This window comes from Pseudomonas sp. 3296 (assembly GCF_031456615.1).
GTDB classification, from domain to species: domain Bacteria; phylum Pseudomonadota; class Gammaproteobacteria; order Pseudomonadales; family Pseudomonadaceae; genus Aquipseudomonas; species Aquipseudomonas mucoides.
Genome location: NZ_JAVDUY010000002.1, coordinates 57,444 through 288,129 on the forward strand (window position 1 = coordinate 57,444; position 230,686 = coordinate 288,129).

General features: G+C 60.2%; 206 protein-coding genes, 1 tRNA gene and 1 riboswitch (2 of these 208 only partly in view). Of the genes, 111 read left to right on the top strand and 96 right to left on the bottom strand.

Going from position 1 to position 230,686, the window contains the following annotated elements:
- Window positions 1-2,622, top strand: the 3' portion of a protein-coding gene (locus J2X66_RS04790; RefSeq protein ID WP_310261577.1) for an EAL domain-containing protein. It extends 1,125 nt beyond the left edge of the window; only the last 2,622 of its 3,747 coding nucleotides appear in the window; its start codon lies beyond the left edge, outside the window; its stop codon occupies window positions 2,620-2,622.
- Window positions 2,623-2,637: 15 nt separating this feature from the next.
- Window positions 2,638-2,714: transfer RNA gene (locus J2X66_RS04795), tRNA-Ile, on the top strand.
- A gap of 51 nt (window positions 2,715-2,765) precedes the next feature.
- Here J2X66_RS04795 and J2X66_RS04800 read toward each other — a convergent pair.
- Window positions 2,766-5,120: a glucose/quinate/shikimate family membrane-bound PQQ-dependent dehydrogenase gene (locus tag J2X66_RS04800; RefSeq protein ID WP_310261580.1), complete on the bottom strand. Its 2,355-nt coding sequence runs from the start codon at window positions 5,118-5,120 to the stop codon at window positions 2,766-2,768.
- A gap of 183 nt (window positions 5,121-5,303) precedes the next feature.
- Here J2X66_RS04800 and J2X66_RS04805 point away from each other — a divergent pair, with 183 nt between their 5' ends.
- The 10 genes from J2X66_RS04805 to J2X66_RS04850 all read left to right on the top strand — a co-directional run bounded on the left by J2X66_RS04805 (window position 5,304) and on the right by J2X66_RS04850 (window position 16,182).
- The gene (locus tag J2X66_RS04805; protein ID WP_310261583.1) at window positions 5,304-5,765 is read left to right on the top strand and encodes an Lrp/AsnC family transcriptional regulator; all 462 of its coding nucleotides are present in this window, start codon (window positions 5,304-5,306) and stop codon (window positions 5,763-5,765) included.
- A gap of 221 nt (window positions 5,766-5,986) precedes the next feature.
- Entirely contained in the window at window positions 5,987-7,669 is a 1,683-nt protein-coding gene (locus J2X66_RS04810; RefSeq protein WP_310261585.1) for an FAD-dependent oxidoreductase, read from the top strand.
- 12 nt (window positions 7,670-7,681) lie between these two features.
- A complete protein-coding gene (locus J2X66_RS04815) occupies window positions 7,682-8,476 on the top strand; it encodes a carbon-nitrogen hydrolase family protein (protein ID WP_310261588.1) in 795 nt (264 codons plus the stop codon).
- Window positions 8,477-8,524: 48 nt separating this feature from the next.
- A complete protein-coding gene (gene pqqF, locus J2X66_RS04820; RefSeq protein WP_310261590.1) occupies window positions 8,525-10,948 on the top strand; it encodes a pyrroloquinoline quinone biosynthesis protein PqqF in 2,424 nt (807 codons plus the stop codon).
- 155 nt (window positions 10,949-11,103) lie between these two features.
- The gene (gene pqqA / locus J2X66_RS04825) at window positions 11,104-11,178 is read left to right on the top strand and encodes a pyrroloquinoline quinone precursor peptide PqqA (protein WP_009045898.1); all 75 of its coding nucleotides are present in this window, start codon (window positions 11,104-11,106) and stop codon (window positions 11,176-11,178) included.
- Window positions 11,179-11,254: 76 nt separating this feature from the next.
- Window positions 11,255-12,166, top strand: coding sequence for a pyrroloquinoline quinone biosynthesis protein PqqB (pqqB, locus tag J2X66_RS04830; RefSeq protein ID WP_310261593.1), 912 nt, complete (start codon window positions 11,255-11,257; stop codon window positions 12,164-12,166).
- A gap of 52 nt (window positions 12,167-12,218) precedes the next feature.
- Window positions 12,219-12,971, top strand: coding sequence for a pyrroloquinoline-quinone synthase PqqC (gene pqqC, locus J2X66_RS04835; protein WP_310261595.1), 753 nt, complete (start codon window positions 12,219-12,221; stop codon window positions 12,969-12,971).
- Window positions 12,968-13,243, top strand: a complete 276-nt coding sequence (gene pqqD / locus J2X66_RS04840; protein ID WP_310261598.1) for a pyrroloquinoline quinone biosynthesis peptide chaperone PqqD — start codon at window positions 12,968-12,970, stop codon at window positions 13,241-13,243. The genes pqqC and pqqD overlap by 4 nt, the downstream gene beginning before the upstream one ends.
- On the top strand, window positions 13,236-14,390 hold the full coding sequence (gene pqqE / locus J2X66_RS04845) for a pyrroloquinoline quinone biosynthesis protein PqqE (RefSeq protein ID WP_310261600.1): 1,155 nt from the start codon (window positions 13,236-13,238) through the stop codon (window positions 14,388-14,390). Before pqqD ends, pqqE begins: the two co-directional genes overlap by 8 nt.
- Window positions 14,356-16,182, top strand: coding sequence for a S9 family peptidase (locus tag J2X66_RS04850; RefSeq protein WP_310261603.1), 1,827 nt, complete (start codon window positions 14,356-14,358; stop codon window positions 16,180-16,182). Before pqqE ends, J2X66_RS04850 begins: the two co-directional genes overlap by 35 nt.
- A gap of 122 nt (window positions 16,183-16,304) precedes the next feature.
- Here J2X66_RS04850 and J2X66_RS04855 read toward each other — a convergent pair whose 3' ends face one another.
- Together J2X66_RS04855 and J2X66_RS04860 are read right to left on the bottom strand one after the other, a co-directional pair.
- The gene (locus tag J2X66_RS04855) at window positions 16,305-16,463 is read right to left on the bottom strand and encodes a YqaE/Pmp3 family membrane protein (protein ID WP_007904205.1); all 159 of its coding nucleotides are present in this window, start codon (window positions 16,461-16,463) and stop codon (window positions 16,305-16,307) included.
- A 206-nt stretch (window positions 16,464-16,669) separates the two neighbouring features.
- A complete protein-coding gene (locus J2X66_RS04860) occupies window positions 16,670-17,905 on the bottom strand; it encodes an aminotransferase class III-fold pyridoxal phosphate-dependent enzyme (protein ID WP_310261609.1) in 1,236 nt (411 codons plus the stop codon).
- Between the two features lie 169 nt (window positions 17,906-18,074).
- Between J2X66_RS04860 and J2X66_RS04865 the strand changes: the two genes are divergently transcribed.
- Window positions 18,075-19,004, top strand: a complete 930-nt coding sequence (locus J2X66_RS04865; RefSeq protein WP_310261611.1) for a LysR family transcriptional regulator — start codon at window positions 18,075-18,077, stop codon at window positions 19,002-19,004.
- Between the two features lie 228 nt (window positions 19,005-19,232).
- On the opposite strand, the gene J2X66_RS04870 is transcribed toward J2X66_RS04865, so the two are convergent.
- The 11 genes from J2X66_RS04870 to bioB all read right to left on the bottom strand — a co-directional run bounded on the left by J2X66_RS04870 (window position 19,233) and on the right by bioB (window position 34,229).
- Window positions 19,233-21,011: an acyl-CoA dehydrogenase C-terminal domain-containing protein gene (locus J2X66_RS04870; protein ID WP_310261614.1), complete on the bottom strand. Its 1,779-nt coding sequence runs from the start codon at window positions 21,009-21,011 to the stop codon at window positions 19,233-19,235.
- Between the two features lie 189 nt (window positions 21,012-21,200).
- Complete coding sequence (locus J2X66_RS04875; RefSeq protein ID WP_310261616.1) at window positions 21,201-22,997, bottom strand: acyl-CoA dehydrogenase C-terminal domain-containing protein; 1,797 nt, start codon at window positions 22,995-22,997, stop codon at window positions 21,201-21,203.
- Between the two features lie 90 nt (window positions 22,998-23,087).
- Entirely contained in the window at window positions 23,088-24,377 is a 1,290-nt protein-coding gene (locus J2X66_RS04880; protein ID WP_310261619.1) for a GGDEF domain-containing protein, read from the bottom strand.
- A gap of 146 nt (window positions 24,378-24,523) precedes the next feature.
- Window positions 24,524-26,665, bottom strand: coding sequence for a cytochrome-c peroxidase (locus tag J2X66_RS04885; RefSeq protein ID WP_405046762.1), 2,142 nt, complete (start codon window positions 26,663-26,665; stop codon window positions 24,524-24,526).
- A gap of 468 nt (window positions 26,666-27,133) precedes the next feature.
- Complete coding sequence (locus J2X66_RS04890) at window positions 27,134-28,939, bottom strand: phenylacyl-CoA dehydrogenase (RefSeq protein WP_310261621.1); 1,806 nt, start codon at window positions 28,937-28,939, stop codon at window positions 27,134-27,136.
- A gap of 278 nt (window positions 28,940-29,217) precedes the next feature.
- Window positions 29,218-29,514: a pyrroloquinoline quinone biosynthesis protein PqqE gene (locus J2X66_RS04895; protein ID WP_310261625.1), complete on the bottom strand. Its 297-nt coding sequence runs from the start codon at window positions 29,512-29,514 to the stop codon at window positions 29,218-29,220.
- Between the two features lie 107 nt (window positions 29,515-29,621).
- The gene (bioD, locus tag J2X66_RS04900; RefSeq protein ID WP_310261628.1) at window positions 29,622-30,302 is read right to left on the bottom strand and encodes a dethiobiotin synthase; all 681 of its coding nucleotides are present in this window, start codon (window positions 30,300-30,302) and stop codon (window positions 29,622-29,624) included.
- A complete protein-coding gene (gene bioC, locus J2X66_RS04905) occupies window positions 30,299-31,111 on the bottom strand; it encodes a malonyl-ACP O-methyltransferase BioC (protein ID WP_310261630.1) in 813 nt (270 codons plus the stop codon). The genes bioD and bioC overlap by 4 nt, the downstream gene beginning before the upstream one ends.
- Window positions 31,104-31,835 (bottom strand): alpha/beta fold hydrolase, encoded by a 732-nt coding sequence (locus J2X66_RS04910; protein WP_310261632.1) that lies wholly within the window; start codon window positions 31,833-31,835, stop codon window positions 31,104-31,106. Before J2X66_RS04910 ends, bioC begins: the two co-directional genes overlap by 8 nt.
- Entirely contained in the window at window positions 31,828-33,006 is a 1,179-nt protein-coding gene (gene bioF, locus J2X66_RS04915) for an 8-amino-7-oxononanoate synthase (protein WP_310261635.1), read from the bottom strand. The genes J2X66_RS04910 and bioF overlap by 8 nt, the downstream gene beginning before the upstream one ends.
- A 167-nt stretch (window positions 33,007-33,173) precedes the next feature.
- Entirely contained in the window at window positions 33,174-34,229 is a 1,056-nt protein-coding gene (gene bioB / locus J2X66_RS04920) for a biotin synthase BioB (protein ID WP_007947833.1), read from the bottom strand.
- A 91-nt stretch (window positions 34,230-34,320) separates the two neighbouring features.
- Here bioB and J2X66_RS04925 point away from each other — a divergent pair, with 91 nt between their 5' ends.
- From J2X66_RS04925 to rarD, 5 genes are all read left to right on the top strand, one after another.
- A complete protein-coding gene (locus J2X66_RS04925) occupies window positions 34,321-35,061 on the top strand; it encodes a ComF family protein (RefSeq protein ID WP_310261639.1) in 741 nt (246 codons plus the stop codon).
- Window positions 35,062-35,123: 62 nt separating this feature from the next.
- Window positions 35,124-35,888, top strand: a complete 765-nt coding sequence (locus J2X66_RS04930; RefSeq protein ID WP_310261644.1) for a TOBE domain-containing protein — start codon at window positions 35,124-35,126, stop codon at window positions 35,886-35,888.
- 57 nt (window positions 35,889-35,945) lie between these two features.
- A complete protein-coding gene (locus tag J2X66_RS04935; RefSeq protein WP_310261646.1) occupies window positions 35,946-37,847 on the top strand; it encodes a PhoX family phosphatase in 1,902 nt (633 codons plus the stop codon).
- A 197-nt stretch (window positions 37,848-38,044) separates the two neighbouring features.
- Window positions 38,045-39,019 (top strand): serine/threonine protein kinase, encoded by a 975-nt coding sequence (locus J2X66_RS04940; RefSeq protein WP_310261649.1) that lies wholly within the window; start codon window positions 38,045-38,047, stop codon window positions 39,017-39,019.
- Between the two features lie 206 nt (window positions 39,020-39,225).
- Window positions 39,226-40,113, top strand: a complete 888-nt coding sequence (rarD, locus tag J2X66_RS04945) for an EamA family transporter RarD (RefSeq protein WP_310261653.1) — start codon at window positions 39,226-39,228, stop codon at window positions 40,111-40,113.
- Between the two features lie 215 nt (window positions 40,114-40,328).
- Here rarD and J2X66_RS04950 read toward each other — a convergent pair whose 3' ends face one another.
- On the bottom strand, window positions 40,329-40,847 hold the full coding sequence (locus J2X66_RS04950) for a glycine cleavage system protein R (RefSeq protein WP_027926687.1): 519 nt from the start codon (window positions 40,845-40,847) through the stop codon (window positions 40,329-40,331).
- A gap of 476 nt (window positions 40,848-41,323) precedes the next feature.
- Here J2X66_RS04950 and J2X66_RS04955 point away from each other — a divergent pair, with 476 nt between their 5' ends.
- On the top strand, window positions 41,324-43,501 hold the full coding sequence (locus J2X66_RS04955; protein ID WP_310261658.1) for a malate synthase G: 2,178 nt from the start codon (window positions 41,324-41,326) through the stop codon (window positions 43,499-43,501).
- Window positions 43,502-43,560: 59 nt separating this feature from the next.
- Here J2X66_RS04955 and J2X66_RS04960 read toward each other — a convergent pair whose 3' ends face one another.
- Window positions 43,561-44,022 (bottom strand): response regulator, encoded by a 462-nt coding sequence (locus J2X66_RS04960; RefSeq protein WP_310261661.1) that lies wholly within the window; start codon window positions 44,020-44,022, stop codon window positions 43,561-43,563.
- Between the two features lie 253 nt (window positions 44,023-44,275).
- Between J2X66_RS04960 and J2X66_RS04965 the strand changes: the two genes are divergently transcribed.
- From J2X66_RS04965 to J2X66_RS05000, 8 genes are all read left to right on the top strand, one after another.
- Complete coding sequence (locus J2X66_RS04965) at window positions 44,276-46,216, top strand: putative nucleotidyltransferase substrate binding domain-containing protein (RefSeq protein WP_310261664.1); 1,941 nt, start codon at window positions 44,276-44,278, stop codon at window positions 46,214-46,216.
- The gene (locus J2X66_RS04970) at window positions 46,213-46,920 is read left to right on the top strand and encodes a 3'-5' exonuclease (RefSeq protein WP_310261667.1); all 708 of its coding nucleotides are present in this window, start codon (window positions 46,213-46,215) and stop codon (window positions 46,918-46,920) included. The genes J2X66_RS04965 and J2X66_RS04970 overlap by 4 nt, the downstream gene beginning before the upstream one ends.
- 222 nt (window positions 46,921-47,142) lie before the next feature.
- On the top strand, window positions 47,143-47,661 hold the full coding sequence (locus J2X66_RS04975; RefSeq protein WP_123433049.1) for an RNA polymerase sigma factor: 519 nt from the start codon (window positions 47,143-47,145) through the stop codon (window positions 47,659-47,661).
- Window positions 47,658-48,629: a FecR family protein gene (locus J2X66_RS04980; protein ID WP_310261672.1), complete on the top strand. Its 972-nt coding sequence runs from the start codon at window positions 47,658-47,660 to the stop codon at window positions 48,627-48,629. Before J2X66_RS04975 ends, J2X66_RS04980 begins: the two co-directional genes overlap by 4 nt.
- Window positions 48,630-48,779: 150 nt before the next feature.
- Window positions 48,780-51,206, top strand: a complete 2,427-nt coding sequence (locus J2X66_RS04985) for a TonB-dependent siderophore receptor (protein WP_310261675.1) — start codon at window positions 48,780-48,782, stop codon at window positions 51,204-51,206.
- A gap of 73 nt (window positions 51,207-51,279) precedes the next feature.
- The gene (locus J2X66_RS04990) at window positions 51,280-52,410 is read left to right on the top strand and encodes a PepSY-associated TM helix domain-containing protein (RefSeq protein WP_310261678.1); all 1,131 of its coding nucleotides are present in this window, start codon (window positions 51,280-51,282) and stop codon (window positions 52,408-52,410) included.
- Window positions 52,407-52,586 (top strand): hypothetical protein, encoded by a 180-nt coding sequence (locus tag J2X66_RS04995; RefSeq protein ID WP_310261682.1) that lies wholly within the window; start codon window positions 52,407-52,409, stop codon window positions 52,584-52,586. The genes J2X66_RS04990 and J2X66_RS04995 overlap by 4 nt, the downstream gene beginning before the upstream one ends.
- Window positions 52,587-52,745: 159 nt before the next feature.
- The gene (locus J2X66_RS05000) at window positions 52,746-53,375 is read left to right on the top strand and encodes a glutathione S-transferase (protein ID WP_310261685.1); all 630 of its coding nucleotides are present in this window, start codon (window positions 52,746-52,748) and stop codon (window positions 53,373-53,375) included.
- A gap of 211 nt (window positions 53,376-53,586) precedes the next feature.
- Here J2X66_RS05000 and creD read toward each other — a convergent pair whose 3' ends face one another.
- From creD to J2X66_RS05020, 4 genes are all read right to left on the bottom strand, one after another.
- Complete coding sequence (creD, locus tag J2X66_RS05005; protein ID WP_310261688.1) at window positions 53,587-54,957, bottom strand: cell envelope integrity protein CreD; 1,371 nt, start codon at window positions 54,955-54,957, stop codon at window positions 53,587-53,589.
- A gap of 109 nt (window positions 54,958-55,066) precedes the next feature.
- Complete coding sequence (gene creC, locus J2X66_RS05010; protein WP_310261691.1) at window positions 55,067-56,485, bottom strand: two-component system sensor histidine kinase CreC; 1,419 nt, start codon at window positions 56,483-56,485, stop codon at window positions 55,067-55,069.
- Window positions 56,485-57,165 (bottom strand): two-component system response regulator CreB, encoded by a 681-nt coding sequence (gene creB / locus J2X66_RS05015; RefSeq protein ID WP_310261694.1) that lies wholly within the window; start codon window positions 57,163-57,165, stop codon window positions 56,485-56,487. The genes creC and creB overlap by 1 nt, the downstream gene beginning before the upstream one ends.
- 74 nt (window positions 57,166-57,239) lie before the next feature.
- Window positions 57,240-57,746 carry an ATP-dependent zinc protease gene (locus tag J2X66_RS05020; protein WP_027926673.1) on the bottom strand — a complete coding sequence of 169 codons (507 nt, stop codon included), beginning with the start codon at window positions 57,744-57,746 and terminating at the stop codon, window positions 57,240-57,242.
- A 191-nt stretch (window positions 57,747-57,937) separates the two neighbouring features.
- Between J2X66_RS05020 and J2X66_RS05025 the strand changes: the two genes are divergently transcribed.
- Entirely contained in the window at window positions 57,938-58,825 is an 888-nt protein-coding gene (locus tag J2X66_RS05025; RefSeq protein ID WP_310261698.1) for an acyltransferase, read from the top strand.
- Between the two features lies 1 nt (window position 58,826).
- On the opposite strand, the gene J2X66_RS05030 is transcribed toward J2X66_RS05025, so the two are convergent.
- Complete coding sequence (locus J2X66_RS05030) at window positions 58,827-59,384, bottom strand: DUF2780 domain-containing protein (RefSeq protein ID WP_310261703.1); 558 nt, start codon at window positions 59,382-59,384, stop codon at window positions 58,827-58,829.
- Window positions 59,385-59,706: 322 nt separating this feature from the next.
- On the opposite strand from J2X66_RS05030, the gene J2X66_RS05035 reads away from it, so the two are divergent.
- The gene (locus tag J2X66_RS05035; protein WP_310261706.1) at window positions 59,707-59,931 is read left to right on the top strand and encodes a hypothetical protein; all 225 of its coding nucleotides are present in this window, start codon (window positions 59,707-59,709) and stop codon (window positions 59,929-59,931) included.
- Between the two features lie 36 nt (window positions 59,932-59,967).
- Entirely contained in the window at window positions 59,968-60,180 is a 213-nt protein-coding gene (locus J2X66_RS05040; protein WP_310261708.1) for a cold-shock protein, read from the top strand.
- Between the two features lie 86 nt (window positions 60,181-60,266).
- Here J2X66_RS05040 and fdhA read toward each other — a convergent pair whose 3' ends face one another.
- The 8 genes from fdhA to J2X66_RS05080 all read right to left on the bottom strand — a co-directional run bounded on the left by fdhA (window position 60,267) and on the right by J2X66_RS05080 (window position 70,150).
- A complete protein-coding gene (gene fdhA / locus J2X66_RS05045) occupies window positions 60,267-61,466 on the bottom strand; it encodes a formaldehyde dehydrogenase, glutathione-independent (protein ID WP_007947729.1) in 1,200 nt (399 codons plus the stop codon).
- A 123-nt stretch (window positions 61,467-61,589) separates the two neighbouring features.
- A complete protein-coding gene (purU, locus tag J2X66_RS05050) occupies window positions 61,590-62,447 on the bottom strand; it encodes a formyltetrahydrofolate deformylase (protein ID WP_310261713.1) in 858 nt (285 codons plus the stop codon).
- Window positions 62,448-62,595: 148 nt separating this feature from the next.
- Window positions 62,596-63,228 (bottom strand): sarcosine oxidase subunit gamma family protein, encoded by a 633-nt coding sequence (locus J2X66_RS05055; protein WP_310261716.1) that lies wholly within the window; start codon window positions 63,226-63,228, stop codon window positions 62,596-62,598.
- A 129-nt stretch (window positions 63,229-63,357) separates the two neighbouring features.
- Entirely contained in the window at window positions 63,358-66,375 is a 3,018-nt protein-coding gene (locus J2X66_RS05060) for a sarcosine oxidase subunit alpha (protein WP_310261719.1), read from the bottom strand.
- A complete protein-coding gene (locus tag J2X66_RS05065) occupies window positions 66,372-66,701 on the bottom strand; it encodes a sarcosine oxidase subunit delta (RefSeq protein ID WP_019693992.1) in 330 nt (109 codons plus the stop codon). The genes J2X66_RS05060 and J2X66_RS05065 overlap by 4 nt, the downstream gene beginning before the upstream one ends.
- Window positions 66,702-66,715: 14 nt before the next feature.
- Entirely contained in the window at window positions 66,716-67,966 is a 1,251-nt protein-coding gene (locus J2X66_RS05070; protein WP_007947735.1) for a sarcosine oxidase subunit beta, read from the bottom strand.
- Between the two features lie 23 nt (window positions 67,967-67,989).
- Entirely contained in the window at window positions 67,990-69,243 is a 1,254-nt protein-coding gene (gene glyA, locus J2X66_RS05075; RefSeq protein WP_310261724.1) for a serine hydroxymethyltransferase, read from the bottom strand.
- Window positions 69,244-69,439: 196 nt separating this feature from the next.
- Window positions 69,440-70,150 carry a TraX family protein gene (locus J2X66_RS05080; protein ID WP_310261725.1) on the bottom strand — a complete coding sequence of 237 codons (711 nt, stop codon included), beginning with the start codon at window positions 70,148-70,150 and terminating at the stop codon, window positions 69,440-69,442.
- Window positions 70,151-70,283: 133 nt separating this feature from the next.
- Here J2X66_RS05080 and J2X66_RS05085 point away from each other — a divergent pair, with 133 nt between their 5' ends.
- Together J2X66_RS05085 and J2X66_RS05090 are read left to right on the top strand one after the other, a co-directional pair.
- On the top strand, window positions 70,284-71,324 hold the full coding sequence (locus J2X66_RS05085; protein WP_027926663.1) for a low specificity L-threonine aldolase: 1,041 nt from the start codon (window positions 70,284-70,286) through the stop codon (window positions 71,322-71,324).
- Between the two features lie 213 nt (window positions 71,325-71,537).
- Window positions 71,538-72,362, top strand: coding sequence for an NAD(P)-dependent oxidoreductase (locus J2X66_RS05090; RefSeq protein WP_310261730.1), 825 nt, complete (start codon window positions 71,538-71,540; stop codon window positions 72,360-72,362).
- Window positions 72,363-72,413: 51 nt separating this feature from the next.
- Here J2X66_RS05090 and gbcB read toward each other — a convergent pair whose 3' ends face one another.
- Window positions 72,414-73,514, bottom strand: a complete 1,101-nt coding sequence (gbcB, locus tag J2X66_RS05095) for a glycine-betaine demethylase subunit GbcB (protein ID WP_310261733.1) — start codon at window positions 73,512-73,514, stop codon at window positions 72,414-72,416.
- 282 nt (window positions 73,515-73,796) lie between these two features.
- Between gbcB and gbcA the strand changes: the two genes are divergently transcribed.
- Entirely contained in the window at window positions 73,797-75,092 is a 1,296-nt protein-coding gene (gbcA, locus tag J2X66_RS05100; protein ID WP_310261734.1) for a glycine-betaine demethylase subunit GbcA, read from the top strand.
- A 709-nt stretch (window positions 75,093-75,801) separates the two neighbouring features.
- Here the strand turns inward: gbcA and J2X66_RS05105 are convergent.
- From J2X66_RS05105 to J2X66_RS05140, 8 genes are all read right to left on the bottom strand, one after another.
- Window positions 75,802-76,968 carry a retropepsin-like aspartic protease gene (locus J2X66_RS05105; protein WP_310261736.1) on the bottom strand — a complete coding sequence of 389 codons (1,167 nt, stop codon included), beginning with the start codon at window positions 76,966-76,968 and terminating at the stop codon, window positions 75,802-75,804.
- Between the two features lie 131 nt (window positions 76,969-77,099).
- On the bottom strand, window positions 77,100-77,666 hold the full coding sequence (locus J2X66_RS05110; RefSeq protein WP_310261738.1) for a GNAT family N-acetyltransferase: 567 nt from the start codon (window positions 77,664-77,666) through the stop codon (window positions 77,100-77,102).
- Window positions 77,667-77,686: 20 nt separating this feature from the next.
- Window positions 77,687-78,457 (bottom strand): electron transfer flavoprotein subunit beta, encoded by a 771-nt coding sequence (locus J2X66_RS05115; RefSeq protein ID WP_123434644.1) that lies wholly within the window; start codon window positions 78,455-78,457, stop codon window positions 77,687-77,689.
- A 15-nt stretch (window positions 78,458-78,472) separates the two neighbouring features.
- A complete protein-coding gene (locus J2X66_RS05120; protein ID WP_310261741.1) occupies window positions 78,473-79,693 on the bottom strand; it encodes an electron transfer flavoprotein subunit alpha/FixB family protein in 1,221 nt (406 codons plus the stop codon).
- Window positions 79,693-81,642, bottom strand: coding sequence for a dimethylglycine demethylation protein DgcB (gene dgcB, locus J2X66_RS05125; RefSeq protein WP_310261743.1), 1,950 nt, complete (start codon window positions 81,640-81,642; stop codon window positions 79,693-79,695). Before dgcB ends, J2X66_RS05120 begins: the two co-directional genes overlap by 1 nt.
- A gap of 145 nt (window positions 81,643-81,787) precedes the next feature.
- On the bottom strand, window positions 81,788-83,848 hold the full coding sequence (gene dgcA / locus J2X66_RS05130) for a dimethylglycine demethylation protein DgcA (protein ID WP_027926654.1): 2,061 nt from the start codon (window positions 83,846-83,848) through the stop codon (window positions 81,788-81,790).
- A 15-nt stretch (window positions 83,849-83,863) separates the two neighbouring features.
- Window positions 83,864-84,394, bottom strand: coding sequence for a DUF5943 domain-containing protein (locus J2X66_RS05135; protein WP_310261747.1), 531 nt, complete (start codon window positions 84,392-84,394; stop codon window positions 83,864-83,866).
- Between the two features lie 78 nt (window positions 84,395-84,472).
- On the bottom strand, window positions 84,473-85,450 hold the full coding sequence (locus J2X66_RS05140; RefSeq protein ID WP_008033250.1) for a dipeptidase: 978 nt from the start codon (window positions 85,448-85,450) through the stop codon (window positions 84,473-84,475).
- A gap of 234 nt (window positions 85,451-85,684) precedes the next feature.
- Here J2X66_RS05140 and J2X66_RS05145 point away from each other — a divergent pair, with 234 nt between their 5' ends.
- Window positions 85,685-86,086, top strand: coding sequence for a lysozyme inhibitor LprI family protein (locus J2X66_RS05145; protein ID WP_310261750.1), 402 nt, complete (start codon window positions 85,685-85,687; stop codon window positions 86,084-86,086).
- A gap of 62 nt (window positions 86,087-86,148) precedes the next feature.
- Window positions 86,149-86,565, top strand: coding sequence for a DUF3010 family protein (locus tag J2X66_RS05150; RefSeq protein ID WP_310261752.1), 417 nt, complete (start codon window positions 86,149-86,151; stop codon window positions 86,563-86,565).
- A gap of 36 nt (window positions 86,566-86,601) precedes the next feature.
- Here J2X66_RS05150 and J2X66_RS05155 read toward each other — a convergent pair whose 3' ends face one another.
- Window positions 86,602-87,546, bottom strand: coding sequence for a GlxA family transcriptional regulator (locus J2X66_RS05155; RefSeq protein WP_310261755.1), 945 nt, complete (start codon window positions 87,544-87,546; stop codon window positions 86,602-86,604).
- 208 nt (window positions 87,547-87,754) lie between these two features.
- Here J2X66_RS05155 and choX point away from each other — a divergent pair, with 208 nt between their 5' ends.
- From choX to J2X66_RS05185, 6 genes are all read left to right on the top strand, one after another.
- Window positions 87,755-88,699 carry a choline ABC transporter substrate-binding protein gene (choX, locus tag J2X66_RS05160; RefSeq protein ID WP_027926648.1) on the top strand — a complete coding sequence of 315 codons (945 nt, stop codon included), beginning with the start codon at window positions 87,755-87,757 and terminating at the stop codon, window positions 88,697-88,699.
- 101 nt (window positions 88,700-88,800) lie between these two features.
- Entirely contained in the window at window positions 88,801-89,688 is an 888-nt protein-coding gene (locus tag J2X66_RS05165; protein ID WP_123434654.1) for a 3-keto-5-aminohexanoate cleavage protein, read from the top strand.
- A 73-nt stretch (window positions 89,689-89,761) separates the two neighbouring features.
- Entirely contained in the window at window positions 89,762-90,727 is a 966-nt protein-coding gene (locus tag J2X66_RS05170; protein WP_310261758.1) for an L-carnitine dehydrogenase, read from the top strand.
- A 124-nt stretch (window positions 90,728-90,851) separates the two neighbouring features.
- Window positions 90,852-91,328, top strand: coding sequence for a thioesterase family protein (locus J2X66_RS05175; protein WP_310261761.1), 477 nt, complete (start codon window positions 90,852-90,854; stop codon window positions 91,326-91,328).
- A gap of 14 nt (window positions 91,329-91,342) precedes the next feature.
- Window positions 91,343-92,506 (top strand): gamma-butyrobetaine dioxygenase, encoded by a 1,164-nt coding sequence (locus J2X66_RS05180; RefSeq protein ID WP_310261764.1) that lies wholly within the window; start codon window positions 91,343-91,345, stop codon window positions 92,504-92,506.
- A gap of 389 nt (window positions 92,507-92,895) precedes the next feature.
- Entirely contained in the window at window positions 92,896-93,159 is a 264-nt protein-coding gene (locus tag J2X66_RS05185) for a hypothetical protein (protein WP_223515862.1), read from the top strand.
- Between the two features lie 87 nt (window positions 93,160-93,246).
- Here the strand turns inward: J2X66_RS05185 and J2X66_RS05190 are convergent, their stop codons facing one another.
- Together J2X66_RS05190 and J2X66_RS05195 are read right to left on the bottom strand one after the other, a co-directional pair.
- Window positions 93,247-94,350, bottom strand: a complete 1,104-nt coding sequence (locus J2X66_RS05190; protein ID WP_027926642.1) for a GlxA family transcriptional regulator — start codon at window positions 94,348-94,350, stop codon at window positions 93,247-93,249.
- Window positions 94,351-94,874: 524 nt separating this feature from the next.
- Window positions 94,875-96,251, bottom strand: a complete 1,377-nt coding sequence (locus tag J2X66_RS05195; protein WP_310261768.1) for an L-serine ammonia-lyase — start codon at window positions 96,249-96,251, stop codon at window positions 94,875-94,877.
- Window positions 96,252-96,686: 435 nt separating this feature from the next.
- On the opposite strand from J2X66_RS05195, the gene J2X66_RS05200 reads away from it, so the two are divergent.
- From J2X66_RS05200 to choV, 3 genes are all read left to right on the top strand, one after another.
- Window positions 96,687-97,634: a choline ABC transporter substrate-binding protein gene (locus J2X66_RS05200; protein ID WP_027926640.1), complete on the top strand. Its 948-nt coding sequence runs from the start codon at window positions 96,687-96,689 to the stop codon at window positions 97,632-97,634.
- A 66-nt stretch (window positions 97,635-97,700) separates the two neighbouring features.
- On the top strand, window positions 97,701-98,546 hold the full coding sequence (gene choW / locus J2X66_RS05205; RefSeq protein ID WP_140671217.1) for a choline ABC transporter permease subunit: 846 nt from the start codon (window positions 97,701-97,703) through the stop codon (window positions 98,544-98,546).
- Window positions 98,543-99,721 carry a choline ABC transporter ATP-binding protein gene (gene choV / locus J2X66_RS05210; RefSeq protein ID WP_027926638.1) on the top strand — a complete coding sequence of 393 codons (1,179 nt, stop codon included), beginning with the start codon at window positions 98,543-98,545 and terminating at the stop codon, window positions 99,719-99,721. Before choW ends, choV begins: the two co-directional genes overlap by 4 nt.
- A 198-nt stretch (window positions 99,722-99,919) precedes the next feature.
- Here the strand turns inward: choV and J2X66_RS05215 are convergent, their stop codons facing one another.
- Window positions 99,920-101,869: a BCCT family transporter gene (locus tag J2X66_RS05215; RefSeq protein WP_310263057.1), complete on the bottom strand. Its 1,950-nt coding sequence runs from the start codon at window positions 101,867-101,869 to the stop codon at window positions 99,920-99,922.
- Between the two features lie 380 nt (window positions 101,870-102,249).
- On the opposite strand from J2X66_RS05215, the gene betI reads away from it, so the two are divergent.
- The 9 genes from betI (at window position 102,250) to yccS (ending at window position 116,006) form a co-directional block, all read left to right on the top strand.
- Entirely contained in the window at window positions 102,250-102,843 is a 594-nt protein-coding gene (gene betI, locus J2X66_RS05220) for a transcriptional regulator BetI (protein WP_123434663.1), read from the top strand.
- A gap of 107 nt (window positions 102,844-102,950) precedes the next feature.
- Window positions 102,951-104,423 carry a betaine-aldehyde dehydrogenase gene (gene betB, locus J2X66_RS05225; protein WP_310261773.1) on the top strand — a complete coding sequence of 491 codons (1,473 nt, stop codon included), beginning with the start codon at window positions 102,951-102,953 and terminating at the stop codon, window positions 104,421-104,423.
- A gap of 157 nt (window positions 104,424-104,580) precedes the next feature.
- Window positions 104,581-106,284, top strand: coding sequence for a choline dehydrogenase (betA, locus tag J2X66_RS05230; RefSeq protein ID WP_027926634.1), 1,704 nt, complete (start codon window positions 104,581-104,583; stop codon window positions 106,282-106,284).
- Between the two features lie 285 nt (window positions 106,285-106,569).
- Window positions 106,570-108,012, top strand: coding sequence for a TldD/PmbA family protein (locus J2X66_RS05235; RefSeq protein WP_310261778.1), 1,443 nt, complete (start codon window positions 106,570-106,572; stop codon window positions 108,010-108,012).
- Entirely contained in the window at window positions 108,012-109,349 is a 1,338-nt protein-coding gene (locus tag J2X66_RS05240; protein WP_310261780.1) for a metallopeptidase TldD-related protein, read from the top strand. The genes J2X66_RS05235 and J2X66_RS05240 overlap by 1 nt, the downstream gene beginning before the upstream one ends.
- A 58-nt stretch (window positions 109,350-109,407) precedes the next feature.
- Window positions 109,408-110,835 (top strand): multidrug transporter subunit MdtD, encoded by a 1,428-nt coding sequence (mdtD, locus tag J2X66_RS05245; RefSeq protein ID WP_310261783.1) that lies wholly within the window; start codon window positions 109,408-109,410, stop codon window positions 110,833-110,835.
- 57 nt (window positions 110,836-110,892) lie between these two features.
- Window positions 110,893-112,278: an ATP-dependent RNA helicase DbpA gene (gene dbpA, locus J2X66_RS05250; protein WP_310261785.1), complete on the top strand. Its 1,386-nt coding sequence runs from the start codon at window positions 110,893-110,895 to the stop codon at window positions 112,276-112,278.
- A 143-nt stretch (window positions 112,279-112,421) separates the two neighbouring features.
- Window positions 112,422-113,600: an NAD(P)/FAD-dependent oxidoreductase gene (locus J2X66_RS05255; protein WP_310261787.1), complete on the top strand. Its 1,179-nt coding sequence runs from the start codon at window positions 112,422-112,424 to the stop codon at window positions 113,598-113,600.
- A gap of 222 nt (window positions 113,601-113,822) precedes the next feature.
- Window positions 113,823-116,006: a YccS family putative transporter gene (yccS, locus tag J2X66_RS05260; RefSeq protein WP_310261790.1), complete on the top strand. Its 2,184-nt coding sequence runs from the start codon at window positions 113,823-113,825 to the stop codon at window positions 116,004-116,006.
- 46 nt (window positions 116,007-116,052) lie between these two features.
- On the opposite strand, the gene J2X66_RS05265 is transcribed toward yccS, so the two are convergent.
- Window positions 116,053-116,790, bottom strand: coding sequence for a transporter substrate-binding domain-containing protein (locus tag J2X66_RS05265; RefSeq protein WP_310261793.1), 738 nt, complete (start codon window positions 116,788-116,790; stop codon window positions 116,053-116,055).
- 256 nt (window positions 116,791-117,046) lie between these two features.
- Here J2X66_RS05265 and J2X66_RS05270 point away from each other — a divergent pair, with 256 nt between their 5' ends.
- Window positions 117,047-117,499: a GNAT family N-acetyltransferase gene (locus tag J2X66_RS05270; RefSeq protein WP_310261797.1), complete on the top strand. Its 453-nt coding sequence runs from the start codon at window positions 117,047-117,049 to the stop codon at window positions 117,497-117,499.
- A gap of 97 nt (window positions 117,500-117,596) precedes the next feature.
- Here J2X66_RS05270 and J2X66_RS05275 read toward each other — a convergent pair whose 3' ends face one another.
- Genes J2X66_RS05275 through J2X66_RS05285 form a run of 3 tightly spaced genes read right to left on the bottom strand, consistent with a single transcriptional unit; the run spans window position 117,597 to window position 120,579 of the window.
- Window positions 117,597-117,893, bottom strand: coding sequence for a helix-turn-helix domain-containing protein (locus J2X66_RS05275; RefSeq protein ID WP_027926625.1), 297 nt, complete (start codon window positions 117,891-117,893; stop codon window positions 117,597-117,599).
- A 25-nt stretch (window positions 117,894-117,918) separates the two neighbouring features.
- On the bottom strand, window positions 117,919-118,410 hold the full coding sequence (locus J2X66_RS05280) for a M48 family metallopeptidase (protein ID WP_027926624.1): 492 nt from the start codon (window positions 118,408-118,410) through the stop codon (window positions 117,919-117,921).
- A gap of 45 nt (window positions 118,411-118,455) precedes the next feature.
- Complete coding sequence (locus J2X66_RS05285; RefSeq protein ID WP_310261799.1) at window positions 118,456-120,579, bottom strand: EAL domain-containing protein; 2,124 nt, start codon at window positions 120,577-120,579, stop codon at window positions 118,456-118,458.
- A 324-nt stretch (window positions 120,580-120,903) separates the two neighbouring features.
- On the opposite strand from J2X66_RS05285, the gene J2X66_RS05290 reads away from it, so the two are divergent.
- Window positions 120,904-121,572 (top strand): polysaccharide lyase family 7 protein, encoded by a 669-nt coding sequence (locus J2X66_RS05290; protein WP_310261802.1) that lies wholly within the window; start codon window positions 120,904-120,906, stop codon window positions 121,570-121,572.
- An 80-nt stretch (window positions 121,573-121,652) separates the two neighbouring features.
- On the opposite strand, the gene fba is transcribed toward J2X66_RS05290, so the two are convergent.
- The 6 genes from fba to tkt all read right to left on the bottom strand — a co-directional run bounded on the left by fba (window position 121,653) and on the right by tkt (window position 127,856).
- On the bottom strand, window positions 121,653-122,717 hold the full coding sequence (fba, locus tag J2X66_RS05295; RefSeq protein WP_007945427.1) for a class II fructose-bisphosphate aldolase: 1,065 nt from the start codon (window positions 122,715-122,717) through the stop codon (window positions 121,653-121,655).
- A 125-nt stretch (window positions 122,718-122,842) separates the two neighbouring features.
- A complete protein-coding gene (locus J2X66_RS05300) occupies window positions 122,843-123,175 on the bottom strand; it encodes an MliC family protein (RefSeq protein ID WP_027926618.1) in 333 nt (110 codons plus the stop codon).
- 56 nt (window positions 123,176-123,231) lie between these two features.
- The gene (locus tag J2X66_RS05305) at window positions 123,232-123,453 is read right to left on the bottom strand and encodes a hypothetical protein (protein ID WP_310261810.1); all 222 of its coding nucleotides are present in this window, start codon (window positions 123,451-123,453) and stop codon (window positions 123,232-123,234) included.
- A 34-nt stretch (window positions 123,454-123,487) separates the two neighbouring features.
- Window positions 123,488-124,651: a phosphoglycerate kinase gene (locus J2X66_RS05310; protein ID WP_027926616.1), complete on the bottom strand. Its 1,164-nt coding sequence runs from the start codon at window positions 124,649-124,651 to the stop codon at window positions 123,488-123,490.
- Between the two features lie 17 nt (window positions 124,652-124,668).
- Entirely contained in the window at window positions 124,669-125,718 is a 1,050-nt protein-coding gene (gene epd, locus J2X66_RS05315) for an erythrose-4-phosphate dehydrogenase (RefSeq protein ID WP_310261816.1), read from the bottom strand.
- A gap of 140 nt (window positions 125,719-125,858) precedes the next feature.
- Window positions 125,859-127,856, bottom strand: coding sequence for a transketolase (gene tkt / locus J2X66_RS05320; protein ID WP_310261820.1), 1,998 nt, complete (start codon window positions 127,854-127,856; stop codon window positions 125,859-125,861).
- Window positions 127,857-128,129: 273 nt separating this feature from the next.
- Between tkt and J2X66_RS05325 the strand changes: the two genes are divergently transcribed.
- The 4 genes from J2X66_RS05325 (at window position 128,130) to J2X66_RS05340 (ending at window position 132,698) form a co-directional block, all read left to right on the top strand.
- Entirely contained in the window at window positions 128,130-129,125 is a 996-nt protein-coding gene (locus J2X66_RS05325; RefSeq protein ID WP_310261823.1) for a metalloregulator ArsR/SmtB family transcription factor, read from the top strand.
- 18 nt (window positions 129,126-129,143) lie between these two features.
- Window positions 129,144-130,334 (top strand): methionine adenosyltransferase, encoded by a 1,191-nt coding sequence (metK, locus tag J2X66_RS05330; protein ID WP_008033298.1) that lies wholly within the window; start codon window positions 129,144-129,146, stop codon window positions 130,332-130,334.
- A gap of 197 nt (window positions 130,335-130,531) precedes the next feature.
- On the top strand, window positions 130,532-132,205 hold the full coding sequence (ligB, locus tag J2X66_RS05335; RefSeq protein WP_310261829.1) for an NAD-dependent DNA ligase LigB: 1,674 nt from the start codon (window positions 130,532-130,534) through the stop codon (window positions 132,203-132,205).
- 97 nt (window positions 132,206-132,302) lie between these two features.
- Complete coding sequence (locus tag J2X66_RS05340) at window positions 132,303-132,698, top strand: DUF1090 domain-containing protein (protein WP_310261833.1); 396 nt, start codon at window positions 132,303-132,305, stop codon at window positions 132,696-132,698.
- Window positions 132,699-132,755: 57 nt separating this feature from the next.
- Here J2X66_RS05340 and J2X66_RS05345 read toward each other — a convergent pair whose 3' ends face one another.
- Window positions 132,756-133,205, bottom strand: a complete 450-nt coding sequence (locus J2X66_RS05345; RefSeq protein WP_027926609.1) for a cytochrome c — start codon at window positions 133,203-133,205, stop codon at window positions 132,756-132,758.
- Between the two features lie 127 nt (window positions 133,206-133,332).
- Between J2X66_RS05345 and J2X66_RS05350 the strand changes: the two genes are divergently transcribed.
- Window positions 133,333-134,517, top strand: a complete 1,185-nt coding sequence (locus J2X66_RS05350; RefSeq protein ID WP_310261835.1) for an MltA domain-containing protein — start codon at window positions 133,333-133,335, stop codon at window positions 134,515-134,517.
- 121 nt (window positions 134,518-134,638) lie between these two features.
- Here the strand turns inward: J2X66_RS05350 and J2X66_RS05355 are convergent, their stop codons facing one another.
- Together J2X66_RS05355 and J2X66_RS05360 are read right to left on the bottom strand one after the other, a co-directional pair.
- The gene (locus J2X66_RS05355; RefSeq protein ID WP_310261838.1) at window positions 134,639-135,022 is read right to left on the bottom strand and encodes an MAPEG family protein; all 384 of its coding nucleotides are present in this window, start codon (window positions 135,020-135,022) and stop codon (window positions 134,639-134,641) included.
- A gap of 39 nt (window positions 135,023-135,061) precedes the next feature.
- Window positions 135,062-135,895 carry an EamA family transporter gene (locus J2X66_RS05360; RefSeq protein WP_310261841.1) on the bottom strand — a complete coding sequence of 278 codons (834 nt, stop codon included), beginning with the start codon at window positions 135,893-135,895 and terminating at the stop codon, window positions 135,062-135,064.
- A 218-nt stretch (window positions 135,896-136,113) separates the two neighbouring features.
- On the opposite strand from J2X66_RS05360, the gene J2X66_RS05365 reads away from it, so the two are divergent.
- Window positions 136,114-137,283, top strand: coding sequence for an MFS transporter (locus J2X66_RS05365; RefSeq protein WP_310261844.1), 1,170 nt, complete (start codon window positions 136,114-136,116; stop codon window positions 137,281-137,283).
- Between the two features lie 52 nt (window positions 137,284-137,335).
- Here the strand turns inward: J2X66_RS05365 and J2X66_RS05370 are convergent, their stop codons facing one another.
- Together J2X66_RS05370 and J2X66_RS05375 are read right to left on the bottom strand one after the other, a co-directional pair.
- Window positions 137,336-138,220 (bottom strand): formate/nitrite transporter family protein, encoded by an 885-nt coding sequence (locus J2X66_RS05370; RefSeq protein ID WP_310261847.1) that lies wholly within the window; start codon window positions 138,218-138,220, stop codon window positions 137,336-137,338.
- Between the two features lie 100 nt (window positions 138,221-138,320).
- Window positions 138,321-138,725 (bottom strand): acyl-CoA thioesterase, encoded by a 405-nt coding sequence (locus tag J2X66_RS05375; protein ID WP_123434694.1) that lies wholly within the window; start codon window positions 138,723-138,725, stop codon window positions 138,321-138,323.
- Between the two features lie 198 nt (window positions 138,726-138,923).
- Window positions 138,924-139,026, top strand: a riboswitch (S-adenosyl-L-homocysteine riboswitch).
- Window positions 139,027-139,049: 23 nt separating this feature from the next.
- On the opposite strand from J2X66_RS05375, the gene ahcY reads away from it, so the two are divergent.
- The 4 genes from ahcY (at window position 139,050) to J2X66_RS05395 (ending at window position 144,501) form a co-directional block, all read left to right on the top strand.
- Window positions 139,050-140,459: an adenosylhomocysteinase gene (gene ahcY, locus J2X66_RS05380; protein WP_027926602.1), complete on the top strand. Its 1,410-nt coding sequence runs from the start codon at window positions 139,050-139,052 to the stop codon at window positions 140,457-140,459.
- A 155-nt stretch (window positions 140,460-140,614) separates the two neighbouring features.
- Window positions 140,615-141,460: a methylenetetrahydrofolate reductase [NAD(P)H] gene (metF, locus tag J2X66_RS05385; RefSeq protein ID WP_310261855.1), complete on the top strand. Its 846-nt coding sequence runs from the start codon at window positions 140,615-140,617 to the stop codon at window positions 141,458-141,460.
- A 124-nt stretch (window positions 141,461-141,584) separates the two neighbouring features.
- A complete protein-coding gene (locus tag J2X66_RS05390) occupies window positions 141,585-142,400 on the top strand; it encodes a transporter substrate-binding domain-containing protein (protein WP_310261858.1) in 816 nt (271 codons plus the stop codon).
- A gap of 223 nt (window positions 142,401-142,623) precedes the next feature.
- On the top strand, window positions 142,624-144,501 hold the full coding sequence (locus J2X66_RS05395) for a DEAD/DEAH box helicase (RefSeq protein WP_310261861.1): 1,878 nt from the start codon (window positions 142,624-142,626) through the stop codon (window positions 144,499-144,501).
- Between the two features lie 179 nt (window positions 144,502-144,680).
- Here the strand turns inward: J2X66_RS05395 and J2X66_RS05400 are convergent, their stop codons facing one another.
- The 3 genes from J2X66_RS05400 to J2X66_RS05410 form a co-directional block, all read right to left on the bottom strand.
- Window positions 144,681-145,274, bottom strand: a complete 594-nt coding sequence (locus J2X66_RS05400; RefSeq protein ID WP_027926598.1) for a YceI family protein — start codon at window positions 145,272-145,274, stop codon at window positions 144,681-144,683.
- 32 nt (window positions 145,275-145,306) lie between these two features.
- The gene (locus tag J2X66_RS05405) at window positions 145,307-145,858 is read right to left on the bottom strand and encodes a cytochrome b (RefSeq protein WP_123434698.1); all 552 of its coding nucleotides are present in this window, start codon (window positions 145,856-145,858) and stop codon (window positions 145,307-145,309) included.
- A 262-nt stretch (window positions 145,859-146,120) separates the two neighbouring features.
- Window positions 146,121-147,863: a flavin monoamine oxidase family protein gene (locus J2X66_RS05410; protein WP_310261866.1), complete on the bottom strand. Its 1,743-nt coding sequence runs from the start codon at window positions 147,861-147,863 to the stop codon at window positions 146,121-146,123.
- A gap of 223 nt (window positions 147,864-148,086) precedes the next feature.
- Between J2X66_RS05410 and J2X66_RS05415 the strand changes: the two genes are divergently transcribed.
- Window positions 148,087-149,493 (top strand): adenosylmethionine--8-amino-7-oxononanoate transaminase, encoded by a 1,407-nt coding sequence (locus J2X66_RS05415; protein ID WP_310261868.1) that lies wholly within the window; start codon window positions 148,087-148,089, stop codon window positions 149,491-149,493.
- A gap of 53 nt (window positions 149,494-149,546) precedes the next feature.
- The gene (locus J2X66_RS05420; protein WP_310261871.1) at window positions 149,547-150,266 is read left to right on the top strand and encodes a 16S rRNA (uracil(1498)-N(3))-methyltransferase; all 720 of its coding nucleotides are present in this window, start codon (window positions 149,547-149,549) and stop codon (window positions 150,264-150,266) included.
- 4 nt (window positions 150,267-150,270) lie between these two features.
- On the opposite strand, the gene J2X66_RS05425 is transcribed toward J2X66_RS05420, so the two are convergent.
- Genes J2X66_RS05425 through J2X66_RS05435 form a run of 3 tightly spaced genes read right to left on the bottom strand, consistent with a single transcriptional unit; the run spans window position 150,271 to window position 152,830 of the window.
- Window positions 150,271-151,173 carry a transporter substrate-binding domain-containing protein gene (locus J2X66_RS05425; protein ID WP_310261874.1) on the bottom strand — a complete coding sequence of 301 codons (903 nt, stop codon included), beginning with the start codon at window positions 151,171-151,173 and terminating at the stop codon, window positions 150,271-150,273.
- Between the two features lie 37 nt (window positions 151,174-151,210).
- The gene (locus J2X66_RS05430; RefSeq protein WP_310261876.1) at window positions 151,211-151,561 is read right to left on the bottom strand and encodes a RidA family protein; all 351 of its coding nucleotides are present in this window, start codon (window positions 151,559-151,561) and stop codon (window positions 151,211-151,213) included.
- A 27-nt stretch (window positions 151,562-151,588) separates the two neighbouring features.
- Complete coding sequence (locus tag J2X66_RS05435; RefSeq protein ID WP_310261879.1) at window positions 151,589-152,830, bottom strand: D-amino acid dehydrogenase; 1,242 nt, start codon at window positions 152,828-152,830, stop codon at window positions 151,589-151,591.
- Window positions 152,831-152,939: 109 nt separating this feature from the next.
- Between J2X66_RS05435 and J2X66_RS05440 the strand changes: the two genes are divergently transcribed.
- On the top strand, window positions 152,940-153,869 hold the full coding sequence (locus J2X66_RS05440; protein ID WP_310261882.1) for a LysR substrate-binding domain-containing protein: 930 nt from the start codon (window positions 152,940-152,942) through the stop codon (window positions 153,867-153,869).
- A 33-nt stretch (window positions 153,870-153,902) separates the two neighbouring features.
- On the opposite strand, the gene J2X66_RS05445 is transcribed toward J2X66_RS05440, so the two are convergent.
- Window positions 153,903-154,520: a hemolysin III family protein gene (locus tag J2X66_RS05445; protein ID WP_027926589.1), complete on the bottom strand. Its 618-nt coding sequence runs from the start codon at window positions 154,518-154,520 to the stop codon at window positions 153,903-153,905.
- Between the two features lie 152 nt (window positions 154,521-154,672).
- Here J2X66_RS05445 and J2X66_RS05450 point away from each other — a divergent pair, with 152 nt between their 5' ends.
- Window positions 154,673-155,587 (top strand): LysR substrate-binding domain-containing protein, encoded by a 915-nt coding sequence (locus tag J2X66_RS05450; protein ID WP_027926588.1) that lies wholly within the window; start codon window positions 154,673-154,675, stop codon window positions 155,585-155,587.
- 111 nt (window positions 155,588-155,698) lie between these two features.
- On the opposite strand, the gene madM is transcribed toward J2X66_RS05450, so the two are convergent.
- The 9 genes from madM to mdcA form a co-directional block, all read right to left on the bottom strand.
- Complete coding sequence (madM, locus tag J2X66_RS05455) at window positions 155,699-156,463, bottom strand: malonate transporter subunit MadM (protein ID WP_027926587.1); 765 nt, start codon at window positions 156,461-156,463, stop codon at window positions 155,699-155,701.
- 1 nt (window position 156,464) lies between these two features.
- Window positions 156,465-156,881 (bottom strand): malonate transporter subunit MadL, encoded by a 417-nt coding sequence (gene madL, locus J2X66_RS05460; protein WP_027926586.1) that lies wholly within the window; start codon window positions 156,879-156,881, stop codon window positions 156,465-156,467.
- Window positions 156,882-156,945: 64 nt separating this feature from the next.
- Window positions 156,946-157,857 carry a malonate decarboxylase subunit epsilon gene (gene mdcH / locus J2X66_RS05465; RefSeq protein ID WP_310261889.1) on the bottom strand — a complete coding sequence of 304 codons (912 nt, stop codon included), beginning with the start codon at window positions 157,855-157,857 and terminating at the stop codon, window positions 156,946-156,948.
- Complete coding sequence (locus J2X66_RS05470) at window positions 157,854-158,474, bottom strand: malonate decarboxylase holo-ACP synthase (RefSeq protein ID WP_310261892.1); 621 nt, start codon at window positions 158,472-158,474, stop codon at window positions 157,854-157,856. The genes mdcH and J2X66_RS05470 overlap by 4 nt, the downstream gene beginning before the upstream one ends.
- The gene (gene mdcE, locus J2X66_RS05475) at window positions 158,468-159,271 is read right to left on the bottom strand and encodes a biotin-independent malonate decarboxylase subunit gamma (RefSeq protein WP_310261895.1); all 804 of its coding nucleotides are present in this window, start codon (window positions 159,269-159,271) and stop codon (window positions 158,468-158,470) included. Before mdcE ends, J2X66_RS05470 begins: the two co-directional genes overlap by 7 nt.
- The gene (locus tag J2X66_RS05480; protein ID WP_310261898.1) at window positions 159,268-160,119 is read right to left on the bottom strand and encodes a biotin-independent malonate decarboxylase subunit beta; all 852 of its coding nucleotides are present in this window, start codon (window positions 160,117-160,119) and stop codon (window positions 159,268-159,270) included. The genes mdcE and J2X66_RS05480 overlap by 4 nt, the downstream gene beginning before the upstream one ends.
- Window positions 160,112-160,411, bottom strand: coding sequence for a malonate decarboxylase subunit delta (locus tag J2X66_RS05485; RefSeq protein ID WP_310261900.1), 300 nt, complete (start codon window positions 160,409-160,411; stop codon window positions 160,112-160,114). The genes J2X66_RS05480 and J2X66_RS05485 overlap by 8 nt, the downstream gene beginning before the upstream one ends.
- On the bottom strand, window positions 160,411-161,268 hold the full coding sequence (locus J2X66_RS05490; protein WP_310261903.1) for a triphosphoribosyl-dephospho-CoA synthase: 858 nt from the start codon (window positions 161,266-161,268) through the stop codon (window positions 160,411-160,413). The genes J2X66_RS05485 and J2X66_RS05490 overlap by 1 nt, the downstream gene beginning before the upstream one ends.
- Window positions 161,268-162,938, bottom strand: coding sequence for a malonate decarboxylase subunit alpha (gene mdcA / locus J2X66_RS05495; RefSeq protein ID WP_310261905.1), 1,671 nt, complete (start codon window positions 162,936-162,938; stop codon window positions 161,268-161,270). The genes J2X66_RS05490 and mdcA overlap by 1 nt, the downstream gene beginning before the upstream one ends.
- 677 nt (window positions 162,939-163,615) lie before the next feature.
- On the opposite strand from mdcA, the gene J2X66_RS05500 reads away from it, so the two are divergent.
- The 5 genes from J2X66_RS05500 to J2X66_RS05520 all read left to right on the top strand — a co-directional run bounded on the left by J2X66_RS05500 (window position 163,616) and on the right by J2X66_RS05520 (window position 170,178).
- On the top strand, window positions 163,616-163,999 hold the full coding sequence (locus tag J2X66_RS05500) for a DUF6124 family protein (protein WP_310261908.1): 384 nt from the start codon (window positions 163,616-163,618) through the stop codon (window positions 163,997-163,999).
- 286 nt (window positions 164,000-164,285) lie between these two features.
- On the top strand, window positions 164,286-166,358 hold the full coding sequence (locus tag J2X66_RS05505) for a type VI secretion system tip protein VgrG (protein ID WP_310261910.1): 2,073 nt from the start codon (window positions 164,286-164,288) through the stop codon (window positions 166,356-166,358).
- On the top strand, window positions 166,355-167,209 hold the full coding sequence (locus J2X66_RS05510; protein ID WP_310261913.1) for a DUF4123 domain-containing protein: 855 nt from the start codon (window positions 166,355-166,357) through the stop codon (window positions 167,207-167,209). Before J2X66_RS05505 ends, J2X66_RS05510 begins: the two co-directional genes overlap by 4 nt.
- On the top strand, window positions 167,206-167,979 hold the full coding sequence (locus J2X66_RS05515; protein ID WP_310261916.1) for a hypothetical protein: 774 nt from the start codon (window positions 167,206-167,208) through the stop codon (window positions 167,977-167,979). The genes J2X66_RS05510 and J2X66_RS05515 overlap by 4 nt, the downstream gene beginning before the upstream one ends.
- A 12-nt stretch (window positions 167,980-167,991) precedes the next feature.
- A complete protein-coding gene (locus tag J2X66_RS05520; RefSeq protein ID WP_310261918.1) occupies window positions 167,992-170,178 on the top strand; it encodes a lipase family protein in 2,187 nt (728 codons plus the stop codon).
- A 215-nt stretch (window positions 170,179-170,393) separates the two neighbouring features.
- On the opposite strand, the gene J2X66_RS05525 is transcribed toward J2X66_RS05520, so the two are convergent.
- From J2X66_RS05525 to pilG, 6 genes are all read right to left on the bottom strand, one after another.
- Complete coding sequence (locus tag J2X66_RS05525; RefSeq protein ID WP_310261921.1) at window positions 170,394-170,849, bottom strand: chemotaxis protein CheW; 456 nt, start codon at window positions 170,847-170,849, stop codon at window positions 170,394-170,396.
- Window positions 170,842-176,766 (bottom strand): Hpt domain-containing protein, encoded by a 5,925-nt coding sequence (locus tag J2X66_RS05530; RefSeq protein ID WP_310261922.1) that lies wholly within the window; start codon window positions 176,764-176,766, stop codon window positions 170,842-170,844. The genes J2X66_RS05525 and J2X66_RS05530 overlap by 8 nt, the downstream gene beginning before the upstream one ends.
- A 49-nt stretch (window positions 176,767-176,815) precedes the next feature.
- Entirely contained in the window at window positions 176,816-178,873 is a 2,058-nt protein-coding gene (locus tag J2X66_RS05535; protein ID WP_310261925.1) for a methyl-accepting chemotaxis protein, read from the bottom strand.
- A gap of 72 nt (window positions 178,874-178,945) precedes the next feature.
- A complete protein-coding gene (locus J2X66_RS05540) occupies window positions 178,946-179,479 on the bottom strand; it encodes a chemotaxis protein CheW (RefSeq protein WP_310261928.1) in 534 nt (177 codons plus the stop codon).
- Window positions 179,480-179,489: 10 nt separating this feature from the next.
- Window positions 179,490-179,855, bottom strand: coding sequence for a twitching motility response regulator PilH (pilH, locus tag J2X66_RS05545; protein ID WP_060542929.1), 366 nt, complete (start codon window positions 179,853-179,855; stop codon window positions 179,490-179,492).
- A 57-nt stretch (window positions 179,856-179,912) separates the two neighbouring features.
- The gene (pilG, locus tag J2X66_RS05550; RefSeq protein WP_027926573.1) at window positions 179,913-180,317 is read right to left on the bottom strand and encodes a twitching motility response regulator PilG; all 405 of its coding nucleotides are present in this window, start codon (window positions 180,315-180,317) and stop codon (window positions 179,913-179,915) included.
- 225 nt (window positions 180,318-180,542) lie between these two features.
- On the opposite strand from pilG, the gene gshB reads away from it, so the two are divergent.
- The 7 genes from gshB (at window position 180,543) to J2X66_RS05585 (ending at window position 186,482) form a co-directional block, all read left to right on the top strand.
- A complete protein-coding gene (gene gshB / locus J2X66_RS05555; RefSeq protein WP_310261935.1) occupies window positions 180,543-181,496 on the top strand; it encodes a glutathione synthase in 954 nt (317 codons plus the stop codon).
- 77 nt (window positions 181,497-181,573) lie between these two features.
- Window positions 181,574-182,473, top strand: coding sequence for an energy transducer TonB (locus tag J2X66_RS05560; RefSeq protein WP_310261938.1), 900 nt, complete (start codon window positions 181,574-181,576; stop codon window positions 182,471-182,473).
- 96 nt (window positions 182,474-182,569) lie between these two features.
- Complete coding sequence (locus J2X66_RS05565; protein WP_310261941.1) at window positions 182,570-183,142, top strand: YqgE/AlgH family protein; 573 nt, start codon at window positions 182,570-182,572, stop codon at window positions 183,140-183,142.
- Window positions 183,142-183,579 carry a Holliday junction resolvase RuvX gene (gene ruvX, locus J2X66_RS05570; protein WP_007945492.1) on the top strand — a complete coding sequence of 146 codons (438 nt, stop codon included), beginning with the start codon at window positions 183,142-183,144 and terminating at the stop codon, window positions 183,577-183,579. Before J2X66_RS05565 ends, ruvX begins: the two co-directional genes overlap by 1 nt.
- A 99-nt stretch (window positions 183,580-183,678) precedes the next feature.
- Complete coding sequence (pyrR, locus tag J2X66_RS05575) at window positions 183,679-184,182, top strand: bifunctional pyr operon transcriptional regulator/uracil phosphoribosyltransferase PyrR (protein ID WP_027926569.1); 504 nt, start codon at window positions 183,679-183,681, stop codon at window positions 184,180-184,182.
- A gap of 27 nt (window positions 184,183-184,209) precedes the next feature.
- Entirely contained in the window at window positions 184,210-185,214 is a 1,005-nt protein-coding gene (locus J2X66_RS05580) for an aspartate carbamoyltransferase catalytic subunit (protein WP_310261945.1), read from the top strand.
- Entirely contained in the window at window positions 185,211-186,482 is a 1,272-nt protein-coding gene (locus J2X66_RS05585) for a dihydroorotase (RefSeq protein ID WP_059182019.1), read from the top strand. The genes J2X66_RS05580 and J2X66_RS05585 overlap by 4 nt, the downstream gene beginning before the upstream one ends.
- 87 nt (window positions 186,483-186,569) lie before the next feature.
- On the opposite strand, the gene J2X66_RS05590 is transcribed toward J2X66_RS05585, so the two are convergent.
- Window positions 186,570-187,001, bottom strand: coding sequence for a TM2 domain-containing protein (locus J2X66_RS05590; RefSeq protein ID WP_310261948.1), 432 nt, complete (start codon window positions 186,999-187,001; stop codon window positions 186,570-186,572).
- Window positions 187,002-187,251: 250 nt separating this feature from the next.
- Here J2X66_RS05590 and J2X66_RS05595 point away from each other — a divergent pair, with 250 nt between their 5' ends.
- On the top strand, window positions 187,252-187,869 hold the full coding sequence (locus J2X66_RS05595; RefSeq protein ID WP_123434727.1) for a C40 family peptidase: 618 nt from the start codon (window positions 187,252-187,254) through the stop codon (window positions 187,867-187,869).
- 55 nt (window positions 187,870-187,924) lie between these two features.
- Here J2X66_RS05595 and J2X66_RS05600 read toward each other — a convergent pair whose 3' ends face one another.
- On the bottom strand, window positions 187,925-188,959 hold the full coding sequence (locus tag J2X66_RS05600) for a type IV pilus twitching motility protein PilT (protein WP_310261952.1): 1,035 nt from the start codon (window positions 188,957-188,959) through the stop codon (window positions 187,925-187,927).
- Window positions 188,960-189,016: 57 nt separating this feature from the next.
- Here J2X66_RS05600 and J2X66_RS05605 point away from each other — a divergent pair, with 57 nt between their 5' ends.
- The 10 genes from J2X66_RS05605 to J2X66_RS05650 all read left to right on the top strand — a co-directional run bounded on the left by J2X66_RS05605 (window position 189,017) and on the right by J2X66_RS05650 (window position 195,928).
- Window positions 189,017-189,703 carry a YggS family pyridoxal phosphate-dependent enzyme gene (locus J2X66_RS05605; RefSeq protein ID WP_310261956.1) on the top strand — a complete coding sequence of 229 codons (687 nt, stop codon included), beginning with the start codon at window positions 189,017-189,019 and terminating at the stop codon, window positions 189,701-189,703.
- Between the two features lie 35 nt (window positions 189,704-189,738).
- On the top strand, window positions 189,739-190,557 hold the full coding sequence (proC, locus tag J2X66_RS05610; protein WP_310261960.1) for a pyrroline-5-carboxylate reductase: 819 nt from the start codon (window positions 189,739-189,741) through the stop codon (window positions 190,555-190,557).
- A 24-nt stretch (window positions 190,558-190,581) separates the two neighbouring features.
- Window positions 190,582-191,169 carry a YggT family protein gene (locus tag J2X66_RS05615; protein WP_027926561.1) on the top strand — a complete coding sequence of 196 codons (588 nt, stop codon included), beginning with the start codon at window positions 190,582-190,584 and terminating at the stop codon, window positions 191,167-191,169.
- Window positions 191,169-191,459, top strand: coding sequence for a DUF167 domain-containing protein (locus J2X66_RS05620; protein ID WP_007945502.1), 291 nt, complete (start codon window positions 191,169-191,171; stop codon window positions 191,457-191,459). The genes J2X66_RS05615 and J2X66_RS05620 overlap by 1 nt, the downstream gene beginning before the upstream one ends.
- A gap of 99 nt (window positions 191,460-191,558) precedes the next feature.
- Window positions 191,559-192,698, top strand: coding sequence for a homoserine O-acetyltransferase (locus J2X66_RS05625; RefSeq protein ID WP_310261965.1), 1,140 nt, complete (start codon window positions 191,559-191,561; stop codon window positions 192,696-192,698).
- A 7-nt stretch (window positions 192,699-192,705) separates the two neighbouring features.
- A complete protein-coding gene (metW, locus tag J2X66_RS05630) occupies window positions 192,706-193,326 on the top strand; it encodes a methionine biosynthesis protein MetW (RefSeq protein ID WP_027926558.1) in 621 nt (206 codons plus the stop codon).
- A gap of 26 nt (window positions 193,327-193,352) precedes the next feature.
- Window positions 193,353-193,787 carry a DUF4426 domain-containing protein gene (locus J2X66_RS05635; protein WP_310261968.1) on the top strand — a complete coding sequence of 145 codons (435 nt, stop codon included), beginning with the start codon at window positions 193,353-193,355 and terminating at the stop codon, window positions 193,785-193,787.
- A complete protein-coding gene (gene rdgB, locus J2X66_RS05640; RefSeq protein WP_310261971.1) occupies window positions 193,784-194,380 on the top strand; it encodes an RdgB/HAM1 family non-canonical purine NTP pyrophosphatase in 597 nt (198 codons plus the stop codon). The genes J2X66_RS05635 and rdgB overlap by 4 nt, the downstream gene beginning before the upstream one ends.
- Window positions 194,377-195,582: a radical SAM family heme chaperone HemW gene (gene hemW / locus J2X66_RS05645; protein WP_310261974.1), complete on the top strand. Its 1,206-nt coding sequence runs from the start codon at window positions 194,377-194,379 to the stop codon at window positions 195,580-195,582. Before rdgB ends, hemW begins: the two co-directional genes overlap by 4 nt.
- A 22-nt stretch (window positions 195,583-195,604) precedes the next feature.
- The gene (locus J2X66_RS05650; protein ID WP_027926554.1) at window positions 195,605-195,928 is read left to right on the top strand and encodes a DUF3392 domain-containing protein; all 324 of its coding nucleotides are present in this window, start codon (window positions 195,605-195,607) and stop codon (window positions 195,926-195,928) included.
- A 125-nt stretch (window positions 195,929-196,053) separates the two neighbouring features.
- On the opposite strand, the gene trmB is transcribed toward J2X66_RS05650, so the two are convergent.
- From trmB to J2X66_RS05670, 4 genes are all read right to left on the bottom strand, one after another.
- Window positions 196,054-196,779 carry a tRNA (guanosine(46)-N7)-methyltransferase TrmB gene (gene trmB / locus J2X66_RS05655; protein ID WP_310261977.1) on the bottom strand — a complete coding sequence of 242 codons (726 nt, stop codon included), beginning with the start codon at window positions 196,777-196,779 and terminating at the stop codon, window positions 196,054-196,056.
- A gap of 9 nt (window positions 196,780-196,788) precedes the next feature.
- Window positions 196,789-197,583: a thiazole synthase gene (locus J2X66_RS05660; RefSeq protein ID WP_027926552.1), complete on the bottom strand. Its 795-nt coding sequence runs from the start codon at window positions 197,581-197,583 to the stop codon at window positions 196,789-196,791.
- Between the two features lie 60 nt (window positions 197,584-197,643).
- Window positions 197,644-197,844: a sulfur carrier protein ThiS gene (gene thiS / locus J2X66_RS05665; protein ID WP_222588850.1), complete on the bottom strand. Its 201-nt coding sequence runs from the start codon at window positions 197,842-197,844 to the stop codon at window positions 197,644-197,646.
- A 90-nt stretch (window positions 197,845-197,934) separates the two neighbouring features.
- Complete coding sequence (locus J2X66_RS05670; protein WP_027926550.1) at window positions 197,935-198,306, bottom strand: DUF423 domain-containing protein; 372 nt, start codon at window positions 198,304-198,306, stop codon at window positions 197,935-197,937.
- A 74-nt stretch (window positions 198,307-198,380) separates the two neighbouring features.
- Here J2X66_RS05670 and mtgA point away from each other — a divergent pair, with 74 nt between their 5' ends.
- Window positions 198,381-199,103 carry a monofunctional biosynthetic peptidoglycan transglycosylase gene (gene mtgA / locus J2X66_RS05675; protein WP_027926549.1) on the top strand — a complete coding sequence of 241 codons (723 nt, stop codon included), beginning with the start codon at window positions 198,381-198,383 and terminating at the stop codon, window positions 199,101-199,103.
- Between the two features lie 119 nt (window positions 199,104-199,222).
- On the opposite strand, the gene rpoH is transcribed toward mtgA, so the two are convergent.
- The 4 genes from rpoH to ftsY form a co-directional block, all read right to left on the bottom strand.
- Window positions 199,223-200,077 carry an RNA polymerase sigma factor RpoH gene (gene rpoH / locus J2X66_RS05680; RefSeq protein WP_007897890.1) on the bottom strand — a complete coding sequence of 285 codons (855 nt, stop codon included), beginning with the start codon at window positions 200,075-200,077 and terminating at the stop codon, window positions 199,223-199,225.
- A gap of 112 nt (window positions 200,078-200,189) precedes the next feature.
- The gene (ftsX, locus tag J2X66_RS05685) at window positions 200,190-201,212 is read right to left on the bottom strand and encodes a permease-like cell division protein FtsX (protein WP_310261983.1); all 1,023 of its coding nucleotides are present in this window, start codon (window positions 201,210-201,212) and stop codon (window positions 200,190-200,192) included.
- Window positions 201,209-201,880 carry a cell division ATP-binding protein FtsE gene (gene ftsE / locus J2X66_RS05690; protein WP_027926547.1) on the bottom strand — a complete coding sequence of 224 codons (672 nt, stop codon included), beginning with the start codon at window positions 201,878-201,880 and terminating at the stop codon, window positions 201,209-201,211. Before ftsE ends, ftsX begins: the two co-directional genes overlap by 4 nt.
- Entirely contained in the window at window positions 201,877-203,415 is a 1,539-nt protein-coding gene (ftsY, locus tag J2X66_RS05695) for a signal recognition particle-docking protein FtsY (RefSeq protein WP_310261987.1), read from the bottom strand. Before ftsY ends, ftsE begins: the two co-directional genes overlap by 4 nt.
- 345 nt (window positions 203,416-203,760) lie before the next feature.
- Between ftsY and J2X66_RS05700 the strand changes: the two genes are divergently transcribed.
- The 5 genes from J2X66_RS05700 to J2X66_RS05720 are packed head-to-tail and all read left to right on the top strand — an operon-like array spanning window position 203,761 to window position 209,098.
- Window positions 203,761-205,116, top strand: coding sequence for a pitrilysin family protein (locus J2X66_RS05700; RefSeq protein ID WP_027926545.1), 1,356 nt, complete (start codon window positions 203,761-203,763; stop codon window positions 205,114-205,116).
- Window positions 205,109-206,599, top strand: coding sequence for a pitrilysin family protein (locus J2X66_RS05705; protein WP_310261991.1), 1,491 nt, complete (start codon window positions 205,109-205,111; stop codon window positions 206,597-206,599). Before J2X66_RS05700 ends, J2X66_RS05705 begins: the two co-directional genes overlap by 8 nt.
- Window positions 206,599-207,210, top strand: a complete 612-nt coding sequence (gene rsmD, locus J2X66_RS05710; RefSeq protein ID WP_027926543.1) for a 16S rRNA (guanine(966)-N(2))-methyltransferase RsmD — start codon at window positions 206,599-206,601, stop codon at window positions 207,208-207,210. The genes J2X66_RS05705 and rsmD overlap by 1 nt, the downstream gene beginning before the upstream one ends.
- Before the next feature lie 55 nt (window positions 207,211-207,265).
- A complete protein-coding gene (locus J2X66_RS05715) occupies window positions 207,266-208,264 on the top strand; it encodes a hydrolase (protein ID WP_310261994.1) in 999 nt (332 codons plus the stop codon).
- A 3-nt stretch (window positions 208,265-208,267) separates the two neighbouring features.
- Window positions 208,268-209,098, top strand: a complete 831-nt coding sequence (locus J2X66_RS05720; RefSeq protein WP_310261997.1) for an AraC family transcriptional regulator — start codon at window positions 208,268-208,270, stop codon at window positions 209,096-209,098.
- 29 nt (window positions 209,099-209,127) lie between these two features.
- Here the strand turns inward: J2X66_RS05720 and J2X66_RS05725 are convergent, their stop codons facing one another.
- The gene (locus J2X66_RS05725) at window positions 209,128-209,982 is read right to left on the bottom strand and encodes a sulfurtransferase (RefSeq protein WP_310262000.1); all 855 of its coding nucleotides are present in this window, start codon (window positions 209,980-209,982) and stop codon (window positions 209,128-209,130) included.
- A gap of 33 nt (window positions 209,983-210,015) precedes the next feature.
- On the bottom strand, window positions 210,016-210,687 hold the full coding sequence (locus J2X66_RS05730) for a TetR/AcrR family transcriptional regulator (RefSeq protein WP_027926539.1): 672 nt from the start codon (window positions 210,685-210,687) through the stop codon (window positions 210,016-210,018).
- A gap of 146 nt (window positions 210,688-210,833) precedes the next feature.
- On the opposite strand from J2X66_RS05730, the gene J2X66_RS05735 reads away from it, so the two are divergent.
- The 5 genes from J2X66_RS05735 to J2X66_RS05755 all read left to right on the top strand — a co-directional run bounded on the left by J2X66_RS05735 (window position 210,834) and on the right by J2X66_RS05755 (window position 215,495).
- On the top strand, window positions 210,834-212,264 hold the full coding sequence (locus J2X66_RS05735) for a coniferyl aldehyde dehydrogenase (RefSeq protein WP_310262003.1): 1,431 nt from the start codon (window positions 210,834-210,836) through the stop codon (window positions 212,262-212,264).
- Window positions 212,265-212,292: 28 nt separating this feature from the next.
- Window positions 212,293-212,838: a twin-arginine translocation pathway signal protein gene (locus tag J2X66_RS05740; protein WP_310262006.1), complete on the top strand. Its 546-nt coding sequence runs from the start codon at window positions 212,293-212,295 to the stop codon at window positions 212,836-212,838.
- 112 nt (window positions 212,839-212,950) lie between these two features.
- The gene (locus J2X66_RS05745) at window positions 212,951-214,546 is read left to right on the top strand and encodes a GMC family oxidoreductase (RefSeq protein ID WP_310262009.1); all 1,596 of its coding nucleotides are present in this window, start codon (window positions 212,951-212,953) and stop codon (window positions 214,544-214,546) included.
- A gap of 115 nt (window positions 214,547-214,661) precedes the next feature.
- Entirely contained in the window at window positions 214,662-215,141 is a 480-nt protein-coding gene (coaD, locus tag J2X66_RS05750; protein ID WP_007945531.1) for a pantetheine-phosphate adenylyltransferase, read from the top strand.
- Window positions 215,142-215,243: 102 nt separating this feature from the next.
- The gene (locus J2X66_RS05755) at window positions 215,244-215,495 is read left to right on the top strand and encodes a YfhL family 4Fe-4S dicluster ferredoxin (protein ID WP_007945532.1); all 252 of its coding nucleotides are present in this window, start codon (window positions 215,244-215,246) and stop codon (window positions 215,493-215,495) included.
- Window positions 215,496-215,627: 132 nt separating this feature from the next.
- Here the strand turns inward: J2X66_RS05755 and J2X66_RS05760 are convergent, their stop codons facing one another.
- From J2X66_RS05760 to J2X66_RS05770, 3 genes are read right to left on the bottom strand one after another with little or no spacing between them, the layout of a single operon-like run.
- A complete protein-coding gene (locus tag J2X66_RS05760) occupies window positions 215,628-215,951 on the bottom strand; it encodes a multidrug transporter (RefSeq protein WP_310262013.1) in 324 nt (107 codons plus the stop codon).
- A 54-nt stretch (window positions 215,952-216,005) separates the two neighbouring features.
- On the bottom strand, window positions 216,006-216,818 hold the full coding sequence (mutM, locus tag J2X66_RS05765; protein WP_027926534.1) for a bifunctional DNA-formamidopyrimidine glycosylase/DNA-(apurinic or apyrimidinic site) lyase: 813 nt from the start codon (window positions 216,816-216,818) through the stop codon (window positions 216,006-216,008).
- Window positions 216,819-216,846: 28 nt separating this feature from the next.
- The gene (locus J2X66_RS05770) at window positions 216,847-217,662 is read right to left on the bottom strand and encodes an HDOD domain-containing protein (RefSeq protein WP_310263060.1); all 816 of its coding nucleotides are present in this window, start codon (window positions 217,660-217,662) and stop codon (window positions 216,847-216,849) included.
- 229 nt (window positions 217,663-217,891) lie between these two features.
- On the opposite strand from J2X66_RS05770, the gene J2X66_RS05775 reads away from it, so the two are divergent.
- The 5 genes from J2X66_RS05775 (at window position 217,892) to ilvD (ending at window position 224,855) form a co-directional block, all read left to right on the top strand.
- A complete protein-coding gene (locus J2X66_RS05775) occupies window positions 217,892-219,088 on the top strand; it encodes a class I SAM-dependent rRNA methyltransferase (RefSeq protein WP_007945535.1) in 1,197 nt (398 codons plus the stop codon).
- Window positions 219,089-219,509: 421 nt separating this feature from the next.
- Window positions 219,510-220,589 (top strand): SagB family peptide dehydrogenase, encoded by a 1,080-nt coding sequence (locus J2X66_RS05780; protein ID WP_310263062.1) that lies wholly within the window; start codon window positions 219,510-219,512, stop codon window positions 220,587-220,589.
- On the top strand, window positions 220,586-221,563 hold the full coding sequence (locus tag J2X66_RS05785) for a diiron oxygenase (protein WP_310262022.1): 978 nt from the start codon (window positions 220,586-220,588) through the stop codon (window positions 221,561-221,563). Before J2X66_RS05780 ends, J2X66_RS05785 begins: the two co-directional genes overlap by 4 nt.
- Window positions 221,556-222,740 (top strand): MFS transporter, encoded by a 1,185-nt coding sequence (locus tag J2X66_RS05790; RefSeq protein WP_310262025.1) that lies wholly within the window; start codon window positions 221,556-221,558, stop codon window positions 222,738-222,740. The genes J2X66_RS05785 and J2X66_RS05790 overlap by 8 nt, the downstream gene beginning before the upstream one ends.
- 273 nt (window positions 222,741-223,013) lie before the next feature.
- Complete coding sequence (gene ilvD, locus J2X66_RS05795) at window positions 223,014-224,855, top strand: dihydroxy-acid dehydratase (RefSeq protein WP_027926529.1); 1,842 nt, start codon at window positions 223,014-223,016, stop codon at window positions 224,853-224,855.
- A gap of 125 nt (window positions 224,856-224,980) precedes the next feature.
- On the opposite strand, the gene J2X66_RS05800 is transcribed toward ilvD, so the two are convergent.
- Window positions 224,981-226,036, bottom strand: coding sequence for a haloacid dehalogenase-like hydrolase (locus tag J2X66_RS05800; RefSeq protein ID WP_310262029.1), 1,056 nt, complete (start codon window positions 226,034-226,036; stop codon window positions 224,981-224,983).
- 242 nt (window positions 226,037-226,278) lie between these two features.
- On the opposite strand from J2X66_RS05800, the gene J2X66_RS05805 reads away from it, so the two are divergent.
- A complete protein-coding gene (locus J2X66_RS05805) occupies window positions 226,279-227,670 on the top strand; it encodes an L-cystine transporter (RefSeq protein ID WP_310262032.1) in 1,392 nt (463 codons plus the stop codon).
- A gap of 120 nt (window positions 227,671-227,790) precedes the next feature.
- Here the strand turns inward: J2X66_RS05805 and J2X66_RS05810 are convergent, their stop codons facing one another.
- Entirely contained in the window at window positions 227,791-228,303 is a 513-nt protein-coding gene (locus tag J2X66_RS05810; protein ID WP_310262035.1) for a dihydrofolate reductase, read from the bottom strand.
- A gap of 85 nt (window positions 228,304-228,388) precedes the next feature.
- On the opposite strand from J2X66_RS05810, the gene J2X66_RS05815 reads away from it, so the two are divergent.
- Window positions 228,389-229,768 (top strand): DUF2868 domain-containing protein, encoded by a 1,380-nt coding sequence (locus J2X66_RS05815; RefSeq protein ID WP_310262038.1) that lies wholly within the window; start codon window positions 228,389-228,391, stop codon window positions 229,766-229,768.
- Window positions 229,761-230,686, top strand: the 5' portion of a protein-coding gene (locus J2X66_RS05820) for a GTPase/DUF3482 domain-containing protein (protein ID WP_310262041.1). Its footprint extends 451 nt past the window's final position; the window shows 926 of its 1,377 coding nt (coding positions 1-926); the start codon lies at window positions 229,761-229,763; its stop codon lies beyond the right edge, outside the window. Before J2X66_RS05815 ends, J2X66_RS05820 begins: the two co-directional genes overlap by 8 nt.

Consider the following 230,686-nt stretch of genomic DNA (forward strand, 5'->3'; position numbering starts at 1 on the left):
GATCACGAAGTACTGGCCGGGCGCGATCACAGCGTCGATTACCGGGTCATTACCGCTGATGGTCGCTGCCTGTGGGTGCGCGATATCGTCAGCCTGATCGAGCACGGCCATGAACCGATCATGCGCGGGCTGATGATCGATATCAGTGATGCCAAGCGCACAGAAGAAGCGTTGAGTCTGTCCGAGCAAAAATTTGCTTCGGTCTTCCAGCAATGCCCGGACATTCTGGTGATCGCCCGACTGTCCGACGGCTGCCTGCTGGAAGTGAACAAAGCGTTCGAAGAGCAAATCGGCCTCAAGGCCGAAGACGTCATCGGCCAGACCGCCACCGACCTCAATATCTGGGGCATTCCCGGCGTAGGGCCGGGTCTGTTGCAGCGATTGCAGGCCGGCAGCATCCGCAACCTGGAGATGCCTTTTCGCCGCAGTAACGGCCACGTGTTCACCGGCCTGATTTCCGCCGAGCCTTTCGATCTCGACACCACCCCTGCCTTGGTCGTGGTGGTGCGCGATATCAGCCAGCTCAAGGAAACCCAGCAACAACTGCAAACCTCCGAAGAGAAGTTCGCCAAGGCCTTCCACGCCTCCCCGGACGGTTTGTTGCTGTCCAGGCAGAGCGACGGGTTGCTGCTGGAGGTCAATGAAGGTTTCAGCCGCATCACCGGCTTCAACAGCGCGATGTCCGTGGATCGGTCGGCTTTGGACCTGGGGATATGGGTCAACCTCAACGAACGCAAACAAATGCTCGACCTGCTGCACCGCGATGGCTTCGTCCGCGACTTCAGTTGCCACATCCGCCGTAGCGACGGGCAAATTCGTCTCTGCGAGGTGTCGAGCCGTCCACTGCCTATCGGCGATGAAGACTGCATGTTGACCATCGCCCGGGACATTACCGAGCGGCACCTCATGCAGGAAAAGCTGCAACAGGCCGCCACTGTGTTCGAAAGCACGGCCGAGGGCGTGTTGATCACCGACACCCAACAGCACATCAGTGCGGTCAACCGCGCGTTTACCGAAATCACGGGCTACAGCGAGAGCGAAGCACTGGGCCACACCCCTCGCCTGCTTGCCTCTGGCCTGCATGACAGCGCGTTTTATGCGGCGATGTGGCACCAACTGACCGCAGAAGGTCATTGGCAAGGCGAAATCTCCAACCGTCGCAAGAATGGCGAGCTCTACCCGAGCTGGCTGACCATCAGCGCCGTGCGCAACCGGGACAAGTTCATCACCCACTTTGTGGCGGTGTTCGCCGACATTTCCAGCCTCAAACACGCTCAGGCCAAACTCGACTACCAGGCGCACCATGACCCGTTGACCGGCCTGCCAAACCGTACACTGTTCGAGAGTCGACTGCAGACCGCGCTCAATACCCAACAGGAAAATGGTGGCCAGGGTGCTGTGCTGTTCCTCGACCTCGACCGCTTCAAACACATCAACGACAGCCTCGGCCATCCGGTCGGCGACCTGCTGCTCAAAGGCATCGCGGTGCGCCTCAAAGAGCAGCTGCGGGACATCGATACCGTTGCGCGCCTGGGGGGCGACGAATTCATCATCCTGCTACCGGGCCTGCAACAGAACAGCGACGCCGACAACATCGCCACTAAGCTACTCAATTGCTTCGGGGCGCCATTCCAGGCCGGCGAACACGAGTTTTTTATCAGTGCCAGTATCGGCAGCAGTCTGTACCCCAAGGACGGTTGCGACGTCGCAACACTGGTCAAGAACGCCGATGCTGCGATGTACCGGTCCAAGGCCAAGGGGCGTAACCGGGTCGAAAGCTATACCCGCGACCTCACCGCGCAGGCCAGCGAGCGCGTGGCGCTGGAACACGAACTGCGCCGCGCCATCGAGCGCAACGAGCTGTTCCTGCACTACCAACCGAAAATCAGCCTCGACGACCATCGACTGGTCGGTGCCGAAGCGCTGATTCGCTGGCATCACCCGACCTTCGGCATGGTGCCGCCGGAACACTTCATTCCCCTGGCCGAAGAAAACGGCATGATTCTGCAAATCGGCGACTGGGTCCTTGAAACCGCCTGCCGCCAGATGAACGAGTGGAATCAGGTGTATGAATGCCTCGGCCCGCTCTCGGTCAACCTCGCTGGTGCCCAACTGCGTCAACCCAACCTGCTGGGGCGAATCGAACAACTGCTCAAGGACAGCCATCTCCAGCCCGGTTTTCTGCAACTGGAGATTACCGAAAACTTCATCATGAGCCAGGCCGAAGAAGCGCTCGCGGTGTTGCACCAACTCAAACAGCTGGGCGTGCAGCTGGCCATCGACGACTTCGGTACGGGCTATTCATCCTTGAGTTACCTCAAGCGCCTGCCGCTGGATATTCTCAAGATCGATCAGTCGTTCGTCCGCGGCCTGCCTGACGATCCGCATGATGCAGCCATCGTTCGCGCGATCATCGCCTTGGGCCGCAGCATGCAATTCACCGTCATCGCCGAGGGCGTGGAGACCCTGGCCCAGCAGGAATTCCTCGCCGCCGAGGGTTGCGAACAGATCCAGGGGTACATCGTGAGCCCACCTCTTCCCGCCGACGAATTCGCCGCGACGTTTCTTCGTATGGCCGTATCGGATTTTTCGGATAGCACAGCCGAGAAACCGTCGCTATAATCCGCGGCCTACTGAGGGCCTATAGCTCAGTTGGTTAGAGCAGAGGACTCATAATCCTTTGGTCCACGGTTCAAGTCCGTGTGGGCCCACCAAATAAAAAAGCCGCGCAAATGCGCGGCTTTTTCGTTTCTGCCACTCAGCCCCTACTTGGGCAACGCATACGCAATCACATAATCCCCACGATCCGTCGACTGACGCGCACCACCCACCGTCAGCAGGATGTACTGCTTGCCAGTCTTGGGCGAAACGTACGTCATCGGCCCTGACTGACTGCCCACAGGCAAACGCGCCTTCCAGATCTCATTGCCATTGCCGGTATCGAACGCACGCAGGTAAAAATCCTGCGTCCCGGCGAAGAACAACAGCCCCGACTGGGTCGCCAGCGAAGCGCCCAGCGTCGGCATGCCAATCGGGATTGGCAAATGCATGCGGATCCCCAGCGGGCCTGTGTCTTGCACGGTGCCGACCGGGACTTGCCACATCAGTTTGTGGGTCTTGAGGTCGATGGCGGACATCGTGCCAAACGGTGGTTTTTGACACGGAATACCCGCCGCCGAGAGAAAGCGTTCGCGCATCGCACCAAACGGCGTGCCTTCCTGCGGCACAACACCCATTTCAATACCACTGGCCCCAGCGGCGATCTTGTTGCGCGGGATCATATAGTTGGCGAGGCCGAGGCGCATGTCGTTGACGAACATGTAGTTCGTGTTCGGGTCCACCGAAACGCTGCCCCAATTCATGCCACCCAACGAGCCTGGAAACTGCAACGCGCGATCAAGCCCTGGCGGGGTGTAGACGCCTTCGTGGCGCATGCCTTTGAACTGGATGCGGCACATCAGTTGATCGAACGGCGTGGCGCCCCACATATCGGACTCGGTCAATGTCTTGTTACCGATTGACGGCATGTCCACCGAGAACGGCTGGGTCGGCGAATAGCGTTCGCCGGGGACATTGCCTTGCGGCACCGGACGCTCTTCGACGCGGGCGATCGGTACGCCGGTTTCGCGGTTGAGCAGGAAGATCTCGCCCTGTTTGGTCACTTGCGCCAAGGCTGGCTGCAGGCCGCCCTTGTCGTCCGGCACGTCATACAGTAGCGGTTGGGCTGGCAGGTCGAAGTCCCAGAGGTCGTGGTGAGTGGTCTGGAAGTGCCAGCGCACCTGACCGGTTTTCACATCGATGGCGACGATGGACGAGTTCCATTTGTCATCGAATGCCGTGCGCTGGCCACCGAAAAAGTCCGGGGTGGCGTTGCCGGTTGGCAGGTACACCAGACCGAGCTTGGCGTCGTAGGACATGGCCGACCAAACGTTCGGCGTGCCACGGGTATAAGTCTCCCCGGCAGGCGGGCGTTTGGTGGTGTTCGGGTTGCCCGGATCCCACGCCCACACCAGTTCGCCACTGCGCACGTCATAGGCACGAACCACACCCGGCGGCTCGCCGGTGGAGTAGTTATCGGCCACGCGACCGCCGACGATCACCACGTCACCGGCGACCAACGGGGTCGAGGTTTGTTGGTAATAGCCCGGTTTCACCTCGCCCATATCCGTTGTCAGGTCGACAGTGCCCCGATTGCCAAACTCCTCGCACGGCTTGCCAGTGTCGGCATTGATGGCGATTAAACGCGCATCGCCGGTCGGCAGAAACAGACGTTTCGTACAGGCAGTGGGCTGGATATCCGAGGAGACAGGGGTTTCGGAGTAACCCAGGCCACGGCAGCGCTGCCAGTTCGGAGCGGTGCCTTGCGGGTCGAACTTCCAGCGCTGGGCGCCGGTGTCGGCATCCAGGGCGAAGACTTTGCCGTAGGCGGTGCAGGTGTAGACCGTGTTGCCGATTTGCAGCGGGGTGTTCTGGTCTTCAGCGCCAGCACCGGTGCTTACAGGGATGTCGCCGGTACGGAAGGTCCAAGCAACCTGCAGCTTGTCGATGTTGCCTTTGTTGATCTGGTCCAGCGCGGCAAAGCGATTGCCGGCGGTGGTGTTGCCCCAATGCGCCCAGTCTTTCTGCTCTGTGCCCGGCGCCACCGGAGTTACCGCCAGTTCGGTGGTGGCCTTGACCACATGCGTCGGCACAAACATATAGGCCATCGTTGCGACAACGCCGACACTCAGGATACCGGCCAGGCCATATGCACCGCGGCCTGCGGTCGCGCCTGAAGCACGCACCAGCGTCGGATACATCAGCGCAACGACCAGACCGATCACGGCGAACGTCAGCACGCGCGACACCAGCGGCCAGTAGTCGAAACCGGCATCCCACACCGCCCAAATCGCCGTCAGGATCAACGCCAGACCATACAGCCACGCGCCTTGCGGCTTGCAACGGGCAATCATCAGCCCGGACACCAGCATCGCCAGGCCCATCAGCAAGAAGTAAGCGCTGCCGCCCAGCGCAACCAGATAGCTACCGCCCCCTGCCAGGCCAAGCCCGATCAAGGCAATCAGCACACCCAGACTGCGCAACAGCCATTTGCCGCCGCCGGCAGCCCCAGAATTATTCATGTCGGAAGTTTTCCCCATTTGTGACAAGCGCGGAATGATGTACTACCTAGTTACTTATGGCAATTTGTCGCAGTCATAAATGTAATGAACGGTACATAGACCCGTTCGAATATCGCCCACAAGCGTCACGTCGAACGAGCCTGTAACATGCCCCCCATTGTTCCACGCCACTGGAGACGCCCCTTGCCTGACGCACGCCCACCGGTTCTTGACGAGATCGACCGCCAGTTGATCGCCGCCCTGCAGATCAACGCCCGCGAGAGCGTGGCCATGCTGGCCCGGCAATTGGGCATCGCTCGCACGACCGTCACCTCACGATTGGCGCGACTGGAAAAGACCCGGGTCATCACCGGTTATGGTGTACGCCTCGGTCAGCGCGTGGTGGATGGCGGATTGCAGGCGTACGTCGGGATTACCGTGCAACCGCGCTCGGGCAAGGAAGTGCTGCGCCGGCTCAGTGCGATGGCGCAGGTTCAGCAGTTGTGTGCCGTGAGTGGCGAATTTGATTATGTGGCGTGGCTGCGGACTGACTCGCCGGAGCAGCTGGATCAGTTGCTGGATCAGATCGGCAGTGTGGATGGGGTGGAGAAGACGACGACGTCGATTATTTTGAGTAGCAAGATTGATCGGGGACAGCCGGTTTGAGTTTTTGCCGATAGCTCTTTGGTGTCTGGGAGGGCCTCATCGCGAGCAAGCTCGGCTCCCACATTGACGGTGTGTAGCATTCAATCGTCATTCTGATCAAACAATTATCAAAACGACGACACATTGCGTCTTATTAACGTGTTCTACGCTCACTAGAATGGCTGCCATCTTTTCCTATACTCAGACGCGCATCCCGCGTCGGGTCGCCAGCAAGGTCAGCCATGAACAAGAACAATCGCCATCCTGCAGACGGTAAGAAACCAGTCACCATTTTCGGCCCGGACTTTCCTTTCGCCTTCGACGACTGGATCGAACACCCGGCTGGCCTGGGCAGCATTCCTGCGCACAACCACGGTGCCGAAGTAGCGATTGTCGGCGCCGGCATCGCAGGCCTGGTGGCGGCTTACGAACTGATGAAGCTGGGCTTGAAACCGGTCGTCTACGAAGCCTCGAAGATGGGCGGTCGTTTGCGCTCCCAGGCGTTCAACGGGACCGATGGAATCGTCGCCGAATTGGGCGGGATGCGCTTCCCGGTATCGTCTACCGCGTTCTATCACTACGTCGACAAACTCGGCCTGCAGACCAAGCCTTTTCCGAACCCGCTGACGCCCGCGTCGGGTAGCACGGTGATCGACATCGAAGGCAAAACCCATTACGCACAGAAACTGGCGGATCTTCCTGCACTGTTCCAGGAAGTAGCTGACGCTTGGGCGGATGCACTGGAAGCCGGTTCACAGTTCGCCGATATCCAGCAAGCGATCCGTGACCGTGACGTGCCGCGCCTCAAAGAATTGTGGAACACCCTGGTTCCGCTGTGGGACGACCGCACCTTCTACGACTTCGTCGCAACCTCAAAAGCCTTCGCCAAACTGTCGTTCCATCACCGCGAAGTGTTCGGTCAGGTCGGCTTCGGCACCGGCGGCTGGGATTCTGACTTCCCGAACTCGATGCTGGAAATTTTTCGGGTGGTGATGACCAACTGCGATGATCACCAGCATCTGGTCGTCGGCGGCGTCGAACAAGTCCCGCAAGGCATCTGGCGCCATGTGCCAGAACGCTGCGTGCACTGGCCAGAAGGCACCAGTCTCAAGTCTTTGCACCGAGGCGCGCCGCGCTCCGGGGTTAAGAAAATCGCCCACGCCGCTGACGGTCGTTTCGCGGTCACCGACAACAACGGCGACACCCGCGAATACGCCGCGGTGTTGACCACGTGCCAGAGCTGGCTGCTGACCACTCAGATCGAATGCGACGAAACCCTGTTCTCGCAAAAAATGTGGATGGCCCTCGACCGCACCCGCTACATGCAATCGTCGAAGACTTTCGTGATGGTCGACCGCCCGTTCTGGAAGGACAAGGATCCGGAAACCGGCCGCGACCTGATGAGCATGACCCTCACTGACCGCCTGACCCGTGGTACGTATCTGTTCGACAACGGTGACGACAAGCCCGGCGTGATTTGCCTGTCGTACTCGTGGATGAGCGACGCGCTGAAGATGCTCCCGCACCCGGTGGAAAAACGCGTGAAACTGGCGCTGGACGCGTTGAAAAAGATCTACCCGAAAGTCGACATCGCCGCGCGCATCATCGGCGATCCGATCACCGTGTCGTGGGAAGCCGACCCACATTTTCTCGGTGCTTTCAAAGGCGCCCTGCCCGGCCACTACCGCTACAACCAGCGCATGTACGCGCACTTCATGCAGGACGAGATGCCGGCCGAGCAACGCGGGATTTTCATCGCCGGCGACGACGTTTCATGGACGCCGGCCTGGGTTGAAGGCGCGGTGCAGACCTCGCTCAACGCGGTGTGGGGCATCATGAAACACTTCGGCGGTGAAACTCACGCCGAGAACCCGGGTCCAGGAGATGTGTTCAACGAGATCGGTCCGATCGCCCTGCCCGAGTAAGAGGAATCCGAAATGCGCGTAGCTCTTTACCAATGTCCACCGCTGCCCCTGGACGTCGCCGGCAATCTGCAACGCCTGCATAAGCTGGCGCTGGAGGCCAAAGGTGCCGACCTGTTGGTGGTGCCGGAGATGTTCCTGACCGGCTACAACATCGGCGTCGATGCGGTCAGCATCCTCGCCGAGGTGCACAACGGTGAGTCGGCACAGCAAATTGCGCGCATTGCCAAGACCGCCGGGATTGCCATCTTGTATGGCTACCCGGAGCGCACCGAGGACGGACAGATCTACAACGCCGTGCAGTTGATCGACGCCCACGGTGAGCGGTTGTGCAACTATCGCAAGACGCATTTGTTCGGCGACCTCGACCATTCGATGTTCAGCGCCGGGCAGGATGATTTTCCGCTGGTGGAGCTCAACGGCTGGAAGCTTGGCTTCCTGATTTGCTACGACATGGAGTTCCCGGAAAACGCCCGGCGACTGGCCCTGGCCGGTGCCGAGCTGATCCTGGTGCCGACGGCGAACATGATTCCCTTTGACTTCGTCGCCGACGTCACCGTCCGCGCCCGCGCTTTCGAGAATCAGTGCTACGTGGCCTACACCAATTATTGCGGCCATGAAGGTGAGATCCACTACTGCGGCCAAAGCAGCATCGCCGCACCGGATGGCAGTCGCATCGCTCAGGCCGGCCTGGATGAAGCGCTGATTGTCGGCGAACTGGATCGTCAATTGATGGCCGATTCACGTGCTGCCAATCGCTACTTGATCGATCGTCGTCCCGAGCTTTACGGCGACCTTAACAAGCGCTGATCCCCTGTAATCCGCTAGCATTAGCGCTTCTCTGTACTGGAAGTGCTCATGCCTGCGCTGAATCACCCTCGCCCCAACACTGAAACCCTGCCCAACGGCTTGCGGGTGACGCTGCGTCATGCCCCGAATTTGAAGCGCTGTGCGGCGGTGCTGCGCGTCGCGGCGGGCAGTCACGATGTGCCGCTTGCGTGGCCCGGCCTGGCGCATTTTCTGGAGCATTTGTTGTTTCTCGGCACCGAGCGCTTTCCTGCCGGGCAAGGGCTGATGGCCTACGTTCAAGGTCATGGCGGCCAGGTCAACGCGCGAACCAATGAGCGCACGACCGACTTCTTTTTCGAGCTGCCGACTCAGGCGTTTGCCGGTGGGCTGGAGCGTCTGTCAGACATGCTCGCTCATCCGCGTATGAATCTGGACGATCAGTTGCGTGAACGAGAAGTGCTGCACGCGGAATTCGTCGCCTGGTCGCAGGATGCGGTGGCGCAACAGCAATTGGCGTTGTTCGACGGGCTTTCTTCAACGCATCCCTTGCGCGGCTTTCATGCCGGCAACCGCGACAGCCTGCCGGTGCCACAGCCTGAGTTTCAGCAAGCGTTGCAGGATTTTCATCAGCGGTTTTACCAGGCCGGGCAGATGACACTGAGCCTGGCCGGACCGCAGACTCTCGATGAGTTGCGTGAGATGGCTCAGCGTTTTGGCACCGGGATTGCTGTCGGGCAACGAGTCCCGCAACAAGCACCTGACGCACTGATGAACGCTTCGCAAACAATTTATCAACAGACTGGCGAGCGCCGGCTGGATCTTCTGTTCGCGTTCGAAGCGTTACCTGAGTCATCGCCTGAGGCACTGGCGTTTCTGTGTCATTGGCTGAACGCCAAGAAACCCGGCGGGCTGGTGGCGACACTGCGAGAACAGGGTCTGGCCGCCAGCCTGAAAGCTGCGCCGCTGTATCAATTTGCCGGGCAAGCCTTGCTGCACATCGAGTTCATAAACGCTCAATCGGAAAGCGTGATTCGCCAAACACTTCTCGACTGGCTGGGCTTTTTTGCCTCCCATCAAGACTGGGCCGGCTTGCGCGAAGAATACGCGGCCATGCTGCAACACCAGCAGCAAGTCAGCGGTGCCTTGCAGTTGGCCCAACGGGACAGTGAGCAACTGGGGACCGGGTTGTCCGCGCAGGGCGTTCTTGCTCTGAAAGACATCCTGAAGAAAATCGGTGCTGTGGATAACTTCAGCGGCGAATGGCAACTGCCGACGCCTAATCCGTTTTTACGCAGCGAAACGCCCGCGCCCAATGCCGGGCTGATTCGCGGCCAGACCAGCAAACACCGTGGTCTGCGCACGTTTGCCCAGGACCGCTCACGCAGTCGTCGCGAAAACTCCCCGATGCAGTTCAGTTCGGCGCTGCCAGATAACACCGATGAAGGCGCGATTTATCTGCGCTGGCGACTCGACTTCACACCTCTAGCCAGTCTTGAGTCGGCATTGGAGAACCAGTTGAAACCTTTGCGCGAAGATGCGCATCAGGCCGGTGTCGACTTTTCCTTCAGCGCATCAGGCAATGAATGGCTGCTGAAGATGACCGGGCGACAGGCACCAATGCCAACTGTCCTCGAACACGCATTGAAAGTGCTGACCACACAGGAAGCCGGATCCTCACAGAATGAACCGCCCAGTGCCCCATTGATGCCGATCAAGCAACTGCTGAAGGCGCTGCCTGGTCTTTGCCTTGAACCCGCTGCTGACTCAGGGAGTTTGCAGCCGCTTTGGTCGAACGCACGTTGGGAAGGTCTGGCCGTTGGCCTGTCGTCACAGACACAAGCGGCGATGGGTTTGGCCCTGAGCCGCGTGCCCGGTGTTGCGGATCAACCATCGTCGCCGCCCTCGATCAATACGCAGCGCCTGTGGACAACTGTCGACACCGACTCCAGCGAACACGCGCTGTTGCTGTTCTGTCCGACCACCACGCAGGACATCGCCGACGAAGCCGCCTGGCGCTTGCTCGCGCACCTGTGCCAGACACCGTTCTATCAGCGCCTGCGGGTGGACTTGCAACTGGGTTATGCCGTGTTCAGCGCCTTGCGCCAGATCCATGGGCAGACCGGGCTTCTGTTCGGCGTGCAATCACCGAGCGTTGCACCGGCAGGGTTGCTGGAACACATCGAACACTTTCTAAGCGACTTGCCAGGCATGATCGAAGGCATGGACGAGGCGACGTTCACCGCCCAACGTCAATCCCTGGCAAAGCAATTCGATCTGAACGCTCTGCCCGCCCCTCAGGCCGCCGAACTGCTCTGGCAGGGCAAACTGGCTGGCCACTCGTCGGATTATCTGGAGCGTTTACCTGAAACCATTTTGCTGATCGATCGCGATGCATTATCGGGCGCTGCAAAGCGACTGAATCAAGCGCTCGGCGGATGGCGCTGCCTGGCCAGCGGCCCAAGCCCAAGCACGTTTTGGCAAGCGACAAAATGATCATTACAGGCGCTGCAATTAGCTTTCTCAAAGTTTCACGGGCAACCACGCTGTAATTTTGAGTAACATAGCAACCTAACTATCTGAACATCTCCGGCTGGAGGTGGACTATATGTATAGACCTCAACTGTCCCATTACCTGAAGGAGCGCTCCCATGTCCTGGTCCAAACCCGCTTACACCGACCTGCGTATTGGCTTTGAAGTCACCATGTACTTCGCAAGCCGCTAATCTTTTTGTATCGCAGTGCCAACGCCTCGGCTCGCCGAGGCGTTTTTATTTTCAATTTTCGAATGATGGAGCGGCCATGTTTGTCCAGATTCTAGGTTCCGCCGCCGGCGGCGGTTTCCCCCAGTGGAACTGCAACTGCGTGAACTGCGCCGGTTTTCGCGATGGCAGCCTGAACGCCAAGGCGCGGACCCAGTCGTCCATCGCCATTTCCGATGATGGCGTGAACTGGGTGCTGTGCAACGCTTCGCCGGACATTCGCGCCCAACTCCAGAGTTTCGCCCCGATGCAACCGGGCCGGGCCCTGCGCGACACCGGCATCAGCGCGATCATCCTGATGGACAGCCAGATCGACCACACCACCGGCCTGCTCAGCCTGCGCGAAGGGTGTCCGCATCAGGTCTGGTGCACCGACATGGTCCATGAAGATTTGAGCACCGGTTTTCCGCTGTTCACCATGCTGACCCACTGGAACGGTGGGCTGGACTGGAACCGGATCGAGCTTGACCGCAGTTTCAACATTGCGGCCTGCCCGAACCTGCGCTTCACCCCTCTGCCGCTGCGCAGCGCCGCCCCGCCCTATTCACCACACCGTTTCGATCCGCACCCCGGCGACAACATCGGCCTGATCGTTGAAGACCTGAGCACTGGCGGCAAGCTGTTCTACGCACCGGGTCTGGGCAAGGTCGACGCACCGCTGCTGGAAATCATGGCGAGCAGCGATTGCTTGCTGGTGGACGGCACGATGTGGGACGACGACGAAATGCAGCGCCGTGGCGTCGGCACTCGCACCGGTCGGGAAATGGGCCATCTGGCACAGAACGGCCCCGGCGGCATGCTGGAAGTGCTGGAGCAATTACCCAAGCAACGCAAGGTGCTTATCCACATCAACAACACCAATCCGATACTGGATGAGGATTCGCCGGAGCGTGCCGAGCTGGTTCGGCGGGGTGTTGAAGTGGCGTATGACGGCATGAGTATTGTGCTTTAAGAGTCGAGACCGCAAAGCGCTACACACCTACGGTCATACCCGGAGAACCGCAATGACCAACACCCCAATGTCCCCCGCCGAATTCGAGGCTGCCCTGCGCGCCAAAGGCGCCTATTACCACATCCATCACCCCTACCACGTGGCGATGTATGACGGTCGGGCGACCCGTGAGCAGATCCAGGGCTGGGTCGCCAACCGGTTCTACTATCAGGTGAACATTCCCCTGAAAGACGCCGCGATCCTCGCCAACTGCCCGGACCGCGAGGTCCGTCGCGAGTGGATTCAACGCCTGCTCGACCACGACGGCGCCCCCGGCGAAGACGGCGGCATCGAAGCCTGGCTGCGTCTGGGCCAGGCCGTCGGCCTCGACCCGGATCAGTTGCGCTCCCAGGAACTGGTCCTGCCCGGCGTGCGTTTCGCCGTGGATGCCTACGTCAACTTCGCCCGCCGGGCCCGTTGGCAGGAAGCCGCCAGCAGTTCGCTGACCGAACTGTTCGCACCGCAGATCCACCAATCGCGCCTGGACAGTTGGCCACAGCATTACCCGTGGATCGACCCGGCCGGCTACGAGTATTTCCGCACTCGCCTGGGCCAGGCGCGTCGCGATGTGGAACACGGTCTGGCCATCACCTTGCAGCACTACACGACGCGGGAAGGCCAGGAGCGCATGCTGGAAATTCTCCAGTTCAAACTGGACATTCTTTGGAGCATGCTCGATGCCATGAGCATGGCCTATGAACTGAAACGCCCGCCGTATCACAGCGTGACCGAACAACGGGTCTGGCACAAAGGAATCACCTTATGAGTTTCGAACGCAGCAAGACCCCGACCTGGCGTACCGGCTACCGTTTCCAGTACGAACCGGCGCAGAAAGGCCATGTGCTGCTGTACCCGGAAGGCATGATCAAACTCAATGAAAGCGCCGCGCTGATCGGCGGCTTGATCGACGGCGAACGCGATGTCGCAGCGATCATTGCCGAACTGGACAAGCAGTTCCCCGGCGTGCCCGAGCTCGGTGAAGACATCGAGCAATTCATGGAGGTCGCCCGTGCTCAGCACTGGATCGAACTTGCCTGATTCCGCGTCAGACACGTTACCGCCCAAACCGGAAATCGGCCTGCCGCTGTGGTTGTTGGCCGAGCTGACCTACCGCTGCCCGCTGCAATGCCCGTACTGCTCCAATCCGCTGGACTTCGCCGAGCAAGGCAAAGAACTGAGCACCGAGCAGTGGATCAAGGTGTTCCGCGAAGCGCGGGAGATGGGCGCGGCGCAGTTGGGCTTTTCCGGTGGTGAACCGTTGGTGCGCCAGGACCTCGCCGAGTTGATTGCCGAGGCGCGCAAGCTGGGTTTCTACACCAACCTGATCACCTCTGGCATCGGCCTGACCGAACAGAAAATCAGCGACTTCAAGAAGGCCGGCCTGGACCATATCCAGATCAGCTTTCAGGCCAGCGATGAGCAGGTGAACAACCTGCTGGCCGGCTCGAAAAAAGCCTTTGCACAGAAGCTGGAAATGGCCCGCGCGGTGAAGGCTCATGGCTATCCGATGGTGCTGAATTTCGTCACCCATCGGCACAACATCGACAAGATCGACCGCATCATCGAGCTGTGCATCGCCCTTGAGGCGGACTTCGTCGAGCTCGCCACCTGCCAGTTTTACGGTTGGGCGCAGCTCAATCGCGTCGGTCTGTTGCCGACCAAGGAACAACTGGTCCGCGCCGAACGCATCACCAACGAATACCGCGCCAAACTGGAAGCCGAAGGCCATCCATGTAAGCTGATTTTCGTCACGCCGGACTATTACGAAGAGCGCCCGAAAGCCTGCATGAATGGCTGGGGCAGCATCTTCCTGACGGTCACGCCGGACGGCACCGCCCTGCCCTGCCACGGCGCCCGGCAGATGCCGGTGCAGTTTCCCAATGTGCGCGACCACAGCATGCAGCACATCTGGTACGACTCGTTCGGCTTCAATCGCTTTCGCGGTTACGACTGGATGCCCGAACCTTGCCGTTCCTGTGACGAGAAAGAAAAGGACTTCGGCGGCTGCCGCTGCCAGGCGTTCATGCTCACGGGTGATGCGAGCAATGCCGACCCGGTGTGCAGCAAATCCGAACATCACGGCGTGATCCTCAAGGCCCGCGAAGAAGCCGAGCACGCGACCCAGACCATCGAACAACTGGCCTTTCGCAATGAACGAAACTCACGCCTCATCGCAAAAAGCTGAACCCTTCAGCGCGGCTAAAGCTGTCGCTGCCGGTGTCGATTTTGCCGAGCTGCAGGTCGGTCGCAATGGCTTGTTCTGGAACAAATACCGGCCTGAAGACGCCGCCTGCCGGATCTGGCATTGGCGCGAGGGCCAGGCACATTGCCTGACACCTGCGGGTTTCAGTGTACGCAGTCGGGTGTACGAATATGGCGGTGGCGCGTTTTGCCTGACCGATGACGGGATCGTGTTCGTCAACGAGGCGGACCAGCAGTTGTATCGGCAATCGTTAAAGGGGGAAACGCCTGAAGGACTGACCTCAGGCGGATGCCGTTTCGGTGATCTGCAATTTGCCAACGGACAGGTTTTAGCGGTTGAAGAGAACCGCGACCGGCATCGATTGGTGGCGATTGATGTGAAGGACGGCACGCGTCACCTGTTGGCAGAAGGTGCCGACTTCTATGCAGCGCCCACCTTGAGCCCAGACTCGCAACGCCTCGCGTGGATCGAGTGGAGCCGGCCGGATCAGCCCTGGACCGCGACGCGGCTGATGGTTGTCGAACGTCAGAGCGATGGAGGGTTTGCATCGCCACGCTGCGTGGCTGGCGAGGGTGTTCAGGAATCACTGCAACAACCTCGATTCGATGACAGTGGTCGACTGCTTTGTCTGACGGACCGTGGCGGTTTCTGGCAGCCATGGGTGGAGTCTTCAGCGGGTTTGAGCCCATTGCCCTGTGCCGCTGCGGATCATGGGCCGGCGCCCTGGCAACTTGGTGGTTGCACCTGGCTGCCTTTGGGTGAAGACAACTACCTGGCCAGTTGGACCGAACAGGGTTTCGGCCGCCTGGGTCTTTGCGGTGAAACCACCGAAGAGTTCACCGGTGACTACAGTCGCTTCCGCCATCTGGCACTGGATGAGCAGTTCATTTATTGCATCGCTGCATCGCCAATCAGTTCATCGGCGGTGATCGCCATCGACCGCCACAGCCGACAGGTCAAGGTACTGGCCGGCGGGATTGCCCCGTTACCCGCCGAGCTGATCAGCGTCCCGCAAACCCTGCGCTACCCGAGCGGTTCAGGTGAAGCCCACGGTTTCTACTATCCAGCAATGAACGGGGATGCAACGCCGCCGCTGGTGGTGTTCATTCACGGCGGCCCAACATCGGCGTGCTACCCGATGCTCGATCCGCGCATTCAATACTGGGCGCAACGCGGTTTTGCCGTGGCCGATCTCAACTACCGAGGCAGCAGCGGCTATGGTCGGGCTTATCGCCAGGCACTGCATTTGAGTTGGGGCGACGTCGATGTTGAAGACGCCTGTGCGGTGGTCGCCCATCTCGCCGAACGTGGATTGGTCGACGGTAGAAAGGCGTTCATCCGCGGCGGCAGCGCTGGCGGCTACACCACTCTTTGTGCGCTGGCGTTTCAGAAGGTGTTCCGCGCCGGCGCCAGTTTATACGGCGTCAGCGATCCCGTGGCATTGGGGCGTGCAACGCACAAATTCGAAGGCGATTATCTGGACTGGCTGATCGGCGATCCGGTGCTGGATGCTGAGCGCTATGCCGCGCGCACGCCGCTGCTGCATGCGAGCAACATCGGCGTGCCGGTGATTTTCTTTCAAGGGGAACTGGACGCCGTGGTCGTGCCGCAACAGACCCGTGACATGGTTACGGCGCTGCAGGACAACGGCATTCTGGTTGAAGCGCATTACTACGCAGACGAACGCCATGGCTTTCGCAAGGCGGGCAATCAGGCGCATGCGCTGGAGCAGGAGTGGTCGTTTTATCGACGGGTGATGGAGCTTGGGGACTGAAGTCTGAGATCAATCCGCAATTGTGGCGTCCCCTTCGCGAGCAGGCTCGCTCCCACAAGGATTTCTGTGCACCTATGTGTGCGAGCCTGCTCGCGAAAGCGATCTACCTGACGCCGCCAAGCTCAACGCTTGGCGATGATGTACACCGCATGCACGATCCCCGGAATATAACCGCACAACGTCAGCAGAATATTCAGCCAGAACGCGCCGGCGAATCCGACTTGCAGAAACACACCCAACGGCGGCAACAGAATGGCGATGATGATTCGAATAAAGTCCATGGGGGCAGCTCCTGATGGGAAGTGGCTCGTGTGAGCCTTACAGTTAATCGACCTGTGCCGTTCGTCAGGGTTCAGTCACTTCCCCTTTCAGCCAAGACTTCGCCGTGCTTTGCGGACAAAAAAACGCCCCACGCGAAAAGAATCAAACGTGGGGCGATGCGTTATTACCGCGAGACGGTTCTGGAATGTGCGTGGGACAGGTCTGATCAGACCGCAATCCCTTTGCGGCACTGCAATTGCGCGGTGCGTACTCGGGAGAAGGCGCGAGTCAGGCGCAGAAGCATTTCGTCAATGTTGGCATTGCTGACTGTCAGTGCGGGAGTGAAGCGCAGGCAGTCGGGTTGCGGGGCGCAGAGCAACAGGCCTTCGTACAGCGCAGCATTGACCACGGCGTCGGCCGAGTCGTCCGACAGCGTCAGTCCCCAAAGCAGCCCTTGCCCACGCAATTCGCCGTGGCCATAACGATGAGCCAGACGCCTGAGGCCTTCACTCAGGTGCTGCCCCACTTCCCGGACATGCTCAAGAAAACCCTTGTCTTGCACGCTGTCGAGTACCGCCAGCCCGGCCGCCGTCATCAGGGCATTGCCGTGATGGGTGCCGCTCAATTCGCCGATCTCGAAACAGCAGGCCTTGCCTCGCGCCAGCAACGCAGCGAGCGGCACGCCACCGCCCAGCCCTTCGCCGAGGACGACAATATCTGCCCGAACGCCGTAGGACTGTTCTGCGAGCAAGGTGCCGCAACGGCCGATACCGCTTTGTACTTCGTCGAGAATCAGCAGAATCCCCAGCTCACGACACAGGCGCTCCACACCCTTGAGGTAATGCTCGGTGGCCGGGATCACTCCCGCCGCGTTCCGGATCGGCTCAAGCATGATGGCTACGGTCCCGGCGTCGACCGCTGCATGTATTGCCGCCAGATCATTGAAGGGAACGGGGTGAAAATCCGCCAGCGTTCCGAAACGAAGGTCTGGGCAGCCGTTGCCGGCAACGATAATGCGCGAAGCCCCACCGCGATAGCGTTGGCCCCACTGACACGCCAGTTTGATCGCCGCATCACACGCTTCGCGGCCACTGTTGAGCAGGTACGCCTGATCACTGCCAGTGGCGCTGCAGAGGCGCCCGGCAAGGTTGAGCATGCCGCGATTGTGCACAGCAAAACCGGGATTGATCAGTGATTGAGCCTGTTGCGAAATCGCCTGGACCACTGCCGAAGGACTGTGCCCCAGGCTGTTGACCCCACCACCTTGCGTGAAGTCCAGGTAAGCGCGGTCATCGCTGTCCCACAACCAGGAGCCTTGGCCACGCACGAAAATCTGTTTCGGCCGCTCGACGCTGGGCATCAGGTACTCGCTGGAAAGGTTGTCGCGGTGGGATGGCTGGAAAGTGTCCGCAGCAAGGTCGTCAAGACTCGGCGGATTACGCCGCAAATTGAACAGATTCATCTGGAAAAACCTCGTTTGAGGTTTTTTGCCTTACCTATGTAAACGCCTTCGCAGCAAACGGTATTCATCGCGTTCTATGGCCCTGTAAGCCTTGTGAATGCAGTTAGACTAGGCGCTTGCACGGCGTTGAGCCATTTCGATTTCCCAGCATTTTCGATAAGTACATCTTATGGATTTCAAGCAACTGCGTTATTTCGTCGCGGTCTACGAAGAAGGCCACGTCGGCCGGGCCGCTGAGCGGCTTTCAATCTCTCAGCCGGCGTTGTCCCAGCAGATCCGCCATCTCGAACAGAACCTCGATGTGAGCCTGTTTGAGCGCAGCAGCAAACGCCTGTTGCCCACCCTGGCCGCTCACACCTTGTATAACCACGCAGTGCCACTGCTCGACGGCATGCAGCGGGCACGCGAGGCATTGGGCAACTTCAAGGGACAGGCGCTGCGCACATTGGCCATCGGCGTCCTGCAAACCGTGCACACCAGCCTGGTGCCGCAGATGCTTGAGCGGGTACGCAAGGCTCAACCGCACCTGGTGGTGCAGATCTACGAACTGACCGGGCTGGAAATCGAGCGACGACTGCTTAACGGTTCGCTGGACATCGGCATCAGCTACCTGCCGCCGCGTCAGCCAGGGTTGCATGGCGTGATGCTGTACGAAGATGAACTGACCCTGGTCATCCCCGCCGACCACCCGCTGCGCGAATTCAAGAAAGTCTCCATGAGTCAGGCCGCCGAATTACCGATGCTGTTGCTGGGAGAAGAGTTCCAGGTGCGGCAAATCTGGCAGACGCAGCTGGCCAGCCTCGGAAGGCGCCCGCAGGTACAGGCCGAACTGAACAATATGGCGGGGATTCTCGACAGCCTGCCACATACCCGGCTGGCGACTGTGCTGCCCGGGCGCTCGCAAAAGGCGCTCGGCAATAACGAACTGCTGTGGAAACCGCTGACTGAGCCGCGGGTGCCGCTGAAAGTCGGATTGGTCTGCCGGGATGTACAGCGGCAACAGACCTCGATGGCCTTGTTACGCACACTGCTGGAGGACGTGATGAACGGGCCCGATGAACGCTTGAACAGCTCGAAAATCCTCGACGGGCTGAGCTGAGCACTTTTCTGCGGGCAAAAGAAAACCCCGCCGAAGCGGGGCTTTGCAGACTGTTTCCCTGACATCCATTTCACTCCGCCGTCCTGGCAGAATCCTACGTGTCCGTGTTGTTGCTTTGCGCTTCCTGCGCGACGTCCATGTAAAGTAGATTAGCTGTGGATCCAATCTACGCCTATGGGAAAACAGCAGCACGTCATGTAAGAGAATGCTTACATAACGTCACATCTGTCAGAACTGCGCAGCATCCAGCAAAAACAGCGACTCGCTACCCGCCTTCACCGACGCGCTCAACGAGTGAATGCGTGGCAACAGACGGGCGAAATAGAAGCGCGCCGTGCCAAGCTTGCTGGCATAGAAATCATCCTGTGTTTCTTTACCCAGCGCGGCTTTGGCCATCAATGCCCACATGTAGGCGTACGCCACGTAACCGAAGGTTTGCAGGTACTCGACCGACGCCGCGCCGATTTCATTCGGGTTGTTTTTTGCGCGGTCGAGCAACCAGGCAGTCAATTCGTCGAGGGTGGTCACGGCGTCGTTCAGCGGCTTGGTGAACTCGGCCAGATCGGCGCTGGCGGTGGCTGTGAAGTGACGGATCTCGTCAGCGAACAGGTTGTAGAACGCCCCGCCGGTGCCGACGATCTTGCGCCCGACCAGGTCCAGTGCCTGAATGCCGTTGGTGCCTTCGTAAATCTGGGTGATACGCACGTCTCGCACCAGTTGCTCCTGGCCCCACTCACGGATGTAACCGTGGCCGCCAAACACCTGCTGGCCGTGGACGGTGGTTTCCAGACCGAGGTCGGTCAGGAACGCCTTGGCTACCGGGGTCAGCAGCGCCACCAGGTCTTCAGCGCGCTTGCGGGTGGCCGCGTCTTCACTGAACTTGGCGGTGTCCAGTTGCATGGCCACGTAAGTCGAGAAGGCACGGCCGCCTTCGTTCGAGGCTTTCATGGTCAGCAGCATGCGACGCACGTCCGGGTGGACGATGATCGGGTCAGCGACTTTGTCTTTGTTCTGCGCGCCAGTTGGCGAGCGACTTTGCAGACGGTCGCGGGCGTACTCGATGGCGTTCTGGTAGGAGCGCTCGCCCGTGGCCAGGCCCTGGATACCGACGCCCAGACGCTCGTAGTTCATCATGGTGAACATGGCCGCCAGGCCTTTGTTCGGCTCACCGACCAGATAGCCCACAGCTTCATCGAAGTTCATCACGCAGGTCGCGGACGCCTGGATGCCCATCTTGTGTTCGATCGAACCGCAGCTCAAAGGGTTACGCGCGCCCAGGCTGCCATCGGCATTGACCATGAACTTCGGCACCAGGAACAGCGAAATGCCTTTCGGCCCCGCGGGTGCGTCCGGCAGTTTGGCCAGCACGAGGTGGATGATGTTTTCGGTCAGGTCGTGTTCGCCGCCGGTGATGAAGATCTTGGTGCCGCTGACTTTGTAGGAACCGTCGGCCTGAGGTTCGGCCTTGGTGCGGATGATCCCCAGGTCAGTACCGGCGTGCGGCTCGGTCAGGCACATGGAACCGGCCCAGACGCCGGCGTACATGTTCGGCAGGTAAGCGGCTTTCAGCTCGTCGCTGGCGTGGGCGTTGATCGACAGGCAGGCGCCGGCGGTCAGCATCGGGTACAGGCCAAACGACAGGCTGGCGGAGTTGACCATTTCTTCGACCTGAGCCGAAACAGCCTTGGGCATGCCCATGCCGCCGTAGGTCGGATCACCGCCGACGCCAACCCAACCGCCTTCAGCGTAAGTCTGATAAGCCTGTGGGAAACCCGCCGGCGTGGTGACGGCACCGTCCGCCCAATGGCAACCTTCTTCGTCAGCGGCACGGCTCAGGGGCGCGATGCTTTTGCTGGTGACCTTGCCGGCTTCTTCAAGAATGGCTTCGACGGTTTCCGCATCGACGGTCTCGGCCAACGCGGGCAGCTCGGCCCAGAGTTTGGCAACCTCGAAAACTTCATTGAGAACGAAGCGCATATCGCGCAGGGGCGCTTTGTAGTCAGCCATGGCAAACCTCGCAAGATCTAAGCAGGTGATTCGTAGGGTGGTGCATTCGTTGGGTCCGAGTGTAACCCAACAACTTTTACGACACATAGGGTCAGCCCATGACCGTTTTGTAATGATTGGTCATTGACTATAGGGTCATAAAAAAAGCCCGCGGTTACGCGAGCTTTCTTTGTTGCTTATTTTAAAAGACTAAAGCGCAAACAACTCCGCTGGAAGCTTCATCAGGCAATCACTGCCCGCCTCGATGGCTGCCCGATGAGCGGCAGTACGCGGCAGCAAACGCTTGAAGTAAAACTCGTTGGTCGCCAGCTTGCCCTGGCAATAATCGGCATCACCGCTCCCCGCATCGAGTTGCGTCTGAGCCACCAGCGCCATGCGCAGCCACAGGTAGCCGAGGATGATGTAACCGCTGTACATCAAGTAGTCCACGGAGGCTGCGCCGACTTCGTCCGCATTCTTCATCGCGGCCATGCCGACCTGGGTGGTCAATTCGCCCCACTGCTGATTCAGCGTGTTGAGTTGCGCCACATAGCTGCCAAGCTGCGGGTGCCCGGCGTTCGCCGCGCAGAACTTATGGACGATTTTGGTGAAGCCATGCAGCAGCTTGCCCTGACTGCCGAGCACTTTGCGCCCGAGCAAATCCAGCGCCTGGATACCGTTGGTGCCTTCGTAGATCGGTGCAATCCGGCAGTCACGAACCAACTGCTCCATCCCCCATTCACGAATGAACCCGTGCCCGCCAAACACCTGCATGCCATGGTTGGTCACTTCCAGCCCGGTATCGGTCATGAAGGCTTTGCAGATCGGTGTCAGGAAGGCCAGCAGGTCTTCGGCGTCCTGGCGAGCGCTTTCATCCGTGCTCAGGTGCGCCACATCCAGCAACTGCGCGGTGAAGTACGTCAGTGCGCGGTTGCCTTCGTTGAAGGCTTTCATGGTGAGCAACATCCGACGCACGTCCGGGTGGACGATGATCGGGTCGGCGGCTTTCTCCGGTGCTTTCGGGCCGGTCAGGGAGCGCATTTGCAGGCGGTCGTTGGCGTATTTGATCGCGCCCTGAAAGCTCGCTTCACCCAGACACAAACCCTGCATCCCGGTGCCGAGGCGTGCGTGGTTCATCATGGTGAACATGCAGTTCAGGCCTTTATTCGGCTCCCCGATCAAGAAACCCTTGGCGCCATCGAAGTTCAGGACGCACGTCGCCGAAGCCTTGATGCCCATCTTGTGTTCGATCGAACCGCAGGAAACGCCATTGCGCTCGCCCGCCTCACCCTCGGCATCGGGCAGGAATTTAGGCACGATAAACAGCGAGATGCCGCGGGTGCCCGCCGGCGCGTCCGGCAGTTTCGCCAGCACCAGGTGAATGATGTTGTCGCTCATGTCGTGCTCACCGGCCGAGATGAAAATCTTGCTGCCGGAGATCGCGTAGCTGCCATCGGCTGAAGGCACGGCGCGCGTCTTGATGATGCCCAGGTCGGTGCCGCAATGGGCTTCGGTCAGGCACATGGTGCCGGTCCATTGGCCGGCGGTGAGTTTGCTCAGGTAGGTGTTTTTCTGTTCTTCAGTGCCGTGGGCGTGGATCGCCGACATCGCGCCGTGGGTCAGGCCGGGGTACATGCCCCACGAAGTGTTGCTGGAACCGACCATTTCGCTGATCACCAGGCCCAACGAACTCGGCAAGCCCTGACCGCCGTACGCAGGGTCCGCCGCCAGACCATGCCAGCCGCCCTCGACGTATTGTGCGAAAGCCTGCTTGAAGCCTGTAGGCGTTGTCACCACGCCGTTGTCGAAATGGCAGCCCTCTTCGTCACCGCTGCGATTCAACGGGGCCAGAACGTTCTCACAGAACTTCGCGCCTTCTTCGAGGATCGCGTTGATCATGTCCGGGCTAGCCTCGGTGGCGCCCAGCGCAGCGTAGTTGCTGTGGAAGTCGAAGACGTGGTCGATCAGAAAGCGCATGTCGCGCAAGGGGGCTTTGTACTCGGGCATGGTCGTTTCTCCGTCAGCAGATCGTTCAAACCTACTGCCGCCCACCACGCCTCACAATCACAGTCCAGACGCTGAATGCGCCATCATCACTCAACCCGCAGCGGCATCCATTCGCACGGCGCCACGACGGGTCTGACCGAATGCCACCACGCAATTTCGCCCGGCGCCCTTGGCGCTGTAAAGCGCTTCGTCCGCCGACTTGAGCACCTTCTCGGGGGTGCGCTGCTCGACGCGTTCGGCGACACCGATGCTGACCGTGACCGACACACTTGAAGCCCCCGGGCCCGAGCGACGCTGACGACCTTGCTGGTCGTCCTGGGGCCGGTTGTCCTGATTGCGCAGTTGAATATTGTAGGTCGCGATGGATTCGCGGATGACTTCCAGGTGCGGCATGCACTCTTCGAGCGTCTTGCCTGCGAACACCAGCGCAAATTCTTCACCGCCGTAGCGATAGGCCCTACCGCCGCCGCCGATTTTCGACAGTTTGCTGGCGACCAGTCGCAGCACTTGGTCGCCGACATCGTGACCGTGAGTGTCGTTGAATTTCTTGAAGTGATCGACGTCGCTCATGGCCAGCACGTAATTCCGCCCCAGGCGCTGCATCCGCTCGTTCAAGGCGCGCCGTCCTGGCAGACCGGTGAGTTCGTCGCGGAAGGCCATTTGGTAGGCCTCATGGGCGACCGCCGCGGCAATCATCAGCATCACCTGACTGCACATGATGTTGAGGGTAAACGGAAGAATGAAGGTTTTGGGCAGCGCCCAGAACAACCCGAGCAAACCCACCAGTTGAGCGGCATGCAACGGTCGCGGGTTGCGCCAGTATTGCCAGCTCAGCAACAGGAACGACGCGAGGAACACCGGATAAGACAGCTGGATCAGGCTCATCCAGGCGCCATGCAGCGCTGGCCAGCGGATTTCCGACAGCCACATCAGCAAGGCCTGTGGGTAACTTTGCTCCAGCCCCAACGCAACACTGCCGACAGCCAGCAATACCGCGAAGCGCGCCACCATGTCTTGAAACAGGTGTGTGCGTTCCTGCCAGGCCGCGAACACGCCGAACAACAGCGGCAGCAACAGGCAACACAGATGGAAAACCACGGCGGCGTCGTCGCGGACTTTGCCGTTGTCGCGGTAATAGTCGGTCTGGGTATCGAGCAAAAAGTAGGCGATGTACACCGTGACCATCAGAAACAGCTCGCGCTGACGTCGGTAAACCGCGCAATACGCACCACCGAGCAACAGCACCAACGTCGGCAGGACGTTGAACAGCGAGGTGAAGAATACGTTCAGTTCCTTGATGTAGGCAGCCGCAAGCCCCGCAAGTAAAAGCAGTAACGACGGTAGGAAATGGCTGAAACGCACAGCGGAAGAACGCGGCAAGGGTAAAGCTCCGACCGTCACGACAATAGATGGCATTGTGCCCACCTACTGTAACGGCAGAAACGTCGACTTACTGAGCGAAATGTCAGGTTTTTTTAGCGGGTGTGTGACTGGCCACAAATAGCGCGGCCAGTCACCTCAGTCCATCAGAGATCGTTATAGAACGGCAGCAGTGGCCCTTCCGTAGCCGGGCGCCCTTCCGCACCGACCGGTTTGAGTGTAATCAGCGCATCTGCCGCTTGTCGGGTAGTGATTTTTGGACTGACGGGCTTCAACGTCACGGCGTTTTCATCACCGATCTGGCCTTGTGGAATGACCAGCGACGGATGATCGAAAGGCGCCTGTTCCCACGCCACACGCGGATCGGTCAGGCCGACTTCCATGAACTTGACCAGTGCATCCACTTCATCTGGCGTCAGGTTCAGGGCGGTCATGTCCGGATCAAGGTTGGAGGTGTTGTGCTGATTCACGCTCGGATGATCAAAGCCGCTGGTGTTGTTCGCTTCCGAGCCGCGCCGGTCGCCACCGCGGTTGTAGAACTCGACGACCTGCTTGAGCGTCGAGCGGCTGCCATTGTGGAAGTACGGCCCGGTCAGCGCGATGTTGCGCAACGTCGGGGTTTTGAAGGCACCATCCACCGCATCGTGGAAGCCGACATTGGGTTTGAGCGTCGAATCGCAAGGTAATCCCGCACTCAGCAGCGCTTCGAAAGTGCACACGTCCACGTCCAGTGGATCCGGCACATTAATGCCCTGCAACTGGGTGTTGTATTCGCGAGTGAACGACAGCGGGTTGCCCCATGCGTCGGATCCGCCGAGCCCCAGGTCTTCCGAGGTCGGGCGCACACCGGTGTTGTAGAAGCCGTTGTCGTACAGCGCAGTGAGGTTGTCAGCCATCAGCATCCGTTCGATCCGCTCACGGGGATGGAACAGCAAGCGGCTGGCAGCGTTGGTCAGCTCTGCACCGCCGTGACAATTGACGCACTTGCCTTTGCCAAGGAACAGGTTCATCCCCTCGACCTGCTGCGCATTCAGCGCCTGCTGATTGCCTTGCAAGTAAGCATCCACGGGAGCCTGGTCGGAGATCAGGGTGGATTCGTACAGTTGAATCGCCAGTCCGAAAAACAGCGGGAAGTTGGCCTCCATCTGAGTGTACGGCGCGCCGCCGAGCGAAACCTGTTGTGTGGCGTTCCACAGCCGAGGCTGGAAAGCGGCCTTGATCAATTCTCTGTAGGTAGGGCGGCGAGCACCGGAAACCGGGCCGAGCACAGAGTCGGTGGATGAAATCCGCTGCTGCTTGAGCATCAGCGTGTCGAGCATGCGTCGGCCAATGTCGGCGAAGGTGCGCCCGCCGCAGGACATCTCCACAGGGCTGCCCGGTGGACCGACGGCCTGCGAGGCGGCAGAGGCATCGTTGAGAGCCAGCCGAACTTTGGTGGCCACCCCGCTGCGATCGCTGGTGACGAAAATCCCGGCATCAGGGTCGCGATTACCGAACGGCGAAAAGCCGTTGAACACGTTGTTAGCCCGACCGTCCCAGAAGTTGCGCACGTTGAACGCGGCGTTGATCACCGTCGGGGCATTGCGTCCGGTGCTGCGCCGCACATTGATACCGCCGACCTGGAACACGCCGTCCGGTTGCTGTGTGCATTTGTCGAAGCGCGGTTGATTCGGTTTGACGAAGTTGGCGTCGAACACCCCTTGCGAGCCGACCACATCGTCGGTCGAATAGACAATCGGCGAGTTGCGATCCAGCGGATCGGCCAACACGTGGGTCGGAAAGTCGTTTTTCTTCAGCGTGTAGTTCGGGCCGCCCTTGCCGGCGGACAGGGTCGCGTAAGAAGGGACGTCGCCAGGAATATCGGAGGCTACAAACGGTTTGTTGAAGATCGACGATACGTTGGCATGGGTGCTGGCCTGGCCCGGGTTGATCTGATTGGTGATCCGGTGATCGACACCCGCATGAAAGTGGCAGGAGGCACACGCCGTCGAACCGTCACTGCCGATCTCCATGTCCCAGAACAGCGCCTTGCCCAGGAGAATCGCCGCCGAGCGATTGAGCACGTAATCAGTCATGAGGTCGACTTTGCGCCCGCCTTCGGTGCCGGAAGGATCAGGGGGTGTCATGCCGTGCAGCGTCTGCAGGGAAGGGACTTCGGGCACGGGCAGATCAACTTCCGCCGCCGTCGCCGCGAAAGCATTTTTGGCGGACAGACTGATAATCAGCAGCCCACAGACGATCACGCAGGGCAGACGGACAGATCGAACAAACAGGCTCAAGTTCACCATGATGACACCCCGATTCAGTGATGGAGTTGCCGGGCATGAGGCGTCACTCAACTGGCAAAGTTAGACTTTGTCGTTGCCAAAGTTGAAACGCTATGGGAGGCACCGTGGCAGGCGCTTAATTGAACTGTAGCTGTTACAAAAGATTTCAACAGTAGAAGCACGAATTAATTTTGAACTTTTATACAGGCCTCAACTTTGGTCAAAGCCCCCCCCCATTGCGGGGAAAATCCCCCAACCACAGTGGGCCTCACCGCCAAAACCCACGTGCCTGCAGACCTTCAACCTTGGCCTTGTAGTTGCAACACAAGTTGGTTTACTTATTTGAAACTGAAAACAATTGCGCCCTGCTAGCAAACTAGACACAAAGGTTAAGTTGCACTATTCGCGATCGCCTACTGTTTACCCAACGCAAAAAAAACCGCCACTCCCGAAGGAGTAGCGGTTTTTTTGAAGCAACTGCGTTAAGGCTTAGTAGCCCAGGTCGAAGTTCTCTTCTTTCATGTCCATCAGGTTGTTGGCGCCCGACAGCATGGTTGCAACGTGAGTGCGGGTACGCGGCAGGATGCGCTGGAAGTAGAAGCGCGCAGTCTGCAGCTTGGCGGTGTAGAACGCCGCTTCGGAAGTGCCGGCAGCCAGTTTCTCGGCAGCCAGACGCGCCATGTCAGCCCAGAAGTAGGCCAGGCAGGCGTAACCGGAGTACATCAGGTAGTCCACGGAGGCCGCGCCCACTTCTTCGCGATCCTTCATGGCAGCCATACCGACCTTCATGGTCAGCTCGCCCCATTCTTTGTTCAGTGCAGCCAGCGGTGCGACGAATTCCTGAACGGCTTCGTTGCCTTCGTTGGTCTGGCAGAACTTGTGGACGATCTTGGTGAAGCCTTTCAGGGCCTCGCCTTGGGTCATCAGCACTTTACGGCCCAGCAGGTCGAGAGCCTGGATACCGGTGGTGCCTTCGTACAGCATCGAAATGCGGCTGTCGCGAACGTTCTGCTCCATGCCCCACTCGGCGATGAAGCCGTGGCCGCCGTAGATTTGTACACCGTGGTTGGCCGATTCGAAACCGACTTCAGTCATGAAGGCTTTGGCGATTGGCGTCATGAAGGCCAGCAGTGCGTCGGCTTTCTTCTTCTCTTCTTCGTCCACGCCGTATTTGACGATGTCGACCTGTTTGGCGGTGAAGTACACCATCGCACGGTTGCCTTCGGCGAATGCCTTCATGGTCAACAGCATGCGACGTACGTCTGGGTGAACGATGATCGGGTCGGCGGCTTTTTCCGGCGCTTTCGGGCCAGTCAGCGAACGCATTTGCAGGCGATCACGCGCATATTTCAGGCCGCCCTGGAAACCGATCTCGGCGTGCGCCAGTCCTTGCAGTGCGGTGCCCAGACGTGCGGTGTTCATAAAGGTGAACATGCAGTTCAAGCCTTTGTTCGCCGGGCCGATCAGGAAACCGGTAGCCGCGTCGAAGTTCATCACGCAGGTGGCGTTGCCGTGGATGCCCATCTTGTGTTCCAGGGAACCACAGCTCACCGCGTTGCGTGCGCCGATTGAACCGTCCGCGTTCGGCATGAACTTCGGCACAATGAACAGCGAAATGCCTTTGGTGCCAGCCGGTGCGTCCGGCAGGCGGGCCAGTACGATGTGGACGATGTTATCGGCCATGTCGTGTTCACCGGCCGAGATGAAGATCTTGGTGCCGGAGACTTTGTAGGAACCGTCGGCCTGAGGTTCGGCCTTGGTGCGCAACATGCCCAGGTCGGTCCCGCAGTGCGGTTCGGTCAGGCACATGGTGCCGGTCCACTCGCCCGATACCAGTTTGGTCAGGTAAGCGTCTTGTTGCTCAGGCGTGCCGTGTTCGGAAATGGTGTTCATTGCGCCATGGGACAGGCCTGGGTACATGCCCCACGACCAGTTGGCCTCGCCAACCATTTCGCTGACAGCCAGCCCCAGAGACTCCGGCAGGCCTTGGCCACCGTGCTCTACATCGTGCGCCAGGCTAGGCCAGCCGCCTTCGACGAATTGCTTGTAGGCTTCTTTGAAACCCGTCGGGGTTTTAACGCCGGACTCGCTCCAGGTGCAGCCTTCGGTGTCACCCACGCGGTTCAGCGGAGCCAGTACCTGCTCACAAAACTTGGCGCCTTCCTCAAGAATGGCGTCAACCATGTCCGGAGTTGCGTCCGCACAAGCCGGAAGGCTCTGATAGTGCGCTTCGTAGCCGAGCAGTTCGTCACGAACGAAGCGAATATCACGCAAGGGGGCCTTGTAGTCAGGCATAGCGATAAACCTCTGCTGATGTAACCGGGAATGAACGACCGCGTTGATTTGTTGTGGCGGTCAAACAGTTGTTTGAAACATACGTTTACGCCCAAATCTTGTCAAGCATCGATCTTTGACCGTTTGTCATCGACTCGTCGATCTGCCGGACACGCAGCAGCGCACCACCGTTGCTCAAGCAAAGGTGCCGTGTAGAAAAGATTAGTTGAGGGAGAAGGACTTACGCAGAAAAACGCCGCGAAAAATCGCGGCGTTCGGAAAGCGGATTCAGCGAGGGATCACGCGAATGTATCGATCAACGTACCGAGCATTTCGTCTGAAGCCTTGGCGACTTTAGCGCCCGCTTCCAATTGAGATTTGCCTTGGGCCATCTCGATGACATTACTGGTCAGGTCGGATCGCTGACTGCGATCAACCGAACGCAGGCGATCCACCTGAACTTCGGAAGACTGGCTGGTCACCGACCGTTCGATGGTATTGCTGGCGATCTGTCCGGCCGCTTGATCGACGCGGTTCTGCCCTGTCTGAATGGTGCTCAGACCCGCATAAAAAGCAGTGTTACCTGAAATCTGCATGGGAGAACTCGTCCGGCAAGAGGATCAATAGCGGGCATTGAATCAGACATGATGGCAAAGCGCCCGACAAAAACACTAATGGCACAGTGCCTTGTGATAGCTAAAACCTAGTCCAGCAAATCCAGCTGCAAATGCTCCGCCACGGATTCAGCGGTGACCGCCTTGAGTTTCGGCACCCGCCCAAGGCATGGCGCGGGGATTCGCTCGGCGAGTGTCGCGAGGTTCTCCTCCAGCCGCGAGGTTTTGGGATCAATGATATTGGCCACCCAACCCGCCAGCTGCAATCCATCCTGGGCAATCGCCTCGGCCGTCAGCAGCGCGTGATTGATGCAACCCAGGCGAACGCCGACCACCAGAATGACCGGCAAACCCAGCGCCATCGCCAGATCGGACAGATTGTCCTGATCCGCCAACGGCACACGCCAGCCGCCCGCCCCTTCAATCAGGGTGAAATCCGCCTGCATGTCGAGAATCTCGCGCATGGGCGTCAACAGCGATTGCACCGTCAGCGCCACGCCAGCTTCCCGCGCGGCCAGGTGCGGCGCGATGGCTGGCTCGAACGCCACCGGGTTGACCTGTGCATACGTCAACGGCAACGAGCACTCGGCCAACAGCGCCAGCGCATCGGCGTTGCGTAACCCCTTGGACGTCACATCGCAGCCCGAGGCAACCGGCTTGCCGGCCGCCGTGCTCAAGCCTGCCGACCGCGCGGCATGCAACAAGCCGGCGGCCACGGTGGTCTTGCCGACATCGGTGTCAGTGCCGGTGATGAAATAGGCTGCGCTCATAAAGGCTTCTCCAACACGGCATAGACCACCTGATAAGTCGCCGGCAAACCTTCGGCCTGACGAAACTGCTCATACGCCTCGATCAAACCGAGGATCCGCGCCCGGCCAGTCAAACCACCCGGCCGCCCAGGGTTCAGGTTGTGCGCACCCAATGCCTTGAGTTCATGGGTCAGGCTGCGTACATCCGGGTAATGCAACACATGAGGTCGGGTTTGCAGGCTGACTGTTTTCAAGCCGCTGGCCGCACACAGTTGCTGATAAACACCCAACTCGCGGAAGCGGTTGACGTGGACCATGCCATCGACCTGACGCCAACTGTCACGCAGCTCAAACAACGTCCCTACACAAAGACTAGCAAACGCGAAAATCCCGCCCGGTTTCAGCACACGCTGCGCTTCGCTCAGCACCGAGCCGAAGTCCGCGCACCATTGCACCGCAAGGCTGGAGAAGATCAGGTCACAGGTCGAATCCTGCAGCGGCAAGCGTTCCGCATCACCTGCGATGAAGTGGGAGGCTCCCCCCAACGGCCGGGCGTGATTGAGCATGCCTTCGGCGATGTCGAGGGCGACGCCGTGACCGGCCGGAAAACGCTCACCCAGCGCCCGACTGAAATACCCGGTGCCGCAGCCCAGGTCGAGCCAGCGACCCGGGGCAAAATCCGCGGGCAAGCGACTCAACAACTGGCTGCCAACATCACGTTGCAACTGCGCCACGCTGTCATAACTCGCCGCGGCGCGGGAAAAAGAGGTCGCCACCTGACGCTTGTCGGGCAAACCGCCGGACAGGTTGTGAAGGGATAAATCAGTCATCACCGGACTCATGCAAAAAGGCCTGAATCGCCCCCGCCACACCGTGGGGGTCTTCCAGAAGAAACGCGTGGCCGGCCTGTTCAATCAGACCGATTTCGACATCCGGCAGCAGTGCCAGCAAGTCCCCCGCCGCTTCGGCCGGGACCAGGCCGTCGAGGCCGGCGAACAAGTGCAGTTGCGGGCCGCGAAACGCCTGCAAAGCTTGACGGGTATCCAATTGTGCGAGGACTTCCAGACCACTCATCAATATCGATGCAGAAGCGTTGGGCGCGCCACCGAGCAACAACCGCGAAAGGCCACGCGGGTCTTCGGCGCCCTGTGCGCACAGCAACGAAAAGCGCTTCAACGTCATACGCGGGTCGGCCTTGCAGCCAGCCAGGAATGCATCGAACGTTTCACCCGGCATTGCGCTCGGCCATTGCTCGTGGGCGACAAACGAAGGATTACTCGCCAGGGTCAGCAAGCCGCAGCAACGATCACCACGACGTGCCGCCAATTCGGCCGCCAGCATGCCGCCCAAGGACCAGCCGCCGAGCCAGGCATCCTGCGGCACCGTCGCATCGAGTTCATCGAGCCACTCTTCCAGATCGCTCGACTCCAGTTCCGGCAGCGGCTCGATCTCGACGCGCAGGTGTTCATCCAGCCCCTGCAAGGCCGCCGCCAACGGTTCCAGTGGTGAAATCCCGAGACCCCAACCGGGCAACAGAATCAATCGATCACGCATGGCTTGGCTCCGGTTTCAGCTGGGCAAAACAATCGGCCAGTCCTTCTAACAATAGTTGCACCTGGGCCTCGCTATGCGCGGCGGTCAGCGTCACCCGCAAGCGGGCGCTGCCGGTTGGCACGGTGGGCGGACGGATCGCCGTCACCATCAAGCCGCGCTCACGCAACATCTGCGACAGTCGAACCGCACGCCCGGCATCGCCGATCATGATCGGCTGGATCGGCGTGAAGCTGTCCATCAGCTCCAGGCCGATTTGCTCGGCGCCTTGGCGGAACTGGCGGATCAACGTCTTCAGATGCTCACGTCGCCAATGTTCGGTGCGCAGCAGTTCGAGGCTTTTCAGTGTCGCGCAAGCCAGCGCCGGGGGCTGGCTGGTGGTGTAAATGTAGGGTCGGGCGAACTGGATCAGGCTTTCGATCAACTCTTCGCTGCCCGCGACAAAAGCCCCGGCGGTACCGAACGCCTTGCCCAGCGTACCGACCAACACCGGTACGTCTTCCTGGTTGAGACCGAAATGCTCGACGATCCCTCCGCCATTGGCACCCAACGGACCAAACCCGTGAGCGTCATCGACCATCAGCCAGGCACCTTTGGCCTTGGCTTCGCCCGCCAGTGCCGGCAGGTCGGCAATGTCGCCGTCCATGCTGAACACGCCGTCGGTGACCACCAGCGTATTGCCGGTGGCTTTCTCCAGGCGTTTGGCCAGGCTGACCGCGTCGTTGTGCAGGTAGCGGTTGAAGCGCGCGCCGGACAGCAGACCGGCATCCAGTAACGAAGCATGATTGAGCCGGTCTTCGAGCACCGTATCGCCCTGCCCGACCAGCGCGGTGACCGCGCCGAGATTGGCCATGTAACCGGTGGTGAACAGCAACGCACGCGGGCGCCCGGTCAGGTCAGCCAGGGCTTCTTCCAGTTCATGATGCGGGGTGCTGTGACCGATGACCAAGTGCGACGCCCCGCCACCCACACCCCAGCGAGCCGCACCGGCACGCCAGGCTTCGATCACTTGCGGGTGATTGGCCAGGCCCAGGTAATCGTTGTTGCAGAACGCGAGCAATGGTTGGCCATCGACCACCACTTCAGGGCCTTGAGGGCTGTCGAGCAGCGGGCGTTGCCGGTAGAGGTTTTCGGCACGGCGGGCAGCAAGGCGTGCGGCGAGATCGAAAGACATGCAGGCCTCGGGCGGTCAGAATTCAGAAGCTATCGCAGTACCTTGTAGGAGCGAGCCTGCTCGCGATGGGGTCATAACATTCAACACTGATGCTGGTTGTTACATCGCAATCGCGAGCCGGCTCACTCCCACAGGTTTTTGCATTCCTTCAGATAAATCGGGGGCTCTTAAACAGCCGCGTTATAGAACTGCTCGCTGCTCTTCTGCTCAACCAGTGCCTGCTCGATAGCCGCCTGATGCACCTCGTCAGCGTGCTCTTCGCGCGCTTCCGGCAGAATCCCCAGGCGCGAGAACAGTTGCATGTCCTTGTCAGCCTGCGGGTTGGCGGTGGTCAGCAGTTTTTCGCCGTAAAAAATCGAATTCGCGCCAGCGAAGAACGCCAGGGCCTGCATCTGCTCGTTCATCGCTTCGCGGCCGGCGGACAGGCGTACGTGGGATTTCGGCATCAGGATGCGGGCCACGGCGAGCATGCGGATGAAGTCGAACGGATCGATGTCTTCGGCATTTTCGAGCGGCGTGCCGGCGACTTTCACCAGCATGTTGATCGGCACCGACTCTGGATGCTCCGGCAGGTTGGCCAGCTGGATCAGCAGGTTGGCGCGGTCATCGAGGGACTCGCCCATGCCGAGGATGCCGCCGGAGCAGATCTTCATCCCCGATTCACGCACGTAGGCCAGGGTTTGCAGGCGCTCGCTGTAGGTGCGGGTAGTGATGATGCTGCCGTAGAACTCAGGCGACGTATCGAGGTTGTGGTTGTAGTAGTCGAGGCCGGCGTCGGCCAGCGCAACGGTCTGGTCCTGATCCAGGCGACCGAGGGTCATGCAGGTTTCCAGGCCCATGGCTTTCACGCCTTTGACCATTTCCAGCACGTATGGCATGTCTTTGGCCGACGGGTGTTTCCACGCCGCGCCCATGCAGAAACGGGTCGAACCGATGGCCTTGGCGCGAGCGGCCTCCTCGAGGACCTTCTGCACTTCCATCAGTTTTTCTTTTTCCAGGCCGGTGTTGTAGTGACCGGACTGTGGGCAATATTTGCAATCTTCCGGGCAGGCGCCGGTCTTGATCGAGAGCAGCGTGGAAACCTGGACGCGGTTGGCGTCGAAATGCGCGCGGTGCACCGTCTGTGCCTGGAACAACAGGTCGTTGAATGGCTGAACGAAGAGTGCTTTGACTTCGGCCAAAGACCAGTCATGACGCAGGGTTGCAGAGGTGCTGGCGCTCATGGGCGTTTCCTTTGTTTTATGCTTGGCAAGCGCCTGGGGATGGAATACCCACAGACGCGACACGGATGTTCGGCATATTTAAGGAAGACTCATGCGCTGTCAACCACGATACGATGGACCGGTTTACATCTGGTTAAAAAACACACAACACTGTTTGCTCTGTGCTGAACCGGCCGAGGAACGCATCCCGATCTGCATGGCCTGCGAAACGGAGCTGCCCTGGCTGGGCGACCACTGCCAGACCTGCGCCCTGCCCTTGCCTGGCACAGGCTTGACCTGCGGTCAGTGCCTGAAACAGCCGCCCGCTTTCGAGCGAGTCGCCGCGCCGTGGTCGTACAGCTTTCCGCTGGACACGCTGATCACGCGCTTCAAGCACTCGGCAAAATGGCCGTTTGGCCGCCTGCTCGCCGATCTTCTCGCGCAATACCTGCAACATCGCTTCGACGAAGACCTGAATCGACCCGACGCACTGGTCCCGGTGCCGCTGGCCGCTAAACGACTGCGCCAACGGGGTTTCAATCAAGCCGCGATGCTCGCCCGCTGGCTCGGCAGCCATCTGGACACTCCTTGCGACGAAACGCTGCTGCTGAGGATTCAAGACACCAGCGCGCAGCAGGATTTGAATGCCGAGGCCCGCAAGAAGAACCTGTGCAACGCGTTCGCCCTGACACCCGGCGCGCAGATCAAGGGGCGCCATTTGGCGTTGGTGGACGACGTACTAACCACCGGCGCCACCGCGCAAGCCCTCGCCCGGCTGTTGATGGATGCTGGCGCTGCGCGGGTTGACGTCTACTGCCTGGCCCGCACACCCAAACCGGGCGACGCGGCCTGACTTGACTCCCGCAGCCCAAGCGGCCAACGTCTTCCTAATTGTCACCGCCAAAGCGCCTCACCATGTCCTTGCCTACGTTGTTGTCCCAGCACATTGTCCGTCGCCCGCAGCGCATCGCGTTGCTGCAACACATCGCCGAACAAGGCTCGATTACCCGCGCAGCGAAAAGCGCGGGCCTGAGCTACAAGGCAGCATGGGACGCCATCGACGAGTTGAACAACCTGGCGCAGAAGCCGTTGGTGGAGCGCAGCGTCGGCGGCAAGGGTGGCGGCGGTGCCAAACTCTCCAGCGAAGGCCTGCGCGTGTTGCGCCTTTATCAAAAGCTGCAAGTCCTCCAGGCCCAGGTGCTGGAGGCCGCCGAGGATGCCAGCGATCTCGACCTGCTCGGCCGCCTGATGCTGCGGACCAGCGCGCGCAACCAACTGCACGGCAAGGTGGTCGAGATCGAAGCTCAGGGGCGCAACGACCGCATTCGTCTCGAACTGGCCGCAGGCTTGAATATTGATACGCAGATCACCCACGACAGCACCCTGCGCCTGGAGCTGGAAACCGGCACCGAGGTGGTCGCCCTGATCAAGGCCGGTTGGCTGGACGTGCTGGCTATCGAGCAAAACGCAACACCCGGCAACAATTGCCTCAAGGGCATTATCGAAGAAATTCTCGACGCCGAAGACGGGCCCAGCGAAGTACGCATCAGCCTGCCCAATGGCCAGACGCTGTGCGCCTTGGCCGAGCCACTGCACTTGCGAACCCAAGGGCTGACCACTGACAAACCGGTGCTGGTACAGTTTTCTCCCTCCAACGTCCTGCTGGGCACTCCCCTCTGAAACAAAAGCGTCATGTCCGCTCACTAAGGTGACTGCAAAAACCGCAGGGAGCCTGATGTGAGCCTATTAGAAGAAAACCAGTCCACCGACCTCGAAAAAATGGTCGGCCTCAGCCGTCGCGGTTTCATCAGCGCCGGCGCCCTTTGCGGTGCCGCCATGTTTCTCGGCGGCAACCTGCTGAGCCGCAGCGTCATGGCCGCGAGTGTCAGCGCCGGCACCAGCAAACTGTTGGGTTTTGACAGCATCCCCGCCGCCACCAGCGACGCCATTACCCTGCCAGCCGGCTACAAGTCCTCGGTGCTGATCAGCTGGGGCCAGCCTCTACAAAAGAATGGTCCAGCCTTCGACCCGAGTGGCAACGGCACGGCCGAGCATCAGGAAGTCCAGTTCGGTGACAACAACGACGGCATGAGCCTGTTCGAATTTCCCGGTGAACAAGACCGGGCGCTGATGGCGATCAACAACGAATACACCAACTATCGCTACCTCTACGCGCATGGCGGCATGCCGCAGTCGGCCGAAGAAGTGCGCAAGGCGTTGGCCTGCGAAGGCGTGTCGGTGATCGAAGTGCAACGCAAAAATGGCCAGTGGCAGTTCGTCCAGGGCTCGCGCTACAACCGTCGGATTCACGGCAACGCACCGATCAGCCTGAGTGGCCCGGCTGCTGGCCATGAACGGGTGAAAACCAGCGCTGACCCGCATGGCAAAAATGTCCTCGGCACCTTCCAGAATTGCGCCAACGGCAAGACGCCATGGGGCACGTACCTGACCTGCGAAGAGAACTTTACCGACTGCTTCGGCAGCAGCAATGCCGAGCAAAAATTCGACGCGGCGCAAAAACGCTACGGCGCGGTGGCGGCCAGCAAAGAGATCAACTGGCACCAGCACGACGAACGTTTCGACCTGGCGAAAAACCCGAACGAACTCAACCGTCACGGCTGGGTGGTGGAAATCGACCCGTTCGACCCGCAATCAACTCCGGTCAAGCGCACGGCCCTGGGCCGCTTCAAGCATGAAAACGCCGCCCTGGCAGAAACCCATGACGGCCACGCCGTGGTGTACATGGGCGACGACGAGCGCGGCGAGTTCATCTACAAGTTTGTCAGCCGCGACAAGATCAACCACAAAAAACCCAAGGCCAACCGCGACCTGCTCGACCACGGCACCTTGTACGTGGCGCGCTTCGACGCCGGCGACGGCAATGCCGATCACCCGAAAGGCAAAGGTGAGTGGGTCGAACTGACCCACGGCAAAAACGGCATCGACGCCAGCAGCGGCTTTGCTGATCAGGCCGAAGTGCTGATCCATGCACGTCTCGCCGCCAGCGTGGTGAAAGCCACGCGCATGGACCGCCCGGAATGGATCGTGGTAAGCCCCAAGGACGGCCAGGTTTATTGCACCCTGACCAACAACGCCAAGCGCGGTGAGGATGGCCAACCGGTGGGCGGGCCAAACCCGCGCGAGAAAAACGTCTACGGGCAGATCCTGCGCTGGCGCACCGACCACGATGATCATGGCTCGAAAAGCTTTGCCTGGGACCTGTTTGTGGTCGCCGGCAACCCGGGCGTCCACGCTGGCACGCCGAAGGGTGGCTCGTCGAACATCACGCCGCAGAACATGTTCAACAGCCCGGATGGCTTGGGTTTCGACAAGGCCGGGCGGTTGTGGATTCTCACTGACGGCGACTCGAGCAATGCCGGTGATTTTGCCGGGATGGGCAACAACCAGATGCTGTGTGCCGACCCGGTGACCGGGGAGATCCGCCGGTTTATGGTCGGGCCGATTGGTTGCGAAGTGACGGGGATCAGTTTCTCGCCAGACCAGAAGACGTTGTTTGTCGGGATTCAGCACCCGGGGGAGAACGGGGGTTCGACGTTCCCGGAGCATCTGCCGAATGGCAAGCCACGGTCTTCGGTGATGGCGATTTCCCGTGAAGATGGCGGGATCGTCGGCGCCTGATCAACGTTCCCCCCTAATGATCGTTCCCACACTCTTCGTGAGAATGCCTCACCGGACGCTCCGCGTCCGCTTCTGGGGACGCAGAGCGTCCCTGACTGCATTCCCACGCAGAGCGTGGGAAGGATCCCCCTAAAGAAGCCCGGTCTGCGCTACCATGCTTGGCCGGACGCGGCAGCCTGCTGCGCGCAGGAGTCAGCATGGCCCACCCGTTTGCAACCCTCACCCCAGACCTCGTGCTCGATGCCGTCGAAAGCATCGGCTTTCTCAGCGACGCGCGCATTCTGGCGCTCAACAGCTACGAGAACCGCGTCTATCAAGTCGGCATCGAAGACTCCGAACCGCTGATCGCCAAGTTCTACCGCCCGCAGCGCTGGACCAACGAAGCGATACTCGAAGAACACCAGTTCACCTTCGAACTCGCCGAGTGCGACGTGCCCGTGGTCGCGCCGATGATCCACAACGGCGCCAGCCTGCACGAACACAACGGCTTTCGTTTTACCCTGTTCCCGCGCCGCGGTGGCCGTGCGCCAGAGCCGGGCAATCTCGATCAACTCTATCGCCTGGGTCAGTTGCTCGGTCGCCTGCACGCCGTGGGCTCCACCAAACCGTTCGAGCACCGTGAAGCGCTGGGCGTGAAGAACTTCGGTCACGACTCGCTGACCACCTTGCTCGAAGGCAATTTTGTCCCCAAGAGTTTGTTGCCCGCCTACGAGTCCGTGGCCCGCGATCTGCTCAAGCGAGTGGAAGAGGTCTACAAGACCACGCCGCACCAGAACATCCGCATGCACGGCGATTGCCACCCCGGCAACATGATGTGCCGTGACGAAATGTTCCACATCGTCGACCTCGATGACTGCCGCATGGGCCCGGCGGTGCAGGACATCTGGATGATGCTCGCCGGTGACCGCCAGGAATGCCTCGGCCAATTGTCGGAACTGATGGACGGCTACAACGAGTTTCACGATTTCGATCCGCGGGAACTGGCGTTGATCGAACCGCTGCGCGCCTTGCGTCTGATGCACTACAGCGCCTGGCTCGCCCGCCGCTGGGACGACCCGGCGTTCCCGCACAGTTTTCCGTGGTTCGGCAGCGAGCGGTATTGGGGTGACCAGGTGCTGGCGTTGCGTGAGCAACTTGCAGCCCTGAACGAAGAACCCCTGAAACTTTTCTGATTCGCACAGTTCCCACCTGTGGGAGTGAGCCTGCTCGCGATGGCGGCGAAACATTCAGCACATCAGTGGCTGACACACCGCTATCGCGAGCAGGCTCACTCCTACAGGGACCGTGTTCACAATTGCCCAACCTATTCAGGCAGGACTTTAGTAGACAAATCTCCTTACAATCCCCTCTTTGTTAGCTGCCTAAGCAAGGATTCTGCATGCAAGCTGCCAACCCGCGTCGCGGGTACATTCTGGGCCTGAGCGCCTACATCATCTGGGGACTGTTCCCGCTCTATTTCAAAGCCATCGCCAATGTACCCGCCGTGGAGATCATCATCCACCGCGTACTATGGTCCGCATTGTTCGGTGCCTTGTTGCTGATGGTCTGGAAACATCCCGGCTGGTGGCGCGAGTTGCGCGACAACCCGAAACGCCTGGCGATCCTGGCCCTGAGCGGCACGCTGATCGCGGCCAACTGGCTGACTTACGTGTGGTCGGTGAATAACGGACGGATGCTTGAGGCCAGCCTCGGTTACTACATCAACCCGCTGGTGAACGTGCTGCTGGGGATGTTGATCCTCGGCGAACGGCTGCGGCGCATGCAATGGCTGGCGGTGGGTCTGGCGGCGGTCGGCGTGGCGCAGCAGGTGTGGCAAGTTGGCAGTTTGCCGTGGGTGTCGCTGGTGCTGGCGCTGACGTTTGGATTCTATGGATTGATCCGTAAACAGGCACCGGTCAAAGCGCTGCCCGGTCTGGTAGTGGAAACCTGGATGCTGGTGCCGATTGCGGTCGCGTGGCTGCTGTTCAACCCGACGGCGGCCAGTGCGCAACCCGAGTTCTGGACCACCTCAGAAGCCTGGTGGCTGGTGGCCGCCGGCCCGGTCACGCTGGTGCCGCTGATCTGTTTCAACGCCGCCGCACGGCATATCCCCTACACAACCTTGGGATTCCTCCAGTACCTGGCGCCGACGCTGGTGCTGTTGCAAGCCGTTTTGCTTTTCGACGAACACCTGTCGTCCAGCACGCTGGTTGCGTTTATCTTCATCTGGGCAGGCCTGGCGGTCTACAGCGTGGATGCGTGGATAAGTTTGCGTCGCCGCAGCTGATCAAAAAACACACAAACCTCTACAGGCCACGCTCTCCGTGGCCTGCATCGATCCTTCCCAAGGTTATCCACAGCGTGATCCCCGCTGTTTGTGCGCAACTTGTTGAAACTGCTGGTTTTTTGATCAGATCCTGAAGAAGCCCGGCCGGCGTGGGCTGGCGGGCTGTCTCTACAGGTTATCCACAGGCAGGTGCACGTTTAACTTGGATAACCCTTTCACGGTTCGCTGCGTAGCACCAGTTCGACCATCAAATCGTCCGCCAGGGTTTCCAGGCGCGACTGCAATACGTCCAGCGACAAGGTCAGCGGCACGGCGAGGATTGCCTCAGCGTGGAACAGCGGCTCGCTGCTCATCGGCGCCGGACGCACTTCTGTGACCAGTCTTTCCAGGTTCACACCCTGCTCGCTGAGCAGACGGGTGATGTCACGTACGATCCCCGGACGATCGTTGCCCACCAACTCCATCGCAATCGGCTTCCAGGTGCAGGATTGTTCGATGCCGCTTTCGGCAATCAATACGCGAATGCCTTGGGCGGACAACGCCTGTAGGGCATCGACCAATTCATCGTAGGCCTCGGCCGGTACCCCCACCCGAAGAATCCCGGCGAACTGCCCGGCCATGCGCGACATACGGCTTTCCAACCAGTTGCCGCCGTGCTCGGCAATGCACTGGGCAATGCGCTCGACCTGCCCAGCCTTGTCCGGAGCAAACACTGTGAGTACGAGGTGGTCCATGGCGCAGCCCTCTTTTGTTATAGAAACAGAAGTATAGGCAAGGGCTGATACTGCGTTGATTCGTCTGCTCGCGATGGGAACGCCGCTGAAGATGCTGCCAACAACAAATCGTGTACAACTTTTTATATTTAACTGGAACAATCCAATGGTTTTTTGAGAACATCCCGTTCCCCGACATGACTGCAATGCGTCATGGGGTCGCAGAACGACGTAATTAGTCTAATTTTCACAAGCGCAATTCATCATGTAGTATGCCGCAGCGCGCACTACATAACGTTGGATCGATGTCTGCCACCGGCACACTCGCAACCCTGAAAAGCCCTGTCAGCAAGGCCTACAAGCCGTTGATCGGACCGAACCCAGCCGCCCGCAAGGGCATGTACTGGCGGACGGGTTTGTGGTTTAAATGGCCTGAGGCTTCATTGTCAAAATTGAAGAGCTGAAAAGCGAAATAGCTGAGCAGAGTGAGGCAAGCAATGACTGAACACGTTCAAGTCGGTGGCCTGCAGGTCGCCAAAGTCCTGTTCGACTTCGTAAACAACGAAGCCATTCCCGGTACCGGCCTCACCGCCGATAAGTTCTGGGCCGGTGCCGACAAGGTCATTCACGACCTGGCCCCGAAGAACAAAGCCCTACTCGCCAAACGCGATGATTTCCAGGCTCGTATCGATGGCTGGCACCAATCCCGTGCCGGTCAACCACACGACGCTGTGGCTTATAAAGCCTTCTTGCAAGACATCGGTTATCTGCTGCCAGAAGCGGCCGATTTCCAGGCAACGACGCAAAACGTCGATGACGAAATCGCCCGCATGGCCGGTCCGCAACTCGTGGTGCCGGTCATGAACGCCCGTTTCGCGCTCAACGCCTCGAACGCCCGCTGGGGTTCGCTGTATGACGCGCTCTACGGCACCGACGCCATCAGCGAAGCTGACGGCGCGGAAAAAGGCAAAGGCTACAACAAGGTTCGCGGCGACAAGGTGATTGCCTTCGCTCGCGCCTTCCTCGACGAAGCCGCGCCATTGGCTGCCGGCTCCCACGTCGATTCCACCGGCTACAAGATCGTTGACGGCAAACTGGTGGTCGCCCTTAAAGGCGGCAGCAACACCGGCCTGCGCCACGACGCTCAGCTGATCGGTTTCCACGGCGATGCTGGTGCTCCAACCGCGATCCTGCTGAAAAACAACGGCCTGCACTTCGAAATCCAGATCGATGCCAGCACCCCGGTCGGCCAGACCGATGCTGCCGGCGTCAAAGACATCCTGATGGAAGCCGCTCTGACCACCATCATGGACTGCGAAGACTCCGTCGCCGCCGTCGATGCCGATGACAAAGTGGTGATCTACCGCAACTGGCTCGGCCTGATGAAAGGCGACCTGTCGGAAGAAGTCTCCAAGGGCGGTCAGACCTTTACCCGCACCATGAACGCCGACCGCACCTACACCGGTGTCGATGGCAAGGAACTGAGTCTGCACGGTCGTTCGCTGTTGTTCGTGCGTAACGTCGGTCACCTGATGACCATCGACGCTATCGTCGACAAAGACGGCAACGAAGTGCCGGAAGGCATCCTCGACGGTCTGGTGACCAGCCTTGCAGCGATCCACAGCCTCAATGGCAACAGTTCGCGCAAGAACAGCCGCACCGGGTCGGTCTACATCGTGAAGCCGAAAATGCACGGCCCGGAAGAAGCCGCGTTCACCAACGAGTTGTTCGGTCGCATTGAAGACGTACTCGGTCTGCCGCGCAACACGCTGAAAGTCGGGATCATGGACGAGGAGCGCCGGACCACGGTCAACCTGAAGGCCTGCATCAAGGCCGCCAGCGAGCGCGTGGTGTTCATCAACACCGGTTTCCTCGACCGTACGGGCGATGAAATCCACACCTCCATGGAAGCCGGCCCGATGGTGCGCAAGGCCGACATGAAGGCCGAGAAGTGGATCGGCGCCTACGAGAACTGGAACGTCGATATCGGTTTGAGCACCGGCCTGCAAGGTCGCGCGCAGATCGGTAAAGGCATGTGGGCGATGCCCGACCTGATGGCGGCGATGCTCGAGCAGAAAATCGCTCATCCGCTGGCCGGCGCGAACACGGCCTGGGTTCCCTCGCCGACGGCTGCTGCGCTGCACGCGTTGCACTACCACAAGGTCGATGTATTCGCCCGTCAGGCTGAACTGGCCAAACGTGCCCGCGCGTCGGTGGACGACATCCTGACCATCCCGCTGGCGGTGAACCCGCAGTGGACTGCGGAACAGATCAAGAACGAACTGGACAACAACGCCCAGGGCATTCTCGGTTATGTGGTGCGCTGGATCGACCAGGGCGTGGGTTGCTCGAAAGTGCCGGACATCAACGACGTCGGCCTGATGGAAGACCGTGCAACGCTGCGGATCTCCAGCCAGCACATCGCCAACTGGCTGCGCCACGGCATCGTTACCGAAGCGCAAGTGATGGAAAGCCTCAAGCGCATGGCGCCGGTGGTCGACCGTCAAAACGCCAATGACCCGCTGTACCGTCCGCTGGCCCCGAACTTCGACAGCAACATCGCCTTTCAGGCGGCGGTCGAACTGGTGGTTGAAGGCACGAAGCAGCCAAACGGCTACACCGAGCCGGTCCTGCACCGTCGTCGTCGCGAGTTCAAGGCTGCCAATGGCCTGTAACTGAGCACTGACGCCGGACAAAAAAAAGGCCCTGATCGAAAGATCAGGGCCTTTTTGTATCAAGTCGGTGTTTGCTCATCCATTATTCCCAACTCATGTTTGACCAGCTCCAACAACGTGCCGGTATCGACAGGTTTGAGCAGGAAGTCGACCACTCTCAGATGCATTGCGGCAATCGCATCTTTCACGTCGGCGTCGCCGGAAACGATGATGAACGGCAGTTCTGCCCGCTCCGACTCGCGAACCTGGCGGATCAGGTCCAGGCCATCGATGTGCCCCATGCGCAGATCGGTAATCACCAGGCCGATCGAGGGTTTCTCCTTCAGCATTTTGAGTGCGGTTTCAGCACTGGCGGCGGTCATGCAACGAATACCGTCCAACGCAAGAATCTCCGACAACAGCTCACGCGAGTCTTTATCGTCGTCAACGATCAGCACCCGCTGCGCCGGCAAATCGGGTTCGAGCATGACGGCACTCAGCGCCTCGCGCTCGGCATCACTCAAAATATCGTGGTCGGACATGGCGTTCTCTACGTTTTCAATTCAATCCCCTAGCTCAATCGTCAGACACCGCTAAGCAGACCATCAATGTGCACTTCGTCGGAAAGTATTTCTATAGCCAATGTAGGAGGTTTTTCCCACATTTGCGTCAGACATTTCCTAACTTCCGACACCTGCATGACCTACCTAGACTTACGTCCAATGGGCACCCCGCACGCAGGGGCGGACGATGGCAGCGTCATCCGACAACAACAATTCAAAAAAGACTGCGGTAATGGTTATGAGTAAAGCGGACGCCTTCACACAGGCAGGGAAAACCGCCGTATTGCAAAACATTCAGGGCACTTTGCAATTCCTTCAGCGGTTCCCGCCCTTCAATCAGATGGAACACGCTCACCTGGCGTACCTGGTTGAACAATGTCAGCTGCGTTTTTATGCCCCCGGTGACAGCATTATCAAGCCCGCCGATGGCCCTGTTGAATACTTCTACATCGTCAAACAGGGCCGCGTCGTCGGTGAGCGCCCACACACGGCCAAGGGTGGCACCGAAACCACGTTCGAAATCACCACGGGGGAATGCTTCCCCTTGGCCGCGTTGCTGGGTGAACGGGCGACCCGAACTGAGCACCTGGCCGCCGAAGACACGTTTTGCCTTCAACTGAACAAGCTGGCGTTCATCAAACTGTTCGCACTTTCCAGCACCTTTCGTGACTTTGCCCTGCGCGGCGTCAGCAGTCTGCTGGATCAGGTCAACCAGCAAGTCCAGCAAAAAGCCGTAGAAACCCTCGGCACTCAGTACTCGCTGAACACGCGCCTGGGCGAATTGGCCATGCGCCACCCGGTGACCTGCAGCCCGGCGACGCCGCTGCGTGAAGCGGTGACGCTGATGCACGAGCAACAGGTCGGCAGCATCGTCGTGGTCGATGAACACAAAGCCCCGCTGGGAATCTTCACCCTGCGCGACCTGCGCCATGTGGTGGCGGCCGGTACCAATGACTTCAATGAAACGATCGAGCGGCACATGACCCAGGCGCCGTTTTTCCTGTCGCCGGACCACAGCGCTTTCGACGCGGCCATCGCCATGACCGAGCGGCACATCGCTCACGTCTGCCTGGTGAAAGATCAGCGCCTGTGCGGCGTGGTCTCGGAACGCGACCTGTTTTCCCTGCAACGGGTGGATCTGGTACACCTGGCACGGACGATTCGCAGCGCCCAGCGCATCGAAAACCTGGTGCTGATGCGTGGCGAGATCGGCCAACTGGTCGAGCGCATGCTGGCTCACGGCGCCTCGTCGACGCAGATCACCCACATTATTACGCTGCTCAACGACCACACCGTGTGCCGGGTGATCGAGCTGACCCTCGCCGATAAAGGTGACCCCGGTGTGCCGTTCAGTTGGTTGTGCTTCGGCAGCGAAGGCCGGCGTGAGCAAACGCTGCATACCGATCAGGACAACGGCATTCTGTTCGAGGCCCGAGACGCCGCGCACGCTGCCGAGATTCGCGGCAAGCTGTTGCCGATTGCCCAGCAGATCAACCAGAGCCTGGCGCTCTGCGGCTTCACGCTGTGTAAGGGCAACATCATGGCTGGCAACCCGGAGTTGTGCTTGTCGCGGGCCGAATGGGCGCGACGGTTTGCGGCGTTTATCCGCGAGGCGACGCCGGAGAACCTGCTGGGATCGAGCATCTATTTCGACCTGCGCGTGGTCTGGGGTGACGAACAAGGGTGCGAGCAACTGCGTCGCGGGATCCTCGATCAGGTCGCCGATAACCGGCTGTTCCAGCGGATGCTGGCCGAGAACGCCTTGCGCAATCGTCCGCCCGTGGGGCGTTTCCGTGAGTTCGTACTGGCGCGCAAGAACGGTGAAAAAGCCACGCTGGACCTCAAGGTGCAGGGCCTGACACCGTTCGTCGATGGCGCACGGTTGCTGGCATTGGCCCACGGGATCGAGACCAACAATACCCTGGAGCGTTTTCGCCAACTGGTGGCCAAGGAAATCATTCAGCCGCTGGACGGTGCCGCCTATGAAGAGGCGTACCACTTCATTCAGCAAACCCGTATGCAGCAACATCAGCTGCAAACGCGGGAGAACTTGCCCTACTCCAACCGGGTCGATCCGGACAGCCTCAATCATCTGGACCGGCGGATCCTGCGCGAATCCTTGCGCCAGGCGCAACGCCTGCAAAGCAGCCTGGCCCTGCGGTATCAGCTATGAGCCTGTTTTCATGGCTACGCCCGGCCACGCCGCTGCTGACGGAAGAGTTGCAACAACGACTCAAGCGCTTGCCGGCGGTGACCGAGCTGGGTGAATGCAGCCTGCGTGAACAGCGCTGGGTGGTGCTCGACCTGGAAACCACCGGGCTCAACCTGAACAGGGATCGGGTGTTGTCCATTGGTGCCGTGGTGATCGAGGACGGCGCCATCGACTTCAGCCAGCAGTTCGAACGCACGCTGCAATGCGCCGACCTGAAGCTCGCGCCCAGCATGCTGATTCATGGCCTCGGCCCCAGCGCCATTGCGGCCGGCAGCGATCCGGCGCATGCCTTGCTCGACTTCATGGAGTTCCTCGGCGACAGCCCGGTGCTGGCGTTTCATGCGCCGTTCGATCAACACATGCTGGGCCGCGCGCTGAAAGACCACTTGGGCTACAAGTTGGCTCATCCGTTTCTGGACGTGGCAGACATCGCCCCGCTGCTGTGCCCTCAGGCGCACATTCGCGAGGCCGGTCTGGATGAGTGGATCGACTGGTTCAAACTGGAAGTGTTCGAGCGACATAACGCCAGTGCCGACGCGTTGGCGACGGCTGAATTGGCGTTGATCCTGTTCAGTCGGGCGCGGCAGCAGAAGATTAATAGCCCGTTGAGCCTGCAGCAGCGGTTGAGTCAGTGGAAACGACGACAGCATGCGCCGTCCTTCTAACCAGGCAGTGACTGTTCTGGCCCCATCGCGGGCAAGCCATGCTCCTACAGATCACGGGATACCCCTGTAGGAGCATGGCTTGCCCGCGATCAACGATAACGCGGTCAAACTGGATACATAACGCCTCATCCACCCGACCAGCGCCAATTGCTTACCTTCCCCGCCTCTGCCACAATCGCGAATAATTCTCGTTAGTTAACACTTCCCAATCGGTGATGCTGCGTGTCTTCAATCCAAAGCCCCCACAGTGAGCTCGTTGGTGCGTTATATCGCGACCATCGCGGTTGGCTATTGGCCTGGCTGCGACGCAACGTGGCGTGCCCGCAACGTGCCGAAGACCTGAGCCAGGACACTTTTGTGCGGTTGCTTGGCCGAGATGAACTGAAAGAGCCGCGCGAGCCGCGGGCGTTCCTGGTGGCGATTGCCAAAGGCCTGCTATTCGACTACTTCCGTCGCGCCGCGCTGGAACAGGCCTACCTCACCGAATTGATGCTGATCCCCGAAGGCGAACAACCGTCGGTCGAGGAGCAGCAGTTGATCCTCGAAGACCTCAAAGCCATCGACCGCCTGTTGGGTCAACTGTCGAGCAAGGCTCGCGCCGCGTTTCTCTATAACCGCCTCGACGGCCTCACCCATGCCGAAATCGCCGAGCGACTGGGTGTCTCGGTGCCGCGTGTCCGGCAATACCTGGCCCAAGGGATTCGTCAGTGCTACATCGCCTTGTACGGTGAACCGGTATGAGCCCGGTCAGTTCAAAACCGGTGTCAGCCAAGGTGCTGGACGCAGCGATTGCCTGGCAATTGTCCCTGGATTCCGGCAGCTCGGTGGAGCGCGAAGCGTTCAGCCAGTGGCACGCAGCCCACGAGGAACATGCCCGCGCTTGGCGCCAGCTGGGCATGCTCGACCAGCGTTTCAGCGTCGCCAACGGCCCGGCCCGTACGGCGTTGCTGCAATCGCGTGAAAGCATTCGCCGCCGCGTGCGCAAACTGGGCAGCGGCGTGGCCAGTGTTATCGCCGTGATCGGGCTGGCGCTGTTTGCCGGTGAGCGTTATCTGCCCCTCGACTACTGGCTGGCCGATCAGCGCACCGCCACCGGTGAGCAGCGCACCCTGCGCCTGGCGGACGGCACGCTGCTCAACCTCAACACCCACAGTGCTGTGGACATCCGTTTTGATGAGAAGCAGCGGCGGATCATCCTTCAGGAAGGCGAAATCCTCATCGAAACCGGCCACGGCGATGCCCGACCGTTTATCGTCGAAACCCGCGAAGGTAGCATGCGCGCCCTCGGGACGTTGTTCCTGGTCAAGCGCGAGGAGGAAGGCACGCGCCTGAGCGTTTTGAAGTCCGCTGTCGCCGCGCATCCCGAGTTGAGAACTGAAGAACAGATTCTGCAAGAAGGTCAGCAAGTGCTGATGCGCAGCAATGGCCTGGGGCCGATTGTCGCCATCAATGCCGGCGCCGATGCGTGGACTCGCGGCATGCTGGTGGTCGATAACGCGCGCCTGGAAGACCTGGTGCATGAACTCGGCCGGTATAGGCCCGGGCACCTGGGTGTTGCACCCGAGATTGCCGACCTGCGGATCACCGGCAGCTTCCCGCTGCACGACACCGATAAAGCCTTGAGCGCCCTGTTGCCGACCCTGCCGGTGCAGATCGAACAGCACACGCCGTGGTGGGTGACGGTGGCGAAGGCTGACGCCAGGCCTTAAATGATGATCGCTCCCACGCGTGGGAAGGATCATGTCTACAGATCAGCACCCGATTTCTGAATCGAAATTATTTTCATCCAGCCCTATCACTTTTCAATTCTCGTCCGGCACCTAAGCAATTGAGAAATGTTTCCATTCAGGAGCCGCCGTATGTCCCGTTCGCTGAACACCTTGTTGCGCCCCAGTTTGCTGGCAATCGCCATTGCCCTTTGCGCCCCTCTGGCCAGCACTCAGCTGATCGCCGCTGAACAGGCCTCCAGTGTTCACGCCTACAACCTGCCGGCCGCGCCATTGGCCAGCACCCTGAACCAGATCGCCAGCCAGGCCGGCCTGGCGCTGTCGCTGAATCCATCCCTGGCCGCAGGCAAGACCTCGGCGCCGGTGAAGGGACAATTCGACGCGGCCGCCGCCCTGCGTCAAGCCTTGCGCGGCACCGGTCTGCAACTGGAACAGAGCAGCGCCGGCACCTACAGCCTGGTCGCCATTCCCGAGGGCACGCTGGCCCTGCCGGAAACCGCGGTCATCGGTATGGAAAATACCGAAAGCGCCTGGGGCCCGGTAGACGGTTACCTCGCCAAACGCACCGCCGCCGGCACCAAGACCGATACCGCGCTGGTCGAAGCACCGCGCTCGATTTCCGTCGTGACTCGCGAGCAAATGGACGACCGCAACGTCCAGAACCTCGATGACGCCGTGCGCTACATGCCCGGCACCACCGCCAGCAGCTACGGTAGCGACACCCGCGCCGACTGGTTGCGCGTGCGTGGTTTCGAACCGACCCAGTTCCTCGACGGCCTGCCCCTGCCTAAAGGCGTGTACGCCAACCCGAAACAGGAAACCTGGAACCTCGATCGCCTCACCGTGCTGCGCGGCCCGGCGTCCTCGGTGTACGGCCAGACCCCGCCGGGCGGCTTGCTGGACATGGTCAGCCGCCGCCCATCAGCAGTGGATAGCCACGAGATCGAGGTGCAATACGGCAGCGACAACCATCGCCAGATCAACTTCGCCAGCACCGGCAAGATCGATGACGAAGGCCAGTTTCTCTATGGCTTGAGCGGCGTGGTGCGCGACAGCGATACGCAGATCGACCACGTCGAGGACAAGCGCTACAACATCGCGCCGAGCCTGACCTGGAATATCGACGAAGACACCCGGTTCACCCTGCTGACCCAGTTCACCCGTGACGATACCGGCATCACCAGCCAGTTCCTGCCGGTGCAAGGCACCAAAATCGACATGCCGTTCGGTGATATTTCCCATCACAAGAACCTCGGTGATCCGGACTGGGAATACTACGACCGCACCTACTACGCGCTGGGCTATGCGTTCGAACATCGCCTGAACGACGTCTGGCAATTCCGGCAGAACCTGCGTTACACCAAGTCGGACCTGTCGTTCCAGGCCGTCACCGTTGGCTCGTATCCGTTCACCCAGGTGGATGACGCCGGCAACGTGGGCCGCTCCACCACCAGCGTCGAAGAAGACATCAGTCAGTTCGCCGTGGACAACAACTTCCAGGCCGACTTCGCCACCGGGGAAGTGAATCACACCGTGCTGCTGGGTCTCGATCACCAGCGCAGCAACACCAACTACCTCTCCATTTTCGGCAGCGCACCGCCGATCAACGTCAACAACCCGATCCATGGCTTGCCGATCGAGCGTCCGGACCGTTCCACCGCGTTCTACGACTATGATCAGAAGACCTATCAGACCGGCCTGTACGTGCAGGACCAAATGGCCCTCGATCAATGGCGCCTGACCCTCGGCGGCCGTGAAGACTGGGTGCACACTGGCACCAAGTTCTTCAACAAGGGCGATGCCACCAACACCGAGCGCGACAAGAATTTCAGCGGCAACGCGGCGATCAGCTATGTGTTTGATTCGGGCTTTGTGCCGTACCTGTCGTACGCCGAATCCTTCCAGCCGACCACCGGTGCAGCGGCCTCGTCCACTGAATCGTTCAAACCCACCGAAGGCAAACAGTGGGAACTGGGCATCAAGTACCAGCCGCCCGGCAGCAATACCCTGCTGACCGCTGCAATCTACGACCTGACCCAGAAAAACGTCTCGGTCACCACCACCGTCGGCGCCACGCCAATCACCAGCCAGACCGGTGAAGTCAAAGTCAAAGGCCTGGAACTGGAAGCGGTCTCCGACGTGACCGAAAACCTCAAGCTCATCGCCGCGTACACCCTGGCCAAATCCGAAGTGCAGGATGGCGACTTCAAAGGCAATCGCCTGCAACTGATGCCTAACCAACAGGCCTCGCTGTGGACTGACTACACCTGGCACAACGGCATGCTGGACGGCTTCGGCGTAGGCGCCGGCGTTCGTTACACCGGCAATACCTACGGCGACCAGGCCAACACCGAACTGGGCAAGGCAGATGCCTACACCGTGTTCGACGCCGCCGTTCATTACGACCTCGGCCGCCTGGACAACACCCTGAAAGGTGCGTCCCTGGCCCTGAACGCTACGAACCTGTTCGACAAGGACTACATCTCCACGTGCGACAGTTTCTACTGCTACTACGGCGACCAGCGCAGCGTCGTCGCCAGTGCAACCTACAAGTGGTAATCGTCTGACCTGACATGCCCCACAACCAGGCCGTCCTCTTCAGGGCGGCTTTGGTATTTCTGAAGGCCTGGAAATGAAAAGTAAAACAATTCGCCGCTGGTCCTTCGTCCACACCTGGACCAGCCTGATCTGCACGGTCTTCCTGCTGATGCTGGCATTGACCGGGTTGCCGTTGATTTTCCACCACGAGATCGACCATCTGCTGGGCGATGCCGCCGAGTTGAAATCGATGCCGGCGGACACGCCGAGGCTGGACTTGCAGCAGTTGGTGCAGGCGGCTGAAAAGCACCGCCCCGGCGAAGTCATGCAGTATTTCGGTTTTGAGGACGACGAGCCCAACGGCGCCGTTACAATCATGGCGGCAACCGCCGGCACCGAGCCGAACGCCTCGCACACCTTCATGCTCGATGCCCGCACCGGTGAAGCCGTGGAAATGCCCTCGGCCAATGGCGGTTTCATGATGGTCATGCTGCGCCTGCACGTGGACATGTTTGCCGGTCTGCCGGGCAAGTTGCTGCTGGCGTTCATGGGGTTGATGTTTGTGGCGGCCATCATTTCCGGGACGGTGCTGTATTTACCGTTTATGCGTCGCTTGAAGTTCGCCACCGTGCGCCAGGACAAATCCACCCGCTTGCGTTGGCTGGATCTGCACAACCTGATTGGTGTGGTCACACTGACCTGGGCGCTGGTCGTCGGCGTGACAGGCGTGATCAGCGCCTGTGCCGACCTGATGATTGCTGCCTGGCGCAACGACAGCCTGAGCGCGATGGTCGCGCCGTATCGCGACGCGCCACCACTGACGCACCTCGCACCGGCGAGCCGTCTGCTCGACATCGCCGAGGAGGTGGCACCGGACATGACGCCCGATTTCATCGCCTTCCCTGGCACGCGGTTTTCCAGCGAACACCATTACGCGGTGTTCATGAAAGGCAGCACCCACTTGACGTCGCACTTGCTGACACCGGTGCTGATCGACGCCACCACGCTGCAAGTCACCGCGGTGGCAGAACGACCGTGGTACATGGACGCCATGGGCATGTCGCAGCCCCTGCACTTTGGCGACTACGGCGGCCTGCCCATGAAGATCCTGTGGGCGACCCTCGACGTGCTGACCCTCATCGTGCTCGGTAGCGGGGTTTACCTGTGGGTGGTGCGGCGCAAAGCGGCAAAACCTGTGCTCGAACCTGCCGAGGCCCATGCATGAAGCGCAGGCAATCGAACTTCTGGAGGGTCTTCGGCACACCCGCGTTCATCGCCTTGCTCAGCGCTGCCGGATTGTTCGCAGCGCTGTTGGGTGATGGCGTGTGGGACGCCCTGAGCTGGCTCGGCCTGGGCGTGCCCGCCTTCTTCGCCCTGCGCGGCCTGCTGCAACGCCACTGAACTATGCAAGAGCGAGCCTGCTCGCGATGGGATCACCTCGGTTTCCTGAAAGACCGCGTTGCCGACATCTCGAGCAGGCTCACTCCTACAGGTTTCGACCTTGAGCTATCGGGTCAACGCGCTATGCTGCCCGACACTGCCACCGACCGAGACGTTGCCATGTCCGCCCCCAGCATGACCCTGTACCACAACTCGCTATCGCCCTTCGTTCGTAAAGTCATGGTGCTGCTGCACGAGACCGGTCAGACCGGCCGCGTGGCGTTGCAGGACTGTGTGCTCACGCCGGTCAACCCGGACCCGTCACTCAACGAAGACAACCCGCTGGGCAAAATTCCCGCCCTGCGCCTGGCCGACGGCAATGTCATCCATGACAGCCGGGTAATCCTCGATTACCTCGATCACCAGCACGTCGGCAACCCGCTGATTCCGCGCGAAGGCTCGGCCCGCTGGCGGCGCCTGACCCTGGCCTCCCTGGCCGACGGGATCATGGACGCGTCGGTGTTGGTTCGTTACGAAATGGTCCTGCGCGACCCGCAGAAGCACTGGGACGAGTATCTGGATGCCCAGCGCGACAAGATTCGTCGCGGCTTGGCGGTGCTGGAAAAAGACGCGATTGCCGAGCTGACCAGCCATTTCGATGTCGCGGCGATCAGCGTCGCCTGTGCGCTGGGCTACATCGACTTGCGCCATCCGGATCTGGAATGGCGCGAGCCAAATCCGCAGTTGGCGGCGTGGTATTTCGAGGTAAGTCAGCGGCCTTCGATGTTGGCGACGATGCCCAAGGTCTAAAATCTTCGCTGACTGTCCTGGCCCCTTCGCGAGCAGGCCCGCTCCCACATTTGATCTGCAGTGTTCGTATTTTTTATGTCCTCTGGAGATCTAGTATGGGAGCAGGCTTGCTCGCGAAGGCACCACACCGAATCCGAAGGAAACAACGCGAATATCAGCGTCGCCAAAACCTCCCCTACCCGCTGATCCTCCCGCAACCCAATCGACCGGCTCATTCCACCGCCCCCAGATCAAACACCATCGGCTTGGTGCTCTTCTGCCCGATCCCGTACCAGTCCAGCTTGCGGGTCAGCACCATGAACACCCCGAGCAACCCGAACAGCAACAACGAGCCCATCAGCAAGGCGTAATCTTCGGCACTCAGCAAGCCATAGAGCAAGCCGTACAACGCCGCCAACCCCGCCGAAAAACTCAAGCCATGGCGCACGCTGCGCAGCACATGGCAGACATAGAACCCGATCAAGAACACACAGCTTGCCGACGACAACAGATACGCCAGGGCAAAACCAATGTGCTCGGACAGCGACAGCAACAACAGATAGAAGAACGCCAAAGCCACGCCGACCAACGCGTATTGCACCGGGTGCACCGCCAGGCTTTTCAGCACTTCGAACAGGAAGAACCCGGCGAAGGTCAGGATGATAAACAGCAAGGCGTATTTGATCGCCCGATCACTCTTCAGATATTGATCCACCGGATCGATAAAGCTCACGCCGAAGCTGCGCCCGTTATACGCCTCGCAACCACCGCCGGACACACAACTGCTCAGCGCTTCCTGCAGGTTGGTGGAGAAGAACGAGGTCTGCCAATTCGCCGTAAATCCCTGATCAGTGACTTCGCGCTGGGCCGGCAGGTAGTTGCCGATGAAGCTCGGATGCGGCCAGTTCGCGCTCAGCGAGACGTTGCTGGTCTTGCCCACCGGCAGAATCTGCAACTGCCCGGTGCCCTGCAACCGCAGGTCAAAACCGAAGGCCAGTTTCGTGACTTGCTTTGTGTCCAGCGCCGGCAGCGTTACGTGTACGCCCTCCCCCAGCCACCCCACCTGACTGCCCGGAACGAAGTCCAGCGTCTGGCCATTCAGGTCCAGTTTCAACGCATTTTCGATGCCGCGAATGTCGCTGATGCCCACTGCCAGAAATGGCTGGTCGAACTGGTAATCCGCGAAATCTTCCTTGATGCCCCATTGCGCCGGCACCGAGAAATGCCCGCTGATGTGGTTTTCTGCGTGGAACAGACGGGCCTCGTAAATACCTCGCGAGCGCAGTTCGGTCTGGATCTGGCCATCGAGCTCGAAACGCTCTGGCAGGAAGTACAAACGACCGCGCTCTTCACCAACGTCCTGGTAACGCTGGTTGGTTTTCTCGTTGAGCTTCCAGGTGCGCACCACTTTGCGATACGGCACCACCATCAACGGGCCGCTCAGTTGCTGGCTGAAGCTTGCGCTGCGGGCGATGTCTTCGAGTACACCGTCACGCCGTTGCTGGCGGTCCTGGATGATGCCGTTGATCATCAGCAATGGAATGAGCAAAAGCACAATCAAAAGGGCAATGGCCCCGAGTTTTAGGGTCAGGCTGCGGTTCATGGGACTCTCCTTGTTTGGATGGGGAGAGTCTGGGAGGGCTGTGTGGGGGATTTATGGGGCGAATGTGGAGATTATGTGGAGACTGCACTGGCCCCTTCGCGACTCGGTCTTAAGCCAGGCGCAACCTGACTTCAACGCCGCCCTCAACATTGCCAATGCTCAATGTCCCGCCATGCAACTGGACCACTTCTTCGACAAAATTAAGCCCCAGCCCAGTGCTTTTGCGACCACTGTCCGGACGCGGCAATGAGTAAAACCGCTCGCTCAGACGCGGCAAGGCATAGTCAGGAATCGCCTCCGCCTGGTTAAACAGCCTGAACTCAATCCACTCCCCAATACGCTCGGCGCTAAAACGCAGCACACCCTGAACCGGGGTGAAATCCAGCGCATTCTCCAACAAATTCCCCAACGCCTGACGCAATAGAAACGGCTCACCGGTTAGCGTCAGGTCCGCCGAAATCCGTTGCTCCACACGCAACTGCTTACCCTCGATCCGAGCCGTCTGAGCCTTCAACACTTCATCCACCAACCCGGCCAACGGCACCGCTACTCGTTCCTCCAGATTTTGCCGCTGTTCGACTTGAGCCAGGTTCAGCAGCCGCTCAATCAACTGCTGCATCCGCACACTTTCGCTATCGATATTGCTGACGAACCGCTGCTGCTGCGCCAACGGCATCTCGCCTTGCAGCAATTCCGCTGCCCCGCGAATCGCCGCCAACGGGCTCTTCAACTCATGGGTCAGCGTGTGCACATAACGCTCGACGTAGTCCTTGCCTTCGAGCTGCGTGCGCATGTGCTCCACCGCTGTCGCCAGTTGCTCCAGCTCTCCGCCGCGATAATGCGGCACCTCCACCCGTCGGCCGTCACTCACCGCTTGCGCATACACGGTCAACCGGCGCAGTGCCGCGCTCAACCACCACGACAACAACGCACCGAACAACAGGCCAAGGCCGATCAGCCCGGCGCCATAGGCCAGCAATCGCCGTTCGGTGCGATCGACGTAAGGTTGCAACGAGCTGTTGGGCTTGGCCACGGTGACCACGCCGATGATCTGGCCGTTGTCCCGGATCGGTGCGCCGACGTGCATCACCGAAGAGTTGGCATCGTTCGGGTCGCTGCGCGTGGAGCGGGCGCCGTATTCGCCGCGCAGGGTCAGGTACACGTCGTTCCAGCGCGAGTAATCCTGCCCCACCGCCGTCCCGCTGGAGTCCAGCACCACCCTGCCTTTGGCGTCGGTGACGTAGATGCGATGATTGACCTGATTCTTCGGCAAGCCCCAGATGTTTGCCTTCGGTTGCCGCTCGCCGTAGGCCTGGAGCAACTCGGGCCAGCGATGCTGGTTGAGGGTCCCGGCCTTGAAGTCGTCGCGCAGGATTTCGGCCATCAGGTTGGCCGTGTCGACCAGGGTTTCTTCGGTGGACTGGCGCACACCGGGGCGGATTTCTTCCATCACGGTGTTGAGCACGAAGTAACCGGTCAGGCCGATAAACAGCACGTAGACCAGGAAAATCCGGATCCCCAGCGGCATCAGCTGTGCCCCGGGCTGTAGCTGTAGCCGAGGCCGCGATGGGTCTGGATCGGCTCGGCATCCGCCCGTACCAGACGCAGTTTGGCGCGCACGCTCTTGATGTGGCTGTCGATGCTGCGCTCGTAACCGGCATCGGCAGCGATGCCCAGCGCATCCAGCAACTGCTCGCGACTGAACACCCGCTCGGGTTGCTCCAGCAGGCATTGCAGCAGGCGGAATTCGTGACGGGTCAGGCTCAGCGATTGACCGCGATAGCTGATTTGCACCCGTTCGTTGTCGATCCGAAACAACGTCGATGAGGATTCGGCCACCGTCCTTGGCGCCATGCGTTTGAGAATGGCCCGGACCCGAGCGGCCACTTCTCGCGGACTGAACGGCTTGATCACATAATCGTCGGCACCGATTTCCAGGCCCACCACACGATCGATTTCGGCATCGCGGGCACTGAGAAAGATCACCGGCACTTCGCTGAAACGGCGCAATTGCTTGCAGGTCTCGAAGCCACTGATGTCGGGCAAACCAATGTCGAGAATGATCAAATCGGCTGGCATGGCACGCTGATGATCCAGCGCTGCCGCGCCCAGGCTCAGCCAGGTCGTGGAGAAGCCTTCACCCTGTAACGCGAAAACCAGGGTGTCGGCAATCGCCGCTTCGTCTTCGACAATCAAGATATGAGGCATGGCGTCCTGGCCCGGTTATGAAGTGGGCGAACGGTGCCCCAAGGCTCACGTCACGTCAATGAGACCACTTGAATTCAGCAGTCGGGTTTGTCGGCGGTAAAACGGCGTGCAGGGTTCACCGCCGCGCCGAATTCACGCAAGGCTTTGGCGCCGATCAGCAAAGGGTAGTTGAAGCTGCTGCGGTCGGTCAGGTTGACCTCGACGGTGCGCTTGACGTTGCCCAGGCACAGCTCCAGATCGACTACTGGACGCTTGGTGGGCTCGGTCGCTTCCTTGTCATCGTCCTCTTCTTCGGAACGGGTCTTGATCTTGCTGATCCGCGCGACCTTGTGTTCGTAGACCTTGTTGCTGGCGTCCTTGGTGGCGAGACGGAAACGGACCCAGTCTTCTCCGTCGCGGGTGAAGGTTTCGATGTCCTTGGCCGACAGCGACGCGGTCAGGGCACCGGTGTCCATCTTGGCCTTGAGCACTTCGCCGCCGATTTCCGGCAGCGCGATGTATTCGTAACGCCCGTACAGGGTCGGCTCGGCGGCCAGGACTGGCAGGGCCACCAGGGAAAGCAGTGCGAGGATCGATTTCACGTAATGGGCATCCATAAGGAGTGGGCAGCGGGATTTTAGACCGTTGTCGAGTAGATCGTTCCCACGCTCTGCGTGGGAACGAGCGTGTCGCAAGATTAACGCCCCAAAGGTGAAACATTCGTCACCCCCGATTTGGCCTCACGCCCGAAGCTGCTTATCATGTCGCGCCCAAATGCTTCCAAGAGTTACTTATGCGCCGCCTGCTCACCGGCTGTTTCGTCACCCTGCTGCTGTTGCTCAACACCCTGGTCCTGATCGGGCCGCTGATGGTGTTTGCCCTGCTCAAACTGGTCCTGCCCGGCCGCTATCGCGACTACGCCTCGTGGGCGGTGATGTGGATCGCCGAGACTTGGGCGGAAATCGACAAGCTGATCTTTCGTCTGTGCATCCCGACCCGCTGGGACATCCGCGGCGGCGAAGGCCTGCGCGTCGACACGTCTTACCTGGTGATCAGCAACCATCAATCCTGGGTTGATATCCCGGCGTTGATCCAGACCCTCAACCGGCGCACGCCATTCTTCAAGTTCTTCCTCAAGAAAGAGCTGATCTGGGTGCCGTTTCTGGGGCTGGCCTGGTGGGCGCTGGATTACCCGTTCATGAAGCGCTACACCAAGGCCTACCTGGCCAAGCACCCGGAGCTGGCCGGCAAGGATCTGGAGATCACCAAAGCGGCGTGCGAGTTGTTCAAGCGTCAGCCGGTGACGGTGGTGAACTATCTGGAAGGCACGCGTTACACCGCAGCCAAAAGCACTCAGCAGCAGTCGCCGTTCAGCCACCTGCTCAAGCCCAAGGCGGGCGGCGTGGCGTTCGTTCTGGCGGCGATGGGCCAACAGCTGGACGCGATTCTCGATGTGACCGTGGTTTATCCACAGCAGAAGATTCCGGGGTTCTGGGACCTGATCAGCGGCAACGTGCCGCGCGTGATCATCGACATCCAGACCCGCGAGCTGGATCCGGCCCTGTGGCAGGGTGATTACGAAAACGATCCGGCGTTTCGCGAGAAGGTCCAGAACTGGGTCAACCAGCTCTGGACCCTCAAGGATCAGCGCATCGCCGAACTCAGGGGCGAGCGCCGCTGAGTCAACCGCTGGTGCCGGTGCCCCAGATGCTGCCCAGGCTTTGCAGCAGCGAACCGCCGACACCCTGCTGACCGAGGTATTGCAGGAGGATCGGGGCAAACTGGCCGATCATGCCGCTGTCCATGCCCAGCGCACCGAAGGCGTTGTTCAGGTCATTGGTGTCCTTGACGTTACCCAGCGCATTTTCCAGCCCGGCGGACTTGCCCGACGAGCCGAGCAAACCGCTCAACGCCGCCAAATTACCTGCGCCGCCCGACAGCTTGTCGATGCCCGGCACTTCCTTGGCCAGCTCGGAATAGTCCGTGTTGCTGAGCTGATTTTTCGCCAGCCCCAGCATGGCACTGGTGCCGCCGACCGCTTGCTGCGGCGTGACGTTCAGCGCGCTCAAGGCACTCAACAGACCGGCGGTTTCCGACGTCGGCGCCGCGGCGGCAGCCTTGTCCCCGCCCTGCATACCCGACACAGCACCGGCCACGTCATTCAAACTGAAACCGGCAAACACCGGCCCTGCCGCCAGGGTCAGGAGCGATGCCAGGGCAAAACCGCGTGAAATCTTCATTCAGACATCCTCTTGTGGCATGAACACCGCCCGAATACAGGCGATCAAACTGCCGATTTGACCGGGCAGGCGGCAGCATGTTCCGGCGTGAACCTGGATATTCGCATCCTGTTCGTGAAGGAAACGTAAGGCGCGCTCACCCAAATAATTCTTCCGTTATTTCTCATCATCATAAAACGATCACCGCTGATGCCGAACGAATTACAAAACCTGTCAGATATGGCAGTTATCGAGCCATCGGAACTGTAATACGGTGGTATTGCATCAATAACTCGGAAACAGCGAGAGGCAGGCGTCCGCCATTTGAATGGGAGATACGGCGATGGAAAAGCAATGCGTACAGCGCAACGAACTGCTTGACCCGGATAGGCCGCCGATCATCTTCTGCATCAGCCCGGACGATCCGATCATCAAACATATCAAGGCGGGGCAAAAGGTGACCTATGACCTTGTGCGTGGTGATAACGGCCAGTTTTATGCAGTCGACATCAGACTGGCTCAGGACGAGGACATAGCCAGACCGGCCCGGTTCTCTGAGCTTTTGTAATGCGTCAATCAATCAATCGAAGCGGGAAGCACGAACATGTCAGGCAGAACTACAGGTACCGTCAAATGGTTCAACGATGAAAAAGGTTTTGGCTTTATTACCCCACAGGGTGGAGGCGATGATCTTTTCGTTCATTTCAAATCAATCGTGAGCGACGGTTTCAAATCGCTCAAAGAGGGGCAGACCGTTTCTTATGTCGCCGAAAAAGGACAGAAAGGAATGGAGGCCAAGGAAGTACGGCCCGAGTAGTGAAGCGTTGAACGGACTTCCCGGAAGTCTGGAACCAATGTGAAAAACGGCGACCGATAGTCGCCGTTTTTTTATTGCCTCATCGCTTACGCCGCGCTGAACAGCTTGTGCGGATCGATCACAAACTTCTTCGGCACACCCGCATCGAACTCGCCGTAACCACGTGGCGCGTCATCCAGGCTGATGACTTCCACGCCAACGATGTCGGCAATGTGAATGCGGTCCCACATAATCGCCTGCATCAGTTGGCGGTTGTACTTCATCACTGGCGTCTGGCCGGTGTGGAAGCTGTGGGATTTGGCCCAGCCCAGACCAAAGCGAATGCTCAGGCTGCCCATTTTCGCAGCAGCATCTACCGCACCTGGGTCTTCAGTCACGTAGAGGCCTGGGATACCGATTTTACCGGCGACACGAACCACACCCATCAGCGAGTTGAGCACGGTGGCCGGGGCCTCGTGTTTCACGCCATCATGGCCGTGGCCACGCGCTTCGAAGCCTACGGCGTCGACGGCGCAATCCACTTCCGGCTCGCCCAGCAGCGCAGCGATTTGTTCGTGCAGCGGGGTGTCCAGGGACAGGTCGGCGATTTCGAAACCCTGTGCCTTGGCGTGCGCCAGGCGCACGGTGTTGACGTCACCGATGATCACCACGGCCGCGCCCAACAGGCGAGCGGAAGCGGCTGCGGCCAGGCCAACTGGACCGGCACCCGCGATGTACACGGTGCTGCCTGGGCCAACACCCGCCGTCACGGCGCCGTGGTAGCCGGTTGGCAGGATGTCGGAGAGGCAGGTCAGGTCGCGGATTTTTTCCATCGCGCGATCGCGATCCGGCAGTTTCAGCAGGTTGAAGTCGGCGTACGGCACCATCGCGTATTCGGCCTGGCCGCCGGTCCAGTCGCCCATGTCGACATAACCATAAGCACCGCCCGGACGGGCCGGGTTGACGCTGAGGCAGACACCGGTGTGCATCTCTTTGCAGGAACGGCAGCGCCCGCAAGCGACGTTGAACGGTACGGACACCAGATCACCGATTTGCAGGTTTTCGACGTCGCTGCCCTTCTCGATGACTTCGCCGGTGATCTCGTGGCCGAGCACCAGACCGGTCTGAGCGGTGGTACGGCCGCGCACCATGTGCTGGTCGGAACCACAGATGTTGGTAGAAACCACACGCAGGATGACAGCGTGGTTAATCTTCCTGCCGCGCGGGTCCTGCATTTTCGGATAGTCGATTTTCTGTATTTCGACTTTGCCATTGCCGAGATACACCACACCACGATTGCCAGACATGCTTTCACCTCGCTGTTGTTTTTATGTAGCGGTCGCGTCGCCATGGAGCGGCGGCGCGTTGATTGCTCGGGTTATTGCCTGTGTGTCTTGTGTTGTCTGATTGGGCCTGCTCGCGAAAGCGATCTAGAGAACGACCGTGCGATTGGCGTTGAGGAAAACCCGTCGTTCAATGTGATACCCGACGGCCCGCGCCAACGTCAGCCCTTCAATATCGCGCCCCTTGGCGATCAGGTCTTCCGGGTAATGACTGTGGTCCACCGCCTCCACGCCCTGGGCGATGATCGGCCCCTCGTCCAGGTCGTTGTTGATGTAATGCGCCGTGGCACCGACCAGTTTCACGCCCTTGTTGTAGGCCTGGTGATACGGCTTGGCGCCCTTGAAACCGGGCAGCAGGGAGTGATGGATGTTGATCGCCTTGCCGTCGAGTTTGCGGCACAGCTCTGGCGACAGGACTTGCATGTAGCGCGCAAGAATCACCAGTTCGGCGCCGGACTCTTCGATCACCTGCCACACCTGACGCTCCTGCGACGGCTTGTCGTTGGGGTCCAGCGGGAAGTGGTAGTACGGAATCTGGTGCCAGTCGGCCAGCGGCTTGAGGTCCGGGTGGTTGGAGACCACGGCGGCCACGTCCATCGACAACTGGCCGATGCGCTGGCGGTAGAGCAAATCGTTGAGGCAGTGATCGGCCTTGGAAACCATGATCACCACTTTTGGCCGATAGTTCGGTGGTGTCAGTTCGAAGACCATGCCGAAGGCTTTGCCACGTTCTTCCAGTCCGGCTCGGAAGTCTTGTTCGTTGAAGCCGTCCGGTTGACGGAATTCCACGCGAATGAAGAAGCGGCCCGAGAGCCGGTCATCGAAGGAATGGTGCTCGGTGACGTAGCAGCCCTGCTCGAACAGAAAGCGGGTCACCGCGTCCACGGTGCCGAGGACGCTGGGGCAGTCGGCGGTCAGAATCCATGTGTCTGGGGCGCGGCTCATAGTGCGGTGACTCCTGTAGCGAAACTGATCGTTCCCACGCTCTGCGTGGGAACGCCGCCATGGACGCTCTGCGTCCGCTTTGGGACGCGGAGCGTCCCGGGATGCATTCCCACGCGGACGGTTCGACGCCTCGACGTGGGAACGATCATTACGCCTGGACGCTCAGGCCGTATTCGGCGGCCGCATCCTGCAACCACAACCACCAGTAATCCGAGAAGCTGCGGCGGATCAGCAGTTCCCAGGTGTCTTCAGCGGTATGGCGGATCACCAGTTGCGACTTGGCGAACACCGTGCCCACGGCCTTGCCCACCGGGAAGCTGTTGGGGTGCACGTCGTAACTGGTGGATTTCATCAGCACCTGGCGCACGTTCGGGCCGCTCAGTTCGAGGATCTGCTGGCCGCCGCTGACGTTGGTGATTGCGATGTGCAGGTCGCCCAGCGCTTCACGCAGTTTTTGCTCGGCGGCAAATTCTTCACCGCTCGGCACGATCAGCAGCCACTCATCCGGCCCCATCCATTGCAGGCTGGTTTCGCCTTTGATGACGACGGTCAGCGCACCCGGCAATTCGATGCCAAGCGCCTTGTGGACGCCGGCGGCAAACGCAGCATCATGGCCATCGCCACGGATGGTCAGGTGGCCGAGGAGTTTTTTCTCACGCACGGTCACGCCGGCGTTTTTGCGGCCCTTGCCCGCCAGGCTGGCGAGGTCGGCATGATGCAGCGACGACTCGGCCTTGGCCCCGGTGGTTGGGCGTTGTTGGTAAACATTGGCTGCGGTCATAAAGCACCTTTCTTTTGTTGATCGTTCCCACGCTCTGCGTGGGAATGCCGCCATGGACGCTCTGCGCCCGCTCTTGGGACGCGGAGCGTCCCGGGATGCATTCCCACGCAGAGCGTGGGAACGATCGACTTACACGTTCTGGCGATCGCCTTTCGGATCGAAGAACACCGAAGAAACAATCTCCGCCTCGATCACGCTGCCATCGGCCAGTGGTGCGAACACACGCTCACCGATGCGCTTCAACCCGCCTTTCACCACGCCCATGGCAAACGAATAGCCCAGGGAGTTGTGCAAGTAGCTGGAGGTCACGTGGCCAACCATGGTCATCGGGATCGCTTGCTTGGTGTTGAACACCAGTTGCGCACCTTCCGGCAGCCATTTGGTCGGATCGATCGGCTTCAGGCCCACCAGTTGCTTGCGCTGATCACGCACGCAGTCTTCGCGGTTCATGCCACGCTGACCGATCCACGAGAACGGTTTGGTGCGACCAACGCACCAGCCCATGTTCAAGTCGTCCGGCGTCATCGAGCCGTCAGTGTCCTGACCAACGATGATGAAACCCTTCTCGGCCCGCAGGATGTGCATGGTCTCGGTACCGTACGGGGTCAGGTTGTACTGCTTGCCGGCCTCGACGATTTTCTCGAGCACGCCCATGGCGTAGTCGGCTTGCACGTTGACTTCGTACGACAGCTCACCGGTAAACGAAATCCGGAACACCCGCGCCGGCACACCACCGACCAGACCTTCCTTCCAGGTCATGAACGGGAAGGCTTCATTGCTCAGATCGATGTCGGTGACGTGGCTGAGCAGCTTGCGGCTGTTCGGCCCGGACAGGGTCATGGTTGCCCAGTGATCCGTCACGGAGGTGAAGTACACCTTCAGCTCCGGCCATTCGGTCTGGTGGTAGATTTCCAGCCATTGCAGCACGCGTGCAGCGCCGCCGGTGGTGGTGGTCATCACGAAATGGTTGTCGGCCAGGCATGCAGTCACGCCGTCGTCGAACACCATGCCGTCTTCTTTGCACATCAGGCCGTAGCGCGCCTTGCCCACGTCGAGCTTGGTCCAGGCGTTGGTGTAGATGCGGTTGAGGAACTCGCGGCAATCCGGGCCCTGGATGTCGATTTTGCCGAGGGTCGACGCGTCCAGCAGGCCGACGCTGTCGCGCACGGCTTTGCATTCGCGTTTCACCGCGGCATGAATGTCTTCACCGTTTTTCGGGAAGTACCACGGACGTTTCCACTGACCGACATCTTCAAACTCGGCGCCGTTTTTCACGTGCCAGTGATGCAGTGCGGTGTGACGGACTGGCTCGAAGATGTGCCCACAGTGACGACCGGCCACGGCGCCGAATGTCACCGGCGTGTAGTTCGGGCGGAACATCGTGGTGCCCATCTGCGGGATGGTCACGTTCAGCGAACGGGCAGCGATGGCCAGGCCGTTGACGTTGCCGAGCTTGCCCTGGTCGGTACCGAAGCCCAGTGCGGTGTAGCGTTTGACGTGCTCGACCGACTCGAAGCCTTCGCGGGTCGCCAGTTCGATGGCGGCGGCGGTGACGTCGTTTTGCAAGTCGACGAATTGCTTCGGCGCCCGTGCGGTGGCTTTTTCGTGGGGCACCTGGAACAGCGCCAGCGTTGGCTCTTCCAGACGGCTCAAGGCTTTTGGCAGTACGCCTTCGACCGTTTGGAACCCGGCTTCGGCAGCGGCGCGAGCGCCCCCTTCAAAACCGTCGGCCAGGGAATCGCCGAGGCCGTAGACACCGTTGATGCCACCGACGCACACGCGTTTTTGCGGTGCTTCGCCCGGTACGAAACCGAGGATGTCTTCGCGCCAGATCGGCTTGCCACCCAAGTGCGATGCCAGGTGAACCACCGGGCTGTAACCACCAGAGCTGGCGACCAGGTCGCAATCGAGCCACTCGCCCGGGCTGGTCACGGTGTGTGCTTTTACATCAATCGCGGCGACGCGAGCGGCGGTCACGTGCTTGCTGCCACGGGCTTCGATCACGGCGCTGCCGGTCAGGATGCGGATGCCTTTGGCACGTGCTTCTTCAACCAAAGCGCCACGAGGATTGCTGCGGGCGTCGGCGATGGCGACGACTTGCAGGCTGGCGTCGAGCCAGTCCAGCGCCACGCGATAGGCGTGATCGTTGTTGGTCGACAGCACCAGTTTTTTGCCCGGTGCCACGCCGTAGCGGCGCACGTAAGTCGACACAGCGCCGGCGAGCATGTTGCCCGGCACGTCGTTGTTGCCGTAGACCAGCGGACGCTCGTGCGCGCCGGTGGCCAGAACCACACGCTTGGCGCGAACGCGGTGGATGCGCTGACGCACCTGGCCAATCGGAGCACGGTCGCCGAGGTGATCGGTCAGGCGCTCGTGGATGGTCAGGAAGTTGTGGTCGTGGTAACCGTTGACCGTGGCGCGCGGCAACAGCAGCACGTCCGGGGTGTCTTTCAGTTCGGCGATGACGCTGGCAATCCATTCGGCAGCAGGCTTGCCGTCGAGGCTTTCGCGGGAGTCGAGCAGGCTGCCGCCGAACTCTTCCTGCTCATCGGCGAGAATCACTCGGGCACCGCTGCGTGCAGCAGCGAGTGCAGCGGCCAGGCCAGCAGGGCCACCGCCGACGATCAGCACGTCACAGTGCTGGTTCATGTAGTCGTAGGTATCCGGATCGTTCTCGGTCGGCGAGCGGCCTAAACCTGCGGCTTTACGAATGTACTTCTCGTAAGTCATCCAGAACGATTGCGGGTACATGAAGGTTTTGTAGTAGAAGCCCGGTGGCATCAGCTTGCCGCCGACCTTGCCGAGAATCCCCATCATGTCGTTGTTCACGCTTGGCCAGCCGTTGGTGCTGGTGGCGACCAGGCCTTGATACAGCGCTTGTTGCGTGGCGCGTACGTTTGGAATCTGCGTGGCTTCAGTCGCGCCGATCTGCAGCACGGCGTTTGGCTCTTCAGCGCCCGCCGCGAAGATGCCGCGCGGACGGGAATACTTGAAGCTGCGACCGATGATGTCGACGCCGTTGGCCAGCAGGGCAGCGGCCAGCGAGTCGCCTTCAAAGCCTTTGTAGCTCTGGCCGTTGAAGGTGAAGTTCAGCACTTTGTTGCGGTCGATCCGTCCACCGTTGGACAGGCGATTGATCTGGCTCATACCTTAGCTCCCAGAGCCTGCGCGGCCGCTTTCGGACTTTCAGTCTTGTCGGTGAACTGCGGCTTGGTGCCGATCTTGTAGGTCTCGAGAATCTCGTAGGTCACGGTGTCGCGGGTGACGTTGAAGTACTGGCGGCAACCGGCGACGTGATCCCACAGCTCGTGGTGCAGACCGCGAGGGTTATCGCGGAAGAACATGTAGTCGCCCCACTCCTCGTCGGTGCAGCTGTTCGGGTCCAGTGGACGCGGGATGTGCGCCTGGCCGGATGCGTGGAATTCCTCTTCGGAGCGCAGTTCGCCGCAGTGAGGACAGAAGATATGCAACATGGGGATTTCTCCTGTTAGTGGGCAACCGCAGCAGCGCCGTGTTCATCGATCAACGCACCGTTGTGGAAACGGTCGATGGAGAAAGGTGCGGCCAATGGGTGCATTTCACCCTTGGCCAGACTCGCGGCAAACACGTTGCCCGAGCCAGGTGTCGCCTTGAAGCCACCGGTGCCCCAACCGCAGTTGAAGAACATGTTCGGCACCGGGGTTTTCGAGATGATCGGGCAGGCGTCCGGCGTGGTGTCGACGATGCCGCCCCACTGACGGTTCATGCGTACGCGCGACAGTACCGGGAACATCTCGACGATGGCCTGGATGGTGTGCTCGATCACCGGGTACGAACCACGCTGGCCGTAGCCGTTGTAGCCGTCGATACCGGCGCCGATCACCAGGTCGCCCTTGTCGGACTGGCTGATGTAACCGTGTACGGCGTTGGACATGATCACGCTGTCGATAATCGGCTTGATCGGCTCGGACACCAGCGCTTGCAGCGGGTGCGATTCGATCGGCAGGCGGAAGCCGGCGAGTTTGGCCATGTGCCCGGAGTTACCGGCAGTCACCACACCGACGCGTTTGGCGCCGATGAAGCCCTTGTTGGTTTCAACACCGATGCACACACCGTTTTCCTTGCGGAAACCGATCACTTCGGTTTGCTGGATCAAGTCCACGCCCAAGGCGTCGGCGGCACGGGCAAAGCCCCAGGCCACGGCATCGTGACGGGCCACGCCGCCGCGACGCTGGACGGTAGCGCCCATCACCGGGTAGCGGGTGTTCTTCGAGCAGTCGAGGTACGGAATCTCGTCGGCCACTTGCTTGGCATCGAGCAGTTCGCCATCGACGCCGTTGAGGCGGTTGGCGCTGACCCGACGCTCGGAATCACGGATGTCCTGCAGGGTATGGCACAGGTTGTAGACGCCGCGCTGGGAGAACATCACGTTGTAGTTCAGGTCCTGGGACAGGCCTTCCCACAGCTTCATCGCGTGTTCGTACAGGTGCGCCGACTCATCCCACAGGTAGTTGGAGCGAACGATGGTGGTGTTGCGCGCGGTGTTACCGCCGCCCAGCCAGCCTTTTTCGACCACGGCCACGTTGGTGATGCCGTGTTCCTTGGCGAGGTAGTAGGCGGTCGCCAGACCGTGCCCGCCACCGCCGACGATGACCACGTCATAGACCTTTTTCGGGGTCGGCGTGCGCCACATCTTCTGCCAGTTTTCGTGATGGCTGAGGGAGTGTTTGAAGAGGCCGAAGCCCGAGTAGCGTTGCATAGTCATTTACTCCAAAACCGCGCTCAGCGATAAACCGGGAAGTCCGCGCACAGGGCCGATACTTGCTGCGCAACATTGGCCTCGACATCGGCATCGCCGAGGTTGTCGAGGATGTCGCAGATCCAGCCAGCCAGCGTGACGCACTGGGTAACCTTGAAGCCGCGCGTGGTCACCGCCGGGGTGCCGATGCGCAGGCCGGAGGTGACGAACGGCGACTGTGGATCATTCGGGACAGCGTTCTTGTTCACAGTGATGTGGGCGCGACCGAGTGCTGCATCCGCGTCTTTGCCGGTGAGGCCCTGACGGATCAGGCTGACCAGGAACAGATGGTTATCGGTACCGCCGGACACTACATCGTAGCCGCGTTTGATAAACACGCCGGCCATGGCCTGGGCGTTGTCGATCACTTGTTGTTGGTAAGCCTTGAAGCTCGGCTCCAGCGCTTCCTTGAAGCACACCGCTTTACCAGCGATCACGTGCATCAGCGGGCCGCCCTGGGCACCCGGGAAAACGGCGGCGTTGAGCTTCTTCTCGATTTCTTCGTTGGACTTGGCCAGGATCAGGCCGCCACGTGGACCGCGCAGGGTCTTGTGAGTGGTGGTGGTCACCACATCAGCGTACGGCAGCGGGTTGGGGTACAAACCGGCAGCCACCAGACCGGCGACGTGCGCCATGTCGACGAACAGCAGGGCACCGACTTTGTCGGCGATCTGACGGAAGCGTGGGAAGTCCAGGGTCTTGGAGTAAGCCGAGAAGCCGGCAACGATCATCTTCGGCTTGCACTCAACGGCCAGGCGCTCGACTTCGTCGTAATCGATCAGCCCGGTCTTGGTGTCGATGCCGTACTGCACGGCGTTGTACAGCTTGCCCGAGGACGACACTTTGGCGCCGTGGGTCAGGTGACCACCGTGAGCCAGGCTCATGCCGAGGATGGTGTCGCCCGGCTGGATCAGGGCCAGGTAAACAGCACTGTTGGCCGAAGAGCCGGAGTGCGGCTGGACGTTGGCGTAGTCGGCACCGAACAGTTGCTTGGCACGTTCGATGGCCAGGGCTTCGACCTTGTCGACGTGCTCGCAGCCACCGTAGTAGCGCTTGCCCGGATAGCCTTCGGCGTATTTGTTGGTCAGGCCACTGCCTTGCGCTTCCATGACGCGTTTGCTGGTGTAGTTCTCTGACGCGATCAGCTCGATGTGATCTTCCTGGCGTTGCTCCTCGGCATTCATCGCCGCCAGCAGTGCATCGTCGTAACCCTGGATCTGGTCTTGCTTGCTGAACATCGCGTCTCTCCCAGCGGCATCTATGCGCCATTCGTCTCGGTAAGGCACCGGTGTTTCGACAGTGCCCTTTGGATGCGATGGTATGACCGGCGCAGACAGGCCAAATGCCTACGGACGCCACGCAAAGGTGCGTTTACGACATGAGCCGAAATGCCTGACCGGACACGCTTCGCGAGCAGGCTCGCTCCCACAAGGGTCAGGTGACGATTTGGCGGACGAGTAGCAGCAGGAAAAAATGCAGCGGATAGAGGGCATAGGCCCAACGCCGCATCGGCAGTGGATGAATGCCCTTGGCATGTCGCAAAAACAGCATCCCCAATAGCGGCGCAATCAGACAAGCGGCGATGCCTGGCACCGCAGCACTGTTGCCCAGCTTCGCGGCTTGAATCAGCACCCGCCATTCATTGGCGGCCAGGCACACCAGCCCCGGCAGCAGCGCGAAATACCAGGGTCGCCGGATCACCAGCAACATCGCCAGCGGCAACAAGACCCCGAAGAAACCAAACATCAGTCGCCCCGGGAACACTGCTGCCAGCGTCAAAGCGGCGACTGCCAACAGTCGCGATTGGAGCGTCGGGTGCTGCCAGCCCCGCGCGACCAACAGCCCAAGCGCCAACGTGGGCAACACGTTCAACGTGTCGGGATCAGGAATATACAGCCTGTAAGGGATCTCGCTGATGGCACTGAACAGCAGCAACCAGCCCAGATACCGCCACTGATGGGGCACTTCCCGCGCACGGGAAACATTCACTGCCATCGCCAGACAGAACCACGGAAACGCCAGTCGCCCCGGCACATACAGCAGATCGACGGAATAACCGATATATCGCAGGTGATCGAGCATCATGCTCAATAGCGCCAGCCACTTGAGCAGATCCAGTGCCCCATCCCGTTGAGTCATGTGCATAATTGCCCGTCGTCTTTGTGTTTTTCTGTCAGACGCATCGCGTGTGCTCCCCGGATGATCTTCGGTAAAGTGCGCACCATCATTGACCACGAGTCGCTTCACCATAGGCGTCTCGACCACGGAAAGCAGGGCCATGACCGATAAGAGCCAACAATTCGCCAGCGACAACTATTCCGGTATCTGCCCTGAAGCCTGGGCGGCCATGGAACAGGCCAACCACGGCCACCAGCGCGCATACGGCGACGATGAATGGACCGCTCGCGCGTCCGACGATTTCCGCAAACTGTTCGAAACCGACTGCGAAGTGTTCTTCGCCTTCAACGGCACCGCCGCCAACTCACTGGCCCTGTCGTCGTTGTGCCAGAGTTACCACAGCGTGATCTGCTCGGAAACCGCCCACGTCGAAACCGACGAATGCGGCGCACCGGAATTTTTCTCCAACGGCTCCAAACTGCTGATCGCCCGCACTGAAAACGGCAAGCTGACCCCGGAATCGATCCGCGAGGTCGCCCTCAAGCGTCAGGACATTCACTACCCGAAGCCCCGCGTCGTGACCCTGACCCAGGCGACCGAAGTCGGCAGCGTCTACACCCCGGAAGAAATCCGCGCCATCAGCGCCACCTGCAAAGAGCTGGGCCTGAACCTGCACATGGACGGCGCGCGGTTCTCCAATGCGTGTGCGTTCCTCGGCTGCTCCCCGGCAGACCTGACCTGGAAGGCCGGCGTAGACGTATTGTGCTTCGGCGGTACGAAAAACGGCATGGCGGTCGGCGAGGCGATTCTGTTCTTTAACCACAAGCTGGCTGAAGACTTCGACTACCGCTGCAAACAGGCCGGTCAACTGGCCTCGAAGATGCGCTTCCTCTCGGCGCCGTGGGTCGGGATTCTGGAAAACGACGCCTGGCTCAAATACGCCCACCACGCCAACCGCTGCGCACAGTTGCTGGCCGAACTGGTGAGCGACATCCCGGGCGTGGAACTGATGTTCCCGGTGCAGGCCAACGGCGTGTTCCTGCAACTCTCGGAACCGGCCATCGCCGCACTGACCGCCAAGGGCTGGCGCTTCTACACCTTCATCGGCAACGGCGGCGCCCGCTTCATGTGTTCGTGGGACACCGAAGAAGAACGCGTACGCGAACTGGCGGCGGATATTCGCGAAGTCATGTCCCGCTAACTCCCCTCATGATCGTTCCCACGCTCCGCGTGGGAATGCCTCTCGGGACGCTCCGCGTTCCTCAAACACCGTTGTGACGCAGAGCGTCACGGGCTGCATTCCCACGCAGAGCGTGGGAACGATCAGTGACGATCAGTGGCGACTGAAGACTTGGTCTACATTGTCTGCGAGCGGTGTTGATCCGCTCTCATAACAATAATCAGGAGCGCACGCATGTCCTTGAAAGGCAAAACCCTGTTCATCACTGGCGCCAGCCGCGGGATCGGCCGTGAGATCGCGCTGCGCGCGGCGCGTGACGGGGCCAACATTGTGATTGCGGCCAAAAGCGCCGAGCCGCACCCCAAGTTGCCGGGTACGATTTTCAGCGTGGCGCAGGAAGTTGAGGCGGCAGGCGGCAAGGCGCTGGCCTTGCAGGTGGATGTGCGCGACGAAGATGCCGTGCGCAACGCGCTCGCCCAGGCCAACGAACATTTCGGCGGCATCGATGCGCTGATCAACAACGCCGGGGCCATCAAGCTGACCGGAGTTCAACATATCGAACTCAAGCGCTTCGACCTGATGCACCAGATCAACACCCGTGCCGTGTTGCTGTGCAGCCAGGCTGCCCTGCCCTATCTGAAAAAAACCGGCGGCCACATTCTCAATCTGTCACCGCCGCTGAACCTGGCGACCCAATGGTTTGCCCAATACAGCCCCTACACCGTGACCAAATACGGCATGAGCATGCTGACGATTGGCATGAGCGAGGAATTCAAAAATTACGGCATCAGCGTCAATTCGCTGTGGCCACAGACCATGATCGCTACCGCTGCCATCGAATTTCAGCTTGGCTCACGGGAATCGTTCAAGCATGCGCGAACGCCCGAAATCATGGCCGATGCCGCCCACGTCATTCTGGACAGCAGCGGTCGCAGCATCACCGGGCGATTGCTGATTGATGAGGAGATTCTACGGGAGCATGGCGTGACCGAATTCGACCACTACCGCTTTGAGCCCGGCACTAACGACAAGCTCATGCCCGACTTATTCGTGGACTGAAACACCATTCAATGTGGGAGCGAGCAGGCTCGCTCCCACAGGGTTTCGATATTAGAACTCAATACGCACGTCGCCCTTCGGCACGCTGCAGCACGACAGGATGAACCCTTCGGCTTCGTCCTCTTCGGTGATCCCGCCGTTGTGGTCCATCTCGACCTCGCCACCCAGCTTCATCACTTTGCACGTGCCGCAGATGCCCATCCCGCACGCTTTCGGAATCAACAGCCCAAGCTTGGCCGCAGCCGCGTGCACCGTTTCGCCCGGCGCCACACGAATGCTTTTGCCGGAGGCGGTGAACTCCACCTGATGCAGGTCCGCCACGTCGATTTCCGGTGCATCCGCCGCTTGCTCGGCTTGCTCGACCGCGTCGGCGCGCGCTTCCGGTGGCGTCGCACCGAACGATTCCTCGTGGTAACGCGACATGTCGAAACCGACGGTCTCGAGCATGCGCTTCACCGCATTCATGTAGGGCGTCGGGCCGCAGCAGAACACTTCGCGCTCCATGAAGTCCGGCGCCATCAGCTCTAGCATCTTGTGGTTCAGGTACCCGCGATAACCGGCCCACGGCTCGCCCAGACCATGTTTCTCGCAAATCAGGTGCAGGCTGAAGTTATCGATCCGCGACGCCATGTGTTCCAGCTCGCGGTGGTAAATGATGTCTTTGGGCGAACGGGCGCTGTGGATAAACACCATGTCAACGTTGCCGTTGGTGTCGTAGAACCAGCGCGCCATCGACATGACCGGTGTGATACCGACGCCACCACTGAGGTACAGCACTTTCGGCGCGGGGAAGTCCATGGCGTTGAACAGCCCGACCGGCCCGTGCACCGCCAGCTCCTGGCCTTCATGCAAGGTGTCGTGCAGCCAGTTCGAAACCTTGCCGCCGGGCACGCGCTTGATCGTCACCGAAAAGCTGTAAGGCACCGATGGCGAGCTGGAAATGGTGTAGGAACGCATGATCGGCACGCCTTCGATTTCCAGCTCCAGGGTGACGAACTGCCCCGGCTTGAAAAAGAACAGGATCGGCTGGTCAGCCATAAAGCAGAAGGTGCGCACATCCCAGGTTTCCTGGATGACTTTGACGCAACGGACGATGTGACGACCATTGGCCCAGGTCTGGGTCGTTACCGGATTCAGGAAGCTGTTGGACATGCTGTTCTCCACCGCCGATGGTCGGCCTTATGTTGGCGATTCTGCGTAACGTGCGAACCACCCATTTACCTATCTGCGACATTCACATACTTATCGCGACCAGCCCGCATCTACCGGGGGTTACGCGTCGGGAACAGATTGGGCCATGTCGCCCATGGATAAGGTTCTGGCTAGCGCCGGCCCCACACTCGCTCCATACCAAGACACAACCTTTACACCTTGCGTAGCAAACCTGATTAGCCACTTTCGCCGGCCACACAGAATGGCCTTGAGGATTAAATGATGGACGTCACCACTACCCTGAGCCTGGGCGATCCACTGGAACCCGCACGCAAGGCCACCGCGCAGATGCTGCAAGAGCGCGAGCGTACTTTCTCGCTGCCGCAGCCGTTTTACTCTGACGAGCGGCTGTTTGATATCGACATGCAGGAAATCTTCCAGAAAGAATGGTTGATCGCCGGCATGACCTGCGAGATCCCGACCAAGGGCAACTACCTGACCCTGCAAGTCGGCAAGAACCCGATCATCGTGATTCGCGGCGCCGAGGGCGTGGTGCATGCGTTCCATAACGTCTGCCGCCACCGCGGTTCGCGTCTGTGCACCAGTGAAAAAGGCAAGGTCGCCAAACTGGTTTGCCATTACCACCAGTGGACGTATGAGCTGGACGGCCGCCTGCTGTTCGCCGGCACCGAAATGGGCGCCGACTTCGACATGAAGCAGTACGGCCTCAAACCGGTGAACGTGAAGACCGCCGGTGGTTACATCTTCATCAGCCTGTCGGAGAACCCGCCGGCCATTGATGACTTCCTGTCGACGTTGAGCCATTACATGGAACCGTACGACATGGAAAACACCAAGGTGGCGATCCAGACCAACCTGTACGAAAAAGCCAACTGGAAACTGGTGCTGGAAAACAACCGCGAGTGCTACCACTGCAACGCGTCGCACCCGGAACTGTTGAAAACCCTGCTGGAATGGGACGACGTCACCGACCCGCGCGCCGACCAGGCCTTCAAGGACCACGTCGCCGCTTCCGCCGCTGCCTGGGAAGCCGAGAAAATCCCTTACGCCCACGCCAGCTTCGGCCTGCGTAACCGCATCGTGCGCATGCCGCTGCTCAAAGGCACCGTGTCGATGACCATGGACGGCAAACAGGGCTGCGCCAAGCTCATGGGCCGTATCAAGAACCCGGACCTGGGCTCGATGCGCATCCTGCACCTGCCGCACTCGTGGAACCACTGCATGGGTGATCACATCATCGTCTTCACCGTGTGGCCGATCAGCGCACAGGAAACCATGGTCACCACCAAGTGGATCGTGCACAAAGACGCAGTCGAAGGCGTGGACTACGACGTAGAACGCATGCGCAAGGTGTGGGATGAAACCAATAACCAGGACCGTCGTCTGGCGGAAGAAAACCAGCGAGGCATCAACTCCACGGCGTACCAGCCTGGGCCTTACTCCAAGACCTATGAGTTTGGCGTGGTGAATTTTGTGGATTGGTACAGCGAACGTTTGCTGAACAACCTCGGGGCTGAGCCGGCGCCTTACCTTAAAGGTGTACCTGTTCAAGGCTAAGTCAAAAGCATCGCCGGCTTGCCGGCGATGGCACCCTCCCAAACAACACATCCATCCCTGATCTCCCCCCCTTCTCAGAACTGTACGAAATATGATCTATTCCGTTCAGCGCTATGCCCCACGCACCTCCCAGCCTTCCACAAACAAGTTATCCACACCTCCACCCACAGCTATTGGGGACAAGTGTGGTTTTACACAAAACTTTCTCCACATAAACCGAAGAAAATCCGTGACTTATCCAGAAGCCCGGTTTTCAACAGCTTCTGTCTGTTTTTTGATCAAAAGCTTGCAGGGCACGTGCTACGTGGCTTGCAGAGGATGGCAAACACCTTATCCACAGAAGCGCCAACAGACTTTGGGGGCAACTTCCGCGGATCTGTGGAAAACCGCTGAAAGCCGCAATAAATCGGGGTTTTCGGGAGGTTTAACGGTTCAAACCCATGATTTGATCATTTTTCAACCAATCGCCTGAATAGCCCGGTTTACATGAGCTGCAGCGGTTAGCAAACATCTTATCCACAGAAGCGCCAACAGAGATTGGGGGCAAGTATTGAATAGCGAAGAACCTTATCCACCGCAAAAAACCTGTAAAAACCGCACGTTAGGCTGGTTGTTTTTTGTACGAAGGCTTGCAGGCCTTGATTTGCATAGGCCGTAGCGAGGGGCGAACACGTTATCCACAGAAGCGCTAACAGGCTTTGTGGGTAAATCAGATTTTATTCAGGCACGAGCGTCCCGAAAGCGGGTCCAGGTTCAATTCATAGTCATTGAATGCCCGCCACCCGAGCAAAATCGAAGGCACGTACTGCCCGGACACCAAAGACGGAGGAATGGTGAAGCCTGGATAGTATTTGTAGGTGATTGCCCGGACGTCGCCAGACAAATCCAGCTCGCCCTTGAACGTCTGGTGTCGCGAGTTTTCGGCGACGTGAACAGGCAAGTCACCGGGTGAGGCCGACGTCAAGTAATCCACATTACCTGTATCAAGAATCGCCAGCGTCGCCCGACGATCCAGCCGTGCAGCAATGGTCAGTCGTTGATTGATGTCTGCACGCGAATAGGTAACAGACGAATCGCACCGCGCGGGAGATTGCGCATTGAGTTCCAGGGTCTTTTTCGTGAGCTTCAAACGCCCCAGCTTGCCGACCAGATCCAGTCCTAACAAGTTATCCCGGTCACTGACAAACACCAGGACGTTGCGGAACTCGCTCCCGCCGACCTTCAACGAATGAAAAACCCCGAGCCTGGCCGACAGGTCATGTTCGCCATAAAACGTGCTGTAGCCATAATGGGAGTCGGTTAACAGCGTGATGCCCATGCGCTTCGCAGTTTCGGCGTTGACCCGGGTTTGCGGGGCGCCGGTGTCGACAATGAAACGTGAGGAGACGCCATTGGCCGCTTTGACGTCGATGTAAGGCAGCACTTCATCCGTGACGTACCCCTCACTGGGGCGTGGATAAACCGTTAGTACCTCATGGCGTTTGGTGCTGGACACCGAGAAATCGCCGACCGCGCGCAGGGTAGCGATGGATTGCCGGCCAAACATGGAAAACAGGACGTTGAGTTCGGGGTCACTCGCAATGGCCTGAGCATGGCGGCGCTTGATTGCCAGGTAGTAATCAGGCAATTGATTGGCGGCTTTGGCCTCAAACATGCGGGCGAACACGGACACTGAACAGTTGAGATTGTTTGTGGCGTCCACGACCTTGTCGCATTGCTGACGCAGTTGGGCCAAGGAGGCTGTTTGCCCTTGGTCCGACTCCAGCCACTGATAAAAACCCTGATCGGCTTCAGTGTTGGCAGCCGCCATCAACCCGGCCGGCACGCACATCACTCCACAGAGCAACCAGGCCGCACGCCAACGTAACGCCTTCATGTTCAACCCACGCCTGAAAACGGGTTTTATCACTCAGCGCTGAACGTCTGAAAGCTCCGTGAACCGTGCTGCACCCTTAACCAGCGCACAGCAAAACTTTAGTTCACCGAGCGGTAGGGCGGAAGGCAACCCTACGGCCGGTACATCAGATAGGCTTCGCCTGTGACCCGGATCATCGGGTGGGGCGTGATCTGGCAGGTGTCGACGATACGGAAGCCATGCCGCTCGTAAAACCGCCGGGCGCCGGTGTTCACCGCGTAGTCGATCAGGCTCAAGCCATTGAGCCCTAGCTGGTTGGCACGGTCGTAAGCGTAAGCGAGGAATTGCTTGCCCAGGCCCTGGTTCCGCCAGCCCTCATGCAGCGCCAGGCTGGAAATGTAGAGGGTGTCGGGGATTTCCATTTTGGCGTACGGCGCCAGGACTGGATCCGTCACTGGAGGCGCCAGTGGGTCATGACGCATCACGTAGCTGTGCATCATGCCGATGACTTCCCCGTTTGCCTCGGCGATCAGGCAATTTTGGTAGGAGAAATCCACGTCGTCGCGGGCATAGCGCAAGGCGCCGACGTCCAGCAGATCCTGGCCGGGTGCTGCTATCTGGCTCCAGATGTAATCCGAAGCGCCCTCTGATGAAATCTGGAACAAGCGAGCAATCTCCCGCGCATCCGCGCGCAGGGCCGAACGAAATTCTACAGCCATTTACTTCCCCCAACGGACCGCTAGCGGACCACGCCTTCTTCGATCAGCAACTTCAGAATGGCCTCGGCCCCCGCTTGCGCCGTGACGCCTTTGAGTACTTGCCCGCCGCCACCACTGGCCTTGGCCGTGGCCGCTTTCATCCGGTCTGCGCCGCTCTTGGCCTTGATCACCTTGAGGCGTTTAGGTCGGGGTTTGGCCGGTTGCAACGTGGCGACCGCCAGCAATTCATCGTCGATCACTTCGACTTCATCGGCTTGCAACACACCCCGTCGAGCCGGGCCGTAGGCGCTTTGCCGTGGCTTAGGCGCAGCGTTATCCACGGTCGCGAGAAACGGCAGGCGTACTTTCAAGCGACGACGCTGACCCCGCGGCAAAGCTTGAAGCACCAGCGCCGAATGGCCGTCGATGGATTCTACCTGCGCCAACCCGACCACCAGCGGCCAGCCGAGGCTTTCCGCCAGCAGGAACGGCAACATGCCCGAGCCTTCGCCGGTTTCTGCCTGACTGCCGGTCAACACAACTTGCGCCCCCGCATCACGCAGATAAGCGGTCAATGCCGGCAATGCATCCGCGCCTGACGGTTGTTCCAGCACATGCAACTGTTCCAGGCCCATGCCCAGATAAGCGCGCAACGCCGGTTCCGCGACGTCGCCGGCATGCAGCACTTGCAGGTTATCCCCAGCCAGTTGCAGGCCCAGTTCCACTGCCCGCGCATCTTGCTCCGCGCGACGTGGCCGGCCGGAGGTCGGGTGGGCGCCGATGGACACCAGGCTGATGATTTTCGTGCTCATAACCCTTTCCTTCCCTTAAGCCGCATCGCGCTTGGCGTCGTTGCGGTAAGCCGCTACCGCGTCGATCAAGGCTTGAAGAATCTCGGCGCTCTCGCCGATCACCGACAGGTCGGCCCGTTTGATCATGTCGCAGCCAGGGTCGAGGTTGATCGCCACCACCTTGTCGCAGGCACCGATGCCTTGCAGGTGCTGGATCGCCCCGGAAATCCCCACTGCCACGTAAACCCGCGCGGTGACCCAGGTGCCGGACGCACCGACCTGCCGGTCACGCGCCATGAAGCCATCGTCCACCGCCACTCGGGACGCGCCTTCGGTAGCACCCAGCGCCTCGGCGGTCCTGTGGAAAAGTCCCCAGTCCTTGACCCCGTTGCCGCCGGAGAAGATGAACTCGGCTTCGGCCATCGGAATCGCCGCCGGGTCCACCGCCACCGCGCCCAAATCCTCGATGCGCGACAAGCTGCGCGCCACGGCTGTGGATAACTCCACCGGCAAGGCTTCGTGACGGGTTTCGCTCACAGGTTCGGCGCATTCGACGGCAGCCAGAATCAAGCGTGCGACCGGGCGCGCAAGGTCTTGCAAACCGGCACCGGCGCGGCCGATGCATTCCTGATCCTTGACCTGCCAGACTCGCGTAGCCGGGCGTTCGCCCAGTGCGGCGGCAAAGCGTCGACCCAATTCACCACCGCCGCTGCGGCTGTCCGGCAGCAGCCAGTGACGCGGGGCGAACTGGTTATCCACAGCCCGCAGGCCCTGGACCCGTTGTTCCGGTGCATAACCGCTGAATTCTTCGCCTTCCAGCACCAGCAAGCGATCAACGCCCGCCGTCGCAAAGGCGTTTTCCTTGTGTTCGCCGAAGACCACGGCCAACACCGCGCCGTCCGTGCCGGCCAACTGATGAGCCAGCCCGAGCAAATCGCGATCGTGGCTGCTCAGGCGGCCGCCGACCATGTCCGGCACCACGCTGATGTAGAACGCCGGTACCGGCACTTGATGCAGCGGCAATTGCACTTCAACAGCAGCCGTGCGCTTGGTCGCGCCGCCCTGCTGAGCGCCACTGCGGTCAATGCGCTTGATACCGTTGGGACCGATAAAACCGATGCCGTGCAGATTCTTGCGGATGACGCCGTTGGGTCCCATCCAGCTGTGTTGCGCCGGTTGCATGGCCGCGTGCAGCGGGTGCAAGCGGTTACGGGCAATCCATTCGGCGCGGGGGTCGCGGCGGATAATGTCGCTCATCAGTGGGCCTCCGCAGGTTCACGTTGGGCCGGTGCAGCCGGTTTGCTTGGTGCGGCATCTTCGAGCAACGCGTCGGCCACCAGTTCGGCGATGTCCTTGATCAGCGGACGCGGTTCGACCACGCCTTCGAGCATCGCGGTGCATTGTGGGCAACCCACGGCCACCAGCTCGGCGCCGGTTTCGCGGATGTCTTCCATGCGCATGTCGGGGATCCGTTGCTTGCCCGGAATGTCGGTGATCGGCGCGCCGCCACCGCCGCCGCAGCAGCGCGAGCGGAAACCGGAGCGTTGCATTTCTTTCACTTCGATGCCGAGGGCACGCAGCACTTCACGCGGTGCCTCGTATTCGCCGTTGTAGCGGCCGAGGTAGCACGGGTCGTGATAGGTCACGCTGCTGCCTTTGTGCTGACCAAGGTTCAGGGCGCCAGCACCGATGATTTCGGCCATGTAAGTGCTGTGGTGCTGCACGAGGTAGTTACCGTCGAAGGCGCCGTATTCGTTTTTCAGCACGTGGAAGCTGTGCGGGTCGCAGGTGACGATGCGGTTGAAGTTGTACTTGGCCAGGGTCTGAATGTTGCGTTTGGCCAACAGCTGGAACGTTGCTTCGTCGCCCAGACGTCGGGCCACGTCACCGCTGTCGCGCTCTTCCAGGCCGAGCACCGCGAAGTCGACCTCGGCCGCTTTCAGCACTTTGACGAAGGCGCGCAGGGTACGCTGGTTGCGCATGTCGAAGGCGCCGTCGCCGACCCAGAACAACACGTCGACGGATGTCTTCTCGCTCATCAGCGTGAGGTTCAGGTCAGCCGCCCAGTTCATCCGCCCGCCCGGCGCAAAGCCGCCCGGATTGTCGGTGGCGATCAGGTTTTCCAGGACTTCGGCGCCCTTGTTCGGCGTCGCGCCTTTTTCCAGGGTCAGATGGCGGCGCATGTCGACGATGGCATCGACGTGCTCGATCATCATCGGGCATTCCTCGACGCAGGCACGGCAAGTGGTGCAGGACCACAGGGTTTCAGCGTCCACCAAACCGTTGACGATCGGCTGATGCGGATTACCCGCGTGTTCACCAATGGCTTTGCCTGGATACGGGCTGCCGGCGAATTTCGCATCGGTGCCACCGGCGAGGCCGACGACCATGTCCTGAATCAGTTTTTTCGGGTTCAGCGGCTGGCCGGCGGCGAACGCCGGGCACGCGGCTTCGCACTTACCGCACTGCACGCAGGCGTCAAAGCCGAGCAGTTGGTTCCAGGTGAAATCCTTGGGTTTTTCCACGCCCAGTGGCGCGGTCGGGTCGTTGAGGTCCAACGGCTTCAAACCGGTGGAACGGCCGCCGCCAAAACGCTCGGCGCGACGGTGCCAGGCCAGGTGCAGCGCACCGGCGAAGGCGTGCTTCATCGGCCCGCCCCAAGTCATGCCGAAGAACAGTTCGCTAACGCCCCACAGCACACCGACACCAAGGATTGCCGCTACCAGCCAACCGCCGAAGTTTTCCGGAAGGATGCCGGCGACCGGCAGGGTCAGCAGGAAAAACGAAGCCGAGAACGCCAGCAGGCTTTTCGGCAGGCGCATCCACGGGCCTTTGGACAGACGGGCCGGCGGGTTGCGTCGACGCAGGTAGACGAAGATCGCACCGACGAACATTACGGCCGTCATCAACAACAGGGCATAACCGAGAATGCGGTTGTGCAGGCCAAAGCCGTGCACCAGAAGCGCCAGCACGATGGATGCCACCGCACCACCGGCTGTGGCGACGTGAGTGTTGGCGATGTATTTGTCCCGCGCGACGACATGGTGCAAGTCGACCATGTAGCGCTTGGGCATGGCGAACAGGCCGCCGATCAGGTCGACGTTCGAAGCCCGGCCCTGACGCCACATTGCCACCCGCCGCAACGCGCCCAGGACAGCCAGGCCCAAGGCAGCGAACAACAGGATTGGAAGAAGGGTGTTCAACATGTGGAGCTCCCACGGGACTCATTGATCGTTCCCACGCTCTGCGTGGGAATGCCTCACCGAACGCTCTGCGTCCGCTTTTGAATGTGACGCGGAGCGTCACGGGCTGCATTCCCACGCAGAGCGTGGGAACGATCAGCTCACCGGCTTAGAAATCCTTGCACAACCGCAGGGCGTCGTAGATCGCCGCGTGCGTATTACGTTGCGCCACGCAGTCGCCGATGCGGAACAGCAAGTAGCCGTCGCCCGCCTCGCTCAACGAAGGTTGCGGCTTGATCGCGAACAGGGCTTCGATGTCCATCTGGCCTTTGTTGCGCGAGCCTTCCTTCAGCGCGTAGTAGATTTCTTCGTCCGGACGCACGCCGTTTTCGACGACGACCTGGTCCACCACCCGCTCCTCTTTGGCACCGGTGTATTCGTTTTCCAGTACCGCCACCAGCTTGTCGCCTTCGCGGTAGACCTTCTCCAGCATCATGTCCCCGGTCATGATCACTTCTTTCGGGTACATGCTGCGGTAGTACGTCGGGAACGAGGTGCCGCCAATCGCCACGCCCGGCTTGATGTCGTCAGTGACGATCTCGACCTGGCTGCCCTTGTCGGCAAGGAAATCGGCGGTCGACATGCCGGTGAACTCGCAAATGGTGTCGTAGACCAGCACGTTCTTGCCCGGCGCCACCTTGCCGTCGAGGATGTCCCAGCTGCTGACCACCAGGCCTTCAGCCGCGCCCCAGTGTTCGTTCTGCTCCAGGAATGGATGGCCGCCGACAGCGAGCACCACCACGTCCGGACGCAGGTCGAGAATGGTTGCCGCATCGGCGGCTACGCCCAGGCGCAGGTCGACTTTCAACCTCGCTAGCTCAAGCTGGAACCAGCGGGTGATACCGGCGATCTGGTCCCGTTGTGGGGCTTTCGATGCAGTGGTGATCTGGCCGCCGATGAATTCCTTCTTCTCGAACAGGGTCACGTCGTGGCCACGTTCGGCCGACACACGCGCCGCTTCCATCCCGGCAGGACCGGCACCGACCACCACGACTTTGCGCTTCACACCGGTCGATTTCTCGATGATGTGCGGCACGCCCATGTATTCACGGGAGGTCGCGGCGTTCTGGATGCACAGCACGTCCAGGCCCTGGTACTGACGGTCGATGCAGTAGTTGGCGCCGACGCATTGCTTGATCTGGTCGACCTGGCCCATTTTGATCTTGGCGATCAGGTGCGGGTCGGCGATGTGAGCGCGGGTCATGCCGACCATGTCGACATAGCCGCCTTCCAGAATACGGGTCGCCTGGTTCGGGTCCTTGATGTTCTGCGCGTGCAGCACCGGGGCCTTGACCACTTCCTTGATACCGGCGGCCAAATGCAGGAACGGCTCCGGTGGATAACTCATGTTGGGGATAACGTTGGCCAGGGTGTTGTGGGTGTCGCAACCCGAACCCACCACGCCGATGAAGTCGATCATGCCGGTGTCGTCGTAGTACTTGGCGATCTGCTTCATGTCCTCGTGGGACAAGCCGTCCGGGTGGAACTCATCACCGCACAGACGGATGCCGACGCAGAAGTCCGGACCGACTTCCTTGCGTACCGCTTTAAGGACTTCCAGGCCGAAACGCATGCGGTTCTCGAAGCTGCCGCCCCATTCGTCGGTACGTTTGTTGACGCGTGGGCTCCAGAACTGGTCGATCATGTGCTGGTGCACGGCGGACAGTTCGACGCCATCCAGGCCACCGGCCTTGGCCCGCGCCGCGGCGCTGGCGTAGTTGCCGATCACCCGCCAGATTTCTTCCGGCTCGATGGTTTTGCAGGTCGCGCGGTGCACCGGCTCACGGATGCCCGATGGCGACAGCAGGGTTGGCCAATGCTCGCCGTCCCAACGGGAACGACGGCCCATGTGGGTAATCTGGATCATGATCTTGGCGCCATGCTTGTGCATGGCATCGGCCAGGTTCTGGAAGTGCGGAATGATCCGGTCGTCGGCCAGGTTGACCGACTTCCACCAGCCTTGCGGGCTGTCGATGGCCACGCTGGAGGAACCCCCGCAAATCGCCAGGCCGATCCCGCCCTTGGCTTTCTCTTCGTAATACTTGACGTACCGGTCGGTGGTCATGCCGCCGTCGGTGGCATAGACCTCGGCGTGCGCGGTGCTGAGCACGCGGTTACGGATGGTCAGTTTGCCGATCTGGATCGGCTGGAACATTGCTTCGAAAGCCATGGCGGGTTCCTCGACTTACAACGGCTTGACGGTGAACAGGCCGTCGTCGTGGCCTTCTTCGGAGCCACCGTAGACTTGCTCGGCAACCGTGCGGATCTTGATGCCGCGGGCCTCAAGAATCTGGTCCATGGCACCGGCAAACCAGCCGGTGAACATGTAGTCGACCTTGCGTCCGACCTTGCCGTACACGTAGACAAACGCCGAGTGTTCAAGCTTGACGCTGGCGGTGCCTTTGTCGAGGTCGATGTCCTGGATCTTGAACAGGCCCCAACCGCGTTGCGACAGGCGCTTCATGTAGTGCTCGAACACCGCGACGCCTTCCAGGCCGTGGCATTCAGCTTCTTTTTCACACCAATGCCAGGCGGACTTGTAGCCGGCCTTGTAGAGGATTTCGGCGTAGGCTTCGGCGCCCAGCACTTCCTCGATGCCCATGTGGTTATTGACGAAGAAGTGACGCGGCACGTACAGCATTGGCAGGGCGTCGGAGGTCCAGACACCGGTTTCGCTGTCGACTTCGATTGGCAATTGCGGGGCGATCTTGGCCATGGAAACTTAACTCCAGAAAAATTTTGGTGTTGCCCCCGACACGGACGGCCGGGGGAAAGGATTCAGAGGTGCGGCGGCTTACTCGCCCCAGACGTCCTTCAAGACGTTGACCCAGTTCTCGCCCATGATCTTGCGCACCACGCGCTCGGAATGGCCGCGCTTGAGCAGGGTTTCGGTCAGGTTCGGGAACTCGCCGACGGTGCGGATGCCCAGCGGGTTGATGATCTTGCCGAAACTGGTCAGGCGGCGGGCGTAGCCCTTGTCATGGGTCAGGTATTCGAAGAAGTCCTGGCCATGGCCCTGGGTAAAGTCGGTGCCGATGCCGATGGCGTCTTCGCCGACGATGTTCATGGTGTATTCGATGGCTTCGGCGTAATCGTCGATGGTCGAATCGATGCCTTTGGCCAGGAATGGCGCAAACATGGTCACACCGACGAAACCGCCGTGGTCGGCGATGAACTTCAGTTCTTCATCGGATTTGTTGCGCGGGTGAATCTTCAGACCCGACGGCAGGCAATGGGAGTAGCACACCGGCTTCTTGGATTCGAGGATGACTTCTTCGGAGGTTTTCGAACCGACGTGGGACAGGTCGCACATGACGCCAACGCGGTTCATCTCGGCAACGATCTCGCGACCGAAGCCCGACAGGCCGCCATCGCGCTCGTAGCAGCCGGTGCCGACCAGGTTCTGGGTGTTGTAGCACATCTGCACAATGCCGACGCCCAGCTGCTTGAACACCTCGACATAGCCGATCTGGTCTTCAAACGCGTGAGCATTCTGGAAGCCGAACAGGATGCCGGTCTTGCCCTGCTCCTTGGCCTTGCGAATATCGGCGGTGGTGCGCACCGGAATCACCAGGTCGCTGTTCTCGCGGATCAGCTTCTGGCTGGCGGCGATGTTGTTGACGGTGGCCTGGAAGCCCTCCCACACCGACACGGTGCAGTTGGCAGCAGTCAGACCGCCCTTGCGCATGTCTTCAAACAGCTCGCGGTTCCACTTGGCAATAATCAGCCCGTCGATAACGATGCTGTCGGCGTGCAATTCGGCTGGGCTCATCAGGCTGTCCCCTATTAGCGATTCATGCGCCGAATCGTGTGCCGGCGCTTTGGGGCCAGCATATGCCTGAGGGACGGGGCAGCCGGGTGCAAAAACGACAGGGGGTTTGCCGAAAGCGTCAATCCGCGACAAAGGGTCGCCGCGGGGCACGATTGCCCACCTGTTCAAGGGCCTGCGCATGGGCCAGAATTCGCGGCATTACTGAATGCACTATTGGATTGAGGCGGCGACGCAATGAAATCGATCTTCCTGGCTCTGGCACTGATAGCGACCGGCGTACACGCGGCAGAAGAGTCCGACGACAACCCCTGCGACAAAGTCGAAAACGACGTCCAGACCCTCGAATGCTCGGCCTTCAGCCGAACCACCGCCGAAGATTTGCTCAAAGAAAACTACCAAGGCCTGGCCGAACGCATGCAAACGGCCTACGGCAAGAACCCGGCCCAACTGGCCGACATCACCGCCAAACTCAAAGCCGCCCAACAGCAATGGCTGAAGACCCGGGACGCGGATTGCGCAGTTGAAGCGTTTCCGGCGACGAGCGGTAGCAAGGCGTTCACCATTGCGCAGAATGATTGCGTGGCGCGAATGAGTGATGAGCGGTCGGAGTTTTTGGAGTCGATCGGGCAGCAATAAATCGGCTTTTGGAATCGACTTGAGCTGTAAGCTGCACGCAACCATCAGGGAAAAGGATTCAAATGAAAATCTGTGGCATTGAAATCAAAGGCAGCGAAGCGATCATCGCCGTGGCCTCCCTCGACGGTTCGACCCTGAGCCATATCGCCCTCAATACAAAGAAAATCGCCCTCGACGATGACGATGAGGCGGCGAATGTCAAAGTCTTTGCTGCTCAGGTGGCGTCGTTTGTGCGCGAGAACTCAATTGATCGGATTGCGATCAAGAAGCGCAGCAAGAAAGGTGAGTTTGCGGGTGGGCCGACTACGTTCAAGATCGAGGGGGTGTTTCAGCTGCTGGAGAATTGCGAGGTGACGCTGCTGTCGCCGCAGACGATTAATGCGCAGAGCAAGAAGCACAATGTCGAATTGCCGGCGACGCTGAACAAGTATCAGCATGAGGCTTACAAGGCAGCCTGCTCGGCATTGATGAAGAAGTAACCAACTCCCGCCGGCTCCCACAGGTTTCTCTGCTGTTCATGCCTTGGCGGTGCGTCGGTCCTCGCGGGGGCAACGCGCAAACTTCGCCCGATAACTGCGGGTGAAATACGACGGCGATTCGAACCCGCACGCGATACTCACTTCCAGCACGCTCATATCGGTCTGACGCAGCAACTGCCGAGCCTTTTCCAGCCTCAATCGCAGGTAAAAATTGCTCGGTGTGTCGTTCAGGTGCAGACGAAACAATCGCTCCAGTTGCCGCCGCGTCACCTTGATCGATTCCGCCAGTTCCAGCGTGGTCAGCGGCGGTTCGCTGTGCTGCTCCATCTCCCCAATCACGTGAACCAGCTTCTTGTTGCTGATGCCATACCGCGTGGCGACCTCCATGCGTTGGTGGTCTTTGCGTGGGCGAATGCGGCCGAGTACGAATTGCTCGCTGACCTGGATCGCCAGTTCCGGGCCATGGGCCTGGGCGATGAGGTCGAGCATCAGGTCGATGGAGGCGGTGCCACCGGCCGAGGTGATGCGGCGGCGGTCGATTTCGAACAGCTCCTGGGTGACGCTGAGCTGCGGATACGATTCCTTGAACGCATCGATGGCTTCCCAGTGCAGCGTCAAGCGATGGCCGTCGAGCAGACCGGCCTCGGCGAGGATGAAACTGCCTGTGTCGATGGCGCCGAGGGTCACGCCTTCGTTGTCCAGCCGACGCAACCAGTGCTCCAGTGCCGGGGTGGCGAATTTCAGTGGTTCGAAACCGGCGACCACTAACAGGGTGGCGCCCTTCTTCAACGGCTCCAGCGCCGCGTCGGCGTTGACCGACATGCCGTTGCTGGCCAGCACCGCCCCGCCGTCGGCGCTCAATACATGCCAGCGATACAGCTCGCCGCGAAAGCGATTGGCGACCCGCAGCGGCTCGATGGCCGAGATAAATCCAATCGCCGAGAAACCCGGCATCAACAAGAAGTAGAAATCCTGGGACATGGAGCGCACTCGATAGGCGGGTAATGTCAGGGCGGGTAGCGTTTGACGTTGATACGCCACTTGCAAGCGGCATTCAAGAGGACAGGTCGCTGCAGTGCAAGAGCTGGTCGCCGTGGTGCGCTTTCATGGGGCCTTAGCTGCGTAACTTGGCATCACCGGCGCATCAGACACCGGAACTCACAATAAACGAACTGCCGAGGAACCTGAGATGAAACGACTGATCAGCAGCTGTGTTCTTGCACTCAGTGGTACCGCTTTGCTGAGCGCCAGCGTCATGGCCGCCGAACCCGCATCGTGCCAGAACGTACGCATGGGCGTCGTGAACTGGACCGATGTAATCGCCACCAGCGCCATGACCCAGGTCCTGCTCGATGGCCTCGGCTACAACACCAAACAAACCAGCGCCTCCCAGCAAATCATCTTCGCCGGGATCCGCGACCAGCGCCTGGACTTGTTCCTCGGTTACTGGAACCCGCTGATGACCCAGACCATCACCCCGTTCGTCGACGGCAACCAGGTCAAAGTGCTGCAAGCCCCGAGCCTGAAAGACGCTCGCGCGACCCTCGCCGTACCGACGTACCTTGCCGACAAGGGCCTGAAAACCTTCGCCGACATTGCCAAGTTCGAGAAAGAACTGGGCGGCAAGATCTACGGCATCGAGCCTGGCTCGGGCGCCAACACCCAGATCAAGGCAATGATCGCCAAGAACCAGTTCGGCCTTGGCAAATTCCAACTGGTCGAATCCAGCGAAGCCGGCATGCTGGCCGCCGTGGATCGCGCCGTGCGCCGCAACGAGGCCGTGGTGTTCTTCGGCTGGGCCCCGCACCCGATGAACGTCAACGTGAAGATGACCTACCTCACCGGCAGCGACGACGCCCTTGGCCCGAATGAAGGCATGGCCACGGTCTGGACCGTCACCGCGCCGAAATACGCCGAACAGTGCCCGAACATCGGCCGTTTGCTGAGCAACCTGACCTACACCGCCGAAGATGAGAGCCGGATGATGCAGCCGCTGCTGGATCACAAGGACGCCTTCGAATCCGCCAAGCAATGGTTGAAAGATCACCCGCAAGACAAGCAGCGCTGGCTCGAAGGTGTGACCACTTTCGATGGCAAACCGGCGGCTGAAAACCTGCAACTGACCAGCAAATAAACTTGAACCGAACCACCGACTCGCAGCCCGACCGGGCTGCGAACGGGGCCACTACGCCTGGCCTTTCTTCTGAACAACACTCGCCTGTAAGGAACCGCCCCATGAACCACGACGTCATCATCACCTGCGCACTCACCGGTGCTGGCGACACGACCAGCAAGAGCCCACACGTGCCGGTCACCCCGAAACAAATCGCCGCCGCCGCCGTAGAAGCCGCCAAGGCTGGCGCCACCGTGGTCCACTGCCACGTGCGTAACCCCGAAACCGGAAAATTCAGCCGCGACGTGGCGTTGTACCGTGAAGTGATGGAGCGCATCCGCGAGGCCGACGTCGACATCATCGTCAACCTCACCGCCGGCATGGGCGGCGACCTGGAAATCGGCGCCGGCGAGAATCCGATGGAGTTCGGCCCGAACACCGACCTGGTTGGCCCGCTGACCCGCCTGGCTCACGTCGAAGAATTGCTGCCGGAAATCTGCACCCTCGATTGCGGCACCCTGAACTTCGGCGATGGCGACACCATTTATGTGTCCACCCCTGCCCAGCTGCGCGCTGGCGCCAAACGCATTCAAGAGCTGGGCGTGAAAGCCGAGCTGGAAATCTTCGACACCGGTCACCTGTGGTTCGCCAAGCAGTTGATCAAGGAAGGCCTGCTCGACGACCCGTTGTTCCAGCTGTGCCTGGGCATCCCGTGGGGCGCACCGGCCGACACCACCACCATGAAAGCCATGGTCGACAACCTGCCGGCCAATGCCGTGTGGGCAGGCTTTGGTATCGGTCGCATGCAGATGCCGATGGCAGCGCAAGCGGTGCTGCTGGGCGGCAACGTGCGGGTCGGTCTGGAAGACAACATCTGGCTGGACAAGGGTGTACTGGCGACCAACGGCCAACTGGTCGAACGCGCCGGCGAAATCCTCAGCCGCCTCGGCGCCCGGGTTCTGACACCGGCTGAAGGCCGGGCAAAAATGGGCCTGACCAAGCGCGGTTGAACCGACCCTTTCCCCCTGTGGGAGCGAGCAGGCTCGCTCCCACAGTTTTTTGAGCAAAATTCAGGACGTCGCCATGACTTTCATCACCGAAATCAAAACCTTCGCAGCCCTGGGCAGCGGTGTCATCGGCAGCGGCTGGGTGTCCCGCGCCCTCGCCCATGGCCTTGACGTGATCGCCTGGGACCCGGCGCCCGGTGCCGAAGCCGCCCTGCGAAAACGCGTCGCCAACGCGTGGGGCGCACTGGAGAAACAAGGCCTGGCGCCTGGTGCGTCTCAGGATCGCCTGCGCTTTGTCGCGACGATTGAAGAATGCGTACGCGACGCCGATTTCATCCAGGAAAGCGCCCCCGAACGCCTCGATCTGAAACTGGAATTGCATAGCAAAATCAGCGCTGCAGCCAAGCCCAATGCCTTGATCGGCTCCAGTACTTCGGGCCTGTTGCCGAGCGAGTTCTACGAGAGTGCAACGCACCCGGAACGCTGCGTCGTCGGCCACCCGTTCAACCCGGTTTACCTGCTACCGCTGGTGGAAGTGGTCGGTGGCAAAAACACCGCGCCGCAAGCCATTCAAGCAGCGATAAAAGTGTACGAATCCTTGGGCATGCGTCCGCTCCACGTGCGCAAGGAAGTCCCGGGATTTATCGCCGACCGCTTGCTCGAAGCGCTCTGGCGTGAAGCGCTGCACCTGGTGAACGACGGCGTGGCAACCACCGGTGAAATCGACGACGCTATTCGGTTTGGCGCGGGTTTGCGCTGGTCGTTCATGGGCACGTTCCTGACCTACACGCTGGCCGGCGGTGATGCCGGGATGCGCCACTTCATGGCGCAATTCGGTCCGGCGCTGCAGTTGCCGTGGACTTATTTGCCAGCGCCGGAGCTGACCGACAAATTGATCGATGATGTGGTGGATGGCACCACTGATCAGTTGGGCACGCACAGCATTTCGGCGCTGGAGCGCTATCGTGATGATTGCCTGCTGGCGGTGCTGGAGGCGGTGAAGACCACCAAAGAGAAGCATGGGATGGCCTTCAGCGAGTAATGAACTGGCAGGGCTGGCCCCATCGCGAGCAAGCTCGCTCCCACAGGTTTTGCGCAGTCCTTGTGGGAGCGAGCTTGCTCGCGATAGCAGCAGCCCGATCACCACACATTCTGGATCATTCATCATGCCCACCCTCACCACCTACCAAACACGCATCATCCCCGACTGGGTCGACTACAACGGCCACCTGCGCGACGCTTTCTACCTGCTGATCTTCAGCTACGCCACCGACGCGCTGATGGATCGTTTAGGGCTCGATAGCAACAACCGCGAAGCCAGCGGCCACTCGCTGTTCACCCTCGAACTGCACCTCAATTACCTGCACGAAGTGAAGCTCGACGCCGACGTTGAAGTGCACACGCAAATCATCGGTCACGACAGCAAACGCCTGCACCTCTACCACAGCCTGCATCGGGTCGGTGACGACAAGGAGCTGGCCGGCAACGAGCAAATGTTGCTGCACGTCGACCTCGCCGGGCCGCGATCCGCGCCCTTCAGTGAACTGTCGCTGAGCAGGCTGCAAGCCATCGTCGCCGAGCAGACTGACTTGCCCACCCCCGAGTACATTGGTCGAGTGATCGCTTTACCCCCAAAAAAATAACAAGGAGATCGCCATTGAACACCGCCGCCGCTTTTGCCGACTTCCGTACCTACCCGTTGATCAGCGCGTTGACCGCCGTGCACACCCTGGCGGACCGAATTCAAGTGAACTGGGCGGACGGTCGCATCAGTCCCTTTCATCATCAGTGGCTGCGCGACAACTGCCCGTGCCCGCAATGCGTCTATACCGTGACCCGCGAGCAAGTGCTGGAGATCGTCGATGTCGCCGAAACCCTGTTGCCCTCCGAGTCTCGCGTCGATGCTGAAGGGTGTCTCTGCGTCGATTGGCAGGACGGTCATCTCAGCCGCTTCGACCCCGGCTGGCTGCGCGCCCATGCCTACGACGATGAATCCCGCGCTGAACGCGAGGCGCGTAAACCCAAGGCCAGGCTGTGGCAACAGGATTTGCAGTTGCCGGTGTTCGATTACCACGCGCTGATGAATAACAACGACGCCCTGCTGCAATGGCTGCTGGCAGTGCGCGATATCGGCCTGACTCAAGTGCGCGGCGTACCCACTGAACCGGGCTCGCTGAAGCTGATCGCCCAACGGATTTCCTTCATCCGCGAGAGCAATTTCGGCGTGCTGTTCAATGTGCAATCCAAGGCCGATGCCGACAGCAATGCCTACACCGCTTTCAACCTGCCGTTGCACAGCGATTTGCCGACCCGGGAGCTGCAACCGGGGCTGCAATTCCTGCATTGCCTGGTCAATGACGCCGATGGGGGCGAGAGTATTTTCGTCGACGGTTTTGCCATCGCCGAAGCCTTGCGTAAGGAGGACCCCGAGGCGTTCAAAAGTCTCTGTGATATCCCCGTGGAATTTCGCAACAAGGACCGTCACAGCGACTACCGCTGCCTGGCGCCGATCATCGCGCTGGATGCCCGCGGGCAGGTGTCGGAAATCCGCATGGCGAATTTTCTGCGTGGGCCGTTTGATGCGTCAGTGGAGCAGATGCCCAAGCTGTATCACGCTTACCGGCGGTTCATTGCGATGACCCGGGAAGCGCGGTTCCGGCTGATGACGCGGCTGAATCCGGGTGAGCTGTGGTGCTTTGATAACCGCCGCACGCTGCATGCGCGCAATGCGTTTGATCCCGCCAGTGGCGCCCGGCATTTTCAGGGGTGCTATGTCGACCGTGATGAGTTGTTGTCGCGGATCCTGGTGTTGCAACGCTAGACCGCGTCATCGTTCATCGCGAGCAGGCTCACGCCTTCAGTCGACCGGGTTCTTTCAGAGGAATGCGGTTGAGTGCAGGAGTGAGCCTGCTCGCGATGGCTTAAACCCGAACACCCCATCCCGCCCTGATTCACAGGCAAAAAAAAACCCCGATCAAGCCGTGACAGGATCGGAGCTGAGGAGGGTACTGTTGAGGAGCCGTTGCGCGAGGGTGACCAAACCTTCGTGTTGCCAGCTGAGTCCAGTGTGCCCACTCCCTTGATTCGCAAGTTAGCCGAAAACGACCTGTTCATAGGTATTGCAGCCATCGCGACAAATCGCCCTTGCCGCCACTTCGTCCCCCTACCAGAATCGAGGCAAGACACCGTTCCCTGAAGAAGGATTGCGTCATGATGTACGCTGATTTGATCGACCAGGAAGACCTGTTGGGCCAGCTCAAGGCGTTGGGCTTTGCAGTGCCCCCTGGCGCCACCGCGGAGCAGGCCTGCGAATGCGCGGTACGGGGTTTGAACAACGAACGGGCTATGGAACTGCGGACTATGGTCAAGCAGATGTACACCAGCAGCGCGACCATCCTGCCGGCAGTGCGTCAGGCGATCGACAAGCAATTGCTGCCAGCATTGGCGGAGTACCAGCAGAGCCCCCGAACCTGATAGAACCCATCGCGGGCAAGCCCGGCTCCCACAGGTACAGCGTGATGCTGTGGGAGCCGGGCTTGCCCGCGATGAAGTCAGCTCGGTCTAGAGCCGTACGCTAGCGAAAGTCGACTCGTTACGCGCCTGACTCAACGCCGACAACGGCCCCGACAATGGCGACAGCACCAGTGCTTGCGGCAGCGGCATCATCGCCACCTGTTGCGTGGTGTTGGAACCTACGCGCTCGTCACGCGGCGGAATGCCGAAGTATTCGCGGTAGCACTTGGAGAAGTGCGGCGTGGACACGAAACCGCACACCGACGCCACTTCGATGATCGACATCGGCGTTTGCTTGAGCAACTGCCGGGCGCGGATCAGGCGCAGTTTCAGGTAGTAGCGCGACGGCGAGCAGTGCAGGTATTTCTGGAACAACCGCTCAAGCTGTCGACGCGAAACGGCGACGTACACCGCCAGTTCGTCGAGGTCGATCGGCTCTTCGAGGTTGGCCTCCATCAGCGCAACGATTTCCTGCAACTTCGGCTGGTTGGTCCCGAGCATGTGCTTGAGCGGCACACGCTGATGGTCCTGCTCGTTGCGGATACGTTCGTAGACAAACATTTCCGAGATCGCGGCGGACAGTTCACGACCGTGATCGCGGCTGATCAGGTGCAGCATCATGTCCAGTGGCGCGGTGCCGCCGGAGCTGGTGAAACGGTTACGGTCGAGGGTGAACAAGCGAGTACTCATGGCCACACGCGGGAACGCTTCCTGCATCGAGGCCAGGCATTCCCAGTGCACGCTGCAATCGAAGCCGTCCAGCAGGCCGGCGCAGGCCAGGGCCCAGCTGCCGGTGCAGACCGCGCCGAGGCGACGGGACTGACGCGCCTGGCTCTGCAGCCATGACACGTGTTCACGGGTAACGGTGCGCTGAATGCCGATACCGCCGCAGACGATGATGGTGTCCAGTGGCGGGGCTTTGTGCATGGAGCAATCGGGGGTGATCTGCAGGCCGTCACTGGCCCAGACCTGGCCGCCATCGACGGTGAGCGTGGACCAGCGATACAGCTCGCGGCCGGACAATTGGTTGGCCATGCGCAGGGGTTCCACTGCGGAGGCCAGAGAAATAAGCGTGAAATTGTCCAACAGCAGAAAGCCGATGGATTGAGGCGCACGGTTCTGGGGTTGAGCCCCGGAGTTGGACGTCGTCATCGCGGTATCTCCTCACACAAAGCGGGTGATGGCCTCAGGCGGAGGCTCTTGTTATTGCCATCGTTCTCGCGTGGGAGACGGGCTTTGTAATGACAGAGCAAATGCCATGCCTAAAATTGAATGCGCGTTCAATAACTCCTGAAAACGACGTCGCGACATGTCTATATAAGCCGCGCGACGACGGGTGGATATAAGTGCCATTATCGGCGATAGACGCCCTGCCCTGCGGGGCGTGAGCAAATCGGTATCACTTGTGGGAACAGGGCTGCGAGGTGCCGGGACAGAGTGTCACCGCAAGCACGGGTGACGAGTGGTCAAGGCCGGTTTGGATCCCTGTGATTCACAAAGGGGCTTATCTGTAAGCGACGCGCCAAAAGGTGGCGTGTTTTGAATCGGGTGTTCATTTAGCGCGCAGTTTTGACTGGCCTGGCCCCTTCGCGAGCAGGCTCGTTCCCACAGGGGATGCATGCATTCCAAACCGGGAACGAGCCTGCTCGCGAAGAAGTCGACTCGGTATTACTGACTCAGCACTCCACCGCGCTCACCGCCAACCCACCCCGCGATGTCTCTTTATATTTGTCATGCATATCCGCGCCGGTATCACGCATGGTGCGGATCACCCGGTCCAGCGAGATAAAGTGCTGACCATCCCCACGCAGCGCCATCTGCGCCGCGTTGATCGCTTTTACCGCGGCAATCGCATTGCGCTCGATGCACGGCACTTGCACCAGGCCGCCCACCGGGTCGCATGTCAGGCCGAGGTTATGTTCCAGGCCGATTTCCGCCGCATTGCACAGCTGCTCCGGCGTGGCACCGAGGATCTCCGCCAGCCCCGCTGCCGCCATCGCGCAGGCCGAACCTACTTCGCCCTGGCAACCGACTTCGGCGCCGGAGATCGAGGCGTTCTTCTTGCACAGAATGCCCACCGCCGCAGCACTGAGGAAATAGTCGACCACGTTGGCGTCCGTCACCGCCTCGCTGAACTTCATAAAGTAGTGCAACACCGCCGGAATGATCCCCGCCGCGCCGTTGGTCGGCGCCGTGACCATGCGTCCACCCGCGGCATTCTCTTCGTTGACCGCCAGGGCAAACAGGTTGACCCACTCCATGGCGCTCAAGGTCGAGCCGATCACGTTGGGCTTGCCCAATTCCTGCAGGCTACGGTGCAACTTCGCGGCGCGGCGGCGCACATTCAGCCCCCCGGGCAGAATGCCTTCGTGCTTGAGGCCCTGGTCGACGCAATCCTGCATGGCACGCCACAACTTCATCAGACCGGCGCGGATTTCCTCTTCGCTGCGCCAGACTTTCTCGTTGGCCATCATTAATTCAGCCACGCGCAGGTTGTGCGTCTGGCACAAACTCAGCAGTTCAACGGCGCTGGAGAAATCGTACGGCAACACAGTGCTATCCAGATCGACTACGCCGCTGGACGCCTGAGCCTCATCCACGACAAAACCACCGCCGACGGAATAGTAGGTGTCGCGATGCAGCTCACCGTGATCGCCTTCGACGATCAGGGTCATGGCATTGGGGTGGAACGGCAGATTCTCGTCGATCAGGCGCATGTCCCGGGCCCAAATGAACGGCACCGACAAGCGACCGTCGAGCAGCAACGTGTGGGTTTCGCGCAGGGTTTCGATGCGAATGCCGATTTGCGACGGATCGATCGCGTCCGGCCACTCGCCCATCAGGCCCATGATCACCGCGTTGTCGCTGCCGTGACCGATGCCGGTGGCCGACAACGAACCATATAGTTGAACTTCGACCCGTCGCACCTGCTCAAGTAGACGCTTGTCCCGTAGCGACTCGACAAACAGCGCGGCGGCCCGCATAGGCCCCACGGTGTGCGAACTGGAAGGACCGATGCCGATTTTGAACAAGTCGAAAACACTGATAGCCATTACTGCCGAACTCCTGGATGTGCCGACTCCAGACGCAAAAGCGCCCAGTGGCGGAGCTGCTACGCTCAAGCTGCAATCCGCCGAGATGGCCGCATCATCAGGCTTTTGTCATGTCGTTCGACGTCTCACACCGACGCACTCATGCCCACTAACGCCGCAGGGCGGTGACGCAATGTTTTCGCCGTTTTTTAGCGGATCAGAGGGGGAAAGAGGGCCGAAAAAAGCTGTAAACGACGTCACCGACACTGGATGCGACCCTCCCTGTACTGGTTACGACGCACCCTGTAGGCGTCAGATTTTCACTGGTACATGATCGTATCGACTCGATTGCAAGGCGCCGTGGTAGAGCTGTCTCCAAAACGCCATCCAACCGCAACCTATAAGTGCGGTGGTCCAGTCGGAACACTGCCAAAAAAAACACCAAGGAGTCCATCCATGAAAGGTTCCCCGTCGTTGTTGTTGGCCGCCATGCTGAGTCTGCCGTTACTGGCTCACGCTGCAGAACCCGCTCAGTGCAGTACCGTAAACTTCTCCGATGTCGGCTGGACCGACATTACCGCGACAACTGCTACCACCAGCGTCGTGCTCGACGCACTCGGCTACAAGACCAAAACCACGATGATTTCCGTGCCGGTGACCTACAAGTCCCTGGCCGACGGCAAGAACATGGACGTCTTCCTGGGTAACTGGATGCCGACCATGGAAAATGACATCAAGGCCTACCGCGATGCCGGCACCGTCGATGTGGTGCGCACCAACCTGACCGGCGCCAAGTACACCCTCGCCGTGCCACAAGCGTTGTACGACAAAGGGCTGCATGACTTCGCCGATATCGCCAAATTCAAGAAAGAGCTCGACGGCAAGATCTACGGCATCGAGCCAGGTAACGACGGTAACCGCCTGATCCAGAGTATGATCGACAAGAACGCCTTCGGCCTTAAAGACGCTGGTTTCAAAGTGGTCGAGTCCAGCGAAGCCGGCATGTTGTCGCAGGTCGATCGCGCGCAGAAGCGCGACACCGCCGTGGTCTTCCTCGGCTGGGCGCCGCACCCGATGAACAAGCGTTTCAAGATCCAGTACCTCACCGGTGGTGACGACTTCTTCGGCCCCGACTTCGGCGCCGCCACCGTGGCAACCAACACCCGCAAGGGTTACACCCAGGAATGCAGCAACGTCGGCCAACTGCTGAAGAACCTGGAGTTCACCGTCGACATGGAAAGCTCTCTGATGGGCAACATCCTGGACGACAAGATGAAGCCTGACGCGGCCGCCAAGGCCTGGCTCAAAAAGAATCCACAGGTCCTCGATACCTGGCTCGCTGGCGTGACCACCATTGACGGTAAACCAGGCCTGGAGGCCGTGAAAGCCAAGCTCGCGCAGTAATCGCTTACGCCGGACGGCTTAGGTCGTCCGGGCTGTTTATTTCCTTGCATGCGGACGTTCACTACCATGCTGATTGATCAGAAAATCCCTTTAGGCCAGTACATCGCGGGCTTCGTTGAATGGTTGACGCAACACGGCGCCAGCACCTTCGACGCAATCGCCGTGACACTGGAAACGATGATCCACGGCGTGACTTTTGCGCTGACCTGGTTCAACCCGCTGGCATTGATCGGCCTCATCGCCCTACTGGCACACTTCATTCAACGCAAGTGGGGACTGACGGTTTTCGTCATCGCCTCCTTCCTGCTGATCCTCAACCTGGGGTACTGGCAGGAAACCATGGAAACCCTCGCCCAGGTGCTGTTCGCCACCCTGGTCTGCGTGGTCATCGGCGTGCCGTTGGGCATCGTCGCCGCGCACAAACCGATGTTCTACACATTGATGCGTCCGGTGCTCGATCTGATGCAGACCGTACCGACCTTCGTGTACCTCATTCCTACCCTGACCCTCTTCGGTCTGGGTGTGGTCCCGGGCTTGATCTCGACGGTAGTGTTCGCGATTGCCGCGCCTATCCGCCTGACTTACCTGGGCATTCGCGATGTTCCGGAAGAATTGATGGATGCTGGCAAGGCCTTTGGCTGCTCGCGACGTCAACTGCTCTCACGGATTGAATTGCCCCACGCCATGCCAAGCATCGCGGCCGGCATTACCCAGTGCATCATGCTGTCGCTGTCGATGGTGGTGATCGCGGCACTGGTAGGCGCCGACGGCCTGGGCAAACCCGTGGTCAACGCACTGAACACTGCTGATATCGCCCTGGGCTTCGAAGCAGGCCTGGCGATCGTATTGCTGGCGATCATGCTCGACCGTATCTGCAAACAACCCGACGCCAAAGTAGGGGGTGACGCATGAGCATTATTCGCTTCGATAACGTCGACGTAATCTTCTCCAAAGATCCACGCGAGGCACTCAAACTGCTGGATCAAGGCATGACCCGTAACGAGATCCTGAAAAAGACCGGGCAGATCGTGGGTGTGGAAAAGGCCAGCCTGGACGTCGAAAAAGGTGAAATCTGCGTACTGATGGGCCTGTCCGGCTCCGGCAAATCCAGCCTGTTGCGCTGCATTAACGGCCTCAACACTGTCAGTCGCGGCAAGCTGTTCGTCGAGCACGAAGGCAAGCAGATCGACATCGCTTCCTGCACCCCGGCAGAACTGAAAATGATGCGCACCAAGCGCATTGCGATGGTGTTCCAGAAGTTCGCCCTGATGCCTTGGTTGACCGTTCGTGAAAACATCAGTTTTGGTCTGGAAATGCAGGGGCGTCCCGAGAAGGAACGCCGCACATTGGTGGACGACAAGCTTGAGCTGGTGGGTCTGACCCAATGGCGCAACAAGAAACCCAACGAGCTGTCCGGCGGTATGCAGCAACGTGTGGGCCTGGCCCGCGCACTGGCGATGGACGCCGACATTCTGCTGATGGACGAACCGTTCTCGGCCCTCGACCCGCTGATCCGCCAGGGCCTGCAAGACGAATTGCTGGAACTGCAACGCAAGCTGAGCAAGACCATCGTATTCGTGAGTCACGACCTCGATGAGGCCCTGAAGCTCGGCAGCCGCATTGCGATCATGAAAGACGGCCGGATCATTCAGTACAGCAAGCCGGAAGAGATCGTGCTGAACCCGGCGGACGACTACGTGCGGACCTTCGTTGCGCACACCAACCCGCTGAACGTGTTGTGCGGCCGCAGCCTGATGCGCACGCTGGACAACTGCAAGCGCATCAATGGCTCTGTGTGTCTCGATCCGGGCGGCGATTCGTGGCTGGACCTGGCTGAAGGCAACACCATCAAGGGCGCCCGCCAGAACGGCGCGAGCCTGGACCTGCAGAACTGGATTCCAGGGCAAGCGGTGGAAGGTCTGGGTCGTCGGCCAACGCTGGTGGACTCGAACATCGGCATGCGCGATGCGCTGCAGATTCGTTATCAGACCGGCAACAAACTGGTGCTGCACGACAACAACAAAGTGGTCGGGATTCTCGGCGACAGCGAGCTGTATCACGCGCTACTCGGCAAGAACCTGGGGTAAGGCAACAGACACAAAAACGCCGCGAGAGGATCGCGGCGTTTTTGTTAGTGCAGACATCAGGTATGGAATGCTGATAACTGTGGCGAGGGAGCTTGCTCCCGCGGGGTTGCGAAGCGACCCCAAGAACTTGTGAGCGCTACGCACTCAAGCGGGAGCAAGCTCCCTCGCCACAACAGCTTTACCGCATGACCTCAAGTTTTAGCTATAGACACGGCCAAGGAGTTGCCGATGGCTTTCAAACTGATCGAGCACGTCACGGGTGATCTGATCCTGGGTGAAGCCCATCAAGTCGTAATCCTGGCTACCGTTGTGCAGGTACACCTCGGCGCGATAGTAGCGTGCGCGCGGTTCATCAGCGCTTTCAGCCGACGCCGTGTCACTCGCCGCCGCCAGATAGCCGTCCAGGCTCACTTCGTAGACAAAAGGGTTGCCCTCTTCCATCTCGATACGCACGCCCATGCAGCGTTTCGACTTGCCCAGCAACGTCTGCACATCCAGACCCTGCCCCCGCAATTGCACCGCCGCATCTTCCAGCGCCGGGCTGACTTGCTTGTCCATGAAACGCTGAACAATCGACTGGTTCGGTTGCAGGTCCAGCTGAGTCAAACGCTCGCTGAAACCACGACGACCGCGCGCAGCCAACTCCGCTTGCTCCTGTTCGATCTGCACATCCTGGCGCATGGCCTTGTGCAAGCCGAACATGAAGAACACCAGCACCACCGAGAACGGCAAACCGGCCAGCACCACCATGGTTTGCATGGCTTCGAAGTTGCCGGCGAACAGCAGGCCGATGGTCACCAGGGTGATCACCGCCGACCAGAAAATCCGCAGCCAGTGCGGCGCATCTTCGTCGACATTGCCGCCCTTGCACGAAAGGTTCGCCATCATCACCGCGCCGGAATCCGCCGGGGTCAGGAACAGCACGAAACCGACAAAGATCGACACGCCGATCACGATCTTCGACGCCGGGTAATGCTCAAGCAATTGGTAGATCGCCATGGACGGCTGTTCCAGCGCCGTCTTGCCGAGCTCCACCGCCCCATGGTTCATCACCAGGTCGAGGGCCGAGTTACCGAAGATCGACAGCCACGCCAGGGTGAAGCCCAGCGGAATCAGCAGCACGCCAGCCACCAGTTCACGCACCGTGCGACCACGGGAAATACGCGCGATGAACATGCCCACGAATGGTGCCCAGGAAATCCACCAGGCCCAGTAGAACAGGGTCCACAGGCCCAACCAGCGGTCGGACTTCTCACTGTCGCCTTCGTACACATAGAGGTCGAAGGTCTTCAGGACCACGCCGTTCAGGTAGTCGCCGATGTTCTGCACGAAGCCATTGAGCAGGTGCAGGGTCGGGCCGAACAGCAGGACGAAAATCAGCAGACCACTGAACAGCACAATGTTCAGGTTGGACAGACGGCGGATACCGTTTTCCACACCGGACACGGCGGCGATGGTCGCCACGGTGCTCATCACGATGATCACGATCAGCAGGTTGGTGTTGCTGTGTTCCATGCCGAACAGGTTTTCCAACCCGGACGACACCTGCAACGAACCAATCCCCAGGTTCGTCACCAGCCCCAGCAAGGTCACGAACATGCCAAAGCCGTCCACCGCATGACCGGCCGCGCCTTTGACCCAACGCTCGCCCACCAGCGGATACAACGCCGAACGCAGCGCCAGCGGCTGGTTGTGACGATAGGCAAAGTAAGCCACGGCCAGACCGACCAATGCGTAGATCGCCCAGCCATGCAGGCCCCAATGCAGGAACGTCAACTGAACGGCCTGACGGGCGGCCATGTTGCTCGCGGCCACGCCTTCTGGCGGGTTGAAGTAGTGGTCCAGCGGCTCGGAGGCACCGAAATACAGGAGCGAAATGCCGATACCCGACGAGAACAGCATCCCCGCCCAGGCGCCGTAGCTGAAGTCCGGGGTGTCGTCCTTGCTGCCCAGTTTCAGTTTGCCGTAGGACGAAAACGCCAGGCCCACCACAAACACCAGGTACGCGGCGATCACCACCATGTAGTACCAGCCGAAGCTGCGGGACAACCAGGCCTGGGCAATACCGAGCACTCTGCCGGCCTCTTGCGGGGCGATGATCAGAATGGCGGTCAACAACAGGATCAGCGCGGTAGAGGTGTAGAACACCCAACCGTTGACCGTCACCTTATCGGGTGGGGTCTTTATTAGAGAGGCAGAACTCATGGCACAGATGCTCCAGGCAGTGCGAGAGAAGAACACAAGGCAACGCGATACCCGACCAATCGGTTAGTGGGCAGCCGACCGGTGGGTGATATAAAGACACCCCGAAAAAAGCCCGAAACCCCGGAAGCGCCAGCGCGCAAAGGTTTCGAGCGTTTTCGGAAGTCGTTTTTTCCGCCACTGCGCGTAGGAAAAACCTGTAGGCAGCGACGATTTGTCGCAGATCTTATTCTTTGTTGATTGAACGTTCAATCAAAACAAAATAGACTGGCCCTTCACCCGGTAGCCGTTTGACGTCTACCGGAAGGCCTAAGGAGATGTGCAAGATGCCCAAGGTCGGTATGCAACCCATCCGCCGCCAGCAGTTGATCGAAGCCACCTTGCTGGCCGTCGATCAGGTCGGCATGGGGGACGCCAGCATTGCGCTGATCGCCCGTTTGGCCGGTGTCTCGAATGGCATCATCAGTCATTACTTTCAGGACAAGAACGGCCTGATCGCCGCCACGATGCGGTACCTGATGAGTGTCCTCAGCGAGAACGTCACCCTGCGCCGCCAAGCGCTGACAGATGAAAGCCCACGGGCACATCTGCAGGTGATCATCGAAGGCAACTTCGACGCCAGCCAGGTCAATGGACCGGCAATGAAAACCTGGCTGGCCTTCTGGGCCACCAGCATGCACCAGCCGTCTTTGCACAGGTTGCAGCGGATCAACGATCACCGCCTGTATTCCAACCTGTGCTGCCAGTTCCGCCGTGTATTGCCGCTCGATGATGCGCGCAGTGCGGCCCGCGGCCTGGCAGCCCTCATTGACGGTTTGTGGTTGCGCGGCGCGTTGTCGGGAGACGCTTTCGACACCGAGCAGGCGCAACAGATCGCTTACGAATACATGGATTTCCAACTGGCCAAGCGGGTGAGTTAGAGCACACACAGAACGCTCAACCCCCGAACCGCCACTGACCAGCGTGCCAGCGCAACACGGCACGTCCAGTGGTCAACGCCAACCACTTATGCACTTGCGAGGACTTTATGGCCCGTTTCGAACTGCAAAAACTCTACATCGATGGCGGCTACTCCGACGCCAGCAGCGACGCCACTTTCGAAGCCATCAACCCGGCTAACGGTGAAGTCCTCGCAACCGTACAACGCGCGACCAAGGAAGACGTCGAGCGCGCCGTGGTCAGCGCCGAAAAGGGCCAGAAAATCTGGGCCGCGATGACCGCCATGGAGCGTTCGCGCATCCTGCGTCGTGCCGTCGACATCCTGCGTGAGCGCAACGATGAACTGGCCGCCCTGGAAACCCTGGACACCGGCAAGGCGTTCTCCGAAACCAAGTACGTCGACATCGTCACCGGCGCTGACGTGCTGGAGTACTACGCAGGCCTGGTGCCGGCTATCGAAGGCGAGCAGATTCCGCTGCGCACCACCTCGTTCGTCTACACCCGTCGCGAGCCGTTGGGCGTTGTCGCCGGTATCGGCGCGTGGAACTACCCGATCCAGATCGCCCTGTGGAAATCCGCGCCAGCCCTGGCGGCCGGTAACGCGATGATCTTCAAGCCAAGCGAAGTCACTTCCCTGACCACGCTGAAACTGGCCGAGATCTACACCGAAGCAGGCTTGCCAGCCGGTGTGTTCAACGTACTGACCGGCAGCGGCCGCGAAGTCGGCACCTGGTTGACCGAGCACCCACGCATCGAAAAAATCTCCTTCACCGGCGGCACCGACACCGGCAAGAAAGTCATGGCCAGCGCTTCTGCCTCGTCACTGAAAGACGTGACCATGGAACTGGGCGGCAAATCCCCGCTGATCATCTTCGACGACGCCGACCTCGATCGCGCCGCCGACACCGCCATGATGGCCAACTTCTACAGCTCCGGTCAGGTCTGCACCAACGGCACTCGCGTGTTCGTGCCAAGCCACCTGAAAACCGCGTTCGAAGCCAAGATCGTTGAACGCGTTGCACGCATCCGCGTCGGCAACCCGGAAGACGAGAACACCAACTTCGGTCCTCTGGTCAGCTTCGCCCACATGGAAAGCGTGCTGGGCTACATCGCCAAAGGTAAGGAAGAAGGCGCTCGCGTGCTGTGCGGCGGCGGTCGTCTGACCGATGGCGAATTCGCCAAAGGCGCATTCGTGGCCCCGACCGTGTTCACCGACTGCACCGACGAGATGACCATCGTGCGCGAAGAAATCTTCGGCCCGGTCATGGCAATCCTGACCTACGAAACCGAAGAAGAAGTGATCCGTCGCGCCAACGACACCGACTTCGGCCTGGCCGCTGGTGTTGTCACCAAGGACCTGAACCGCGCTCACCGCGTGATTCATCAACTGGAAGCCGGAATCTGCTGGATCAACGCCTGGGGCGAGTCCGACGCCAAGATGCCGGTCGGCGGTTACAAGCAGTCGGGTGTGGGCCGTGAGAACGGCATCAGTTCGCTGAACAACTTCACACGCATCAAATCGGTACAGGTCGAACTGGGCGATTACGCCTCGGTTTTCTAAGGCGCCAGTTATGCGTCGCCTGTGATGCCGCCATCGCGGGCAAGCCATGCTCCTACAGGTTTTGTGTATGACACCCAACCTGTAGAAGCAAGGCTTGCCCGCGATTGAGTGCGCAGCACTCGCCATGACCTGACCCATTTCAAAGAGGGTGCATTCAATGTCCCAAGAATTCGATTACATCATCATCGGTGCCGGCTCGGCCGGTAACACACTTGCGACCCGTCTGACTGAAGACGAAGGCGTCACCGTCCTGCTGCTCGAGGCCGGCGGCCCGGACTACCGGTTCGACTTCCGCACGCAGATGCCGGCCGCCCTGGCGTTCCCGCTGCAAGGCCGTCGCTACAACTGGGCATACGAAACCGATCCAGAGCCACACATGGACGGTCGCCGGATGGAATGCGGTCGCGGCAAGGGCCTCGGTGGTTCCTCGCTGATCAACGGCATGTGCTACATCCGCGGCAACGCGATGGACTACGACAACTGGGCCAAGTTGCCAGGCCTGGAAGACTGGGATTACCTGAACTGCCTGCCGTATTTCCGCAAAGCCGAAACCCGCGACATCGGCCCGAACGACTACCACGGTGGCGACGGCCCGGTCAGCGTGACCACGCCGAAAGCCGGCAACAATCCGCTGTTCCACGCCATGGTTGAAGCCGGCGTGCAAGCCGGTTACCCGCGCACCGAAGACCTCAACGGTTACCAGCAGGAAGGCTTCGGCCCGATGGACCGTACCGTGACGCCGAATGGCCGTCGCGCCAGCACCGCTCGCGGTTACCTGGACGTCGCCAAGAAGCGTTCGACCCTGACCATCGTCACCCACGCCCTGACCGACAAGATTCTGTTCGAAGGCAAGCGTGCAGTCGGCGTGCGTTACCTGATCGGCGCCGCTGAAGAGCGCGTTGAAGCCCGCGCCCGCAAAGAAGTGCTGCTGTGCTCCGGCGCCATCGCGTCGCCGCAAATTCTGCAACGCTCCGGTGTCGGCCCTGCCGAACTGCTGAACAAGCTCGACATACCGGTAGTCCATGACCTGCCAGGCGTCGGCGAAAACCTGCAGGATCACCTTGAGCTGTACCTGCAATACGCCTGCACCCAACCGGTTTCGCTGTACCCGTCGCTGCTCTGGTACAACCAACCGGCCATCGGTGCAGAGTGGCTGTTCAACGGCACCGGCATCGGCGCCAGCAACCAGTTCGAAGCCGGCGGTTTCATCCGCACCCGTCCGGAATTCGATTGGCCGAACATCCAGTACCACTTCCTGCCAGTCGCAATTAACTACAACGGCAGCAACGGTGTGAAAGAGCACGGCTTCCAGGCGCACATGGGCTCCATGCGTTCGCCGAGCCGTGGCCGTATTCAAGCGAAGTCGAAAGACCCGCGCGAATACCCGAGCATTCTTTTCAACTACATGGCCACCGAGCAGGACTGGCAGGAATTTCGCGACGGCATCCGCCTGACCCGCGAAATCATGCAGCAGCCGGCGCTGGACGCTTTCCGTGGCCGTGAAATCAGCCCGGGCATCGACGTGCAAACCGATGAGCAGCTCGACAAGTTCATTCGCGAGCACGCCGAAACCGCGTTCCACCCATCCTGCTCGTGCAAGATGGGCACCGACGAGATGGCCGTGGTTGATGGCGAAGGCCGTGTGCACGGCATGCAAGGTCTGCGTGTGGTCGATGCCTCGATCATGCCGATCATCACCACCGGCAACCTGAACGCGCCGACGATCATGATCGCCGAGAAAATCGCCGACAAGATCCGCGGCCGCCAGCCGTTGCCGCGCAGCAAGGCTGCCTACTTCGTGGCCGGTGATGCACCGGTGCGTGGCAAGCCGATGCGTGATGTGAGTCCTACGGCGCAATAGGACCGTTACACCGCGTCGCGGCCAATCGCGGGCAAGCCCGCTCCCACAGGTTTTCGGTTGGATTGCAGATATGTGATCAAACCTGAACCCTGTGGGAGCGGGCTCGCCCGCGATGGGTCCTACCAGACAACACATCCCTGGCTGACACACCGACGTAATCCTTTCCTACACCGCTCCACCCTTGATATCGCTCCCCGCACAGGCCTAATCTAGCGCCACGCAAACGTTTCACCTCCCCCTTCGCAACACCGCAACACCGCCACTCCATACCAAGGAGGTTCCCGAATGTTCGATTTCCACCCCCAGCTCAAGCAGCGCTTCGCTGCCTTGCGCACGGGCGCTGAATTCTTTTCGCTGCGTTATGTGCGCGAGTCCGGCCAATACCTGTCCGTGCGCAAGAATGTCGCCGAACCTCCCAGCCTGAGCCGTGATGAAGGCGCGATGCTGACCGTTCGGGTCAACGGCGTCGAAGCCTACGCCGCGACCAACGACCTGTCGCCACAAGGCCTGCAATCGGCGCTGGACCGCGCCGAACAACAAGCCCGCCGACTCAAGCCTCACGCCTTGCTCGACCTGCGCGATCAACTCGTCTCCAGCGACCGCGCCGACTATTTTTCGCCGAACCTCGACCAGCCCTTCCCGTCCTTGAGCGATTGCTATCAATTGCTCGGTGCCGAATCCGCGTCCGTCCCCAAGGACGAGCGGCTGGTGAACTGGCAGGTCAGCATCGGCATCACCCACGTCGAGCAGATCTACCTCAACAGCGCCGGTGCCGAACTGCGCCAGGCCCAGCGTTTCGTCTACCCGGGCCTCGACGTCACGGCCTATGACGGCAGCGACAGCCAGACCCGCAGTCTTGGCCGCGAGAACTTCGGCCAGCAGGGCGGCGCGGATGTGATCAGCCGGTGCGGCTTGATCGGTGCCGGCCCGCAAGTCGCCGATCAGGCACTGCAGTTGCTGCTGGCGCCGAACACCCCGCAAGGCCCGCGCGACCTGCTGCTGATGCCCGACCAGATGATGCTGCAGATCCACGAGTCCATCGGCCACCCACTGGAACTGGACCGCATCCTCGGCGACGAGCGCAATTACGCCGGCACCAGCTTCGTCAAGGCAGAGGACTTCGGTCACCTGCAATACGGCTCGAAACTGCTCAACGTGACGTTCGACCCGGACATCCCCGAGCAGCTCGCCAGCTACGGCCATGACGACGACGGCACGGCCGCGAGCAAGCAATTCCTGATCAAGGAAGGCTTGTTGCTGCGCCCATTGGGCGGCGCACTCTCGCAATTCCGCGCCAGCATGAACGGTGTCGCCAACAGCCGCGCCTGCGGCTGGAACCGTCCACCAATCGACCGCATGGCCAACCTCAACATCGAACCCGGCGATCAACCGCTGGCGCAGCTGATTGGCAACATCGAGCACGGGATCATGATGTCGACCAACCGTTCCTGGTCCATCGACGATGCACGCAACAAGTTCCAGTTCGGCTGTGAATGGGCGCAGTTGATCGAAAACGGCGAACTCAAGGGCGTGGTGAAAAACCCGAACTACCGGGCGATTTCCGCACAGTTCTGGAAAAGCCTCAGCGCCGTCGGCGACGCCAACACCGTCAAGGTCCTGGGCACGCCGAACTGCGGCAAGGGCGAACCGAACCAGGTGATCCGCGTCGGCCATGCGTCGCCAGCCTGTGTGTTCAGTAACGTGGATGTGTTTGGGGGAGACGCCTGATGAGTACGTCGAACAATCAGGCCGATGGGTTCAAGGCCTTGGTCAACTGGCTGCGCGAGGCAATTCGCGAGCCGGAACAATTCACCCTCAGCTACGCCGCCGAGTCATCGGTCTTCGTGCGTTTCAACCACGCCAAGGTGCGCCAGGCCGGGCAGGTGCAGCAAGCGAGCATCGGCCTCAAGCTGATCAACGATGGCCGGCATGCCGACCTCGATATCACGCTGGCCGGCGATCCGGAAGTGGACCTGCAGCGTCTGGCCGAAGGTCTGCAACAGTTGCGCGAAATTCTGCCGTTGCTGCCGCCGGATCCGTACTTGCTGCTCAACCACAACGGCTGGCAGAGCCAGAATGTGCAAGAGCATCCGCTGCCGGACACCGAGCAAGTGGTCGCTGAAATCACCCAGGCCGCCGAAGGGCTGGACTTGGTGGGTTTCTACGCGGCGGGCCCCATCAGTCGCGGTTTCGCCAGCTCGTCGGGTGCGTTTGGCTGGCATCAGGCCAACAGCTTCAACTTTGATTTCAGCCTGTTTCATGAAAATGGTCAGGCAGTGAAAGCCAGCTACGCCGGGCATGACTGGAGCAGCGAAGGGTTTGCCAGGCGCTTCGCTCTGGCGCGTGAGCAGTTGGCGTTTCTTGGTCGGCCGTTGCGCACTCTGGCACCGGGTCAGTACCGCGCCTATCTCGCACCGGCGGCACTTGAAGAAATCATGGGCATGCTCGGCTGGGGCGGTTTTTCGGCGCAGTCGATTGCCAGCAAAACCAGCCCGCTGCAAAAGCTTTATGCGGGGGACATGGCGTTCAGCCCGCGGGTGTCCATTGATGAAAAAGTCAGTGGCTCGTTGAGCCCGGCATTCTCCGGCGAAGGTTATCCCCGCAGTGATCTGGGGTTGATCGTCGAAGGCAAGGCCGGTGCGCAAATGGTCAGTTCCCGCAGCGCGGCGGAATACGGCTTGACCGCCAATGGAGCGGGTGGCGGTGAAATGCCGAGTGCTTTGAACATGGCGGCCGGGACGTTGCCTGAAGCCGAGATCCTCAAGCAACTGGGCACGGGGTTGTACATCAGCAACCTCTGGTACTTGAATTACTCCGACCAACCGGGGGCACGCATGACTGGCATGACGCGGTTTGCGACGTTCTGGGTCGAGAACGGCGAGATTCAGGCACCGGTGAGCACCATGCGTTTTGATGACAGTGCTTACAGTTTGCTCGGTTCGCAGTTGGAGGCGTTGACCGAGGAGCGCGAGTTGTTGCTGTCGGCGAGTACCTACAGTCAACGGGCCACGGCTTCGGCGTTGTTGCCGGGGGCACTGATCAGCAAACTCACCTTGACCCTCTGACCCAGATCGTTCCCACGCTCCGCGTGGGAACGATCAACTCCAACCCGCAAGAGGTCCCATGCCCAACCGCCCGCCTCTCGACGCTGTCACCGCCCGCTGGGTGCCGTGGGTCGTCGCCATCGCGTTTTTCATGCAGTCCCTCGACGGCACCATCCTCAATACCGCCCTGCCGGCCATGGCCCGAGACCTGGCGGAAGATCCGTTGCGCATGCAGGGCGTGATCATCGCCTACATGCTCACCGTCGCCTTGCTGATCCCCGCTTCCGGCTGGATCGCCGACCGTTTCGGCACCCGGAAAATCTTCTTCGGCGCGATCCTTCTGTTCAGCCTCGGCTCGTTGCTCTGTGCCTTGTCGACCAGCCTGAGCCTGCTGATCGGTGCCCGGATCATTCAGGGCCTGGGCGGCGCGTTGATGTTGCCGGTCGGGCGCCTCGTGGTGCTGCGCGCCTACCCCCGTTCGGAACTGGTGCGGATAATGGGGTTCATCACCATTCCCGGCCTGCTCGGCCCCTTGATCGGCCCGACCATGGGCGGCTGGATGGTCGAGTACCTGACCTGGCACTGGATCTTCCTGATCAACCTGCCCGTCGGGCTGGTCGGTTGCTACGCCGTGTGGAAATTCATCCCGGACCTGCGCGGCACCGAGCGCACCCGCTTCGATAGCCTCGGGTTCGTGCTGTTCGGCGCGGCGATGATTCTGATCACCGTCGCCATGGAAGGCCTGGGCGAACTGCACCTGCCCCACCTGCGTGTGATGCTGCTGCTGTTCGGTGGCATGGCCTGTCTGGCGGCGTACTGGTTGCGTGCCGGGCATACTGAAAACCCGCTGTTCGCCCCCTCGCTGTTCAAGACCCGAACCTTCGCCGTGGGCATCCTCGGCAACCTGTTCGCCCGCCTCGGCAGCGGCGCACTGCCCTTCCTCGTGCCGTTGCTGCTGCAAGTGGCGCTGGGTTATTCGCCGTCGCAGGCGGGGATGAGCATGCTGCCGCTGGCCGCGGCGGCGATGATTGCCAAGTGGGTAGCGCGACCGTTGATCGAGCGTTTGGGCTATCGCATCGTGCTGACCGGCAACACCCTGGCGCTGGGCATCATGCTCGCGAGCATGGGCCTGGTCAGCGAACAGACGCCGTACTGGCTGCTACTGTGCCTGCTGGCGATTCTCGGAGCGATCAACTCCCTGCAATTTACCGCGATGAACACCGTCACCCTGATTGACCTCGACGACGCCAGCGCCAGCAGCGGCAATAGCTTGTTGTCGGTGGTCGCGCAATTGTCCCTGAGCCTGGGCGTTGCCTGCGCCGGTGCGTTGCTCGGCGGCTTTACCGCCGAGATCGGAAACGATGGTGTCGAGACGGTCTTGGGCGCGTTCCAACTGACGTTTGTCACGGTCGGAATCATGGCCATGCTGGCCGCGACGATCTTTTCCCAGCTCTCAAAGGAAGACGGACGGCGCGTCAAACGTCCGGAAGAACACATCGAGCCTTAGGGCGAATGGCCCCGGGACTGATACACTGCGCGACATTTTGTTTTGCAGGCCAGTCCCGTGACCACCATCGCCACCGCTTTTAATACTTTGCCGCTGTCCGCCGCCATGCTGGCTAACCTCGACTCTTTGGGTTATGCCGAGATGACGCCGATCCAGGCGCAAAGCTTGCCGGTGATCCTCAAGGGGATGGACCTGATCGCCCAGGCCAAGACCGGCAGCGGCAAGACCGCCGCCTTCGGTATCGGCCTGCTGAACCCGATCAATCCGCGCTTCTTCGGTTGCCAGGCGCTGGTTATCTGCCCGACGCGCGAGCTGGCAGACCAGGTCGCCAAGGAACTCCGTCGTCTGGCCCGCGCCGAAGACAACATCAAGATCCTGACCTTGTGCGGCGGCGTTTCCTTCGGCCCGCAGATCGGCTCGCTGGAACACGGCGCACACATCATCGTCGGCACCCCGGGCCGTATCCAGCAGCATTTGCGCAAAGGTTCGCTGGTTCTGCATGGCCTGAACACGCTGATCCTCGACGAAGCCGACCGCATGCTCGACATGGGTTTCTACGACTCCATCGAAGAAATCATTGCCCAGACCCCGGAACGTCGCCAGACCCTGTTGTTCTCGGCCACGTACCCGTCGGGCATCAAGCAACTCGCCGCGAAATTCATGCGCAACCCTCAGATCGTTAAGGCCGAGGCGTTCCATGACGACACGCAGATCGAGCAGCGTTTCTACGAGATCTCCCCGGATGACCGCATGAGCGCGGTGACCAAGGTCCTTGGCCACTTCCGCCCAGCTTCTTGCGTGGCGTTCTGCTTCACCAAGCAGCAGGTTCAGGAAACCGTTGATCACCTGACGTCCAAAGGCATCTCGGCCGTCGGCCTGCATGGCGATCTGGAACAGCGTGATCGCGATCAAGTGCTGGCCATGTTCTCCAATCGCAGTACCTCGGTACTGGTCGCCACCGACGTCGCCGCGCGCGGTCTGGACATCGATGCGCTGGACATGGTGATCAACGTCGAGCTGGCCCGCGACTCGGAAATTCACATTCACCGTGTCGGCCGTACCGGCCGCGCTGGCGAGAAAGGCATTGCGATCAGCCTGGTTGCACCGTCCGAAGCACACCGCGCCCAAGCCATCGAGCAACTGCAGAAGGCGCCGTTGAACTGGGATCTGGTGGACAACCTCACGTCCCAGGGCGGTGGTCCGCTGCTGCCGGTCATGAGCACGCTGTGCATCGGCGCGGGTCGTAAAGACAAAGTTCGTCCGGGTGACATCCTGGGCGCACTGACTGGCGATGCCGGCATCCCAGGCGCCCAGGTTGGCAAGATCGCGATTTTCGACTTCCAGGCCTATGTGGCCGTGGAGCGCGGGATCGCCAAGCAAGCCTTGCAGCGCCTGAATGACGGCAAGATCAAAGGCCGTTCGCTGCGCGTTCGCATCCTGTAAGAACAACGCATTTCCCTTGTGGGAGCGAGCCTGCTCGCGAATGCAATTTGTCAGTTGGCTAATAGGCTGACTGACACACCGCTTTCGCGAGCAGGCTCGCTCCCACAGTTTGTTTTGTGGTGACACACCAAGAGGACACCGTTTTGCGCTCTACCGAAGTCGTGATCATTGGCGCTGGCGCCGCAGGGTTGATGTGTGCGCTGACCGCCGCCGGGCGCGGGCGCAAGGTGATGTTGCTCGACCATGCAAACAAGGCTGGCAAAAAAATCCTGATGTCGGGCGGTGGCCGCTGCAATTTCACCAACATGTACACCGAACCCGGCAATTTTCTCTCGCAGAACGAACACTTCTGCAAATCCGCATTGGCGCGCTACACCCAGTGGGATTTCATCGGCATGGTCGCCAAACATGGCGTGCCGTACCACGAGAAAAAGCTCGGGCAGTTGTTTTGCGATAACAAATCCAGCGACATCCTCGAGATGCTGCTCAACGAGTGCGATCAGGTGGGCGTCAGCCTGCACCTGGACACCTCGATCCAGACCATCGAAAAACTCGAAAGCGGTTACCTGCTGGACACCACGATGGGCCAGATCACCTGTGAGTCTTTGGTCATCGCCACAGGCGGCCTGTCGATCCCGACGCTGGGCGCGACCGGTTTCGGTTATCAGGTTGCCAGACAGTTCGGCCACGAACTGCTGCCCACCCGCGCCGGCCTCGTGCCGTTCACCATCACCGATCAGTTGAAAGAGCTTTGCACCGAGCTGTCCGGTACGTCGGTGGATTGCCTGGTGAGCTGCAACGAGCAGAGTTTCCGCGAGAACATCCTGTTCACTCACCGCGGCCTCAGCGGCCCGGCGATCTTGCAGATTTCTTCGTTCTGGGAATCCGGCGACACGGTCGAGATCAACCTGATGCCGGACCACAACGCGCATGAGTGGCTGCAACAGCAGCAGGCCGAACGCCCGAACAGCGAACTGAAAACCTTGCTGGGGGAAATCTTCACCAAGAAGATGGCCAACCTGCTGGCGGATAACTGGTTCGTGTCCAAACCGATGAAGCAGTACACCCACGCAGAAATTGCCGACATCGCCGAAAAACTGGCGAGCTGGAAAGTGGTGCCGGCCGGTACCGAAGGCTATCGCACGGCGGAAGTGACCCTGGGCGGCGTCGACACCCACGAAGTGTCGTCCAAAACCATGGAATCGTTGAAAAGCCCTGGCCTGTACTTCATCGGCGAAGTGCTCGACGTGACAGGGCATCTGGGCGGCTTCAACTTCCAGTGGGCCTGGGCCTCAGGCTACGCTGCCGCGCAGTACGCCTGAAGCAACACAAAACCCATGTAGGAGTGAGCCTGCTCGCGCTAGCGGTGTAACAGTCGACAGAGATGTTGAATGTACCGTCCTCATCGCGAGCAGGCTCACTCCTACATTGACCCTGTGTGATATCAAGGAACAGATTTTGCTGTCAGATGTGATCGACGCCATTGCGTCGGCGTCATTACTGGCTCAATTTAGCGTCATTGCCTCGGAAGGCCTTCGCACTTCATGTCATCGACTCCTCTCAGTCAGTCTCTGCGTCGCCTCTGGGCGCTGGATAAATTCAGCTACAGCGTGCGGGTGTTCATCGCCCTGACCGGCAGCATGGCGGTCTGTTGGTATCAGGATGAAATGGGCCTGCTGATCCCGTTGTTCCTGGGGATCATCGCCAGCGCCCTGGCCGAAACCGACGACAGTTGGCAGGGCCGCCTCAACGCGCTCGCCGTGACGCTGGTGTGCTTCAGCGTCGCCGCCTTCTCCGTCGAACTGTTGTTCCCCTACCCCTACATTTTCATCATCGCCCTGGCCCTGGCCAGTTTTGGCCTGACCATGCTCGGCGCCCTCGGCGAACGCTATGGCGCCATTGCCTCGGCGACGCTGATTCTGTCGGTCTACACGATGATCGGCGTGGACCAGCGCGGTGGCGCCGTTACCGACTTCTGGCATGAACCGGTGCTGCTGGTGGCCGGTGCAGCCTGGTATGGTTTTCTGTCGGTGCTGTGGCAGGCGATGTTTTCCAATCAGCCGGTGCAGCAGAGTCTGGCGCGGCTGTTCCGTGAGTTGGGTTTCTACCTCAAGCTGAAATCGTCACTGTTCGAGCCGATCAGGCAGATGGACGTGGAAGCGCGGCGCCTGGAACTGGCCCAGCAAAACGGTCGGGTGGTGGCAGCATTGAATTCGGCCAAGGAAATCATTTTGCACCGGGTCGGCAACGGGCGGCCGGGCTCGAAAGTCAGCCGCTACCTGAAGCTGTACTTCCTCGCCCAGGACATCCATGAGCGCGCCAGTTCGTCGCATTACCCTTACAACGCACTCGCCGAGGCATTTTTTCACAGCGACGTGCTGTTCCGCTGTCAGCGCCTGCTGCGTCAGCAAGGCAAGGCGTGCCGCGCCTTGGCCGAATCGATCCAGATGCGTCAGCCGTTCGTCTACGACGCAAGCTTCGCCGAAGCCCTGGGCGACCTGAACGCCTCCATCGAACACCTGCGCATCCAGAGCAACCCGGCCTGGCGCGGCCTGCTGCGCTCGCTGCGGGCGCTAACGGCCAACCTCTCGACACTCGACCGCTTGCTCAGCGACGCGAGCAACCCGGACGCCCTGGCCGATGCCACCGACAGCAGCCTGCTCGACCGTTCGCCGCGCAGCCTCAAAGATGTGTGGATACGCTTGCGCACCCAACTGACGCCGACGTCGCTGCTGTTTCGCCATGCACTGCGTTTGCCCCTGGCGCTGAGCATCGGCTACGGCATGGTGCATTTGATTCACCCCTCGCAAGGCTACTGGATCATCCTCACCACGTTGTTCGTGTGCCAGCCGAACTACGGCGCGACCCGACGCAAACTCGGCCAGCGGATCATTGGCACGGCGATCGGCCTGACCTTGGCCTGGGCACTGTTCGATCTGTTCCCGAATCCGCTGATTCAGTCGTGCTTCGCCATCGCCGCCGGCGTGGTGTTCTTTATCAACCGCACCACCCGCTACACCTTGGCCACGGCCGCGATCACCTTGATGGTGCTGTTCTGCTTCAATCAGGTCGGCGACGGGTACGGACTGTTCCTGCCGCGACTGCTCGATACGTTGCTCGGCAGCCTGATCGCCGGTCTGGCGGTGTTCCTGTTCCTGCCGGACTGGCAGGGCCGACGCCTGAACAAAGTGCTGGCCAACACCCTGACCTGTAACAGCATTTACCTGCGCCAGATCATGCAGCAATACGCCGCCGGCAAAAGTGACGACCTGGCGTATCGCCTGGCTCGACGCAACGCGCACAACGCCGACGCAGCATTGTCGACGACGCTGGCCAACATGCTCATGGAGCCTGGGCACTTCCGAAAAGAAGCGGATGTCGGGTTTCGTTTCCTGGTGCTGTCGCACACTTTGCTCAGCTATTTGTCCGGGCTGGGGGCGCACCGCGAAACGGCGCTACCGGCGGATGTTCGTGAGCAGTTGATTGAAGGTGCCGGCGTGAGCCTGGCAGCGAGCATTGACGAGATCGCCCAAGGCCTGGCGAGTAAAACGCCGGTGGCGATTCAGAGTGATGAAGAAGAGGCCCTGGCCAATTCGCTTGAGCAGATGCCCGATGAAATCGATGAAGGGCAACGGTTGGTGCAGACGCAGTTGGCGTTGATTTGTCGGCAACTGGGGCCGTTGCGGACGTTGGCGGCGCATTTGATCAAAGACACCAGCGAGGCTTGAGACTTGCGGAGGCTTGGCCGGCCTCAACACAAACATCGGATCAGCCTCACATCCCATGCTGCTTCATCAACCGTTCATAACTGCCATCCGCCTTCATCTCGGCAATCTCACGGTCAAACCCGGCAACGATCTGCTCATGCTGCGGGTTCTTCAGACTGACCAAAATATGCAGGCTGTTCTCACTCAACGGCTTGGGCAGAAACTCCACCGCATTACGCACTTTGGATGATTCACGCGCCAGGTAATAACGGGCGACGTACTCATCTTCCAGCGTCAACTTCACCCGATCCGCCGCGACCATGCGCACGGCCATGGAAAAGTTGTGCACCGGGACTTTCTGCAGTGACGCATCGTCATCGAACTCCGGCGAATAGGCGTAGCCGCGCACGATCGCAATCGGATAGGTGTGCAGTTGCTGCAAGTTGTTGTATTCGATCGGCGAATCTTTGCGTTTCAGGAAGCGCACACGATTCAGCAGGTATTCGCCGGAGAACTGGCCCAGCTTGGTGCGATCAGCGGTGTACCAGGCGTTGACCAGCACGTCATAACGCCCCTCGCCTACACCCAATAACGCTCGGGCCCAGGGCACCTGCTCGAAATCACTGGCATAGCCTGCGCGTGCCAGCGCGGTCGTGACGATGTCCGTCGCCAATCCGCCGTTGACCAGCGTCGCGTCGGTAAAGGGCGGCCAGGCGTCGGCGACCAGACGCAGCTTTTCCGCGGCCACGCCTTGTGTCAGCAACAGCAATACGATCAAAGCAGAAGCTCGATGCAATCGCGGCATGCTAGAAAATCCTTAGCGAGCGGGTAGCCCGACGTGTTTTTCAGCCCAAACTCCAAGACCCGTGTACCGGCAGCCAGGTACTCAACATTAGCTCATTGAAGCCATTGCACAGCGCGTCATCGAAGATTACACAAAGAAGACGGCGCCGCGCGAAATGAATGATGGCATTTTGGCCTTTGTCACAGATTTCCCCGCCATAAAGACAATGATCCTCAGGACGCTTAGTATCGAGCGACGATGCTCAAGGAAAGTGAATATGACAATTGACTGGATCTGCAAACACCACAGCGATTTGGGCAAGGAACAGCTGTACGCCATTCTGCAACTGCGCTCAGAGGTGTTCGTCGTCGAGCAGAAATGCGTCTATCAAGACATCGATGGCCAGGACCTGGAAGGTGACACCTGCCATTTGATGGCATGGGACGAGAATCGGCTGGTGGGTTACCTGCGATTGCTCGATCCGCAGCTACAAGGAGGAGATGTGGTGATTGGCCGGGTGATCGTTGCCCCGACGGCCCGTGGCACCGGGATTGGGCATGAGCTGATGGCGCAGGCGTTGAAGCAGGCTGAGAAACATTGGCCGGACATGCCGGTTTACCTGTCGGCCCAGGCGCATTTGCAGGGATATTACGGGAAGTACGGGTTTGTGGTGGCGGGTGAGGAGTATGTCGAGGATGGCATTCCGCACATTGGGATGCGTCGGCCTTAAGTCCCCCATCGCGAGCAAGCTCGCTCCCACAGGGATCACCTCAATCCTGTAGGAACCGAGCTTGCTCGCAATGGCGTCAGCTGCAACACCGCAAAAGCTAGGGGTACTCAAGCACCTCTTTGATCTGCCGCAAGTTCCGCTCGATCCACCCCCGATCAATCGCCCCCCACTCACGAATCCGATAACGCCCCGCATGATTGCGCGCACCTTCTTCCTGTTCGAACTCGCAAATGATGTCCAGGTCCGCCAACGCCGCAATCGTATCCTGCGCCGTGCGCCGGGGCATGCCGGTGACTTCGGTCAAGGCCGGGACGCTGCTCGCCAGCCCGCTGTCGATCAAGTACGCCACATACAACCGGCGGTAAAAACTGCTCTTGGTCTTGCTGACTTCCATTCAAACACTCCCGGCCGTTGATCCGTTATTGCATGTCCCGCCAGGTCAGGTACACCCGCAGGTCAAACTCCACCTGGTGATAGCCCGGCAGCATGTGTTCGCAGAGTTTGTAGAACGCTTTGTTGTGATCCGACTCTTTAAAGTGCGCCAACTCATGTACCACAATCATTTTCAGAAACTCCGAAGGCGCCTCCTTGAACAGCGAGGCCACACGGATTTCTTTCTTGGCCTTGAGCTTGCCGCCCTGCACCCGCGAGATCGTGGTGTGTAAGCCAAGGGCGCGATGCGTGAGGTCCAGACGGTTATCGAACAACACTTTGTCGATAGCCGGAGCATTTCGCAGGTATTCCTGCTTGAGGTCCAGCGCGTAGGTGTACAGCGCCTTGTCGCTCTGCACACCGTGCTTTTCCGGATAGCGCTTTGTCAGGTAATCGCCCAGCCGATCGTCGGCGATCAGTTGGCGCACTTGATCCTGCAGTGCAGCAGGATAGGCCTGGAGGTATTTCAACGCGGTCATTGGGGCGGCAACACGAATCACGAAAAGGTCGTCAGTGTAGCGAATTCAATTGCTCAGTGCGCTCCAGTCGAACGGCCGCACAAAGTCGCCGACGTCCTCGGCCATCATCGGTCGCGCCACCAGAAAACCCTGCACATACTCACAGCCATTCGCTTGCAGCCATTGGTACTGCGCAACGGTTTCCACCCCTTCGGCGATCACCAGCATTCCATATTGCTTGCACAGGTCGATCACAGTGCGCACCAGCGCGGCATCCCTTGAGGACTCGGGCAGGCGGGCGATCAAATGCCGGTCGAGCTTGAGCGTGTCCAGTTCCAGGTCCCGCAGATGCGCCAGCGAGCAGGGTCCCGAACCAAAGTCATCGAGTGCCACCCGTACCCCAAGATTGCGCAGCAGACGCAGGGTCTTATGGGTTTCTTCCGGGTTTTGCATCAGCGCTTCTTCCGTTACTTCGACTTCCAGATGACGCGGTTGCAGGCCATGGCGCTCCAGCACCTGGCGCAACTCGGTGACCAGGTTGGGCATGCCGAACTGCGTGCTGCTCAGACTGACGCCGAGCACGAGGTCCTCGGCAAACAGGGTTTCCCAAGCCTTTCGCTGCCCGGCGCCGCGATGGTAAATCCAGCTGCCCAGCCGACTGATCAACCGCGCCTCTTCCAGCAACGGCAAAAACAGCCCCGGCGGGACGTCGCCGACACTCGGGTGCTGCCAGCGCAGCAGCGCCTCGAACCCGCGAACCTGTCCATTGGCAATGGACACTTGAGGTTGGTACACCAAATTGAAATCACGGTTTTCGATGGCCGTGCGCACGCTCTCTTCGAGCATCAGCCGCGAACGCGCCCGGCCGTTCATCTCGTGATCGTAGAAACGGTACTGCTGACGGCCCGCGCGCTTGGCTTCGTACATGGCAATGTCCGCGGCGCGCAATAAACCGTCGAGGTTGGCCCCGCAATCCGGAAACGTCGCAATCCCGATGCTGGCGCCCAAGGTGATTTCCAGGCCATCGATCTGCTGACAAATGGATACCCGCTCGATGAGTTTTTCCGCAATCTTCGCCGCCTGCTCGGGAAACTCAAGATCCAGCAGCGCCGTAAATTCATCGCCGCCCATCCGTGCCAGAATGTCGAACGGCCGCAAGCAGGCCTTCAACTGCTCGGACACCCAGCGCAGCACGCGGTCGCCGGCATCGTGGCCGAGGGAGTCATTGACCCGTTTGAAGCCGTCGAGGTCCAGGTACAGCAGCACCCAGGCGCTGTCGGTGCGCTCACCGCGCAGCAACAGGTTTTCAACGGTCTGGTAGAAACCCCGACGATTGAGCAGGCCGGTCAATGGATCGGTCACGGCCTGGAATTCCAGTTGCTGATGCAGGTGGCGCACCACCGACATGTCCAGCACGGTCACCACCATCGCGCGCTGTTCAGCGGGCAATGGCGCGCACGACAGCGCCACCGGCACTTGCTGACCGGGCGCGGTACGCAACAGTGCGTCATGCAGGCGCAAGGTTTCGCCACGCTTGTAACCGGTATAAATCTCGGATTCCAGCCAGACCGGGATGTGCGGTTTTTGCAGGAAGTCCAGAAAATCCCTGCCTTGCAGCTCCTGCACCGTGGCATTCAGCAGCCGCGACATCGCCGGGTTGGCAAAACGGATAACCCCGCCCTCACTCACCACCAGAATGCCTTCGGCCGCGTTCTCCAGCACCGAAGCATTAAACGCGCGCGCGACTTCCAGGTCGTGGCTCAGGCGCTGCAACGCCCGGCGATTGCGCTGGTGTTCCAGTAGAGCCTGGACTTTAGGCTTGAGGATTTGCGGATCGAACGGTTTGAACAGGTAATCCACCGCGCCGCTGGCGTAGCCCTTGATCACCGCGTCCGGGGATTGTTCGTTGGCGGTGAGGAAGATGATTGGCGTAAGGCGGGTTCGCTGGCTGCCGCGCATCAGGCGCGCGACTTCAAAACCGTCCATGCCCGGCATTTGCACATCGAGCAGCACCAGGTCGACATCGTGTTCGAGCAACAGGCTGAGCGCTTCGAAGCCGGAGGCAGCGGTCATGACCTGCCAGTCCTGGCGCTGGAGCAACGCGCGCATGCTGATCAGGTTTTCAGGGTAATCATCAACGATTAAAAGGATCGAGTTGCCTTCGGCTGGCGTGGGTTGCGCGCATTCCATGCTGCTTCTCTTGTTCGAGGACGTCAGGCCGGCTTCTCGTGAAAACCGGACAAATACTAGGCCTTCACTCTAGACCGGGATCCACAAAAGCAGAAGCCATCAGAGCGCCACCATTTAACTAACGCGTTCATTTGCCGACTAACGGTCGGTGCTGAGAGCCCCGAAAACCGGGAAAGATGGCATTTCGACAGGACGTTGACGCCAAATCTCTGCCGGATGGGCATTAACAAAGTGGCCTCGTACGCTTATAAAGACCGCCCCCCGATGCGCGGGCTAGAGCTTCTGGCACGCGCGTGCAGCAAAAAAATTGTGGAAGCTTTGTCTATGATCGATCTCGCAACCTGGAACCTCAGCGTTCCCGTTGGCAATCCGCCGTATACCGTTGAAACCGCCAAACTGGTGGACGGCTTCAAGGACCAATACTTCCACTCCGACACCGGCACGTTGTTTTTCTGGGCACCGGTTACCGGTTCCAAAACGGCCAATGCCAAATATCCGCGCACTGAACTTCGCGAAACCTACAGCAACGGCACCCTGAAAAACTGGCTCTACCCGGACGCCGACAACTCCCTGCGAGCGACGCTGGCGGTGAATCAGGTACCGAGTTCAGGAAAGATCGTTATTGGCCAGATCCATGCGTATGAAAGCCAAAGACCGATGGTTAAGGTCGAGTATCAGTACAAGACCAGCACCGCCACCGGCAACATCGTCGCCAAAGTGCGCATGCATCCGGATGACGATGAAGGTCGGGTGATCACCATCGCCACCGGCATAAAGATGGATCAGGAGTTTTCCTACCTCATCCACCTGAGTCCCGGCGGTGCATTGGGCATCAGCGCGGCCGGCTACCAGTGGGACACCAACATCAGCGCGACGTGGCGGGACAAGCCACTGTATTTCAAGGCCGGGGTCTATGTGCAAGACAACACCGGGTACACCAGCGAAGGCGGGAAGGTGACGTTCAGCAAGCTGGACATCGATCACGACAAGTAAAAACACCGGAGCCCATTTTCAGGCATTAAAAAACCCGCCTCTCGGCGGGTTTTTTTTATGCAACTCAAACAATCAAGGTCTTAGTTAACCTTGGCGTTCAACTCACCTTTCAGATAACGCTGATACATCCCTTCCAACGAGATCGGCTTGATCTTCGAAGCATTACCGGCCGTACCAAACTGGTTATAACGGTCGATGCACACATCACGCATGGCAGTCACAGTCGCGCCGAAGAACTTGCGCGGGTCGAACTCGCTCGGGTTGGTGGCCATCAGGCGACGCATCGCACCGGTGGACGCCAGACGCAGGTCGGTGTCGATGTTGACCTTACGCACGCCGTGCTTGATGCCTTCGACGATTTCTTCAACCGGCACGCCGTAGGTTTCTTTGATGTCGCCGCCGTACTGGTTGATGATCGCCAGCCACTCTTGCGGAACCGAAGAAGAACCGTGCATCACCAGGTGGGTGTTCGGGATGCGTTTGTGGATTTCTTTGATACGGTCGATGGCCAGCACGTCGCCGGTAGGCGGCTTGGTGAACTTGTACGCGCCGTGGCTGGTGCCGATGGCGATGGCCAGGGCATCCACTTGAGTGCGTTTGACGAAGTCAGCGGCTTCTTCCGGGTCAGTCAGCATTTGGCTGTGATCCAGAACGCCTTCGGCGCCGATACCGTCTTCTTCACCGGCCATGCCGGTTTCCAGCGAACCCAGGCAGCCCAGCTCGCCTTCGACCGAAACGCCGCAGGCGTGAGCCATGGCCACGGTTTGTTGGGTAACACGGACGTTGTAGTCGTAGTCGGTCGGAGTCTTGCCGTCTTCGCCCAGGGAACCGTCCATCATCACCGAGCTGAAGCCCAGTTGGATGGAGCGCTGGCAGACGTCAGGGCTGGTGCCGTGGTCCTGGTGCATGCACACCGGGATGTGCGGGAATTCTTCGATCGCCGCCAGGATCAGGTGGCGCAGGAACGGGGCGCCAGCGTATTTGCGAGCACCGGCCGAGGCCTGGACGATCACCGGAGAGTCAGTCTTGTCAGCGGCTTCCATGATGGCGCGCATCTGCTCAAGGTTGTTGACGTTGAAGGCTGGAACGCCGTAGCCGAACTCGGCTGCGTGGTCCAGCATCTGGCGCATGCTGATAAGTGCCATTGTGTGTGTCTCTCCCGGTTTGGGTCGTTAATCGTGCCAGCCTGCCGTAGCGGCGGCGGCTATTCAAGTTATTGCAGATCGGGGGTGGCCCCGGGCTGCGAATTCGGGTGTTGCCAAAGTGTCAATTACTGCGCTTTACAACCGCGGCCAATCAAATCATTGGTGGCGACCCAGTACACCAGGCCTTCCTCACCTTTTACGTGAAACGCCAGCATGTCATTGCTGTACAACGAACCTTCGGCGCCCGGCTCCTGCTTCAAGCGGTACACCTGATCGGCTCCGCCGAGGCGCACGTCGACTTCCTTGCGGCTGTCGTCGGTGTAGCGCCACAGCACTTTGGCCTGGCTGTCACAGGTCCAGGTGGTCCAGTTATCCACAGGGGCGGACGACTGGAACAGGTTCAACTGAGCGCAACCGGCCAGCAACGCCAACGCCGTAACGGCGATAAAACCTTTCATCCATGTTCCTCGACTGACAGCGCACGCCGCCAGCCCTGAGTAATGAGTCAGACCCGTCAAGGACAACCATGTTCCTTGGCGGGTGTCTGTGTCTCGTATTTATCCAGGCCATCGGGACCGGAACGCTTGTTTAGCACAGGATTGGTTTCCGCTTGCCAGTCGGCCTGGTAGCAGCCTTTTTCCTGCGACTGCGGCGCAGGCTCTGGCGTGGCTTTCGGGTTACTCCCGCAAGCCGCCAGCATGCACGCTGCGATCAACAGCGTTAACGTCTTGACCATGTAAACACTCCTTTGCCTGGTCAAATGGGCAGCCTCAGGCCTTTGCCCGGCTTTCCAGGACTTCAACGGCTGGCAGCACTTTGCCTTCGACGAATTCGAGGAACGCGCCGCCGCCGGTAGAAATGTAGGAGATCTGATCCGCAACGCCATATTTATCGATGGCCGCCAGGGTGTCGCCGCCGCCAGCGATGGAAAACGCCGAGCTTTCGGCGATAGCCTGGGCCAGCACTTTGGTGCCGTTGCCGAACTGGTCGAATTCAAACACGCCAACCGGGCCGTTCCACAGAATGGTCTTGGACGACTTCAGCAGCTCGGCGAAATTCGCTGCGGTCTGCGGGCCGATGTCCAGGATCATGTCGTCGGCAGCCACATCAGCGATCAGCTTGACGGTAGCGGTCGCGCTTTCAGCGAATTCCTTGGCAACCACAACGTCCACCGGCAATGGCACGCTGACTTTGGCAGCGATTTCGCGAGCGGTGTCCAGCAGGTCCGGTTCGTACAGGGACTTGCCGACCGGGTGACCGGCAGCCGCCAGGAAGGTGTTGGCAATGCCGCCGCCAACGATCAACTGGTTGCAGATCTGGCTCAGGCTGTTCAATACGTCGAGTTTGGTCGAGACCTTGGAGCCGGCAACGATGGCAGCCATTGGCTGGGCCGGAGCACCGAGGGCTTTGCCCAGTGCGTCCAGCTCGGCAGCCAGCAACGGGCCAGCCGCAGCGACTTTGGCGAACTTGGCCACGCCGTGGGTCGAACCCTCGGCACGGTGCGCGGTGCCGAAGGCGTCCATCACGAACACGTCGCACAGGGCGGCGTATTGCTGGGCCAGTTCGTCAGCGTTCTTTTTCTCGCCTTTGTTGAAGCGCACGTTTTCGAACAGCACGATGTCGCCGGCTTTCACGTCGACGCCGCCCAGATAATCAGCGACCAGCGGCACTTCGCGGCCCAGGGCCTTGCTCAGGTAGTCAGCCACTGGCTTGAGGCTGTTCTCGGCCGAGAATTCGCCTTCGGTCGGACGGCCAAGGTGCGAGCAGACCATCACGGCCGCGCCTTTCTCCAGGGCCAGCTTGATGGTCGGCAGCGAAGCCAGGATTCGCGCATCGCTGGTGACAACACCGTCCTTGACTGGGACGTTGAGGTCTTCGCGAATCAGTACGCGCTTACCTTGCAGATCGAGGTCGGACATCTTCAACACGGTCATGGGTCGCAATTCCTGAGTTACTGTTTTGGAGAAGCTGTTTGCAGATAGTGTTCTGCAACGTCCAGCATTCGGTTGGCAAACCCCCATTCGTTGTCGAACCAGGCCAGGATGTTCACCAGCCGCGGGCCGGAAACTCGAGTCTGACTGGCATCGACAATGGCCGAATGTGGGTCATGATTAAAATCACAGCTTGCGTGGGGAAGCTCGGTGTAGGCCAGCAAGCCTTTAAGCGGGCCACTGGTGGCGGCCTCGCGCAGAATCCGGTTGACCTCGGTGGCGTCGGTGTCGCTGACGGTCTGCATCGTAATGTCGAGGCAAGACACGTTAACCGTCGGCACTCGTACGGCTTTGGCCTGAATTCGCCCGGCAAGTTCCGGCAGCAGGCGTTCGATGCCGCGCGCCAGACCGGTGGACACCGGGATCACCGACTGGAACGCCGAACGGGTGCGGCGCAAGTCTTCGTGATGGTAGGCGTCAATCACCGGCTGATCGTTCATCGCCGAATGAATAGTGGTGATCGACACATATTCCAGGCCGATGGCCTGATCCAGCAGACGCAACAGCGGCACGCCGCAGTTGGTGGTGCAGGACGCGTTGGACACCAGCAGTTCGTCGCCGGTCAGGCAATTCTGGTTCACGCCGTAGACGATGGTGGCGTCGACATCTGCCTCGCTGGCCATCGGCTGGGAAAACAGCACACGCGGCGCGCCGGCGTCGAGGAACCGCTGGCCGTCTTCGCGGGTGTGATAAGCGCCGGAGCACTCCAGCACCAGATCGACGCCCAACGACGCCCAATCGATGCCTTCGGGGGTGGCACTGCGCAGTACCTTCACGCAGTCGCCATTAATATGCAGACAATCGCCCTCAACCCGCACTTCGCCGGGAAAACGCCCGTGAGTGGAGTCGAAGCGTGTCAGGTATTCGATGCTGGCCATGTCAGCCAGATCGTTGATCGCGACAATTTCAAACCCGGCCTTTTCGCCTCGCTCAAACAACGCACGCAAGACGCAACGACCAATCCGGCCGTAGCCGTTGAGTGCAACTTTGTAAGGACGCGGTTGAGGCATGGGGTTCTCGATTACCGGGGTGAATCCGTCAGTTTTGTATTGCCTGGACCTACGCTATCGCGAGCAGGCTCACTCCTACATGGCCTGTGGGAGTGAGCCTGCTCGCGATGGCATCAGCCCGAACAACACAACTGTCGGACTTAGTCTTCCAGCAGTTCTTCAGCCTGACCCAGGATGTTTTCCAAGGTGAAACCGAACTCTTCGAACAAGGCAGGCGCAGGCGCCGACTCGCCGTAGGTGGTCATGCCGATCACGCGACCTTCCAGGCCCACGTACTTGTACCAGTAGTCCGCGTGAGCGGCTTCGATGGCAATACGGGCACTGACTTGCAACGGCAGAACCGCTTGCTTGTAGTCGGCGTCCTGAGCATCGAACACGCTGGTGCAAGGCATCGAGACAACACGCACTTTGCGACCCTGTCCGGTCAGCTTGTCGTACGCCTGAACCGCCAGGCCCACTTCCGAACCGGTAGAGATCAGAATCAGCTCAGGCTCGCCGTCGCAATCCTTCAACACGTAACCGCCACGGGCGATGTCGGCGATTTGCAGGGCGTTGCGATCCTGGTGCTGCAGGTTCTGGCGCGAGAAGATCAGCGCCGAAGGGCCGTCCTTGCGTTCCAGAGCCAGCTTCCAGCATACGGCCGATTCAACGGCATCCGCTGGGCGCCAGGTGTCGAGGTTCGGGGTGCTGCGCAGGCTGGTCAGTTGCTCGATTGGCTGGTGAGTCGGGCCGTCTTCGCCCAGACCGATGGAGTCGTGGGTGTAGACGAACACCACGCGTTTCTTCATCAGCGAGGCCATACGTACGGCGTTGCGTGCGTATTCCATGAACATCAGGAAGGTCGCGCCATAAGGCACCAGACCGCCGTGCAGCGCCACGCCGTTCATGATCGCGCTCATCCCGAACTCGCGAACGCCGTAGTACATGTAGTTGCCGCTGGCGTCTTCAGCCGTAACACCTTTGCAACCTTTCCACAGGGTCAGGTTGGAACCGGCCAGGTCAGCGGAGCCGCCCAGCAGTTCAGGCAACAGCGGGCCGTAGGCGTTCAGGGCGTTCTGGCTGGCTTTACGGCTGGCGATGGTTTCGCCCTTGGCCGCGACTTCAGCGATATAAGCCGAGGCTTTTTCAGCGAAGTCAGCCGGCAGCTCGCCGCTCAGGCGACGGACCAGTTCGTTGGCCAGTTCAGGGAACGCAGCGGAGTAAGCAGCAAAACGCTGATCCCACTCGGCTTCGGCCGCTTTACCGGCTTCCTTGGCGTCCCACTCGGCGTAAATGTCAGCCGGAATTTCGAACGGACCGTGGTTCCACTTCAGGGCAGCACGGGTCAGAGCGATTTCCGCGTCACCCAACGGGGCGCCATGGCAGTCTTCTTTGCCTTGCTTGTTCGGCGAACCGAAACCGATGGTGGTCTTGCAGCAGATCAGGGTTGGCTGATCGCTTTTGCGCGCGGTTTCGATCGCGGTCTTGATCTCTTCCGGGTCATGACCGTCGACGTTACGGATCACTTGCCAGTTGTAGGCTTCGAAACGCTTCGGCGTGTCGTCGGTGAACCAGCCTTCGACTTCGCCGTCGATGGAGATGCCGTTGTCATCGTAGAAAGCGATCAGTTTGCCCAGGCCCAAAGTACCGGCCAAGGAGCCGACTTCATGGGAAATGCCTTCCATCATGCAGCCATCACCCAGAAACACGTAGGTGTGATGATCTACAACGTTGTGGCCAGGACGGTTGAATTGCGCCGCCAGGACTTTTTCTGCGAGGGCAAAACCGACGGCGTTCGCCAGGCCTTGGCCCAGTGGACCGGTGGTGGTTTCAACGCCTGGGGTGTAGCCGAATTCCGGGTGACCCGGGGTGCGGCTGTGCAGCTGGCGGAAGTTTTTCAGGTCATCGATCGACAGGTCGTAGCCGGTCAGGTGCAGCAGCGAGTAGATCAACATCGAACCGTGGCCGTTGGACAGCACGAAGCGGTCACGGTCGGCGAACGATGGATTGCTCGGGTTGTGCTTCAGGTAGTCACGCCAAAGTACTTCGGCGATATCCGCCATACCCATAGGGGCACCGGGATGGCCGCTGTTGGCTTTTTGCACGGCATCCATGCTGAGGGCACGAATGGCGTTGGCACGCTCACGACGGCTGGGCATCGCTGTTCTCCTGCGGATATTGAATCGAGAGTGAATAAAACGAATCGGAAAAAAGGCGAGCATTTTCCCTCACCGGGCCGCCTCGGGGCAATGACAGATAGTCATCTGGAGGCGTTTTTCCATGTGATAACGGCGGTTTCGACGGGTGAAACCTTTCCGCTGTCCGTTTGTTGACAGAACCTAACGTCGAGAAGTGCCATCTATCGAGCAATATCAAAACTTTTTGATATTGCTCTTGCAGTGATTTCGACCCGTCACTAGACTGCTGGCCTTATGAATTTACGCGTGCCTTCCATTCAACATGACGATTGCGACGAGCTGGCAGCCCTCTGCAAGGCCGGCGGCGACCCTCTGCGTCTGAATGTATTGCGCGCGCTGGCCAACGATTCGTTCGGTGTGCTGGAACTGGCGCAGATCTTCGGCATTGGCCAATCCGGCATGAGTCATCACCTCAAGGTACTGGCCCAGGCTGACCTGGTGGCGACCCGCCGTGAAGGCAACGCGATTTTCTACCGTCGCGCCCTGCCCCACACCGACCTGCTGGGCGGCAAGCTCCACGCCGCCCTGCTGGAAGAAGTGGACAACCTGACCCTGCCGGCTGATGTGCAGTCGCGGATTGGTCAGGTGCACGGGCAACGAGCGGCGGCCAGCCAGGACTTTTTCTCACGGGTTGCGGAGAAATTTCGCGCCCAGCAAGACTTGATCGCCGGCCTGCCGCAATACCGCGAAAGCGTGGTGGCCTTGCTCGACAAGCTGGGTTTCGGCAAAGGCGCCACGGCCATTGAAGTCGGCCCCGGTGACGGCGAGTTTCTGCCGGAACTGGCGCGCCGCTTCAATGAAGTCACTGCGCTGGACAACAGCCCGGCGATGCTCGAACTGGCGCGCCAGGTCTGCGAACGTGAAAAGCTGGCTAACGTCAGCCTGCAATTGGCCGATGCATTGAACGGTGTCAGTCTTCAGGCCGACTGCGTTGTACTGAACATGGTATTGCACCATTTCGCCGCGCCGGCCGAAGCACTCAAGCACATGGCCGACTTGCTGCAACCGGGCGGTAGCCTGCTCGTGACAGAGTTATGTAGCCACAATCAGAGTTGGGCCAGGGAGGCCTGCGGTGATCTCTGGTTGGGGTTTGAACAGGACGATTTGGCCCGTTGGGCCACCGCTGCGGGACTCGTTCCCGGGGAAAGCCTCTATGTAGGCTTACGTAATGGTTTCCAGATCCAGGTCCGCCATTTTCAGCGACCGGCTGGCGACACTCACCATCGGTAAATTCAGGAAAACATCGAGATGAGCGAATACTCCCTCTTCACCTCCGAGTCCGTGTCTGAAGGACATCCGGACAAAATCGCCGACCAGATTTCCGATGCGGTGCTGGACGCCATCATTGCTGAAGACAAGTTCGCCCGTGTGGCGTGCGAGACTCTGGTAAAGACCGGCGTTGCAATCATCGCCGGTGAAGTGACCACGTCGGCCTGGGTCGATCTGGAAGAAATCGTGCGTAACGTCATTCTGGACATCGGCTACAACAGCTCCGATGTCGGCTTCGACGGCGCCACTTGCGGTGTGATGAACATCATCGGCAAGCAGTCCCCAGACATCAACCAGGGTGTTGACCGTGCCAAGCCTGAAGATCAGGGTGCCGGCGACCAGGGCCTGATGTTCGGCTACGCGAGCAACGAAACCGACGTGCTGATGCCTGCACCGATCACCTTCTCGCACCAGCTAGTTCAACGCCAGGCCGAAGCCCGTAAATCCGGCCTGCTGCCTTGGCTGCGCCCGGACGCCAAGTCGCAAGTGACTTGCCGTTACGAAGGCGGCAAGGTTGTCGGTATCGACGCCGTTGTTCTGTCGACCCAGCACAACCCTGAAGTGTCGTACAAAGACCTGCGCGAAGGCGTGATGGAGCTGATCGTCAAGCACGTACTGCCTGCCGAACTGCTGACCAAAGACACCCAGTTCCACATCAACCCGACTGGCCAGTTCATCATCGGTGGCCCGGTTGGCGACTGCGGCCTGACCGGTCGCAAGATCATCGTCGACAGCTACGGCGGCATGGCTCGCCATGGTGGCGGCGCGTTCTCCGGTAAAGATCCATCGAAGGTTGACCGTTCGGCCGCCTACGCCGGTCGTTATGTGGCCAAGAACATCGTGGCTGCCGGCCTGGCCGAGCGCTGCGAGATTCAGGTTTCCTACGCGATTGGTGTTGCCCAGCCTACGTCGATCTCGTTGAACACCTTCGGCACCGGCAAAATCAGCGACGACAAAATCGTCAAACTGGTTCGCGAAGTGTTCGACCTGCGTCCATACGCAATCACCACCATGCTCGATCTGCTGCACCCGATGTACCAGGAAACCGCTGCGTACGGCCACTTCGGTCGCACCCCGGCGACCAAGACCGTGGGCGAAGACACCTTCACCACGTTCACCTGGGAAAAAACCGACCGCGCCGACGACCTGCGTTCGGCTGCCGGTCTGTAAGACTTCCCCGGCGGTACCCAAAGCCCTGCACGGTTCGCCGTGCGGGGCTTTTTATTGTCTTTCGCTTTGCACCGAGTCGCCGCCATCGCGAGCAGGCCCGCCCGGTCACCCCTGAAACACCAGGCAAAACACCCACCCTTCCCGCCCGAAAATAGTGACTAGCCTTCTAGCATCCCATTTGAGCAAGGATGCTCACGATGCTTCTACGCCTGATGCCCGCTGTCTTCCTGACCGTGTTTTGCCTGACCTCAAACGCTGCCGACTGCCCCGACTGGCCACCCGCACGCGCCCTGGACGAAATCACCGCCCTGCAAAAACAAATCGATTTCTGGGACGACCACTACCACCGGGGAGGACGCTCGCTGGTCGCCGATGAAATCTACGATCAGTCCCGCGCACAATTGATTGAATGGCGCGAGTGCTTTGACCTGGGTCTCGCACCCGAACCCTTGCGCACTGCCGCTGGCAAGATCGCCCACCCCATCGCCCACACCGGCCTCGACAAACTCCGCGATGGCCAGACTGTGGAAAACTGGCTGCGCGATCGCGAAGACATCTGGATACAACCCAAAGTCGATGGCGTGGCCGTGACACTGACCTATCGCAACGGCTTGCTGCATCAGGCGATCAGCCGTGGCGACGGCATCAATGGCCAGGACTGGACAGCCTCGGCTCGCCTGATCCCCGGTATCCCCCGGCAACTCGCACAACCCGTGGACATACTGGTGCAAGGCGAACTTTATTGGCAGCTGACCGACCACATACAAGTCAAGGTCGGCAGCCTAAATGCCCGCTCCACCGTGGCCGGTCTTATGGCGCGCAAGGTGCTCGCCCCTGAGCAAGCCGCCGGTATCGGATTGTTTGTCTGGGACTGGCCACAAGGTCCGCCCCATTTGCCCGAACGAATAGCGGCTCTGGATGGGCTGGGGTTCCCAAGCACTTTGCCCTACAGCCAACCGGTCAGGACAATGGCTGATGCGCAACGCTGGCGCGATCACTGGTATCGCTCGCCGCTGCCGTTTGCCAGCGACGGTGTCGTCCTGCGCCAAAGCCTGCGCCCCTCGGCCGAACGCTGGCAGGCGAAATCACCCTTTTGGGCCGCCGCCTGGAAATACCCTTTCGCGCAGGTACTGGCCGAGGTGCGAACAGTCGACTTCAAGGTTGGGCGCACCGGACGAATCACACCGGTACTGAACCTGAAACCGGTGACGCTCGATGACCGACAGATCAAACGCGTGAGCGTCAGCTCCCTGCAGCGCTGGGAGAAACTGGATATCCGTCCCGGCGATCAGGTGTCCATCAGCCTGGCCGGACTGACCATTCCCAGACTCGACAGCGTTGTACTGCGCAGCACCGAACGGGCTGAGGTGAGCGTCCCGCTGGCAGCCGACTTCCATCATTTGAGTTGCTGGCAGCCGACGCCGGGGTGTGAAAGCCAATTCCTCGCACGACTAACCTGGCTCAGTGGCAAGCAGGGGCTGGCTTTGCCCCATGTCGGGCCCGGCACCTGGGAGAAACTTTTAGAAACAGGCCGTCTGAATAGCCTTCTGGATTGGTTGACCTTCGATGCTCAAGAGCTTGCTACCATTAACGGCTTCGGCGAACGCAGCAGCGCTCGTCTTTTGAACAGTTTCAACAGTGCTCGACAGCGCCCCTTCAGTCGTTGGCTTAAAGCCTTGGGTTTACCACCGATGGGGCAGGCGCAGCTTGCCGATTCATGGCAGGCAATGGCGAACCGAAACACCGAACAATGGCAGGCTCAAGCCGGTATCGGCCCGGGACGTGCGGCGCAATTGAGCGCGTTTTTCCGCGACCCGCAGGTCCTGGCCTTGAGTGAAACATTACGGGTTGCCGGGATTGACGGTTTCTAGAGACCTACAACTCACGGCAGCCGGGAACCCCCAGGGGCCGATGCGCTCCAACGCCCATTGCCACACCGACCCGCTTGCCTTTGCGCATGGAGCTTTTATGAAACTTCTTTCACCGCTCGCCCTGTTGACCCTCTGCAGCGTGCTGGCCGCTCCACTGATGGCGGCCGAAGAAGCGCCGGAACTGACCGGCTGCGCCGCCAAGAAACAGGGCATCATCAACCAGATCGAACTGACCAAGTCACACGGCAACGCCGATCAGCAAGCAGGCCTGGAAACCGCCTTGAGCGAAGTCACGGCGCATTGCACCGACGCCTCGCTGAAGAAAGAACGGGAAAACAAAGTCCTCGACGCCAAGCATGAAGTCAGCAAACGCCAGGCCGACCTCGACAGCGCCATGAAAAAAGGCGACCCCGACAAGATCAACAAACGCAAAGACAAACTCGCCGAGTCCCGCAAGGAATTGCAGGACGCACTCGACGAACTGGATAAGTAGCTCGGTAGTGACCGTTCCCACGCAGAGCGTGGGGAACGATCAACTAGCCAGCGAGAATCAATGATCCCGAAACTGTTTATGGCAAGCACTGCAGGCATCTTCGACTTTCTGCACCGCCGGCCCGAGGTTGCTGGCCTTGTAAGGCTGGACCTGGCTGGCGATCACCAATTCACCGGTGGCGGCTTCAAGGTTGCGGGACATTTCCTGAAAACGTGCCTGCTGTTGCCAGACATTATCCTTGGCGCTGGTGTGATCTTCTTCGCGCACCTGTGGAAAGTGTTTCCACGGCTCATGGGACAGCGCATCGAGTTTCACGGCGCCGTCGGCGAATTTCTGACCATCAAACGGAATGCGGCCGCGCAGCATGCCGCCCAGGTCTTCACCGGTCTTGAGCATCTGCTTGAAGATCGCCTTGCGCTGACCCAGCGGCGAATTCGGATCGACACCGCCGCAAGCGGACAACGTCAGGCAGGCCAGCAATACAACAGAAAGTCTTTTAAGAGTCATGGTGGCTTCAGGTCACGGGAACGGCCGCCAGTATCCTCGCGTCATCGACAAAGACCAATAGCCCTATTATCAATACGGGTTGCTTGAGCGCATGGAGCACTCAGGCAACCAGCAAAGGAATTACTCCATGAACAGCCGTTTCAAGGCATGGCGTCACCACCTCGCGTGGACTCTTCCAATGGTGGCCGTCCTCGCCGGCTGCACCGGCGGCGATAACAACAAGCCAAAAACCCATGCACTCGCTACCTATTCCAGTGCCACCTGGGAAGCGCTGCCGGCAGTGTCCGACAGCGATCTGGTCGCCGGCTTCGGTTCGTGGCGCAGCGCGTGCACCCGACTCAAGGCCGACCCGGTCTGGGGGGCGACCTGCACCGCCTCCGCCAACGTTCCGCAAACCGCCACCGATATTCGCGATTTCCTCAAACAGAATCTGGACGTCTATGGCCTGCGTGCCGCCAATGACAATCCCAACGGCTTGATCACCGGCTACTACGAACCGGTCTACCCCGGCAGCTTGACCCAAACCGCAGCAGCAAATATCCCGGTGTACGGCGTACCCGAAGACATGATCATTGTCTCGCTGGACAGCCTCTACCCGGAACTCAAGGGCAAGCGCCTGCGCGGTCGACTGGAAGGGCGAGTGCTCAAGCCTTATGACGATGCGGCAACTATTGAGACCAAAGGGGTCAAGGCGCCGGTGGTGGCCTGGCTGACCGATCCGATGAACCTGCAATTCCTGCAAATCCAGGGCTCGGGGCGTATTCAGCTCGATGACGGTCGCCAGCTGCGCATCGCTTACGCCGACCAGAACGGCCATCCGTACCGCCCCATCGGCCGCTGGCTGGTGGAGCAAGGCGAGCTGAAGAAAGAAGACGTGACCATGGGCGCGATCAGCAATTGGGCCAAGGCCAACCCCGCGCGCATTCCCGAACTGCTCGGCAGCAACCCCAGCTATGTGTTTTTCACCCGTAACCCGGACAGTAACGAAGGACCGCGCGGCTCGTTGAACGTACCGCTCACTGCCGGCTATAGCGCGGCTGTGGATCGCAAAGTGATTCCGCTGGGCAGTCTGTTGTGGTTATCGACCACCAAACCGGACGGCACTGCATTGGTTCGACCGGTAGCCGCTCAAGATACCGGCGGCGCGATTGCCGGCGAAGTGCGGGCGGATCTGTTCTGGGGCACAGGCGAGGCGGCCGGGCAATTGGCCGGGGACATGAAGCAGCAGGGGCAGATCTGGATGCTTTGGCCTAAAGGTGCGGCGCTGCCTCAGGTGCCTCAGGTGGCTGATGCGGCGAACACCAAACCCTGAGATTTGCATGGGCAGTTAGATAGCTTTCGCGAGCAAGCTCGCTCCTACAGTTGATCGTCAGTGATCACAAACCTTGTAGGAGCGAGCCTGCTCGCGATGAGGCCAGCAAAATCACCGAATTCTAAACAGACACAACAAAAAAACTCACAATCAACCCCATCCCCACAAACCACACCAACGACCGCAAAATCGCCCAGTCCGCCAGGTAGCAAATGATGTACAGCAACCGGCTGGTGATGAACAACACCGACAGCACATTGATCGTCACCAACTCGGCATTGCCCGCCAGGTGCGCCACGATCACCGCTGCCGCGAACGCCGGGGTCACTTCAAAACTGTTCAGTTGCGCAGCATGCGCGCGTCGACCCAAACCATTGAGTGACTCGAGAAAATCCCGGGGATCATGGTTGTCTCTCAGCCCATACCCACCACTGACCTTGGCAATCGCCGTGCAGACATAAGGCAGGAAAATCGCGATCAAAATGCACCACAGCGCAACCGTCATAAAGCAGTCCTTTCTTCAGTTTGGAAATTCGGATTTCGGTTAAAACTTCATCACCAGGATGCCGATCAGCACCAACCCACAGGCTAAGAGCCGTGGCCGGCCGAAAGGTTCTTTCAGGTAGCGCATGCCGAACAACACCACCAATATCACGCTGATCTCACGCAACGCCGCCGCTTCGGCAATCGAGCCCAGTTGCATGGCCCACAGCACCAGAGCGTAGCTGAACAACACGCAAAACCCGACCGCCAGGCCCAGCCGCCATTGCTCCCGCCAGAACAGCATGAACGCCGACCGCTTGCGCACCAGCGCCAGCAACGGAAATGGCCAGGCACTCAGCAACGTGACCCAGACCAGGTAATCCAGCGGGTGTGACCAGCGCCGCAATGCCTGGCCGTCAATGAACGTGTAGCAGCCGATGCACAGACCGATCAGTGCCACCACCGGCAGCATCGACCACGGCAAACGTGCGCCGCCACCGCCCTGCCACAGCAGGCACAGCATGCCGAACGGGATCAGCAGAATTCCGAAGATCTGCTGATTCGTCAGCACTTCCCCGGCAAAGATCAATGTCAGGGCCAGCACCACCAACGGCGACAGCCCGCGCATCAACGGATAGACCAGCCCCAGATCACCGACCCGATAGGCCTGAATCAGCAGATACCGATACAGCAACTCGAACGCCGCCGAAGCCAGAATCCACGGCCAGATGTCGATGGGCGGCACGTTCACAAACGGCAGCATCACGGCAACAAACAACATCGCCACGCTGTCCATGCAGGCCACCACCAACAAACGTTCGGCACTGAATTTGATCAGGGTATTCCACGCCGCATGCAACAGCGCCGCGACTAACACCAGTGCTGTTGCAAGCACGGCTTACTCCTTCATCTGTTTTTATTTCCGGCGGGACGCGACCGGATAATTGATTCGCGATATGTCAGCAGCTGTTTATACTGCAAGCGACCACGCCGCACTCAGTTGCGCACAGACTAATTCCAATAATTTCTGTCCATGCCCGCTCTCGCCGAGAACGGTCATCGGCATGCGTATGCCTGATCACAGCGTCAAGACTACCGACAGAGACCTTGCGCATGCCACTCGCCTTGCTTGCCCTCGCTGTTGCCGCGTTCGGCATCGGCACCACTGAATTCGTCATCATGGGCCTGCTGCCCGACGTCGCTCGCGACCTCGCCGTCAGCATCCCGCACGCCGGCCTGCTGATCACCGGCTACGCCCTGGGCGTGGTGTTCGGCGCACCGATCCTTGCGGTCGGCACCGCCAACATGCCGCGCAAGGCGACGTTGCTGGGGATGACGCTGATGTTCATTCTCGGCAACGTCTTGTGTGCCCTGGCGCCGAACTACGCCACCTTGATGGCGGCTCGCGTGGTCACTGCGTTGTGCCACGGCGCGTTCTTCGGCATCGGCTCGGTGGTCGCGGCCGGTCTGGTCGCACCGAATAAACGGGCACAAGCCATTGCGATGATGTTCACCGGCCTGACGCTGGCCAATGTGCTGGGCGTGCCATTGGGTACCGCGCTCGGGCAGTACGCCGGCTGGCGCTCGACTTTCTGGGCGGTCTCGGTGATTGGCGTGATTGCCGCCATCGCACAATGGCTTTGGCTGCCGAAACACATCGCCATGGACAAGGCCAATCTGGCCAGCGAGTTCAAGGTGCTGGGCAAGGTCAATGTGTTGCTGGCCCTGGGCATGAGCGTGCTGGCGTCGACCAGTCTGTTCAGCGTGTTCACTTACATCGCGCCAATCCTGCAAGACATCACCGGCGTCAGCCCGCATGGCGTGACCATCATGCTGCTGTTGTTCGGCGTGGGGCTGACTGCGGGCAGCATGCTCGGCGGTCGACTGGCGGACAGTCGTTTACTGCCTTCGCTGGTGGGCATGGCGCTGGCCGTGGTGGTGGTGCTGGCGGCGTTCACGCAGACGAGTCATTCGGTGATTCCGGCGGCGATCACGCTGGTGCTGTGGGGAATCTTTGCGTTCGCCCTGTGCCCGATCCTGCAGTTGCTGATCATCGATCAGGCACACGAAGCGCCCAACCTCGGTTCGACGCTGAATCAGAGCGCGTTCAACCTCGGCAATGCTGCGGGCGCCTGGATCGGCGGGCTGGTGGTTGCCAGTGGCGCCGACCTGGCGGACTTGCCGTGGACCGGCGCGCTGGTCAGCGGTTTGACGGTGTTGACGGCGTTGTTCTTTATTTACCTGCAACGCCGTAGTGCGGCTGCGGTGAATGTGTCTGGCTGAATAGCGGCATCGCCCATGGCATCGCTATCGCGAGCAGGCTCAGCACCTGTCTTTACTTCTCTTCACGCTCGCGTGAATCCGCCGCCTGATCAGGGCTCTTCTTCGGCGGCCCACTTTCGCTGCGAATCTGCGCATGGCTGATCAGCGCAAAGATGCAGCTGCCGCCGATGATATTCCCCGCCAGCGTCGGTCCCGCGAACACCAGCCAGAAATCCTTCCACGGCAACTCGCCAGCAAACACCAGGTACGACACCTCGGCCGAACCGACCACGATGTGGGTGAAGTCACCCAGCGCCATGAGGTAGGTGATGAGGATGATGATCCACATTTTCGCGCTCTCCATGGACGGAATCATCCAGACCATGGTGGCGATCATCCAGCCCGAAACGATGCCCTTGGCGAACATCTGGCTGGCGTGGTTTTCCATGACTTTGCGGCCGATTTCGAGGAAGGCCAGGTCGGTTTTGCTGTCGAAAATCGGCAGGTTCAGCATCACATAGGCCACCAGCAACGTGCCGCACAGGTTGCCTCCCAGCACTACCGTCCACAGCCGCAGTAATCGGCCGAAGTTGTTCAGTGTGGGTTTGGTCATGACCGGCAACACGGCGGTCAGGGTGTTTTCGGTGAACAACTGCTGGCGGGCGAGGATCACCGCAAGAAATCCGGCGCAGTAGCCAAAACTGGCGATCACCTTGAAATGCTCGCCGTCCGGCAGCCGTGAGTTGAGTAAACCCATGGCCATCAACGACAAACCCATGGTCAGGCCGGCGGCCAGCGCCGACCACCACAACGCCGCGATGCTGCGCTCGAGCTCCTGGTCGCCCTGGGTGCGGATGATTTCGTGCAGTACCGCCGCACGGGGCGGCTGGTTTTTGTCGACGTCGTGCTGTTCTTCAGCCGAGAGGTTCGGGGTCTTGCCGTCTTTTGGGGTGTCCATAGCGTTCCTGAACCGGTGGCGTGTCATGTAGGTACGACACGCGCGGTTCGGAGCTGTTCAGTGTTCGAATAAACGAAGCTCGGCTCCTGCAGGGCTCGCATTACTCGCTGGCCACATCATCCTGAAACTGATCTTTGACGTACTTGATCTCGGTACGCCCGTGCGGCGCCGGCAAGCCGTCTTCGCCCAGGTTGACGAACACCATCTTCTCTACCGTCAGGATGCTCTTGCGGGTGATCTTGTTGCGCACTTCGCAGGTCAGGCTGATCGACGTGCGACCAAACTCGGTCGCGGTGATGCCCAGCTCGATGATGTCGCCCTGGCGCGAGGCGCTGACGAAGTTGATTTCGGAAATGTACTTGGTGACGACGCGCTGATTACCCAGTTGGACGATGGCATAGATTGCCGCTTCTTCGTCGATCCAGCGCAACAGGCTGCCCCCAAACAGCGTGCCGTTGGGGTTGAGGTCTTCAGGTTTAACCCATTTGCGGGTGTGGAAATTCATATTCACTCCTGAGCGTCTTGCGAAATGATGGGCTGCATCATGGCAGAGCCCGGTCTAGAGCTCTATTACGCATAGACTATGGTCTCGATTACCGTTCAGACATTGACCAACAGAAACGCTTTGGAAGTATCGCTCACACGGCTATAATCGCCACCGTTTCAAAACGGTAACTTTCCATTGATACCGTTTTCCCGCCACCTGTCCGAGGGGCGCTGCAGCAGGTTCGACCTGTCAGGCTCGGATGGGGCGTTGCTTGGTCGTTATCGACCAGACACTAAACGCACAACGGCGCCCATTCGCATACATTACGAATGGAGGCTCATCATGAGCGCTGTTATCACGCCTGCAGATTTTAACGATTACAAAGTGGCCGACATGTCCCTGGCTGCCTGGGGCCGTCGCGAAACCATCATCGCCGAATCCGAAATGCCTGCCCTGATGGGTCTGCGCCGTAAATACGTCGGTGAGCAGCCACTCAAAGGCGCGAAAATCCTCGGCTGCATCCACATGACCATCCAGACTGCCGTGCTGATCGAAACCCTGGTTGCCCTGGGTGCCGAAGTACGTTGGTCGTCCTGCAACATTTTCTCGACTCAGGACCAGGCCGCTGCCGCTATCGCTGCTGCCGGCATCCCGGTTTTCGCCTGGAAAGGCGAGACTGAAGAAGAGTACGAGTGGTGCCTGGAGCAAACCATCCTCAAAGATGGCGCGCCTTGGGATGCCAACATGATCCTCGACGACGGCGGCGACCTGACTCAACTGCTGCACGACAAGTACCCACAGGTTCTGGACCGCGTCCACGGCGTGACCGAAGAAACCACCACCGGCGTTCACCGTCTGCTGGACATGCTGGCCAAGGGCGAGCTGAAAATCCCGGCCATCAACGTCAACGACTCGGTAACCAAGTCCAAGAACGACAACAAGTACGGCTGCCGTCACAGCCTGAACGACGCGATCAAGCGCGGTACCGACCACCTGCTGTCCGGCAAGCAAGCGCTGGTCATCGGTTACGGTGACGTGGGCAAGGGCTCCGCTCAGTCCCTGCGTCAGGAAGGCATGATCGTTAAAGTCTCCGAAGTTGACCCGATCTGCGCCATGCAAGCCTGCATGGATGGCTACGAGCTGGTTTCGCCGTTCATCGACGGCATTAACGATGGCACCGAAGCAAGTATCGACAAAGCGCTGCTGGGCAAGATCGACCTGATCGTGACCACCACCGGTAACGTCAATGTTTGCGACTCGAACATGCTCAAAGCCCTGAAAAAGCGTGCTGTTGTCTGCAACATCGGTCACTTCGACAACGAAATCGACACCGCTTTCATGCGCAAAAACTGGGCGTGGGAAGAAGTGAAGCCACAGGTTCACAAAATCCACCGCACCGGCCCGGGCGCTTTCGACGCTCAGAACGATGACTACCTGATCCTGCTGGCCGAAGGCCGTCTGGTTAACCTGGGTAACGCTACCGGTCACCCAAGCCGCATCATGGACGGTTCGTTCGCCAACCAGGTGCTGGCGCAGATCTTCCTGTTCGGCCAGAAGTACGCCGACCTGTCGCCAGCCCAGAAAGCCGAGCGCCTGACGGTTGAAGTACTGCCGAAGAAACTCGACGAAGAAGTGGCCCTGGAAATGGTCCGCGGTTTCGGCGGCGTTGTGACTCAACTGACCAAGACCCAGGCCGACTACATCGGCGTGACCGTTGAAGGTCCGTTCAAGCCGCACGCTTACCGCTACTGATTGGTTCCTGCCACTCAGGCAGGAATTACGCTGACCTGTAGGAGCAGAGCTGGCTCGCGATAGCATCACCACGGTGCATCTGAAAAACCGCGGTGCCTGCATCGCGGGCAAGCTTTGCTCCTACAGCGGGTTCTCGTGTTTCCAAGGATATGACCATGTCCCAAGACCGTCGCTACAGCTTCGAGTTCTTCCCTACGAAGACCGACGCTGGGCATGAAAAGCTGATTGCCACTGCTCGTCAGCTGGCCACGTATAACCCCGATTTCTTTTCCTGCACCTATGGCGCTGGCGGTTCGACCCGTGATCGCACCCTCAACACCGTGTTGCAGCTCGAAAGCGAAGTCAAAGTCCCTGCCGCACCGCACCTGTCTTGCGTCGGCGACAGCAAGGACGACTTGCGCGGCCTGCTGGCTCAATACAAGGCAGCCGGCATCAAGCGTATCGTTGCCCTGCGCGGTGACCTGCCTTCGGGCATGGGCATGGCCAGCGGCGAAATGCGCCACGCCAATGACCTGGTCGAGTTCATTCGTGAAGAGACCGGCGATCATTTCCACATCGAAGTCGCCGCTTACCCGGAAATGCACCCGCAAGCGCGCAATTTCGAAGACGATATCGCCAACTTCGTGCGCAAGGCCAACGCTGGCGCGAATAGCGCGATCACCCAGTACTTCTTCAACGCCGACAGCTATTTCTACTTCGTCGAGCGTGTACGGGCGGCGGGCGTGACCATCCCGATCGTGCCGGGGATCATGCCGATCACCAACTACAGCAAACTGGCGCGCTTCTCTGACGCCTGCGGCGCAGAAATCCCGCGCTGGATCCGTAAACAGCTGGAAGCCTACGGCGACGACACCCAAAGCATTCAAGGCTTTGGTGAGCAAGTCATCACCGAAATGTGCGAACGCCTGCTGCAAGGTGGTGCACCGGGCCTGCACTTCTACACACTGAATCAGGCTGAAGCGAGTCTGGCGGTGTGGAACAACCTGAAGTTGCCGCGCTGAAACAGTGCAAAACCCCGAAAAGGCTCTGGCGAAATCCAGGGCCTTTTTTATGGAAGATGCCTTGCGCCAGAGCTTCTGGATCCAGTTTCTGGCTCTTTATGATTTCTCGTCGTAATCTCAAGCCATGCCCCTGATTTCGCGATGTCTGACTGTGTTGCTTTTTACTTGCCTGAGCTTTGCCGCCCGGGGCGAGAAGCTGCGCATTGTCACCGAACCGTGGGCGCCTTACGTCTACGAGGAGGACGGCAAAGCCCTGGGACTGGATTACGAAACCACGGCCATCGTCTTCAAACGCCTGGGGATCGAAGTGGACTGGCAGTTCCTGCCGTGGAAACGCTGCCTGTCGATGCTCGAAACCGGTCAGGCAGACGGCGCGCTGGACATTTTCCACAGCGATGAGCGTGACGCGACGCTGCTCTACCCCGGGGAACCGCTCTCGGAAGTCGAGTTCGTCATGTTCTACGCCAATGACCGGCCCCATCCGTTTCGCACCCTGGACGACCTGAAAGGCCTGACTATCGGCACCTCGCCGGGCTATCTCTATAGCAAGGATTTCAGCGACTCAACGCTGTTCATCCGCGAGCCCGCGCCGACCCATGAAGCCAACTTCGGCAAGCTGGTACGTGGACGGATCGACCTGCTGATCACGGATCGTCGGGTTGGCCAGCACTTGCTTGATGAATTGGGTATCCGCGGCAGCATCACTGAAAACCCGGCCGTTATCAGTCACCAGAGCCAGTTTCTGGCAGTACGCAAAAATGCCGGCATGGACCTGCTCGTGCAGCGTTTCGGTGCCGAACTCAAGCGTTTCAAACTCGAGCCCGCCTACGCGGAGTTGAGCGCCCGTTATGGCACCGATCCGGGCACCGATGTGAAAGCCGCCACCGCCACTTCGGCCACCATAAAAACCGTTGAGCAGCAGGAAAGCGGCGCGCAGTGATTGCTCTGTTATACTCCGGCCTTCCCGCCAGGCTCACGCCCGGACGCTCGGACTTGTTCAAGGCATCTCGACCCCGCTACAGCGCAGCTTTTCAGCCCGCGCGAGCGCTCCAGACGAGCTTTCAAGGCCCAGCAGGACCGGACGGGATTGCGTTCCTCTTAAACGCCATTCGCGCCAGGCAAGACTCCCATTGGGCCAAGCCCTAACTAAAACAGGATTACTCATGTCCTTTGCTTCCCTCGGTCTCTCCGAGGCTTTAGTCCGCGCCATCGAGGCAGCGGGCTATACCGAGCCTACTCCGGTGCAACAGCGGGCCATTCCCGCCGTGTTGCAAGGTCGCGACCTGATGGTTGCGGCTCAGACAGGTACTGGTAAAACCGGTGGCTTCGCCCTTCCGATCCTGGAACGGCTGTTCCCTAACGGTCACCCGGACAAATCCCAGCGTCACGGCCCGCGCCAACCACGCGTCCTGGTCCTGACCCCTACTCGCGAACTCGCGGCCCAGGTCCACGAGAGCTTCAAGGTCTATGCCCGTGACCTGAAGTTCGTCAGCGCCTGCATCTTCGGTGGCGTCGGCATGAACCCGCAGGTTCAGGCCATGTCCCGGGGTGTTGACGTGCTGGTGGCCTGCCCTGGCCGCCTGCTCGACCTCGCCGGCCAAGGCAGCGTCGACTTGTCCCACGTGGAAATCCTCGTGCTGGACGAAGCCGACCGCATGCTCGACATGGGCTTTGTCCATGATGTGAAGAAGGTCCTGGCACGTCTGCCGAGCAAACGTCAGAACCTGCTGTTCTCGGCGACGTTCTCCAAGGACATCACCGACCTCGCCGGCAAGCTGCTGCACAACCCGGAACGCATCGAAGTCACGCCGCCGAACACCACGGTCGAGCGTATCGAACAGCGCGTATTCCGCCTGCCAGCCAACCACAAGCGTTCGCTGCTGGCCCATCTGATCACCGCGGGCGCCTGGGAACAGGTGCTGGTGTTCACCCGCACCAAGCACGGTGCCAACCGTCTGGCCGAGTACCTGGACAAACACGGCCTCAGCGCCGTTGCGATCCACGGTAACAAGAGCCAGAACGCCCGCACCAAAGCCCTGGCCGACTTCAAGGCCGGTGAAGTGCGCATCCTGGTCGCCACCGACATCGCCGCTCGCGGCCTGGACATCGACCAGTTGCCACACGTGGTCAACTTCGAACTGCCAAACGTCGACGAAGACTACGTGCACCGTATCGGCCGTACTGGCCGTGCCGGTCGTTCGGGCGAGGCGATCTCGCTGGTCGCTCCGGACGAAGAGAAGCTGCTGAAAAGCATCGAGCGCATGACCAAGCAGAAGATTGCCGACGGCAACCTGATGGGCTTCGACTCCAGCGCCGTAGAAGCCGAGAAGCCTGAAGTTCGCGAGCGTCCGGATGTGCGTAACCCGCGCAACCCACGTGGCCCGCGCGGCGACGGCCCGAACGGCACCGGTGGTGGTGGCGGTCGCAAGGACAAAGGCAAGGACAAGGGCGGCAAGGAAAAACCTGCTGCCACTGGCCGTGGCGATCGCCCGGCCCGTGAACACAAGCCACGCGAAGGCACCCCGGCGCGCGAGCAACAGCGTCCGGCGCCACGCGCTGCCGCAGCTGACCGTGCTCCAGACGAGTTCCTGGACGACGATATCGATAACTTCGGTAACCGCGTTGATTACGTCCCTCAAGCCAAACCGGCTCAGGGCCGTGGTCGCCGTCCGGGTGCTCCGGCACAAGGCACGACGGCTGGCGCAGGTGCTCCGCGCACCGGTGGCAAGCCTCAGGGTCGCCAAAGCGGTCCGCGCAGCAGCGACGGCGCCACCACTGGCACGCCGCCGGCCAAGCGCAGCGGTCCACGCAGCGGTGCTCCACGTGACGGTCAGGCCCGTCGCGAAGAAGGCCGCAACCGTCGCCCGGCCCGTGACGATCAGCCGCGTTCGGAACCGGCCGTGCAAAACCCGCGCGGTCCAGCGCCGAAGATCATTCACAAGGAGTCGAAAACCGATCGTTTCCCGACTCCCGAGCAACTTGATCAACTGCCAGGCCGTCCGCGTGGTGAAAAACCAGCGTTGCTGACCCGCAATCGCTAAGTTTTCCCAGCCATGAAAAATGCCCCTGATCGCAAGATCCGGGGCATTTTTTTGGCCTGACAAATAACCCCCAGCAGGCTCACTCCTACAGGGGATGTGTGTTGCCTGTGAGAATTGATGGGCAATAAAAAACGCCCCCGACCGTGAGGTCGGGGGCGTTCTTGTGTCTGCGGCGAAAATTACTTCGCTTTCACACCTTCAAAGGTGACGTACAGATCAACCGCGTCGGACTGTGGACCCAGGTCCATCATCTTGCCGAAATCAGAACGCTTGATGCTGGTGGTGCCTTCGAAGCCGGCACGGTAGCCGCCCCATGGATCCTTGCCTTCACCCAGGAAAGTGGCCTTGACCACAACTGGTTTGGTGACACCCGCAATGGTCAGGTCGCCGGCCACGTCGGCAGTGACTTTACCGTCGGCGTTTTTGCCGGTGGTTTTAACGCTGGTGGACACGAAGGTGGCTTTAGGGAAATCAGCTACTTTCAGGAAGTCTTTGCTGGAGATGTGCTTGTCACGTTCAGCGTTGTTGGTGAAAACGCTCGCCGTGTTCACGTTGAACTCGATCTTGCTGTCTTCTGGCTTGGCAGCATCAAAGCTGAACTTGCCGTCGATGTCCTTGAAAGTACCGGTGATGTAGCTGTAACCCAGGTGGCTGATCTTGAAGTCGACGAAGGCGTGCTGGCCAGTTTTGTCGACGACGTAGTCAGCAGCCATTACGTTGGCGGACAACAGGGCAGAACCGATTGCCAGAGCGGCGAGAGTCTTTTTCAACATGTCTTGTATTCCTTGAGGGGCTAAGTTGAACGTCAGGCTTTGCGACCCAGCATTCGTTTCAGGGTCACATCACGGTCGATAAAGTGGTGCTTCAATGCTGCCAACGCATGGAGACCGGAAAAAATTACCAATGCCCACGCCAGGTAGAGATGAATCGCACCTGCGTTATCTGCCTGGTCCGGTAGCCCGGAAACCAGTGCAGGCACTTCAAACCAGTCAAACACCGGAATCCCGACACCCTCTGCGGTGGAAATCAGGTAACCGGCAATCATCACAGCGAACAAACAGAGATACAGAAAAGCATGCCCGAACTTGGCACCAAGACGCGTCATGCGGCTGTAACTGGTCAGCGTTGGCGGCGGTGGGCTGATGAAGCGCCACAACACGCGCAACACCATGACAGCCAGCAGGATCAGACCGATGCTCTTGTGCAGGTCAGGTCCTGCCTTGCGCCAAGGGTCGTAGTAGCCGAGACCGACCATCCACAGACCCAGACCGAACAAACCGAACACTGCCAGCGCTACGCCCCAGTGCATGAAGATGCTGACCCAGCCGTAGCGAGAGGTAGAGTTTCGTAGTTGCATTGCCGAGTCCCTGTAAGTGCTGGCCCAAGACTATCGAGTTATCTATCGAATTAAAGCGGAAAATTTCGCTTTGAAATATCGAGAAATACGATCAAGAGCTTGAAATAGGCGTGTTAAGGAAAGATTAAAGACCACAGTATGAAAAAAGATGAAGCCCAACTAAAGAACACCTGCTCCCCGGGGTTTATTCAATTCTCAGTGTCGGATTTCCTTCAGGCATAAAAAAACGCGGCATCTCTGCCGCGTTTTTTAGTCCAGACGCTTACTGCGCCTTGGTCTCCGTTGCCGGGGTTGCTGCCGGTTTAGCGGCTGGCTTTTTGGCCGGTTCGGTTTTCTTCACCGGGGCCTTGGCTGGAGCCTTTTTGGTATCGGTTTTGGCAGCCGGTTTTTTAGCCGGTGCCTTTTTGGCAGGCTCGGCTTTCACTGGTGTTGCAGGCTTCGGTGCTTCGACCGGCGCTGGTGCAACAACCGGGGCTGGATCCGGCGCCGGAGGCGTGTAAGGCGCAGGTGCCTTGACCGGCTCAGCCTTCTTGTCGTCATCCGAACCACCGAACAGGTTGCTGAAGAAGTTGCCTTTCTTCGCCGCCACTGCGCCGGCCGCTGCTGCCGGCACCACTTTCGCCGGTTCAAACGACTTGCCCGCCGCCAGGTCTTCGACCTGACTGGCCGCACGCTGGCCGGTGCGCAATGCGCCTTCCAGGGTGCCAGGGTACAAGGTGTCGGTGTGTTCGCCGGCAAAGGCTACGCGCTGGATCGGACGTTCCCACAGGCGCCAGTACTTGCTGATCTGGCCCGGGCCGAAAGCCAGGTAAGCGCCGCCCATCGAAGGATCGGTGCTGTAGCGGCGGATTTCATAACCGGTAAACGAACCGCGCGCCTGTGGATAAAAGGCGTGCAGGCGAATCAGCACCTGATCGACCATCTGCTTGTCGCCGAACGCCTGCATCACACGAGCGTTGTCGCCGGACAGGTTGATCACCACATTGGCGCCACCCTTCAACGCCGGCTCGATCCACAACATGCCGAGGCCGGTGTTGCTGAAAATCTCGCCAGACATGCGCGCCTTGGGTTCCCACACCGGCGTCTTGAATTTCAGCATGATCTGGTCGCGCCAACCGTAGTTGGTGCCTTTGATGGCGCCCATGTGCTGGGCATCCAGCGACGGGATCATCTGGATCTTGTTCAGTGCGCGCAGCGGCACAGCCAACACCACGTAGTCAGCCTGATAACCGACCGAGCCGACTTTGACGGTCACGCCGTCCTTGTCCTGGGTAATCGACGAGACCGGGGAACTGGTCTTGATGGTTTTCAGCTGTTTAACGAACGCCTGGGCCAGCACCGTGCTGCCGCCCACCAGTCGCGAAGCACGCAGGTCACGATCGGACGTGCCACGGTAAACACGGCTTTGCTGCGCGTAGTACAGCAGCGACAGGCGCGAAGGTTCGTCGTAGCGGGTACGAATCTGCTGGTTGATCAGTTGGCGCGCAGTGGCAGGCAGGTTCTGCTTGTCGAGCCAGTTGGATACATTGATCTGATCCAGCGTTTGCAACGTGCTGGTGGCAAGCGGGTTCTGCGGGTCGTCAATCGAGCGCGCCAGATCATCCAGGGTTTTTTCGTAGCGCTTGAGCGCGTCGGCGGTGGCCGGTTGCTTGGTCGCCAGATCAGCCGCGGAGAAGTACTCACCGTCGATCAGATAACCTGGGGTACGCACGAATTCCGGGGCCGGCGTAGTGCTCAGCTTGAAGGTCGACACGTATTTGTTCAGCACCGGCTGGGTCTTGTCGTTGCCGATCCACTCACTGGTGGCCATGCCGGAGCGACCGCCCAGGCTCGGTTTGGCTTCCAGCAGGGTGACCTGCCAGCCTTTGTTCTGCAGCTCGTAAGCCGCCGTCAGGCCAGACAGCCCGCCGCCGATCACGATCGCGGTTTTATCCTTGGCCAGCGCAGACACGCTGAACAGCCCCAACATCACCAGCGCACAGGCGCGCAGCCAACCGACAGACATTCAGCGAACTCCGGAAATACATGAGGAAATAGCAGTTTTTACGAGTCAGGCGACTCCAGGAACCGCGAAGGATACGTCAGGCTTCAGACGCCCGCCAGCAACGTCTATCGCCCCATACAAAGTAGCTCAATCGACACAATGGGTTGTCCCGGCGCGACGCATTGCATAGGCTTGCGCGATTGTTTACCCGCCTACGTCACGGGTAGCCTCGAGGAGACAGAAAATGGGCCTGAATAAACAGTGGATGGAACGCGATCTCGCGGTGTTATGGCATCCCTGCACCCAGATGAAAGATCACGAACAACTGCCGCTGATCCCGATCAAGCGCGGTGAAGGCGTGTGGCTGGAAGACTTCGAAGGCAAGCGCTACCTCGACGCTGTCAGCTCCTGGTGGGTCAACGTGTTTGGCCACGCGAACCCGCGCATCAACCAGCGCATCAAGGATCAGGTCGATCAGCTGGAGCACGTGATCCTCGCCGGTTTCAGCCACCAGCCGGTGATCGAGCTGTCCGAGCGCCTGGTGAAGATGACCCCGGAAGGCCTGACCCGGTGCTTCTACGCCGATAACGGTTCGTCCTGCATCGAAGTCGCGCTGAAAATGAGCTTTCACTACTGGCTCAACCGCGGCCAGCCGAACAAGAAGCGCTTTGTCACCCTGACCAACAGCTACCACGGCGAAACCATGGCGGCGATGTCAGTCGGCGACGTGCCGCTGTTCACCGAAACCTATAAGGCCCTGCTGCTGGACACCATCAAGGTGCCGAGCCCGGATTGCTACCTGCGCCCGGATGGCATGAGCTGGGAAGAACATTCGCGCAACCTGTTTGCGGCCATGGAACAGACCCTGGCAGAGAACCATGACACTGTCGCGGCAGTTATCGTCGAGCCGCTGATCCAGGGCGCTGGCGGCATGCGCATGTACCACCCGGTGTACCTCAAACTGCTGCGCGAAGCCTGCGACCGCTATGGCGTGCACCTTATCCACGACGAAATCGCCGTCGGCTTCGGCCGCACCGGCACGATGTTCGCCTGCGAACAGGCCGGCATCCGCCCTGACTTCCTCTGCCTGTCCAAGGCCCTGACCGGCGGTTACCTGCCGCTGGCGGCCTGCGTGACGACCGAAGACGTCTACAGCGCCTTTTACGACGACTACCCGACCCTGCGCGCCTTCCTGCACTCGCACAGCTACACCGGCAACCCGCTGGCGTGCGCGGCGGCACTGGCGACGCTGGATATCTTCGAAGAAGACAACGTCATCGAGCACAACAAGGTCCTGGCTCAACGCATGGCCTCCTCCACCGCGCACCTGGCCGATCATCCGAACGTCTCGGAAGTGCGCCAGACCGGCATGGTGCTGGCCATCGAGATGGTCAAGGACAAGGCCACCAAGGAAGCGTATCCGTGGCAGGAGCGTCGCGGCTTGAAGGTGTTCCAGCACGCACTGGAACGCGGTGCTTTACTTCGTCCGTTGGGCAGCGTGGTGTATTTCCTGCCGCCGTACGTGATCACGCCGCAGCAGATCGATTTTCTGGCCGAAGTGGCCAGCGAAGGGATCGACATCGCGACGCGCAACAGCGTCAGCGTGGCGGTGCCCAAAGACTTCCACCCCGGCTTCCGCGATCCGGGCTAGCACTGCTCATTCCCACGCAGAGCGTGGGAACGATCAAATTAAAGAGAACCCGCATGAGACTGTCCCGCTTCTTTATCGACGCCCCCCTGAGCACCGGCGAACACGAGTTGCCCGAAGCCCAGGCCCATTACATCAGCCGCGTGCTGCGCATGGCCGAGGGCGATGCGTTGCAACTGTTCGACGGCTCGGGCCACGAGTTTCGCGCCACGCTGGCGGAGGTTGGCAAGAAGCGCGTCGTGGTGCAGATCGATGAAAGCTTTGCCGGGCAAGTCGAGTCGCCGCTGGCGATTCATCTCGGTCAGGGTCTGTCCCGTGGCGAGCGCATGGATTGGGCGATTCAGAAAGCCACCGAACTGGGCGTCACCGAAATCACCCCGATCTTCAGCGACCGCTGCGAAGTCCGCCTCAAGGACGAGCGCGCCGACAAACGCCTGATGCACTGGCGCCAAGTGGCGATCAGCGCCTGTGAACAATGCGGGCGTTCGCGGGTGCCGGTGATTCATCCGCCGCTGCTATTGGCGGATTGGTTGAAGCAGACTGAAGCCGAGCTGAAGTTGGTGCTGCACCCAGTGGCCGAACCGTTGGTCAGTCACGCCAAGCCTTCAACCCTGGCATTCCTGATCGGCCCGGAAGGCGGGCTCTCCGACGCCGAAGTCGAGCAGGCCAAAGCCAGCGGCTTCCACGCCGCCCGCCTCGGCCCGCGCGTGCTGCGCACCGAAACCGCCCCCGTGGTGGCATTGGCGGTAGCGCAGCAACTGTGGGGCGATTTCTGACGCTTTACTGAACCGGATCGCTCACCGGGTGGGCGATGATCGCCTTGAGTTCGCTGGTCATCGGGAACTCAAGGTTCAATCCTTTCGGCGGGATCGGCTGTTCAAACCAGCGCTGGTAGATGCCGTTGATCTCGCCCGAACTGTACAGATCGGCCAACGCGCCATTCACCAGGGCAAGGAATTGCGGATCATCCTTGCGCACCATGCAGCTGTAGATTTCCCGCGACTGTTCCTCGCCGACCACCACCCATTTATGCGGGTCATGCGCCTTGGCGCGTTCGCCATAGAGCAGTGCGTCATCCATGTAGAACGCCGCCGCCCGACCTGATTGCAGCATCTGGAAGGCTTCACCGTGATCCTTGGCGCTGATCACGAACATGTCGATCTTGTTGTCGACGTTGTAGCTCTTCAGAAAGCGTTCGTTGGTGGTGCCGGCGGTGGTCACCACGTTCTTGCCACGTAGATCCGCGAAGCTCTTGATCCCGCTGTCCCTGGCGGTCAGCAACTGGCCTTTGACGTAGATGAAGCCGTAGGAAAACGCCACTTGCTTCTGCCGTTCGGCGGTGACTCCCGTGGAGCCGCATTCGAGGTCGACAGTGCCGTTCTGCACCAGTGGAATGCGCGTCTGCGAGGTCACCAGGGTGTATTTGACTTTCAGCTCAGGCAGCTTCAATTGCTGACGGATACGCTCGACAATCTTGCTCGCCAGATCCACGGAATAGCCCATCGGCTGGCCTGTGTGATCGCCCACGTAGGAGAACGGTACCGACGCATCGCGGTAGCCAAGGGTGATGTTCTTGGCATTGGCAACCTTGTCCAGCGTACCGGTCAGCGGCGCTTCATTGGCGTGAACCTGACTGCCCAGTAACAGCCCGAGGGTGCAGCCGAGCAACGTGATTTTTTGCATTGTTATTCTCCGTTGTGGGTGTGGGGTGCTGATAGATTCAGATGCGGGCGGCGGTGACGGTGATTTCCACCAACACTTGCGGCCGCGCCAGATCGGCCTGCACCGTGGTGCGGCTCGGCGCCTGCCCCGGTGACAGCCAGGCTGACCAGACTTCATTCATTGCCGCGAAATCGGCATTGATGTCTTTCAGATAAATCGTCGCGCTGAGCACATGATCTTTGTCGCTGCCGGCCTCGGCCAGCAGAGCGTCGATTTTCGCCAGCACTTCTCGGGTCTGACCGCCCGCATCCAGGGCATCGCCCGGCACCTGACCGGAGAGAAACACCAGATCGCCGAAGGTCACGGCGCCTGACAGGCGTGGGTTGCTGTGAAAACGTTCAATGGTCATGACGGGGTCCTTTTCTGAGAGGGAAATTCAAGCGCCAGGGTGGCTGAAACCCAGCAGGTCAATGGACGTCTGGCGCTGACTGATCAACTCACTGAGCAACTGGCCACTGCCACAGGCCAGGGTAAAACCCAGCGCACCATGACCGAGGTTCAGCCACAGATTGCGGTAGGCCGTAGCGCCCAGCAGCGGCACACCGCTGGGGGTCGCCGGACGCATGCCGGCCCACTCCACGGCGGTATCGTAATCGCCGGCATTCGGGAACGTGTCGCGGGCCTGGCGCTTGATCAGGCTCAAGCGTTCGGGATCGACGGCCGGGTCGAAGCCGACAATGTCGACCATCGCCGCCACACGCAATTGCTCACCGATGCGCGCATACACGATCTTGCGGTCGTAGTCGGTGATGCTCAGCTCGGGTGCCTGATGTCCAGCACCAATCGGCAGCGTCAGGCTGTAGCCCTTCAGGGGATAGAGCGGCAGGCGCAAGCCGGGCAGCGCCAGCAGCGGACTGCGATGGCCGGCGGCGATCACCAGCTGCTCGACCGGCAACACCTCGGCGCCCAACTCAATGGCGCCGACCGCGCCATTGCTGTGTTGAATACCGGTTACCGCGTGGCCCAGGCGAAAGGTGCAACGGCCGGACGCTTTCAATCGCTCAGCCAGTTGCTGGCAAAAACCATGGCAATCGCCGACCTCTTCGTCCGGCGTATAGATCGCGCCGACAAAAGGCACATCGGCCAGCGCCGGCTCCAGTTGCGCGCACTCGGCGGCGGATAACACCTGCTGATGCTGCGGATCGGCCAGGCCTTGGCGCGCTTTCCCGAAGCTGACGGGGTTGCGGAAGGTCACCAGTTTGCCGTTGCGCCGCCATTGGAAACCGCTCAATCCGTCGTCTTCGCGCCAGGTTTTCAGCGTGCTCTGGCTGAGCAGCGCCAGGCGCAGCAGGTGCGCGGCGTTCTCACGGTTGACCGAACGGCGGCACGCGGCGAGGAACGACGCCATCCAGCGCCATTGGACGGGATCGAGCCGCGGGCGCAGCTTCAACGGCGAGTCGCCGCGCAGCATCCAGCCAATCGCCTGCAACGGCACGCCGGCGTCCGCCAGTGGCGCCACGTAGCGATAGGACAACTGGCCGCCATTGGCGAAACTGGTTTCGCTGCCCAGCGAATCCCGGGCCTCGACCACTGTCACCTCAACGCCGTCGCGCACCAGCGCATACGCCGTTGTCAGGCCAATCACGCCACCGCCGATGATGCACACACGCTGAACCATGTCCGTCCCTAAAACCGTTGTGAAGGCGAGGCCGAGGTTAGAGCCAGGTGACAGGCGGCGAACAATGAATAAAGATGCCGAACCCATAAACAAAGGTTATGGACTTGCCATGCGTCTTCGTCATATCGAGATATTCCAGGCCATTCGCCAGACCGGTTCGATCAGTGCGGCCGCGCAATTGCTGCATGTCTCCCAGCCAGCGGTGACCAAGGTGTTACAGCACGCCGAGCAGCAACTGGGTTTTCCGTTGTTTTTGCGAGTGCGCGGCAAATTGCAGGCAACGCCGGAAGCGCTGGAGCTGGAGCGTGAAGTCGATAAGGTCACCGAAAGCCTGCAAGGGGTGCGACGCCTGGCCCAGAGCTTGCGCCGCGAGCCCGGCCATAGCCTGCGCATTGGTGCCACCCCGGCGCTGGCCCTGTCATTGCTGCCGCCGGCCATTCACGAGTGGACCGAGCGCTACCCGGACATCGCTTGCGAACTGTCCAGCGCCCATAGCCGCGAACTGGTGCAGAACCTGCTGATGCGTGAAGTGGATGTCGCCCTGACCCTGCAACGCCCGGATCATCCGGGGCTCAAGGCCCAGGCGCTGGCGTCCGGCGTTCTGGTGGCGCTGGCGCCTGCGGGGTACTGGTCGGCGGCGGAAGTTGGCACACCGTTGCCACTGATGGCGCTGGCCGATGCTCCGCTGATTGGTTTGTCCAGCGCCGACCCGTTGGCCGCCCGGCTCGACAGTTACCTCGAAGCGGTGGCGCCACCGCCCCGGGTGCGCATCGCGGTGCAGACCTATTCACTGGCCCGGGCGATGGTGGAATCCGGCGCTGGGCTGGCGGTGATCGACCCGTTCACGGCCCTCGGCGCCTCCTCCACCGCGACGGCAATTCGCCCGTTGACCCCGCCGCTGCCCATCACGCTGTACGCGGTAACCCGCGCCACCGAACCGCCGCCCCACACGTTGAATGACTTGTTGCAGGTGTTCGGCCGCCGGGCCCAGGAACAACTGGATCGCTTGATCCCTGCGCAGCGTGAAATGCAGGAGTGAGCCTGCTCGCTCCTACAGGGGGATTGCGGGGGTTTAGAGGACATAGAAGAAAATCGCCACAAAGTGCAGCAAGCTCCCGGCAATCACGAACAAATGCCAGATCCCGTGGGCATGCCGCAGCCGATGATCAAGGGCAAAAAAGATAATCCCCACGGTGTACAAAATCCCGCCCGCCGCCAGCCACGCGAACCCCGCAGTGCCTAACGCCGCCAACAACGGCTTGACCGCGACCAGCACGATCCAGCCCATCACCGCATAAATCACAATCGACAGAATCCGCGCTTCCGAACGCGGCTTGATCTCTTGCAGGATGCCGATCAGCGCCAGTCCCCAGACAATCCCGAACAGCGTCCAGCCCCACGGCCCGCGCAGGGTCACCAGACAGAACGGCGTGTAGCTGCCGGCAATCAGCAGATAGATCGAAAAGTGATCCACCTTCTGCATGATCGCTTTCTTGCGCCCGCGCACGCTGTGGTAAACGGTCGAGGCGCTGTACAACACCATCAAGGTGAAACCGTAAATCGCCACGCTGACGATCTTCCACGGGCTGCCGTCCATGCTGGCGATCACCAGCATCCACACCACCCCGACCATTGCCGCCACTGCCCCGACCAAATGCGTCCAGGCGTTCAATCGCTCCCCGTGATACATGCGTCGCTCACCTCAACATTCGTTGCAACATCGCGCAAGACTACCTCAGAGACCTTTTGATCTCGAAAAAAACGCAGCCTCGTTTCACTCGACGGCTGCTACAAAAGGTCGCATGCGTGCACAATCGAGCCATTCGAATAAGAGTCCGGGCCATGCTGATCGACGAAGAATTGACCCTGAAAAAACTCGAGGTGTTCCTGGCCTTCATGCGCACCGGCAACCTGGCCCGCGCCGCCGCCGAGTTGCAGACCAGCAACGTCAGCGTGCACCGGGCGATCCACTCCCTGGAAAGCGCCTTGCGTTGCCCGTTGTTCAAACATGAGGGCCGCAACCTGACGCCGCTGGAGAGCGCCTATGTGCTCGAAGAACGCGCACAGAAGCTGATTCAGGACGTGGTCGAAACCGTGCGTCTGACCCGCGAAGCCGCCGGTTTTTCTGCGGAACGCTTCAAGCTGGGCTCACTGTATTCACTGACGGTGAAGACCGTGCCGCAGTTGATCATGGGCCTGAAGATCCGCCGCAGCGAACTCAACATCGACCTGATCCTCGGTTCAAACTTTGACTTGCTGTACAAGCTCAAAAACATGGAAGTCGACGCGATCCTGGTGTCGCTGGACGAGAGCGTCAACGACCCGGACTGCGAGCAGATCCCGCTGTTTTCCGACGACATCTTTCTTGCGACGCCAGCGGATTCGAAGTTTGCCCAACGCACGGAGGTCGACCTGGCTGAAGTGCGCGACGAGACGTTCATTACCCTGACCCAAGGCTTTGCCACGCACCAGGACGGTAATCGGGTGTTCAAGCAGGCGGGGTTCGAGCCGAAGGTGGCGATGCAAGTCAACGACATCTTCACCCTGCTGAGCATGGTCAGTTCAGGGGTGGGTTATGCGTTGCTGCCAGGAAGAATTGCGGCGGTGTATGAGAACCGGGTGAAGCTGATTCCGTTGCAGGAACGCTATCGGTTGCAGCAGCACATTGGCGTGGTGTTCCTGAAGGCCAAGGAGCGTGATCCGAATTTGCTGGCGCTGTTGGCGGAGTGCCGGATGTACGCCAATCGCCAGGCCTGAAACCAAGGCGCCCCTATCGCGAGCAGGCTCACTTCTACCCTGGAATGCATTTCCCTGTAGGAGTGAGCCTGCTCGCGATGGCGTCGGTACATTCAATAGAGAACTAGCGGCTTAACCGACAATCCCGCGAACAATGAAGTACAGCAACGAAGGCCCCAGCAAGCACCCAAGCCCGGTGTGAAACGTCGCCGTCAACGCGCCATAAGGCACCAATCGCCGATCCGTCGCCGCCAACCCGGCCGTCACGCCGCTGACCGTCCCGGCCAACCCGCCGAACACCATCGCCGAACGCGGGTTATCCAGGCCCATCCAGCGCGCCGCCATCGGCGTGCCGACCATCACCAGAATCGCCTTGATCAACCCGGTGGCAATCGACAGCGCCACCACGTCGGAACTGGCACCAATCGCCGCCCCGGTCACCGGCCCGACGATGTACGTCACCGCGCCCGCGCCAATCGTGGTCATGCTGATCGCATCGCGGTAACCAAACGCCCAGGCCATGCTCGCGCCGACAATGAACGGCAGAATCGTGCCCAGCAACAGCGCGATCACGCCAATCAGCCCGGCCTTTTTCGCTTCCGTGGCTTGCACTTCGAATGCCGTGGCAACGATGGCAAAGTCGCGCAGCATGGCTCCCCCCATCAAACCGATGCCCGAGAATAATGTCAGGTCCGCCAGGCCTTTTTGCCCACCGGTCATGGTGCCGCCGACCCAGGCCAATACCAGGCCAATGACGATGGCAATCGCCGAACCGTGAATCCGCCCGTAGGTCAGGCGCTTGGACAACACCACCGACACCCACATGATCACGCCAACGAACGCGAACGCGGTGACCAGGCCATTGGCGGTCAAGCCTTTATCAATGAGCTCCCACATATCAGCGACCTCCTACCGGTGTGCCGACCGGGGTGACTTCCACCGGTTCATCGGGCAAGGGTTCGCCTTTGTGGGTGCGGCTGATCAAGGCAATCGTGCAGCCGCAGATCACCACCGAACCAATCGCCGCCAACACCGCCACCGGGCCGCCGTGCAGCGCGGTGACGACGTTCTGTTGCGCGGCCATTGCGACCACCACCGGAATGTACATGGCGCCCCAGAAGCCGACGCCCATCTCGCAATCCTTGGTCATGCCGCCGCGTTTCTGCATCCACAACCGCGCGCAGATCAGCAGGATCATCGCGATCCCGACCCCGCCAACGTTGGATTTGACGCCCAGCAATACGCCAAGCGCATCGCCCATGATCACCCCTGCCAGCGTACAAATCGCCAACAGCGCCACACCGTAAATAATCATTGTTGTAGTCCTCAAAGTGCATCGTCGAATGTTGTTTTTGTTGTTCGAAGGCCTGAGTCCGGGTCTAGAGTTGGCGGCTTCCCTCCTCACGCAACAGCGCCTGCAAGGTGTCGAGCCGCGCACCGTCGAAAGCGATCACGGTGCCCTGTTCGAATACCCGGCGCGCCAGCCCGGTCAACACCGCACCGGGCGGCAGTTCAATCTGAAGTCTTACGCCACGTTCATAAGCGCTTTGCACCGTGCCGCGCCAGTCAACGACGCGGCACATGTTGAACGCGAGGTCGTCGCGCAAGGCGTCGGCATTGATGATGGGCCGGGCGCGACTGCCGCTCAGGTAACCCAAGGTCGGCGTTTGCAGTGACACCTTGGCGAATGCTTGCGCCAGAATTTTTGCTGGACCCTCCAGCAGCGGGCAGTGCGAAGGCACGCTGACCGCCAGCCGCTTGGCCAGCCCTGCACCCTGACCTTTCGCCAACGTCGCCACCGCCTTCATGGCCTCGTCGCTGCCGGCAATCACCACCTGGTTATCGGCGTTGATGTTGGCCAGGTAAACCGGCGTATCGAGGCTGTGGACCTGCACCAGCAAACTTTCCACTGTGGATAATTCCAGACCGATGATCGCGGTCATGCCGTAGCCCTGTGGATAAGCCTGCTGCATCAACTCACCGCGCAGGCTGACCAGATGCAGCGCATCGCTGAAGCTCAAGGCACCGGCGACCACCGCCGCCGGATAGGCACCGATGGACAATCCGGCCACGTAATCCGGCGCCAGGGTTAGTTGACGAGAAGCCGCGACTCCGGCGATCAACAGGCAAAGCTGAACCGCCCGAGTCGACTTCAACGCCTCTGCCGAATCGAGCCGTAAAACGTCTTCACCCAACACGCCACTCGCCTCGTTCAGTGTTTCGCGAGGCAAACGCTGGAGCATGCCCGGCTGCTGCGCGCCCTGGCCCGGGAACACCAGCAAACTGCTCACGCGGCGTGCTCCTGCGGGTTCCACGGATCGATCACCAGACAGGCTTCACGGGCATTTTTCAGCAACACACGACGAGCCGAACCGGCCCATTCGCGCAGGGCCACAGCGCCGAACGGTGTCTGCAACTGCATGTCCACCAAGCATTCGGCAGCCTCCAGAATCTTCACCAGATCCTGCGCTTGAGAACGGCCCAGCGCATGCGGGGTACGCAGGATCAAGTCGAGATCGCTGCCCTCGTGCAATGCCGCAAACCCGCAGGCCAATTCAAACCCGGCACTGCCGCTGACACCCCACACCCAACCACAGTCATCAAGTAGCGGCCTCAGTTGATTGAGGGCACGCACGGACGGCAAATCGCGATCAATCGAGACTTGGCAAAGGTCTTCCGGCTTGACTCGACGCTGAATGGCATCGACCGGCATCACCGTCGCAAAACGTTGTTCACGCAAACGCCCACGCACGCCGACCGCGACCAGCCCCGGCGCGCTCACCGCACGCCGAACCACCACGGGCTGGCCCGCGCGCAGGGAGTCGATCACCCACGCGGGCGTATCCGCAGTCAACTGCTCCGGGGTCATGCCCCAGAGCAGATCGTGGGCCAGAAGCGCGTTCACCACTGCGCTCTCAGCAGTTGGCGAACCTTGCTCGACGCGGCACGGTTGTTCGCACCCAAGCGGCTGCTCAGGTCGCGACCGTTGGCAGCCACATCGCCAATCGCCTGGTTCAGACATTCCGTCACCCGTGACAAATCGGCTGCCGTCGGTTGTTCGATCTGATCCACCGAGAGGGTTTCCCACAGCAAACCGAGGCTGGCGTAGCTGTCGATGTCATAGGCCATCGGCGGCACGCTGGCGGCCAGCGCTTCGAGTTCTTCAACGCTGCGCAAAGTCACCCGCGCCGCGGAAGCCTTGCCCATCGCATGCACCATCACCCCCGGATCACGCAGGGCGATCAGCCGATTGGCCTGATAACCATGAGCCAGAAACGCCCCGGACATCGCCTTGCCCACCAGCAAGCCAATCACCGCGTGACCTGCCAACCGGGCACGGGCATAACTGTCTGCCGCGCCGGCCAGTGCCTGATGAATGCCGAGGGCTTCTTCGCGTCGGCCATAGGCCTGGCTCGGCACATCGACGATGGCGATCACGGCGCGCTTGTGTGGTTTATCCACATCAGCGGCGATCACTTCATCCACCGCTTTCGCCAAGCCCCAACCTTCCAGCAAACCGACTTCACCGTTACGTGCCCGGACAAAACGGTTGTCCGGATCCGCCACCACCGCGATAAACCGCACCCGCTGATCACCCAGCACACCATCGGCCACCTTCAATGAAGCCGGCAAACCTTCGACCGGTTTCGCCCCGGCGCTCAAAGCGTTGAACCAGTTCAAACCTCTCAGCGAATAGGTGCTCATGAGCGCGCTCCCTGATACAGATCGCGAACCGTCGCCGGTTCGATTTGCGGCGCGGCATCCAGACGGGCCAGCCGTTGCAGGTACAGATCCGCCTGACGACTGCGTTGTTGCACCGGCAAACCTTGCTGCAGTAATTCGCTGACATGTTGCCGAATCTGCGCCACATCATCGGCGGCATAACGATCCACCAGACCGCTGGCAAAACGCTGCTCGCCACCGGTCAGGCTCCAGATGAACGGACGGTCGCGGGAGTCGTATTCCTCAAGCCCGGCTTCCTGCTCGATGACTTGCGGGCCGTTCAGGCCCAGACGCGCTTCCTGGGTGACCACTAAATAACTGCACAACCCAGCCGCAATCGACATCCCGCCAAAGCAGCCGACGCTGCCGGCCACCACACCAATCACCGGCTGGTATTGGCGCAGGTCGACAATCGCTGCGTGGATATCGGCAATCGCCGCCAACCCGAGGTTGGCTTCCTGCAAGCGCACGCCGCCGGTTTCCAGCAGCAACACGGCGCGGGTCGGAATGCCGTTGCGGTTGTCTTCGGCGGCCAGTTCCAGCGCGCCCGCCATCTTCGCCCCGCCGACTTCACCGAGGCTGCCGCCCTGGAACGCGCCTTCGATGGCCGCGATCACCACCGGCAAGCCACCGATACTGCCCTTGGCGATCACCACGCCGTCATCGGCTTGCGGCACCACGCCCTGGCGCTCCAGCCATGGCGACATGACGCGTTGAAACGGGTCGAGCAATTCGCGCAAGGTGCCGGGGTCGAGCAAGGCTTTCGCGCGTTGCCGGGCACCGAGTTCGATGAAGCTGTGTTTGTGGAGGAGTTCTGCGTTATCAGTCATGACCGATCTCCTCAAAGCCTTGTTCCAGACGCAAGCGCACCACGCCCGGTGTCGCGCCGAAATCGTGGATGGCGATGTCCATCGCCGGCGGTGTCTGACCGTCGAACATCCGCGCGAACAGATGTTGCCAGCGCTGCTGCGCGCCATTGACCGAGGTCTGCACGTTGATGGTCAGCTTGCCGGCCTGACCCGGTTCGATGAGCACTTCCAGATCGCCCGAGCCGACACAACCCACCAGCGTGCGACCGCGTGGCGGCTGCCCAGCGGGGAATTCAAAGAATAAGGTTTCCATCAGCAAGCTCCGGACTCGAGGCGGTCGATAAACAGGCAGGCGGCGAGCAAGTCGGCGGCGCCGCCGGGCGAGGCATTCAACGCGATTAATTGTTCATCCAACTCATGCAAACGGCGGCGACCGGCGAGGCTGGCGCTGCCGCCCGCGTCGAGCACGGCTTGTGCGCCGAGTTGCATGGTCTGCAGGCCTGCTTCGCCGGCGCGGTAGAGCACGCAGGTGTCGGCCAGTCGGGTCATGATCGCCAGCAAGGCATCGAGCCGGGCGTTCTGTTCACCGTGGCCGGCGGCGCGGCTGTGTTTGAGTTGCGGCAATGCCCGTTGCACCACTGAAGGAAAACCCAGCTGCGCTTCTTCCCGGGCACCACGGGCGCCGTAACGCTGCGCGACCTGAGCACCGTGGCTTAATGAACGTGGCGCGTGGCGGTCGTCGAGTAACGCCAGGCGTGCGGCGCGCAAGGTAATGGAACCGGCGGCGATGGATTCAGGCTCAAGCGCGGCAGCCGTGACCAACAGGCCCAAAGCCCAAATCGCCCCGCGATGGGTATTCACCCCGTCCGTGGTGGCGAGCATCGCTTGCTCCCCTTCCCGACCAATCCGTCCCACCGCTTCGCGCATCGGCAAACCGATTTCGCCGAGTTCGATAGCGGCTTCGGCCATCTCCTTGAACGTGGACCAGAGTGACAACGCCGAAGCGTGCATCAACCCCAGGTGCAAATCGGTGTGCGCGCCATTGCCACGACGGTCGACCAGCGCCGGTTTCGGCGACAGGTCGGCTTCGTCGATCAGCGCGTCCACCGCCATGTCCGCCAGCCGTTCAGCCAGGGTGAGGGTTTTCGGTTGCAGGTTGAATGCGTGCATTACCAGCTCCTGAACTTGGCGGGCGGGTTGTAGAGGCCACCGGACCACTCGACCAGATCCGCCACGCTTTTCGCTGCGAGCAGTTCGCGGGTGGCGTCGGTGCGGCGGATGCCGAGGTCTTCGGGCAAGGCAATCAACCCTTCACGGCGCATGCGTGCAGTGTCTTTCGGGTTGTGGCGCAAGCCAATGGCGGTCACCCCGGCGACGGCGGCGATCATCGCCTGACGTTCTTCCAGCGAACGCGCCTTGTACAAATAGGCGATGCCTTCTTCGGTCAGCAGGTGGGTGACGTCGTCGCCGTAGACCATGATCGGCGCCAACGGCATGCCGCTTTTCTTCGCCACATCAATCGCGTCGAGGGTTTCGACGAAGGTCGGTTTGCCGCCTTCCTGGAAGGTCTCGACCATTTGCACCACGAGTTTTTTGCCGCGCTCCAGCATCGGTTCGGCCACGTCGGTGTGGCGCATGTCGAGCCAGGCCGGCGTGCTGTGACGGCGACCGCGCGGGTCGTGGCCCATGTTCGGCGCACCGCCAAAACCGGCGAGGCGTCCTCGGGTCACGGTGGAGGAATGGCCGTCACCGTCGACTTGCAGGGTCGCGCCGATGAACAGGTCCACCGCGTATTGCCCGGCGAGCTGGCTGAACATCCGGTTGGAACGTAGCGAGCCGTCTCGCCCGGTGAAGAACACGTCCGGCCGTGCGGCAATATAGTTTTCCATGCCCAGTTCGGTGCCGAAGCAATGCACGCTTTCGACCCAGCCGCTTTCGATGGCCGGGATCAAGGTCGGGTGCGGATTGAGCGTCCAGTTGCGACAGATCTTGCCTTTGAGGCCGAGGGATTCGCCGTAGGTCGGCAGGATCAATTCGATGGCGGCGGTGTTGAAACCGATGCCGTGATTCAGCGACTGCACGTTGTGTTTTTCGTAGATGCCACGGATCGCCATCATCGCCATCAGGATGTGCACAGGTTTGATGTGCCGTGGGTCGCGGGTGAACAGCGGTTCGATGTAGAACGGTTTGTCGGCCACCACTACGAAATCGACCCACGAGGCGGGGATGTCGACGCGGGGCAAGTCACTGACATCGTCGACCAACTGGTTGACCTGAACGATGACGATGCCATCGCTGAAGGCGGCCGGTTCGATCAATGCAGGGGTGTCTTCGGTGCTCGGCCCGGTGTAGATGTTGCCGGCGCGGTCGGCCATGAAACCGGCCGAGAGCACAACGTTGGGAATCAGGTCGACCACCAGCCGCGCATAGAGCTCGATGTAGGTGTGGATTGCGCCGATTTCCAGCAAACCGTCTTCCAGCAACTGGCTGATGCGCAGGCTTTGCGTACCCGCGAAGGAGAAATCGAGCTTGCGGGCGATGCCGCGTTCGAACAGGTCCAGATGCTCGGCACGGCCGACACTGGGCATGATCATGTGCAAGTCGTGGAGCTTGGCGGGATCGGCCTTGACCAGGGAGCGGGAGAGGAAATCCGCCTGCTTCTGGTTATTGCCCTCCAGCACCACACGGTCGCCGGGCAGGATCAAGGCTTCCAGCGCCGCGACGATGTTGTCGGTGGGCAGCACCACACCGTCGGCAAGATCCTTGACCAACGCCAGACGCCGCTGCTTTTCGCTGCGCCGCCGCGTCCATCGCGAGTCGGGGGATATTGTTGTTGTCATGACCACTCCACGGGTTCGCTGTCGTGGGAGTCACCTTAGGAGTGTTGGGTGGGGGGCATCAATCAAGCACAGCGTTGGATCGTTACGGCTGGAGTAATGGTTCGATCTGAGATTTGTGCCGACGCATCTGACGCTATCGCGAGCAGGCTCACTCCCACATTGAATCTGCGGCGCACACAAAACCCCTGTGGGAGCGAGCCTGCTCGCGATGGGGCCTGAATGGTCGCCGCAGTATTCAGTGCAATGATCAATCAGTCCCAAAAAAGGACTGATCAGTCCCTTTTGGGGAATTTTCAACTTGTTGTAAGTCTGTTGGGGTTTTGTGTTTAAAAGTTTGTATGCAGGAAGGGTGCGAGGCTACACAGCATGACGTCGCCACCTACAGCAATGCCGGAAGCCGCTGACTGGTGGGGTTTTGTGTTGATCTTTATCGTTTACGGGTCGCTGCCAAATCAGTGACCGGGTTTGGAAACCCCGAGGAGCAAACGGCGTAAAAACGCCACTCATGCCGTATGCTTGCGCACTTTTAAAGTGTGCACTCCGTTATGGCGGCTGTGCGCGGGAGACCTTCGGGTCAACCGGGTTGCCGTTTCCCGGGTTTCCAGCCTGCGTACAGCTGCCACCCCTTCGTTCGGAAACCGAATGGGCCAGCTCCAAACCATAAGCGGAGATTCACAATGTTCAAAGCTACTCCCAACCCCCCAGATACCGACACCGATCCCGAAGCAGCCCTCGAAGACGAAAAGCTCAAGGAAGCTGTCGACCGCGCCTTTGCCCACTACTTCCCGCCCGCCCAGGAAAAACCGGGCAAGCGCCGTAAACGCCCTCTCTTTACCGTCTCTCCCGATATCGACACCGAAGCCTTGCTGGCCAATGCCTCCGAAGACTTGCTGTCAATCAGCGCGATTGCGGCGGATCTGGCGGACGATGTGGAAGGATCACGCCGTTCGGTAGCCCTGGCGCTCAGTCGAATGGCCGATGGTGTGCAGTTGTTGGTGGAGCGGGCGCTGGATCATAACGAGGCGTTGCAGATGCAGATGAAGGCTCAGGCCAAGGTTTAGCCGCCAGGCTTGAGGTGAATTAAAGGCGGCCATCGCGAGCAGACTCGCACTCACAATTGAACTTCAGCGAACACAATGTGTGTAAACGACTGGGCTCTGTGTGGGTGCGAATCTGCTTGTGATCGCGTAAGTAAAAACTTGGCCGACTCAACATTCAGAGCCCCTTCCTACGACGCTCAAAGAGCCGTCTTACATTTTTTCTTCGTCACGCTTGCTAATTTTTTGGTCACTCGCATCCGCCTCACAGCGGATATGCAAACCTCAGCGGCCGTCGAAGGAACAAAGGATGTTTAGCCACAGCCATCTCGCACGTTTCAATCTGACGATCCAGGATATGGAGACGGATCTTCAAGTTCTTGAGTTCACAGGCCGGGAGGCGATCAGCACACCCTATGCCTTCGATGTGGTTCTGGTCAGCGAAAAACCGAATCTCGATATTGAAAGCCTGTTGCATAAACAAGCCTTCCTGGCGTTCGGCGGGGGTGGCGGTATTCATGGGCAAATCCACCGCGTAGCCAAAGGCAATGCCGGCAAGCGTCTGACTCGCTATAGCGTGACGCTCGTACCACGGGCGACCTATCTGAGCCACCGTATCAACCAACGAATCTTCCAACAGTTGACCGTCCCACAGATCATTGCGCAGGTACTGAAAGACCACGGCATCCTCCGCGATCTTCACCTGTTTCAGCTGGGCTCCGACTATCCACCGCGTGAGTACTGTGTGCAGTACGACGAGTCGGACTTGTTTTTCATTCAACGGCTTTGCCAGGAGGAAGGTATTCATTACCACTTCCAGCACAGTCGCGAAAAACATGTGATGGTGTTCGGTGACGACCAAACCGTATTCCCCAGGCTTGACCGGCCAACCCCTTATAAACAGGACAGTGGCATGGTTGCCGAGGGGCCGGTGATCAAACGTTTTGAGCTGCGAGTCGAAGCGCGTACCAGTCGTACCACTCGCCGAGATTACGATTTTGAAAAAGCCCGCATTCTGCTGGAGTCCGACTATCAACCTGACGTTCATCAGGCTCAACCAGATCTGGAGGATTACGATTACCCTGGCCGCTTTACCTTGCGAGAGCGTGGCAAATTCTTAACAAAGCGAGCGTTGGAACGTCATCGGTCCGACTATCAACTAGCGGAAGGCGAGAGTGATCAGCAGCGGCTTGTTTCCGGGCATTTTCTGCACATGTCGGAGCATTCATGCACGGAATGGAATGACCTTTGGCTGCTGACGGAAGTACACCACGAGTGTAAGCAACCACAAGTCCTGGAAGAGAACGCCTCCAGCAATACCTCTGGTCACGAAGATGACTTTGTTCAAGGCTATCGAAACCACTTTGTCGCCACACCCTGGAATGTTCCCTACCGTCCGCCACACCATTACAAAAAGCCGAGAGTGCTGGGCAGCCAGACCGCCATGGTTACCGGCCCCAAAGGCGAAGAAATCCACTGCGACAAGCACGGACGTGTCAAAGCGCAATTTTTCTGGGACCGCGATGGCTGTCACGACGACAAAAGCAGTCGCTGGTTGCGGGTGTCCTCCAATTGGGCTGGCAATGCCCATGGCAGCGTCACCATCCCGAGAGTGGGCATGGAGGTACTGGTCAGCTTCCTGGAAGGTGACCCTGACCAACCGGTGATCAGTGGGTGTCTGGCCAACAGCGCCAACCCGGTGCCATACGAATTGCCTACGCACAAAACCCGTAGTGTGTTTCGCTCCCGCAGTACGCCTGGCAGCAGCGGATTCAACGAGTTGCATCTGGAAGACCGCAGCGGTCAGGAGTTGATCCACCTGCGCGCCCAACGCGACATGGAGCAGAAGGTCGAACACGACAGCCGACTGGAAGTCGGGAACGATCGCCGGGAAACCATCAAGGGCAACAGCATCGTCGTGCTGGAAGCCGAAGAACACCGGACCGTCACCGCCGACCGCAAAGTGCAGCTCAAGGCCAACGACTATCTGCATGTCGCCAGCAACAGCCATACCCGAATCGATCAAGCGCTAGTGGTGGAGGCTGGCCAGCAAGTGCATATCAAGGCCGGGGCGCATCTGACGCTTGATGCCGGGGCGAGCATCAGTTTGAAAGCTGGTGGCCAGCACATCGTGATCGGCCACGGAGGCATTTTCAGTAGCAGTGAAATCGAGATAGGCGGTGATCCCGGGGCGGGTTCGGCCGCCTCGTTACTAATGCCCCTGGCCGTAGACGCCTTGTCGCAACCATCGGAACTGCCCCCATTGATTGCGCCCAGCCAAGGCGACCTGATGGCGGCCAGCAAAGTCGTAGGGGCGGACTTTTGTCCACTATGCGAAGCCTGTCGAGAAGGCATTTGCATGACGCAAGGAGCCGCCGCATGACTGACTCGCCACCCCGCCAATGGATGATCCAGCAACAACGTCTTGGCCATGTCTTGTGCATCGTTCTGGACTCGGAGAACCAGCGCGATATACGCCAGTCCCTGCTGAAGACCTGCCACTTCAACCAGTACCTGAGTGTGTACGGCGAAACCCTGGTCGCCGACCTGGCGGACGCCGGGCCGTTTGTCTTCACCTTCGATCAGACCGACGACAGACGTATTGACGAATTGATCGAGAATCCAGCGTGTCATTGGGGCTGGTTCGCCAGCCTTCAAAAGGGCGATTTGCCCACACTGGTTAAACATTGGCAGGAACGACTGATCATCGGCGAACGGCCTCATCAGGCGCTGTATCGCTTTCACGATAATCGAGTGTTGAACCGCGCTCTTGCCCAGCTTCCTGTTGAGGCTTATTCCGCCTACCTCGGGCCGGCGATCAGTGTGTGCTACTGGAGCGGCACCCGTTGGGAATGCACGGATAACCCAGCCCCAGGCACGCATCCGGTACCGGATCAGCCGCTAGGGCACCAAGTCCCTTTACCCAATGAGCAGGCCGATGAGATTCGCCTGACCAATGCCCGTCGCTACCTGTTGTCAGAGCATGTCGCGGCCTACGCCGAGCTGGCCGAACAGGATGATCCTGAAGCGTGGCTACGCGCCAGACTGGCGCAGGCTGAAGCTTGGGGTTGGCTGGCGCCGGAGCAATTGGCGTTTCTGCTGACCCAAACCCTGCAAGCGCCGGGGTATGCATTGGCGTCGCACTGGCAAGTTCGCCCCGGCGAGACGCCGAGTGAACATTTTGAGCGGGTGCATCGGACGATGGCGTTTTGGCAAGGTGAGACCGCCCTGTGAATCCCCCATCGCTACCCGCCATTTTGGGTGTCTGTCTGGCGTTTTCCGCGGGGTGCACCACCCGTGCGCCAAACACCTTCACCTTCACCGCCGATTTACCGCCCGATTTTGCGTATCAGGCCATTGCCGTGTATGTGCCCGCCAAAGGTGAAAGCTGCTCCGTACCGGGCGGGCGAAATACCGAAGTCGGGTACAACATGAAATGGCGTGAAAACTACCAGCCGGCCGCTGAAATCCTCCTTCGCCGGACGGTCAGCGGCTGCCCGCTGGTCATCAGCCGCATCAAGCTGGATATCAACGCGACCTACGGCAAAACCCGGAGAGATTTTGGCGGGGACATCGCCAGCGTATTCATTCGCGACGAGGTGGAAGATCAGTACAAAAGTGTCTTTAACGAGATGGGCACAAGTACCTTCCACGGTGAATGCCAATGGCTGTTTCGCACCTCAGGCAAACCTCGCATCCTCAGGAAAATCCTCAACTGCAAAACACTCGATGCCCAAGGCGAGCGGGGACGTGGCCAACCTTTCGCGGCGTTCACCCCGGACCAGTTGCCGGGCAAAACCGTGAAGATGCACATCAAGTTGGCCGACGAGGAAAGGCCTGGCTGGGGAGACACGTGGGTCAAAGTTCCGAATGGCTGGAAGCGCTGTATGGGTAAGGGCTATGAAGATCAACGTGCTTATTGCAATGGCAATTACAAAGACTTCAGCGGCTTTCAGATGCCAGACGGAAAGCAATGCACCATTTATCCAGGCTGCACGGAATAAGGAGTTCACGACATGACGTCATTGGAAAAGGAACTGGAATCGCCGCTGAGCAGCCGCGTATTGGCATGTCCTGCACAGGGTCGATGGAGCAGCTTTCAACTGGTCGACGAGTTCGGCTCTGGCGAACCCTACGCGGGGTTGGCCTACGTGGTAACCGACTCGGAAGGGAAAACCTACGATGGCAATCTGGATGCCACAGGCATCGGCAAAGTCACCAATCACTTCGCGGGCCCCATTGCGCTTATCCTTGATCAAAAGTACCAAGGGCCGGAAGAGCTATATAAAGACTTACGAACAAGACCCCATTACCCCCTCGAAATCACAGAACTCCAGGTACGCGCCGAGCAAACCCGCTTTCTGAACCAAAACTCCACCCGCACCCGAGACAACCCCGCACAAGCCTGCGCGGATCACTATTGTCAGGTCGAGGTGCGTCATCTGGTCAGGCATGTCTCGCATTTGCCCCCTGAGGTTTATCGCCATTACCCGCACAGTGCCGGACCGGCGAAAATCATGGGCAAGCATGGTGCGCTTGGCGTGGCGCTGTTGCCGATGCAGCACACCGTGCTGGAAGTGCGCCCACTGCGGGCCCTGCGCCCCATGCTGTCGACCGACACGGAGTTCTGCGCGCTCAACCTGTATCAACTGGCACTGATGGCCACCTTGAGCTATTGCCCTTTTGGCCAAAAACCCGATACACAACCCGTCGAAACCACCACAGTGAGCTTTCCCCTGCAACCCAGCGTGGGCAACTGGTTCGGAGACGCACTGGCCAAGTTTGAAGAACTCGGAAAAGTCGATTCGGCGCAACCAACCGCTTACTACCCGCTGTATGAGGACGTGCCGTACTCCAAACGACTGGAAATCGTGCCCTTCGACCCAGCTCTCTATGCCGTAAACAGCCCTGAACTGAAAGATGATCAGGAACATCCCGCTGTAGTGCATTTTTTCGACGACGGGAAGGTTGGTGCAGAATCCACCGACACCCAGGCCTTCATCACTCACCACGACGAGCTGATCCTGATTTCAGTGCGTGGCACCTTCGAAATCATCGCAGATGGCCTGCGCGATGCCGATGCGCTTCAAGTGCCGTTTGAAGGCACCGACAGCAAAGTGCACCGCGGTTTTTACGAAGCAGCGCAGAAAGCCTACGACTTCGTCGTCAACTACCTCGACAAATTTTATGCCGGTCAGAAACTGCTGATCTGTGGCCACAGCCTCGGTGGCGCGGTGGCATTGCTACTTTCGGAAATGCTGCGGCGCAGCTCTGACGGTTACAACATTCAGCTCTACACCTACGGCGCCCCTCGCGCAGGCGATTCCAATTTCACAAAAGGTGCAAAACAGCTGGAGCATTACCGAATGGTCAACCATAACGACCCGGTGCCGAGCGTGCCCGGCACCTGGATGAACACCAAGGCGGGTGTTTTCGGAACGGGCGCAGCACTGACCTTCGTCAACGTGCCGGCTGGCCTCTCGGTATTTGTTGCCGGCATCACTAACTGGACAGGCGAACCCTACGACCATCACGGCACCCTGCATCACGCGATGCCGGTGCAGTTCAACCGCAAGGAAGTGTCCATGATCTTGTGGGAGCCCGGTTGCGACACCATCACCCAGCATGCCGCCTGCTCGGTAGCTATCCAGCAAAAAAACGGGCTCCCGGAGCGACCTTTTTTGCTGGCTCAACTCTTCAGCGCCGCAAGCCACTCGATGGTCGGCAGCTACATTCCCGCCTGCTGGGCATCACTCAAGCGCTTGCAGGAAGCACACGCGTCAAAAAGCTCACTCATCACCGACCTGGAATTTGACTGGGTGAAGGGGGCACTCCAGCGCATCACTGATCAGTTGCGCTCCAGGCGAAGTCATTTATCGAATCAAACCATGAAGCATCAAGAAACTTACGAGGCGCAAATCAACGCCTTGAGCCTGGAGATCGACAAAATACACGTAACGCTCGAGCGACTGAAAACCTTGCGGCGGGAGCGCATCAGCAAAAAAAAGGTCTACGGATCGCTTTCAAGTCACCCCGAGCGGCTGGCAGAAAACCTGCCACGCTGGCTTGCTCATGCAGAAAATCGAGTCGCTGAGCAGTTGGCCATGGCGCCACGCCGCGAAAGTGATGACGCACTGTTGGCTTCGATCTACGGCCATTCAGTGGGCGCACCCCATTCCTTCGATTTCGATTCGATGATTTAAAAAAACACAACCACCCTCGGCGGAGGTGCTTCTTCCGGTGGGACAGCTTGTTAGTGGAGCAGGCTTTGGATCAGCTTGAAGAGTCGCAACGGAAGCTCAGGCCGGTGCTTAGCGGTCAGGGCTGTGGTGAATTGACGGCCGCCATCGCGAGCAGGCTCGCTCCCACATTGGAATGCGTTTCCCTGTGGGAGTGAGCCTGCTCGCGATGGGGCCAGTCAGATCAACCCGGCACTCACCAGCAACTCCTCCAGCGCCAGCAAGTCAGGCACCTTCGCCACTTGCTCCCCCACCTGCACCGCCGCCTGCTCCAGCGGACACAACGGCACATCCACATAACTCAACTGACTGTCGAGCTTGTACGACCGTGGAATCCCCTGCACCAGCAATGCAATGAACTTCAACTCCGGTCGCCCGCCGAGGGCATTGAGAATCACAATCCGCGCCCGCTCGCCGATGACGATTTTCTGGCCGCAGGCCGATTCGAAACTCAGCAACGGAATCTGCCGGTCCCGCCACCTCACCAATCCCAGGTACCACGGTGGTGTATCCAGATCGAACGCCCCCGGCTGATAGTCGATCAATTCCGCGACCGCCACGTTCGGCAGGATCAAGTTGCGGTCGGCCAGGGGCAGCAGAAGGCCGGTGAGATTGGAGGTGCGGTGCTCAAGCATGGGTTTTGCTCCACAACGCGATGCTGTCGAGCAGCACCGATTCCTGGTACGGCTTGCCGAGGTAGTCGTTGACGCCGATGGCCATGGCGCGGTCGCGGTGTTTCTGGCCGGTGCGGGAGGTGATCATGATGATCGGCAAGTGCTGCAAGCGTTCGTCGCTGCGCACTTGGGTCGCCACCTCGAAGCCGTCCATGCGCGGCATTTCGATGTCCAGCAGCATCACGTCGGGCAGGTGGTCTTCGAGCAGCAGCATGGCGTCGACTCCGTCCTTGGCGGTCAGCACGTTCATGCCGTGGCGCTCCAGCAAACGGCTGGTGACCTTGCGCACGGTGACCGAGTCGTCGACCACCAGCACCAGCAGCGGTTTATGCGGCTCGACTTCCACGTCCTGAGTCACCGGCTGTTGCGGCACGCGAGCCTGCATCGCGCGAATCGGCGCCAGCAAATCGAGAATCAGCACCACCCGGCCGTCGCCCAGAATCGTCGCACCGGACAAACCCTGCACCGCGGCGAATTGCGGACCGAGGCTTTTCACCACGATCTCGCGGGTGCCGGCCATGGAGTCGACCTGCACCGCAATGTGCCGCTCGTTGCACTGCACCAGCAACACCGGCAACGGCAGGCTTTGGCCCAGCAGTTTCGGGCGGGTACTGGTTTTCAGCAGTTCGCCGAGGTAGCACAGTTCATAGTCCTGCCCGGCGTATTTGTAGCGTGGAGGATCGAGTCGGTAATGCCCTTCCAGCTCGTTGGGCAGCACGCGGACGATGCCGTCGATGGTGTTCAACGGGATCGCGTATTGATCGTCAAAACATTGCACCATCAGCGCGCGGTTGACCGACACGGTGAACGGCAGGCGAATGCGAAAATGCACGCCCTGCCCCGGCACCGAGTCGATGACCATCGTGCCGCCGAGCTGGCGAACTTCTTCATGGACCACGTCCATGCCGACGCCTCGCCCGGAAATCTGGGTGATCTTCTCGGCCGTGGAGAACCCCGGTTGCAGGATGAACTGCAGCACGTCGCGGTCGCTAATATCCGCATCTTCAGCGAGCAAACCGCGCTTGATCGCCTTGCGCCGCACCGCGTCCAGCGGCACGCCGGCACCGTCGTCGCGGATGTCGAAAATCATGTCGCCGCCCTCGCGGGACAAGTCGAGCGTGATCCGTCCCTTGGCCGGTTTGCCGGCAGCGATACGCACCTCGGCCGATTCCAGCCCATGGTCCACGGCGTTGCGCAGCATGTGCTCCAGCGGCGGTGCCATGCGCTCGAGGACGTTGCGGTCCATCTCGCCTTCCGCGTTGCCGACTATGAATTCCACGTCCTTGCCCAGCTCGCTGGAGACCTGGCGAACGATGCGTTTCAAACGCGGCAGCATCCGTTCGAACGGCACCATGCGCGTACGCATCAGACCTTCTTGCAACTCGGTATTGATGCGGCCCTGCTGTTGCAGCAGGTTCTCTGCGTCCTGATTGCGCCGGTCGAGGGTTTCCTTGAGGTCGAGCAAGTCCGAGGCCGACTCGAACAGCGCCCGCGACAGTTGCTGCAATTGCGAGTGGCGGTCCATTTCCAGCGGGTCGAATTCTTCGTAGCCCAGGCGTTCGGCGTCGACTTGCTGGCGACTGAGAATCCGCCCCTGAGTTTCGGTATCGAACCGGCGCAATTGGTCGCGCATCCGCTCGATGGTGGTTTCCATCTCGCTCAGGGTGACCCGCGCATCGTTGACCTGTTGTTCGATACGGCCACGGAAGATCGAGGTTTCACCGGCCAGGTTGACCAGGTCGTCGAGCAGCTCCGCCGAGACCTTGACCATGTCGGCGCCTGCGTCGGCTTGCGGCGCAGGCGTCTCGGGCTTGGCGACAACAGGCGTCTCGGACTTGACGGCGACAGGCGCCACAGGGGCCGGCTGAAGCACGGACGGATGGCTGAAGTTCTTGATCTGGTCGATCAGTCGGTCGGCCGGCGGCAAAGGCTGTTCGGCACGGGTCGCATCGAGCATCTGCGCCAAGCGGTCGTGACTGCTTTGCAACAAGAAGAACAACGCCGCGCTCGGTTGCAGGGTGCCCGCCGACAGGCTTTCGTAGAGAAATTCCAGCTCATGGGCCAGATCGCCAATCGGGGCGATTTCGACCATGCGCGCACCACCCTTGAGGGTGTGCAGGTCACGCAGCAGGGTTTCTACTTCTTGTCGGTTCGACGGTTCGGCTTGCCAGCGCACAAGGGCAGCGCCGGAGTTTTCGATGATGTCGAAACCTTCCTCAAGGAAGATTTCCAGCAACTCAGGATCATGCCCCGGCGAATCCTTGGCCGGCGCAGGCTCCGGCACTTCGGCGGTGTTCGTATTGCCCTGACGAAACGCGCGAATCGCCTCGATCAGTTCGCCCGGGTTGCCCAGCGATTGCTGATTCTGCAACTGCTCCAGCAGCACCGCGAGCCGGTCATGGCTCTTTTGCAGTAACTGCGCCAAGGATTCGCTGTAGGTGTAACGGCGGTCCACCAAGCCTTCGTACAGGCTTTCCAATTCATGCGCGAGGTCGCCGACCGGCTCGACTTCAGCCATCCGCGCCCCGCCCTTGAGCGTGTGCAAATCGCGCTGCAAGGACGACAACGGCGCGGCGTTGTCCGGGTCATTTAACCAGCGTTGCAGGGCCTGGCCGGCGCTTTCGAGAATATCCACCGCTTCTTCGAGGAAGATCGAAACGATTTCATCGTCCAGATCGACCTGGGTTGCGGCCTGCTCCAGTTCGGCGGTGGCGCTGCCCAGTTCCCGAATGCTCAGGGTCCGGCTGCCATCACTGCGGATCAGGCCCATGGACGACGGATCAAGACTTTCATCGAGCAAACCGCGCAAGGCCCGGATGCGTTCCGGCTGCGGGCTGACTTCCTGGCCGGCGGCCAGTTCGTCGAGCATGTTGATCAGCGCTTCGTGAGCACTTTGCGCCTCATGGAAAAACCGCTCGCTGACCGCCAGGCTGCTCTCTTCCACTGCGCCGTACAGGTCGAGCAAGGCTTCGCAGAGCGCGTCCACCGGATGCAGGTCGGCGAGGTGCGCGCCTTCGCCGAGGGTGGTCAGTTCATCGAGCAGCGCGGTCAGCTCCTGACGTTCGCCGGGATGCTGCTGCCAGCGCTGCAACAAACTTTCAGCGTCCAGCAGAATGTCCATGCCCTGGGCCAGGAAGTTGTTGATCAGCTGCGGATCACGCTTGGTTCTCAGTGCGGTATTGGGTGTACTCAACAGCGACTGCAGACGTTCCGCGAGCAACGCCTGGGTACGTGCGATCAATGAGCGGGCACCGCGAATCTCGGCCAGCGGATCGGTCTTGAGCTGGCGCAAGCCGAGCCGAAACAGCCCTTCGGCTTCCAGCAACAGCTCAACTTCGTCGAGGTCCAGCGCAATCAGGTGCGCCTTGTATTCGCGAGCCAGTTGATCCAGCGGTGCCGCCAGTTCGGCAATCGGCAACACACCGGCCATCGAGGCGCTGCCCTTGAGCGTGTGCAAGGCGCGCTGCAACTCATCGCTGGCCTGCAGCGGCACATGCTCGGCGGCCTGATCGAGAAAGCGGTTGAGGCTGACCAGATGGGTTTCGGCTTCTTTGCGGAAAATTTCCAGCAACAACGGATCGAGGGCCGCGACGTCCTGTGTGTCTTCATCGCTGGCCGGCGCATCGCCCTTGGCGAGGGCGTGCGCTCGCGCCGCCAATTGGTCGACATCGTTGCGTTGCCGCTGGGCATTGCCGGCGAATTCGGCCACCAGTTCCGGCAGTAAATTCAGTACATCGGTGAGCAGTTGTTGCACGGCGGCACCTGGCGCGACGCTGTCTTCCAGCACGCGGTTGAGCAGGTTTTCCACCGCCCATGCCAGCTCGCCCAAGACCAGCGCCCGAACCATCCGGCCACTGCCTTTCAACGTGTGAAAGGCGCGGCGCAGCTCAATCAGGGCAGGTTTGTCGTCGGGGTTGGCAGCCCAGCGCGGCAAGAATTCCTGGAGGATATCGAGGACCTCGTCAGTCTCTTCGAGAAAGACTTCGCGCAGCTCATCGTCGACAGGCTCTTCACCGGCGGGTGGCGGTAACAGACTGCCCGGCGTGGTCAGGGCCGGCGGATTGACCGAAGACACGGGACTGGCCAGCACATCGGCCAGCGACTGCACGATCTCGGGGTCATCGAGTCCCTGCTGGTCCTGCATGACCTGCGCTTCACTTGGGCTGAGCACCTCATCGAGCATTGGCACGTGCGTTTCGCTGGGGAAAAACCCGAGCGATGCCAGGCTTTTTTCGGCGACATCGAGGAACTTTTCGCCCAGGGATTCGGGGTCGTCACTCAGGCGTTCCAGGTAATACTCGATGCTGGAAATCACGTCGGCGAGGCTGTCCAGTTCCTGCCAACCGGGCTGGTCCAGTTCCAGCAACAAATGCTCGCGGATGAAATGATTGCAGGTTTCGACCAGGCTCGCGGCACGGCTCAACGGGATCATCGCCAACGCGCCGCGCACCTGGGTCAGCAAGGCCGGCAATGCCTGCAGATGCTGACGATCCCAGTCGGCGTCGATGTAGTCGACGATCATGTCCTTGGCTTCTTGCAGGCAGATGCGCGCTTCGCGGATGACGATCTGGTGAATCTGCGTTAGGTCGGTGGTCGGCAGGCGGCTTTCTTCCCGGCTCTCGGGCTCCACGGTGCCGACCATGCCGGCCAGGGTCGCTTCGACATAGAGCAAGGCGCCCGCGACGTCCATGAGGATCGCGTCGTTCGGTTCGCGCTGGCCCTGAACCAGGCTCAGCACCACCGCCAGTTGGTCGATGATGACTTTGCGCGGCTGACCAAACCCCAGCACCGCCAGGGTGTCGGCGATCTGCCGCAGTGGTGCCAACAGGCTGTCGAGGTCCGAGGTGTGCTGGCGGTCACTGCGCACGAACAGGTCGAGGCGCTCCTTGACCCGCACCAGCTCTTCGCAAAGCGCAGCCAGCACCGAACGCATGGCATCGCGGTCGGGGCCGGCCAGCCGTACCCGTTCTTCATCGACCATCGCGCTGTCGGGCAACGCATCGTCCAGTGAGTAGCGATCTTTCATGGTCAGCATCTGCCCGGTGGGATGGTCGGCCTTGGCAATGTAGAACAGCAAACTCTTGAGCAGCTCCGGCGGTGCCGGTTGATTGATGCCATGGATGCCCTGTTCAAGCAGACGCTTGAGCTCATGGTCGGCCTCCTTGAACAGGCTGCGCAACGCCGGACTGTTGGCGATCACACCGGCGCGCATGCCTTCGACAAGCGCCGAGGCGACTTGCCACAGCGGGCTCAGGGGCGCCCCTGAGCACAGCTCTTCGAGGCGCGAAAAAACCTTCGCCAGATAATCGAGGTGGGTCTGGTCATCCTGTTCGCGCAGCAACCCGACCAGCGCCACCTGCAGCATCTGTCGTAATTTACGCAACACGTTGACGAAATCCGCGGGTTCCAGCCGTGTCAGCGAAGCTTCGTCCAACGGTGGCAGATCCGCCAGTTGCGGGCTGAACAGGCTGGTTTCCGAGAGCAGGGTTTCACCCCGGGCACTGCGCAAATCGTTGAGCAGTGGCAACACCACCAAGGGCAAGTCCCTGCGCGCACTTTGCACCCGGTCGAGGTAAATCGGCAGTTGCCCGAGGGCTTGCAGCAACAGGTGCAGCGCCTCGTCACGATGGCTGACACGGTCCTGCTGCAAGGCGCTGGTCAACTGTTCCATCTCTTCGGCGAGTAACGCCGCGCCGTAGAATTCGACCATCTGCAAACTGCCGTGAACCTGATGGATGTACGCCAGGCAATCGTTCAAGGCGTACAACGCCTGCGGGTCATCAAGCAGGGTTTCGATGGCTTGATGAGCCAGCTTCAGCGTTTCGGCAATCTCGCCTTTGACCCACTCAAGGGCCACATAGTCGTGCCGATCACCCATAACCACTCCAGTCCCTACGCCAATCAAAAATCATACGCCTGTGGACGGTTCACGCTTTGTCTGCCGCCTGCGCCTTGGCGGCCGGCAAGGTAAAGCCGGACACCGAACGCCGCAGCTGACTGGCCATTTTCGCCAGGTTGCCGATGCTCTCGGCGGTGGCGGTGGAGCCGGACGAGGTCTGCGAGGTGATCTGTTGAATCACGTTCATCGTCAGGGAAATCTGCCCGGCCGAAGAGGTTTGTTGCTGCGCAGCGTTGGAAATACTCTGGATCAACGCGGCGAGGGTCTTCGATACCCCTTCGATTTCTTCCAGAGCCACACCGGCATCCTGCGCCAGCCGCGCACCACGCACCACTTCGGTGGTGGTCTGCTCCATGGAAATCACCGCTTCATTGGTATCCGTCTGGATCGCCCGCACCAGGGTTTCAATTTGTCGGGTGGCGGCGGACGAGCGCTCGGCCAGGCGCTGCACCTCGTCGGCGACCACCGCAAAACCACGCCCGGCGTCACCCGCCATCGACGCCTGAATCGCCGCGTTGAGCGCGAGGATGTTGGTCTGGTCGGCAATGTCATCGATCAGGCTGACGATGTCGCCAATTTCCTGGGAAGACTCTCCCAGACGCTTGATGCGCTTGGCGGTGTCCTGAATCTGTTCGCGAATGTTGTCCATGCCGTGGATGGTGTTGTGCACCACCTCGTTGCCCTTGTTGGCAATTTCCACGGAGCGCTCGGCCACCGCCGACGATTCGGCGGCGTTGGCTGACACCTGGTCGATGGACTGGGCCATGTCGTTGATCGCGGTGGAAGCTTCGGAAATCTGCTGCGCCTGATGCTCCGAGGCCTGGGCCAGGTGCATGGCGGTGGCCTGGGTTTCCTGCACGGCGGCGGCGACCTGGCCGGCGGTGAGGTTGATGGTCGCCACCAGGTCGCGCAATTGGTCGACGGAATAGTTGATCGAGTCGGCGATGGTCCCGGTGAAGTCTTCGGTCACCGAGGCGGTGACGGTCAAGTCGCCGTCGGCCAGGTCTTCGATTTCGTCCAGCAGGCGCATGATCGCGTTCTGGTTGCGTTCGTTCTTCTCGGCGGTTTCCTGAAGCTGGCGGTTGGTTTCGCGCACCATCACCAAGCCGATCAGGATGATCGACGTCAGCGCCAGCAACCCCAGCACATAGCCGCCGATGGTGTCGGTGTTGCGCCCGCCGGCGAGGTTTTCGAAACCGGTGGCCAGGTGCGAGGCTTCGTCGAGCAGGGTCTGCGACAGGGTAAAAATGTTGGTCGCCGACTCGCGGACCTTGAACAGTTCCGGCGAGGTTTCGAGGATTTCATCCACCGAACCCGAGACGAATTCGAACAGTTCGGAAATCTCGGTCAAGCGGGCGCGCGCATCGCGATCCTCGACCTGGCTGATGCGCAGCGCCACGTTGCCCTGAAGCATGCCGTTGAGCACCTGGCCGAAACGCGCGGCGTCGCGACCGAAGGCGTCGGCGGCTTGCTGCGAATTTTCGTCGCCGGACAGCACAGTGTTCACCGCGCCCAAAATGCGCTCGGCCAGTAGCGACTGACGCTGGGCCATCGCCACCTGAGCCGCCGGGGCGCCCCGTTGCAGGAGGATCTCGACGACTTTCTCGTACTCGACCTGCAACTGCGGCACGGTTTCGGCCAGGGTTGCGGCGACTTGATGCAAGGACAGCACGGTCTGCTCGCTGGAGAGAATGGCGTCGGTGTTTTTCAGCAGGCGTTCCCAATCGAGCTGCACGGCGCGCATTTCCGGGCGCACGGTGGACGGCGCGGGTGGCAGGCCGGTGGCCGGGTCGCCCTTCTTCAGGTAGCCCCAGCGCTGTGCGAAGTCATTGCGCGCATCGCTGAGCAGCTTGAACGCGGCCGCTTTGCCGGCGGCGGCTTCGGTGGCATTTTTGGCGATGCGCTGGGACAGCACGCGCAGCTCCCCGGCGTGACCGATGTACTGTTTGTCGTACGTGGCCTGGGTGTTGAGGTAAGCGAAATTGGCGAACAGCAGCATGATGAACACGATCAGCGCAATAAACAGCGCGATGATCTGCGAGCGGCTGCGCGATCCTTCTGGCTTGCCTGTTTTTGTTTTTATCATCAGTCCTCGCCTGTTAACCAACCTTTAGAACCCGCCGAGCAACCTGTGGCGAGGGAGCTTGCTCCCACAGGGTCAAACCGCCACGTGCATAAAACCTGGCGACTGCGCCAGCGCAAACGGGCTGAACACTTGCCAGGCTTGCTCACGCTGGAACCGGCCTTTGACGAACGCCGACATCGGCCCGCTCGCCTGATCTGCCGGCTCCAGGCTGTCCTGGGCAAAGTGTTGCAAGCCGAAGACTTCGTCGACCAGCAACCCGACAAACACCTCGTTATGTTCCACCACCAGTACCCGCCTCTGCTTGCGCGGCGCCGAGACTTCGTGCCCAAAGAAACCGCACAAATCCATGACCGGCAGCAATCGCCCACGCAGGTTGGCTACCCCTTTGACCCAGGATTTGACGCCTGGCAACTGAGTGAAACGCGGTTCATGCAGGACTTCGCTGACTTCGCCCATCGGCGCGACGTACCAATCCTCGCCCATGCGAAAACCGATGCCGCTCCAACTGTCCTGGCGGGCTGGTTGCGACGGCAGGTCCGCCGCCAGCAGACGACAGCGCTGGTCGATCTGCAGCAGCAGTTCGAAAGCCGTCAGCGACTCGGTCATGGCCGGACGATCAACCGGCCAGTACGTTGTTGAGGGTTTTGATCAGGGTCTCTTCGTCGACGGGTTTGGTCAGGTAGTCCCTGGCGCCCTGGCGCGTGCCCCAGACCTTGTCGGTTTCCTGATCCTTGGTGGTGATGATAATCACCGGGATGTGCCCGGTGTCCGGGTCTTTGGTCAGCTGGCGGGTCGCCTGGAAACCGTTGAGGCCAGGCATGACGATGTCCATCAGCACGGCGTCAGGTTTTTCCTGACGAGCGAGGGCCACGCCGTCGGCGCCGTTCTCGGCTTTCAACACTTCGTGACCGTGCTTTTCCAGCATGCCGGTCAGTTTGTACATTTCGGTCGGCGAATCATCGACGATCAGAATACGTGCCATGGTCTTCCCCATTCTTGTCGACGCCGGGCCCGCTGGCCGAGCGTCACTGTGCGTGTCCTACTGCGGCAAAACGGCGGCGAAGCCCGGAACATGGGCCTGGATCGCGTTCAGCAGTTCTTCCTTGCTGAAAGGCTTGGTCAAAAACTGGTCGGAGCCGACGATGCGCCCCTTGGCCTTGTCGAACAGCCCGTCCTTGGACGACAGCATAATCACTGGCGTGGACTTGAACGCACTGTTGTTCTTGATTAAAGCGCAGGTCTGATAGCCATCCAGACGCGGCATCATGATGTCGACGAAGATGATGCCGGGATGGTTATCGGCAATCTTGGCCAGCGCATCGAAACCGTCGATGGCCGTAATGACTTCACAACCCACATTCTTCAACAGCGTTTCGGCGGTGCGACGAATCGTCTTCGAATCGTCGATCACCATGACCTTCAAGGCGCTGGAATGCTGATCCATAAATGCTCTACCGTCGCCTTTGCGAAACAAATTGTCCGTTTGGTGGCTGGAAACCCTTGATGCTCAAGGGCCAGCACGGCATGGCAGCCTTTTTAGCACAGTCTCCAAATGCAATCTATCGGCCGGTCTTTGCGGTGGTTTTTCCTTGACCGGGAACACACTCAGCGCCACTCTGACGCCACTTTTTCATGTCCGTTCGGACCATCCATTTTCGAGGAAAAACCCATGAGCGTTCGCGTCGGGATTGTCATGGATCCTATTGCCAGCATTTCCTATAAAAAGGATAGCTCGCTGGCCATGCTGCTGGCCGCGCAGAAGCGCGGATGGGAACTGTTCTATATGGAACAGGGTGATTTGTACCAGGCTGAAGGCCAGGCGCGAGCGCGGATGCGACCGCTGAAAGTCTTCGCCAACCCGCAAAAGTGGTTCGAGCTGGAACCCGAGACCGACGCGCTGCTGAGCGATCTGGACGTGATCCTGATGCGCAAGGATCCGCCGTTCGACATGGAGTTTGTGTACTCCACCTACCTGCTGGAACAGGCCGAGCGCGCCGGCGTGCTGGTGGTCAACAAGCCGCAGAGCCTGCGTGACTGCAACGAAAAGCTGTTCGCCACGCTGTTTCCGCAGTGCACGCCGCCAACCATCGTCAGCCGCCGCCCTGACGTGCTGCGCGAATTCGCCGATCATCATGGCGATGTGATTCTCAAGCCGCTGGACGGCATGGGAGGCTCCTCGATTTTCCGTCACACCGCCGGCCACCCAAACCTGTCGGTGATCCTCGAAACCCTGACCCTGCATGGCAAGCAGCAAATCATGATCCAGGGTTATCTGCCGGCCATCGTCGATGGCGACAAGCGCATCCTGATGATCGACGGCGAGCCAGTGGACTACTGCCTGGCGCGCATTCCTGCCGCTGGCGAAACCCGTGGCAACCTGGCGGCCGGCGGTCGTGGCGAAGCTCGCCCGTTGACCGACAAGGATCGCTGGATCGCCGCGCAAGTCGGCCCGACTCTGCGCGAGAAAGGCCTTCTGTTCGTGGGTCTGGACGTGATCGGCGAGCACCTGACCGAAATCAACGTCACCAGCCCGACGTGCATTCGCGAGATTGATAATGCGTTCGGCACCGACATCGGTGGCCTGTTGATGGATGCCATCGATCAGAAGCTCAAGGCTCGTTGATATAGAACACCCTAGATGAAACCAACATTGCGTTATCATGCGCGGCCTGTGAAAAACGCGATGTTGGTCTTCTTGTCATGACACTTCCGTCCGATCTGCCCGCTGAACTCGCCCATCGTGGCGTGCGCCCGGCCGATCGCCTCGGTTTTACCCTGTTTCTTGCGGCGTTGATTCACCTGGCCTTGCTGTTGGGCGTCGGCTTTACGATGGTCGAGCCCAAACAGATCAGCAAAACCCTTGAAATCACCCTCGCCAGCTTCAAAAGCGAAAAAAAGCCCGAAAAAGCTGATTTCCTCGCCCAGGAAAATCAGCAAGGCAGCGGCACCCTGGATAAAAAGGCCATTCCCAAGACCACCGAGGTCGCGCCGTTCCAGGACAACAAGGTGCAAAAAGTCACGCCACCGCCCGCCGCCAAGCCTGAAGTGCAGCAAGCGCCGCCCAAGGCTGCCGTGACGACCATCGCACCGAAGCCGAAAAAAGCACCGGCCAAGAACGAAGAGGTCAAACCGCAGACCAAAGCGGAAGTGGCCGCGCCGACGTTTGACAGTTCCCAGCTGTCCAGCGACATCGCCAGCCTCGAAGCGGAACTGGCCAACGAACAACAGCTGTACGCCAAACGCCCGCGCATCCATCGCTTGAGCGCGGCCTCGACCATGCGCGACAAAGGTGCCTGGTATAAGGATGAATGGCGCAAGAAGGTCGAGCGCATCGGCAACCTCAACTACCCGGATGAAGCTCGCCGCCAACAGATTTACGGCAATTTGCGCTTAATGGTCTCGATCAACCGCGATGGCTCGCTGTATGAAGTGTTGGTGCTGGAGTCGTCCGGGCAGCCATTGCTGGATCAGGCGGCGCAGCGGATCGTCAGGCTCGCGGCGCCGTTTGCACCGTTTACCGGGGACCTTTCGGACATCGACCGCCTGGAAATCATCCGCACGTGGAAGTTTGCGCGCGGGGACAGGCTCTCCAGCAACTGACACCCCACAGTTAATCTGAATTGTTGCCGGGATTTGAGGCATTTCCTGTGCATCCCCAGCTTGTCAGTTTGCCCCTCCAACGCCACACTAGCGCTCATGAAGAACGTCAGCCCCAGCTACCTCAAGCATCACTTCCTGATCGCCATGCCTCACATGGCCGACCCGAACTTTGCGCACACCTTGACCTACATCGTCGAGCACACCGCCAATGGCGCCATGGGGCTGGTGATCAACCGCCCGCAAGACCTGAATCTGGCCGAGATCCTCGAGCAACTGCGCCCGGACATCGAGCCGCCCGCGCTGTGCCGGCATGTGCCAATTTTCATCGGCGGACCGGTGCAGACCGATCGTGGTTTTGTCCTGCATCCCAAGGGCCAGGGCTATCAGGCGACCGTTGATCTGGAAGACGAACTGTCCCTGTCCACTTCCCAGGACGTGCTGTTCGCCATTGCCGACGGCGTGGGTCCGGCGAAAAGCCTGATCGCCCTCGGTTACGCCGGCTGGGAAGCCGGGCAACTGGATGCCGAACTGGCGCAGAACGCCTGGCTGACCTGCCCGTACGACGCCGACATCCTGTTCAACACCAGCAGCGAACTGCGCCTCGAAGCGGCGGCCAAACATCTGGGCGTCAACCTCAGCCTGCTGACCAGCCAGGCGGGGCACGCCTGATGGCCCTGCGCCTGATTTTGGGTTTTGACTACGGCACCAAACAGATCGGCGTCGCGGTCGGCCAGGTGATTACCGGCCAGGCCCGCGAGCTGTGCACCTTGAAGGCGCAGAACGGCGTTCCCGACTGGAATCAGGTCGAAGCCCTGATCAAGGAGTGGAAGCCCGATGCAGTAGTGGTCGGCCTGCCCTTGAACATGGACGGCACCCCGAGCGACATGTGCCTGCGTGCGGAAAAATTCGCCCGGCGCCTGAATGGCCGCTACAACCTGCCCTTCTATACCCACGATGAACGCCTGACCACGTTTGAAGCCAAAGGCGAACGTCGTGATCGCGGCGGGCAAAAAGGCAGTTACCGCGACAACCCTGTCGACGCCATCGCCGCCGCACTGCTGCTGCAAGGCTGGCTCGACGAGAACAGCGCGCTGTTCGAATCCTGAAGCAACGAATCCTCAAGAGCCGCCCCAGGCGACTCTCTATAGCGACAACCCGAGCCACCCATCAAGCAGCACCCGGCTCGGGCCCAAGAAGGAGCAACCATGAGCCTGCCCAATCCCGCCGAACTGATCAGCCAGATGGCGATCCGTCTCAAGGCCCACCTGGAACACCGTGGCATCAGCGAACCGCGTTACATCGGTATCCGTACCGGCGGCGTCTGGGTCGCCCAGGCGTTGCTCGAAGAACTGGGCAGCGACTCGCCGCTCGGCACCCTGGACGTGTCCTTCTACCGTGACGACTTCAGCCAGAACGGGCTGCACCCGCAAGTTCGCCCGTCGGCGCTGCCGTTCGAGATCGAAGGCCAGCACCTGGTGCTGATCGACGACGTACTCATGAGCGGCCGGACCATCCGCGCCGCCATGAACGAACTGTTCGACTACGGCCGCCCGGCCAGCGTAACGCTGGTCTGCCTGCTGGACCTCGACGCCGGCGAGCTGCCGATCAGCCCCGATGTGGTCGGCGCGACGCTGTCGCTGGCCGCCCACGAGCGGGTCAAGCTGTCCGGTCCCGAGCTCAAGCTTGAACTGCAAGACCTCGCCCTTTAATCCGCCCTATTGAGAGTCCCCCTCGCGATGACGCCTCTAGATACCAAGCGCCCGCTGCAGCTCAATGATCAGGGCCAGCTGCGCCACTTCCTCTCGCTCGACGGTTTGCGCCGCGAGTTGCTGACGGAAATCCTCGACACCGCCGACTCGTTCCTTGAAGTCGGTGCCCGGGCGGTGAAGAAAGTCCCGTTGCTGCGCGGCAAGACCGTGTGCAACGTGTTCTTCGAAAACTCCACCCGCACCCGCACCACCTTCGAACTGGCGGCCCAGCGGCTGTCGGCGGACGTGATCACCCTGAACGTGTCGACCTCGTCAGCCAGCAAGGGCGAAACCCTGCTCGACACCCTGCGCAACCTGGAAGCCATGGCCGCCGACATGTTTGTCGTGCGTCACGGTGATTCCGGCGCGGCGCACTTCATCGCCGAACATGTCTGCCCCCAAGTGGCGATCATCAACGGCGGCGACGGCCGGCACGCGCACCCGACACAGGGCATGCTCGACATGCTGACGATCCGTCGGCACAAGGGCGGCTTCGAAAACCTCTCGGTGGCCATCGTCGGCGACATCCTGCATTCGCGGGTGGCACGTTCGAACATGCTCGCGCTGAAAACCCTCGGTTGCCCGGACATCCGCGTGATCGCCCCGAAAACCCTGCTGCCGATCGGCATCGAGCAATACGGCGTGAAGGTCTACACCGACATGGCCGAAGGCCTGAAAGACGTCGACGTGGTGATCATGTTGCGCCTGCAACGCGAGCGCATGGCCGGTGGCCTGCTGCCGAGCGAGGGCGAGTTCTACCGCCTGTTCGGCCTGACCACTGCGCGCCTGGCCGGGGCCAAGCCGGACTGCATCGTCATGCACCCGGGGCCGATCAACCGCGGGGTGGAGATTGAGTCGGCGGTAGCCGACGGTCCGCACTCGGTGATCCTCAACCAGGTCACCTACGGTATTGCGATTCGTATGGCTGTGCTGTCCATGGCCATGAGCGGGCAGACTGCGCAACGTCAATTCGAGCAGGAGAACGCCCAGTGAAGCTCAGCATTCTCGGCGCACGCGTGATTGATCCAGCCTCTGGCCTGGATAAAGTAACTGACATCCATATCGAAGCCTGCAAGATCGTCGCCCTGGGCGCTGCGCCTGCCGGTTTTGTCGCGGTCGACACCCTCGACGCGCAAGGCCTGGTGGCCGCCCCCGGGCTGGTTGACCTGAACGTCGCCCTGCGCGAACCGGGCTACAGCCGTAAAGGCTCGATCATCAGCGAAACCCGCGCCGCGGCCGCCGGTGGCGTGACCAGCCTGTGCTGCCCGCCGAAAACCAAACCGGTGCTGGACACCTCGGCCGTCGCCGAATTGATCCTCGACCGCGCCCGTGAAGCCGGCAACACCAAAGTCTTCCCGATTGGCGCCCTCAGCAAAGGCCTGGACGGCGAGCAGCTGGCCGAGCTCGTTGCCCTGCGCGATGCCGGTTGCGTGGCCTTCGGCAACGGCCTGGACAGTTTCCGCAACACCCGCACCCTGTGCCGGGCACTGGAATACGCGGCGACGTTCGACCTGACGGTGATTTTCAACTCGCAGGACCACGACCTGGCCGAAGGTGGCCTGGCCCATGAAGGCCCGACCGCGAGTTTCCTCGGTTTGCCGGGCATTCCGGAAACCGCTGAAACCGTGGCCCTGGCCCGTGACCTGTTGCTGGTGGAGCAAAGCGGCGTACGTGCGCACTTCAGCCAGCTCACCAGCGCGCGCGGTGTGGCCCTGATCGCCCAGGCCCAGGCCCGTGGGCTGCCGGTGACCGCCGACGTGGCGCTGTATCAGTTGATCCTGACCGATGAAGCCTTGATCGACTTCAGCAGCCTCTACCACGTCCAGCCGCCGCTGCGCACCCGCGCCGACCGCGACGGCCTGCGTGCGGCGGTGAAATCGGGGGTGATCTCGGCCATCTCCAGCCATCACCAACCGCATGAGCGGGATGCCAAACTGGCGCCGTTCGGCGCGACAGAGCCGGGCATCAGCAGTGTTGAGTTGCTGCTGCCGCTGGCAATGACGCTGGTGGAGGATGGTTTGCTGGACCTGCCGACGTTGCTGGCGCGGTTGAGTGCCGGGCCTGCCGAGGCGCTGCGCTTGCCGGCCGGTAAGCTGGCGGTGGGTGGACCAGCGGATATCGTGCTGTTCGACCCTGCGGCTTCAACCGTGGCGGGTGAAACCTGGCTGTCCAAGGGTGAGAACTGCCCGTTCATTGGGCATAGCCTGCCGGGTGTGGTGCGTTACACCTTGGTGGATGGGCGGATTAGCCACCAGGCGTAATACCGCGTCGCTACAATCGCGGGCAAGCTTTGCTCCTACGGGATGGTGTATGAACCCCCTGTAGGAGCATGGCTTGCCAGCGATGGCTTACTGGAAAGCGCCTCTGTTCTGGGCGTTACGTACCGAAACCTGGTCATTCAGCGTCCAGAAGTCATACAGCACCCCGATAAAGAACAACCCACCCGTCACCAGGTACAGCAACCCGCTGATCCACTTCCCCTGATACATCCGGTGTACGCCGAACACCCCGAGAAACGTCAGCAGAATCCACGCCACGTTGTATTCGATCGGTCCCGCGGTGAACCGAAGGTCTGCTTCACGGTCCATTGCCGGAATCAGAAAAACGTCGATCAGCCAGCCAATTCCCAGCAAGCCAAAGGTGAAGAACCAGATCGTCCCGGTCACCGGCTTGCCGTAATAGAAGCGGTGAGCGCCGGTAAAACCGAAAATCCACAGCAGATATCCGATCACTTTGCTGTGCGTATCCTGATGCGCGGCGGACTGTTGATAGCTGTTCATGGAGCACCTCGATTCACACGATAGATAAATATTCTTTAAATCTTTGTGACTTTTTTACAGGTTGCCGACGTATGGCAAATGCTACCTTGATGTCCGTCAAAGCCTTATAGCACCTGACTTCTGTCCGACAATTGCGTCCATTTGCCGCTTGTTTGGTTCCATTGACCACCAGGTTGAATCGACCAACGGCCTCGGAAGGTCAAAAAAAGCTGTTATAAAGTTGCGCGTTCACCTATTCGAGCCCTGCCTAATGCGTCCATTTTTCAAGACATGGCTAACCATTTGCCTTTTGATGCCACTGGCCGCCCACGCCACCAATCGTGAGCAACGTCTTCCAAACGTTAATGGTTACACCCCAAAATCCCATGTTTCTGCTCCTTCGAGCAAAAACAAACAAAATGCAAAACACTCGGCCCAACTGAGTGACAACAGCAAGCTTGTTCCGCCGATGGCGAGCAAGACCAGCAGCAACGTGCTGAGCCGCGCTGTAAACGTCCTCGGTACTCCTTACCGTTGGGGCGGCAGCAGCCCAAGTAAAGGGTTCGACTGCAGTGGCCTGGTGAAATACGCGTTTAACGACGCCACGTTTGACCTGCCGCGCACCTCTAACGCCATGGCCAGCGGTCACGGCGAGAAAGTCGATCGCAGCGATTTGAAGCCGGGCGACTTGATTTTCTTCAACATCAAGAGCCGTCGGGTCAATCACGTTGCCATCTACCTGGGCAACGACCGCTTCATCCACGCGCCACGCCGTGGCAAGTCGGTGACCATCGACACGCTGAAGAAGCCGTACTGGGAAAGCCACTACGTGGTTGCCAAGCGGGTTCTGCCGAAAGAACCGAATCAGATGCGCGTCGTTCAGCGCTGAGTTGACATTGATCGTTCCCACGCGGAGCGTGGGAACGATCAATGATGGCCCCACCTCAAAAGTTATCCGGCGACCGCGCCTTCTCCCGCGCCTGCTCGCGGCTGATCAAGCCCTTGGTCACCAAGTCCTTCAAGCACATATCCAGCGTCTGCATCCCCAGGTTCCCGCCGGTCTGAATTGACGAGTACATCTGCGCGACCTTGTCTTCGCGGATCAGGTTACGGATCGCCGACGTGCCCAGCATGATCTCGTGCGCCGCAATCCGCCCGCCGCCGATCTTCTTCACCAGCGTCTGCGACACCACCGCCAGCAACGACTCGGACAGCATCGAACGTACCATCGACTTCTCATCCCCCGGAAACACATCCACCACCCGGTCGATGGTTTTCGCCGCTGAGGTGGTGTGCAGCGTGCCGAACACCAGATGCCCGGTCTCGGCGGCGGTCAGTGCCAGGCGAATGGTCTCCAGATCCCGCATCTCCCCTACCAGAATCACGTCCGGGTCCTCCCGCAGCGCCGAGCGCAGTGCTGTCGCAAAGCTGCGCGTATCACGATGGACTTCGCGCTGGTTGATCAGGCATTTGCGCGATTCGTGGACGAACTCGATCGGGTCTTCGATGGTGAGGATGTGGTGATGGCGATGATTGTTCAGGTAATCGATCATCGCCGCCAACGTAGTGGACTTGCCGGAGCCGGTCGGCCCCGTCACCAGCACCAGCCCGCGCGGCGCATCGGTAATTTTGCGAAACACCTCGCCCATGCCGAGGTCGTCCATGCTCAGGACTTTTGACGGAATGGTCCGGAACACCGCGCCTGCGCCACGATTCTGGTTAAAGGCGTTAACCCGAAAACGCGCCACGCCGGGCACTTCAAAGGAAAAATCGGTTTCCAGGTGTTTCTCGAAGTCCACCCGCTGGGTGTCGTTCATGATGTCGTAGATCAGCGCCTGCACCTGTTTATGGTCGAGGGCCGGCAGGTTGATGCGTCGCACGTCGCCATCGACACGGATCATCGGTGGCAGGCCGGCGGACAAGTGCAGGTCGGATGCGCCCTGTTTAGCGCTGAAAGCCAGCAGTTCAGTGATATCCATAGCGCCCCTCAATTCCAGTAGAATGCCGCGAACCTTCAGACCGCTGGCGCACATTGAATGTCCACGATAGCAGACAACATTGCTCAGGTTAGTTCACGCATCCGTGCCGCCGCCCTGGCCGCCCAGCGCGATGAGCACAGCGTTCAGCTGCTGGCCGTGAGCAAGACCAAACCCGCCCAAGCCCTGCGCCAAGCGTACGCCGCCGGCCTGCGTGACTTTGGCGAGAACTACCTGCAGGAGGCTTTGGGCAAACAGCTCGAACTGGCCGACCTGCCCTTGATCTGGCACTTCATCGGCCCCATTCAATCGAACAAGACTCGCGCTATCGCCGAGCACTTCACCTGGGTGCATTCCGTGGATCGTTTGAAAATCGCACAGCGCCTGTCCGAACAACGTCCTGCCGATCTACCGCCCCTGAACATCTGCATTCAGGTCAACGTCAGCGGCGAAGCCAGCAAATCCGGCTGCACCCCGGCCGACCTGCCGGCCCTCGCCAAGGCCATCAGCGAATTGCCGCGCCTCAATTTGCGCGGGCTGATGGCGATTCCCGAGCCGACGGATGATCGCGCCGAACAGGATGCCGCTTTTGCTGCCGTGCAAAGTCTGCAAGCCAGCCTGAACCTGCCGCTCGACACACTTTCCATGGGCATGAGCCACGACCTCGAGTCGGCCATCGCCCAAGGCGCTACATGGGTCCGTATCGGTACGGCCCTGTTCGGCGCCCGCGACTACGGTCAACCATGAACAATGGCCGACTCATCTATTTATAAGGACCTGACATGAGCAAAACCCGTATTGCCTTTATCGGTGCCGGCAACATGGCCGCCAGCCTGATCGGCGGCCTGCGCGCCAAAGGTCTGGACGCCTCGCAAATCCGCGCCAGCGATCCGGGTGCAGAAACCCGCGCCAAGGTGGCTGCCGAACACGGCATCGAAGTCTTCGCCGACAACGCTGACGCCATCCAGGACGCCGATGTCGTCGTATTGGCGGTCAAACCCCAGGCGATGAAAGCCGTGTGCGAAGCGATTCGCCCGAGCCTCAAGCCCAATCAACTGGTGGTGTCGATTGCCGCGGGCATCACCTGCGCCAGCATGAACAACTGGCTCGGCACCCAGCCAATCGTTCGCTGCATGCCCAACACCCCGGCGTTGTTGCGTCAGGGCGTGAGCGGTTTGTATGCCACCGGCGAAGTGAACGACGATCAACACCAGCAAGCTCAAGAACTGCTCTCGGCCGTGGGCATCGCCCTGTGGCTGAACGAAGAGCAGCAACTGGACGCAGTCACTGCGGTGTCCGGTTCCGGCCCGGCGTACTTCTTCCTGCTGATCGAAGCCATGACCGCCGCCGGCGTGAAACTTGGCCTGCCGGCAGACATCGCCGCACAACTGACCCTGCAAACCGCGCTGGGCGCCGCGCACATGGCGGTTGCCAGCGATGTCGATGCCGCCGAACTGCGTCGTCGTGTCACGTCGCCTGCGGGCACCACGGAAGCTGCAATCAAGTCGTTCCAGGCCGGTGGCTTTGAAGCCCTGGTCGAAACGGCACTCGGCGCCGCCGCGCATCGCTCGGCCGAGATGGCTGAACAGCTCGGTCGCTAATCAGCTCTTACAAAGGAATCAACGATGCTCGGACTCAATGACGCTGCCATTTTCATCATTAAAACCCTTGGCAGCCTGTACCTGCTGATCGTACTGATGCGTTTCATCCTGCAACTGGTGCGGGCGAACTTCTACAACCCGCTCTGCCAGTTCATCGTCAAGGCCACGCAACCGCTGCTCAAGCCGCTGCGTCGGGTGATCCCGAGCATGTTCGGGCTCGACATGTCGTCGCTGGTGCTGGCGCTGATCATCCAGATGCTGCTGATCGCCGTCATCCTCGCGCTCAAAGGCTTCATGGTCGACTGGCTGCTGTTGGTGCCATGGGCCCTGATTGCGTTGTTCTCGCTGTTTTTGAACATACTGTTCTACGCCATGATCATCAGCGTGATCCTGTCGTGGGTCGCCCCGGGCAGCCACAATCCAGGCGCCGAGCTCGTCGCGCAGATTACTGAACCGGTGCTCGCGCCGTTCCGTCGGATCATCCCGAACCTGGGCGGTCTCGACATTTCGCCGATCTTCGCCTTCATCGTGATCCAACTGCTGCAAAGCTGGCTGATCCCACGCCTGGCGTACTTTGCCTTCATGCCGCAGGGGCTGCTCGGCCTGATCTGATGAGCTACTTTCGCTGGGACGGTGACGACCTGATTCTGGAGTGTCACCTGCAACCGGCCGCCCGCAGTGATGATTTCTGCGGGCTGCACGGTGATCGCCTGAAGATCCGCCTGACCGCGCCGCCGGTTGAAGGCAAGGCCAATGCGTATCTGATGGCGTTTCTGGCCAAGGCGTTTGGAGTGTCCAAGAGCCAGGTCAGTTTGATCAGCGGTGAGTTGAACCGGCAGAAACGGGTGCGGATTTGTTCGCCGAAGAAACTGCCGGAGTTGCCCGGATTGACCCTACCTTGATCGTTCCCACGCAGAGCGTGGGAACGATCAAGGGTAGTCGCTTGCTGCTAGGGGCAGCGGTCTTTAGACTTACGCCTCATTTCAACGAGAGCAGGGTCGATGCCAACTGCCTTCCCCCCCGATTCTGTTGGTCTGGTGACGCCGCAAGTGGCGCACTTCAGCGAACCCCTGGCCCTGGCCTGCGGGCGTTCGCTTCCAGCCTATGACCTGATCTACGAAACCTACGGCACGCTGAACGCCACGGCGAGCAACGCCGTGCTGATTTGCCATGCATTGTCCGGTCATCATCACGCCGCCGGTTTTCACAGTGCCGACGACCGTAAACCCGGTTGGTGGGACAGCTGCATCGGTCCCGGCAAGCCGATCGACACCAGCAAATTCTTCGTGGTCAGCCTGAACAACCTCGGCGGTTGCAACGGCTCGACTGGCCCGAGCAGCATCAATCCGGAAACCGGCAAGCCGTTTGGCGCCGATTTCCCGGTGCTGACCGTGGAAGACTGGGTGCACAGCCAGGCGCGACTGGCCGACCGTATCGGCATCAGCCAATGGGCGGCGGTGATTGGCGGCAGCCTCGGCGGCATGCAGGCGATGCAATGGAGCATCACCTACCCCGAGCGCATTCGTCATTGCCTGGCCATCGCCTCGGCGCCCAAGCTGTCGGCACAGAACATCGCCTTCAACGAAGTGGCGCGTCAGGCTATCCTTACCGACCCCGAATTCCACGGCGGTTCGTTCCAGGAAGCGGGCGTGATCCCCAAGCGCGGCTTGATGCTGGCGCGGATGGTCGGGCACATCACCTACCTGTCCGACGACTCCATGGGCGAGAAATTCGGTCGTGGCCTCAAGAGTGAGAAGCTCAACTACGACTTCCACAGCGTCGAGTTCCAGGTCGAAAGCTACCTGCGTTATCAGGGTGAAGAATTCTCCGGGCGTTTCGACGCCAACACCTACCTGTTGATGACCAAGGCGCTGGATTACTTCGACCCGGCAGCGAACTTCGACGATGACCTGGCGAAAACCTTCGCCAATGCCCAGGCCAAGTTCTGCGTGATGTCGTTCACCACGGACTGGCGCTTCTCCCCTGCCCGCTCGCGGGAACTGGTGGACGCGCTGATGGCGGCCAAGAAAGACGTCTGCTACCTCGAGATCGACGCTCCGCAAGGCCACGACGCCTTCCTGATTCCGATCCCGCGTTATTTGCAGGCGTTCAGCAACTACATGAACCGAATCAAGTTGTGAGAAAGCCATGAGAGCTGATCTGGAAATCATCCAGGAATGGATCCCCGCTGGCAGCCGCGTGCTCGACCTCGGCTGCGGTGATGGCGAACTGCTGACCTGGCTGCGCGACAACAAGCAAGTGACTGGCTATGGCCTGGAAAACGACCCGGACAACATCGCCGAGTGTGTGGCCAAGGGCATCAACGTCATCGAGCAGGACCTGGACAAGGGCCTTGGCAACTTTGCCAGCAACAGCTTCGACATCGTGGTCATGACCCAGGCGCTGCAAGCCGTGCATTACCCGGACAAGATCCTTGACGAAATGCTGCGGGTCGGCCGCCAGTGCATCATCACCTTCCCCAACTTCGGTCACTGGCGCTGCCGCTGGTACCTGGCGAGCAAGGGCCGGATGCCGGTTTCCGAGTTTCTGCCGTACACCTGGTACAACACGCCGAACATCCACTTCTGCACTTTTGAAGACTTTGAGGCGTTGTGTCGCGAACGTGAAGCCAAGGTCATTGATCGGCTTGCCGTGGATCAACAGCATCGGCACGGGTGGGCCAGTAAGCTATGGCCTAATCTGTTAGGTGAGATCGGTATTTACCGCGTCAGCAGCCCCGGGCTGCAGGATCACAAGGTCGCGGTCTGAACCACGACATTCCAAGGAGAAAGAACATGGGTCGTCTAGCGCTGTTTGTACTTACTGCCTGCCTGAGCGTCACCGCCATGGCCGCTGACGCCATCAAGGGCGAACGCCAGGAAACCTTCGGCGACGTGACGGTGCACTACAACACCTTCAACTCCACGTACCTGACCCCGGACATCGCCAAAGCGGCGGAGCTGGTTCGCAGCAAGAATCAGGGCGTGATCAATGTGTCCGTGATCAAGGACGGCAAGCCGCTGGTAGCTTCAGTGACCGGCTCGGTCAAAGACCTGACCAGCCAGAGCGTGCCGTTGAACTTCAAACAGATCACCGAACAGGGCGCGATCTACTACATCGCCCAATACCCGGTGGACCAGCAGGAAATCCGCACCTTCGAGATCAAGGTGCAGAACGGCGACAAAATCAACACCATCAATTTCAACCAAGAGCTTTTCCCCGGCGAATGATCAATTTCACGCAACTCGTACTGGCCAGCCATAACGCCGGCAAACTCAAGGAACTCCAGGCCATGCTCGGCGACTCGGTGCAATTGCGCTCGATCGGCGAGTTCAGCAGCGTCGAGCCTGAAGAAACCGGCCTGTCGTTCGTCGAGAACGCCATTCTCAAGGCCCGCAACGCCGCACGCATTTCCGGTTTGCCGGCGCTGGCTGACGATTCCGGGCTGGCGGTGGATTTCCTAGGCGGTGCGCCGGGTATCTATTCGGCTCGTTATGCTGATGGCAAGGGCGATGCGGCGAACAACGCCAAACTGCTCGACGCCTTGAAAGACGTGCCGGAAGCCGAACGCGGCGCGCAGTTCGTCTGCGTCCTCGCGCTGGTTCGCCACGCCGATGATCCATTGCCGATCCTCTGCGAAGGCCTGTGGCACGGGCGGATCCTGACGGCCGCCAGTGGCGAGCACGGGTTTGGTTACGACCCGCTGTTCTGGGTCCCGGAGCGCGATTGCTCCAGCGCCGAGCTGAGCCCGAGCGACAAGAACCGGATCAGCCACCGCGCCCGTGCAATGGATCTGCTGCGCCAGCGTCTGGGACTGAAATGACCCACGACTCATCCGCGTCACCGCTGATCTTCGGCGGCGACGCCCAATCGCCACGGGCAGCGCTGCCCGTGCTGCCGCCCCTGGCGCTGTACATCCACATCCCGTGGTGTGTGCGCAAATGCCCTTATTGCGACTTCAACTCCCACACCGCCAGCCCGGTGCTGCCGGAAGAAGAGTACGTCGACGCCTTGCTCACTGACCTCGATCAGGACCTGCACGCGGTATACGGCCGTGAGCTGAGCTCGATCTTCTTTGGCGGTGGCACGCCTAGCCTGTTCGGCGCCGAGGCCTTGGGCCGTTTGCTCAAAGGCGTCGAGCAACGGATTCCGTTTGCCAGTGACATCGAAATCACCCTGGAAGCCAATCCGGGGACGTTCGAGCAAGAGAAATTCGTCGCCTACCGCGCACTGGGCATCAATCGCCTGTCGATCGGTATCCAGAGCTTTCAGGAAGAGAAACTCAAGGCGCTGGGGCGGATTCACAACGGTGACGAAGCGGTGCGTGCCGCTGGCATGGCCCGTCAGGCCGGGTTTGATAACTTCAACCTGGACTTGATGCACGGTTTGCCCGATCAGTCGCTGGAAGATGCCCTGAACGACCTGCGTACAGCCATCGCCCTGAAACCGACTCATCTGTCCTGGTATCAGCTGACGCTGGAGCCGAACACGGTGTTCTGGAATCAGCCGCCGACGCTGCCCGAAGACGACACGTTGTGGGACATTCAGGAAGCGGGTCAGGCGCTGCTCGCCGAACACGGTTACGCGCAATACGAAGTCTCGGCCTATGCGCAACCGGGTCGCCCGGCGCGGCATAACCTCAATTACTGGAGTTTTGGCGACTTCATCGGCATCGGCGCGGGTGCCCACGGCAAGCTCAGTCATCCGGACGGGCGCATCGTGCGCACCTGGAAGACCCGCCTGCCCAAGGATTACCTCAACCCGGCAAAAAGCTTCAAGGCCGGCGAGAAAGCGCTGACCAATGATGAGATGCCGTTCGAGTTCCTGATGAACGCGCTGCGCCTGACCGAAGGTGTCGAATCGCGGCTGTATCCGGAGCGCACCGGGATGACGCTGGAAAGCCTCGCCGAAGGCCGCCGTGAAGCCGAACAAAGTGGCTTGTTGCAGGTCGAACCGTCACGTCTGGCGGCCACCGAGCGCGGACAGCTGTTTCTCAATGACTTGCTGCAGACATTTCTGAGCTGATTTCAGCCTTAAGGGAAAACGAATGGATTTGATACTCGACCTGCTCGCCACCGTGTCCCGCTGGAGCCGCAGTAACCTGTCGGAAATTGCCCTGGCCTTGGTGGGCTGTTTGCTGGTGCTGTTCGGTTCGGATTTCAAAACCTGGGTCGAGCAACGACTGGGCAGCATCGCTGGCGCCTTGCGCGTCCCGCTGATGGCCCTGTTGTGCATGATCGGCAGCGGCGCCGCGCTGATCTACGCCACGCCGTGGGTCGTGCGCGGCCTGAGCCAGTTCAACAACTACAGCCTGGCGCCGGTGTTGTTGGTGGTGCTGGTGCTGATCGGCGTAGTCGCCGACCGCCGCTGATCTGTGGCCACACCCAAAACAACTGTAGGAGCCGAGCTTGCTCGTGATGAGGCCATAACATTCAACATTTATGCTGACTGTTAAGGCGCCATCGCGAGCAAGTTCGGCTCCTACAGTTTTACAGCTCAGGACTGTTTTTCGAACTTCAGGTCCCACACACCGTGCCCAAGACGTTCGCCGCGGCGTTCGAACTTGGTGATCGGGCGTTCGGGCGGGCGCGGTACGCACTTGCCGTCTTCGGCGAGGTTGCGATAACCCGGTGCGACGTTCATCACTTCCAGCATGTACTCGGCGTACGGTTCCCAGTCGGTGGCCATGTGCAGCACACCGCCAACCTTCAACTTGCTGCGCACCAGTTCAGCGAACGATGCCTGAACGATACGGCGCTTATGGTGACGGCTCTTGTGCCACGGGTCCGGGAAAAACAGCATCAGGCGATCGAGGCTGTTGTCGGCGATGCAGCGGTTGAGCACTTCGATCGCGTCGCAATCGTAGACCCGCAGGTTGGTCAGGCCCTGAGTCAGTACGCCATTTAGCAGCGCGCCGACACCCGGACGGTGAACTTCTACGCCAATGAAATCCTGTTCCGGCGAGGCCGCTGCCATTTCCAGCAGCGAGTGGCCCATGCCAAAACCGATTTCCAGCGAGCGCGGCGCCGAACGGCCGAACACCTGGTCGAAGTCCACCGGCGCATCGGCCAATGGCAGGACAAACAGCGGCGCGCCCTGCTCCAGACCTTTTTGCTGGCCTTCGGTCATGCGCCCGGCGCGCATCACAAAGCTCTTGATGCGGCGGTGTTGGCGCTCTTCGCCTTCTTCCGGCTGGACAGGCGTTTCGTTTGATTCAGTCATCAATGGCTCTTACTTGATCAGACCATCCAGCGGCGAGGAGGCGCTGGCATAGAGTTTTTTCGGCATGCGGCCGGCGAGGTAGGCCAGGCGACCTGCAACGATGGCGTGTTTCATGGCTTCAGCCATCATGACCGGCTGCTGAGCGTGGGCGATGGCGGAGTTCATCAGCACCGCTTCGCAACCCAGTTCCATGGCGATGGTGGCGTCGGACGCGGTGCCGACACCCGCATCCACCAACACAGGAATCTTGGCTTCTTCGAGGATGATCTGCAGGTTGTACGGGTTGCAGATCCCCAGGCCCGTGCCGATCAGACCGGCCAGCGGCATCACCGCGATAACGCCGATTTCCGCCAGTTGACGGGCAATGATCGGGTCATCGCTGGTGTAGACCATCACGTCGAAACCTTCCTTGACCAGCACTTCGGCGGCCTTGAGGGTTTCGATCACGTTGGGGAACAGGGTTTTCTGGTCGGCCAGCACTTCCAGCTTCACCAGGTTGTGGCCGCCGAGCAACTCACGGGCCAGGCGGCAGGTGCGCACGGCCTCGGTAGCGTCGAAGCAACCCGCGGTGTTCGGCAGGAAGGTGTAGCGATCCGGCGACAGGACTTCGAGCAGGTTCGGTTCGCCCGGGTTCTGGCCGAGGTTGGTACGGCGCACGGCGAAGGTGACGATCTCGGCGCCGGAGGCTTCGATGGCCAGGCGGGTTTCTTCCATGTCGCGGTACTTGCCGGTGCCTACCAGCAAACGCGACTGGTAAGTACGACCGGCCAGGACGAAGGGCTTGTCGCTACGAACGATGCTCATGGGAAATCCTCTGTAGGGGTGAGGTTCTTGCAGAATTCTGTGCCCTTGCGGGCCGGGCGGCTAGCCGCCGCCGATGGCGTGTACGACTTCGACATTGTCGCCGTCGTTGAGAACGGTGTCGGCATGCTGGCTGCGTGGGACGATATCCAGATTGAGTTCGACCGCCACCCGGCGTCCGGTCAGTTCCAGACGGGTCAGCAGGGCCGCAACGGTTTCACCGTCGGGCAGTTCAAGGGATTCGCCGTTCAACTGAATGCGCATGCCGAATGCCGCCATCATTTTTAGGGGCTGGCATTCTAGCCCGATCAGTCTTGGCGACCCAAGCCATTCGTCATGAAATGGACCACCCGGTCAGCTCAACCGCCAGGCGGCAAGCCCCAGGCACGCCCAGCCCACCAGGAATGCGAGCCCGCCGAACGGCGTAATGATTCCGAGCTTGCTGATACCGGTCAGGGTCAGCAGGTACAGGCTGCCGGAAAACAGCAGGATGCCGATGACAAACGAGGCCCCGGCCCACGTAACCAAACGCCCGGGAATCTGCGTGGCCAGCAGCGCTACGCCCAGCAACGCCAGGGTGTGCACCAGTTGATAGGTGACGCCGGTATGGAAAATCGCCAGATACTCGGGGGTCAGACGGTTTTTCAGGCCATGCGCGGCGAACGCGCCGAGGGCAACGCCCGTGAAGCCGAAGAAAGCGGCCAGCATCAAAAAGCCACGCAGCATGAAGAACTCCAGTCAGACTCGATCAACAGGGTCTGTATAATGGCCCGCTCAACGGGTTCGGCCAAGCCATCTCTATGCTGCGTATATTTTTACGACGATTCACTAAGGCCGTGCTCTGGTTCGCGGGCGGCAGCGTCTTGCTGGTGCTGATCTTTCGCGTGGTGCCGCCGCCGGGAACCGCGCTGATGGTCGAACGCAAGATCGAATCCTGGTTCGACGGCGAGCCGATCGACCTGCAACGGACCTGGAAGCCGTGGGATGAAATCTCCGACGACCTGAAAGTCGCGGTGATTGCCGGTGAGGATCAGAAATTCCCGGAGCACTGGGGTTTTGACTTCGGGGCGATTCAGGCGGCACTGGCTCATAACGAATTGGGCGGCTCGATTCGCGGCGCCAGCACCCTGAGCCAGCAGGTGTCGAAGAACCTGTTTTTATGGTCGGGGCGCAGTTGGCTGCGTAAGGGGCTGGAAGCCTGGTTCACCGGATTGATTGAGGTGTTCTGGCCCAAGCAGCGGATTCTTGAGGTGTACCTCAACAGCGTCGAGTGGGATGACGGGGTGTTTGGAGCAGAGGCTGCGGCACGGCATCACTTTGGCGTGAGCGCTAAAAGCCTGAGCCGCCAGCAATCGAGCTTGTTGGCTGCCGTGTTGCCCAACCCAAGAGTGTGGAGCGCGAGTCATCCGACCAACTACGTCGCACGACGGGCCGGGTGGATTCGGCAGCAGATGAGTCAGTTGGGGGGTGACAGCTACTTGCTGGGCCTCAATGATTCACGCCGGGCGCCTTGGGCTCAGTAACGTGTGGGAGCGAACCTGCTCGTTCCCACGTTTTGGGTCTGTACTGCTGCAGAAAACCGGGCCCAAACAAAAACGCCCCGATCAATGATCGGGGCGTTTTTTAATTGCCGGTTCGCAGGTTATGCCGCGATCGACAGCTTGAGCTTGTTCATCGCGCTTTTCTCAAGCTGACGGATGCGTTCGGCCGACACGTTGTACTTCTGCGCCAGGTCGTGCAGCGTGGCTTTCTCTTCAGCCAACCAGCGCTGATAAAGGATGTCACGGCTGCGGTCGTCCAACACTTCCAGCGCTTCGTGCAGGTTGTGGTTGGAGTTGTCGCTCCAGTCGGCGTCTTCCAGTTGACGGGCCGGGTCATACCGGTGGTCTTCCAGATAGTTGGCTGGCGACTGGAAAGCACTGTCGTCGTCCGCTTCTGCGGCCGGGTCGAAGGCCATGTCATGGCCGGTCAGGCGACTTTCCATCTCGCGAACTTCCCGAGGTTCTACACCAAGGCTTTCTGCCACACGGTGGACTTCCTCGTTGTTCAGCCACGCCAGGCGTTTCTTCTGGCTGCGCAGGTTGAAGAACAGTTTGCGCTGGGCCTTGGTGGTCGCGACTTTCACAATACGCCAGTTGCGCAGGATGAACTCGTGGATTTCCGCCTTGATCCAGTGCACGGCGAACGACACCAGACGCACACCCATCTCCGGGTTGAAGCGCTTCACGGCCTTCATCAGGCCGACGTTGCCTTCCTGGATCAGGTCAGCCTGAGCCAGACCGTAGCCGGAATAGCTACGGGCGATATGTACGACAAAACGCAGGTGGGCGAGCACCATCTGCCGAGCCGCCCCCAAATCCTGCTCATAATAGAGACTCTCGGCCAGTTCACGCTCCTGCTCCGGCGTCAGCAATGGAATGCTGTTCACGGTGTGCACATAGGCCTCCAGGTTCGCACCCGGGACCAGAGCATATGCAGGTTGCAAAGAATTGGTCATACGACAAAACCTCCGACTTACAAACTCGTGCAGTTCAGCACTGCGAAAATTGACCGGAAACCGAAAGACAAGTTCCCATAAACGCTGAAAGGTCAATACGAGCAAAATGATACTACTTAGGCGCAAGCTCCCTCAGGTGGCGTGCGACTGCAATCCATGCACCGATATACCCTAACAGCACAGCGCCAAGCAAGAGAGACAGACCGTCGGCAACTGGCACGCCGGCCAGCGCGAAATCACTGCCGTACAAACCGGCCAGTCCCACCACTGCATCGTTCAGCCAGTTCAGGCCAAACGCCAGCACACCCCAAGACAGCATCCCCGCACCGAAGCCATATAACGCGCCCATATAGAGAAAGGGCCTACGCACATAGCTGTCAGTGCCACCGACGAGTTTAATCACTTCTATCTCTGTGCGGCGGTTTTCAATATGAAGACGAATGGTATTGCCTATCACCAAAAGTAATGCAGAAACCAGAAGCACGGTCAGACCGAAGACAAAACGGTCGCCCAGCTTGAGGATAGCTGCCAGACGCTCGACCCAGACTAGATCAAGTTGCGCCTGTTGTACCTTCGGCAGCTCGGATAGTTTTTGTCTTAATGCTTCAAGCGCGGGCTTGTCGACTTCGTTCGGCGTCACCAGGACCACGCCTGGCAGCGGGTTTTCCGGCAACTCCTTCAGCGCCTCGCCCAAACCGGACTGCTGCTGAAACTCCTCCAGCGCCTGGTCGCGACCGACATATTCAGCATCCGCTACGCCCGGCATGCGTTTGATCTGTTCACGCAGCGCCTCACCCTGTTCTGGACTGGCTTCCAGTTGCAGGTACAGGGAAATCTGCGCCGCACGCTGCCAGGATCCGCCCAGACGCTCGACGTTACTTAGCAAAAGTGACAGGCCCATCGGCAAACTCAGCGCAACGGCCATCACCATGCAGGTGAAGAAGCTGCCAATCGGCTGCTTGCCCAAGCGACGCAAACTGTCGAGCAGGCTCGCGCGGTGACTTTCAACCCAGGCACGGAACAACGTCGCAAAGTCCGGACCGTCGTCATCGTCGCGTTTTTTCTTCTGCGGTTGCGGATCGGCGGCCTTCGGGGCTACCCGCTCGGAAACTTTGGGGCTGCGTGTCGCACTCATTCGCCCGCCTCCCCGTCGCCGATCAATCGGCCACGCTGCAGCGTCAACATGCGGTGACGCATACGCGCAATCAGCGCCAGGTCGTGACTGGCGATCAGCACACTGGTGCCCAAGCGATTGATGTCTTCGAACACGCCCATGATTTCGGCGGCCAGTCGCGGGTCGAGGTTACCGGTCGGTTCGTCCGCCAGCAGCAAGGCCGGGCGGTGAACGATGGCGCGGGCGATGCCGACGCGCTGTTGCTGACCGGTGGACAAGTCGCCCGGGTACAAATCGGTCTTGTCCGAGAGCGCCACGCGCTCCAGGGCCGAATCCACGCGCTTGACGATCTCGGCCTTCGAGAGACCCAGGATCTGCAAGGGCAGCGCGACGTTGTTGAACACCGTCCGATCGAACAGCAGCTGGTGATTCTGGAACACCACGCCGATCTGCCGGCGCAGGTAAGGAATCTGCGCGTTGCTGATGGTCGCAAGATCCTGACCAGCCAGCAGCAATTTGCCGGTGGTCGGACGCTCCATCGCCAGCAGCAGGCGCAACAAGGTGCTTTTACCGGCGCCAGAGTGGCCGGTCACAAACAAGAATTCGCCCCGACGGACTCGAAAGCTCAGCTCATGCAAGCCGACGTGACCGTTCGGGTAGCGTTTACCGACCTGTTCGAAACGAATCATGAACGCTCCCGCTCGGCAAACAGTGCCTGGACAAAGGGTTCTGCTTCAAAAGTACGCAAATCGTCGATGCCTTCACCGACGCCGATGTAGCGAATAGGCAGGCCAAACTGCTTGGCCAGGGCGAAAATCACCCCACCCTTGGCGGTGCCGTCGAGCTTGGTCAGCGCCAGGCCGGTCAGTTCGACGGTCTGGTTGAATTGCTTGGCCTGGCTGATCGCGTTCTGGCCGGTGCCGGCATCGAGCACCAACAGCACTTCGTGCGGCGCATCGGCGTCGAGCTTGCTGATCACCCGGCGAACCTTCTTCAGCTCTTCCATCAAATTGTCTTTGGTGTGCAGACGACCGGCGGTGTCAGCGATCAGCACATCAATGCCACGGGCCTTGGCGGCTTGCACGGCATCGAAGATAACCGAAGCCGAGTCGGCACCCGTGTGCTGGGCGATGACCGGGATCTTGTTGCGCTCACCCCAGACCTGCAATTGCTCGACCGCTGCAGCACGGAAGGTGTCACCGGCCGCGAGCATGACTTTCTTGCCTTCGAGCTGCAGTTTCTTCGCCAGTTTGCCGATGGTAGTGGTCTTGCCGGCGCCGTTGACGCCCACCACCAGAATCACGAACGGCTTGTTCTGCGAGGTGATTTTCAGCGGTTGCTCGACCGGTTTGAGCATGGCGGCCAGTTCGGCTTGCAGAGATTTATACAGGGCATCGGAATCGGCCAGTTCCTTGCGCGCGACCTTTTGGGTCAGGCGCTGGATGATCACCGACGTGGCCTCAACGCCAACGTCGGCGGTCAGCAGGCGGGTTTCGAGGTCTTCGAGCAGTTCGTCATCGATGGCCTTTCTACCCAGAAACAAGCTGGCCATGCCTTCGCCGATGCTGGCGCTGGTCTTGGACAGGCCTTGCTTGAGGCGGGCGAAGAAACCGGCTTTGGATTCTTCAGTACGCGGCGGCTCGACGGACGTTTCGACGGGCGCGACGACGGGTGCAGGTGCTTGAGCAACCGGAGCAACCGGAGCAACCGGAGCAACCGGAGCAACCGGAGCAACCGGAGCAACCGGAGCAACCGGAGCAACGAAAGCAGGAACCACAGGCTCTGCAACCACCGGTTCAGGCTCGGCCACAACCACTGGCGCCACAACCGGTTCAACCACCGGAGCCTGAACTGGCTCAGGCACAAACGCAGTCGGGGCAGGAATCGGCGGCGTAACGTGCGGTGCCAACTCGTCTTCAACGAAGGCAACCGGCTCTTCGGCCACCGGCAGCGTCAGCCAGGGTTCGGCAATCGGCGTCAGGGCGGGTTGTGCAACGGCTTCGGCAACGTGATCCGGCTCGACCACCGGTTGCAGCACCGGCTCGGCGATCGGCAAGACGATCGGCGCGAGCTCTTCTTCTATTACCGGCGCCGGTGCGGGCTCAGAAAGTGGCTGTGGCTGTTCGACGACGGTTTCCTGCGGCTTTTTGCGCAGCCATCCGAACAGGCTTTTCTTCTCGCCAGCCGCAGCTGGGGCTTTCTTGTCGTCGTTGGAACCAAACATGGAGGACGGCTATCTCACGGTAGCGACGCGCCAAAGGGCGCCTCGGCAAATAAATATTCGATGCAGAACAGACTGCGATTGATCCAGCTTGTTCACGCGCAACATTTTGTCGAGGTGCAAACCGCACCCCAAAGGTCGACTAATACGAAGGACTGGAACGGCATCGTCGGCGAAAACGCAGAGTTTAGCTGTCAAACTCATAGCTTGCGCCGCGAACCCAAACAACCTGCAAACCGATCAAAGGCCTGATAGGCGTGGCCGCCAGTAAAACGGACCGTTATCCTAGCACCCTCTCGCCCGCTGACGCTAAGACCAAGCGGGCAGCCCAACAGGTTTAAAAAACGAATGAATGCTCTAGCCCGCCGCGCTGCAGGCCTGCTGCTCAGCACAGTTTGTCTGCCACTGTCAGCCTTGGCTGCCGATCCACAACCCACCCACGAATTCACCCTCGATAACGGCTTGAAAGTTATCGTGCGCGAAGACCATCGTGCGCCGGTGGTGGTGTCCCAGGTCTGGTACAAGGTCGGCTCCAGCTACGAAACACCAGGTCAGACCGGTCTTTCCCATGCGCTGGAACACATGATGTTCAAAGGCAGTGAGAAAGTCGGCCCCGGCGAAGCCTCACTGATCCTGCGTGACCTCGGCGCCGAAGAGAACGCATTCACCAGCGATGATTTCACCGCCTATTACCAAGTGCTCGCCCGTGATCGCCTGGGCGTGGCCTTCGAACTGGAAGCCGACCGCATGGCCAGCCTGCGCCTGCCAGCTGACGAGTTCACCCGTGAGATCGAAGTCATTAAAGAAGAACGTCGCCTGCGCACCGACGACAAACCGATGTCCAAGGCCTACGAACGCTTCAAGGCGATGGCCTACCCGGCCAGCGGTTACCACACGCCGACCATCGGCTGGATGGCCGACCTGGACCGCATGAAAGTCGAAGAGCTGCGCCACTGGTACCAATCCTGGTACGTGCCGAACAATGCCACGCTGGTGGTGGTCGGTGACGTAACCCCGGACGAGGTCAAAGCCCTGGCCCAGCGTTACTTCGGCCCGATCGCCAAGCGCGACGTGCCCCCGGCTAAAATCCCGCTGGAACTGGCCGAGCCCGGCGAGCGCCAGATCACCCTGCATGTGCAGACCCAATTGCCGAGCCTGATGCTGGGCTTCAACGTACCCAGCATCGCGACCGCCGAAGACAAACGCTCGGTGAATGCCTTGCGCCTGATCTCGGCACTGCTCGACGGCGGCTACAGCGGTCGCATTCCGGCGCAGCTGGAACGCGGCGAAGAGTTGGTGTCCGGCGGTTCGTCGAGTTACGACGCCTACACCCGCGGCGACAGCCTGTTCACCTTGTCGGCCACACCGAACACGCAGAAAAAGAAAACCATGGCCCAGGCCGAAGCCGGCCTGTGGAAGCTGCTTGAACAACTGAAAACCACCGCGCCGTCGGCCGAAGAGCTGGAGCGCGTGCGGGCTCAGGTGATTGCCGGCCTGGTCTTTGAGCGTGATTCGATCACCAGCCAGGCCACGTCCATCGGCCAACTCGAAACCGTCGGCCTGTCGTGGAAGCTGATGGACACCGAACTCAGCGACCTGGAAAGCGTGACCCCGCAAGACATCCAGAACGCCGCCAAGCTGTATTTCACCCGCGAACGTCTCAGCGTCGCCCATGTCCTGCCACTGGAGACGACTCATGAGTGAGCGTAAAAAACCCCGCCTGGCCCTGATCGGTCTGATCGCGGTTGCCCTGATCGGCTCCGCGGTTTTCTACTTGTCCAGAACCGATGAGTCCAAGGCCAGCGAGGCCCTGGACAAAGCCAAGTCCAGCCAGAAACTGCAATCGCTGACCGAACTCGACGGCAAGGCACCGAGCCACCGCACGCTCGACGTACAGACCTGGAGCACCGCCGACGGCGCCAAGGTGATGTTCGTCGAAGCCCGTGAGCTGCCGATGTTCGACATGCGCCTGATCTTCGCCGCCGGCAGCAGCCAGGACGGCAATGCGCCGGGCCTGGCCGTGCTGACCAACGCGATGCTTAACGAAGGTGTGGCCGGCAAAGATGTCGGCGCCATCGCTCAGGGTTTCGAAGGCCTGGGCGCTGACTTCGGCAACGGCGCGTTCAAGGACATGGCACTGGCTTCCTTGCGCAGCCTCAGCACCAAGGACAAACGCGAACCCGCCCTGAAGCTGTTTTCCGAAGTGATCGGCAAACCGACCTTCCCTGCCGACTCTTTCGCGCGCATCAAGAACCAGATGCTCGCCGGTTTCGAATACCAGAAACAGAACCCCGGGAAACTGGCGAGCCTGGAGTTGATGAACCGTTTGTACGGCGATCACCCTTACGCGCACTCCAGCGATGGCACGGCGAAAACCGTTCCTGCGATCACCTTGGCGCAGCTCAAAGCGTTCCATGAGAAAGCCTACGCCGCCGGCAACGTGGTAATTGCGCTGGTCGGTGACTTGTCCCGCGCCGAGGCCGAAGCGATTGCTGCGCAAGTCTCCAGTGCACTGCCAAAAGGCCCGGCACTGGCGAAAATTGCACAGCCGCAGGAACCGAAAGCCAGCGTCGGCCACATCGAGTTTCCGTCCAAGCAAACCAACCTGATGCTCGCCCAACTGGGCATCGACCGTGAAGATCCGGACTACGCCGCACTGTCCATGGGCAACCAGATCCTTGGCGGCGGTGGTTTCGGCACCCGTCTGATGAGCGAAGTGCGGGAAAAACGTGGACTGGCGTACGGTGTGTATTCGGGCTTCACCCCGATGCAGGCGCGTGGCCCGTTCATGATCAACCTGCAGACCCGCGCCGAGATGAGCGAAGGCACGCTGAAACTGGTGCAGGACGTGCTGGCCGACTACCTTAAAACCGGCCCGACGCAGAAAGAACTCGATGACGCCAAGCGTGAACTGGCCGGCAGCTTCCCGCTGTCCACCGCCAGCAACGCCGACATCGTCGGCCAGTTGGGCGCCATGGGTTTCTACAACCTGCCGCTCAATTATCTGGATGACTTCATGCGTGAGTCCCAGAGCCTGACCGTCGACCAGGTCAAGACCGCACTGAACAAACACTTGAGCACGGACAAAATGGTCATCGTCAGCGCTGGCCCGACCGTGCCACAAAAGCCGTTACCGGCCCCATCTGATAAACCTGCCGAGCAGCCGCTCGGGGTTCCGGAGCATTAATGGCCACGCGTCCAAAAAAACCTGTTCACAACGTTCATAACGGCGTGAATCAACTGCGCATCATCGGCGGCGAATGGGGCAGCCGAAAGCTGAGCTTCCCCGATGCCCCAGGCCTGCGCCCGACGCCGGACCGGGTGCGTGAAACCCTGTTCAACTGGCTCGCGCCGTATGTCGCGGGCGCCAAGGTGCTGGACCCGTTCGCCGGCAGCGGTGCACTGTTTCTTGAAGCACTGTCCCGTGGCGCGGCCATGGGCCAGGCGCTGGACGCCAGCAACATCGCGGTCGCCAGCATCAAGGAACACTTGGGCACACTGCGTTGCACCACGGGCCAGATTCAGACCGCCGACGCCCTGCGCTACCTGGAAACCCAAACCGCCACGGCGTACGACCTGGTGTTCCTAGACCCGCCGTTCAATCAGAACCTGCTGCCGGGCGTCTGCACGCTGCTGGAAGAGCGTCAGTGGCTGGCCGACGAGGCCTGGATCTACACTGAAAGCGAAAACGCGCCGTCGTCCCTTGGTTTGCCAGGCAACTGGCGCCTGCACCGTGAGCAGAAATCCGGGCGGGTTTACTACGCGTTGTGGCAACGTATGGCAGAGATCGCCGGTTAATCGACCGGCCTGAAAAGGTGCGCACCCGTTGCGCACCGCTGCATCGAGAGCAATCGTGTCCCATCCGCCAGACCGCTTCACCCCCGCCTTGGGCCTGGGCAATCCGCACTTGCAAACCTTGTGGGGACCGCTTTGGCGCAAAACCACGCACATCGAACGCGAGCGCGAACGCTTGTGGCTCGAAGACGGCGACTTTCTCGACCTCGACTGGCACGGCCCACACAGCGCGACGGCGCCTCTGGTGCTGGTGTTGCACGGGCTGACCGGTTCGTCGAATTCACCGTATGTGGCCGGTGTGCAAAAGGCCCTCGCCACCCAAGGCTGGGCCAGTGTCGCATTGAACTGGCGCGGCTGTTCGGGCGAGCCGAATCTGTTAGCGCGCAGTTACCATTCCGGCGCCAGTGAAGACCTCGCCGAAACCATCCGGCACCTGCGGGCCAAACGTCCGTTGGCGCCGCTGTATGCGGTGGGTTATTCCCTGGGCGGCAACGTCTTGCTCAAACACTTGGGCGAGTCCGGCAGTGACAGCGGCGTGACCGGCGCGGTGGCGGTGTCGGTGCCGTTTCGCCTCGACCAGTGCGCGGATCGTATCGGCCAAGGTTTTTCCAAGGTCTATCAGGCGCATTTCATGCGCGAGATGCTCGCTTACATCAAGAACAAACAACGCCAGTTCCAGCATGACGGACGCGAAGATGGCCTCGCGGCGTTGGCGGCACTGGGTTCGCTGGAGAACATGCGCACCTTCTGGGACTTCGATGGCCGGGTCACGGCGCCGTTGAATGGTTTTCTCGATGCCGAGGATTACTACCGTCGCGCGTCGAGCCGTTATTTCCTTGGGGAGATTCGCACACCGACCCTGATCATTCAGGCGGCCGACGATCCCTTCGTCTTCCCCCACAGCCTCCCGCAGGCCGACGAATTGTCTGCCTGCACGCAATTGGAATTACAAACCAAGGGCGGGCATGTCGGCTTCGTCGATGGCTCGTTCCGGCAACCGGGTTACTACCTGGAACGGCGCATTCCGCAGTGGCTGGCCGCCGTGGGGCGCGAGTAGTCGATGGACGTCGATCAGGGCGAGTCGATCCGCTTCTGGCAAACCGCGCCGCTGGCCGGGGTCGAGTTACTGTCCGCGCGCTACATCGAACACCGCTTCGCACCCCATGTGCACGATGGTTATGTGATCGGCATGATCATGGCCGGCGCCCAGCGCTACCGCTATCGCGGCGCTGAACACCTGGCTGGCAGCGGCACCTTGGTGTTGATCAATCCGGATGAACTGCATACAGGCCACAAAGGCACCGAGGATGGTTGGCTGTACCGGGCGTTTTATCCGGACAGCGGGCAGTTACTGTCGTTGCTGGCCGAACTGGAATTGCCGACCCATCACTTGCCCATGTTTGGCGCCACGCTGTACAGAGACCCGGACCTGGTGAAGGGTTTTTGCCAACTGCATCGTTTGCTGGAAAGTCCGACCACGGCGCTGCAACAGCAAACGGTCTGGCGGGAAATGATGTTGTCGTTGCTGCAGCGACACGCGGCGGTGCCGATTGCCGGCCAACCCGGCAAGGAGCACCGCGCCGTGACACGGGCCAAGGAATTGCTGCGTGCGCAATTGGCGGCACCGCCGTCTCTTGAAGAGCTCGCGGCGGCGGTGAATCTTTCTCCTTTTCACTTTGCCCGGGTGTTTCGCAGAGCCACCGGCATGCCGCCGCACACCTGGCTGATGCAACAACGCATCGCCCAGGCCCGGGCGCTGTTGCAGAACGGTTGTTTGCCGCTGGAAGTGGCCACGCAATTGGGGTTTGCCGACCAGAGTCACCTGAGCCGGCAGTTCAAGCAGGTTTACGGGGTGGGACCGGCCGCGTATCGAAGTGCCCGACTGTTTTGAATCGCCTGATACCCCTGTGGAGTCCGGGGTTATTCGCCGATGGCGATGCCGTGTGCGGGATCGTTGATCCACTCGCTCCACGACCCGGCATACAACGCCCCCAACGGATAACCCGCCAGGCACAGTGCAAACAGGTTATGGCAAGCCGTCACCCCGGAACCGCAGTACGCCACCAGATCGGTCGGCGAACGCCCCCCCAGTTTCTCGGCAAAACGCTGCTTGAGCTGATCAGCCGGTAAAAACCGTCCATCGCCGCCGAGGTTGTCGGTAAACGCCGCACATTGCGCCCCCGGAATATGCCCGGCAATCGGATCGATCGGCTCCACTTCGCCCTTGAAACGCGGCAAGCCGCGAGCGTCCAGCAACGTCAACTCAGGTTGACCGAGACGTTGCGCCAGTTGTTGCGCACTCAAGATCAATGCATTGTCCGGCGTTCCGCTGAAGGTGCCCCGCCGGGTGTCGCACGCATCCAGACTCAGCGGCAAACCCGCCGCATGCCAGGCCTTGAGCCCGCCATCCAGAATGAACACGCCGTCACGCTTGCCCAGCCATGCCAGCAACCACCAGGCCCGCGCCGCAAAGGCACCGGGGCCGTCATCGTACAAAACCACTTCACTGTCGGCGTTGATGCCCCAGGCTTGCAAGCGCTCGATCAAGTCATGCGCTTCAGGCAGCGGATGACGCCCGGTCACGCCCTTGACCACCGTCCCGCTCAAATCACGCTCGAGATCGGCAAACTTCGAACCGGCGATGTGCCCTTCGGCATAACTACGCTGGCCGTAATCCGGGTCTTCGAGGGCAAAACGACAATCGAGAATCACCAACCCCGGCTGGTCCTTTTTCAGGTCCAGTGCTTGCGGGCTGATCAGTTGCGCAATGGGCATAGCGGGCTCCTGTGACTAAGTCGGTGTTCGATCCTACTGCACTTCTTCAAGGGCTTGGGCCAACGGCACGTAAAACTCTTCGTACAGCGCATTCACCGCATCACGCGCCTGATCCGTGACGAAACCTGCTTCAAGCACCAACACCTGATACACACCTCGTTTAATGGCTTGTTCACTCAGGTGATTGGAGTTTTCCCGCGTGGTGCACAGGAACCGCACCCAGGACGTCAGGATGATCCACGCGTTCAGCGTCAGGGACTCGATCTGGACCTTATCCATTTGCAGGATGCCAGCCTCGACGAAGCCCGCGTAGATGTGCGTGCCATGGATCAGGCAGCGCTGGGAAAACCGTCGATAACGGGCGGCGAGTTCCGGATCGCTGTCGAGCAAGTGCTCAAGATCGCGATGCAAAAACCGGTAGCGCCACATCGCCGCCAGCAGCTCCTGAAGGTAGAAGCGCTTGTCGTCCACCGTCGATGCACGCCCCTGAGGCGGGCGCAGGAAGCTGTCCACCAGGCTTTCGTACTCACTGAACAACACGGCGATGATCGCCTGCTTGTTAGGGAAGTGGTAGTACAGATTGCCCGGTGAAATTTCCATGTGGGCAGCAATGTGATTGGTGCTGATGCTGCGCTCACCCTGCTGATTGAACAGCTCCAGGCTGTTCTGCACGATGCGCTCGCTGGTTTTGATCCGAGGGGCCATGGCTTGAGCTTTAATTCAGAGTGCGATGACAGGCATCTTACGACCTATCCGCGAGTGGATAAAACAAAGCTGTTCCAGGATGTCATTTGACTTTTTAGAGCATAGACTCTAAAAAGTCACTCATTACAATAAATCCGGAGCCGACAATGACTGCTGACATCGCCTACCTTCAGAACTTGAATCAGCCTCTGGAAGAAATGCAGGCCCTGTTCGACGCGCAACGTGCCGCCTACGCCGCCAACCCGATGCCGCCGGCCGCCCAGCGCCAGCAATGGCTCAAAGCCTTGCGCGATCTATTGAGCAGCGAGCGCCAGGCACTGATCGAGGCGATCAGCCAGGATTTCAGTCACCGCAGCGCCGATGAAACCCTGCTCGCCGAACTGATGCCCAGCCTGCACGGCATTCATTACGCCAGCCAGCACCTCAAAGGCTGGATGAAGGCTTCGCGGCGCAAGGTGGGCATCGCTTTTCAACCGGCGGCGGCCAAAGTCGTATACCAACCGTTGGGCGTGGTCGGCGTGATCGTGCCTTGGAACTACCCGCTGTACCTGGCCATCGGTCCATTGGTGGGCGCGCTGTCGGCGGGCAATCGGGTGATGCTCAAACTCAGCGAATCGACCCCGGCCACCGGTTTGCTGCTCAAGGAATTGCTCGCCCGGGTCTTTCCTGAAGACCTGGTGTGCGTGGTGTTGGGCGAATCCGATGTCGGTGTCGCGTTCTCCCGCCTGCGTTTCGATCACCTGCTGTTCACCGGCGCCACCAGCATCGGCAAACACGTGATGCGTGCGGCGGCCGAGAACCTCACCCCGGTGACCCTCGAACTCGGCGGCAAGTCACCGGCCATCGTGTCCCATGACGTGCCGCTGAAAGACGCCGCCGAACGCATCGCCTTCGGTAAAACCCTGAACGCCGGGCAAACCTGCGTGGCCCCGGACTACGTGTTGGTGCCCGAAGACCGTGTCGATGGTTTCGTCGAAGCCTATCGCCAAGTGGTTCGCGGGTTTTATCCGACGCTGGCTGACAACCCGGACTACACCGCCATCATCAACGAGCGGCAACTGGCGCGTCTCAACGGCTACATCAGCGATGCCACCAGCAAAGGGGCACAGCTGATTCCGCTGTTCGATCAGGGTCAGGGCAGGCGCATGAGTCACAGCCTGCTGCTCAACGTCACCGACGACATGACCGTGATGCAGGACGAAATCTTCGGCCCGCTGTTGCCGATCGTGCCGTACAAGCGCCTGGATGAGGCCTTTGCCTACATCAATCAACGCCCTCGCCCACTGGCGCTGTACTACTTTGGCTACGACAAGCGCGAACAGCACCGTGTGCTCCACGAAACCCACTCCGGCGGCGTCTGCCTCAACGACACGCTGCTGCACGTCGCTCAGGACGACATGCCATTCGGTGGCATCGGTGCGTCGGGCATGGGCCATTACCACGGCCACGAAGGCTTCCTGACCTTCAGCAAGGCCAAAGGGGTATTGATCAAGCAGCGCTTCAACGCGTCGAAACTCATCTACCCGCCGTACGGAAAATCCATTCAGAAACTGATCCAGAAGCTGTTCATCCGCTAACGCTCACCACCACCGGGTAACAACAATAATGAGCCCAAGCCTGTCCGATACACCCGCGCTGTCACGGCGCGGCCTGCTGAAATTCAGCCTCGGCGCCAGCGCCTTCCTGGCCACCGCCGGGTTGGGCGCAAGCCTCAGCGGCTGCTCGTCGAGCACTGCAGCGAACGGCTTCGTGATCCTGCGCAGCGGCGACCTGTTGTTTTTGCGCGCACTGATTCCGGTGATGCTCGAGGGTGCGGTCGCCGCCGAGAAAATACCGGCGTCGCTCGATCAGACCTTGCACAGCCTGGACAACAGCCTGAATCACCTGTCGCCGGAAATGCTCAAGCTGACTCAGCAACTGTTCGATGTGCTGGGGATGGCCGTGACGCGCGGACCGCTGACCGGGATCTGGGGCAGTTGGGAAAATGCCAGTGGTGATGAGATCCGGCACTTTCTCTATCGCTGGGAAAACAGTTCGTTGAGCTTGTTGCGGATGGGGCATAGCTCGTTGAAGCAACTGGTGATGATGGCGTGGTACACCCGGGCGGAGTCCTGGGTGCATTGCGGGTATCCCGGGCCGCCTACGGTCTGAAATCGAGTCGACCCTATCACGGGCAAGCCACGCTCCCACAGGGAATTGCGTACTCCTGCTCACGATGGCGACCTGAAGAACACCCAAAACAAAATAAAAAGAGAACCTGAGAATGCCTGTACCCGACCCGTTCCGAGAAGGCCTGTCCCGTGGCTGGAAAACCTACAACGGCGCGCAACTGACCCAAGACCTGACCCTCGAAGCGGACGTGGCGATCATCGGCAGCGGTGCCGGCGGCGGCACCACGGCGGAAATCCTCAGCGCAGCCGGCTACAAAGTGCTGCTGATCGAAGAAGGCCCGCTCAAGACCAGCAGCGACTTCAAGATGCTCGAAGACCAGGCCTACACCAGCCTCTACCAGGAAGGCATCGGGCGCATGAGCAAGGATGGCGCGATCACCATCCTTCAGGGCCGCGCCGTGGGCGGCACTACGCTGATCAACTGGACATCGAGCTTTCGTACGCCCACCCCGACGCTTGAACACTGGGCCAGCGAACATGACGTCAAAGGCCACTCGCCTGCCGACATGGCGCCGTGGTTCGAGAAAATGGAGCAACGCCTCGGTGTCGCGCCGTGGAGGGTGCCGCCCAACCCCAACAACGACGTGATCCGCAAAGGCTGTGAAAAGCTCGGCTACACCTGGCACGTCATCCCGCGCAACGTGCGCGGCTGCTGGAACCTTGGCTACTGCGGCATGGGGTGTCCGACCAACGCCAAGCAATCGATGCTGGTCACGACCATTCCGGCAACGCTGGAAAAGGGTGGCGAACTGTTGTACCTGGCCCGTGCCGAAAAACTGTCGATCAAGGACGGCAAGGTCACCGGCCTGCAATGCGTGGCGATGGACGACCGTTGCGTCGCGCCGACCGGGCGCACGATCACGGTCAAGGCGCGCCATTACGTACTGGCCGGCGGCGGGATCAACAGCCCGGCGTTGCTCCTGCGTTCTGATGCGCCGGATCCGCACAAGCGCTTGGGCAAACGCACGTTCCTGCATTTGGTGAACATGTCCGCCGGGCTGTTCGACGAGGTGATCAACCCGTTCTATGGCGCGCCTCAGTCGATCTATTCCGACCATTTCCAATGGCAGGATGGCACCGCCGGCAAGATGGGCTACAAACTCGAAGTCCCGCCGCTGCACCCGGCACTGGCGACCACCCTGCTCGGCGGTTTCGGCAAGGAAAACGCCCAGCACATGGAACACCTGCCCCATACCCACGCAATGCTGGCGTTGTTGCGCGACGGTTTCCACCCGGACAGCCCCGGGGGCAGTGTCGAATTGCGCGGTGACAACACGCCGGTGCTCGACTATCAGGTTTCACCCTACGCCTGGGACGGCTTGCGCCGGGCCTTTCACAGCATGGCCGAGATCCAGTTCGCCGGGGGCGCCAACGCGGTGATGCCGATGCACGCCGATGCCCGCTACGTGAAAACCCTGGCTGAAGCACGCACGTTGATCGACGGTTTGAGCCTTGAGTTGTATCGCACACGCCTGGGCAGCGCCCACGTGATGGGCGGTTGTGCGATGGGCGAAGACCCGAAAAACGCCGTGACCGACAGCCTCGGCCGCCATCATCAACTGAGCAATCTGTCGATCCATGACGGCTCGCTGTTCCCCACCAGCATTGGCGCAAACCCGCAGTTGTCGGTGTATGGGCTGACCGCGCAACTGGCCACTTCCCTGGCCGAACGTTTGAAAAACCCATGAAAAGGGAGAATATTCGTATCGTCTATAGTGCTTTCTTACCCAACAGGCGACTTGGCCGACCGGGAAGGCTGCGATACCATCCGACTCCCCAACGGACTCCCGCCAGGACGACGCGATGAACCGAGTGTTGTACCCAGGTACCTTCGACCCTATTACCAAGGGCCATGGCGACTTGGTCGAACGCGCCGCGCGCCTGTTCGATCATGTGATCATTGCCGTTGCCGCCAGTCCCAAGAAAAACCCGTTGTTTCCTCTGGAACAGCGAGTGGAGCTGGCCCGCGAGGTCACTAAACATCTGCCGAACGTTGAAGTCGTCGGTTTCTCGACGCTGCTCGCGCACTTCGCCAAAGAGAAGAACGCCAACGTGTTCCTGCGTGGTTTGCGCGCGGTGTCGGACTTCGAATACGAATTCCAGCTGGCCAACATGAACCGTCAGCTGGCACCGGATGTGGAGAGCCTGTTTCTTACGCCTTCCGAGCGTTATTCGTTCATTTCCTCGACGCTGGTCCGTGAAATCGCGGCGCTGGGCGGTGATATCACCAAGTTCGTCCACCCTGCGGTGGCGGATGCCCTCACCGAGCGCTTCAAGAAGTAACGACCGCTGAATCGGCGCCTGCGTGCACTACAGGCGCCAATGCGGCACAATTGCGCGCATTGGTTTATTGCGCCCGGGCCTGCCGCCCTGGCTGGAGTTAGCATGTCCCTGATCATCACCGACGATTGCATCAACTGCGACGTCTGCGAACCCGAGTGCCCGAACGCCGCCATTTCCCAAGGCGAAGAGATCTATGTGATCGACCCGAACCTGTGCACGCAGTGTGTCGGCCACTACGACGAGCCTCAGTGCCAGCAAGTGTGCCCGGTGGATTGCATTCCGCTGGACGAAGCGCATCCGGAGACTGAAGACGAGTTGATGGAGAAGTACCGGAAGATTACCGGCAAGGCTTGAGTCAGATAGTTTTGTAGCGTCTGTGCCGGCCCCTTCGCGAGCACGCTAGCTCCCACAGTTGATCGCGGTCTAATGTGGGAGCGGGCTTGCTCGCGAAGGCGTCATCCAGCCACACAGAAAATCCAGCAGCCTTCACTCCCGCTGCTCAAACCCCTCGCCGACACACCCCAGACACCGCACAAATGCCGCTTTCGCCGGGTCAACCACCAATGCCTGTCCCGCATCGCCAACGCCGCCGCCCAGCGCGGTAAACGGCAACGACACCACAAACACGCCAGCACCAATCACCGTCGCCACGACCAGCAAAGGTCGGGCAATCAGCAAATCACCGATCATGGCGTACGCCGGGGGGTTCTGGATGGTGTAGAGCGGGTCGCCGCTGCCGCTGTTTGCCGCCAACGCGCCGGCATTGGCGCCCAGCAGGCAGACAACGACAAGGATTCGAAACAGGTTCATGGCACGGTCCTTATGCGAGGCAGTGAGAACACTGACTATAGACCGTGGGAGTTTTCAGCTCTGACAGCGAGGGCAAAAGACGCTGGCGCGCTGTCCGAGCTTCACATCCCGCAGCTCCGTGCCGCAAACCTTGCAGGGTTCATGGCCTCGTCCGTAGACGAACAGCTCCTGCTGGAAGTACCCCGGCTGACCGTCACCGCCGATAAAGTCGCGCAACGTGGTGCCGCCGCGCTCGATGGCGGCGGCGAGGATGCGTTTGATCTCGATCGCCAGCTTCAAATAGCGCGCCCGGGAAATGCTCTTGGCTTCGCGGCGCGGATCGATGCCGGCGGCGAACAGCGCCTCGGTCGCATAGATATTGCCGACGCCCACCACCACGGCGTTATCCATGATGAACGGCTTGACCGCCATGGAGCGGCCGCGTGACTGCTGGAACAAGCGCTCGCCGTCGAACAAATCGGTCAAGGGCTCCGGCCCCAGGCGAATCAGCAATTCATGGTTGAGCGGGTCAAGGCTCCAGAGCATCGCGCCAAACCGTCGCGGGTCCGTGTAACGCAGCGCCAGGCCGGATTCCAGCTCGATGTCCACGTGCTCATGCTTGGCTGCCGGCAAGCCGGCTTCCACCAGCCGCAAATTCCCTGACATGCCCAAGTGGCTGATCAACGTGCCGACTTCGGCATTGATCAACAGGTACTTGGCGCGCCGTTCCACCAGCACGATGCGCTGCCCCGACAACCGCACATCAAGGTCTTCGGGAATCGGCCAGCGCAGGCGCCGGTCACGCACAATCACCCGGCTGACCCGTTGGCCTTCCAGGTGCGGCGCAATACCGCGGCGGGTGGTTTCGACTTCCGGCAGTTCAGGCATGGTGCACTCGAATCAGGCTATCCGGCACTCAGCGGTGAGCGCCGAGGTCGCGAATGGTTTGCTTGAGCGTCTCGAAGTCGTAATCCGAGAGACCGACATAGTCAAGCACCAGAGGCCCGATGCTGTTCCATTCGTGGTCTTCATTCTGGTTGCCCAACACCCGGTAGGACGCACAAATGTGTTCGGCCATCTTGAGGATCGCCAACAAGTTCTTGAGCTGGGCATTGCGCGACGACTCATCGCTGAAGATTGCCAACGCGTTGTGGTGATTGGCGATAGCGGCAGTCACATGCTCCGGCAGACGCCAGGACTTGGCAGTGTAGTAACCGACCACGGCGTGGTTGGTATTGAACACCCGGTTCTCGGTGTCGACCACCCGGCATTCGGCACTGGCGTTGGCGTAGGCCTCTTCCAGAACGGTCATGTAGTTGGGGAAACGCTGCAGCATCAACGGCACGCCACAATCGTGAAACAAGCCCAACGCGTACGCTTCATCGCCGGCCTGGGCGCCAATGCGCTTGGCCAGTGTCAGGCAGGTCATTGCCACATCCTGGGCCGTGTCCCAGAAGCGGTTCAAGGTGACGATGGTGTCGTCATTCATCTCGCCCTTGATCGACTGGGCGTTGATCAGGTTGATGATTGAACGGCTGCCCAGCAGGTTCACCGCCCGCTGGATCGAAGCGATCTTGTTGCTCAAGCCGTAATACGGCGAATTGACGATCTTCAGCAAGGCGCCTGAAAGGCCCGGGTCTTGGGAGATCAGTTTCGCGATCACTTCCAGGTCCGGGTCGGGCATGTACTGTTCCATCTGCAAATCCACCATGATTTGCGGCTGGGCGGGCACGCTGATGCCTTGCAGGGACTGTTGGATCTGTTCGGTAGTCAGCTCTTGGGACATAAGTACACACTCTGGGCCAGGCGCAGATTCTAGCTTCTAAAAGTTGGATCCGACACCTTGGAGGGCGCATCTGCTGAAGTTTCATCTTTGGCGCGACCTTCACCGCATGTCCATCCACCAAACCGTGGCCTTGCGCAACACGCTATACTCCCGCTCTTTTTTCCGGAGCGACGTCATGTCCCTGCCTAGCCTGCGCCTCAAAGCCAACGCCGACCGTCGCCTGCGAAACGGCCACTTGTGGGTCTACAGCAACGAAATCGATGTCGCCGCCACCCCATTGCACGGCTTCAAGGCCGGTGATCAGGCGATCCTCGAAGCCGCCGGCGGCAAACCGCTGGGCATTGTTGCCATGAGCCCGAACAACCTGATCTGCGCCCGCCTGCTGTCGCGCGACATCAAGTTGCCGCTGGACAAGTCGTTGCTCGTCCACCGTATCAACGTCGCCCTTTCGCTGCGCGATCGCCTGTTTGACAAGCCGTTCTATCGCCTGGTCTACGGCGATTCCGACCTGCTGCCAGGCCTGGTGGTCGACCGTTTCGGCGACATCCTCGTGGTCCAGATCGCCTCGGCGACCATGGAAGCCCATAAAGAAGACGTGATCGCCGCGTTGACCCAAGTGCTCAAGCCAAGCGGCATTCTGTTCAAGAACGACTCCGCCGCCCGTGATGCCGAAGGCCTCAACCGCTACGTCGAAACCGTGTTCGGCCTGGTGCCGGAGTGGGTAGCGCTGGAAGAAAACGGCGTGAAATTCGAAGCACCGGTCATGCAAGGCCAGAAAACCGGCTGGTTCTACGACCACCGCATGAACCGTGCACGCCTGGCTCCGTACGCCAAAGGCAAACGCGTACTGGACCTGTACAGCTACATCGGTGGCTGGGGTGTACAAGCGGCCGCCTTCGGCGCCAGTGAAGTGTTCTGCGTCGACGCGTCGGCCTTCGCCCTCGACGGCGTCGAGCGTAACGCCGCGCTGAACGGTTTCGCCGACAAAATGACCTGCATTGAAGGCGACGTGTTCGAAGCCCTCAAAGAGCTGAAAGCCAGCGAAGAACGTTTCGACGTGATCGTGGCCGACCCGCCGGCGTTCATCAAACGCAAGAAAGACATGAAGAACGGCGAAGGCGCCTACCGTCGCCTGAACGAGCAAGCCATGCGCCTGCTCAGCAAAGACGGCATCCTGGTGAGCGCTTCGTGCTCGATGCACCTGCCCGAAGATGACCTGCAAAACATCCTGCTGACCAGCGCGCGTCACCTGGACCGCAACATTCAGTTGCTGGAACGTGGCGCTCAGGGCCCGGATCACCCGGTTCACCCGGCCATCGCTGAAACCCGCTACATCAAGAGCATCACCTGCCGCCTGCTGCCAAACAGCTGATCATGCCGGTTTGACGGGGAGCCCATCGGCTCCCCGTTCCATTATTCAATATAATTTATACTACTTCCTACACTTTCAATCCTTGTGACTTGCAGGACGTTTCTCTGTGCTTTGCACTTTGAAGAATACGCCTTACAAAATTCAGGTGTCATTTCGATTAATCCGACAAAATAACTAGAACATTCCTACTCAATCTCTCCTTGATAAGAATTCATTACCAACTATGATTGAGTTGTCACATTGAAGTGACGCTCATTATCAATGACAAGGAGTTACAACATGAAAGCAATTACTCTGGAAGCAAACACCATCGCCAACCTGGCTTTTCTGGTTACGCCGAAAGCCCGCTAAGTAAATGAAGCGCTGGGGAGTGCCGGCTACCCAGCGTTCTCTACGAAAAACCCAGAGTGAACCGCCCATCATGCAGATAAACCCTTATCTCTTCATACTTCCGCGCACGCCCGATCAGATAGTGTGGGATTATAAAAATCACAAACAGTACGAACTGGATCTTGACTATTCAACCCGACTTGCAGAACTGATCAACAACCCGAACAAGTTCAATCGCAACAACAGTATAGACACCCAACTTCTTGAAGCAGGAATACTCACGACATCAACCCCGACTCTTATTGAATGGGGCTGGGATGATCTGTCGAAAATATTCCATATCGGCACCAAGAACATCCCTTGCCAACATACCCCACAAGATATTCATGAATGGTCCAGAGAATATCTGAACCATTGCAGCGAAGTACTGGCCACTCCGCCCCCGGACACCCGTCTGGCGGAACGTCTGGCAGACGAAAAGATTTCATTGCCGAAACCTGGATGCCTGCCGCAAAGCACTCTGGCAAATACCCTGATTGACCGAAAAACCTGCCGAACCTTCACCGACGAGCCCCTCTCACTCGAAGCGGTCAGCACGTTGCTCTACTTGTCCCTCGGTTACTTGCGAGAACGTGAGGACGACGTCGACGAAAGCATCGCCGAAGGACTTGGCGCCCGTCGCACCAGCCCCTCCGGGGGAGGGCTAAACGCCTGTGAAGGCTTCCTGCTCGTGCAAAACGTCAGCGGCCTGAAACCTGGGCTCTATGCCTACCATCCAACCGAACATGCGTTGAGCTTCGTCAACTCGCTGTCAGGTCGACCGCTGGGGCAACTGCTATGTGGCCAACACTTCATCAATAACCTGCCGATGGGCCTGTTCATCACCAGTCGATTCGACAAACTGTGGTGGAAATATGAACACTCGCGCGCCTATCGAATGGCCTACGTTGAAGCCGGGCATATTTCCCAGACCTTCCAGTTGGTGGCCACCTCGCTCGGCTTTAACACCTGGCTGACCGGCGCCCTGACCGATGATCAGGTCGAGACGCTGCTCGGCCTCAATGACAGTGCAGAACAGCCTTTGTTTTTTGTCGGTTGCGGCAACAGCGACGGGAACGTGCTGTGCAAGGAACTGAAAACGCTGCTGAACAGTCAGGACCCGCAATCATGACCGACACGCGCCTCGAACAGGCAATGCTTCCCCCTGGCTGGGCCGATCGCTTTACCCTCGGCGACTGGGATAACCGCGCCGCGGTGCGAACCAGCAAACACACCTATTTATTACCGCCCGATATTGAACAGCAACTGGAAACCCGGCATTGGTTCCCGCCGGCCTTCCTGCCGTATTTGAACCACCCGGCCGTCAAAGACGCCGGCCGGGCGATCACTCATCGACTATCGGCCAATCATCTGGTGTATTTCCTCGACTACACCACCTTGCTCGAACACCGCATCGTTAATCGATCTGTCGAAACCATCGTCCATGACGAACTTGGTGTGAGCATTCCCCCGCGGATGAAAAACGCTGCGCTGCAGCTCTACACCGACGAGGGCTATCACGCCCTCTTTTCCAATGGCCTCGCCGAGCAGATTGCCGCGTTCTATGGCATGTTCGATCGGCCCGTCATGCCGCAGCGAATCACCCGGTTGCACGCCCTGCTCGAACGCACACCTGACAAGCACAAGCCACTGGCCTGGTTCCTCACCGGTTTCGTCTCCGAGACAATCATCGCCAAGGATCTGCTCGACATCTGTCGCGATGCGTTGGTGGACGGCGTTCAGGAAATGCTCAGGGACCACCTCGCCGACGAGGCACGACACAGTCGCTATTTCTGCGAAGTGTTCCATTATCTGTGGCTGCACCTGACCAGCGCCCAACGCCTGTTCTGCGCGGGTCTGCTTCCGGAGCTCATTCAGGTTTTCTTTGAGGTCGATGAGCATTGGCTGAGGGCAAGCTTTCGCGGTGTCGGCCTCAGGGAGACAGTCTGCCTGGAAATCACTGAAGGACTGTCCGATGCGCATGCCACTCTGCAACGGACCCGTTCGGGCGCCAGCGCTACCCTGGGCGCCCTGAAAAACGCCGGGTTCTTCGACCTGCCTTACAACCGGAAACTCTTCACCAGAGCCGGGCTTCTTGATGAATAGTGTTATCGACGCAACCCAGGTCAAAGAAAGCCGGGCCATGGTCATTCTGTTGATGACCATGACGCTGCTTGCTGTTTTTCCCCTCGACGTCGTGCTTCCTTCCTTTCCCGCGCTCTCCGACCACTTCCGCACTACGCCTGTCGATATAGCGTTGTCCGTCAGCCTCTTTGCCATCGGCCTGGCGTTTTCACTGCTGCTGATCGGGCCGCTGTCCGACAGGTTCGGCCGCAAAAAACTGCTGCTAGGAGGAATTGCTCTGGCCGCCCTGGGTGCAACAGGTTGTCTGCTCGTCAGCGATTACGCCTGGTTTCTGTTCTTTCGCGTTATACAGGCGATGGGCTGCGGGTCGTTTGCCTTGTCACAGGCACTGGTCCAGGACCTGTTCTTCGGCCGCGAACTGGAACGACTGCGAATCTGGATGGCAACCGCCGGCGGGATATTCATTTCCAGTTCGCCGCTGATCGGCACCTGGCTACAGTTGCATGTGGGCTGGCAGGGCAGTTTTTATGTGTTCATCGGCCTGGCCATTATTGTCTGGTTGAGGTCCTGCTTCCTGCTGAAAGAAAGCCGTAGCAGTGTTCCATCGCCCCGGCGAATCTTCAGCGCTTATTGGCTGCTGCTTGGCGACATCCGCTTTACGGGTTACTGGCTGATATCCGGACTCGCCTTCGCCTGCCATTTCTCGTTCATTGTCATTTCACCACTCCTGTTCATGGAGCACCTGAAGCTTTCCGCCTATCAGTTCGCCTGGGCGCTGTTGCTGTACGGCGTCGCGTATGTGGTCGGCGGAATTATCGCCAGCCTCCTGCATCGCCATATGGAGGGCGACAGGCAAATCAATATCGGCCTGGGTCTGATTGCCCTCTCGGGCCTGGTGATGCCATGGCTGGTCTGGCAATTTGGCCTGTCCGCCGCCACGGTGCTGATTCCCATGCTGATCTGTACCGCCGGCACCACCATTTGCCGCCCCATCGCCAACTCCAGGGCGATGAGCCTCTACCCCCAATACGCGGGTACCGCAACTTCGGCCGGCAGTCTGCTGATTTTCATGTGTGGCGGCTTGATCAGCGCCGTGATCAACCTGGCCAGCGTCTACCTGACCACGGCCCTGGCCGTGTGCTTTTTGATTTTGAGTGCGGTGGGTATCGGCCTGAACGCCGTGATCAGTCGCCGCTGACTGCGCATCAGGGCAAAATGCCGACAACCCTGTCCACACGTCTTGTCAGCACTATCTCCAAAGCGGCAGCCATTCCCTCCTGACGCCAGCCGTGTAGAATCGCGACATTCATCGCCAGTCATCCCCCGGCGGGTTTATGAGCTCAAGCTGAAGCGCGCGGCGATCCCGCAAAGTTATCGGCAACTTCCGGACACACGGCCATTTCTGAGTGTTCCAGACGTCAATAGAAGCTCACTTCCCTTTTGATAACTGATTAGCCGCCCGGAGTGCTTCATGCCTGATTACCGCTCGAAAACATCCACCCACGGTCGCAACATGGCCGGCGCCCGCGCACTGTGGCGCGCCACGGGGATGAAAGATGACGACTTCAAAAAGCCGATCATCGCCATTGCCAACTCCTTCACCCAGTTCGTACCGGGCCACGTCCACCTCAAGGACCTGGGCCAACTGGTCGCCCGCGAAATCGAACGCGCCGGCGGTGTAGCCAAAGAATTCAACACCATTGCCGTGGATGACGGCATCGCCATGGGCCACGACGGCATGCTGTATTCGCTGCCGAGCCGCGAGATCATCGCCGACTCCGTCGAGTACATGGTCAACGCCCACTGCGCCGATGCCATCGTCTGCATCTCCAACTGCGACAAGATCACCCCTGGCATGCTGATGGCGTCCCTGCGCTTGAACATCCCGGTGATCTTTGTCTCCGGCGGCCCGATGGAAGCCGGCAAGACCAAACTGGCCAGCCACGGTCTCGACCTCGTCGACGCCATGGTGATCGCCGCCGACTCCAGCGCTTCTGACGAGAAAGTCGCTGAGTACGAGCGCAGCGCCTGCCCGACGTGCGGTTCGTGCTCCGGCATGTTCACCGCTAACTCGATGAACTGCCTGGTTGAAGCCCTGGGCCTGGCATTGCCGGGCAACGGTTCGACCCTCGCCACCCACAGCGACCGTGAGCAATTGTTCCTGCAGGCCGGCCGCACCATCGTCGAGCTGTGCAAGCGTTATTACACCGAGAACGACGAGTCGGTACTGCCGCGCAACATCGCCAACTTCAAGGCGTTCGAGAACGCCATGACCCTGGACATCGCCATGGGCGGTTCCACCAACACCATCCTGCACTTGCTGGCCGCGGCCCAGGAAGCCGAGATCGATTTCGACCTGCGCGACATCGACCGCCTGTCCCGTCACGTGCCGCAACTGTGCAAAGTCGCGCCGAACATCCAGAAGTACCACATGGAAGACGTGCACCGTGCCGGCGGGATCTTCAGCATCCTCGGCTCGCTGGCCCGTGGCGGCCTGCTGCACACCGACCTGCCGACCGTGCACAGCAAGACCCTGGCCGAAGGCATTGCCAAGTGGGACATCACCCAGACTGACGACGAAGCGGTGCATCACTTCTTCAAGGCCGGCCCGGCAGGCATTCCGACGCAAACCGCATTCAGCCAATCGACCCGTTGGGAAACCCTGGACGACGACCGTGAAAACGGCTGCATCCGCAGCGTCGAGCACGCTTACTCGAAAGAAGGCGGCCTGGCCGTTCTCTACGGCAACATTGCACTGGATGGCTGCGTAGTGAAAACCGCAGGCGTCGACGAATCGATCCACGTCTTCGAAGGCAACGCGAAGATCTTCGAAAGCCAGGACAGCGCCGTGCGCGGCATCCTCGCTGACGAAGTGAAGGCCGGCGACATCGTGATCATTCGTTACGAAGGCCCGAAAGGCGGCCCGGGCATGCAGGAAATGCTGTACCCGACGTCCTACCTGAAATCCAAAGGCCTGGGCAAAGCCTGCGCCCTGCTCACCGACGGCCGCTTCTCCGGCGGCACTTCGGGCCTGTCCATCGGCCACGCTTCGCCAGAAGCGGCAGCGGGTGGCGCGATTGGTCTGGTGCAGGACGGCGACAAAGTGCTGATCGACATTCCAAACCGTTCGATCAACCTGTTGATCAGCGACGAAGAAATGGCCGGGCGTCGTGCCGAGCAGGATCAGAAAGGCTGGAAACCTGTGGAAAAACGTCCACGCAAGGTGACCACCGCACTGAAAGCCTACGCCCTGCTGGCAACCAGCGCCGACAAGGGTGCCGTACGTAACAAGGCGATGCTCGACGGGCTGTAAGCGTCAATCGCAGAAATAAAAATGCCCCGCCAAGTGCGGGGCATTTTTTTGACCACGATCCCCCCAAACACTGGAGATCAACTGTGGGAGTGAGTCTGCTCGCTCCTACATTGGATCTTCGGTGCTTACTGGATCTCTTCCGGCTTCACGATCACCCAGTTCTTGTCCGCCGTAACCTCCAACCCTTCCTTGGCCTGGGCCGCCGCGTTCTTGGCCATCATGCCGTTAATCTGGGTCATGTATTTGTCCTTGCGGTTAACCCACAAATGAATGCCGCCCTTGGCTACGTCAACGCTGTGGAACAGCATGTAACCATCGCTGCTCGGGGTGTCGCCGCCCACCAGCACTGGCTTTTTCCACTCATCGATGTAGGTCAGGATCGCCGCTTGCTTGCCAGCCATCCAGGTGGCCGGGGTCCACAGGTACGGAGTCAGTTCGAGGCCGAGGTTGGCCTTTTCGTCATACTTGCCAGCAGTGATTTGCTTGCGCGCGGTGGTCAGCTCGCCGGACTTCGGGTCCTTGAGCAGCAGGCTCACGCCGATGACGTTCTGCGGTTTGACGTTGTAGCCGTACTTCGGATCGGAAGCGACCATGCGCACCAACTCTTCGGAGGCGGCGGTCATCACATAGACCTCGATGCCGTTCTCCATCAGCTTGTTGTACAACTCGGCCTGGCCGGTGAAGACTTTCGGCGGGTTGACGTCGAGGTTCTTGACCACATCACCGTCGTAATAGGTGGCCGGCACCGGTTTGCCGGACGCCATCAGCTCGTCGACATAACCTTTGAGTTCTTTGAGCGTGAAGCCCGAGAACACTTGCGCAACCCATGGGTAACACACCATGTCGTCAATTTCGCAGAGACGGTAGTAGTAGCTGAACAGGCTTTCCTTGTGTTCAGCGGTGTCCTTGAACGGAATCAGTTTCAGGGAAGGGTCGAGTTTGTCGCGGGTGATCAGGCCCTTGTTCTCCATATAGGGCAGCAACGACTCTTCGAGGTCGTAGCGGTAACTGGTGTTGTCCATGTCGAACACCGCGTAGTTACCTTTGTTGGCGTTGGCGGCAATCATTGCGTCCAGCGCCTTGGCCTGATCGGCTGGCCAGTGTTTCAAATCGGTGGCGAATGCCTGGCCCGCAAGGCCCAGGCAAATGGCTGCAGCCAGCATTTTTGGTATGAATTTCATCGACGACTCTCCCTGAATGTGAAAGACATCGACGCTAACAAATAAGTGTGACAGTCCTCGTCTGCCAGCGACCGTTACCGTACCTATCGCGCCAGCTGCATCCCCGACAGCGACACCGGCTTATTCCAAAAACGACAGTTCACCTCTGATTTCGGTATTAATTCATTAGATATCAAGCTGTTAGGCTTTCCGGTTCGCGGCTGCCCCGGAAGGTAGCTGGCACATGTCTGATCGGAGTTTTTATGAATCTGCCGCTGATCCTCAATCTGCTGGTGTTCCTTGCCCTGCTGTTCGGCCTGGCACAAACCCGCCACACCACTTGGAGCCTGGCAAAAAAAGTCCTGCTCGCCCTGGTGCTGGGCGTGGTGTTTGGTGTGGCGCTGCACACCGTTTATGGCGCCGGCAATCCGGTCCTGAAAACCTCGATCGGCTGGTTCGATCTGGTGGGTAACGGTTACGTGCAGTTGCTGCAAATGATTGTGATCCCGCTGGTGTTCGCCTCGATCCTCAGCGCCGTGGCCCGTCTGCACAATGCGTCGTCATTGGGCAAGATCAGCTTCCTGACCATTGGCACGCTGCTGTTCACCACCGCCATCGCGGCGTTGATCGGCATCGGCTTGACCAACCTGTTCGGCCTGACCGCCGAAGGCCTGGTGGCCGGCACCCAGGAAATGGCGCGCCTGCAAACCATCCAGACCGACTACGCCGGCAAGGTAGCGGACCTGAACGTGCCGCAGCTGTTGCTCTCGTTCATCCCGCAAAACCCGTTCGCCGATCTGGCGCGCGCCAAACCGACCTCGATCATCAGCGTGGTGATTTTTGCGGCTTTCCTCGGCGTCGCCGCCTTGCAATTGCTCAAGGATGACGTCGAGAAAGGTCAGAAAGTGATCAACGCCATCGACACCCTGCAAGCCTGGGTGATGCGCCTGGTGCGTCTGGTGATGAAACTGACCCCGTACGGCGTGCTGGCGCTGATGACCAAAGTGGTCGCCGGTTCCAACCTGCAAGACATCATCAAGCTCGGCAGTTTTGTGGTGGTGTCCTACATCGGCCTCGGCCTGATGTTTGTGGTTCATGGCCTGTTGGTGTCGGCAGCCGGAATCAACCCGCTGCGGTTCTTCCGCAAAGTCTGGCCGGTGCTGACGTTTGCGTTCACCAGCCGCTCGAGCGCGGCGACGATTCCGTTGAGCATCGAAGCGCAGACCCGCCGTTTGGGCATTCCGCAGTCCATCGCCAGCTTCGCCGCGTCGTTCGGCGCAACCATTGGCCAGAACGGCTGTGCCGGTCTGTACCCGGCGATGTTGGCGGTGATGGTCGCGCCGACCGTGGGCATCAACCCGCTGGACCCGCTGTGGATCGCGACGTTGGTGGCGATTGTGACGCTGAGTTCCGCCGGTGTGGCGGGTGTAGGCGGTGGTGCGACGTTTGCGGCATTGATCGTGCTGCCGGCGATGGGCTTGCCGGTGTCACTGGTGGCGTTGCTGATTTCGGTCGAGCCGCTGATTGATATGGGGCGCACGGCGCTGAACGTCAGTGGGTCGATGACGGCCGGGGCGATTACCAGCCAGATCATGCAGCAGACGGATAAAGAATTGCTGGATGCGGATGAGCATTCGGAGTTGGCTCACGCCTGAGTCTTGTAGCGACTGGGCGGGCCTCATCGCGGGCAAGCCCGGCTCCTACAGGGATCATTGGTGTTTACACGGTGTGTGTCCCACCTCAAAACCCTGTAGGAGCCGTTGCTCGCGATGCTCTTAGGCTTTTTCCCAGACTTCGAAGTTGTAGGCCGGTTTGTCACCCTCGGCCGGATTCGCCACATTCGACACCAGCTTCCACTGGCCCAAATCAAACTCTGGAAACCACGCATCCCCTTCCGGGCTCAGTGCCACGCGGGTCAGATACAACCGGTCCGCCTGCGCCATCCCCTGTGCATACAACTGCGCGCCGCCAATCAGCATCAGCTCATCGACGCCCTGCGCCTTCGCCCATTCTTCGGCGCGAACCACCGCGGCTTCAAGCGACGGGTAAACCTCGGCGCCTTCCAGCACCAGGTCCGCCTGACGGCTGACCACGATGTTCAACCGGCCCGGCAACGGGCGACCGAGGGAATCCCAGGTCTTGCGACCCATGATGATCGGCTTGCCGAGGGTGGTGGCCTTGAAGTATTTGAAGTCCCCCGGCAAGTGCCAGGGCATGCTGTTGTCGACGCCGATCACACGGTTTTCACCGAGGGCTGCGATCAGGCTGAGGGGGAGTGATTTAGTCATGCCGGCGAGGATACCAGAGCCATCCGTACCCCGATAAGCGCCACAGCGGTTATGCTCACAGCTCAATGGAGCGATGGGATCGCGCGTGACTGAACTGACTGGACTGCAAACTCTCTGGCTGACCGAAACCGTGCGCCTGCGTGAAGAACACGCCGGCCCTCTGGAAGACACGGAAGCCAACCGACTGGCCCGAAGCGCTGGCGGTGACTTGCCGACACGGATTCAACGGCGGGCCTTATGGCTGGCCGAACGCGATGGTTTGGCCAACGCCCTGCAACACTGGCTGCAAGGTGCGCGACTGGCGCTGATCGTGATGGCGGTGCTGGCCGTGGTCAGCGGTGCAGGTCTGGCCTTCGCCGCAATGGGTGACGGGCACCCCCCGGTGAATGTGTTCTGGGCCTTGGGCAGTCTGCTCGGGCTGAACCTGATTCTGTTACTGAGTTGGGCGCTGGGCCTGATGTTCGCGGGTGAACACGGCGCCACCCTCGGGCGCTTATGGTTGTGGCTCAGCGAAAAACTCGCCCGCGACGCCAAAGCCGCGCAACTGGCCCCTGCCCTGCTGCTGTTATTGCAACGACACAAACTCAATCGCTGGGCGGTCGGTACGCTGGTCAACGGTTTGTGGCTGCTGGCGATGCTCAGCGCCTTGGCGATTCTGCTGACGCTGATGGCGACCCGACGCTACGGCTTCGTCTGGGAAACCACCATTCTGAGCGGCGACACCTTCGTCGAAATGACTCAGGCCCTCGGCGCGCTGCCGGCCCTGCTCGGCTTCAGCGTGCCTACCGTGGAAATGATCCGCGCCAGCGGCGATGCCGCGCTGAACATTGAAAGCGCTCGACAGGCCTGGGCCGCCTGGCTGGTTGGCGTCCTGTTGGTCTACGGTGTGCTGCCGCGTTTGCTGCTGATGCTGTTTTGTCGGTGGCGCTGGAAAACCGGCCAGGCAAAATTGCATCTGGACCTGAACCTGCCCGGCTACGCCCAATTGCGCGAGCGATTGATGCCCACCAGCGAACGCCTGGGCATCAGCGACGCCGCACCGGAGAAACTGCATCGCGTCGAAAGCGGTGTCACCGACCAGCTAAGCGACGGTGCCCTGCTGGTCGCCATCGAACTCGATGACCAACGCCCGTGGCCGCCGCAACTGCCGAAAACCGTGGGCAACGCCGGGATTCTCGACAGCCGTGAATCGCGCCACCGTCTCCTCGAACAACTGAGTCGCTTTCCGCCCGCACGCCTGGTCATCGCCTGCGACCCACGGCGCTCGCCGGACCGTGGCAGCCTGGCGCTGATCGCCGAACTGGCGCGCAATGCCGCCGCCACTCGCGTCTGGCTGCTGCAAGCGCCACCCGGCGAAGCGCTGGACGCCGAACGGCTGGGTGACTGGCACGTCGCATTGCAGCAACTGGAGTTGCCGTTCGCCGATTGCGCGCCGATGAACTGGCTGGAGACCGGTCATGAATAGTGCCTGGAAGGCCCCGTTGAAGCTCGCTGTAGTCGGCCACACCAATGTCGGCAAAACCTCATTGCTGCGCACCCTGACCCGCGATGTCGGCTTCGGCGAAGTGTCCCATCGTCCCAGCACCACGCGTCACGTCGAAGGCGCACGCTTGTCGGTGGAGGGCGAGCCGCTGCTCGACCTCTACGATACCCCCGGCCTGGAAGACGCCATCGCCCTGCTCGACTACCTCGAACGCCTGGAGCGTCCCGGCGAACGCCTCGACGGCCCGGCCCGCCTGGCGCGATTCCTTGAGGGCAGCGAAGCCCGGCAGCGCTTTGAGCAGGAAGCCAAAGTGCTGCGGCAACTGCTCACCTGCGACGCCGGCCTCTACGTGATCGACGCCCGCGAACCGGTGTTGGCCAAGTACCGCGACGAACTGGAAGTGCTGGCCAGTTGTGGCAAGCCGCTGCTGCCGGTGCTGAATTTTGTCAGCAGCGCCAACCACCGCGAGCCGGATTGGCGTGAAGCGTTGGCGCGTCTGGGCTTGCATGCGCTGGTGCGTTTCGACAGCGTCGCACCGCCGGAGGATGGCGAACGTCGACTCTATGAAAGCCTCGCGCTGCTGCTGGAAAATTCCCGTGAACAGCTTGAACGCTTGATCGCCGATCAACAGGCCCAGCGCCTCGCCCGTCATCAAAGTGCAGTCCGGTTGATTGCCGAATTGTTGATTGATTGCGCCGCCTGCCGGCGCAGCGTCGCCAGCGATGCAGAGCAGGAACGGCACGCCATCACCGAACTGCACAAAGCCGTGCGCCAGCGCGAACAACGCTGCGTTGAAGCGCTGCTCAAGCTTTACGCCTTTCGCCCACAGGATGCGGCGGCCAGTGACTTGCCGCTGCTCGATGGCCGTTGGGGCGATGATTTGTTTAACCCGGAAACCTT

Bases quoted from the DNA above. Each gene is read 5' to 3' on its own strand.
- J2X66_RS04965 (WP_310261664.1), top strand. From the start codon at position 44,276: ATGGTTATGAGTAAAGCGGACGCCTTCACACAGGCAGGGAAAACCGCC.
- J2X66_RS05110 (WP_310261738.1), bottom strand. From the start codon at position 77,666: ATGGCTGTAGAATTTCGTTCGGCCCTGCGCGCGGATGCGCGGGAGATT.
- J2X66_RS05700 (WP_027926545.1), top strand. From the start codon at position 203,761: ATGAATGCTCTAGCCCGCCGCGCTGCAGGCCTGCTGCTCAGCACAGTT.
- J2X66_RS05800 (WP_310262029.1), bottom strand. From the start codon at position 226,036: ATGAAATTCATACCAAAAATGCTGGCTGCAGCCATTTGCCTGGGCCTT.
- J2X66_RS05340 (WP_310261833.1), top strand. From the start codon at position 132,303: ATGAAACTTCTTTCACCGCTCGCCCTGTTGACCCTCTGCAGCGTGCTG.
- J2X66_RS05285 (WP_310261799.1), bottom strand. From the start codon at position 120,579: ATGGAATGCGCGCAACCCACGCCAGCCGAAGGCAACTCGATCCTTTTA.
- creB (WP_310261694.1), bottom strand. From the start codon at position 57,165: ATGCCTCATATCTTGATTGTCGAAGACGAAGCGGCGATTGCCGACACC.
- choW (WP_140671217.1), top strand. From the start codon at position 97,701: ATGCTGATTGATCAGAAAATCCCTTTAGGCCAGTACATCGCGGGCTTC.
- J2X66_RS05195 (WP_310261768.1), bottom strand. From the start codon at position 96,251: ATGGCTATCAGTGTTTTCGACTTGTTCAAAATCGGCATCGGTCCTTCC.
- J2X66_RS05400 (WP_027926598.1), bottom strand. From the start codon at position 145,274: ATGTTGAAAAAGACTCTCGCCGCTCTGGCAATCGGTTCTGCCCTGTTG.
- J2X66_RS05780 (WP_310263062.1), top strand. From the start codon at position 219,510: ATGCAGATAAACCCTTATCTCTTCATACTTCCGCGCACGCCCGATCAG.
- hemW (WP_310261974.1), top strand. From the start codon at position 194,377: ATGACCCACGACTCATCCGCGTCACCGCTGATCTTCGGCGGCGACGCC.
- J2X66_RS05025 (WP_310261698.1), top strand. From the start codon at position 57,938: ATGCGCCGCCTGCTCACCGGCTGTTTCGTCACCCTGCTGCTGTTGCTC.
- mtgA (WP_027926549.1), top strand. From the start codon at position 198,381: ATGCTGCGTATATTTTTACGACGATTCACTAAGGCCGTGCTCTGGTTC.
- pilG (WP_027926573.1), bottom strand. From the start codon at position 180,317: ATGGATCAGCATTCCAGCGCCTTGAAGGTCATGGTGATCGACGATTCG.
- J2X66_RS05500 (WP_310261908.1), top strand. From the start codon at position 163,616: ATGTTCAAAGCTACTCCCAACCCCCCAGATACCGACACCGATCCCGAA.
- J2X66_RS05565 (WP_310261941.1), top strand. From the start codon at position 182,570: ATGAAGAACGTCAGCCCCAGCTACCTCAAGCATCACTTCCTGATCGCC.
- J2X66_RS05185 (WP_223515862.1), top strand. From the start codon at position 92,896: ATGATGTACGCTGATTTGATCGACCAGGAAGACCTGTTGGGCCAGCTC.
- J2X66_RS05080 (WP_310261725.1), bottom strand. From the start codon at position 70,150: ATGCACATGACTCAACGGGATGGGGCACTGGATCTGCTCAAGTGGCTG.
- J2X66_RS05540 (WP_310261928.1), bottom strand. From the start codon at position 179,479: ATGACCGAGTCGCTGACGGCTTTCGAACTGCTGCTGCAGATCGACCAG.
- J2X66_RS05155 (WP_310261755.1), bottom strand. From the start codon at position 87,546: ATGTCCCAGGATTTCTACTTCTTGTTGATGCCGGGTTTCTCGGCGATT.
- J2X66_RS04930 (WP_310261644.1), top strand. From the start codon at position 35,124: ATGTCCTTGCCTACGTTGTTGTCCCAGCACATTGTCCGTCGCCCGCAG.
- ligB (WP_310261829.1), top strand. From the start codon at position 130,532: ATGCTTCTACGCCTGATGCCCGCTGTCTTCCTGACCGTGTTTTGCCTG.
- J2X66_RS04890 (WP_310261621.1), bottom strand. From the start codon at position 28,939: ATGCCTGACTACAAGGCCCCCTTGCGTGATATTCGCTTCGTTCGTGAC.
- J2X66_RS05775 (WP_007945535.1), top strand. From the start codon at position 217,892: ATGTCCCTGCCTAGCCTGCGCCTCAAAGCCAACGCCGACCGTCGCCTG.
- J2X66_RS05510 (WP_310261913.1), top strand. From the start codon at position 166,355: ATGACTGACTCGCCACCCCGCCAATGGATGATCCAGCAACAACGTCTT.
- J2X66_RS04810 (WP_310261585.1), top strand. From the start codon at position 5,987: ATGAACAAGAACAATCGCCATCCTGCAGACGGTAAGAAACCAGTCACC.
- J2X66_RS05000 (WP_310261685.1), top strand. From the start codon at position 52,746: ATGTCCGCCCCCAGCATGACCCTGTACCACAACTCGCTATCGCCCTTC.
- ahcY (WP_027926602.1), top strand. From the start codon at position 139,050: ATGAGCGCTGTTATCACGCCTGCAGATTTTAACGATTACAAAGTGGCC.
- J2X66_RS05620 (WP_007945502.1), top strand. From the start codon at position 191,169: ATGAGCTACTTTCGCTGGGACGGTGACGACCTGATTCTGGAGTGTCAC.
- J2X66_RS05410 (WP_310261866.1), bottom strand. From the start codon at position 147,863: ATGTCTGTCGGTTGGCTGCGCGCCTGTGCGCTGGTGATGTTGGGGCTG.
- J2X66_RS05090 (WP_310261730.1), top strand. From the start codon at position 71,538: ATGTCCTTGAAAGGCAAAACCCTGTTCATCACTGGCGCCAGCCGCGGG.
- J2X66_RS05445 (WP_027926589.1), bottom strand. From the start codon at position 154,520: ATGTATCACGGGGAGCGATTGAACGCCTGGACGCATTTGGTCGGGGCA.
- J2X66_RS04990 (WP_310261678.1), top strand. From the start codon at position 51,280: ATGAAAAGTAAAACAATTCGCCGCTGGTCCTTCGTCCACACCTGGACC.
- J2X66_RS05590 (WP_310261948.1), bottom strand. From the start codon at position 187,001: ATGAACAGCTATCAACAGTCCGCCGCGCATCAGGATACGCACAGCAAA.
- J2X66_RS05635 (WP_310261968.1), top strand. From the start codon at position 193,353: ATGGGTCGTCTAGCGCTGTTTGTACTTACTGCCTGCCTGAGCGTCACC.
- J2X66_RS04865 (WP_310261611.1), top strand. From the start codon at position 18,075: ATGGATTTCAAGCAACTGCGTTATTTCGTCGCGGTCTACGAAGAAGGC.
- J2X66_RS05235 (WP_310261778.1), top strand. From the start codon at position 106,570: ATGTTCGATTTCCACCCCCAGCTCAAGCAGCGCTTCGCTGCCTTGCGC.
- glyA (WP_310261724.1), bottom strand. From the start codon at position 69,243: ATGTTCAGCAAGCAAGACCAGATCCAGGGTTACGACGATGCACTGCTG.
- J2X66_RS05140 (WP_008033250.1), bottom strand. From the start codon at position 85,450: ATGAGCCCAGCCGAATTGCACGCCGACAGCATCGTTATCGACGGGCTG.
- gbcB (WP_310261733.1), bottom strand. From the start codon at position 73,514: ATGTCCAACAGCTTCCTGAATCCGGTAACGACCCAGACCTGGGCCAAT.
- J2X66_RS05190 (WP_027926642.1), bottom strand. From the start codon at position 94,350: ATGACGACGTCCAACTCCGGGGCTCAACCCCAGAACCGTGCGCCTCAA.
- dgcB (WP_310261743.1), bottom strand. From the start codon at position 81,642: ATGTTGAACACCCTTCTTCCAATCCTGTTGTTCGCTGCCTTGGGCCTG.
- J2X66_RS05430 (WP_310261876.1), bottom strand. From the start codon at position 151,561: ATGACCATTGAACGTTTTCACAGCAACCCACGCCTGTCAGGCGCCGTG.
- J2X66_RS05310 (WP_027926616.1), bottom strand. From the start codon at position 124,651: ATGACCGTGTTGAAGATGTCCGACCTCGATCTGCAAGGTAAGCGCGTA.
- J2X66_RS05265 (WP_310261793.1), bottom strand. From the start codon at position 116,790: ATGCCGCGATTGCATCGAGCTTCTGCTTTGATCGTATTGCTGTTGCTG.
- coaD (WP_007945531.1), top strand. From the start codon at position 214,662: ATGAACCGAGTGTTGTACCCAGGTACCTTCGACCCTATTACCAAGGGC.
- J2X66_RS05115 (WP_123434644.1), bottom strand. From the start codon at position 78,457: ATGAGCACGAAAATCATCAGCCTGGTGTCCATCGGCGCCCACCCGACC.
- J2X66_RS05370 (WP_310261847.1), bottom strand. From the start codon at position 138,220: ATGGACACCCCAAAAGACGGCAAGACCCCGAACCTCTCGGCTGAAGAA.
- J2X66_RS05760 (WP_310262013.1), bottom strand. From the start codon at position 215,951: ATGAACCTGTTTCGAATCCTTGTCGTTGTCTGCCTGCTGGGCGCCAAT.
- rsmD (WP_027926543.1), top strand. From the start codon at position 206,599: ATGGCCACGCGTCCAAAAAAACCTGTTCACAACGTTCATAACGGCGTG.
- J2X66_RS05415 (WP_310261868.1), top strand. From the start codon at position 148,087: ATGGGCCTGAATAAACAGTGGATGGAACGCGATCTCGCGGTGTTATGG.
- J2X66_RS05350 (WP_310261835.1), top strand. From the start codon at position 133,333: ATGAACAGCCGTTTCAAGGCATGGCGTCACCACCTCGCGTGGACTCTT.
- bioF (WP_310261635.1), bottom strand. From the start codon at position 33,006: ATGTCTTTCGATCTCGCCGCACGCCTTGCTGCCCGCCGTGCCGAAAAC.
- J2X66_RS05530 (WP_310261922.1), bottom strand. From the start codon at position 176,766: ATGGGTGATCGGCACGACTATGTGGCCCTTGAGTGGGTCAAAGGCGAG.
- J2X66_RS05605 (WP_310261956.1), top strand. From the start codon at position 189,017: ATGTCCACGATAGCAGACAACATTGCTCAGGTTAGTTCACGCATCCGT.
- J2X66_RS05405 (WP_123434698.1), bottom strand. From the start codon at position 145,858: ATGCAACTACGAAACTCTACCTCTCGCTACGGCTGGGTCAGCATCTTC.
- bioD (WP_310261628.1), bottom strand. From the start codon at position 30,302: ATGAGCGCAGCCTATTTCATCACCGGCACTGACACCGATGTCGGCAAG.
- J2X66_RS04985 (WP_310261675.1), top strand. From the start codon at position 48,780: ATGTCCCGTTCGCTGAACACCTTGTTGCGCCCCAGTTTGCTGGCAATC.
- J2X66_RS05355 (WP_310261838.1), bottom strand. From the start codon at position 135,022: ATGACGGTTGCGCTGTGGTGCATTTTGATCGCGATTTTCCTGCCTTAT.
- mdcA (WP_310261905.1), bottom strand. From the start codon at position 162,938: ATGACAACAACAATATCCCCCGACTCGCGATGGACGCGGCGGCGCAGC.
- rdgB (WP_310261971.1), top strand. From the start codon at position 193,784: ATGATCAATTTCACGCAACTCGTACTGGCCAGCCATAACGCCGGCAAA.
- J2X66_RS05600 (WP_310261952.1), bottom strand. From the start codon at position 188,959: ATGGATATCACTGAACTGCTGGCTTTCAGCGCTAAACAGGGCGCATCC.
- J2X66_RS05170 (WP_310261758.1), top strand. From the start codon at position 89,762: ATGACTTTCATCACCGAAATCAAAACCTTCGCAGCCCTGGGCAGCGGT.
- bioC (WP_310261630.1), bottom strand. From the start codon at position 31,111: ATGACTGATTTATCCCTTCACAACCTGTCCGGCGGTTTGCCCGACAAG.
- J2X66_RS05060 (WP_310261719.1), bottom strand. From the start codon at position 66,375: ATGAGCCAGATCAATCGCCTGTCCAACGGTGGACGGATCGACCGCAAC.
- J2X66_RS05345 (WP_027926609.1), bottom strand. From the start codon at position 133,205: ATGACTCTTAAAAGACTTTCTGTTGTATTGCTGGCCTGCCTGACGTTG.
- J2X66_RS05435 (WP_310261879.1), bottom strand. From the start codon at position 152,830: ATGGTTCAGCGTGTGTGCATCATCGGCGGTGGCGTGATTGGCCTGACA.
- J2X66_RS05390 (WP_310261858.1), top strand. From the start codon at position 141,585: ATGCCCCTGATTTCGCGATGTCTGACTGTGTTGCTTTTTACTTGCCTG.
- J2X66_RS05425 (WP_310261874.1), bottom strand. From the start codon at position 151,173: ATGCAAAAAATCACGTTGCTCGGCTGCACCCTCGGGCTGTTACTGGGC.
- ftsE (WP_027926547.1), bottom strand. From the start codon at position 201,880: ATGATTCGTTTCGAACAGGTCGGTAAACGCTACCCGAACGGTCACGTC.
- ruvX (WP_007945492.1), top strand. From the start codon at position 183,142: ATGGCCCTGCGCCTGATTTTGGGTTTTGACTACGGCACCAAACAGATC.
- J2X66_RS05725 (WP_310262000.1), bottom strand. From the start codon at position 209,982: ATGCCCATTGCGCAACTGATCAGCCCGCAAGCACTGGACCTGAAAAAG.
- tkt (WP_310261820.1), bottom strand. From the start codon at position 127,856: ATGCCCAGCCGTCGTGAGCGTGCCAACGCCATTCGTGCCCTCAGCATG.
- J2X66_RS05785 (WP_310262022.1), top strand. From the start codon at position 220,586: ATGACCGACACGCGCCTCGAACAGGCAATGCTTCCCCCTGGCTGGGCC.
- pqqB (WP_310261593.1), top strand. From the start codon at position 11,255: ATGTTTGTCCAGATTCTAGGTTCCGCCGCCGGCGGCGGTTTCCCCCAG.
- J2X66_RS05670 (WP_027926550.1), bottom strand. From the start codon at position 198,306: ATGCTGCGTGGCTTTTTGATGCTGGCCGCTTTCTTCGGCTTCACGGGC.
- J2X66_RS05275 (WP_027926625.1), bottom strand. From the start codon at position 117,893: ATGGAAGTCAGCAAGACCAAGAGCAGTTTTTACCGCCGGTTGTATGTG.
- J2X66_RS05730 (WP_027926539.1), bottom strand. From the start codon at position 210,687: ATGGCCCCTCGGATCAAAACCAGCGAGCGCATCGTGCAGAACAGCCTG.
- rpoH (WP_007897890.1), bottom strand. From the start codon at position 200,077: ATGACCAATTCTTTGCAACCTGCATATGCTCTGGTCCCGGGTGCGAAC.
- J2X66_RS05595 (WP_123434727.1), top strand. From the start codon at position 187,252: ATGCGTCCATTTTTCAAGACATGGCTAACCATTTGCCTTTTGATGCCA.
- J2X66_RS05560 (WP_310261938.1), top strand. From the start codon at position 181,574: ATGACACTTCCGTCCGATCTGCCCGCTGAACTCGCCCATCGTGGCGTG.
- J2X66_RS05615 (WP_027926561.1), top strand. From the start codon at position 190,582: ATGCTCGGACTCAATGACGCTGCCATTTTCATCATTAAAACCCTTGGC.
- thiS (WP_222588850.1), bottom strand. From the start codon at position 197,844: ATGCGCATTCAGTTGAACGGCGAATCCCTTGAACTGCCCGACGGTGAA.
- bioB (WP_007947833.1), bottom strand. From the start codon at position 34,229: ATGAGCGCCAGCACCTCTGCAACCCTGCGTCATGACTGGTCTTTGGCC.
- J2X66_RS04855 (WP_007904205.1), bottom strand. From the start codon at position 16,463: ATGGACTTTATTCGAATCATCATCGCCATTCTGTTGCCGCCGTTGGGT.
- fba (WP_007945427.1), bottom strand. From the start codon at position 122,717: ATGGCACTTATCAGCATGCGCCAGATGCTGGACCACGCAGCCGAGTTC.
- J2X66_RS05535 (WP_310261925.1), bottom strand. From the start codon at position 178,873: ATGATAAAAACAAAAACAGGCAAGCCAGAAGGATCGCGCAGCCGCTCG.
- J2X66_RS05070 (WP_007947735.1), bottom strand. From the start codon at position 67,966: ATGCAACGCTACTCGGGCTTCGGCCTCTTCAAACACTCCCTCAGCCAT.
- J2X66_RS04910 (WP_310261632.1), bottom strand. From the start codon at position 31,835: ATGCGTGATCGATTGATTCTGTTGCCCGGTTGGGGTCTCGGGATTTCA.
- ilvD (WP_027926529.1), top strand. From the start codon at position 223,014: ATGCCTGATTACCGCTCGAAAACATCCACCCACGGTCGCAACATGGCC.
- J2X66_RS05040 (WP_310261708.1), top strand. From the start codon at position 59,968: ATGTCAGGCAGAACTACAGGTACCGTCAAATGGTTCAACGATGAAAAA.
- J2X66_RS05240 (WP_310261780.1), top strand. From the start codon at position 108,012: ATGAGTACGTCGAACAATCAGGCCGATGGGTTCAAGGCCTTGGTCAAC.
- J2X66_RS05485 (WP_310261900.1), bottom strand. From the start codon at position 160,411: ATGGAAACCTTATTCTTTGAATTCCCCGCTGGGCAGCCGCCACGCGGT.
- J2X66_RS05735 (WP_310262003.1), top strand. From the start codon at position 210,834: ATGACTGCTGACATCGCCTACCTTCAGAACTTGAATCAGCCTCTGGAA.
- J2X66_RS05625 (WP_310261965.1), top strand. From the start codon at position 191,559: ATGCCAACTGCCTTCCCCCCCGATTCTGTTGGTCTGGTGACGCCGCAA.
- ftsX (WP_310261983.1), bottom strand. From the start codon at position 201,212: ATGAGTGCGACACGCAGCCCCAAAGTTTCCGAGCGGGTAGCCCCGAAG.
- dgcA (WP_027926654.1), bottom strand. From the start codon at position 83,848: ATGGCTTTCGAAGCAATGTTCCAGCCGATCCAGATCGGCAAACTGACC.
- madL (WP_027926586.1), bottom strand. From the start codon at position 156,881: ATGATTATTTACGGTGTGGCGCTGTTGGCGATTTGTACGCTGGCAGGG.
- J2X66_RS05525 (WP_310261921.1), bottom strand. From the start codon at position 170,849: ATGCTTGAGCACCGCACCTCCAATCTCACCGGCCTTCTGCTGCCCCTG.
- fdhA (WP_007947729.1), bottom strand. From the start codon at position 61,466: ATGTCTGGCAATCGTGGTGTGGTGTATCTCGGCAATGGCAAAGTCGAA.
- creD (WP_310261688.1), bottom strand. From the start codon at position 54,957: ATGAACCGCAGCCTGACCCTAAAACTCGGGGCCATTGCCCTTTTGATT.
- J2X66_RS05810 (WP_310262035.1), bottom strand. From the start codon at position 228,303: ATGACTAAATCACTCCCCCTCAGCCTGATCGCAGCCCTCGGTGAAAAC.
- J2X66_RS05790 (WP_310262025.1), top strand. From the start codon at position 221,556: ATGAATAGTGTTATCGACGCAACCCAGGTCAAAGAAAGCCGGGCCATG.
- madM (WP_027926587.1), bottom strand. From the start codon at position 156,463: ATGTGGGAGCTCATTGATAAAGGCTTGACCGCCAATGGCCTGGTCACC.
- J2X66_RS04895 (WP_310261625.1), bottom strand. From the start codon at position 29,514: ATGCAGATTTCAGGTAACACTGCTTTTTATGCGGGTCTGAGCACCATT.
- J2X66_RS05120 (WP_310261741.1), bottom strand. From the start codon at position 79,693: ATGAGCGACATTATCCGCCGCGACCCCCGCGCCGAATGGATTGCCCGT.
- J2X66_RS04950 (WP_027926687.1), bottom strand. From the start codon at position 40,847: ATGGACCACCTCGTACTCACAGTGTTTGCTCCGGACAAGGCTGGGCAG.
- J2X66_RS05420 (WP_310261871.1), top strand. From the start codon at position 149,547: ATGAGACTGTCCCGCTTCTTTATCGACGCCCCCCTGAGCACCGGCGAA.
- J2X66_RS05505 (WP_310261910.1), top strand. From the start codon at position 164,286: ATGTTTAGCCACAGCCATCTCGCACGTTTCAATCTGACGATCCAGGAT.
- J2X66_RS04800 (WP_310261580.1), bottom strand. From the start codon at position 5,120: ATGAATAATTCTGGGGCTGCCGGCGGCGGCAAATGGCTGTTGCGCAGT.
- J2X66_RS05480 (WP_310261898.1), bottom strand. From the start codon at position 160,119: ATGACTGATAACGCAGAACTCCTCCACAAACACAGCTTCATCGAACTC.
- J2X66_RS04885 (WP_405046762.1), bottom strand. From the start codon at position 26,665: ATGGTGAACTTGAGCCTGTTTGTTCGATCTGTCCGTCTGCCCTGCGTG.
- J2X66_RS05085 (WP_027926663.1), top strand. From the start codon at position 70,284: ATGACCGATAAGAGCCAACAATTCGCCAGCGACAACTATTCCGGTATC.
- J2X66_RS05325 (WP_310261823.1), top strand. From the start codon at position 128,130: ATGAATTTACGCGTGCCTTCCATTCAACATGACGATTGCGACGAGCTG.
- J2X66_RS05145 (WP_310261750.1), top strand. From the start codon at position 85,685: ATGAAATCGATCTTCCTGGCTCTGGCACTGATAGCGACCGGCGTACAC.
- metW (WP_027926558.1), top strand. From the start codon at position 192,706: ATGAGAGCTGATCTGGAAATCATCCAGGAATGGATCCCCGCTGGCAGC.
- pqqC (WP_310261595.1), top strand. From the start codon at position 12,219: ATGACCAACACCCCAATGTCCCCCGCCGAATTCGAGGCTGCCCTGCGC.
- J2X66_RS04995 (WP_310261682.1), top strand. From the start codon at position 52,407: ATGAAGCGCAGGCAATCGAACTTCTGGAGGGTCTTCGGCACACCCGCG.
- choV (WP_027926638.1), top strand. From the start codon at position 98,543: ATGAGCATTATTCGCTTCGATAACGTCGACGTAATCTTCTCCAAAGAT.
- J2X66_RS05030 (WP_310261703.1), bottom strand. From the start codon at position 59,384: ATGAAGATTTCACGCGGTTTTGCCCTGGCATCGCTCCTGACCCTGGCG.
- pqqD (WP_310261598.1), top strand. From the start codon at position 12,968: ATGAGTTTCGAACGCAGCAAGACCCCGACCTGGCGTACCGGCTACCGT.
- betA (WP_027926634.1), top strand. From the start codon at position 104,581: ATGTCCCAAGAATTCGATTACATCATCATCGGTGCCGGCTCGGCCGGT.
- J2X66_RS05745 (WP_310262009.1), top strand. From the start codon at position 212,951: ATGCCTGTACCCGACCCGTTCCGAGAAGGCCTGTCCCGTGGCTGGAAA.
- J2X66_RS05755 (WP_007945532.1), top strand. From the start codon at position 215,244: ATGTCCCTGATCATCACCGACGATTGCATCAACTGCGACGTCTGCGAA.
- J2X66_RS05270 (WP_310261797.1), top strand. From the start codon at position 117,047: ATGACAATTGACTGGATCTGCAAACACCACAGCGATTTGGGCAAGGAA.
- trmB (WP_310261977.1), bottom strand. From the start codon at position 196,779: ATGACTGAATCAAACGAAACGCCTGTCCAGCCGGAAGAAGGCGAAGAG.
- J2X66_RS04875 (WP_310261616.1), bottom strand. From the start codon at position 22,997: ATGCCCGAGTACAAAGCCCCCTTGCGCGACATGCGCTTTCTGATCGAC.
- J2X66_RS05650 (WP_027926554.1), top strand. From the start codon at position 195,605: ATGGATTTGATACTCGACCTGCTCGCCACCGTGTCCCGCTGGAGCCGC.
- J2X66_RS05300 (WP_027926618.1), bottom strand. From the start codon at position 123,175: ATGAAAGGTTTTATCGCCGTTACGGCGTTGGCGTTGCTGGCCGGTTGC.
- J2X66_RS05705 (WP_310261991.1), top strand. From the start codon at position 205,109: ATGAGTGAGCGTAAAAAACCCCGCCTGGCCCTGATCGGTCTGATCGCG.
- proC (WP_310261960.1), top strand. From the start codon at position 189,739: ATGAGCAAAACCCGTATTGCCTTTATCGGTGCCGGCAACATGGCCGCC.
- J2X66_RS05660 (WP_027926552.1), bottom strand. From the start codon at position 197,583: ATGAGCATCGTTCGTAGCGACAAGCCCTTCGTCCTGGCCGGTCGTACT.
- J2X66_RS05490 (WP_310261903.1), bottom strand. From the start codon at position 161,268: ATGCACGCATTCAACCTGCAACCGAAAACCCTCACCCTGGCTGAACGG.
- rarD (WP_310261653.1), top strand. From the start codon at position 39,226: ATGCAAGCTGCCAACCCGCGTCGCGGGTACATTCTGGGCCTGAGCGCC.
- J2X66_RS05395 (WP_310261861.1), top strand. From the start codon at position 142,624: ATGTCCTTTGCTTCCCTCGGTCTCTCCGAGGCTTTAGTCCGCGCCATC.
- J2X66_RS04940 (WP_310261649.1), top strand. From the start codon at position 38,045: ATGGCCCACCCGTTTGCAACCCTCACCCCAGACCTCGTGCTCGATGCC.
- J2X66_RS04960 (WP_310261661.1), bottom strand. From the start codon at position 44,022: ATGTCCGACCACGATATTTTGAGTGATGCCGAGCGCGAGGCGCTGAGT.
- pilH (WP_060542929.1), bottom strand. From the start codon at position 179,855: ATGGCACGTATTCTGATCGTCGATGATTCGCCGACCGAAATGTACAAA.
- J2X66_RS04980 (WP_310261672.1), top strand. From the start codon at position 47,658: ATGAGCCCGGTCAGTTCAAAACCGGTGTCAGCCAAGGTGCTGGACGCA.
- J2X66_RS05450 (WP_027926588.1), top strand. From the start codon at position 154,673: ATGCTGATCGACGAAGAATTGACCCTGAAAAAACTCGAGGTGTTCCTG.
- creC (WP_310261691.1), bottom strand. From the start codon at position 56,485: ATGCCGCTGGGGATCCGGATTTTCCTGGTCTACGTGCTGTTTATCGGC.
- J2X66_RS05365 (WP_310261844.1), top strand. From the start codon at position 136,114: ATGCCACTCGCCTTGCTTGCCCTCGCTGTTGCCGCGTTCGGCATCGGC.
- metF (WP_310261855.1), top strand. From the start codon at position 140,615: ATGTCCCAAGACCGTCGCTACAGCTTCGAGTTCTTCCCTACGAAGACC.
- J2X66_RS05055 (WP_310261716.1), bottom strand. From the start codon at position 63,228: ATGACCGCAGCCAATGTTTACCAACAACGCCCAACCACCGGGGCCAAG.
- J2X66_RS05175 (WP_310261761.1), top strand. From the start codon at position 90,852: ATGCCCACCCTCACCACCTACCAAACACGCATCATCCCCGACTGGGTC.
- J2X66_RS05805 (WP_310262032.1), top strand. From the start codon at position 226,279: ATGAATCTGCCGCTGATCCTCAATCTGCTGGTGTTCCTTGCCCTGCTG.
- J2X66_RS05290 (WP_310261802.1), top strand. From the start codon at position 120,904: ATGATCGATCTCGCAACCTGGAACCTCAGCGTTCCCGTTGGCAATCCG.
- J2X66_RS04925 (WP_310261639.1), top strand. From the start codon at position 34,321: ATGCGCTGTCAACCACGATACGATGGACCGGTTTACATCTGGTTAAAA.
- ftsY (WP_310261987.1), bottom strand. From the start codon at position 203,415: ATGTTTGGTTCCAACGACGACAAGAAAGCCCCAGCTGCGGCTGGCGAG.
- betB (WP_310261773.1), top strand. From the start codon at position 102,951: ATGGCCCGTTTCGAACTGCAAAAACTCTACATCGATGGCGGCTACTCC.
- pqqF (WP_310261590.1), top strand. From the start codon at position 8,525: ATGCCTGCGCTGAATCACCCTCGCCCCAACACTGAAACCCTGCCCAAC.
- J2X66_RS04815 (WP_310261588.1), top strand. From the start codon at position 7,682: ATGCGCGTAGCTCTTTACCAATGTCCACCGCTGCCCCTGGACGTCGCC.
- J2X66_RS04970 (WP_310261667.1), top strand. From the start codon at position 46,213: ATGAGCCTGTTTTCATGGCTACGCCCGGCCACGCCGCTGCTGACGGAA.
- J2X66_RS05150 (WP_310261752.1), top strand. From the start codon at position 86,149: ATGAAAATCTGTGGCATTGAAATCAAAGGCAGCGAAGCGATCATCGCC.
- mdtD (WP_310261783.1), top strand. From the start codon at position 109,408: ATGCCCAACCGCCCGCCTCTCGACGCTGTCACCGCCCGCTGGGTGCCG.
- J2X66_RS05200 (WP_027926640.1), top strand. From the start codon at position 96,687: ATGAAAGGTTCCCCGTCGTTGTTGTTGGCCGCCATGCTGAGTCTGCCG.
- J2X66_RS05440 (WP_310261882.1), top strand. From the start codon at position 152,940: ATGCGTCTTCGTCATATCGAGATATTCCAGGCCATTCGCCAGACCGGT.
- J2X66_RS05720 (WP_310261997.1), top strand. From the start codon at position 208,268: ATGGACGTCGATCAGGGCGAGTCGATCCGCTTCTGGCAAACCGCGCCG.
- J2X66_RS05105 (WP_310261736.1), bottom strand. From the start codon at position 76,968: ATGAAGGCGTTACGTTGGCGTGCGGCCTGGTTGCTCTGTGGAGTGATG.
- yccS (WP_310261790.1), top strand. From the start codon at position 113,823: ATGTCATCGACTCCTCTCAGTCAGTCTCTGCGTCGCCTCTGGGCGCTG.
- J2X66_RS04870 (WP_310261614.1), bottom strand. From the start codon at position 21,011: ATGGCTGACTACAAAGCGCCCCTGCGCGATATGCGCTTCGTTCTCAAT.
- choX (WP_027926648.1), top strand. From the start codon at position 87,755: ATGAAACGACTGATCAGCAGCTGTGTTCTTGCACTCAGTGGTACCGCT.
- J2X66_RS05035 (WP_310261706.1), top strand. From the start codon at position 59,707: ATGGAAAAGCAATGCGTACAGCGCAACGAACTGCTTGACCCGGATAGG.
- gbcA (WP_310261734.1), top strand. From the start codon at position 73,797: ATGGACGTCACCACTACCCTGAGCCTGGGCGATCCACTGGAACCCGCA.
- J2X66_RS05065 (WP_019693992.1), bottom strand. From the start codon at position 66,701: ATGTTGCATATCTTCTGTCCTCACTGCGGCGAACTGCGCTCCGAAGAG.
- J2X66_RS05740 (WP_310262006.1), top strand. From the start codon at position 212,293: ATGAGCCCAAGCCTGTCCGATACACCCGCGCTGTCACGGCGCGGCCTG.
- J2X66_RS05375 (WP_123434694.1), bottom strand. From the start codon at position 138,725: ATGAATTTCCACACCCGCAAATGGGTTAAACCTGAAGACCTCAACCCC.
- J2X66_RS05165 (WP_123434654.1), top strand. From the start codon at position 88,801: ATGAACCACGACGTCATCATCACCTGCGCACTCACCGGTGCTGGCGAC.
- metK (WP_008033298.1), top strand. From the start codon at position 129,144: ATGAGCGAATACTCCCTCTTCACCTCCGAGTCCGTGTCTGAAGGACAT.
- purU (WP_310261713.1), bottom strand. From the start codon at position 62,447: ATGAGCCGCGCCCCAGACACATGGATTCTGACCGCCGACTGCCCCAGC.
- pyrR (WP_027926569.1), top strand. From the start codon at position 183,679: ATGAGCCTGCCCAATCCCGCCGAACTGATCAGCCAGATGGCGATCCGT.
- J2X66_RS04850 (WP_310261603.1), top strand. From the start codon at position 14,356: ATGAACGAAACTCACGCCTCATCGCAAAAAGCTGAACCCTTCAGCGCG.
- mutM (WP_027926534.1), bottom strand. From the start codon at position 216,818: ATGCCTGAACTGCCGGAAGTCGAAACCACCCGCCGCGGTATTGCGCCG.
- J2X66_RS04860 (WP_310261609.1), bottom strand. From the start codon at position 17,905: ATGAATCTGTTCAATTTGCGGCGTAATCCGCCGAGTCTTGACGACCTT.
- mdcE (WP_310261895.1), bottom strand. From the start codon at position 159,271: ATGAGCACCTATTCGCTGAGAGGTTTGAACTGGTTCAACGCTTTGAGC.
- epd (WP_310261816.1), bottom strand. From the start codon at position 125,718: ATGCCTCAACCGCGTCCTTACAAAGTTGCACTCAACGGCTACGGCCGG.
- betI (WP_123434663.1), top strand. From the start codon at position 102,250: ATGCCCAAGGTCGGTATGCAACCCATCCGCCGCCAGCAGTTGATCGAA.
- J2X66_RS05135 (WP_310261747.1), bottom strand. From the start codon at position 84,394: ATGGCCAAGATCGCCCCGCAATTGCCAATCGAAGTCGACAGCGAAACC.
- gshB (WP_310261935.1), top strand. From the start codon at position 180,543: ATGAGCGTTCGCGTCGGGATTGTCATGGATCCTATTGCCAGCATTTCC.
- J2X66_RS05280 (WP_027926624.1), bottom strand. From the start codon at position 118,410: ATGACCGCGTTGAAATACCTCCAGGCCTATCCTGCTGCACTGCAGGAT.
- J2X66_RS04955 (WP_310261658.1), top strand. From the start codon at position 41,324: ATGACTGAACACGTTCAAGTCGGTGGCCTGCAGGTCGCCAAAGTCCTG.
- J2X66_RS05580 (WP_310261945.1), top strand. From the start codon at position 184,210: ATGACGCCTCTAGATACCAAGCGCCCGCTGCAGCTCAATGATCAGGGC.
- J2X66_RS05520 (WP_310261918.1), top strand. From the start codon at position 167,992: ATGACGTCATTGGAAAAGGAACTGGAATCGCCGCTGAGCAGCCGCGTA.
- J2X66_RS05305 (WP_310261810.1), bottom strand. From the start codon at position 123,453: ATGGTCAAGACGTTAACGCTGTTGATCGCAGCGTGCATGCTGGCGGCT.